Below are 230,686 nucleotides of genomic sequence, written 5' to 3'. Positions count from 1 at the left end.
AGCATCACCACGTCAGCCCCTTGCAGATCTTCAGGCGACGCGGCAAACCGAAGTGCCACATCCTTCTCAGCCGCCAACGCATTAAAGTCCGTGAAGTTGCTCATGCGGGGAAGCAGGACCACCGCCACATTGATGAGATTGGGGGTGAATTGAACAGACCGGGAACGAACGAGATCGAGACTATCCTCTTGATCTAATCGAAGATCGCGCAGATAGGGCACGACACCCAACACCGGCAGGCCTGTACGGGCCTCAAGCATACGGACGCCATCGTCAAACAGCCGACGATCGCCGCGGAACCTATTCACAATCACGCCGCATACGCGCGCACGTTCGTGAGGCGCTAATAATTCGAGTGTCCCGATGATCTGTGCAAATACTCCTCCACGATCGATATCCGCCACCAAGACGACCGCCGCATCGGCCAACTCGACCACAGGCCAGTTCACCATGTCTCGATCCCGAAGATTAATTTCCGCGGCGCTCCCTGCTCCTTCAACGACAATGCACTCATACTCGTCAGCCAGCCGCGCATAACAGTCGCGAACGATCGTGAAGAGGGTCTCTTTCCGCTCATAGTAGGCACGCGCATTCAACGCCTCGTAGACCTTGCCTCTCACCACAACCTGAGATCGGGAATCCGACTCGGGCTTGAGCAAAATCGGATTCATGTCCACGGTCGGCTCGATCCCACAGGCTTGAGCTTGCAGTGCCTGCGCACGCCCGATCTCTCCCCCATCGAGCGTGACGAACGAATTCAGCGCCATGTTCTGCGCCTTGAACGGCGCGACCCGCACGCCTCTTCGTGATAAGAGTCGGCAGATCCCTGCGACGATGAGGGTCTTGCCCACATCGGAGCCGGTACCAAGAATGGCAATGGCTTTTTTGCCTGGCACCCTCGAAGCCGTCATAGTTTTTCCCCCGGGCTGTGCGGGGAACGTCGGGCATGCCAACGTACATAGCGGGCCAGCCCTTCTGTGACCGCCGACCCAATCACTCGCCCGACGAGTTCCCCGAGCAGAGTGTGAGTCCCACTATATCGCTGACGAGAGCCATTCCCGCTTACCACCACGACCGCGTCTGTTCCCGTTCCCGTGGCCCCTGAGCGACCGGTCCAACTTTTCACATTCGCCTGCAACAGGGCGGCGGTCTTGGCTTCAGTGGCGACTTGTACCATCCCGACCATTGCGGAACCAGACAAACGAGCATTGGTCACAAGAATCAAGTTGATCGTCCCGGCTTGTGTCTGACTGTTCATCCGTCGTCCCAAGATCACCGGTTCTCCTGCTCGCACGGCATTCGACGTTCCTACCGTGACAAATCCTTCAACCCACATTTCATCATGGGACACCCGCACCGTGACCAAGTCCGCAAGCGAAACAGCCGTCATCAGACCGACGAATGGGTCGCGAATATCAAGCGAGAGGGCGAGCTGACTCAACGTTCTCGCAGGATCAGCACATCGCACATTCTTGTCACGATCACCCTTTACCATCGAATTGGCTGCGACTTGATGGTTCAAGATATACCTGGCTCGCGTGAGCCCACCGGCCTTGGGAGCAGAGGACAGAACGGTTCGCAGGCCCCCAAGATCGACGATAAGCGTCTTTCGGCTGACCCTAAAGGCGGTCTGCATCCCGCCTGAGTTCGATATCTTCATGGCTTGTGTTTCCCCACGCAATCGTCAAGGGCTGCCAGCAATCGCCGATTGTCCTTCTTAGTCTTAACCGCAACTCGGATCATCTGAGATGTGAGGCCTGGCATCGTCGAACAGTCTCGAACCAGAATCCTCTCAGCAGCCAACCGTGCCGTCACCTCAGCGGCACAGGTTGAGACGGGAAGTTTGATCAACACAAAATTCGCGGCAGACGGATAGCAACAGAGGCCGGATAGGTGACGAAGCCCGCGCATGAGCTGCGTCCGTTCGCTCTTCATAAATGTGCGGCTTCTTGTTGCATAGGCATGGTCGCGCAACACAGCACGGGAGACCTCTTGGGCCAGTGAATTAACCGACCAGGGAGGCTGACGGTCTTTCACCCGTTCCACGACTTTGCTCGCGCCAACCAGATAGCCGATGCGCAGCCCCGGCATGGCATAGAACTTCGTCAGACTGCGTAGCACCATCATGCGCGGATACTCGTGCAACATCGGCATGACAGACTGGGCCGGACAATAATCGATGAAGGCCTCATCCACGATCAGCCAACCCTGCTGCCGCTCGACGGTTTCGGCAAGCTCCCGCACAGCCAGCCGGTTGAGCACCTGACCGGTCGGATTATTGGGATTGCACAGGAAGACAGCGTCGAATCTGGACCGTTTACTAGAAAACAGCCGCAGCGTTTCGTTCAATGGAGGGGAAAATTGCTCTTCCGGTGCAGCGTGAACGTACCGGATCGAACTGCCTGCGTCCATCAGTGCATGCGCATATTCCTCGAACGTGGGACCCATCACAAGCGCAGACGTCATTCTAAGTGCTCGTGGCAGCAGATGGATCAATTCGGCTGAACCGTTGCCGACGAGAATCATGTCCGGATCGACCGCGCATTGTTGCGCCAGTTCTTGCGTGAGCTGCCAACAATCGGGATCCGGATAATGCACGATCTGCTTGAGCGCCGCGCGAATGGCGCGAAGTCCTGTGGCGGGAGGCCCCAACGGATTGATGCTGGCGCTGAAATCCAGAATGCGGCCAACAGAAATGTGTTGTTCTCGGGCGACCTTGTAAACATTCCCACCGTGAATGGGTTGCGTCATCCCTTCACCATGAATAGCGATCCGAGGCCCAATACCAGTCCAATAAGACTGGTCCAGAGCATGAGGGTCAACGCCCTGCCGATGTGAGCCTGCGTCAAAGGCTGAACCGGATCGCCGAGGCAAGGCCGTTCATGAGAAAGACCGTCATAGCGGTTGACACCGCCCAGTTGCACCCCGAGCGCCCCAGCCATTGCGGCTTCTGGCCGTCCACTGTTCGGGCTTGGATGCTGTCCTCCGTCACGCAATAAAATCCGCCAGGCACTCTGCATCACGGGCCATGATCGAGACAGGATTCCCGCAGACAACACCATCAAGAGTGCGGTGATACGAGCCGGAATAAAATTTGCGACGTCGTCCAATCGAGCCGATGCCCAGCCGAACCACCGGTATCGATCGTCCAAATGGCCGATCATCGAGTCCAAGGTATTGATCGCCTTATAGGCCAGCGCCAAGGGTGCGCCCCCGATAACCAGATAGAACAACGGCGCGACGATGCCGTCAGCCGTGCTTTCCGCAATCGTTTCCACCGTCGCACGAACGATATCAGATTCCGCCATCTCCTCCGTATCGCGGCCGACGATCTGAGCAACGGCCGATCGAGCCTCCGGTAAAGAACGGGATTGGAGTGCCATTTGTACGGAAAGGACATGGTCCATGAGATCGCGAGCCGCAAGCGTGGTCCAGGCCAAGAGGACGGTGACAACGCTACCCAACAGAAGATCGATCGCCTCGCCCAACCAAATAAGCAATGCTCCGGCTACATAAAATCCGGTTGGTAATGCAGCAGCCAGCAGAATACCTGCCATCCGTTGTTTGGAGGGAGAGAGGAGGAGTCGATGGACAAACCGGTCACACCCATTGACGATGATTCCCATCCATCGCACCGGGTGCGGAAACCAGCGAGGGTCTCCGACCGCCGCGTCGACGATGCAAGCCGCCGCCAATTCGCCTCCGGTCATCGGAAATACACCACGGGCACGATCACGAGAAAGAGAATCTCTGCCACTTCATTCGTGGCCCCGAGTAAGTCACCTGTCACGCCACCGAACATGCGATGGAACCAGGCCGTAGACAGGCGTACGAGCACCGTACCAATCAGGAGACAGCCCAAACCCACCCAGGGTCCCAGCAACATCGTCAAGACAATCCCTGCCGTGACGGTTGCAACGCACAGGTGTTGCCAGGACAGATATGTAAGGAACGGTTGGGCCAATCCCCCTTCCGACCGTGCAGAGGTCACGTGATATGCCCCCATGACCATGGCCCAGCGTCCGACCACCGGCATGCCAAGCAACAACGCGAGATGCTCGCTAGCCGGCATGGCATTGAGCCCGGCAAACCGCAGACCAAGTGCGAGAAATAATCCCGTGGCTCCGATTGCGCCGACCCGCCCATCCCGCATAATTGCCAATCGAAACTGAGCGGTCCGGCCACCCGCCAGACCGTCCACCATATCGGCCAGACCATCCTGGTGGAGCCCACGCGTGATTCCGATCAGGAGAAGCATCAGGACCACACTTGTGATTTGGATGGAGAAGACTTTCGAGAGGAACAGATCTGCCGTGACTAACAGCGCGCCAAGAAGTAGCCCCACAAAGGGATACCAACTCATGGAAGCAGCCAACTCCTCCGGCTTGGCATCGTGCGTCGAACGACTGAGCGGAACAGCCGTGAGGAACTGCCAGGCGAACAGAAATGTTCGCAGCACGGAGGTCATGCTTTGCGCTCCGACACACCCGCCTCGTCGAACGTAGCCATCTCCGTGAGAATCTTGATCGCCGCAAAGACCAGACTCATGCCGAGACAAGCACCCGTACCCTCTCCCAGACGAAGATCGAGATCGAGCAGCGGCTTCAAGCCAAGATGATCCAGGATTGCCTGATGACCTCGCTCGACCGACCGATGGGAGGCGATCAGATAGTCTTTACAATGTGGTTGCAGCCTCACGGCGATCAAGGCAGCAGCTCCTGCGATAAATCCGTCCAACACGACCGGAATACGAGCCGCCGCTGCACCGAGCATCAAACCGGCCAGCCCTGCGATTTCCAATCCGCCCACGTTCGCAAGGACCTTCATCGCATCCGTTGAGTCGAGCCGATGGAATGCGAGCGCCTGTTGAATCACGCTGATCTTGCGGGCATGACTGGCATCGTCAATCCCCGTTCCCCGTCCTGTCACCTCGGAAACCGGTCGGCCCGTCATCACGGCAGTAATCGCTGAACTCGCCGTCGTATTGCCGATTCCCATCTCGCCGGTGCCGATCAGACCGATGCCCTGCTGAACGGCCTCGGTGGCCAGTTCTATCCCAACTTGAATCGCTTGCTCAGCCTGCGCGGGACTCATCGCCGATTCCTTCATGAAGTTCTTTGTGCCGGGCATAACCTTCTTATGAATGAGTCCTGCCACCGCTTCAAAGTCGAAATCAACGCCGATATCCACCACCCGCACCTCAAGGCCGGCATGGCGCGCCAGCACATTCACGCCAGCGCCACCTCGCAAGAAATTCAAGACCATCTGAGGCGTCACCGCGGAGGGATAGGCACTTACGCCTTCAGCCGTGACTCCATGGTCGGCGGCAAAGGTAAACACCGCTCCGGCCGGGACCTTCGGCTTTAGCTCCCCGGTGATCATGACATAACGTGCAGCCAACTCTTCCAGTCGACCCAGGCTACCGATCGGCTTCGTTAATCGATCGAGGCGTGCCTGCGCCTGCGCGAACAGACGAGGATCGGTTGGCTGAATCCGGTCGATGGTTTCGCGGGATGACATCCTCGGTACTCCTCTTATTTCAATCGTAGCGGGAGGCCGCTGACCGTCAGATAGACTTCATCGGCTTCTGCCGCCACCTGCTGATTCACCTTCCCTGCCAGATCACGAAACGCCCTAACAGGTTTTGTCGCAGGCACCAGCCCAAGCCCCAATTCGTTGCTCACAATCACGACACGAGCCTTCGTGGTCCTAATCGCACGGAGCAGGTCTGCCGTGGCTTCAACAACGTCCATATCTCGCAGGCGTCGCCCCTTCAAGTTACTCAACCATAGGGTGAGGCAGTCAATCACAACGGTCTGATAGGTTTCACCTTTACCAAGAAACCACATCGCAATATCAGTAGGCACCTCGGCGGTCTCCCAATCGGGCGAGCGCGTGGCCTGGTGCCGCTCGATCCGGACTTCCATCTCCCGATCCAACGCCTGACCTGTCGCCACAAAGGCCCTCGGCCCGCTCTGGCCTGCCAGGTCGAGTGCGACTTGGCTCTTGCCGGATGCCGCACCACCCAACACAAGAATGAGCCGCGACTTCCTCCGTTGCTTTCCTGTCACCGATCACCCCTCACTCGTCACTTTCCTGTATCACGTTGCCAGAGAAACTCCGGCTCCCCCTGAGTCTTGGCCGCCCAACGCGCCAGCACAAACAAGGCATCGCTCAGCCGATTCACGAATTTGATATGCACCGCATCGACCGGCTCTTCCCGCACGAGATGCACACAGATCCGCTCCGCCCGGCGACACACCGTTCTCGCCTGATGCAAAAACCCCGACACCTTTCCCCCGCCTGGCAAAATGAATTCTTTGAGCGGAGCCAGATCTTTCTGGCAGCGATCGATCATTTTCTCCAGCCTCGTCACATCTTTCCCCGTCACCTGCGGCATGTTCTTGAACTCTTGCCCGGGGGCCGTCGCTAGAATCCCACCGAGGTCGAACAGTTTGTTCTGGATCCAGCGGAGATCCTCTTCGAGTTGCTCCGCCTGCTCATACATCCCCACCATCTCGGCATTCATCACCCGTACCACCCCGACCACTGCATTCAGCTCATCGAGAGTGCCATAGGCCTCAACCCGGAGACTGTCCTTCCAGACCTGCTGCCCGCCAGCCAACCTAGTTTTTCCCGCGTCTCCCGTTCTTGTGTACACCTTCGTGATGCGCATTGGCGTTGCTCCTGTCACTCTGTTGTGTGGCTCCCCACGATTCGTAGTGAATGAGTTGGTCGACGGGAATCCTGGCGCGCCACCCTGCCGACTCTAAATCAGGCTGCACCGCAAAGTCGTCGACATACCCCAGACACAGATAGGCCAACACCGTGACCGGTCGTGGAATACCGAGCACTCGTTTCAAGGCTCCATGGTCCAGGATGCTGACCCAGCCAACCCCGATGCCTTCTGCACGTGCGGCCAGCCAGAGGTTCTGGATGGCGCAACAGGTGCTATAGAGATCCGTATCGCGCACCGTCGAACGGCCCAGCACATTCGGGCCGCCCCGCTGACGGCTGCATGTGACACCGATATTGACCGGCGCTTCTTCAATGCCTTCCAGCTTGAGGCTTCGATAGAGCGCGGCTCGCTTCCCTCGATACTTCGTGGCAGCCTCGGCATTCGCCGTGCGAAACAAGTCTTTGACCAGGCCCTTAACGACAGGATCGCGGACCACCACAAAATCCCATGGCTGCATGAAGCCGACCGATCCGGCATGGTGCGCGGCCGTTAATACGCGCGTCAAGACCACGTCCGGTATCGGCGCCGGCAAGAAATCCCTGCGGACATCGCGTCGTTCGAAAATCGCCCGATACACCGCGTCCCGCTCCACGTCTGAAAATCGGCCATCACCCGACATCGCTCGTTGCACTCCTTTATGTCGCCCGCTCGGTGTGAGTCGTGGATTGAGGTCCCAACTCGCCGGCGGCGACTTTGCCCAAACAGACGGGGCAAAGACATTCTTTATACCGGGCGGCGATCCAATCCATCTGCTGCTGCGTAATCCCGAGGGTCCCGCACCAGCATTGATAGCCCCGGCACTCGAACGTATCGTGGCAATGTTCGCACGTCTTCGTCACCGGCCCTCTCAAAACTCCACCCCCGGCTGCGCCTTGATGCCTTTGCGAAAAGGATGTTTGATCTGCTTCATTTCAGTGACCAGATCCGCCTCCTCGATCAAGGCCTCTTTAGCCCCGCGACCGGTGATCACCACATGCTGCATGGGTGGACGGCCACGGAGAACCGGCAACACATCTTCGAGAGAAACATAGTCATGATGGAGTGCAATATTGAATTCGTCGAGGATGACCATCGCATAGGAGGGATCGTGCAAAAACTCGCAAACTTTACCCCAGGCTTCTTGGGCGAACTTCGTATCCCGTTCACGATCCTGGGTGTCCCAGGTATAACCTTCGCCCGTGCGAAGAAAGGTGACGCGCTCGCCAAAGGACTTCAGCACCCGCTCCTCTGCCGTGTCGATCGCACCCTTGATGAATTGCACCACGGCCACCTTCATGCCATGGCCGAGACATCGTAACGCCATACCCAGCGCTGCCGTGGTCTTTCCCTTACCAGCGCCTGTGTAGACAATCAGCAGGCCTCGCTCTTCTTGTGCCGCCTCAATACGCCGATCCACTGAGGCCTTGAGCCGTTCCATCTTCGCTTTGTGTTCGTCCTGCTCCGTCATCTCGCGCTTCCTCCATTCACCGACAATCGCGGAGAGGTCCGCCGCACCGACGACACCAGCGACTTCGCAATCTGCGGCTGGCTGGCAAAATGCAAATGCGTATAGAGCCCCACCACATTGTCGATAGCGAGTCCATCCTGCCCCTTCGATAGGCCTCCCGCATCCCGAAGCGCACAGGCATAATCCAATGTTCCGATCGGAACCAGCGAAGAATGATGAAACTCATGACCTCGTACGATCGCGCCAGACTTGCCGAGGATACAATCGCGCGACAGCTCCATTGTTCTGTACCCCATTGTAAGCCCCATCTGCCGCATCACAGCTTCTGCCGCAAACAGCCCGACCATCTCATGCGACGTGCCGGCGAAATCGCGGATGGCTTGCGTGAGATACATCATCCCCCCGCATTCCGCATAAATCGTCCCACCCCGCTCGGCAAACTGACGAATGGCCGTTCTCATCGAGATATTCCCAGCTAACCGTTCGCCATGCAGTTCCGGATAGCCCCCGCCAAGGTACAACATATCCACATCTGGCAGCACCTGATCGTTCATGGGTGAAAATCTCACTACCTCCGCCCCCTCGGCTTCAAGTAGCTCAAGATTATCCGGATAATAAAAACAAAAGGCCAGATCTTGAGCCACCCCGATTCGAATCGTGCGCCCATGGCTCCTCGCCACAGGCGGAAGAACTGCTGACGGCCATTCACCACAGGAACGGGCCAACGCCTCGATTCGATCCAGATCGATCGTTTCTTCCGCTGCGTTAGCCAGCCGACCGTAGAGTTCGCCTATCCCTTGCTCCATCGCCGTCACAAGCCCAAGATGACGATCGGAGATCGTCACTGCCGGATCCGGTCGTAGATACCCGACCGCGACCACATCGGTTTCTTGCTCCACCGCGTCCTTTAGCAGCTTGTAATGACCGTCGCTGCCGACTCGATTGAATAGAACCCCTGCTACCCGTAAAGCCGGATCGAACTTCGCATATCCGGACACCATCGCCGCAGCTGATCGGGCCATGGCACTTCCATCGATGACGAGAAGCACCGGCGCATCCAATTGTTTCGCCAGTTCAGCCGTACTGCCAATTTCGTTCACCGGCGAACTGCCGTCGAACAGGCCCATCATCCCTTCGATAATGGAGATATCCGCGGCAGAGGCAGCTTTCGAAAAAATGTCGCGATTGACAGCCTCCCCCAACATCCAGCCATCCAGATTCCGAGATGGCCGTCCAGTCGCTGCAGCATGATGGCCTGGATCGATAAAGTCCGGCCCGACTTTGAAGGGCTGAACCTGGCGGCCCCGAGCTTTCAGGGCCGCCAGGATTGCCAGGGTGACCGTCGTCTTGCCGACACCGCTGGAGGTGCCGGCAATGACCAATCGTGGACAGATCATACGATTCTGTTACTTCGCATCGTAATTCACTCTCAGCCCGACAAAGACCGATCGCACAGGAGTGCCGTAGAACTGAATCTCTTCATACTTCTCATTGAAGATATTGTCGGCGCGCACGTACGTCTGCACACGATTCGTCACGTTATAGGTCGCGGATAAATTCCACACATCGAACGCACGCATTTTCTGTTGATTATTGACATCGTTGAAGCGTGACCCCACATAGCGGCCTTCGAGGTTCACCCTGACCGGATCGATCGGCTGATAACTGATGATCATGCTCCATTGATCGACCGGCATCCGAGGCGCACGATTGCCCGGTTCCTGCACCAGATTCCTGGTCAGCGTATTGGTATATTGAGCCTGAACATCCAAGCTCTTGATCAAGGGCATATCCCTCACTACCGCATATTTGACACTCGCCTCCCATCCCTTCGTGCTCACCAACCCTATATTCTGCGCACAATAATTGGCGAAGCCGAACGAACTTCCGCAGGCATCTGCGCTCTGTTGAGCCACAATCATGTCACGATAACGGCTCCAGAAATATCCTCCGCTCAGGGTCAGTCGATTGTCGAGCAGGTACTGGTCCACCCCGATATCCATACTCTGACTTCGCTCAGGCTTCAGATCTAACTTTCCAAAGTCTGGAAAGTACAATTGATTGACGGTCGGTGCGCGAAACCCGGTTGCATAACTGCTCCGGATCTTAGTCCCGGTCTCTTGATGGAGGTAACCGGCGGTCGTCCGGTACGTGGTAGCGCCACCGAAAACGTTGTACTCGTCATATCTCACGCCTGCCGTCCCAAAGACTCGCTCCCAGAGATTCAGTTGAGCTTGAACAAATCCGGCATTGCTGGAAACGATCTTGGTTGGGATATCGAGATTGTTTGTCAGAAGGTCTCGATTTTGCCCTTGCTGCTCACGGAACTGATATCCGGCACTGAGGAGTAAGGGCTTGGCAATCTGGATATTGTGTTGCCACTCAATGCGATTTGACAACGTGTTGATCTGCGATCGGTAGAGAAATGGAGTAGAGACAACCCCGGTTTGCAGATTACGCTGGGTGGTTCCAGAAAAAGACTCAGAGTCCTCCGTTTGGCGAGACACCGTGAGGACTTGGTTCCACCAAGTCGTGATCGGCTGCGTATAGGCAGCGCTATACACAAACTGCTGGCTGTTGGTGAATGCTCCCAGCGTATCGAATCCAGGAGAAAAACCGTTGTCGATGTTCGCCCTGCCTTGCAAGAGACGAAAATTGAAGTCGAGCCGTCCCTCGTGAGGAAGGGCCACACCCAGGCGTGCTGAGGTTTGCCAGTTGTGAAATCCATCTCGCTCCGAAGCCCCACGGCGATAGTTGACCGCAGAAAACCCCGTATAGTCCCAACGTGAGATCGCCGCGCTATAGTCCACAATTCCTGTTTTGCCGGACACTTGTCCGCCTTCTCGGATGGACGAGAACGATCCGTACTCGAAGAACGCGTTGGCCGAGGGAGCGCCGGTGCCCCTCTTAGTGGTGATGTTAATCACGCCGCCCATCGCATCCGCGCCCCACAACATGCTTTGGGCGCCACGGAGAATTTCAATACGTTCGATGTTGTCGGTTGTGAGATTCGCGAAATCAAAACTTCCCGTCGTGGCACTGTTCATGATGGCGCCATCAATCAACACCAGCACCTGATCGGAGTTGCTGCCTCGGATGCGCACACTTGTGCTCGTACCGGGTCCGCCGGTCGAGAACACCGTGAGTCCCTGACTGAGACGGAGGGCTTCCGACACCATCTTGATCTGCCGACGCTTCAGGTCTTCCTCAGTAATGATCTCGACTGCGCTGGTCAGTTGAGTGACAGGGATAGGTGTTTTTGTCGCGCTGACCACGACTTCCCGCGTCTCAATGGTATCTACTTGATCGGCGGATGCCACTTCGATGTCCGGAGAGGCATGAACGGGAGGGCTCAGGGCCAACAGGGGCAGCAGACAGCACCACACACGACTCAAACGAAGAAACCACATCATAACGATCTCCCTTGTGCTCGAAGGGTTGAGTCGAATCAACTGCGGAATGGGTCTCCTGACTTGCGGATCGTCGTGTTTCTGCGCCTTCCCATCTCACTGTGATGAGTGATGTGTGAAGAGTGATCGGTTCGGAATAGGCATCCCTATTCCCACCCATTACTCTTCACTGATCACTGTTCACCGTCTCCAGACAGTGGCTCGATGCAGAATTACTCCCCGCTTACAGTGGCGGCACCGTGATGGATTTGCACCATCTTCCCCGTCACCCGCGTCGCTTCTCCAAAACGCCCTTTCCTCAATGAAAAATAAACCGCCCCCCCTGGTTACGCACAGCCGGGCCGGGGACAGGACCCTGGCTGTCTTCTACTGTAGAACCACATTCATCGGCATCGTCACACGTGGCCTGCCCGTTTGAGGATGGGCGTCGACGACCACATCACAGCCATAGACCATCCGCAGTACATCAGGTCGAATGGTCTCCTCCGGCGAGCCGATACGGCACAGCCCGCCGTCCTTGAGCATCAAGACCCGATCGCAATACTGACTCGCGACATTCAGATCGTGCGACACCAACACCACCGTCAACCGTCGCTCTGTCTTGAGCCTCGCGATCAGCGAACAAATCTCGATCTGGTGATTGATATCGAGAAACGCCGTCGGCTCGTCAAGAAGGAGGATCTTCGGTTCTTGCGCAAGCGCGCGCGCGATCATGACACGTTGCCGTTCTCCGCCGGATAAGTCCGAGACCAATCGATCGGCCAGCGAGAGCACGTCGGTGTCAACCATCGATTGGTGCGCACAGGCAAGATCGTTCGCGGTTTCATCTCCGATTCCCAGACTCCACCAGCGAGTCGTCCGATGGGGGAACCGTCCCATCAAGACGGTCTCGGCCACAGTAAACGGGAATACCTGTACATATTCCTGCGGCACGACCGCGACCACACGGGCGATATCGGTTTGGTTCCGTGTCCGCAGGGAGAGGCCGCCCAACCGTACATCGCCTTCGCCTGCCGGCAAGAGGCCGGACAACACTTTCAAGAGCGAGGTCTTCCCGGACCCGTTGGGGCCCACGATGCCCAAAATCTCGCCGGTATCGACGTGGAAGGAGAGATGATCGAGGGTCCACATTCTCCCTCGCCCTTCCGACGTGCGGTATTGAAACGACAGTCCAAGAACCTCGATGGCAGGACGCTCCTCAGATAACCTGGAATGTGTGACGTCAATCTGGCGGGTCGTCATCTCACAACATCCGATCTTTTCGCCAGAGGAGAAGATAGAGGAAGAAGGGACCACCGGCGAGCGCCGTCACAATGCCCACCGGTATTTCCGCGGGAGACATAATCGTCCGGGCGATCGTATCGGCCAGGGAGAGAAACATGCCTCCGACTAACGCCGACGCGGGCAGCAACAGCCGATGGTCCGACCCGATGAGTAGACGCACCGCATGAGGAACCACCATCCCGACGAACCCGATCATGCCGCTCACCGACACAATCGCACCGGTCAGGAGTGCCGTGAGCACAAAGAGCTGTTTCTTCACCCCCTCGGTCTCTACGCCCAGTGAGCGAGCTGTTTCTTCGCCCAACGTGAGCACGTTGAGCGACTGGGCCTTGTGCATGAGGACCCCAAGAACCACCACGACGTACATCAAAAAGACGCCCAATGCCGGATACCCTGGCGCGGTCAGCGATCCCATCAGCCACGCCATCAGTCCCGCTGAACGGTTCGGCTCCATAATTGAGGTGATGAACATGATGAAGGCCGTCAGAATGGCATTCAAAATTACACCAGCCAGCAACAGGCTATGAACCGGCAATCGGCCTTTTGACTGCGCCAGCCGATAGATCAGCACCAGTGCCAACAGGCCTCCGGCAAATCCAAAAAGCGGGAGTACCGGCAGCAGCATGAAGGTGGAACCGATGCCAAACAGAATCGCCACCGAAACACCCAAAGCGGATCCGCTCGACACACCCAACACATAGGGATCGGCTAACGGATTTCTCAGCAGGGCTTGAAGCGTGACACCGACCGCCGCCAAACTGGCTCCCACAAGAAAACCCATGAGCACTCGCGGAAAACGAATCTGCACCATAATGATCTCGGACGTGGCCAGACCTGGAGAACCGGCCTCATCACCACGCATCAGGCGCGCGATCGCCGTCGCGACCGTTCCCATGCCGACCGACGTGGCGCCGAATTGTAGACAGAGCAGCAAGACGGCCAGGCTCGCCAGCAGCAGTCCACCGATCACCACCACCCATCGCTGGACGGTCAGCACCGCGCCGGCCTGCGCCCATGATGCCACGCTATCTGCCATACGCTGTGCTCGTTATCGTTCGGTTCGACTGCCCGGCCTGTTGTCCGGGTGTAAAATTGCGGCGAGCGATTCAAGACCCTGGGCGATGCGCGGACCAGGCCGGTTGAGCCAATCGGCAGAAATCTGGTGCAGCCTGCTGCGCTTCACCGCCGTCATCGTCGTCCACTGACGCCAGGTCTGCTGCTCGCTCTCTGAGATGCCTTCCGCTTTGCCGACAGGAAACACCAACACTTCTGGATCCTCTTGGAGCACAGATTCCATACTGAGCCGCGGATACGGCGTGCCGCTCTTGGCCGCAACATTGACGCCTCCGGCCATTCCAATCAGCTGATCGATGAAACTACCAGGCCCGACGGTGATCAGCGGCTGGCTGTTCAACACATAGAGCATCCGCACTGGAGCCATTCCCTGAACGCGCTGCTGGATCGTAGCCACCTGATGCCGAAGCTGCATGGCCACGGTATCGGCCTTCGCCGAATGTCCGACGATCCGTCCGAGCGTCTGAATGTGAACGAAAATCCCCTCGACGTTCTTGTCTGCCAAGATAAATACTGGGATCTTCAGCTGCTCAAGCTTGACGATAATATCGGGTTTAAGAAAATCGTGAGGCGCCACTACCAGATCAGGCTGGAGCGCCACCAACGTTTCCAAGTTCGGATTGGAGTAGCCGACTTTAGGCTTTGTCAGAGCTTCGGGTGGGTAATCGCAAAAGTCTGTGACGCCGACGAGCTGTGCCCCTGCCTCCATGGCAAACAACATTTCCGTGATGCTGGGCGCCAGCGAGACGATTCGGGCGGGAGGTTTGGCAAAATACATGCGGCGACCCGCATCATCCACATAGGCGCGCGCCGAGACGTTCGCCATAAACGGCATGCCGGTGAGGATACCCTGCTGTCGACGTGCCATGTCCGACGTCCCATCATCTGCATTCGCAAAAGCGACCATCGCCAGGACGAGTATTCCCATACTCGTCAATAGCCCAGCCCGCCATCGACTATGCCGTACAGAGGTGCGCAAATAAAAAATCCTCAAGGCCTGACAGACCCTGAGGATTGCTCCCGCAACTCATCCTCGCCAATTCCCCAGCCCACGAGGGAACGTCGGTCAACTATCCTGGGAGGTCTTCTGGCTTATGGTTCATCCTACTCCCCGTACCTTCCCATCCGCCGAAGCGAACAGTGGCATTCACGGGTTTCGTCCCCATTTACAGCGGCGGGACCGCGAGGGACTTGCACCCTCTTCCCTGACCAGGAGTCACAATGTGGAGGGCACTCTAGGAGACAAGGAAGAAGGTTGTCAAGTTCATTAATGTCCGTTCGACAGGCCCCTCGTCATCGTCTGACCTCTCGCCAATCCGAAGTCTCTGACAAAGAGAGCAAAAGACCGGGCTTTCCCAGGCCATTTTCCGGCATAGCCCTTGCTCACCTCTGTCCTGCATGACCATCCCAAGTGACATCTCGGCTCCGGTTACTGACCGGCCCAACATACAGCTTCTACTTACGTATCTATGAAACACCTGATCATTGGCGCGCTCATCCTCTGGGCCTTCTTCCAGATTTCAGGCCTGATCTGGTCGTCAAAAGGGCAACCGCCCAGCCCCGCGTTCATTCGCCTCCTGGAACCGCCGCAACAGCGTCTCGTCGATCCCTATGAAAATGGTTATTTCTATTTGCTCGGTTTTGCCTCAGCTGCGACGCTCGACCCCGCCAAGACGGGGCATGACATATGGACTGAAAACAACGGCACTCCGTGCAGCAACGACTTCAACTACGACAAGCCTGGACGTGCGGAACTGCAGATTCAACTCCCTGTCGAGCAGATCCTTCCTGCCTGGAACGCCGAGAGCCCGATGAGTGAGTTCCGGAATATGCAGGCATGGTTCCACCAGATGACCGGTCGCGACCGGACCTTTCTGACACGATATGAGCGATGGCTCTCGATGCCGTTCGAAGACATGGGATTCGCGCGCTGCGGCACGCCTCGCTTTGCTGAAATGTTTCTCGCCCATCGCCTCTATATCGCCGATGGATTTTCCCGCCAGACAGTCCTGGGCATGCATCGGATGACGCAAGACCTTCGTATGTGGCGACATGTCCTTCGAGATGCCACCACCATCGCGACCAAAGTCATGGCGCAAATCGTCATCACCGACGATCTCCACCTGCTCTCGACCTTATTGTCGCAAGCAACCGTCGACAAAACCGTCCTGGCGATGACTCCCAACATCGCGCCCCCGCTGACGGCAACCGAATCGTCGCTCCGCTGGCCGCTACAACATCAATTTACACTTGGCGTCCAGGCCGATCGCACAGGCACATTCATCGCGAAACGGCCATCCGAATCTCTCCTGACACCCCAACAGTGGCTGGCAGGCGCAGCCCGTCTGCCCGAACAGGCCTTTGATCGAATCGCACATCCGCTGCGCCGTTCGTTGGTCGGCATCCCGTTACACACGCGAGAGACCTGGGAAATGTACGCGACCTACTACGATGCCATCATCCATGCGACAGAAGCCGGACAGACGACCTTACCCACATTCCGAGAGCTGTTCGGAACCACACGCCACGGCATGACGGAACGCCTCATCGACACCGCTCCATTCGAGCCTGACTGGGCCCCCTTCCACTATCAGCTGAAGGAGACCGATGCCAGGCTGAGGCTCGCCTCATTGCAGGTCGTCTTGCGGCGCCCAAGCGCACAAACTACCGTGCCGAATCGACTCGCGGAAGTCGGCTCGTCCTATTACGACCCATTTAGCGGATTACCAATGTTGTGGAGCCCGACGCAGCAGAAGATCTATAGCGTGGGTAAAGACCGGTTCGACGATGGTGGCGATACGAGTTTCGACGTCAGTGTTCCGGCTGTGGTCACCCTCGCACCTACAACCAAGGAATCGCACGCCGTTGTTCCCGCCAGAAAAACTAACCGCCGTTAGTCCGAAAGTGAATCTTGAGCACCAATATCGCCCCCGTCAGTATCAGCGTCACCGCATTGGTCAAAATAATCGGCCAGGACTGAAGCACCAGCCCATAGAGAAACCAGAGGCAGACACCTGCCGTAAAGATCGCCAACATCCCCAGCGAGACATCGCCGGCGGACTTTGAGGTCCAGGTCTTCTGCAGCTGGGGCCAGAAGGCGCAGGTCGTCAGCGTTCCTGCCGCAAAACCCAACAGATCGATTCCCGTCATCATGCCCTCTCCATTCGCAACCCAGACATTCCCGAAGCACCACCCATGTTCTCCTCCAACCTGCTTGTCAAGACCGATAGCCCTGTGGTACATTCGCCCGTTCGCAATATTGTCTTGATTCGACCAGATGAAGGAGTGTACCCGTGGCATTTACATGCGACCTCTGCGCCAAACGACGCCAATCCGGCAATAACATCAGTCACGCCAATAACAAGACCAAGCGGGTCTTCAAGCCCAATCTCCAGCCAGTCCGGGCCTTGATCGACGGTCAACCAAAGCGCCTTCGAGTCTGCACTCGCTGCCTTCGCAGCGGCAAAGTCATTAAAGCCGTATAGCTGGCCAGGTCGAAAACCGAGGTCCGACATTCAGGGTTTAAAGTTAAGAAAACCCAGAACGTCGGACCTCGAATCGCCATTCATCTGCCTGCCGCTCGTCTCGCTCATTGCACGGGTCCGCGGAGCTCCCCCTCCAGCCTCCTATGGGGCCGACCAGATCACGCGGCCGCTCTGATCGGACAGCTTCACGGCAAACTGATCGTCGGGCGACAGGGCCAACGTCCGATTCCCGTCACGGCTCATCAGCACCAAGCCGACCTCGCCGTTCTTATCAAGTCCCAATCCAGCTCGTGCCTTTCCAGTCTGATCCAGCAGGAGAAACTCTTCCGCATTGACCCCATTCGCCTTCTGCGCCTTCGCAGATATCGGCGCCATCCACCAACCGCTGACGGCGCCGCCGACCATGCTACCGACGAACGTCACGACGATTAACAATACAAATTGGCCTCGGCTCACAGTGCCTCCTCGTTGATATCGCACAGGGCTATCGCCCATGCTGCTGTCTGACTTCGATTTCCCGCAAAGACTGTGTGTACGGCGCGCACATTTCTTTCGCCTTAGGAGGCTCATCTTGATACTTGGCCAAACAGAGTCGATAGGCCTTCAGCAGCTCCGCTCGCTCATCCTGCAAATCCGCCGTCGATTTGAGCACCCGATATTCTTCATAGTAATGGCAGCCGGTGACGGTGAAGACACACCAGACCAGTAATCCAAGCATGACCGGCTGTTTCATCAGTCCACCTTTGTGTAGATACAACAAAGGACTTGGAAGCGCATGCCTCTCAAGTCCTCCATCTCTTCCGTAAGACGCGTCACGCCTCACGTTTCAGTATTTATGTTGGAGCGGGCGAGGGGATTTGAACCCCTGACAACTTGCTTGGGAAGCAAGGACTCTACCACTGAGCTACGCCCGCTCACTGCACCGAATCCTACCTGGGCCTCTAGGCCAAGTCAAGAAACTCCTTGTGTTACCCCTTCAATTCAACCAATGCAAACTTTCGACGACCAACCTTCAGTCGATATGTTTTCCCCGTCACGATCGACAAGACGGCATTCGCATCGCTCTGCTTCGCTTCATCGACCTCTAACCCGCCCTGGATGATCAGCCGCCTGGCTTCGCTTTTACTCGGAACCAACCCTGTCTTGGCGACCAGATCGACCAGGCCGATGGTCTGGCCCTCGCGCAAATCGTCCAGGGTCAGGGTCAAGCGCACGTCAGGCTCTGCGGGAAACTCTCGCTCTGAAAATTTCTGTTGAAAGGCCAACCTTGCTTGTTGGCCAGCCTCTGTTCCGTGATACCGGGCCACGATCATCGCTGCGAGTGCCTGCTTCGCCTCCATCGGATGCGCGGCCTTCACGCCGGCCAAGTCTTCCGTGGTGAGTAGCTCGTAGTACCGAAGCATCAATGCATCGCTGACAGACATGAGCTTGCCGAACATGTCGTTCGGTGCATCTTCCAACGCAATGTAGTTCCCCTGGCTCTTACTCATTTTCTTGATGCCGTCCGTGCCTTCGAGCAGCGGCATCGTGATGACCACTTGCGGTTCCTGCCCATAATCTCGCTGCAATTCTCGCCCCATCAGCAGATTGAATTTCTGATCGGTACCGCCCAACTCGATATCGGACTTGAGCGCCACGGAATCGTAGCCCTGCACGAGGGGATACATGAACTCATGGATACTGATCGGCTTCTGCTCGTGATAGCGCTTGTGAAAATCGTCCCGCTCCAGCATCCGCGCCACGCTGCTATGCGCACTCAGGTGGATCAACCCTTCCGCGGTCATCGTACCCATCCACCGGCTGTTAAATTCCACCAGCGTCTTGGCCGGGTCGAGAATCTTGAAGATCTGCCGCTCGTAGGTCTTCGCATTCTCCAAGACTTTCTCTTTCGACAACGCGACCCTTGTATCGGATTGGCCGGTCGGATCGCCGATCATCCCGGTGAAGTCGCCGATCAAGAAGATCACGTGATGCCCCAGCTCCTGAAAATGTTTGAGCTTGTGGATCAAGACCGTATGGCCCAAGTGCAGGTCCGGCGCGGTCGGATCGAAGCCGGCTTTCACACGGAGCGGACGGTTCTCTTTCAAGGAACGTGTCAGCTTCGATTCAAGTTCGGCCCGTTGAATGACCTCCACCACTCCGCGGAGGATCAGATCGAGTTGACGGGAGAGTTCACTCATGTCGCTTTCTTCCCTCTGTCCAGAGATGAGGCCTCGGGCGTCACCGTGACCAACGGACGAATCCGCTCAAACTTCTTTTTTCCAATTCCTTTGACGGCACGCAATTCGTCGAGCGAGTGAAAGGCTCCCACCGATTGCCGATGCGCCATGATCCGCTCAGCCAACTTGGGCCCGATCCCAGGTAACCCATCAAAATCCTGTTTCGTCGCACGGTTCAGATCGAGGAGTCCCTTTTGAGACCGTTTCGGCGCGGGAATCATGCCAGGAGGATCTGGGGTCAAGGTCGCAGGGGCTAGACTCACCGCAGCAACTGGCCCATGGTTGAGCGTATCGGCAGACGACGTCCCTTCGAACGATTTCGCGGCAAGATCATGGTCCCGATCGAATGAGGTCGGCAGGGTCCAGCCGATCCAGAACACGACGGCCATCGTCGCGGCGAACATCCCGAGCTTGATAAGAAAGGATTGCATCATGACGGCATCCGCTTTCGCGCCTGATGAATCGCCTTCCCTTCGACATCTTCAGCTGCTTCCATCAAGCCCTCGGATAACGTGGGATGGGCATGGATCATCTCGGCCATCTGCGTCACCGTCGCACCAACTTGCATCGCCAAGGCCGCTTCATGCACCAGGTCGGCGGCATGGGCCCCAAGGATATGCACGCCGAGAATCTTGCCGCTCGACGCCTCGACAATGAGCTTGAACAGGCCAGTCGTATCCCCTGTCGCTTGCGCCTTCCCCAACCCGGCGTAGCGAAATCGACCGATCTTCACCGCCTCGTCAGGATTCTGTCCAGCAGCCTGGGCTCGTTCGCGAGCCTGCTGCTCCGTGATACCTACGCGACCGATCTCCGGCAGGGTAAAAATTCCGGCAGGAATCACGTCATAGCGAACCGTTGTCTCATGCCCCATGATATTTTCGACTGCGACTTTCCCTTGAGCCGACGCGACGTGCGCCAACATCACTTTGCCGACCACGTCACCAATCGCATAGATCCCAGGCACCGTCGTTTCCATCCGGTCGTTCACGAGGATCTCTCCCCGCCGTCCCACCTGCACTCCGACCTGCTCCAGTCCAATGCCTTTGCTATTGAATCCTCGCCCCACTGATACCAACAACTTCTCCGCCACAACCTGCGAGCCGTCTTTCAAATGGGCGGTGACAGTCAACGGTGACCGTTCCAATTTCTCTACCGTGGTTCCGGTCTCGACCGTGACCCCGCGCTTCTTCAACTCTCGCTCCATCGTCGAGGAGATATCCTCATCTTCCAGAGATAAGACCCGTGGCATCAATTCCACGATCGTGACCGCAGTTCCAAGGCCGCTATAGAGTGCCGCAAACTCACAGCCTTCGACACCAGCCCCGACGATCAGCAAACTCGCAGGAATACACTCAAGATCCAGGAGATGTTGGCTCGTGAGCAACTGCTGTCCATCGATGGGGAACTGCGGCAGATTCGGCCAGGATGATCCGGTGGCAATCACAATCGCATCAGCCTGGATGTCCCGCGTCGCGCCATCGGCTGCAGTCACTGTAACTGTCTGCCCGTCGCGGATTGAACCGGTCCCCTGCACCTGCTCGATATTCCAGGCCTTGAAGAGGGTGGCAATGCCCTTCACGAGCGTCGCCACCACCTTATTCTTTCGGACGACCATCTTCGCAAGATCGTACGAGACCGGACCTTGAACGAGCAGGCCCATGTCTGCTGATTTTTTGACTTTGTCGCCGAGCTCGACGACCGAGAGGAGGGCCTTGCTGGGAATGCAGCCCCAATTCAAGCAGACGCCGCCGAGCGCGTGGGATTCGATGACCGTGACGCGGGCGCCCAGCTGGGCTGCGCGAATCGCCGCGACATACCCGCCAGGTCCGGCACCGATAATGACGATGTGCTTAGACATGAAAACGAATCAATGTTTTTGCGTAGAGAGAAAGGCCTCGTACTGGGCTGCCGTCATCAGTCCCTCAACTTCGCCCGCATTGGAGAGATCGATCACCACCATCCAACCCTTGCCATAGGGATCGGAGTTCACGGCTTCCGGGTGATCCTTCAAGTCGGCATTGATCTTGGCAATCGTGCCGCTCACAGGTATGTAGATCGTGGAAGTCGTCTTGGTCGATTCCACCTCGCCGATCTGCTGACCCGCCTTCACGACGGCGCCGACCTTCGGCATATCGATGAACACGATGTCGCCCAACGCATCCTGGGCAAAATGACTGATGCCGACCGTGGCCTGCGTGCCGCTCACGCGCACCCATTCATGTTCTTGGTGGTACCGGAGGTCTTTCGGAATCATGCGCGCTCCTTTAGCAGGATGTTGAAACAGCCCACCAGCGTCGTTCTCGGCCTTGCTGGTTGGCCTGTGTGAGCATCCTGAAGTTATTCTAGCCCCAACACCATCACGGAAGACTCGGCCGTTTCTCTCTATGAGCCGGGTTTTCCCGCAGCCTACTCAAACATGTCTCACGGAGGACTCGGGCAACGTGATCGCCCCTGGCCCTCCTGTCGCTTCATACCTTTGGCCGCGACCTATAGAATTTCGTCGCGGAATCGTAGTGGTCCTGCGCCTCTTTTGTCAAGGAATCGCCGGTCCATTCATCAGTAGCAGATGAGGTCCAGCCTGCCCAACGGTTGCCGCAATGGAGGCTTGCACCGCTGCGACCAACGAGGCCGGGTCCGAAGCACCCAGGGCCATACCCATCCAGAGTTGCCGTTCACCTCCAGACGTCAGCGCCAATCGTTGTCGCACCCGCTCCATCCCGGCCCCTGGCTCATTCGATCGCTCAGGCGAAACCGGCTCCGGCTGGACGATGATATCTAACCCTCGTTGCTTGGCCTCGAGCAGATCTTCTCCATAGTCCGTCAATGCCTCTGCCGGAGAGAACACCGCCTCCTCATGCACAGCCACCGCCGTCACAAACCCCGGTCTCGTCTGACGCAACTGCCTGGTCAGTTGCGCAAGAAACCCGAGATAGGTCCTCGTCTTCCACCCGGCCCAGCGCCAGGCGTCCGGCGAGACCGGTTGGTCACGGCTATCAAGAGAAGAGCCAACCATCCCTTCGAACATCCGTCGCGACATCGGGCTCCATTCTTCGGCGAACCCCCGGGCCCTCCTCGCCCCCACCACCAGCCCATCGATGTCGGTGCGCAACAAGTCCTGCGCCACGTCCCCGACGGCACGCTGATAATCGGGCTGGAGGATATCGACAGAACCGGCCTGCTGGCCCATGTCGTTGGTTATGACCGTACGCCACTCAGGACTCACCGCCATCCATCCAGGCTCATGGAGATCGAGCGACGCCAAGACCGCCATCCCCTTGGCATGGGCGATCGGCACGATCGTCTTGAACCGATCCGCGACAACCGGAGCCTTAGTCGTTTGACCAGATACCCCCATCAAACTTGCCACCCCTGCTTCGAGAATCAACGATGTCACACCGGCGTCGGCCAGCTGCGCAATCCAGAGCCCGGCATCGGGCGTCGTGAACCAGCCCAGGTCCGGCAACCAAAGCGCAACCTGCCGCCGTTCCAATAAAGAGGTCGAGCCGAAACTCCGGCGAAAGGTGTCGAGACGATTGAGCGCATGAAAGGCATAGGTGCCGGTGAGCGGAACAGATGGCGGCGCCGCCCCAACCACCGTGCGATAGACCGACAGCGCAGCCGGGAGATCCCCCCGCGCTTCATGGGAACGTGCGAGCCACCAGCGCGCTTCACTCAACCTGGGAGAGCTGGGATTGGAGTCGACGAATCGTTGGAAGCGCATAGCGGCCAGCGGATACCGCTCTTGCACATAGGCCCGATAGGCGGACTCAAGAAGCTTGGCCTGAGCGTCCAATGCCGGATCGGCACCGGACGCAACAGACGGCGATGAAGCGGGAAACTGGTGCGCCAGACCGGCGCACCCGGAAAGAACCATGAGCAGAACGCCCACAATCCATCTCACAACATCCGGCCAATGATGGACCGAAAATCGCACAACCATTTATTCCCAACAGGAGAACACTCCGACAGGAAGCTCAAAATGGCCGTCCAGCAAGGCTGCAGGCGAGCCGAAACCGGAGGCGTACCCTCAGGGGTACGTTGAGGATTTCGATGAGCCGAGAACGAAGCTGGCGGCCGTTTTCAGCTTCCTGCTAGCCGACAATGTCGGTTTGGGGGAAGAAATACGACACCTCAAACTTGGCGGTTTCCGGCGAATCGGATCCATGCACCGCATTGAATTCAATGTTCGCGCCATGCGCCTTGCGGATCGTGCCGGCCTCGGCCTTGGCTGGATCGGTCGCACCCATCAAGTCACGGTTCTTCTTGATCGCATTGTCACCTTGCAGGACCAGCACCACGACCGGGCCCGACGCCATGAACGTGCAGAGGCTGTCGAAAAACGGGCGGGCCTTATGCACGGCATAAAACCCCTCGGCAGTTGCTTTGGAAAACTGCATCATGCGGATAGCCACTGGCGTCAGACCGGCCTTTTCATAGCTGGCAACAATGTCGCCAATCGCATGCTTCTTGACCGCATCAGGCTTGATAATCGCTAATGTTCGTTCACTCATGGGATCTACGGTTCCTCCAGACAGTTAAAGGATAGATTGAACAGCACTCGCGCATTATAAGTGGCTGATAATGGGCTTGCAAGGGTCGGATAGGCGGTACGGCGCTCCGCATCGATCAGAGAGGGCAAGATCCTTTGACCCGCCCAGAGGAGCTTGCTATCATGACCAGGTCGCATGGCTTGAGCCAAGCAGCCAGAATCTGGAGGGTCATCAATGCGCTACGAACGAATCAGCATCGATCCGCATACCTGTAGCGGCAAGCCCTGTATCCGAGGGACTCGGATCATGGTCATGAACATCCTCGGGCTCATCGCCGCTGGCTATACACACGAACAGATTCTTCACACCTACCCGGAGCTGGCGCGCGAGGATATTGTAGCCGCTCTGGACTACGTCAGCCAGGTCATCGACGAAGACAAAGTGATTCCCCGTGCCTGAGGCCCTCATCATTCTGCTGGATCAAAACATCCCCCGCGCAATTGCCTACTGGCTTCGCGCTCGACGTGCACAGTGGACCATCTACCATACCTCAGACGTCGAACTCTCCGGACGCTCCGACGAGGACATATTCGCCTGGGCACAGCAGCGGCAGGCCATGATTCTGACATTCGATGAGGATTTCGCAGACCAACGGTCATTCCCAATTGGTTCCCACGCAGGCATCATCCGGTTACGGGTATGGCCGACGAGTATCGAAGAAACCCAACATGCGCTCGACCGCCTTCTCGAGACAGTTTCCGATACGGAGTTAGCACGGGCACTCGTCATCATCGATCGTGAAACGATTAGAATTCGGCGCGGCCAATAATCTCCGCCACCTGCCATTGAACCACTTCGCAACATCTGGCACCTGTTATCGTAGCTGTAAGTCTCCGTCTTGAACAGCAGATCTTTGCGCGTGCTCACCCGATTCATACTCGAATAGGTATAGACCGTCTGCTGACTCTTGGCATCGGTGACAGTCAAGAGATTATTGTTGGCATCGTAGGTAAAGGCGATACTCCTGTTGATAAGGTCGGTCAGTTGCGTAATACGATCCAAGGCGTCCGGCGTGTAGGGGGTCTTCTGCCCGAGCGGATTGGTGAGGTCCGCAATCACCCAGTTTGTAGGTGAATACGGTGCAATGAATTATTTTTGAAACTGTGGGGAACCCTCCGGCTCAATGAGAGCAATAACACTGCCGGAGTCAGCATCAACAAATACCATCGCGTTTGGATGGAAGGCCTTCTCGCCGGGCGCAAGGGTCAGCTTGTAGACAACGGCCCATACGCGCTATCCCTCAATCATTGATTCCATTTGCGCCAACCAAGGCCCAAAATCTGTATCCTCTAGGCCGAGTCGCCTCTCTCTTATAGAGCGCTCCTGCCACCAGGATTTGATGTCTTGCCACCTTTGGAGATCCTTTTCGACATAGAAGGTCCATCGGGATGGCGTGACGCCGTATTTGGCTATGGCCTTATGGGCAGACTCAATGGCGATCTGTTCTGAGATCTCGGCTATAGCACAAACCGGCGCCGCTAAGGCACACGAGAGAACTGCCACTGCCGTGGCCAACCAAGTCAACTTTGCCATGGTGCGCTCCTCCTAAAGTAGCCGCAGGCTTACCTGAAGCTGACAGGCATCTCTGTTTCAAGAGCAAAATCCCACCGTACTATCCCCTTGCATTCCGGTAGGAATAAATAGTTTCGTATCCCCTGATCTATATCGCTACGGTCTTTATCGAACCTTCCACTCGAACGATGCGAGTGGAACACGGACGTTGGTTTTCCTCTCGTACTATGTGGCGGAGTGGGAGGATTCACGTGCCCCAATGTACCAGGCACGTCAGAGTTCGGTGGTCCACTGGCGAACGTATACGAGTACGCTCCGTTGGGCATGACGTATATATACCCACCATGTTCTACATCGGTCCCAGACGTACATGCATAATCGAAGGCATCTTTCAAGGCGTCATTCTCACAATTGAATGGGGCACCTGGTCTAAGACCTGTAGAGTCAACCCGTCGTGTTGGGTTGTTTCGCACATATCCGTAAAGATTGAAGTCTCCTCCCGCAAACCCAATCGGGTCTTCGCTGATAAACCGCTGCAGCCTCGGATGATAGTACCGTGCCCGATAGTAGTCCAACCCCGTCTCATCATCTTCTCGTCCCGTGTATTTGTAGCTGCTCGTACTCGCGAGGCCGGTCTGGGTCGCATGGCCGAAGGGCTCATAGGTGTACTGGGTCTGCAAGCTTCCCGTGCTGTCTCCCAATGCAACGGTTGAGCCTAGGGCGTCGGGGAGAAGCGCTCGACTCCCAACCCCATCAGTTCGGACAAAAAACTCATCGATGCCGAGGCCGGTCAGCAGATTGGCCGTGACCGTCGCTCCCGCCTTTTCCTGTACCGGATTGAGCCCATCGTAGACAAAATTCGTCGTGACTCCCTGGATAGTTTTGCCGGTGCGTCGGCCGAAAGAATCGTAGGTAAAGGAGGCGGCGAAGCCGGTCGCTAAAATGCCAGTCAGTTTATTCCGGGCATTCCAGCTATAGGTCGCGGTGGTCAAGGGATCGACTACGCTCGTTAGGTCGCCATTGAAATCGTAGGAAAACGTGTGTCCTTAATCTCGCGATGGGCAACGCTAAAGGCGGTCGGCAGACATCCTTTGACGATAGCTGAACGTATCGCGGCCATGACGATCAAACAGAAAATCATTCAGTGTGGACTATCTCAGAGGGAACTACTGAAACTGTGCGGCGAGGTTGGCGGGCTTGAAGACGCCCCCTTCTATGATCATGCCGATAGTCAGCTCCGCCGAGATGATGTCGAAGGATGGCGGAACCAGAAATAGCAAGGGGATTGCCCTGGTCGTCAACGACTGGAGCAATCCCCTGTACTGCAATCTCAAGATATGCGCCCTATCGGGTGGCGCGACGCCTCGCCCGTTTCAACATGCTGAGTCCTGAGCGCTGAGCGGCAGCGATCACGAATCCTTGCACGGGCTTAGCACTGCGCATTCAGCATTCAGCGCTTTCAGAATGTCGCGCATGTGCGTGAAGGCTTTGGCGCGATGACTGATGGTGTTTTTTTGATCTGCGGAGATCTGTGCCAAGGTCTTCCCGAGTTCCGAGACGAAAAACACGGGATCGTATCCGAACCCTAACGCGCCACTGGCCTCTTCTGTGATCGTGCCGTCCAAGATGCCTTGTGCCACTTGTACTTCGCCAGATGGAAGGGCGAGGGCGGCAACGGTGAGAAAGCGGGCGGTTCGTCGTTCACGAGGCACGCCCGTCAATTCTCGCAGCAACTTCCGGCAATTGTCTTCGTAGGTGGCGTCTTCGCCGGCATACCGGGCGGCATAGACGCCGGGTCGCCCGCCGAGTGCGTCCACTTCGAGCCCCGTATCGTCGGCGACCGCCGGCAACCCTGTGAACTCGGCGATCGCACGCGCTTTCTTGATCGCATTGGCCTCACACGTGGTCCCGTCTTCGACCACGTCCGGTGCATCGGGAAACTCATCGAGGCTGCGTGTCGTGATACCCAGATCGCGCAAGAGGGCGACGAGTTCCATGACTTTATGCCGGTTGCGAGTGGCGAGCACCAATTCACGGATCATCGCCTCTACCCTATTCCAATTCCCCGATCAGATCCTTCTGTAGCGCGGTGAGGGTCTGAATCCCGCTCCATCCGACCGCCATGAACTCATCCATTTCAGACTTGGCAAAGGGGGTCCGTTCTGCAGTGCCTTGCACTTCGACATAGCGCCCCTGCCCCGTCATGACGACGTTCATATCGACATCGGCCATCGAATCTTCGGTATAGGCGAGATCGAGCAGGATTTCCCCGCCCACCTTCCCGACGCTGATCGCGGCCAGATAATCCGTCAATGGACGTTTCTTGATTAGCCCCTTCTTCTTGAGCGAGGAGAAGGCATCGGCTAACGCAATGAAGGCTCCTGTAATGGAGGCGGTTCTGGTCCCGCCGTCGGCTTGAATCACGTCGCAATCGAGCCAGATCGACCGCTCTCCCATCTGCCCCATATCGGTCACGGCTCGGAGGGCTCGCCCGACAAGACGTTGAATTTCTAACGTTCTACCGCTTTGTTTGCCTTTGACCGCTTCACGCGGAGATCGGTCGTGGGTCGAACGAGGGAGCATCGAATACTCTGCCGTCACCCATCCTTGCCCTTTCCCCTTCAGAAAGGGAGGCACCTTCTCTTCAATCGAAGCCGTACAAATGACTTTGGTATCGCCCATTTCAATTAACACCGATCCTTCGGCATGCTTAATGAAATTTCGCGTGACCTTTACCGGACGCAATTGATCTTTTCGCCGCCCATCGACACGTAATAATCCTGCTGCACTGCTCATTGGTGACTCCTGTTATGTGATGTGGCGCATTATAAGTGAAGGCCCGGCGAAATCGCAATGAAACCGGCCTGGCACCCCCACGCGACAACTGGAATCGAGAGGAACGACTGTATGCATTTGGTCATTCCTCTCGTCGATTTGTACAAAAATACACGGTGTGATCGGCGAAATCTGTACAGCTCTTTTCGCACACCAGCTGAGTACTCCATCCAAGCCGCGTATGCCATGCCCAGGCTCTCCGCTCAAATGCGGTCACAGCGCATCATTCCGCTCCTTCTCGGTCATAAAGATGCCATCCGTTGTCAGGGGCTGGCAGTGCGGGCTTTTCGCAATATGATGGCACAAAAGGTGCACATGCCGTTACTGTTCTCTAGAGCCTCCTGGACATCGAAAACGGTAACGACCATTCACTGGACCTAGGCAATCTTTTCCATCACCACACACACAACCAGACCGTACACATTATGACGCTACTTCTTGACCGACCAAGCCAGCAAACCCTTCTTGAACTTAAACGCATCCTGATCGTCGATGACGAAGAGCCCATTCGTCGGCTGTTGGGATATATGCTGCAGACACATGGCTACGAAACGGTGCTGGCGTCCGATGCGCGCGACGCACGTGCGAAAATGGAAGAACAACCTTTTGCCTTGCTGTTGTGCGATGTAAATATGCCCGGCGAGTCGGGCATGGATCTGGTCCGTAATATCCTGAGCCAGTATCCCTCGACCGCCGTCATCATGGTGACCGGCCTCGATAGCTCCGTGCTGGCAAATGCTGCGTTAGACATCGGCGCCTTCGGGTACATCGTCAAGCCGTTTGAGTCCAATGAAGTCTTGATCGATGTCGCAAATGCCCTCCGTCGCCGCCGCCTGGAGGTGGAAAACCGTCTTCAACGAGAGAACCTCGAAGACATCGTGCGAACCAGGACGATGGCGCTGCAGCAAGCGCTCGAATGGCTCGAACGCAGCGAAAAAGAATTGCGCCTCTCGCGAGAAGAAACGATTCAACGGCTGGCCATCGCCGCAGAATACCGGGACGGCGCCACGGCCCAGCATATTCATCGCATGAGCCACTATTGCGAATTGCTCGCCAGAAAATATGGGCTCTCAGCGGAACGCTGTGAGTTGATCCGCACCGCCAGTCCGATGCATGACATCGGAAAAATCGGAACGCCGGACCATGTGCTCCTGAAGCCTGGGAAGTTCACGCCGGAAGAGTTCGACGTCATCTCGCAACATGCAGAAATCGGCTATCGCATCCTCGACGGATCGGATGCGGAAATCCTCAAAGTGGCAGCCTTAATTGCCTGGACTCACCATGAACGCTGGGATGGGAATGGCTATCCACGAAAGCTCAAAGGCGAAGCGATTCCCATCGAAGGACGGATCGCGGCCATTGCCGATGCGTTCGATGCACTCACCACACAACGGGTCTACAAGCCAGCCTTCACCCTTGATCACGCCGTCGAACTCATGAGCAAACATCGCGGTGAACATTTCGACCCCGAACTGCTCGATATCTTCTTTGCCTCGATGGAAGACATCAAGCGCATTCACGACCGGTATGCCGACCCTGCATCGCCCGGAATCGTTCCCGAATCATAAGTATCCGTTTCCGTCATTTCGTTGACCGGCTTTCTACCCGCCGATATACTTCCCTCAGCTCGATCGGTACAGATACCCACGCTGATTTCCAGATCCTGTACCCCACCATCTCACGCCCGCGAAAGGTCAGCCGACCATGGCAAAGAAGACGATTTCTGCGCGCAAACAAGCCGCGACACGCAATTGGATTGCCTACCTCTGCGAAGCCTTGGTGACATCGGGCACGATGCCGACCTGGGAGGCAGCCACCTATCTAACCGAGAACCTGTTTGGAGAGAAACCCAATCCACGCCTCCTCAGTACGACAAACCCCTACGAAGTGACGTCGCAATTTCTTCAACGGCTCTACCATCCACTCGTGGAAGCCGCATCTCGCGATATCACGTTGCCTGATGGCGCCATGCTGCATGTGTTTACCGATATCAGCCTGACGGGAAAATCCGCGGTGCTCGTGGTCTACCTGCCTGGCAATACTCAGCCGCACAAACTGTTGATGTTGGATGCCGCGAAGGCCTGGGAATTGGTCTTTACTGATTCAGACGACGTGAATCGGTGGGCTGAGGAACGGTATCGGCAGGTGAGGACGGCGCTGACCGCTGCGATCGGCACACCGACGCAGGCAAAAGTCCTTGCCGCAGTGTCATAATAGACTGTTGAACCAGTCCACGAGCAATCTTCGCCTGAACTATCCACCAGTGGGTTCATAGTTCAGGTTCGGCCCCAACCATCGTTCGAGTGCTGAAAGCGGCATGCCCTTTCGCACCTGATAGTCGAGCACCTGATCCTTCCCAATCTTCCCCACCGCAAAATATCTGGCGTCTGGATGCGCAAAGTAGAATCCACTGACCGAGGCCGCCGGCCACATGGCGAAACTTTCCGTCAAGGTAATGCCTGTCTGCTGTTCTGCAGAGAGGAGGTCGAAGAGTAACCGCTTCTCTGTATGATCGGGACAGGCAGGATAGCCTGGTGCCGGTCGAATACCTCGATATTTCTCACGGATCAAATCCTCAGCCGACAACGTCTCTTCTGTGCCGTACCCCCACGCATCACGCGCCTGCTTATGGAGATATTCGGCAAAGGCTTCGGCGAGGCGATCGGCCAGAGCTTTGGCCATGATGGAATTATAGTCGTCGTGGTCTCGTTCGAACTCCTGACACAAGAGATCGACCCCGATTCCCGTCGTCACGGCAAAGCCTCCAACGTAATCCGCCCGGCCTGACTTTTTCGGCACGATAAAATCCGCCAGCGCGAAACTCGGTTGCCCCTGTGGCTTCTCCGACTGCTGACGCAGGGTATGAATGGTCGTCAAGACCGTCGTCCGCTGTTCATCGCGGTAGATCTCAATATCGTCTTCCACACTGTTGGCAGGGAAAAAGCCGTAGACCCCGTTGGCGGTGAAGAGCCGTTGCTCCACAATCTTCCGGAGCAAGGCTAACGCGTCGTCATGCAATTCTTTCGCCTTTGGCCCTACGACTGGATCGTCAAAAATAGACGGGTAACGTCCACGCAATTCCCACGTGTGAAAAAAAGGCGACCAATCGATGTAGGGAATGAGTTGATCCAACGGTTGCTGCGGCAAGGTCTTGATCCCCGTGAAGACCGGCTTTGGGATATCGACCTCGGCCCAATTGGATTCGAACCGATTGGCTCGCGCCTTGGCCAACGTCCAGAGGGTTTTCGCCCCCTTGTCGTGATGGATCTGACGGATCGAATCGTAATCTGCGCGAACCGTCTTGGCAAACTCGCCCCGCAATTCGGCATTGACCAGACTCCCGACGACACCCACTGCTCTGGAGGCATCCAGCACATGCACCACAGAATGGTGATAGCCAGGGGCTATCTTGACGGCCGTATGGGCCTTGCTCGTGGTCGCACCGCCGATCAGCAGCGGCAGATCAAAACCCTCGCGCTTTAACTCGCGGGCCACATGGGCCATTTCGTCGAGTGACGGGGTGATCAATCCACTCAACCCGATGATCGCAACCCCATGCTCGCGTGCGGCAGCTAGGATTTTCTCGCAGGGCACCATCACCCCAAGATCGATCACCTCGTAGTTATTACAGCCCAGGACTACTCCGACAATGTTCTTCCCGATGTCGTGCACGTCGCCCTTCACCGTGGCGAGTAAAATTTTTCCATTCGAACTTGAGGCTCCCGACTTGAGCTTCTCCTCCTCCATGAAGGGCATCAGGTAGGCCACGGCCTTTTTCATGACACGCGCGCTCTTGACCACTTGCGGCAAAAACATCTTGCCGGCCCCGAAGAGGTCCCCGACGATGTTCATTCCGGCCATCAGAGGTCCCTCGATCACATGCAGCGGCTTCGCATACTGCAGACGAGCCTCTTCGATATCCTGCTCGATATAGTCGGTCACACCTTTCACCAACGCATGGGAGAGTCGCTCCTCGACTGTGCCTGAACGCCACTCATCGTCTTTGACTGCCACCTTACCCAATTGTTTAACGGTCTCGGCAAAGGTCACCAACCGCTCCGTCGCATCCGGCCTACGGTTCAACAGCACGTCTTCCACCAGTTCCAACAAATCCTTGGGAATCTCCTCGTACACCGCCAACTGTCCGGCGTTCACGATCCCCATGTCCAGACCAGCCTTGATGGCGTGATAAAGGAATGCCGCATGCATTGCCTCGCGCACGCGATTGTTGCCGCGGAACGAGAAGGATATATTGCTGACGCCGCCGCTGACGTTCGCGAGCGGAAGATGTTGCTTGATCCAGCGCGTCGCTTCGAGGAAGTTCACCGCGTAATTGTTGTGCTCCTCGATACCGGTCGCCACCGTCAGGATATTCGGATCGAAGATGATGTCCTGGGCGGGAAATCCAATATGCTCCGTGAGGAGGCGATAGGCCCGCTCACAGACTTCGATCTTGCGCTCGTAGGTATCGGCCTGGCCACGCTCATCGAACGCCATGACCACCACTGCCGCCCCATAGCGATGGACCAACTTCGCCTGATGGAGAAACTTGGCTTCGCCTTCCTTGAGGCTGATGCTGTTGACGACCGGCTTACCCTGGATATTCTTCAGGCCCATCTCCAGAATGTCCCACTTCGAACTATCCACCATGATGGGAACGCGAGTGATATCCGGTTCCGAGGCGACCAACCGTAGAAATTTTTCCATGGCAGCCTGGGAATCGAGCATGCCTTCATCCATATTGATGTCGATAATCTGAGCGCCCCCCTCGACCTGTTGCCGCGCCACCGAGAGCGCCGCTTCATACTCGCCAGCCAGAATCAGTTTAGAAAAAGCCGGTGACCCCGTGACGTTGGTTCGTTCACCGATATTCACGAAGTTCGATTCAGGCCGCAGGGTGACCGCTTCCAACCCGCTGAGCCTGGTATAGGGCTCGACGGGCTGCGGGACGCGCGGAGGAATACCCCGGACGGCCTCGGCAATCATCTTGATGTGCCCCGGTGTCGTCCCACAACAGCCGCCCACGATATTCAGCCAGCCGGTCTGCGCCCATTCTTTCAATTGGGGCGCCAGACTGTCTGGCGTCTCAGGAAATCCCGTCGGCAGCAACGGATTCGGCAGTCCGGCATTCGGATGGCTGCTCACATAGATGGGGGCCAGGCCTGAGAGCTCCTCAATTAAGGGACGCATTTCCCTGGGCCCTAATGCGCAGTTGATGCCGACGCTGAGCAACGGCACATGAGAGATCGAATTCCAAAAGGCTTCAATGGTTTGGCCCGTGACCCCGCGGTTGCTGCCGGCTTGAATAAACGTCACCGACGCCATGATGGGAAGCTTCACATGGCGATCCTCAAAAAACGTATCGATGGCAAAGAACGCGGCTTTCGCATTGAGCGTATCGAAAATGGTTTCGACCAATAAAATGTCGACGCCGCCGTCCACTAAGCCGCGAACCTGCTCGTAGTACACCGTCACCAGTTCGTCGTAGGTCGTGCCGCGTGCCGCTGAATTATTGACATCGGTTGAAATCGACGAGGTTTTCGTCGTGGGACCGATGGCCCCGGCCACAAAGCAGGACCGACCAGGCGTCGACGCCATGACCTGTGCCGCCGCACGCCTCGCACATTCCCCTCCAGCCCGCGCAATCTCGTAGGCCAAGGACTCCATGCCGTAGTCGGCCAGAGAAATGGCTTGGGCATTGAACGTATTCGTTTCCACGATATCGGCGCCGGCCTCGAAGTACTGGCGATGAATCTCCTCGATGATGGCCGGCTGCGTGAGGTTCAGCAGATCGTTGTGTCCCTTTTGATCCTGCTTCCAGTCTTTGAATCGCTCGCCCCGAAACGCCGCCTCGTCCAGTTTCCGCTGTTGGATCATGGTCCCCATCGCCCCGTCGAGGACGAGAATACGTTGCTGCAGCAGGGCTTCTAACTTTGCACTCATATCACCTGTCTCCGTGATCGACTACGTCTCAATGACAAAAAAACAATCGCCATCATAACCGAGCGGTTCCGGCGCCAGCAAGCAATCCCGTTCATCGTGCCTTGACAGGACGGGAATCCGCCGATACCATGCCGTGACTAGCTGGAGAGACACTGTGCTCCTGCGTGATGCGTCCCATTCCATTCTCTCGTTTCTCGTCGCGCTGGCCTCGGTTACCGGCATCTGGCTCCACCCCTCCCTAGCCTTCGCGTCGCCCTATTTTGAGGATGGGTACCTCGGGCTGACACAAGCGGAACTCCATCAACAACTCGGTATGCCACAGGCGGTACGGGATCGAAAATCCGCGCTGCGTGTCTTCACCTATTACGACATCACCGATTGGGAGAAGTATTTTCGGAAGCTCGTTTCCCCGGAAAACGGCGAGGATGTCTACACCGTGACACGTGAGGGCATCGAGATCCGCTACTCGTTCAGTTTCACCTTCGATCCCAACGACGAAAGCGACAACCGAACCCTCTTCGTTCGGCTCGTCGATATCGAGTTTTCTCCGGCCGTTCCCCTCTCCAAGATCCCGGCACTGGTCCCGGAGTTTCACCCGTCTGAGACCCCCGCCGCTCCCTCATTCCGATCGAACATCTGGATCCTGCTATTCAAGGGCGCTTCGTCTCCACAGGCTCGATTTATTGTAAAAGAGGCCGCGAAGGATACACTCGAATGGAGCCTGGCCTATCAACTGTTTTCGTTACAAGGCCTGCCCGATCCCCTCACGTCCAAGTCACTCGTCGATCGAATGGAAATCGGCACGCAAAGTATCGACCTCGTGAAGCAACGCCAGCGGCATACGCATGAACCCATTCTGAATCCCTACTCGCGTGAATTCTCCCAACACCAACTGACCCCTCAGGTGCCCACCGTCAAAAAGATTCCTCTTCCCAAGTACGCGGATTAGCCACGACTGGGTGTCACGACTCCACGCGATGTTCAGGGAAAATTAGGGAAGACGCTGGAGACGGTCCTGCTGTTGCTCGTGGGCTTTTACCGCCTGACCTGTGAAGAGATCCAATGCGGAACCTTGGGACGTAAAGAGCAAGACAGGCACGGTCAAACCCAACAGGACCAAGCACCAGAGAGAGAGGAAGCGGATAGCTTGGCTTCGCGCAAACAGTCTGGCCAACAGACATACCACCCCAACGAGGCCACCGACGGTCAGCACGTGGGACTGATAGGGGGTCAATCCAGAAATACTTGGCGTGAATGTACCGAGTTGCGCACGAGCAACCTGTACCCAATCGAATACCGACTGCTGGAGCCGCACCGCTGTCGAATGATTGGTGGCGGCTTGGGGAGCATGTTCTGTCGCCTGAACCTTCGGACGATACCGTTCGGGAATGGTCTCGTAGTTGTCCGTCATGACTGCCGTGCCTCGTTCATCGATATAGGAATAGATGATCGTGGCAGACGCGAACTCCGGCAACAGGAAGCTACTAATCCAGAGGAGAAAGATGCCGACAATAATAACCGCACTGCCATTGAGCAGAAGTGAGCCTCGCTGACCACGAGGAATCGTGTCATGGCAGAATGGACGCATCTCCATCAGTATACCGATCTCGACCGATTACTCACATCTTATTGATTAAATTGACGCAAACAGTCCTGCTTCCTTGACTCTCTCCGATTCACATTGCTACCATGCTCACCATCATGGATCACACGACTGCCGCCACCCAAGAACCGATGAACGCCTCATCCCCCGATCTCACAGAACAGACACCCTTTATCCGCCGACGCCCCGTTCGACTCATGATTTATGCGGGGCTTGGAATCTTCATGTTTCTCATGGTGGTCTGGCCGCTCATCGCGCAACTCAAAGACCCTGATTTTCAAAAACATATCGCAGAACATCGCGTCATGGTCGGCATGTCCAAAGAACAGGTATTAGAGGCCTGGGGAGGCCCCCAAACGATCAACACCACCTTCACCAAAGAAGGCCTCCGCCGCGAAGAATGGATTTTTGAAGATTGGGAAAATGCCGCGACGGTGAAGCACCGCTATCTCTACATCGAAGAAGGCCGTCTCATCGGCGGATGGTTTCAAGGGTCCGGTGAACGCCTCCCCATTCAAACTCCGTCGAACCCCCATGCCCCCAGGCCCCAGCGCTAGTCCTCGATTACGCCTGTCCCGACACATCACGCACGTCCAGCCGCAACCGGCTCAACAGCACGTTCGCAGCAAGCCGATCGCGCTCGTCGATCATGACACGCGAGTTCAGAATGGGGAGTCCCGGATACAAGCTGCTGACATGTTCATTCTCAAGCAGATACGCGATACCGCTGCCCTCCAGCAAACTCGTGACCATCGCCAGCTCACCCATATTCTGCGGCTCAGCCAGACAGATCATCGGCATGGTACACCCTCGATGGTCACAGAATTGACGAGCGGATACCCGCTCGTCTCGTTGCTTTTTTCACGCATCCCTCTTACACTCAGCGGCTGCTAAGGGGTTTCGGTAATTTGCACGCGGCGTTCTTTGCCAGGGCCACCAGAAATGGTCAACACACGTTTCCATTCCCGGACCTGATACACGGCCCAGGCATGCGACTGGCCCTTAAAGTAGGCATCGGGGTCTTCCCCACTGGCGTTGAGAAAAATCGGCTCCGTGAAGCCCTCTTCCAACACATAGTCCAGGAGAGAGTCCGTCACAAAACCTGATCCTCGCAACGACACCTCTGCCAGCATGGTCAGAATGTCTTCTGGGTTTTGAACCGTCACACGATCCATTGATGTACCTCCGCGCCATCAAATTGTAACGAGCCGCTCAGCAGGAAGGCAACAGACATGACACGTCCCTTGACGAAAAGCCGATTCCGCGAAGAACTCTTGCGTCTGATGGACCGCAAACATCATTGGGCCTGGCCGGCATTCGCCGACGGCACAGTCACCGTCGAGCAGCTCAAACGCCACTTCCAACAGGAATATGGCGTCTATGTACGAGACTTTCCTGTCTTCCTGGCCCGCATTCACGGCCAGAATCCCCCGGCCACGGTCCGACGAATGCTCGCCGATAATATTTACGAAGAAGACACCGGTGGGCTCTCGCTGGGCAAATCACACCCGGAATTATTTCTGACCATGATGGCAGGCCTGGGACTTCCGGCTCGTGACTTCGAGACCGTGCGCCTCCTCCCGGCCAGTCGACGCTACCGCGCCTGGCTGGACACCGCCTCAAATAAGAAAGACTGGGTCGTCGGAGCTGCGGCACTGACGATCTTCGTCGAAGGCAGCGTGAAGGACCGCGCCGAAATTGCCGACCCTTCCAAACCCAAAACCGCCGAAGAAATCGAAGCGATCGTCCAGCGCCACCCGTTGGTGAAATACCACGGCCTCTCCCCCGATGCCATGGATCTGATTCGCGCGCACCAACTGGTCGAAGCCGGCCATCGCCACGATGCCTATGCCATGGTCGTGAACTACGCCACCACACGGACACAACAACAGGCCGTCTTGAGCTGTCTCAAGAAATGCCTCACCCTCTGGCAAGCCTATCGCGATGCGGTGGCCAAGGCCTGTGGACTAAAAAAGACCTAACTCGTGCGTTCGTTGATCTCTCTCGCATTCTTGTCTGTTGTCCTGACCATCAGCCATCCGCAATTGGCCACCAGCGCCCTTCTTTCCGACGACATGGCGCTGGTTCCTGCCGGAGAATTCCTCATGGGGAATCCGGCAGGCAGCGATGATCTTCCGGACGAACAACCACAGCGCCTTATCTCGACCACCTCATTCTGGATCGACCGCTACGAAGTGACGAACGATGCCTATGCGCGATTCGTCCAAACGACCGGACATCGTGCGCCGGCGAACGCTAATCCTGCCTCAAATTTATGGGAAAACAATCTACCCATCTCTGGCATCGGCACCCACCCCGTGGTGAATGTCAGTTGGGAGGATGCCGTCGCCTACTGCACGTGGATAGGCAAACGTCTGCCGACTGAAGCGGAATGGGAAAAGGCCGCGCGTGGCACCGATGGCCGTCGCTACCCCTGGGGAAATGAGTGGGATGTCAGAAAGGCCAACAGCGCCAGCTATTGGGCCGGTCGCACCATCGACTTTCAGAGCGGAGCGGACTGGGATGCCTTCTGGGTCCAAGGAGAGGGCGCGCAGATTTCAAAAGAAAAGGGCATCAAGGGTGAGGTGCTCACGATGCCGGTCGGCAGCTTTCCCGCAGGCGTCAGCCCGTACGGACTGTCTGACATGGCCGGCAACGTCGCGGAATGGATACAGGATTGGTATAACCCAAACTACTACAAAGACGCGCCCCTCTCAGATCCTCAAGGGCCGTCCCGTGGCGCAATCAAAGCAATGCGCGGTGGGTCCTGGTTGAAACCGGCGATCAGTCTACGCACGGGCGACCGCGACTGGGGCACGATGGACAGTCGTCCAAGCGGCACCGGCTTTCGCTGTACCAAGGATGCATTCTAGCCGGCTGCTAAAAAACCCGCCGGGCAGGAAGCGTTGAACGGTGAGCGATGAACGCTACGCATGGAAACGATTGTCGCTTCAACGTTCCGCACCTATCGTTCAGAGCTTGGAACCTCACTGGGCCAACAGATACTCAACTCGCTCAACCCGCACGACCGGCATGATGAGCCCCAGACCTTCTTCATCATGGGAAAAGTCGTAGATCAGCGACTCCTCGGGAATGAGTCGCCCAATCATCAGGATCTCAATCTCGATTTTTTGACCGGCCTCTACCTGTCGACGCAGGCGGTCGCGCTCACCCGCGCCGGGGATTGCCACGAGATTGCCTGGAAGGTCTTCGGCTTTGAATCGAACCATACCCCATCGAGTGGCAGTGAAGATCGGCCCCATCGCAATAGTGAACCCGCCAACTTCTGACTCAAACCGAGACAGCTCTCCTGCCCAGCGAAAGGCTACCGCCCAGTTCAGGGCCTCCTTCCCTGCCCGGTTCGCATCGCGCTCACGGTTCAATGCGAACAATCTCTCGTCATGCTCGGGATCGTGATGGCCATGACCGTAGACCATCGCCCAGTCTGGTGGGGCGCCATCCAGCGCATCAAGAAATTGTTCAATGGAGAGCGGATCGATCAGGAGATGGGACTCTGCTGGCAGAATGCGAGGAAGATCCTTCGGCGCAATCGTCAGGATGGCGTTCGTACCGAAGCCCTCTTCTGCCCGGCCCTCCTCGATCGGCCCCATGATCAGGAGAAAGACGGCGATGACCGACAACGCCCACATGGGATGATATCACTCCGTTGCTGCAGCGACGGCCTTCTCGAAACTCGCACAGAGGGCCGTGACCGCCTGCTGCTCACCCGTCAATACGCCATACTCGATCAAAACTGCCAAACGAGGCTGTGGGTCGATACGGCGCAAAGCCTGGCCGGTCAATCCGCCGGATTCAATTACTTTCTGATAGGTCCCCAGCCACGAACCAGTCACGGCTCGTAATCCGGCATCGGTCGGTTTCATCCGGCCCAACTTTACCTCTTCGAGCAATTTGGTGATCGGGTCGGACTGAGAGATCATGGCAATCGCGCGCTGAAGGTTCTGCTCGCCTGGTTCCATGATCAATTGGTGGAACAGGAACCGGGGCCACGCGGGTCACCGCAACTTCCGCAAGAACCGCCGCCGTTACCCGGCAACACCCAGCCATCCGTGCCTCCGACTCCGAACGAAGAAATTTGCTTCTCCAGCTTCGTCGTCTTGCACTTGGGACAGGCCGCAGGCGTGGAGCCATAGACCAAGAGCTCGAACCGATGATTGCATTCGCCGCAGACATATTCGAAGATAGGCATGAGTCATACTCCTTTATCTGAGGGGTATTATAAGATCGACCAGGCCAGTTCGCAATCAGTGAGGACTTGTATGTATCAAGAAGAAAAAACCTTCACTTTTCGATTCAGCCTGGAGGCCTCCTTTCCCGACGACTATGAGGGCGACGAGGAGGCTCATGCCTGGGTGCGGGAATGGGAAGCGCACATCAAGCCGGAGCTACTCAAAGTGCTCTTCGACTCGTTGCGCCAACAAAAGGCCTGGCAGCCTCACGTGCGCAATCGCGGGAAATCCCCGGCTGATGAGATAGAAATAGTCCTGTCGCGGGACTTTTCTAAACCCCAAGGATTCAGCCTGCCGTGACCATGCCCCCTCCTCTGGGCCTGTACCTCCACATCCCCTTCTGCCGCCAGCGTTGCGATTTCTGCTCGTTCTATCTGGAAATCCATCGCGAGGAACGGGCGGACGCCTTTGTCCGATCGCTCTTGCATGAGATTGGATTATCGGCACAACAACAGGTCGCTGTGGGGCGCCCAATCCAATCCGTCTATCTTGGGGGTGGCACACCGACGGTTCTGACCGTGGCTCAGCTCATCGCCATCCTCTCCGAGATTCGGAACCGGTTTAGCCTCACGTCAGACTGTGAAGTCACCGTGGAAGGCCACCCCTCGACAATCTCCGCGCAGGACCTTGTTCAACTACGTCTGGCCGGTGTGATTCGCCTGAGCTTCGGTGCAGAATCGATGGAGGATGGCGATCTCCTCAGAATCGGTCGGCCCGGCACTGTCAGTGAGACCGTCACAGCTATGGCGATGGCCAGATCCTCCGGCTTCACAAACATCAACCTTGACTTGATGTATGGGTTGCCTGGGCAAAGCCTGGTCAGTTGGAAGAAAACTCTGACCCATTGCCTTGCACTGCAGCCGACACACCTGTCTTGCTATGCACTCACCGTGGAACAGGAGACCAGGCTCGCATCAAATATTCGACTCGAACGGAGTCCCTCGCCTAATGAAGGCCTTCAAATTGAGATGGATGAGGCTGCACAGAGGATACTCTCGGACGCAGGCTATGAGCGATATGAAGTCTCGAACTATGCCAGGCCCGGACATGCCTGCCGCCATAATCTGCTCTATTGGACCAATGGGGAATATCTGGGATTCGGCCCCAGTGCCCAGTCCTATCTAGGCGGAACAAGATTCGGCAATGTCCCAAACCTCGATGCCTACAACCACTCGCTGACAAAAGATCTCCTCCCCATTGAAGAGCGCATCACCCTCTCCAAAGAAGAACAACTCCGCGACGCCGTGATTTTCGGATTACGACTGATCCAAGGAATTCCCTCTCACAACCTGTATCAACATGCTTTGAACTATGGACACAGCGCGCTCACGGCTCAATTGCTTGCGCAAGAATTGATCGAACAAGACGGTGAACGCAGCAAACTATCGGCGAAAGGCCTCCTACAGGCCGACACCATCGCCGAGAAGCTGTACTAGAAACAGACCGTTGAACAATCCTTCCAGCTTCGTTCTCGCATCGTTCAGACCCTCAACGTCCCCCTGAGGGCACGCCTCGGCCCTCCCCTCACTGCGTCCTTGCCGGACGGCCTTTTTGAACAGCCTGTGGGGAAACGCAACAGTTCAGTCTAGCGATCATTGACTTTTCTCCTTGGCTGGATGGACACTGGCCGTAGATCACGTCGGAGGTAACATGCCCGTTAATATGGATCCTGCCAAGAAGCGAAGACGACAGCCCTTACCGATAGAGGCGGTGACGCCGTCCTCAGATAAAGACAAGGCGCTACCGATAAAAGCCTCTCAATTCGGCGAGGAGACAGAAGAAGATCGAGTGAAAGATCTGGCGGATGCGGAGCTGAAAAATCTCTGGGAAGCCACAGAAGTCATCGACATGGACAAAGCCTGAGACGGATAACACGCGAGACTGGCGAGAGAAGCGAGACGTTCAGAATCAAGACATTGGCTCATGCCGCCAGACCGTCAGTGAGCACTCTCGTAGGATGCTCATAAAGGCCACAGCCTCGAAAGCATCCTGCTAGGCCGGCAGAAAGAAAAAGGCGATCGAAAGCATTACATAGACCCCGACCAACATCACCCCTTCCATCCAATTAGACTCTCCGTCCATCGCGACAAATCCGACGATGAGGACCGAGATGGTCACGGCAGCCACTTCGAAGGGTGTAAAAATCAGGTCCAACGGCGTCCCGAAGAAATAACTGGCAAACACAAGCAATGGCGCCACGAGCAAGGCGATCTGCAGGCTAGATCCCACCGCAATTCCGTATGCCAGATCCATCTTATTTTTGAGCGCCACGATCACCGCCGTAGAATGTTCAGCCGCATTACCCACAAGCGCGACAAGGATAACACCCACGAAGACTTGCGTGAGCCCGAGAGTGTGCGATGCAGGCTCCAGCGCCCCCACCAATATTTCACTCATGAGGGCCACGAAACAGGTCGCCACGGTGAGCACAGCAATCGATGCACCCTTGGTCCAAGGCTGCTCTCCAAGGTCCGATGTATCATGCGACTCTCCGGCAAAGAGATGGCGATGAGTCTTCAAGGAAAACAGGAGACTTGCGATATAAATAATGAACAACACGATGGATATTTCCAAGCTAAGCTCTCGCTCAATCGCCACGCCACGGTCGGCCGCGGTGTAGTGGAAGAGTGCAGGAATGATGAGCCCGACAGCGGCGAGAAGCAGAAGGCTGGCACCCGTTCCGGCAGCAGTTTGATTAAACTTCTGCCGCTCATACTTCATGCCACCGGCAAACATCGAGACGCCAAGAACGAGTAAGATGTTTCCCAGGATTGAGCCGGTCAGCGACGCTTTGACGACGTCATGAAGGCCCTCGCGGAGAGCCACCAGTGCGATAATCAATTCTGCTGCATTGCCCAGCGACGCATTGAGGAGCGCGCCGACTCCAGCACCGACATGGGCTGTTAAATGTTCAGTGGCTCGACCGAGCAAGCCGGCGAGTGGAATAATGGCCAGGCAGGCCGAGATGAACACCAGTAGCGGATCGGTTCGAAGCACCTCGAGTGCGATCGTCACCGGGACGAAGATGAGCAGATAATCAAGCCACGACGTGAAGAGATATTTCACACGCAAAAACTAACATGACTGTGAGACTTTGTCGATGAATCACCGGCAACCACCCCACGCGTTGTTCTACCCCTTCCACCTCTGCCATCCGGAGACCCTGACCAGGCTCCTGACTCGCTTTGCCACCGTTCACTTTCGCGACTTCATGGCGATGCAATTGACGCCCATGACTGGCGTCACGGCCTTTCAAGACCGAATGGGCATGAGCTTTCCGGATCTCATCGAATCGGGACGCCTCGTGCAAGGGTATGACGTGAGTGGACCACTTTCCTCACTAGTGGCAGAAGCTATCGACCGAGATCTCCGCGACCCCGTCTGGCGCGCACAATTTCACGCAGCCCTGTGCCGTGACCGCCGTCTTCAGCGTGGACTCTTCGAACCCTCCCATGCGGTTCGCATCGGCGAGAGCCTCGTGCCAGGCCCTGCCGCGCTCCTCCATCTCATGGACAATTCGTTCAAGGAGGAACCATTCGATCTCGCGCGGGTGAGGACACTCTCGAAGCGGAGCGCGACTCTTGAAGAGGGGTATTTTTTTGAATACGGGCTCGCCCTCGTCAAGACATCCGCCTCACTCACCTACACGCAAATGCTCGCCTTGGCACATCAACTCCAACCGGCCACAGATTCTCCCGCGCATTTCACACTCTATGCGCAATCCTGCGCCCGGGAGAATTGGGTGAGAACCAACCACCTGCTCACGCGTATCGGCTATTAACCGTAACCCTTCGTACAGACCTGCTCGTCAGCCGTAGGGTGTACTTGCACCAGCGCGCTCGTCCTCGAACGCGTCGCGACGACCCGCCTGAATAATCCAGGTTAAAAGTTGCTCCAAACTCTGCTAATATTCGTCCCCATGGCCGGCACAAAAACTCCCTTTGCACCTCCCGTCCCGATCGAAACTGCCAGTACCGTCACCGGGAGCGGACTCGATGCGCGAGTGATCGTGTTCAATTGCGAATGCCACACCTACGAGCAAGTAGTTGGGCTCTTCTGCCAATATATTCCAGGCATGACCAGCTCGAAAGCCTTCGAGCTGGCATGGAAAATCGATCATGACGGAGAAGCCATCGTGTTTGCCGGGGGGCTGACACAAGCGGAAGAGATCGCGGCAAAGTTGGCAGGCGGTGGACTACGAGTGGCTGTGCAATAATCGCCCGTCGGCTATTTCTTGCGTTTCGGCGATGCGGCTTTGACCGGTTGCGTCTTTACCTTTGGCTTTGACTTGACCTTCGAGATAGCAGGCTTCGCAGCAACTTTGGCCGGTGCAGCCTTTGCTGGAGCGGGCTTCGCAGGCGCAGTCTTCTTGCCATGGCTCCCGCCGCCACCCTTCACAGGCTTCCCTTCAGCAAGTTGAGCCTGAAGCTTATGCGTGGCAGAAGTTTTGTTCAGCTTCGTCACCATATCGCCGCTATGGATACGCACTTGATAGAGCTCTAACAGCTTGCCAATGGCCTTCTGATCGCCCTTCTTCGCGGCGTTCAGCAGTTTACGGCGATGGTTCATCTCTTCTTCTTCAGTATGGGAAGCAGCCCGTCGTTCCATGTCTATCCTTTCGTTCTACGTGGAGAGAGAGCCCCCGCGCGGCGCGAGTATACCCGAAATACTCAATTTCTTCTAGCGCCTAAGTGGGAACGCTGAGCGAGACTGGCGAGACCGGCCTATTTCTCTGGTTAGCCTGGTTCAACTCAATAAACTCGAGCAATCAGTTGCCTCTCACGCCTGCGAGCGCTTGTGGCAGCTTTCGCCCCAAGCGTATACTGCAGGCTACATCTGGCAGGATGCTCAATATGGCCGTCACCAAGGCCGACGCCTCGAACGCATCCTGCCTATTCGACCCAACAAGGAGATCTCCCCATGGAACAACAGAAGCCAAAACAAGAAGAAACCCCGGTCGCCGACGATCCAAAGGCTCGTGAAATGCTTCGGCAAGCCTTCGAGAAGACCGCGCGCTGGCCCAAGGACTTCACGGGATTTACCGCTGATTTGACCGTCAATGTGAACGGAAAAGAGACCAAGGGACCGGTCATGGTCAAGGGCCCGCGTGAAGTTTCGGTCCAACTGGGAGACCCCGAGGTACAGAAGTGGGCACAGGAGCAGCTCGGCTCGATCGCCGTGCACCGTGGCCCGAGAAGCTTCGAAGAGTCGGACGGCAAATACTCCTTAACGATGGAAGAAGATGGGCATCCCTTCGGCACGAAGCTGAACATTCACGGCTCGAACTCCTTCTATCGTCTCAAAGACAATCGCATCACCCAGATCAATCGCAAGATGGCGCACCCAGGTATGACGCCGTTCGCCTTCACGATCAATGTCGAAGAAAGCTCCCTCACTCAGGATCAGAAGAACCTCACGACGAAGTACTGCGTCTACTACTACTCCCCGACCGACGGAAAGCTGAACAACGTCGAAAGTTTCACCGATAGCTATGTGCGTGTCGGATCATCGGATCTGCCGGCCACCCGCCGCATCATTACCTATGAAAACGGGGCGGTCGTCGTAAAGAACCTCACGTTCACGAATCATAAACTGGTTTAACAAAAGAACGGCAATAGCCCGTGCAATGATCGCGTGGCCCGCAGGATGGTCAAACAGTCCGTCCAGCGAGGCCGCAGGCGAGTCGAAACCGGAGGCATACCCTCAGGGGTACGTTGAGGATTTCGACGAACTGAGAACGAAGCCTGCGGGCTTTTTCAACATCCTGCTATGGATCTAAGAACGGCATTCCCCCGCAGCATGCGATTCACGCTGGAAGGCTATGTCCATCTGGCGCGCATGATCGATAAGTGCCGTGCCGTATTGGCCGGCACCGAAGGCGAATATATTTATCCCTGCCCGATGGACGATCGGCTGATGGAATTCGCCGGCATCACAGCCGATCAGTTCACCGCAGCCGTCACAGCCAATCCCACTGATGACGCAGTAGCCCAGTGGTTCAGGAAAATTGCGAAACCACACAACGCCTCTGAGCTCAAGCTCTGGAACGGCTTAATGCTGACCCGCGGACCGAGCAGCCCCGAGAAACAACAGTACTTCAACCAGCTCAGAGACGCCGTCGATCCTTCCCGCACCGACCTCACCGCCTGGTCCGATCTCCAAGACTTAGAAGAAGGCCGCACCGTTCCGCGAAGGCCATAGCGCTTATTCACACCTCGGGAGTACAATAGCTTTCGATTGCGCCAAGAGCGTTGATGCAGAGCTTCAGAGCATTGGAACAATGATGCAGCCCTCCCCGACAATCGTACATCTCATCAAGTGGCCGCTTCTCACGGTAGCACTCTCGCTAGCGGCCTGTGGGAGCATCAGTCCTGGAGTAACCTACCTGGCGACAAATGGGACAGGCGAGAAACTTCGAACCAAAACGACCGTTGGGACAACAGCCCCCGACGGCTGCCCCACAACCACTGTCTCGGTTCCGACTAGCCCCAATGGACTCACCGTGTCCTATCGCGAACCCTCCACCAATGCGGTCGGCACTCTGCTGACAAACCTCTTGCTGACGTCTGTCTATATCAGCTCACCTCACAGCCAGACCCAGGTCATTCGTATCTGGACGAACGACCCACGAGGGGGAGGAACCGTCACCATTCGAAATATCATTCCAGCTGCGCCTCAAGTCAGTATCTGCGTGACCTCCACGAACATTGCCGGACACGAATCGGCCCCTGTGTCTCAACCCCAGCCAAAATAGAGTCACGTCACACGAAATCCTCAACACCCCGTTGAAGATTAGACTCGCAATCTGAGCTTTGCCCCATTCGCAGTCTGAATAGATCACTCCCGGAAAACACTTCATCCAGACCATCGCGTTGCCCATGTAAGTCCCTTCAGCCACAGTCGCATACCCGCACCAGCAACCTTAAATCCCCGTAATGGCGACAGTGCTACCCCTGCCGACCGTATCAACGGAGAAGAAGGGGAATGAACCTTTAGAAATGATGCCGGTCGTCCGATAAGAGAAGGACGAGCGACAGCCTTGCGCTGCCCGATGCGTCTATTCAGATGACTCGGCAGGTGGCGCACAGACAAATACATCTCAGGAATTCACATACGATGAAACGAGTGGTCATTGAAGAACTCTTGCCGGATATGATCCTGGTCAAACCCGTGACCAATGCCAACGGACTGCCCATCGTGGCAGTCGGAACCAGACTCGATGCGTCCATGATCGAGCGGCTCCAACGGATGGGAACGACCTCGGTCTATGTGGAGGGCGATGCAGGGGGAGCCGGCGGAAAAACGCTGACGGAGCTGGAGGCTGAACTCGATCATCGGTTCCGGCATGTCACGAAAGATCCTGTCCAGCAGCTCATCCTCAACAGTCTCCGGACACATTTACATGCCACGCGTAGCACCACGCCAGTGACAGAGGGGCCTGCGACAGTATGACCACATTCAATCCGACAGACCTGCGCAACCGGATCGAAAAACTCGGAGACCTGCCGACGCTCCCCCATGTCGTACAGCGGCTTGCCGCCATGATCGGCAGCCCGACGGTGTCGACCGAGGAGATCGGCTCGATCATCGAAAAAGATCAAGTCCTCGCGGCCAAAGTCCTGCGGCTTGCCAATTCACCGTTTTATGGATTCCCCTCCCGCATCAGTTCGGTGGCCCATGCGGTCATCGTCCTGGGATTCAACGTCGTGAAGGGACTCACCCTCTGCGCCTCGGCGCTCAATATCATGAAAGACGCCGGCATGGATCAGTTGTGGCGTCATTCCCTGGGTGTGGCCATCACGGCCAACCTCCTGGCAGCCAGACTGGAGATCAAAAACCCCGAAGAACTGTTTGTCGCAGGCCTGCTACACGACATCGGAAAAGTCGTCCTCTACGTCAAATGGGCCGATGTCGGAGACCAGATCAAAAAGGCCTACAAAGCAGGAGGCGACCGCTCACTCTTCGACGTGGAGAAGGAACTCACGGGCCTCTCACATGCAGAGATCGGCGGCTACCTGGCCAATGCCTGGCATCTACCGGTCACGCTCCGCGAGCCGATCCTCTACCACCATGCGCCGACGCTCGCCAAGGAAGCCACGGTGCAAACGGCCATCGTCCATATAGCCGATATCCTGGTCAAAGGCCTGGCTTGCGGCAACCCGGGGGATGACCTCATCCCGCCGCTCTCGAAAGCAGCCTGGGACATAGTCGGCCTCGACGAACAGACGTTGGCGGACTATATCGCCAAGGCCTCGAGCGAATTTGCCACCATCGACGATTATCTATGAACCCATCCCTACCAGGACGGCGCATTCTCCTCCTGCACAATGAACTTGCCCCTATCGTCACCTTAACCTCGGCCTTGGAGAAAGCCGGCTTCCAAGTCGTGGAAGGAAACCTCCCGGACCTCGCGCTGCACGAACTCGTGCACGATCCTCCCTGTCTCATCCTGGCGACAGAAGGAGCCGGGGGCCATTCGGCGGAAACACTCACGCGAAACCTCAAGCACGATGCCTTCCTCGGGCGACTGCCGTTGATCCTCTTCGTCCGGGACAGCCGACTCAACGATATCGACTGGGGTGAATTGGGAGTCGACGATTTCATCACCATCCCCTATCGCCCTGAAGACGTGGTGCACCGTGTGCGCCTCTGCCTGAGCCGCCTGACCCGTTCGCTCGATGCCAACCCCCTCACCCGGCTTTCAGGCAATACCACCATCCTGTTCGAAACCACCGCCAGAATTCAGAGCGGTCAACCCTTCGCCTTGGCCTACGTCGATATCGACAATTTCAAATCCTTCAACGACCGCTACGGCTATGGCCGTGGAGACGAAGTCCTCATCGTCGCCTGCCGCATCCTCTCGACGGTGGTGGGAGAACTCGCCGGCGCAGAAGGATTTGTCGGACATGTCGGGGGAGACGACTTTGTGTTCATGAGCCGGCCAGACCGCATCGACGCCATCTGCCAAACCGTCATCAAACGCTTCGATCTGGTGATCCCTGATTTCTACGACCGTGACGATCGCCTCAAGGGCTATATCGATTCCATCGATCGGCGAGGCAACAAAGAGCAATTTCCGATGATGAGTCTCTCGATCGCCGTCGTGACCAACGAACGCTGTCCCATTACACATCCCGGAGATGTGAGTAAGATCGCTTCCGAACTGAAGAAGCGCGCCAAGGCGCTGAAGGGCAGCGTCTACGTCAAAGACCAGCGCGGCCTGGCCAGCGATGCTGCCACTGCAAGCCCACAGCCGGCCGAGCAGAACGATTCATCTGTGCACGAGTAACGGAAATACTGATGATGAGAAATGTCGGGGTCATATCACTCAGTAGACTGAGTAAGCCCACCGACAGCAGGAGAAGCAATCGATCACTCCTGAACCACACGCATCAACCTGTCAGTCTGTAAGACTGAAAAGAGGGCCGAACCGTCCCACGACGGGGGCCGGTCGTTGCGACCGGCCCCCAATATCTGCGGCACCCTAGAACGCACTCAGGTCAGGGATTCGTGAGCTAGTTCAGCGGCGGAACCACGCCGGCAAATGTGAGCAAGTCTGTGATGTGAAACTCTCCCGGTGTGGCGGATGGCAACACCGGCTTCCAATCCCGCTCCGTCGCCAGGTAGGAGGTGCGATCGGCTTTGAGCAGCCCCACGAAGACCTCTCCGACAATCTGTCCCCCGACCGGTCCGAGACGAAGCCCACCTTCCATGACTTCCGCCTCCTTCAAAATGTAGTACCAGAGCGGCGTGCTTCGGTCCATGCCAAATGGCTGCACGTCCGCGAGCTGTGCCGGGGACAGAGCCGGCACACCCAAGACCCTCGCAATCGCCTGGCCCGAGGGGATACCGAAATTGACGTGCCGCATCAGATTACGGGAGGCCAGCGATTGCACCCCGTCTGACGGCAGGCCAGGCGCGGGCCCACGGGAGCCAGGCAACTGCATGAGGACCGTGGACAGCTTGGTATCGATCTTCTTGTTCGGCCTGAAGTTTCCATCACCGAAGTTGAAGAAGGTCTGCCAATCGACAAATCGGCGTGGAGCCCGTTTTCCGCCTCGAAGGTCATTGGGGTCAAGCTCGTTCGGGTCGATGGAATCGTCGAAGATGAACGCAAAAAATGGCGCGCCGCTGTCCGAACCGAAGTTCAGGCGATAACTCGGTCGCACCTGCGAATGGCCGAATCGATAGGCGGCAACAGCAAACTCGATGGGGATCATGATATCTCGGCGTGTATTCCGAAAGCGCTGAGATGAGACCGTGTCATCCACGTTATAGAAACGCGGGCCCTTCCGGAGAATATCTGTCACACGTTCCTGCCCAATGGTCACTGGCAGAAACTCGTTCAACACAATCCATTGATAGTGCCACCGGACGAGGCGCTGCGCCATGTCAAAGATACGTTCGGGCGAGGCCCCGGCAAGGGCTGGCTTGGCGCGCAGGTGGTCGACCACCGCGTTATGAAACCGCAGCATCGCCAGATGAAACTGGCTGAGGATCACGTGTTCATCGTTCCGGCTGTCGCCGATAATGGCATTATTATTGGCATCGCGCGGCAGGTCATAACGCACGGCCCCCTTACGGGAGACCGCCTCCGACCCAGGGATAACCTCCACGCGAAACTTGATATCAACGGAACGTTGATCGTACAGCTGGGGCGAATCCTTCGGCCCGTCCCCATAGAGGCTGTCGAGATCGAACGCCGCCGTGCGGAAGTTCGTCGTCCGCCGCGGATCGGTTGGTTGCAGCAACGGAGACTTCAAATCCAACGTGATATCGTGATCGAGGAATTGCCCGATGAAAGTCATGCCGGCCGTCATGTTGGGATTATCCGGATTGTTGGGACTGAACACCGCGGGATTCAAGATCGACTGGATCGGGTCCGTCAGAAGATCCGATGGGTCCAGCAACCCGCCCTTTGCCCCCAGCTGCTTCGCCCGCTCGCGCATCTCATCGGATGCAGGAGCGAAGGCCGGCAATCCGGAGAACATTCGCACATAGACATCGTCCGGCCTCGATAATTTTACAGGAGCCGTCACATGGACATTGTTCCCCCCATCTCCACGGACATCCCTCCGCTCATCACCTGAAACCGCAACCCCTGGAACGGCAAACAACGCCGAACAGGAGATCATCCCCAAAGCACCCATCGAAATGAGTGCGCGTGTCCTTCGTGACATCAGACCCTCCATGTAGTCCCTCTACCCCCCACTCAACCGCAGCGGCAATCTCAGAGAGCAGGACGGTTTAGGATTCAAATAGTTGTTCTCGCTATTATTGAGCAACAGATGAGCAACTGGCATGCCGCGTAGGCTCTTGCGAAGGCAAAACTACCGCTCGTTGTTTTTCATAGACCTACGTAATCCAACCCCTTCATGTCAGTCAAGGGACTAATCCAGGACATGAATGACTGTAGGCAGAGAACTGCAGGAGAAAAACGAGGCATCCATCGATATAACTAGGCTGCACACAAACACCAAGTGCAACATGTTTGGGCGAGTGGTTTCACGTTCCAAGTGCAACGGGTGAATGATGGCGCAGCAGCGCGGGCACTCCGCGCATCCGTTCCGGTTATTCTGGCCAGGATGACCAGGCAGGTGGTCCGCTCTGCCAGGGTGCCGACGAGCCAAGCCATTACGGGCCACCTTGATCAGGTCGCCTTCCCAGTGGTCGGGTACGGTACGAGTGGCCGCGGGCCAGCCCCAGACTAAAGGTTTCTCGTTCTTTCGGCACTCTGGTATCTAGAGGATCTCGCTCGCGTGGCAACAACGCAGCCCATCCGGGCGTGTCATGTTGCACGTGGAGTTAGAACTCAAGGTGCGAGGAGGCGCCCTGCTAGAAGCGAGAGAACCTTGTCCGGCGCTTCCGCAAGTCTGAGTCGCTCTTCCGGCTAATGGGTGAATAGGAGAGGGTGGGAGTTGGGACAGTTTCCAGGCTGACGCCGAGCAAGAGTCGGCCGAGGATGACCGTCGTCGCGATGAAGCCACTGCTATTGACCCAACTGCTCAAGGACTGTGCGTCGAGCAAGACACTGGTCAAATTGAGCAGCCAGACACCGACTCCAATGGCCAGGAGATACGACAGCTTCGTCGTGTCAGCGACCCTGAGGGCGATCGCCACACCAACCGCCCCTGTGAGCAGCGCGAGCAGAGGGAAACCAATGTGATCGGTCTGGGGCGTGATCCCGTTGAAGGCAAACACCAGCCCCGCCACAAAGGTGGTGCCATACACAATGGCGACTCCTCGGAGAATCGTTCGCCATGCCATGGGTTGGTTCCTGTCGGCCATAGGGCACAGGATACGAGCATGGCAGAACGAACCGCTATCCTACGAAATGGGGGGGGGATGGGATGGAGGCTGATGATCTTCTGTGCTCGCGGAACGCGCACGATAAGAATGTGCTCGTTCGACGCGCGCAGTGAAAGATCAATCAACCCCCATCCCTTGTGGAAGTACAAGCACGCAAGGAGTGATGGGGGGAAAGACGTAGGTTCAGATCGGACCTCTATCGACTAGTGCGCCGCGGTCACTTCAAACGCTTTGGCGACGAGTGTCTTCTCTTTCATCCGTTTCACCAACCCGGCATAGGTGAGGTCGCGGATAATGCTGGTGAACTGCGCATGGTAATTTCCAACAATGCTCGCCCCATCGATGACCACATCGTAGACGAGCCAATTGCCGAACCGGTTCGCCAACCGGAAATCGAGGAGCGTATCCATCTTGTGTCCCGCCAACCGCGTCTTCACTTCGGCGAACTGCTCCTCGCGCTGTTCGGACAGATAGACCACCTGCTCGCCCGCATACGAATCGATCCTGCCGGCAAACGTGTCTCGGAGCAGTTGCACGAAGAGATCGACGAATTCACGCCGTTCATTATCCGTCAAGTCTGTCCAGGGTACCCCCAGCGCTCGTTTCGCCATGTCTTCATAACTCACACGATCCCGCACCACCTGCTCGATCATGTGACGTCGTTCCAAGGAGCGGCTTGGCTGTTTCACCTCCGCATTATCGAGGATACGAACCACTTCAGCGATCGTGCTCTTCACCGATTCCGTCGGGGTCAGCTCAGCAGCCAACGCACCAGTGCAGGGCAGCGTCAGGAGCGCCACTATCCCGGTGATCGCCGCCCACCCTAAGCCCTTGCTCGATTCGACACTGCGAGAACCCTGACTGACGGCTGTGTCTAATATCTGTTCCATGTGATGCCCTCCTCAATCCTGTCGGCATGTACCAGTCTCTGCCCAGTGACATACAGCAAGACCTATGCTGGACAGCTACACCGAGAAGTCTCCCTGGTCAGAATGGGAAAAGACCAACAAAGCCATGCACATAGAGCTAGCCGAGAGGAGCACCTTACTAAAGACAGGTACTGGGGGCTATTGGGCACTGTGGCAGAAGGCGCACAAACGAACCTTGCTGTCGCCCAAACGCTTCAGTGTCTGGAGGAAATAGAGAGCTGGTTTCCATGGTTTCTCCGTTTGGCCAGGCCAGCAGATCTCGCGTCAATGGAACTAGGCCCACAGATCGTGAAAGACGTAATGAACGGTTTACGGTCACACATTGTGACCTCAAAGCTGGCCTAAGAAGAAACGCTATCGCCTGCTCCACACCAGCCTCTTGCCTGCGAACTGACTCTCCTCCCCTACAGGTTCCTACATACAGACCTCGCGCTGGGACGAGTCAGACCACTGATGTTGTTGAAGATTTTTCGAATCGGCTGAAGGCACGACTGTTGCTCATTCAGTCCGTATTACATATCCGATATCCGTCACAAGCCGTCATTCGAAATCATCAAGGAGCATCACCATGTGGGACACCAAGAAACCGAAGAATAAGCAGAGCGATGCCGAGAATTTTACCGTCCTGGGCAAAGACGTCACGTTCAAAGGCATTGTCTATTTTGAAGGCACCGTCCAACTCGACGGATGCGTGGAAGGCGAGATTCACACCACGGGAGTGCTCGTCGTCGGCGAACATGCGGAGATCCGGGGGACCGTCTCGGTCGGCACGTTACTCAGCAGCGGGAAGATTCAAGGCACCGTGGCCGCGGTCGACAAAGTCCAACTTCTCAAGACCGCCGTGCAGATCGGCGACGTCCATACCCCGGCCTTCTCAATCGAAGACGGAGCCTATTTCAAAGGCTTCGCAGACATGGGCCACAGCCCTAAGGCCGAAGAATCCTCCCAGCACAGCAACGGGATACCCAGCCAGGCCATCCGGCACAACAACGCAGGCCTCCGCCTTGCGGAACGGGAATCGGACTACAAGCAGCTCGCGCACAACGTTGAGACAGACGAACTCGTTCACTGATCCATCGTTCCCTACCCACAGCAGCGCCCCTACGACGTCCCGTTTCTCGTGAAGCCTGTCTCGTGAGCGACGAACTACGGGATGGAGGCTGATGATCTTCTGTGCTCGCGTCACGAGCACGGCAGGTTTCTCTGGTTCAACAACCAAACAAACGAGATCAACCATAACAACCAGACCCACGAAACAGGCTAGATAAATCCGCCATCATCCCTGGGAGATGGCAAGTACGCTCGAACCACCAGATTGATCAGTTGGCGTCGTTCCACGAAGCGGTTCTACTGCTTCACCTCCGCATTGTCAGTGTAGGCTGACTCCCCTCTTCTACATATTCCTACATACCGGCATCACGGGGTGGAGAGCCAGGTGACTGATGTTGCTCAACGTTTACTGAATCATCGAGAGGCACAGTTGTTGCTTTCTCACCTGTTATAGCAATCAGTATTTCGCTATGAGTGGCATGGGCATTGCGATATTTTCGTGCTCGTTGCGCATGGATTTCGCTGATGTGACCCCTGTTATTTATAGTTTTCATGAAGGGATGGCACATGAGGAAATGGTCGTATCAAGTCGTTGCCATATTCAGTGCGGGTTTATGGGCCCTCGGGTCGATGTCCGTGGCGCAAGCTGCAGATGCCGCGGCACAGGCTGCGGATACGGTGATCGTCAGATGGAACGATGTGACGCTGCAGGCAATTCGCGATACGCATCCGGGACCGCCGATCGTGGCGCGGATGCTCGCCGTGACACACACCTGTATCTATGACGCTTGGGCTCCCTACGACGCCCTGGCTGTTGGCACGCAACTCGGAAAGACACTTCGCCAGCCGGTTGCAGAACGTACCGAAGCCAACAAGAAAAAAGCGGTGAGCTTTGCTGCCTATCGGGCCCTCGTCGATCTGTTCCCAACCGAGCAGGCCAAATTCGACCTCGTGATGGCGGAGATGGGGTTCGATCCGACTGACCGATCGACAGATACACACACGGCTTCGGGGGTTGGAAATGTAGCCTGCCAAGCGGTGTTGGCCTTCCGTCATCATGATGGGTCCAACCAATTGGGCGATCTGGCGCCGGGCCCCTATGCCGATTACACGGGATATGTGCCTGTGAACGATCCTGATCACATCAACGATCCCAATCGATGGCAGCCATTGCGAATCAGCAATGGGCAGGGAGGATTTGTGACGCAAAAGTTCATTGCGCCACATTGGGGGAAGGTCGTGCCGTTCGCGCTGCGATCGGCAGATCAGTTCTCTCCCAAAGACCCCAATTTCTACCCCCAAGAGTCGGCGCAATACCTCAAGCAGGCCAAACAGGTACTCGCCTACAGCGCGAACTTGACGGACCGTGAGAAGGTCATTGCCGAATATTGGGCGGACGGACCTAGCTCAGAACTGCCTCCTGGCCATTGGGCATTGTGTGCGCAGTTTGTGTCCCGTCGCGATCACCACACCTTGGATCAGGATGTGAAGATGTTCTTCGCCATGACAAACGCCGTCCTCGATGCGAGTGTGTCGTCGTGGCATGCGAAGCGGGTGTTTGACTATGTCAGGCCGGTATCGGCGATTCATTTCCTTTTTGCCGGACAACAAGTAAAGGCCTGGGCGGGGCCTGGGTTGGGTACGCGCCTGATTGACGGTGCGGCATGGCAGCCCTATCAAGCAACGACTTTCGTCACTCCTCCGTTTGCGGAGTACGTGTCCGGCCACAGTATCTTTAGCACCTCAGCGGCTCGTGTGTTGAAGGGGTTCACTGGCAGCGATCATTTTGGTTTCTCAGTGACGATCCCTGCAGGGTCGTCTCGCGTTGAGCCAGGGTTGGTGCCGGCGAATGACATCACGCTGTCGTGGAAAAAGTTCAGTGATGCGGCAAATGAAGCAGGAATTTCACGCCGCTTCGGGGGCATCCACTTTATTGATGGCGACCTTCAAGCTCGAAAGATGGGCAGGAAGATCGGCCGTCAGGCCTTGCGGAAAGCCACCGCGTACTTTAACGGGACGATAGGAACGCCGTTCGATGAGAGCGGCCGATCTAACAAGGAAGATGAGGCTGAGGATCAGGTAGAGGACAAGTAGTTAGCACGTCATCGTGTGAACCGTCGGGAGAGGGGGCCTGGGCAATCCGGCCCCCTCTCTTTATATCGGCAGCCTATACCCCGCCTTCAAATCTTCAGACCACCATGCGGGGACAGATCTTATCATCCAACTTTTCGCGGCGCGGCACTGAGATCTGGTTCCCCTGGTCTCTCTGATTCATCTCAGCTCTCTGCTCCATCAAATCGGCGAACAAGAACAGGCAAGACAGACAGAGCGAAACAAAGGGGCCGCCCATTTCGCACTATTCTTTGCGCTCTTCGGGGCTCTGAACTACAGTCGTCTCATGCGACTGCAATCTTCAACCGCATCGAGCGGAACAGCCCTCACCTGCCCCAAGTGCCGGTTCGAACAGGAAGAGAGCCTGGAATGTTTACGTTGTGGAGTCGTCTTCTCCAAGATCAAACCATCGGCCCCGGTCGCCGGGGAGCGACCATTTTCCGGCACTGAGGCCACAACCCACCCTTCAACTCTTGGATTGCTGTCTCGTGTCTTCCGCATACTCCCTTGGATCTCACTCACATTCTCAGTCGGCATCCTGCTGCTCATTCTCCGCCAGACACCGCCGCTCCAGATCCACACCGATCCCCAGGCGGCCGAACGCGTGGCAGAAAAGATGGCCCAGCTACAAATGGCCCTGAAGACAAACCAGCCTCACTCGTTCACCTTGAACGAAGCAGAATTGAATCAGTGGATGCGAGACAATCTCGCCATCGCCTCGACCCATCAAGCACAAGAAGCCGGCATCCCGGTGCCAACAGGGCGCGAACCGGACATCCAAGAAGTGCAATCGGCATTGAAAGATGTCCGGATGAACCTCATGGGCAATCAACTCCGGGCCTATGCCCTCTTTGTCATCTATGGAAAAGAGATCTCCCTGCAACTCGATGGCACCCTCACCACCGAAGGGGGCTACATCAGACTCCAACCGACTTCCGGGAAACTTGGCTCATTACCCATTCCATCCACCACCCTCGACAGCGTCGTCCATCAACTGTTCGACTCGCCCTTAAACCGAGACAAATTCCAGCTTCCACCTCAGATTGAATCCGTCCGGGTCGAAAACAACAGCCTCATCATCTCCACACGCTAGCCTGCACGATTCAGAGCGATCGGTCGGAAACCGCCGTGTGCACGTTCCTCGTGAAAGACACCTCGCATCCAGGGGTTCGTCTGTTTGGTCTATCTGGTTTCACTAGTTCATCTGATTGAATGTTAGTCCTATCAACCAAACAAACGAGATCAACCAGAAAAACCAAACCAACGAAATAGACCAGATAGACCAGCTACCGAGGGAAACGTAGAATGTCTCTGTTTCTTCGTTATGCCGATAGTAGAAAAGCCCGGCATGCAGTGGCGTCGCAAGAGGTGGTCAGGAAAGACCGCCGATACTCATTGGCCCGTACGTTTTCCGAGGACCAGGGCTCCCAGAATATGCGAGTATTTGACTGGTCCGCGAGATTCACAACAAGGAGCTTGGCTTGAATAGAACGACGATCATTACCGCGTGCATCATTCTGATGTCTCTCCTCGGAGCCCAGAACGTATCCCTTACGGGTGCGAAGGGCGGCTCATGGATCGGCCCTATGCTCTTCGGCGCAACGGAGAGCAGCGCGCAGAGCAGCGATGGCGATGCGCCTGCGACCGAACCCCGTACCACCAGCGGAGGACCAGGCTCCGGCGGGATTCTGCTGATGCTCCTGTTCCTGGGGGCCGCAGTCGTGTTGTACTATCTCAAAATCCAACGACCCTCCCTCCCGGATTTTTCCGGGGTCACTGGCCGCGACCCCTCCGTCGACAAGATCTCGACAAGGCGATCCGTCACCAAGAGACAGACCGTACCGATTGAGAGCATCACCTCCGCCGACAAGGCCGCCTTCCAACAACTCCTCACCGACGTGCAACGGGCCTGGAGCAAACAGGACATGGACGAGCTGCGGCAGTTCGTCACGCCGGAGATGCTGAATTACTTCAGCGCCGCCCTGGCAGACAATACCAGCCAGGACATCCAGAACCATGTGGAGGATGTGGTCCTCCTCCGTGCCGAAATCCTGGAAGCCTGGACCGAGCAGGGCACGCCATACGTCACGGCGGGACTGCGCTGGAGTGCCCGTGACTACAACCTCTCCCTGACGAAGCAACGGGGAGAACCGGGCTATGTCGTCGAGGGCAGCAAAGAGAAACCCACCGAATCAGGCGAAGCCTGGACCTTCACGCAATCCTCTGATGGAAAGTGGCTCCTCTCGGCAATCCAGCAGTAACAGAGGAAGGGATGAAGCCTGAAGATCTCCTGTGCTCGCGGAACGCGTGGGAGGAGAAGGGTAGCATGGCCGTCCTCCTGCTCGCGGTACGCGCACAATCAGAATGTGCTCGTCCGATGCGCGAGTCGAAGGCAACCTTGGCCGCACCCCTAAATAATATGTGGCGGGGGAAAAAGAAGACTGGCCTGGCAATTCCCTATGCTCGCTCAACGCGCGGTCGCGGACTCCCCTCGTTGGACGCGCGCACGACTGAATAGGCCATGCTGATATTTCAATAATAAATTAGGACCTTTGCCTTACACGATACGCTATTCCTGTCAAAACTACGTCAGTTTCAGAACAGCATTATTGATTAGGTCAATAACGTATTCCTCGGCAGTGTGAGGGGCTATGGCAATACTTGACGGATGGGCGGCAGTGTTACGCTTTGCAAGTTTTTCTTTCAGCACTACGTTTAGGTCACTGCTAATCAGGTTTGCCGAACGGGCTACCTGAAGCACCTCACTTTCTTTCAACTCACCGAAATCATCCTTGGCCGCAACGGCTCCTATGCGTGCCTTCGGAAATGACTTCGGCAACTGTAGATTAAAAGCGTCAATACGGCGCGCTTCACTAAAAATATGGTTACACAGATGGTCAAAAGCCAAGTTCCAAGCCATGACTATAGTTGCTCGATAGGCCTTGCAACGGAAACAAAGAATCGTCTCTTCAAGGAAAATGCGCTCAGCAAGATCAGGAATTTTAGATGGCAAATCAAGCAATAACCTATCTACCTGAGTTGTTGCCGGACGGCTCCCGTATTTCTTCTCCAATTCATCTCGCAAACGTTTTTCCAAGGCATAGCCTTGGCCGTCACGCAAAACCTCTCTAGGCCTTCGGGCAAACATCTTGTCAATGTATGAATTAACATTGCTAGGCTGTTCTAACGAGAGACTATCATAGCAAGCGCGAATATCAGTCGGGCTGAAACGGTCTTTCTCTTCCTTAGAATGAATAAACCAAGCGAAGAATCTTATCTTGTCAGCGTGACTCCAATCAGGAAAGCCATCTATTCCATTTAGCAAGTCTTCTAGCGTCACTTCGCTATCGATTTCCCCATCTTCTCAACTTGATTCTCCCCGAGATGGTTGATTGTAAAAGCACCCTTTCCTGAAGAACCAACCCATCCATACTGCTTTGATTTCATATTTCGAAAGGGCTGTCCTGCGTCAGCAGGCACCTGCCATCCCATATGCCTATACCCTGTATAGGCATGATCCATTGTGACACTCTCGATACTTCTGTACTTCTTAAACCAATACATTATTGCCAGATATCTCTTATTCTCTCCTTCAGGATTTTTCTCTTCAATAAATTCCTTAAGAGGCATTGGGGCTTTGGACAGATCAACCTCTACCGGCTGCGGCGTCCGTCGGTAACGAACTCCATTCTGTTTCTTTACTCCGGATAAACTAGTGCGTTCAATAACACCATCATCTAAAACATCAGCTTGTTGATCTTCTTCTGCCGTAACTGCCACATTTTGGTTGGGGGAGGACAATTGAACTGTGGTGGCGGGAACTCTTTGCTGAGGGGCAAGTGCCCGTGCTAAAGTTCCTGCTATTGCACGGATGTTTTCTTGGAGTGTGGCATTGTCAGACTCAGTTTCGAAGTGGATCACGGTCATTCTTACTTTGCCCTTATCTTCCTTACCCATAACCAGACCTCTTGGTTAATGTTTAGCCGAATCTTACGATCACACAATATATAGTGGCTCGACTCGCACGTCAATACACTCTGTAGTGCTCCTGACTCTTGATGACTTCCGTTTCATGGTACAACCCATTATTTTTTTAAATAAACAACGGTCAGCCTCCCGGATCAGGGCTACTCATAGCACGGTGACTGGCATATATAACCAACCTACTTTTGGATTCATAGGCGCAGCACACGAATCCCTTGCCCATTTCTCTAGGTCAATGCCGAAATCACTAATGGCAAGCCATCGTTAAGTACAGCAAAATCTTGAGGTGCACTTATCTGGCACGGTGCACTTCAAGAGAATATATGCGGAAATAAAATGAACAAGCTCCTTGTGATTATTGACGAAACTGGAGGTAGCCGTCCAACAGAGAAAGGCGGAGTGGGTTTTGGTGTCGGAGCGATTCTCTTACCTGAGGGAAAGCTGGGCTTGCTGGCGACCGCTGCTAAGGAGATAGGCTCTGTCGTCGGCAAAGCTGATTTCAAGTACAGGAATGTTCAGGAAAATCGAGAAGCAAGAACTCTATTCATAAAGTCCCTCTGCACAAACGAAGTCCAATGTTATGGATTCTTTTCATCTGAAACAGGAGTCGCTCAGGAAATTATGCGAACGACCGAGGCGGGAAAGCATTACACCACCCCAACAAGCGAGAAAAATACCGCATCCACCGAAGTCTTAATGGAACAGTTCCTAGGGTACGCCATCTTACCTATTGCTCGGCACGCGCAAGTTAATAATTACACCGCCGCACTATTTTGGGACCGAAGAAATGACCTGTCCTTTATTGAAAAGATATGCAGAAAACATATTGATATGTACAAAGAGTACGCTACTTTTGCAGGCGTAGACAAATCCATCTACTTTGGAGGGCAGGCAACACACCCACTATCCTCTATCGCAAGACTAGCTGGAGTATTGGCTGGGGACATTAAACAATACTTTACCATCCACGGCCAAAGCATTTGGAGAAGCCTCGACCAGGATGGATTGAAAGGCACTCGCGATCCTCATCTACTTAGAGATCCAATAGCTATTCCGTTTCGACGTGTTGCCACCATCAATGGATCACTTTCTAATGACGACCCCTACAAGCCGTCTACGAATAGCACCATGCTGCAAGGCTACTACGACTGTTTCCTCCGTCACGACGAGACAGGCTGTAGGCTTATTTCTTTCTGTGATCCCATGGGTCACATGGGGGTACTTGAAATAGAGCATGATCACCTTTGGCACATCACGCAACTCGCAGACTGAACACACAGAGCCAGAAAATGGGTCGGGAGTATTTTCTCGGGGGAATATCCATCGCTCCTATATCAACCATCTCACCTGAAGGCAGGTTAGATGGCCTCCCACTGCGCGTGCCCTCTCAATCTTCTACTGTATTTTCAAGGGTAGCCTGGTCGATCCTCGATTGCTCGCGTCCAACGAGGACCTCCTCACTTTCACCACATCTTTTTTAGGGGAGTGGCCAAGGTTGCCCTCGACTGCGCGCATCGGACAAGCACAGTTTTATCGTGCGCGTTCTGCGAGTAAAGAGCGCACCTGGCCGCTTCCCTCTCATCCGTCTGAGGGCGCGCGTTGCGCGAGCAAAGAAGATCATCAGCCTCCATCCCTTCCTAAATTTCTTGCCATCAGCTATCGTCCATCGGCCATTCGCTCTCAACACCGGCATAGACCAAACCTTCCTGCATCAGTACAATCTCCCGACCGTTTGTTCCGGCATCACTCAAAGGACTCACCCCATGGCAGAACCGCTCAAGAATCATTTCGGCGCCAATATTCCCCGCACCATTGCCGAGATGATCGTCGTGGTCTATCCCGCCTTTCCCAAGGCTCAGTTTCTTCGTACCGCTCTAAAGAGTTATGACTCGCTGGAGCTCATGCCCCGCGGGCGGCACATCGCACGGGCGTTGCGCCAACATCTTCCGGATGACTACGAAGAGGCCATCGAAATCCTCCTGGCCTCGCTCGGTCCCGACGTCCCGAAGCAAACAGGCAACGGAGGGATGGCCCCCTTCTTCTATATGCCGCACACCATGTTCGTACAGGAATATGGGCTCGACCATTTCGAACCCTCGATGCGGGCGCAGTATGAATTGACGCAGCGCTTTACCGCCGAGTTCAGCATCCGCCCCTTTCTGGAGCGTCATCGAGAGGCCACGTTGGCGCGACTGACCCAATGGGCGACCGATCCCAGTCCCGACGTGCGCCGACTGGTCTCGGAAGGGACGAGGCCGCGGTTGCCCTGGGCCCCGCGCTTGCGAGAGTTTCAGGCAGACCCGCAACCGGTGCTGGCCCTGCTCGACTTGCTGAAAGACGACCCGGACCTCTATGTGCGCCGATCGGTGGCGAATAATCTGAACGACATCGGGAAGGACCATCCGGCCTTGCTCGCAGAGACCGCCAAGAAGTGGATGCGGAACGCGACGGAGGAGCGGCGCTGGTTGATCCGCCATGCCTTACGCTCTGCCGTGAAGCGGGGTGAGCCAGGTGCGTTGCACGTGTTGGGTGCCGGACATGAAGCGAACGTGGTCCTGCGACAGAACTCCATCACGCCAAGCCTGGTGCGAGTGGGCCAGTCGGTGACTGTGGCAGTCGAACTCAAAAACGCCCAATCGACACCACAGCGAGTGATGGTCGATTTCAGAATTCATTTCGTGAAAGCCAACGGCTCAACGACACCGAAAGTGTTCAAGCTCAAGCTGGTCGAACTTGCCCCGCGCGCGAGCCTCTCACTCAAGAAGACTGTGTCCCTCAAGCCCATGACCACCCGCACACATTATCCGGGACAGCACCGGGTGGACCTCCTGCTCAACGGCCGCGCCACACCCCTCGGCACGTTCGAACTGCTCGCGCGGTGATCGGTCCCTGCGTCGTGCAGAGAAGGGTCTGGTCTGTCTGGTTCATCTGGTCTATCTGGTTTGTCTCGTCGGTGAACAAGAAAGACAAGACAGACCTCGCACCAGATAGACCGCCTCTCTACGCCCTATGCTCTTGCCTCTGTCGCTGCCATACTGATCTCCCTCGTCTGTTCGTTCGGAGTAGAATTCTGATGCAGAAAATCCCCTCACGCTGGAGACCTCGATGATCGTGACTCAGGAGATGAATAGCCGGAATCTGCGGCAGGCGCTCATCGTCGCCGGCCTGGTCGCCTGGGCTGCGGGCCTGGTGGTCTGGCTTGCCCCCCTGCTCTGGTTCCTGCTGGCACTGATTCCGTTCAGTTACTGGTGGGTGCGGCGGCGCTATCTCCGGCGGGTGACCGTGATGCAGCAACCCTTTCCTGACGAGTGGGAACAGATTCTCCGCACGCATGTCGTCTTCTTCGTGGCGTTGAACGATGCGAAGAAGACGCGATTCCGGCACCTGGTGCAGATTTTTCTCGACGAGATCCTGATTACGGGTATTCGCACGGAGGTGGATGAGACGACTCGGGTGCTGGTGGCGGCCAGTGCGGCGATTCCGATCTTCGGCTTCCACGACTGGGAATACCATCGACTGCGTGAGGTGCTGATCTACCCGGATGCCTTCGACGACGCCTACCAGAGCCATGGGGGGCCCGATGAGCACATTCTCGGGATGGTCGGGCTGCACCATTTAAGCGGGGTGATGATTCTCTCCAAACCGGCACTCCTGGCAGGATTCGCCAATCAGGATGACGCGAAAAATGTTGGAGTACACGAGTTTGCACATCTAGTCGAGCGAGGGGCGAACGAGTATGGGCTCCCGCCTGAGGTGCCCTGGATGGTGGTCCGGCAATGGGTGCGCTACGTGGCCCGGGAACTGGATCGTCCTTCGAAGCATCACGACCACGTCAGCGACTATGCCTATACCAACGAACACGAATACTTCGCCGTCCTGGCCGAGTATTTCTTCACCTCGCCGGAGCTGTTGAAACGCCGGGATCCCGCCCTGTATGCCATGCTGCGCGGTATGTTTCACCAGGACACGAGTACGCTGCTTTCGTTGGTGCCCCGGCGTCGTCAGGGAGTCCGCCGCAACGCGCCCTGCCCCTGCGGCAGCGGCAAAAAATACAAACATTGCTGCCGCGCAGGACAGGCGAAGCGCAGCTAGCTGGCGCATCTGATCTATCCCGTCTATCTGGTTAGTTTGGTTGGGGGGACTGAATATTCATCCCGAAAAACCAGACAGACCAGCCCATCCGCGTTGCGCGAGCAGGAGGACGGCCAGTCGACCCTTCTCCTCTTGCGGCTTCTTCGTCTGAGGTGACTCGATGTAGGCTCTGCCTTTAACCGTTGGGCCAAGCCACGGCAACAAGCTGTAGTAACGGAGTCGTTTGGGTGGCAACTGCAATAGACAGATAGCCCGCTGAGGACAGGAGGCCGAACGTCGAACCCTGCGCTATAGTTACAAGGTACCTGGAGAACCAGATCATGGAACTGAAGAGTCATGTCGCCGCCAAGATCCCGAGCCTCATGGTGAGCCTCTCATCAATCTGCGCCATATTTCTGGCACAACACTACTTTGAAGGACTGGAGCAACGCACGGACTTCGCCGTGGACCAAGTCAACGTGACTCGATTCGATACTGAGCACCAACAGCGCTATCGTTATTTCCGGGATCACCAGGTCGTTACGGAGAAGGCGTTCCACCAAGTGCTGACCGAATGGGAGCGAGAGCAACTCAGCCAACCACCTTTACATGAATCTCTTCAAACCGCCCATTACAAACATCGCGTGCCAAGGCTCTAACACCTCGCCTGACAACATCCCATGGCTCTGCACCGATCACGCATGGAATCAACGTTCGTCAGGTTGCCGAGTTCTAAGGGGATTCTATGCGGTTTGCAACAGTTTCATCTGATCGATGCGAACAGGATATGCTGTTATCAATGTTCCCACCCAGCTAGCTCGTTACCCCTCTCCCCTTTAATCGGGAAGCGTGATCACGAGCGAGACGGCTGGTGTGGTCTCCCACTGCGCATGTCCACTGACGGTGACGTGAGACGTGCAAGACTGGCGGGTCGAGCGAGACGCAGGGATGGTCTATCGCGTCTCTCTGGTTTGTTTGCTTGGGAGGACTGCACATTCATCCAGAAGAACTAGACAGACCAGAAAATCCAGCCAACCAGACAGACAAGCCTTGCGCGAGCACAGAAGATCATCAGCCTTTGATCGACGCGAGAACGCCGCTGACGGACTTCTTCAGGATCCTGTTAGATCCCCCACTTGATGATGCTCACCACGTTAGAGAAATCGTCAGACCAGGTCCCGACAGACGGGACCCTGTCCACTGGCGACCACCGGGGGTCCGTCGCGAGCGGCCCTAGCGCCTCAACTTCCCTCGCCATCACGACCAGATCGGCTCCGGACTTGAAGGGTACCCCGTTCGCGAAATCGAATTGCTTCAGCGCCACAAGCCCGAGCGCTTCCGCAAGATTGCCCAACACCGGCTCAAGAGCCAGGTACCGGTTCGAGATGTGCGTGACCAGGAGTCCACCAGGAGCCAGCTTTCGCAGATACATCTCCATGGCTTCGCGGGTGAGGAGATGAACCGGAATCGCATCGGAGGTAAAGGCGTCCATGATGATCATGTCATAGCCGGCATCCGGCGCGTCCTCCATCTTCAGCCGCGCGTCGCCGACCACCACGCGCAGGGCCACCCCTCGTGCCGTCGCATCGTCGTAATAGGTAAAGAGCTGGGGGTCTTGCGCGATCGTCACGACCGCGGGATCGATCTCGTAATAGGTTAAGGATTGTCCCTGCTCGCAGTAATTCGCCAAGGCCGCGATACCCAACCCTGTCACGGCGATATTCTTCTTGGCCTTCGACCCGCTGAAGGCCGCAAACACCTGCCCATAGGGACCGGTCGGATGAAAATAGCTTACGGACTCACGCCGGAACTCCGGTTCGACACGCTGGATTCCATGATTGGTCGTGCCATGCACCAACTGGCGCGTGTTGTTCTCCTTTGTATATTCGACCTTTAAGACACCGAAGAACGTGCGAGTTTGATACAGCACCGGGGCCCCGAACCAGGCGCTGACCGTATTCGCCATCACCAGGACCGCTGCGAGACTGAGCCCCAGGCGAACGGGCCTTCCTACCGCGGCATAGCAAAGCAAGAATGGCAGGCCTGTGCAGACCATCACCAACAGGAATGCCGGGTCCTTCAACGGGCGAATGAACCACATAAAGAGGCCGGTCACGAGCGCCACACCCAGCACCCAGGCCCAATCTCCCGCCTGTCCTTTCCCGACAGACCAACGGTACGGAGACCATCGGGCAGTCCAGAGCGGATCCTTCTCCAGTAAGGACGGCAGGATGAAACAGGCGAGCACCATGACGATCTCGTACTCATAAATGTCCGTGAAGACCACCGGGGCGATCAGCGCATTGAAGAGGCCGCCGAGCGCGCCACCGACAGACATGAGGAGATAAAACAACGTGAGCCGGTCCGTCGGCGGCCTGGTTCTCGCCAGCTCGCCATGACAGACCATGGCCACCACTCCCAATCCCGCGAGAGGAAGGAAGAGTTTCATCCAATAGGACAAGGCTGGTGCGTTGGGCATCATGTCAAAGGCCATGAGTAGCAGGACCAACGGGAGGACAAGCACCATGGCCCGGTGATTGGCCGCCGGCCATTTGGCAAACACAATGATGAAACTCAGCAGATAGAGCGAGAGTGGAACGACCCACAGCAACGGGATCGCCGCGACGTTGAGGGTGATATGGGTGGTCGCGCCGAGAAGCATGCTGGAAGGAATAAAGGCCAGCAGGACCCATCGCACGAGCAGGCCCGTCGATACAGGGGAGAGCGGAGCTATGGCCTGCTGGCCCATATCGGCCGCCGCCTCCGTTCCCCGGCTCTTGTGTGTAGATCTCACGAACCATGCGCAGACGAGGATGAGCAGAACCAGTGCGCCGTATCCGAAGCTCCAGAGCAGCGTCTGCGTCAGTTGATCGGCGCCTCTCAGAGGGAGCCACGGCTCGATCACAAATGGATAGCTGAGCAGTCCCAGCATACTGCCGGCATTACTCGCGGCATAGAGAAAGTACGGGTCCTTCGCTGACCGATGATCCGTCCAGGAAAACCATTTCTGCAGCAGGGGCGCCGTGGTGGACAGCACAAAAAACGGCAGACCAATGGCGACCGTCAGGAGCAGGAGCACCCAGAACACAGGATTCGTCTCATCCGGAGGAGTCCAGCCGGCAGGCAGGCCGATCGGCAACAGCAGCAACGGCAGGGCCAGCAAGGCAAGATGAATGACGAGCTGGCGTCGAGGGTCCACACGCGAGCTCAGGAGATGGACGTAACCATACCCGGCCAACAGGGTCGCCTGATAGAACAACATGCAGGTGTTCCACACAGCCGGGGTGCCCCCCAACATCGGGAGGATCATCTTCGCCATCATCGGCTGCACTAAGAACAGCAAGAAGGCGCTCAGAAAAACCGTCACCGACCACACGATTGCCATGTCATCTCCGTTTGATAATCAGAATAGCCGATCCGAATGAGGAACAATCAGGCAGCCTATTTCCAGTAGGTGCACGAGCGCTGGCAGGTCTCTATCCCGAACGCAGAAACACAAATCCGATTACTCGCGTCGAACGAGCACATTCCTATCGTGCGCGTTCCGCGAGCAGGAGGACGACCAGGCCGTGCTACCATCGTTACCGCCACCCGTCGCTTCCCGTCCCCCCTCCAAATCCCCCGAAGTTCCCCCCGAATCCCCCCTGCCCCGTCCCCCAATACTCGCCTTTCTGAATCCGACGATAGGGATGCCGGAGGTCCGGTCGGCTGATCCACCAGAAGAAAGAGATGGCTCCGATGCTGGTGAAGAGGGTGATCCAGAAACCGACACCTTTGAAATGGGTCTTCGAGAGCGTCCCGACCCTGATTTCCTGCGCCGGCGCGGCGAGCGAGACCACGGTGCGATAGAGCCCTTCGCCGAACTGGCCCCGGTCGATGAACGGCTGCAGATGCTCATGTCCGACTTGATTCATCACCGTGGGGGTAATCACCGGCAACATCTGCCGGCCCAGCGTGATCGCGACTTGTCGGTCCTCCACCGATACCAGCACCATGACGCCATGCTCTTGTTGCGCGGACCCAATGCCCCACTTGGCATAGATCGCCGTCGCATATTCATTGACCGTCCCGAAGGGTTTGATGTTCGGGACCGTCACCACGACCATTTCCACGCCGGTCTTCCGCTCCAGATCCTGACAGACAGACCGGATACGTTCTTTCCATTCCGCATTGACCACCTGTCCATGGTCGCTCACATAACCTCGCGGCTCCGGCAATTGGATCTTGGGCCGATCGTAGGGCACCGCCTGAGCGATCCCCGCAACGAGGACGAGACAACAGACCATTGCGATGTTGAGGATCTTCGTCATCGTGGCCCCGGCTGCGGCAGTTGTTCAACCGCACGCGTGAGTTGCGTCATGGTCTGCAAATACCGGTCGAACAGGCGAGGCACTTCGCTCGGGCCGGGAGAAATCTGCCCGCGCTTGAGCAGCAGCGCATCGAGCAGTCCCTGCAGGTCCAGCGTCAATTGCTCGGCCACGTCGTTGATCACGGCCTCAGATCGGGAGAGCGCCGGCCGCCCGAGGAGCCGCAGTACTCCGCGCAGCAAGGGCACTGTCGCCGTAATCGAGAGCGGCAGCAAAATCGTGGTGGCATCGTCGGTCCCGCCCCCTTCGACATAGCGTTGGCGCAGCCGGAACAGATTGCTCGTCATGCCCTGGACGACGGCCTCTCGCAGCCGGTCGCTCTTCACATGAAAACCGATGAAGGGATCGCGCCCGCCCAATACGCGATGGTGCTCCTGGATTTCCAAAAATTCGAGCGGGAAGACCGCGGCCGACAGATGCAGCTCCTCTTCCGTGAGAAAGAGGGGAACCACGATCTGTTCCTTGCTCCATTGACGGTGCACGGCGCTGTACTTTCTGAGGACGGCGCTGTCGTACGACGACACGAGGAGCAGGATATTGAGATTGGAGCGTCCCGGAAGGAACTCACCTCTCACGGCGCTGCCGTAGAGCAACATGCCTTCCAACTGCTCCCCGAAGACACCCTTGACCTCGTTCACATAGGTCTGCAGCTTCTGCTGTGTTTCGTTCGACAGGCCTTCGATTACACGTTCAGTCATGCCCTATTCCTCATGAAGACTTCGGATGTGGAGCCGTTTCATTCGCGCGAAAATCCGGGAGAAACCCCGCAGCGATCACGCGGTCGATCAGGTCGAAGGGCGCGGTCGCTCGCAACCCCGCCGTGGTCGAGAGGACCTGATACCGCAGCCGTGCATTCCGATCCAAGGTCTGAAAGACGCGATCGCGCAGGAAAGCCACGACCGGATTGCCCGTATTCCAATAGAACACTTGTTGATCGGCCAACTGCTGCAACATCGTCACATGCGGCCGTCTAACTCGTTCAAACTCTTTCAGCCGGTCGGCCGAATAATCCTTATCAGCTAAACAGCCCGGCAAGAGATCGGACAGCGCCATTGCATCGACCATCGCCTGCATACGCCCCTGCGAGGCATGGGGATTCATGGCATGGGCGGCATCACCGATCAACAGGGCGCCATCCGCCACCCAGGTCGGCGTCCGCACCCGCCCGGTCGGCATATAGGCGGTCTGGTTCCAATCGCGTAAACCACGGAACAGCCCGGAGAACTGTGGCGCGATCTGACTCCAGGCCTGCTGCAGCGCGGGAATACCCCGCTGCTTCACGGCCTCTATCGAGCCGCTCGGGATCATGTAGAACAGATAGACTTTATTTCCCGTCGCAGGAAACAAACCCAAAATGGTCTTGTGCCCGACATAGTAAAACGATTCGGAGATGGGCTCCTCCGATTCGAGAATCGCAATCAGATAGCCATCGGGATAGCGATGCAGATCGACGGGAATCTGCAGAGCCTCGCGCACTTTCGAAAAGGCCCCGTCGGCGCCGACGACAATCTTAGCGCGGACCGTGCTCGTCCCTTCCGGTCCTTGCGTGGTCAATCCCACCACCTTGTTTCCCTCGCGCAACAGTCCGGCGAAAGAGGTCCCATAACGAAGAATCGCGCTCTGCTGCTGCTGCACCGCTGCGACGATGGCATGGTGGGCCACATTCGGCAAGGTCACGATGGCGCGATTGTACGGTTCTGGCAGGTCATTGTAGTCGATGCTACAGAGGCGCTTGCCTCCGGCCCGGCAGAAATGAAAGTGTCGCACGGATCTGGTCGCATCGGTCGGCAACGATTGCAAGACGCCCAGGCGATCGAGCACATGCTGTCCGTTCGGTTGGAGAATTTCTCCCCGCAATCCCTGGGGTGGACCGGCAGCCTGATCCAGCACGACCGTGCTGATCCCCTGCTTCGCCAGCGCCAACGCGAGGACGGCTCCACCGCCCCCGGCTCCTACCACCGCCACATCAGCCTGCTCAATCATATCTACCATCGTCTCAGTGTGCGTCCCAGGCCCGGTACCTCGCGTGATCGTTCCACATCGCCAGGAATTTCTCCCTGGCTTTTACGGAGATCGCGTGATCGGTGATGATGTCGAGCCGCTCATCGTTATACCGGTTGCCGCTGGTCGTATGGTTCATCGAACCGGAGGCGTTCGCCTCATCGTCAATCACGGCCTGCTTCAGATGCATCAACCCGTCATGTTCGTTGACCAGAATAGGAATGCCGGCCAGATGCAAGGTATGCAGCGCCGCGCGCTGCTTGACGTCCTCGGTGCGCTGCCGGTCGGTGATCAATCGCACATCGACGCCCCGCTTCTTGGCCGCGATCATCGCCTCCACCGCGCGAGGGGTGGTTAACCCATAGACCGCCACGTAGAGATAACGTTTAGCCTGTCCGTAGAGCGCCGCCAGGCGATCGAGTGGCGCATCTTCCGGTGCATAGTAGACCTCCACCGTGGCCGCCCAGCCGGTCCCACGCGGAACCGTGAGCAGCAGGGCGACGAGAGCGAGCGACCGGATGATGGAGTGGGCAAGGACTGCGCTCATAGATGGCACATGGCAGATCCGGTGAATTATTCGAGCTCGAACAACATTTTGAAATGTTCGTCCGTGGCCTCCCAGGCCTCGGGCGCCGTGGTGGCGAGCCATTGTTGCAGAAACTGCTTTTGGCCCGGCGTGAGCAACTGTTTGATCTGGTGTGTGCGGCCTTGGAGAGGCTGGAGAAATCCGACCCGCTTCTGAAAATCCAACGTGGCCGTGCGAACATACATGTTCGTAAAGATCGTTGGTTTCTCGTCTTCCCCTTCGCCTTGAATCCATACGGATAAAAACTTCTCTAACTGGAGTCCGGCGCTATCCATGGCGGGGTCGGTATCGTGAAACAGCTCGTTTTCGGATTCTTTGAGCGGAATGGCCTCAGCGGACCTGAACATGAAATTGCGTTTCCACATGCAATCACGCCTCCAAAAGATGGCATAGTGGCGGCGGATCACGAACAAAGTCAAGCCACGAACCGGCCCATTTCGTTGCCTTGACAACGGCAAAGTCCGTTTGATAACGTGTTGGAATTGTTTAATCTCTGGGCCATATTAGGAGTCTTCATGCAGGTCAAAATCAATGGCAAGCCAGAAGAGATTTCAGGAGGAACGGTCCTCGATCTTCTCCAGGCCAAAAAAATCGAACCGCAAATGGTTGCAGTCGAAGTCAACGACACCGTGCTAGACCGGAATCTTCTCGCCACCACCAGCCTGAACGAGGGCGACCGGGTCGAGTTCTTATTCTATATGGGAGGTGGCCGGTGACGATGCCTCTGTACAAGGATATTACCGAACTCATCGGGCGGACTCCCCTTGTCCGTCTGAACCGGCTTTCGCCGACCGGCGGAGCGACGATCTACGGAAAGGTCGAGTTCTTTAATCCTGGCGGAAGCATCAAGGACCGGATCTGTCTCAACATGATCAACGAGGCAGAACGCCTGGGTCATTTAAAGCCGGGCGGCACGATTGTCGAGCCCACGAGTGGGAACACCGGAATCGGGCTGGCATTGGTCGCCGCGGTCCGTGGCTATAAGCTGATTCTCGTCATGCCGGAGAGCATGAGCATGGAGCGGGCCAGTCTCTTGTCCTCCTACGGCGCACAGCTCGTCTTGACGCCGGCCTGGGAAGGGATGAAGGGCTCGATCCGCGAGGCGGAGAGCATCATCGCGCAAAATCCGTCGTACTATATGCCGGATCAGTTTTCCAATCCGGCAAATCCGGCGATGCATAAGAAGACCACTGCGATCGAGATTCTGGATGCGCTCGACGGAAAGATCGATGCCTTCGTCGCGGCGGTTGGCACTGGCGGCACGATTACCGGATGCGGCGAATTGTTCAAGGAACGGAATCGCGACGTGAAAGTGATCGCCGTGGAACCGGCCGGCTCGCCGGTCTTGTCCGGCGGAGAACCGGGGCCGCATAAGATTCAGGGTATCGGCGCAGGGTTCGTCCCGAAAGTATTGAACCGGGCCATCATCGATCGGGTGATGACCGTGACCGACGACGAAGCCTATCAAACGGCCAAGCAGCTATCGAAGAAGGAAGGTCTCCTGGTCGGTATCTCCGCGGGAGCCAATGTGTTCGCTGCACAGAAAATCGCACAGGAACTGGGACCGGGCAAGAACGTGGTCACGATCCTCTGCGATACGGGCGAGCGGTATATCAGCATCGAAAAGTATTTCAACATTTGAGAGCCCTTTCATGAACTAAGCGAGGAGGGATGCTCAAAATGGCCGTCCAGCAAGGCCGCAGGCGAGAAGAAACCGGAGACGTACCCTCAGGGGCACGTTGAGGATTTCTTCGAACCGAGAACGAAGTTGGAGGCCTTTTTCAGCATCCCGGCAAACATGGAATTTACTGAAGATCAAATATCACGCTACAGCCGGCATATTCTTTTACCGGAAGTCGGTGGCAAGGGGCAGAAGAAGATCGCCAAGTCCAAGATTCTCCTGGTCGGCGCGGGAGGGCTTGGGTCGCCTGCTGCCCTCTATTTGGCCGCGGCCGGAGTCGGCACGATCGGGCTCATCGATAGCGACGTGGTGGATCTGACCAACCTGCAACGTCAGATTCTCCATCACACGTCGGATGTGGGTCGCCCCAAAGTGCTCTCGGGCAAAGAGAAGATCCAGGGATTGAACCCGGACGTCCAGGTCTCGATGTACGAAGAGCGGCTCACCGCGGGAAATGCGTTGAAGATCATCAACGAGTACGATGTCGTGATCGACGGGGTCGACAACTTTACCGCCAAGTTTCTGATCAACGACGCCTGCTTCTTTGCCGAAAAACCGTTGATCCATGGCGGCATCCTCCGCTTCGATGGTCGGGTGACGACCATTGTACCGAAGCAGTCAGCCTGTTATCGTTGCGTGTTCAAGACGCCGCCGCCGGTCGGGCTGGTCGCCTCCTGCCAGGAAGCGGGCGTGATCGGCGTATTAGCCGGCATCATCGGCACGATCCAGGCGACGGAAGCGTTGAAACTGGTCTTAGGCATCGGGCAGCCGTTGACGAACCGATTCCTGGACTTCGATGCACGCAAGACCCAGTTCCGAGAGATTAAGATCAAGCGAAATCCCGATTGCGCGCTCTGTGGTGCGCACCCGACGATTACCGAATTGTTCGACGACGGCGATCCTTTTGCAGGCTGTGCCGTCCGGCCGTAACCATTGACGCAGCGAGGTGGAGTCACCATGACCAAAATGAAAGCGCTAGTCTGCCGCGAGTGCGGAAAAGAATATCCGACCAAAGCGATCCACGTCTGCGAGATGTGCTTCGGTCCCCTCGAAGTGAAGTACAACTACGAGGAGATCAAGAAGAACATTTCCCGCAAGAAGATCCAGGACGGACCGCAGAGTATCTGGCGTTACGCCGATTTGCTGCCGGTGGAAGGGCCCACCTTCCTCGGCCCGCATGCCGGGATGACCCCGCTGGTGCGCGCCAAGAACCTGGGCGCCTACCTCGGATTGGACGAGCTCTATATTAAGAACGATACGGTGAATCACCCGACGCTCTCGTTCAAAGATCGCGTGGTGGCCGTGGCCATCACCAGAGCCCGCGAACTGGGATTTGAAACTATCGCCTGTGCCTCGACCGGCAACCTGGCGAACTCCGTCGCCGCCCATGCGGCTGCCGCCGGCATGCGCGCCTACGTGTTCATCCCGGCCGATTTGGAAGCCGCGAAAGTCCTTGGTAATTTGATTTATAAACCGAACGTGGTCGAAGTCGAAGGTAATTACGACGACGTCAATCGGCTCTGCAGCGAAATTGCCGGCGAATATGCCTGGGCCTTTGTAAATATCAACGTGCGCCCCTACTATGCAGAAGGCTCGAAGACCCTCGCCTATGAAACCGTGGAACAACTCGGCTGGCGCACGCCGGACCAAGTGGTCATCCCGATGGCCTCAGGCTCGCTCCTGACCAAGATCTGGAAGGGCCTCCATGAAATGAAAACCTTGGGGCTCGTCGACGACGTGCGCACCAGAATCAACGGCGCGCAAGCCGAAGGCTGTTCCCCTATTTCGACGGCGTTCAAGGCCGGACGGGATTTCTTCAAACCGGTGAAACCGAAGACCATCGCCAAGTCCCTGGCTATCGGCAACCCCGCCGACGGGTACTACGCGCTCAAGGCGACGGCCGAGAGCAAGGGCTCCATGGACATGGTGTCGGACGACGAAGTAGTGGAAGGGATTAAACTGCTGGCGCAGACGGAAGGCATCTTCGCAGAAACGGCCGGCGGCGTGACGATCGGTGTGCTCCAGAAGCTGGTGAAACAAGGCACGATCAAGAAGGGCGACGTGACAGTCGCCTATATCACCGGCAACGGCTTGAAGACCCAGGAGGCGGTGATCGATGCGGTCGGCAAGCCTCACCGCATTCAGCCGAGTCTCGCGAGCTTCGAGAAAACCTTTAAGATGGGAAAGAACGGTGGTGGTGACGCATGATTAAAGTTCGCATTCCAACTCCGCTCCGCCCCCTCACGAAGGGACAAGGCGAGGTCGAGGCACAGGCCACGAGTATCACGGAGATGATTGACACCTTGAATACCGCACATCCAGGGATCAAGGATCGTCTCTGCGACGACACGGGTGAACTTCGCCGTTTCGTGAACATTTACGTCAACGAGGAAGACATCCGATTCCTCAAGGGCAAAGAGACCTCGCTCAAAGATGGCGACGAAGTCTCGATTGTGCCCGCCATTGCGGGAGGCTCATCATGCCAAGCATGAAAGTGCATGTACGGTTTCCGGAAGATAAAATCAAAGAGCCCGTCATCTATCAGATCGGCCACGAGTTCAAGGTCGTCACCAACGTTCGACGAGCGGACGTCCGTGAAACCACCGGCTGGATGGATCTCGAGCTGACCGGAGAGAACGCAGAAATCGAACGGGCGATCGCAGGCCTTCGCAAGAAGGGCGTCATCGTCGACCCGATCGAATTGGATGTCGTGGAGGGGTAAGAGGCCCGAGGCAATAGGCTATCTCACACCTCTCGCCACAAGCCTTTTATTTTACGCCGGACACACGTTATGGAACTCACAGAACAACAGATTCAGCGATACAGCCGTCAAATTATTCTCAGCGAAGTCGGCGGCAAGGGCCAGATGAAGTTGAGCAAGGCGAAGGTCTTGCTCATCGGCGCCGGCGGACTCGGTTCGCCTGCAGGACTCTATCTTGCTGCCGCCGGTATCGGCACCATCGGTCTGGTCGATGGTGATGTCGTTGATCTCTCGAATTTGCAGCGGCAAATCATGCATTCCACTGCGACGGTTGGCATGCCGAAAGTGGAGTCTGGCCGTAAGACCCTGTCGGCGATCAACCCTGAAATCACGATTAAGACCTATCACCAGAACGTCGACAGCGACAATATTCTGGCGCTGGTGTCCGAGTATGACATCGTGCTGGACGGATCCGATAACTTTTCGACCAGATTTCTCGTGAACGACGCCTGCTTCTTTGCCAAGAAGACGCTGATCTCCGCCAGCATGTTTCGGTTCGAAGGCCAGCTGACGACGATCAAGCCCCATGCCGGCTACCCCTGCTATCGCTGTCTCTATCCGGAGCCACCGCCGGCTGGATTGGTCCCAAACTGCCAAGAGGCCGGTGTCTTGGGAGTCCTCGCCGGGACGATGGGTATTCTTCAAGCATCGGAAGCGATCAAAGAGATTCTTGGCATCGGGGAAACCATGGCCGATCGCCTCATGATCTACGATGCCCTCGAAATGAAGTTCAGGAAGGTCCGCCGCCCCAAGGACCCGGCCTGCCCGCTCTGCGGCGAGAATCCGAAGATCAAAGATCTGAGCATGGACTACGTCGTCAGCTGCACCATATAAATATCGTGGCTGATCTCGTCATTCCTCAAACAATCCTCGACGACATGGTAGCCCATGCCAGGGAACTCGATCCCTACGAATGTTGTGGTCTGCTGGCAGGAACCAACGGCGCCGTTACCCATATCTATCGGATCAAAAATATTGTGGCGAGCGAGGGAGCTGAAAAACTGTCTTCCTTCGACCCGGCAAAGGCGGCACATCTGGAACGACTCTCACCGGCCGAACGAGCCGAAATTGCCTTCGTGATGGATATGCAGGATTTTTCCACGGCAAAGAAGGATATCCGAAACAAAGGGCTCGACCTACAAGTGGTCTACCACTCTCACCCTCACGACCCAGCGCGCCCCTCCATCACCGACATCAAGATTGCCACCGACTACGAAGAAATCTGGCCGAAGATCAATCTGCCAATCCCCGCCTATCTGATTCTCTCCCTCATGGAGAAGTCGAAGCCAGATATACGCGGGTACTGGATCAAGGGCGGGACCGTCTCAACGGCGCACATCACGACCGCTTCCTAACTCTACTAGCCTATCTGGATAAAACAGACCAACAGCACCGTACAGGCCCAAAGAATTTCCAGTTTGTATCCCATCTGCTCCAATGCGATAATGCGCTTCTCATTATCCTCATACGAAGGAGTGCTCGTCATGCCCCATCTGCGTACGACTCTTCTCTCCGGATTGTTCAGTCTCGTCCTCCTCAGTCTCAGCGCGACTCCTGGCTTTGCCGAGGACAAGAGTTTCTATAGCCCCATCATCAATGTCAACTTTGAAGAACACAAGATTTTGATCTCCACACTCGGGGCCGTCTTCTGGATCGATGTTCCCGATGCCGCCAAGCCACACCTCGATAAACTGCCGATCTCGGGTCTCGCAGATTTCATGCTGGACATGAGAGGGAATGGGCAACCACCCCTGCTGAAGACGTGGAAAATAAAATCTGGAGAATCGAGCTGCAAGTACTTCGATGGAACGACCTGTAAGTAGTTTCTTTATGCGTACCGTATCGTTCGTCTATCGCAATAAGCCGCGATGCTGCGCAAGAAACCAGGGGTGATCTAATGCGATCACTCTGAGCTACTTCAGAAAATCTCGAGCTGGCACTTTCAAGCATTTACAATCTCCCCGTGTATTTCCCCTCCACTCCTTCAGCCAAGCACTCTTATGAATTTCCTCAAGCGATTTGTTCTGAAACCACAGGAAGAGGCTTGTGGGTCAAATAATATGTCAATTACTGGTCATCGTCGCCGAGCCGAGGACTTGGAGCTGTGCATCGTCTGACGTCGCCGTCGTAATCGTGAACAACATTTTCCTTGCCGCGTTTGGGAGAGACCACTCGTACGAAACGGTATGCGTCGGGCCATTGGCCGGAGTGTGGGCACGCTCGTCTCTCACGAGCCGTGAAACCATCGGAGCGGGCGAATGACCGACTAACGCCACAAATAACCGCTCAGCTTTCGAGGCATCGGCTCTCCGCGCATATACGGCACAAATATTCTTGTTGCTGGGAAGAGCAAGGACGAAGGTTCCAGTGTTATCAGCAATCGGCCAGGCATCACCCTGATTTCCCGCCAAGAAGTGCATCGATTGCTCCGGAGTGAGTTTTGGCATGTCTCTCAACTTCCCCCGAAGACTATCCAGGTTCGTGATGTGCTGTAGACAGAGCGACGCGTAGATCTTTGCGAACGCGTCAGCCGGATCTTCAGCATCACCAGCGAAGGAGGCATTGAATGCCACAAGGACCATGACCAGAGACAGGATAAACGTACGCATTGGTGCTCCTGATGAAGTCTCACTATTGAGTATGCGGACCTGCAGCATAGGCTTGGATACACTGACAATTGCGGCACGCTCGGCCTATTCTCAGGCGAACCACCATCTCCGTCAATGCTACCCAGGTACCACCGTCACAACATGATTCCGTTTTTGCTATCGGAAGACCGGCTCGAAATCACAAGGCATTACGACGTCATCAGTCTCCAGCCAGTAGGTGACTAGCGCTATGAGGATATTCAAAACTCCCATTCAGCAAGGACGCAGCCGATGGAAGCACCGAGGCGTAGCCTCGCGGCTACGTTGAGGATAAATGCGAGGCGAGAATGAAGCGGGCGTGATGTTTCAACAGCCTCATTCGGAGCTGCCGAGCATATCGTCGATCAATGGCCGGTTAATATCGGTACAGCCCATACAAATCGTATCGAACAGCGCCTCGTGGTCGGCAATAAAATTCCTGGCGTCTGGTAACTTCTCTTCCGTGACCTGGTCGTAGCACGTCTCGCAGAGCATCATCAGCCCGCGAGAGACGGATACGGTTTTTCGTCCTGCGCTTCCAGCCATGCTGTTCTACACCGACCCTTTCTGCCTCGCGAGCCAAAAGTCTTCGGCTTCGAGATCGATTTCGCACACCGGACATTCGTACACGGATTCACCGGCCGGCAATTGAATTTCCGTCTTAATAATTTGTCCACGGCAGACATGATAGAAACGCCCGCGCGCATCTTCGTCATCCAGAGGATCGCTTTCGTAAATCAGCACCATCGGTCAATTCTCCCTCAAGTAAGGCTCAGTATACTGGTGGACACAATCCATCCGCAACGGCCTGGCAGGATGCTCAAAAAGCACGCCAGCAAGGCCGCAGCCGATGAACGCACCGGAGGCGTAGCCTCTGGGCTACGTTGAGGATGCGTTCGAGGGGAGAACGAAGCAGGAGGGCTTTTTCAGCATCCTACCCTAGACCTGGAACTGGGCGTCATAGAGCCGCGTATACACGCCTCCCCGCCCGATCAACGTCTCATGTGTGCCATCTTCGACGACGCGACCGTGATCGACAACAATGATCCTGTCCACTCCGTGAATCGTAGAGAGGCGGTGGGCGATGATGATCGTCGTCCGCCCCTTCGTGAGATCGTCCAGCGCCTCGCGAATCTTAACCTCGGTCTCCGTATCGATGTTGGAGGTCGCCTCATCGAACATGACGATCGGGGGGTCCTTGAGGATCACACGGGCGATCGACACACGTTGTCGCTGCCCAACTGACAGCTTGACGCCTCGCTCTCCGATCCAGGTATCGTAGCCTTCAGGAAGCGCCATGATAAAGTCATGGGCGCGAGCGACTTTCGCCGCCGCCTCAACCTCTTCCTGCCTTGCCGAAAGATCTCCATACAGTATGTTCTCTCTCACGGTACCGTTGAACAGGAACGGCTCTTGCTGAACTAGCCCGATCTGACTGCGAAGAAACGCGAGGGGCAGATCGCGGATATCGTACCCATCGATGGTGATGGCACCCTCTGTCACATCGTAAAACCGCATCAAGAGTTTGAGCGTCGTGCTCTTGCCCGCGCCGCTCGGACCGACCAGCGCCACCCGCTCTCCCGCACGGACGGATACGGTCACGTCATGCAAAATCGGCGAATCGGGTCGGTAATGAAACCCAACGCGATCAAAGGCGACATCCCCTCGGACACGAGGGACCGGGATTTGCGCATCTGGCCGATCCCGGACATCCGGCACGAGGTCGAGGACTTCGAATACCCGTTCGCTCGCCGCCAGAGCATGTTGCAGCATATGGTTCACCGAGTGGATCTGATTGATGGGCACATAGAAGAGCGCCAGATAGGAGGTGAACATCACCAGCTCGCCCACGGACAGCCGATGCTCTAGAACCTCTGCTGTGCCGAACCAGAGCACCAGCGCCCCGCCAAGACTCCCGATCAGCATCATGCCCGGGGAGTAGAAGGACCAGAGATACATGGCCTTTAATGTATCTTGCCGACAGCGATCGCTCTTCCGATTGAATCGCTCCTGCTCGTACGGCTGACGATTGAACCCCATCGTCTCCCGGATACCGGCCAACACGTCCTGCAGGAGGGCGTTTAATTCGGCGGCTCCCTTTCGAATGACGCGATAATGCCCATGGACACGTTTGGTAAACAGGGCCGCACCCACGATCAAGAGAGGAATCGGCACAAGCGCCAACAAGGCCAGCTTCCAGTTGAGCATGAACAGCACGATCATGATCCCGATCAGCGTCAGCCCTGCCGTAATGATCTCTTCGAGACCGTCGACGAAGATACGCTGCATATGCTCGGTATCGTTCAAGACCCGTGACATGATCTCGCCCGTCGGACGATTTTCGTAGAAGCTGATCGAGAGTCGTTGCAGGGCGGAAAACACCTGGACGTGCAGGTCATGAACGACTTGCTGCTCCAGTCCGTTATTCATCCTGATGCGCATCGACCCGCAGAAATTCCTGAACACATACGCGGCGCAGAGCGCGAGAAACACCCATCCCAGCAGCTGGACTTTACCAGCCTGAATCACGTCGTCGATGATCACTTTTATGAGCCACGGCGGTACCAGCTCGAAGGCGGTGGCTAACCCGGCAAACACAAAGGTGCCGACCACCATGGCACGATGTGGACTGAGGTACTGGAGCACACGAAGGAGGGTTTTCACAGGGAGGGTCTATTCACGGCTAGTTAAATGACCGGGGTCGAATCTTTCTGCCAATAACGACTGAACTCGTCGAGTTGCGTGAGCGTCGACATATCGGTCATCCGGTCTACGAACAGTTTGCCGATCAGATGATCCATCTCGTGCTGGATACAGACCGCATAGAGACCGGTCGCTTCGATATCGATAGATTTGCCGTCACGATCCAGCGCCTGCACTCGCACCACAGCCGGGCGCGTCACCTTCCCGCGCAAACCGTCGACACTCAGACAGCCTTCCCAATTTTCCTCCTGCTGAGGGCCGTAGAACACGATCTTGGGATTGATGAGCACGGTATTGGGAAAACTGTCCTCCCCGTCACCCTCACAACCCAGCACCACCAGTTGGATCGAGCGAGATACTTGGGGCGAGGCCAACCCGATGCCAGGCTCATCCAACATGGTTTCAAACAAATCGTCGATGAAACGCTGCAGCTCTTTCGTGCGAATATCGCGAGGGTCGACCTTCGCCGCGATCTGACGGAGGATAGGATTACCGAGCTTTGCAATCGGAAGAATAGCCATGGAACGAACCTATCATCCTTCTAGCACGTCATGAGAGGAGCGCACGGTCTTCGAAAATATAACACAGGGTTTTTCAGCCCCGCAAGGCAGGGCATGCGAGACAGGCGCGTGGCGCCTGTCTCGCCTTTCTCGCGATTCGCTTGCTACGGTCGATTACGCCCCGACCTCTTCGGGTCCGGCATTTCGAACGTATCTTTTTGCCCGTTCCACCATTCCAACCACTCGACTGTCCATTCTTGACGATCTTGCTTGGACGATATCTCCCAATCGTGAAATTCGCTTTCATGCCTGGTCAAAATCCAGAGCGACTGCACCGCCGAAAGGGCCACGAAACGTTCCTCATCGCCGATCATCCCGATGAGAATAGGGACGACGGCTTTCTCCCTGACATAGCGGGACTCAAAGGCGGCGACCTTCCGGATCGACGAATTCTGATCCTTCGCCATCACCTCGATTGCCTCCACGGCCTTCGCCGCGTCCAATCGCACCGCCACCCGCAGCGCATGTTCACGTACCCGCGGGATCTCATTCGGCTCCTTGGCAGCTGCAACGAGGGCTGGAACCGCCGAGACCGCCTTCAACATCGAAATTGTTTCAATCACATTGTACCGAATCCGCGGGCCCGGCATGGTCAAGCCCTTCACCAGGACCGGCACGGCAGGCTCGCCGAGGTGCACGAATTCTCCCATCGCCCAAAACTCTTGCTTCCCCTCAAGCAATGGCAGCAGCGCTTCCGCCCGCTGCACTTCTTCAGGCGTCAAGGGTTTCGTATTCTGTGGAACGGACTCAGCCAGAACGTCCTGCCCCTTTGGAGGCGCCTCGTAAGGGATCTGCACTCGAATGATGGCCCATCCTGTTCCTACAGGGTCAGCCCACAAGGTCTGGGGCGCTCCCAGTAACACCGCCAACACAAAGACTCCCCAGGAATACAGATGTCGTTTCTGCACAATCATCCCCTTTCTTTCTCTTCATCACTACGCTCATCCCGCCGATGAACAATTTCGTAGAGCACCGGCAAGACCACCAGAATCAGCACGGCGGCTGTCAGCATGCCGCCGACCACGACTCGTGCAAGCGGTTTCTGCGCCTGCGACCCAATACCGGTTGCCAGCGCGGCCGGCAGCAAACCAATCGCGGCACCCAACGTGGCCATGAGAATCGGTCGCATCTGCACGTCGGCCCCCTTTCGAACAGCCTCCCGAAGGGTCAACCCCGTGCGCCGGAAATCTTCGATCCGTGATATCAACAAAACCCCGCCGAGGATGGCCACCCCGAGCGTCGAAATGACGCCGACCGCGGCAGAGATACTAAAATTCGTATGGGTGGCGACGAGGGACAGTACTCCACCAATCAAAGCAAACGGAACCGTGCTCAAGACCAGGAGCGCATTCTTGACCGAGTCGAACGTGGTGTACAACAGAAATAAAATGATCACCAAACTAATCGGCACCACCATCGCCAATCGCTTCTGTTCATCTTTCAGCTGATCGTATTGACCCGCCCATTCCATCCGATACCGCTCGGGCAGCGTCACCTCTTTAGCCAAAAGGGCTTGCGCCTCCTCCACGGTACTCTGAAGGTCGCGATCACGGACACTGAACTTGATCGGAATATATCGCTCATTATTTTCGCGATAGATAATGAAGGCCCCGGTCTGCGTCGTAATGGATGCCACTTGCTTCAAGGGAACGCGGGCCCCATTCGGCGTACTGACGAGGATATTCCCGATTGCAGCGACATCCTGTCGAAATTCCGGAAGAAAGCGAACCACGAGATCGAATAGGCGCTCTCCTTCATAGACCTGCGTGACCGCCTGCCCCCCGACCGCGGCCTGGACCACGGCGTTGACATCCGACACTTGCAGTCCATACCGCGCGCTTGCCTCACGATCGACCTGAATCAACAGATTCGGTTGTCCCACGAGACGGAAAATTCCCAGGTCTTTGACGCCCCGGACCTTTTGCATCACATGCTCGATCTCGGTGGCCTTGGCCTCCATCGTCTTCAGATCGTTCCCGAAGAGTTTGATGGAGTTCTCTCCCTTGACCCCCGACATCGCCTCTTCCACATTGTCCTGAATCACCTGCGAAAAATTGAAGATGACGCCGGGAATATCTTTCAGCCTCCCCTCGATCTCTTCGATCAGCCCATCTTTGCTCAGGCCGGGGCGCCATTCTTTTTCAGGCTTCAGGTTGGCTAAAAACTCCGCGTTGAAAAAACTCGTGGGATCGGTGCCGTCGTCGGGACGGCCCAACTGCGACACGATGGTCGTGACCTCGGGCGACTCCCGGAACAGGAGGCGAATCTCGCTCGTCAGCTTGGCGGCCTGATCGAAAGAAATATCCACGGGCATCGTGGCACGCACCCAGAGATTCCCCTCTTCCAGCGCCGGCATGAACTCCCCTCCAATGGACTTTAAGGCCACAAAGGTGATGGCGAGAAGTCCCACGCAGGCTCCGACGACCACCGCCCGATGGTCTAACGCAAACCCCAAAATGCCGTTATAGACGCGACGGATTCCCCGGACGATCGCCGTATCCTCCTCGCTGATCGTGCCCTTCAGCAGGAAGGAACAGAGTACGGGAGCCAACGTAAAGGCCATCAAGAGCGCGCCCACCAAAGCGAACCCATAGGTGATCGACATCGGTGCAAAGATCTTCCCCGGCACACCCGTCATCGTAAAGAGCGGAATAAACGCCACCACGATAATCGCCGTAGAGGAGAAGATCGGCTGTCCAACCTGTCGCGCAGCCCTCACGATCTGCTGGTGGACAGTCAACCCTTGGATCTTCCCGTGCGCGAGATGGAAAAAGATGCTCTCCACCATAATCAGCGTGGCATCCACGATAATGCCGAAATCGATGGACCCGAGCGAGATCAAATTCGCCGACTGCCCAATGGACACCATCATGCCAAAGGTAAACAACAAGGAGAGTGGAATAGTTAATGCCACAATCAAGGCCGCGCGCAAATGTCCCAGGAACACGAACAGGATGATAAAGACCAAGACCATGCCGCTGATGAGAATGTCCGTAACCGTCTCCACCGTCGTATGGATCAGGGCCGTACGATCATAGAAGGTTTTAACCTTGACGTTGGCCGGCAGCTTCCACGTATTCAGATCCTCAACTTTTTCTCGCACCTTCTCCAGGACATTGAGCGCCTTATACCCACGTTGGAGCAGCACAACGCCTTCAACCACGTCGTCTCGATCGTCGATACCGACCTTCCCCAATCGAACTTGTGAACCGACCGCGACCGTTCCGAGTGTCTTGACGAAAATCGGTGTCCCATCTTTTTCGGCCACCATGACGTTTTCAATATCCGCGAGTCCGTTAATAAGACCCAATCCTCGGATATTGTAGTTCTGCGCGCCGATCGTCAGATAGTTCCCGCCGACATTGGCATTACTATTGGTCAAGGCCGACATGACCTGAGAGAGGCTGACGCCATAGCTGATCAACCGTCCAGGATCGATATCGACGTGGTATTCCTTGGTCGTTCCCCCGAACGCAGTCACGTCGATGACGCCGGGAATCCGCCGGAACTCCCGACGAACCTGCCAGTCCTGAATCGTTTTCAAGTCGGTGAGTGTGGTCTCACCGGTCCCTGTGAGTTCGTACCGGTAGATTTCGGCAATCGCCCACCAGGGAGAGAGCGACGGCGCCGCGCCGGGAGGCAATTGCACTGAACCCAGCCTGTTCAAGACTTCCTGACGGTCGTGAAATATTTCCGTATCGAAATCGAAATAGATCTTAATGTCGCTCAAGCCAAAGATCGAGAGGGAACGAATGTCCGTGAGGCCGGGCATACCGTTGAGGGCAACTTCAATAGGAATCGAAATTTGGCGTTCGATCTCTTCGGCCGACCACCCGGGATACTGCGTGATCAGCTCGACCATCGGGGGCGAGGGATCCGGATAGGCGACGATATCGAGGATGTGAAAGGCGTAGAGTCCGCCGAAGAAGAGGAGAAAACCCAGCACGCAAACCATGACGCGCTGGACCAGAGAGAGTTCAACAATTCTGGCTATCATGAGGTTCGATTAGATTCCAATTCGAAGGAGGAGAACGGACTCGTGAGGGCTACCCTTTGACTTCCTGCCCCTTGATCAACACGGCGCCTTTAATCACGATGCGCTGGCCCGATGTCAGACCTTCCAAAACCCGCACATGATCCGGTGAAATCGTGTTCACTTTGACTTCACGCTTGGCATACTGGTCGGGACCTTCGAGCACGTACACAAACTGTTTTCCGTCCACTTCCAATACCGCTTCGCGTGGAATCGTCAACAGCGGCGAGGACTCTCCGACCTGGATATGGAGGCGTGCAAACATTTCCGGCTTCAACCGATGGTCCTTATTATTGACCCAGGCGCGGAGCTTAATGGTCCTCGACGTCGTATCGACCACGTCGCCGATGCTGGCTACGGTCGCGGGAAAACTCACGTCAGGGTACGCTTCCACGCTCACCGTCGCAAACTGCCCTTCTTTGACCAGAGCCAGATCCCGTTCATACACATCTGCCACCACCTGCAGCATATCGAGATCCGCTACCGTGAACACGACCTGGCTGGAATCTCCCCCGATCGACTGTCCGGGCGTGACGTTCCGCTCCACGACAATCCCGGTCAAAGGACTCTTCATATCGAATCGGGACGTAATTTTCTGCCGGTCGAGCGGTTTTTCCAATTCCTGGGCAGGAACACGCAGCGATAACAACCGCTCTTTGGCGCGCCGGAATTCAGCGCGCGCCTTGGTCAGCTCATTCTCCGCCTGCTTGAGGTCCTTTAACGGCAAAGCTTTATTCTCATACAGGTCCTTGGCCAAATCACGGGCACGGGTCGCATATTGAAGATCGGAGTCTTCCTTCACGTATTCCGAATAGGCCTGAGCAATTTCCTGGCTGTCTAATACCAGCAACACACTACCCGCCTGCACCCGCTCGCCCAAGTGCGCCCGCACTTCGAGGACGCGCCCTTGGATTGGAGAGGAAATTCTTGAATAATGATCTTCTCCATAAGCGATCTTCCCGGACAAGGTCAAGGCATGAGCCCCCGACCCGACTTCAACGAGAGCCGTTTCTACCCGCGGCTGCACCCCCTGGACTGAACCGGATTTCTGAGGAAGAGGACTTGCGGCGGAGGACGCTGCCGGTGGCTCGCCTCGCCCACAGGCAACAAGGAACAGACAGGTGACGGCGGCAACCGATCGTACTGACAGAAACCGACGAGATGCCTTCATATGCGCAACCATAACCTCAGCTGTCACCAGGGTTCTCACGAGATGATCTCCTGACCCACGGCGCTTTCTAATTGGAACAGCTGGTGCTGATAATTAAACAGCGCCTCGATATAGTTCTGCTGAATAGTCCGTGATGTACGAGCGGCGTCGAGCAAATCGAGAATGGTCGCCCCACCCCGTTCATAGGCCCGCTCAACGATCGTAAAGGTCGAGCGGGCATCCTCCAACACTCCACCGACATAGGCTTCGACCAACCGCCGGCTCTGCAACAGGTTGCGATAGGCGACTTCCACTTCATTCTCGACTAGATTGACCGTCTTATTCAAGTCAGCCTCAGCGGATTGGACCGCGACCTCTGCCTGTCGAATCCCGCCTTGGTTCCGGTTGAATAGCGGTAAGGGGATGCCCACGTTGAGTGCCGCTTGGCCTGGGTTATCAGGGCCCTGGCTTCCCTGAACTGCGTATCCGGCTCCAACCGTCACGTCGGGCACCCGGTAGGCCTTCGCCAGCTTGAGATCGGATTCCCGCTGGGAAAACGTATAGCGTTTGGCGCGAATGTCAGGACGCACATCCAAGGCAGCCACTCGTAATCTCTCGATATCGGGATCGATCCGGCGGAAATCCAGCTCTGTGGTCAATTCCACCATTGTCTTGGGAGAGACCCGCAGCAACTGACGAAGATCACCTCTCGCCGACTCTGCCTCCTGCAACGATTGAATGACCTGCGATTGAAAGTCCACCATCTGCAAGCGAATCCGAATGAGATCGACTTCTGCGATGTACCCTTTTTTGAAACGGATCGTGTTGATGTCGAGGATTCGTGAAAAGCGGTCGCGGTTCTCTTCAGCCAACACCAGCCGACGTTGCGCCAACTGAATCCGATAGTAGGTGTCCTTCACCGTAAACCCGAGTTGCCGCACGGCATCTTCAAAGGCGGCCTCTGCCGATTGGGTGCCGAACCCCGCGCTTTCGATTCGATAGCCCCGTTTACCCGCCAGCTCAAACAACTGCTGTGCCTGGAAACCCAACGAGCTGCTGTTTGAGATCGTTCGACCCTGCGTGAAAGAACCGAGCGACCCAACAGTCAGAACGGGATTCGGGAACAACCGCGCAGTCACTTCTTGCCCTTTGGTATACTCGATCCCGTACTTGGCGATGAGCACATCGAGGTTTTGACTGACGAACACGCCCAGCGCATCGTTCACGCTGAGGCGAAGCACTTTCGCTGCCACAGGCATCTGTTCAGGCATCGAAGACGGCGAGACCGCATCGGCATGAGAGGTGGACATACCCAGAACGCTGATCATTGAGAGGGAGCAGATAAGCGTAAATCGTCGATCCAACAACACAGACAGACTCCTATATTTCTGCAACCAGTGCACACTTCGCTTTAACAGAAGTGTGATTATACAGAGTACCTGGGCCAAAGCAAAGAACCTCTTGATAAATAAGCACTTATTGTCCCTTATCGATCACCCTATGCATTGGCGGGAAAAGGCCATCCCACTAATGCATCTTGAGTTCGGTCCAGGCCCGATCGTACATTCGCAGCGCCGCGCCGACGTCGGTCATCCATTCCAGGCGAGGGAGCAGGTCGAGGGGTGGATAGATGGCGGGGTTATCCAAAATACGTGAGGGTACAAAGGGCCTGGCTGCTTTATTGGCAGAAGCAAACAGCAGACGCTCTGTTGTGCGCGCCGAGACTTGTGGCTCCAAGAGGTAATTAATAAACTGCGTCGCCAGCTTTTTCCTGGGTGAGGACTTCAGCACGACCAGACAGTCCGCCCAGAGAGTCGCACCTTCTTTCGGCACGACATAACGAATCGACGGCCGATCCAGCATCGCCCGGGCAACCGGCCCTCCCCACCCATGCGCCAGCACCACATCGCCCGACGCTAAGAGTTGGTCGTAATGCTCGCTGGCATAGGCTTTCACCAATGGTTTCTGCACCAACAATCGCGCTTTTGCCGCCTCAATCAACGCCGGATCCTTCGTATTCATAGAGGTCCCTATCAACCGGAGGACCGCCCCAAACACTTCCCGCTGATCGTTCAACATGCTGATCTTTCCACTATAGCGGACATCCCACAGCACCGCCCAACTGTCCGGTGGCGGCGAGACGACGGCTGAGTCATACCCGATCCCGACCGTACCCCAGAGATAGGGAATGGCGAACCGTTGCGTCGGATCGAACGGAAGGTGCTGAAGATGGTCTTCTAACGTGGCGGCGTTCGGCAACATCGTGGAGTCGAGTTCGGCAACGAGCCCCTGCTGAATCATGATCGCCGCCATGAAGTCCGACGGCACCGTCACATCGTAGCCTGTCGCGCCGCCCTGAAGCTTGGCTAACAGTTCTTCGTTGCTGCTGAAGGTATCCACCACGACATGCACGCCATGGCGCCGTTCAAACTCAGCCAACAACTCGGGCCCGACGTAATCGGACCAGGTGAAATAGTGGAGCGTCTTCTGCCCTGCATCCCCGGAGGTTCGTTGACAGGCCAGGGTCCCCCAGAGCAGGAGGATCAGCAGGCTGAGGGAAAACCGCATCCCGTTGCTACGCATACATGCCCTATCGTCGTTGTAAGAGAAGGGACAACCCGATCAACCCCATGGACACAATGACGAACAATGCCGACAGGGCGTTGATCTCGGGTGACATGCCTGATTTGATCATCGAATACACTTTCAGCGGCAAGGTCGTCGCCCCGGGACCGGCGGTAAAATAGGTGACGATGAAGTCGTCGAGCGAAATGGTAAAGGCCATGAGCCCTGCCCCTAAAATGGCAGGCCTGAGTAGCGGAATCGTCACATGACGCAACGTATCCCAATAGGAGGCCCCGAGATCCGCTGCGGCTTCCAACAGCCGTGGATCTAATTTTTTGAGACGGGCTCGCACGATGATCATCACGACGGGCACATTAAACAGCGCATGGCCAATCATCACCGTCATCAGACTGAGGGGAATCTGTAGCAGGACGAAGAACAATAACAGCGAGACCCCCATCATAATTTCCGGAATCACCAGCGGCAGCAGCAGCGCCTGTTCAATCTGCTGCTGCCGTCGCCCGGGCAGACCATCCAACCCCACCGCGAGCCCGACACCCAAGATCAGTGCAAGCACCGTCGACACCGCCGCCACCCACAGGCTGTTCGCCGTGGCATCGAGCAGCGCGTGATCCACCCACAACGCGCGATACCATTGCCACGTCCATCCTTGCCAGCTCGCAGACAGTCGCGACGCGTTGAACGAAAACAGGATCAACACGGCGATGGGTCCATACAGGAAGAACAGATTGGCCAGACTCACGCGCCACAACCAGCCCCCAGCCTGTCTCATGACGCATCCTCCTGCCGGGATCCTGGTGTTGCGGTGCGAAGCGACCAGCTCATCATACCCATCACGAACAACATCAACAGCGAAGAGATGGCCGCGCCCAGCGGCCAATCGCGCGCGACCAAAAACTCATGTTGGATGAGATTCCCGACCATCATGCTCCTGGCTCCCCCGAGGAGATCCGGCGTGAGAAAGGCTCCCAGCGAAGGAATAAACACGAGGAGACAACCGGCCATGATCCCTGGCCTGGCAAGCGGCACAATAATTCGCCAGACCATCGCCCATCGCGTGGCGTACAAATCCCAGGCCGCCTCGACCAGCGTTCGGTCCACCCGCTCGAGCGCGACATACAGCGGCAGCACCATAAAGGGGAGATAGCCGTAGACCAGTCCGATCACCACGGCAGTATTGGAATAGAGCAGCTCGATCGGAGTCGCAATCACCCCCAACTTCAGCAGCAGCGTATTCAGGAGACCTTCAGTGCGGAGGATAAACATCCAGGCATAGGTACGAACGAGAAAGTTCGTCCAGAAGGGAATCATGACCAGCAGCAACAAGACCCCCTGCCGTCTCGGCGCCGCCCTCGCGATATAGTAGGCCAAGGGGAAGCCCATGATCAGGCAGAGCAAGGTCGTCACGGCGGCCAAAAGGATCGATTGGCCAAGAATGCGAGCGTACAAAGGATGGAGAAGATCCAGATAGTTCGTCAGGCTGAACGACCAGACAATCCCTCCATAGATTCCCCGTTCGGCAAAACTGATCACCAGGACCAGACCGAGCGGCACCACAAACAACAGACCCATCCAGAGCAGACCTGGTCCGAGCAGCCACCAGGCCGCCAGAGGTCCGGAAGACTCTGCCCGTCCGTCAGGAGGAGAGCTGTTCATTCGCTCAACACCACGGCATCGGAAATCTGCCAACGCACGTGCAGGGTATCGCCCGGCACATGCCCGCTTCGACCGGACTCATCGTTCGGCACCCGCACGTTCCAGACGGCATGCTCGCCCAGCCGCACCAGATAACGTCGATCGCTCCCGCTATAGAGCACCTTGTCGACTGAGGCGGCTAGACTCTGTTCACCGCTCAGCCCCTGCGCGGCGGTCGACAGGCGAAGCCGCTCTGGCCGTATCAGCAACGTGACAGGGCTTCCCACCTGGATAGCCGGATGTATAGGCAGGACAATTTGAATCTCTCCAACGCATTCCGGAGATTGCACGATCGCTCGCTCCCCGTCGATGCGTCGAACGATTCCACGCAGTTCATTCGAGACCCCGATAAACCTGGCCACAAATGCCGAACGTGGCGACTCATACAGATCTTGCGGGCTCCCGACCTGCAGGACCCGCCCCTGATGCATGACCGCCACATGGTCCGACATGGTCAGGGCTTCTTCCTGATGATGGGTGACACACACGAAGGTGCAGGCCGCTCGTGCTTGAATGGATTTCAATTCAACCTGCATCTCTTGTCGGAGCTGTTGGTCCAACGCTGAGAGCGGCTCATCGAGTAACAGGACAGATGGCCGATTCACTAACGCACGGGCCAATGCGACGCGTTGTTGCTCCCCACCCGATAGCTGAGATGGCAGGCGCTCCTCTTTCGATGAAAGCTTCACCATATCCAAGGCGAGACGTACGCGGGACGTAATCTCAGCGCGTGGAACGCCCTGCATCGTGGGGCCGAAGGCCACATTTTCAGCCACCGTCATATGGGGAAAGAGTGCATAGGATTGAAAGACGAGATTCACAGGACGGCGGTTCGGTGGCACCGCCTCCATCGAGCGGCCATCAATGCAAATGGTCCCCTCATCCGGCGTTTCAAATCCTGCGATCATCCGCAACAGGGACGTCTTCCCTGCTCCACTGGGTCCGAGGAGCGAAAAGAATTCCCCTCGCTGCACGGTCAACGACACATGGTCGACCGCAAGCGTCGCACCATGCCGCTTCACCAAAGACGTGATGTCGATACTCGCTGATTGGTCAACCATGCTGATCCATGTGGACATCACCGGCATAAGGGCGAAGCAGCAAGAACGAGGCGGGCAGGGTCTGTTCGCAATGCTGAGAGGAAGGACCCACGAGGAGGAATCGACGGCACAGGATCACCGGCTTAGGAGTCGAGTCATCCTTTGGAACTCGAATCACGGAGATGTTTCCGAACCCGGACTTGCTCATGGTGCTTACGCAACAACTGTCGCCGAATGACTTCGCGATCTTCTGCCACGATGCGCACCAACCGATCGACATCCTCCGCATGCTCACGGACTAATTCCGACAACTTCGCCATTTGGTTTTCAAGATGTTCGAGCCGCGACAACGCATCTTTGCTGCGATCCACGACCGGCTTCTGAACCGACTTCTGCACCGACTTCAGAATCGGTTTCTGTCTCACCAGCGACGTGACCAATACATCCCGCTTCATACGCACTCCTTTGATCGACGAATCACACATCTGCCTAGGCTGTCTCGCGTAGTATCGTCTCAGATCCTCTCGATGTCAACGAGTCTGCTTTCTTTCTATTTCCTCTGCGTCCTGCTACAATTCGCCGCAATGCAGAACATTTTCACCATGGTGCTGGCGGGAGGAAAGGGCGAACGGCTTCAGCCTCTCACCGAACATCGCGCCAAGCCGGCGGTGCCCTTTGGTGGAAAGTATCGCATCATCGATTTCACGCTCAGCAACTGTCTCAATTCCGGACTGCGCAAAGTCGCCGTCCTCATCCAGTACAAGTCCCACTCGCTCGATCGTCACATCCGCACGGGCTGGAACATCTTGAATGCCGAACTCGGCGAATACATCGCCTCGATTCCACCCCAGCAACGGATCAGCGAAGAATGGTATCAAGGCACGGCCGACGCGGTGCACCAAAACCTGTTCCTCCTCGACAACGAACAACCGGACTATGTCCTGATCCTGGCCGGCGACCACATCTACAAAATGGACTATATGGAGATGTTCCATTGGCTCCTCGCCAAAGGCGCCGATGCCGTGGTCGGGGCCATCGATATCCCGATTGAAGAGGCCCATCGCTTCGGGGTGATCGGCGTGGACGAAGACTTCCGGATTACGGACTTCATCGAGAAACCGGCGCATGCGCCGTCGATCCCCAACGATCCAACCAAGGCCTTTGGCTCGATGGGCATCTACCTGTTTCGCACCAAGGTCCTCCGTGAGTACTTGATTGCCGACGCGCAAGAGGGCGGCAGTCACGACTTCGGGAAAAATATTATTCCGCGTATGATTCGCGATCGCCGTGTCTATGCCTACAACTTTGTCGACGCGAACAACAAAGACGTGAAGTATTGGCGCGACATCGGCACCCTGGACGCCTACTGGGAAGCGAACCTGGACCTCGTCTCGGTGGATCCCCAGTTTAATCTCTACGACCAGCAGTGGCCGATTCGCACCTATCAAGGACAATATCCACCTGCCAAATTCGTCTTCGCGCAAGACTATCAAGGCGGCAGAATGGGCGTGGCGTTGGATTCCATCGTCTGCGGCGGCTGCATCGTCTCGGGTGGCCGGGTGCAAAACTCGGTGCTCTCACCAAACGTCCGCGTGCTGGACCATGCCGACGTGCGTGAATCGATCGTCATGGAAAACGTCGTCATCGGCGAACAGAGCCGGATCAAACGGGCCATCATCGATAAGGATGTCGTCATCCCGCCCAATACGGAAATCGGGTACGACCGGGCGGCCGATGCACAGCGATTTACCGTCACCGAATCCGGCCTCGTCGTGATTTCAAAGGGAATGAAACTGCATGCCTCCCTCGATTCATCCAGTTGACCTGATCCTAGCCCTTCGCGAGAAGCACTTGACCCCTGCCATTGTCTTCCTGACGTCGCGCCGAGCGTGCGATGAAGCGATGCAGGCCTTCGACCATAGCCACATTTTTCTTCCGGCGCCTCGTCAAGATGCCATCGCCGCCGTGCTGGACAAGGTGATCGCCCAATATCCCAGCATCGCCGAACATCCGCTCATTCCGACCGTCACACGCATCGGCGTGGCCGCGCACCATGCCGGCCATCTCCCCTCCTGGAAAATTGCGGTCGAGGAACTGATGCGCCATGGCTGTCTCGACGCCGTCTTCGCCACGACCACCTTGGCCGCCGGCGTTGATTTTCCCGCGCGCACCGTCATCATCACACAGTCCAGCATTCGCAAGTCGCGCGACTTCATGGACTTGACGATCGGCGAAGTGCAGCAGATTGCCGGCCGCGCAGGCCGCCGCGGAAAAGATCTCGTGGGCTTCGCCATCGTGACGCCGTCGCCCTACATCGACCTCAACGTGCTGACCAAGGGCTTTACCGGCCATCCGGAAGCGATCAATAGCCAGTTCCTCATCAGCTATCCGATGGTCCTCAATCTGTTGAAGGCGCATCCCCTGGATCAGATTCAATCGATTCTCGCCAAAAGTTTCGCGCAATTTCAGCTCAACCAACGCGCCGAAGTCTTGGAACGAAAACTGGATGACCTGCGCGATCAGATGGAGCCCTTCGGGCCACGCGTCTGCACCGACTGGATCACCGAATGGCAGACCTTCGACCAGGTCCGGCGCCAGAAATCGCACCGGGCTCCCGTCAGAAGGCACGAGCCAGCGGAAGTGGCCGCACGCTTTCACTTTCTCACCCCGGGTCGCGTGGTGGGGTTCGGACGGAGCCGCGGCGTCGTCCTGCGGCAATACCGCAGCAAGGGACAAAAGAGCCCGATGGTCACAGCCCTGCGTCAGGGCGGAGGCATTACCGAATCTCCCTCCTCCACCGTCACCGAAATCTCCGACCGTATCCTCGACTGCGTGGATGCGCCGGTTTATCCCTGGTGCACGCCGGAGAGTGTAGAAGACTTACTCCGGCAACTGGACGAGTTACCGACCAGGCTGCCGGAGCTTCCCATCTTGATTCCAAAAGACGATGAACCGATTCCGGACGCGATCGTACAAACCCTGGGCGACTTTGCCTGCCCGACCTGTCCGTCGCGCGCCGCCTGTCAGAGCGACTATCCCCTTGCCTCCAAACTCCGGCAGGAACAACAGCGCCATATCAAATCGATTCAGGCCCTCCGCACCAGTCTCTGGCATCGCTTCCAGGAGAAGATCGACGTCCTGCAACAGTTCGGGTACCTCTCGCCGACGTCCCGTCTCACCGATGACGGCGAATGGGCCAGACTTATCCGCATCGACCATTCGCTGCTCATCACCGAATTGCTCCGGGCCGATGCCTTCAATGGAGCCGATCCCGCCATGCTGGCCGCCGTCATGTCGAGCATCGCTCATGACGACGATCGCCCCGGCGCCTTTCCTCGCGTCAGTTCAGGATTGGGTTCCTTGCTCGGACAGGTGCGAAAGCTGGCGGTGTCGCTCGCGCCGCATGAAGATCCCCCGCTCCTTCGGGCCGACATTGCCGCGGTGACGGAGCGGTGGATCGGCGATCCCTCGCTCACCTGGATCGGTCTCTGTAAGAGCACCACGATGGCTGAAGGGGATATCTATCGTCTCTTAGCGCGAACGTTGGAGTTTCTCTCGCAACTGCGCACGCTCAAAGGCACTCACCCAGGGTTGGCAGACAGCGCCTCACGAGCGATCGCTGCCCTCCGCCGAGGTGTACTGGAAGAATTACCGTGACGAAAGGGGTATGGGGGCATAGGGGTAAAGGGACACAGGCGGCTTTCTTGCTACCCCAGTACCCCTTCACCCCTTACGACCCCTTCAAACCATGACTACTGAAGAGCTCGAACAACTTCTGGCGCAACAACCGATCGCCCTGCTGCATCGACTTGCGCGCGGGCGAGTGCAACGGCATTTCCGCGCAGGCAAACGTCGCTTGATCGAAGTGTTACTGCGCCACTCTGCTGAGAATCGACCAGGATTCGAGTCCGACCTCCAAACCTTGATCGGTGAGCGAGAGGCCCGTCCGGCTCCAGCCCCACCCCAAGCCCCGGCCGCGCGAAAGCCGAAACCCGCAGCGCAGCCGCGCCGCTCCGGGCATAGACCGGTTGAACCGGAGTCCCAGGAACCGGGCATTACGCTCTCAAGTTGGTTGGAGGGACTGGGAGTGCCGCCGCCGCAAACCTTTGTCCCCGATGCCTGGCAAGAAGACGCCATCGCCAAACTGCGAGAAGGCGACGTCGTCGTGAGCGTCCCGACAGGAAGCGGAAAGACCTACGTCGCGGTCGAAGCGGCCCGACGGGCCATCGCGGAGAATCGGACCGTCATCTATACCTCGCCTCTCAAGGCCCTCTCCAATACCAAGTACACGGAATTTTCAAAAATATTCGGTGCAGACCAGGTCGGCATCCTGACCGGCGATCGGCGAGACAATGGGCAAGCGCCCCTGTTGATTATGACGACGGAGATCTTGCGGAATCTGCTCTACGACGCGGGAGGCGGTGAGATCGATGTGCGGCTCGATACGTTAGGTCTCGTGATTTTGGACGAGTCTCAATATATTGCAGATCCCGAGCGGGGCGTCGTCTGGGAAGAAACGATCATTTTCTGCCCGAGCCAAGCCAAACTGCTCTTGCTCTCTGCGTCGATCGGCAACCCACACGACATTGCCGACTGGCTCACCACGATCAGACCGACTCCCTGCCATCTGATCCGTCACAGCACGCGAACCGTCCCTCTTCGCGCCGGCTACTTGCACCCGAACGGAAAGCTTGCACCGCTCTTCCGCACCGTGGGCATCCCCCACGGTCATCCAGGCCATCTGCACCCGGAAGCCAAGAGGCTCTTTGAGCAGTACGAAGACGAAACCCTGCCGTCAGGGCGCCGCCGCTAGTCGAGTTACGACATTCCTAGAATGTAATATTGAGTCCGGCTGTCAGCCCATGCCGGATAGATTCGAACTGGGTCAAGGGATATTCTGAAGCACCACTCACCCCATGGAACGTCACGTTCCCATCAAGCGTCCTGTTCCACCACACGCGATACCCGATGTTCAGTCCCACGTTCTTGGTAAACATAAACTTGGCGCCCACATCGGCATCCGCTCCAATGCCGAAGCCCAGCATCGAGATGCTCGGGTTTTGCTGAAGTGCACCGACACCAGAAGTTCTCAGGTGATGAATGTCCTTGTTCTCAACGATGCTCACCGGAATAAAGGCAGCAGTTCCCACCAGGCTTAACCGCCGCGTCAACCGATATTCTGTTGAGGCACCTAGCCGGATCGAGTGCCAATTTGTCGTATTGGTAATCACCGTCTGTCCTTGATTACTACTCGTGCCGGCTGCAGCGCAGGTCAAGCCGGGGATCGCACTCGGATTACACACCACCTGTCCAATTCCAACTGCCTGATACTCCGTATGCCAATACTGGTATCCTCCGAATAAGTCCAGATAGCCTCGATGGTTGGCGAATTCTTTTACCCGGCCACCCAGATCGGCGTTGATGTAATACATGTTGTTGCCGGAAATGTTGCTGGTGGTTTTCGAAAATAGCCGTTGCCCTGATCCATAGTCATCGTCCGTCAGCCGGCCACCACCAATGTCCGCAATTCCCACGTTCAGCCGCCCGAATACCCGTGGGGAAAACCAGAGCTTTCCTGTCAGATCGATCACATAGGTACCGACATCTTTGTAGGTCAACTTGGACGTTGGATTCCCCAAACCCGCGACCGAAGAGGCATTGTGAGCCCATGTGGTCTTGCCGACACCCATAAACCAGGTCCCGGCACTCAGCTCGACCTTGGGACGAGATTCCTGAACGAGCTCTTCCCCTGCGCCAACCGAGACCGTTGCGATCGACATCGCTCCGCACAGCACAGCAGCGCAAACCATTTTCCATCCTGCACTCATCGCCTTGCGCCTCCCCGTTGAATCACCACCGTATCCACACAGCGCTGCACCGTATCCGGCATGACCCGTTCGCAAGCAGCCCGGATCTCATCTTCCGCGAATTGCCGCTGAAGATGTATGGCCCACCAGACCAACCACGATCCCAGGAGCACGGCAAACACTGTACCGATCGTCCATTGGATCACGAGCTGAATCCCACCAGAGCAGCCCCTCGGCGTATCCGGCACTTGAATCCCATGTTGCGTACATTGCTGGTCCGACATCGCGTACAGCTTCCCTAGTGAGTTTCGCAGGCCACAGTCCGACGTCATCCTACCTGAGAGAGGAAAATCTGAACATCGTTTTTTCTTTCTTGGCCGACGGGTGCACGGATCCTGACGCATACGGCACGCCTACAACGATATGCAACGAACAACATCGCGAGACAGACTGCTCTCCCCACAGTCGATGAATTGAAGGTGGCACAGTACGATCTCTACATAATATTTCAGGCAACCGTTTCCAGACGCCTCACCCTAAGTCACTAGAAACAGGACTTGTCCTGGTCTTATGCCTCTCTCTTTCTGCAGTGGCACAGCGATTGCTGAACCAACATGTCAAGAAGACTGAACAACCCGGCAGGATGACCCACGTCACCCCGCTCGCGCATTAACACAATACGACGGACGGCACAGCATGTAACACTATAAGACGATGCTCTCTCTCGCGCTCTGGATGCCCATCGCTGCGGTAAGTCTTCTCGATCCATCTGCGCTCTTCGCCTTCTCCTATGCACCCAGTACCCTCACCTTTACGGCGACATCCGGTGGGCCCACCCCACCGGCTCAATCCGTAAGGTTTTCAAAGAGGACGCTCGTGGCCAGGCATTGGACAGTGACGGAAACCTCGCCCTGGCTCGCAGTCTCCCCGGCATCGGGAACCATCTCAAGGGAGCAAGATACGATAACCATGCAAGTGAACCAGCTTGGCCTCTCGGCCGGCACCTACACCAGCACCGTTCAGATCGCCATCGCAGACCGCTATGGCCGCTTCGAGACTGAGTCCGTTACCGTGAGCTTTATCGTCTCCGGCGGCGGGACAACGGCAAGTCCCAGCATCCTTCTGAATCCGGCAAGCCTCAGTTTTTCAGGCACAGCGGGAGGAGCGAATCCCCTGGCAAGAACCATGAACCTGCTCAACCCTACCGGTGGAACGCTCACGTGGAGCATGACGGAATCTGCCGCCTGGTTGGCGCTCAATACCTCGGCTGGCACGACCACCACGGAAACCGATCAGGTAAGTGCGAGTGTGAACATTCAAGGACTAACGGCAGGCACGTACAGCACCGTCATCGCGGTCACCGCTTCAGGGGCCACCAATTCTCCCCAACAGATCCCTGTCTCCCTCACCCTCAGCCAGCCGACCTCGACGACAGGATCCGTTGGTCTCAGCTGGACCGCAAACACAGAACCAGATCTAGCCGGATATAAGGTCTACATCGGGACACAATCACAACTGTACAACCCTCCCATCACACTAGGGTCTGTAGCCGCCTACAATGCCTCAAATCTCACCGTTGGCAGGACGTACTATTTCTGCGTCAGTGCATTCGACAATGTAGGCAATGAAAGCGCCTGCTCCACCGAAGTGAGCAAGCCCCTACTCTAAAGTTTCTACGATCCCTTGACCCGCCAGGCCAGACACCTGTATAACCCCTGTCTGCAGCGTAATCCGACCGCCCTTCATTCTCCGCATGGCTCGATAGAGCGTAACGCGTGGGGCCCGGTGAAACTGTGCTTCTCGTACGCGCCCGTAGCTCAATGGATAGAGCATCTGACTACGGATCAGAAGGCTACAGGTTCAAGTCCTGTCGGGCGCACCACATTACATCTCTTCCCTGCTCTCTCTTCTGACGACAGCAACCAGAGAATCATGCCGTGCTGGAAACGCTTCATAATTCGTGGAGCGTGAGACCTTGCATGACCACACCTGCTCCGAGCATCATGATCACGCCTACAGGGCAGCCCGAAAGCCGGTAGAGACACCAAAACACCCCCGCGATCGGGAGTCAGGCTCTGTCAGTGGATGGCAGGAACTGGAAGGATCAGCGAAGCGGCAAAGTCTGCTCTCGCCATGACTATTGGCCCTCAGTCGTCAGATCTGGACCGACCCAACACATCACCCTTCCACGAGAATCGTCACCGAGGTCGCAGCCCAATCTGCCGCTGGTGCAGTTGGCATGACCGGTTCGCTTGAGGGCAACGGCGGCGTCAGCGCAACAGGATCTGCCGGCGCTGGCATCACCGCTGAGGGGGGCTCAGACTGATCAGCGATTGCAGTGCCTGGCACATGCGAGGACGGATCGTACACGGTCACAATCCCCCTCGTGGCGATCTTGGCCAGATCCTGACGGATGCTGCCGATGCCGGCAGCCACCCCTCGGGTCTTCACCGCTCCGCTTGTGTGACTTGCGGTATTCTGAAGCGTCTGCACTCGCTGGCGAAGCATCTGGGCAGTCTGGATATCTGTACTGGTGAAGACGCGAATGGTATCCGTGCCTTTCGGCGGGGTGTAGTCCCAGTAAAAGCCAGCACGATTACCGGGCTTGAGCGAGTCAGGAATCAGGACAGCCTCACCGGCGCGGACAAACCCGTCCGTGACAAAACTGGGCTGCTGATAATTATTGGGAAACAGAAGATTGACACCGCCTTCTGAGTCGACATCCACAATCGTCACGTATGAATCGGCACTCACGCTGACTTCCAATTGCAAACTGTTCTTCTCTGACCGCGTCTCTTTCGACCGTCGAATGCGGTACTGAGCCGGCTTCGTATTCCCCGCCACGACTGCGATGCCACGGGTACCGACTGCTGGCTTGTGCGCGGCGGCATTCACGACCCGAACGTTCATTTTCAATTGAGTGGAGGGATTATCCAGCGACAGCAATTCCGATGCATTCGCTGAGCGAGAGACCACCAGGGCCAGACCGGCTCCCCATTGATCGTCGAGCGTCGAAAATGACGCCACCACCTCCAGGCCGTCAGCTGCAAGGAGGCGCAAGTCGCTTCCCTTGGTATCGACCAGGAATCGAGCCGTCTTCTCCTGCCCCACTAGTTCAACCTCGGCGATGTTCCTCTTGAGGATGTCCTCGATATGTGTGCGGCGCTCGTGAGGAACATCGACAATCCGGATGGGAACTTTTTCTCCACTTGCGGCAGGCAGCAGCGCCACCGCTCGAGCACCCTTTGGAATCGCACTCTCAGCTTTCTGCAGCTTGGCGAGCGAATCCTTTCCGGATGTCTGTGTCACCGTCGCGACAGCGAGCGCTCTCCCCGGTAGAAAATTGACTTCCCCCGGCGGATATAACGTCCACATTGATCCTGGCCCGGCACCGAGTAGCACCCCGCTGATGAGTGTCACCTGCCCGCCGACGCCTGGCTGCACCTCCAGCCAGGGTAATCGAGAAGCCTGACTCTGCGAGGCAACGCCCGTTCCTCCACTCGTCGCACCGAACAGGGTTTTCTCCAGAAGATCCGGCGGTGCTTCCAATTGCGGTTCCGGCATGGACGAGCGGCCGAAATGTGTCTGAATGCGTTTCAGTTCCCGTTCGACTCCTCCGAAAATATCGCGGGGCGTCGCCCCTGCTCCTGCCGTACTCAGGCTCCGTGCCAAGGCAAATGTGAAAAAGCCATGATAGCGGCCATCAACCGGTCCATCGAGCGCTTCCTGATTGGACGCAGCGCCGCTCATGACCACATACCGGGACGTGACGACCGGGATCACCGCTCGCGTTTTGACGGATGCCTGATCGGCCTTCCGATAGATATCGACCCGGTGATCTTGAGGAATCGATCTGGTACGGATATCCAGTGAGCGGGTCGCCGTACCGGAGTGGCACGAGTCCAAGACAATGAAAGCGTTCTTGGCGCGCAATCTGGCAAACACAGCATCCAACTCATCATCCGTGATATCCCGCACATCTCCCGAACGACCATCTTGCGGGACAAGGGTCTCGTCGAGGCCATCCTCTTCATCGCCGTTCAAATCCTCCACCTGCGACCCATGGCCAGAAAAATGGAAATACACGGTATCCTGTGGCCCCGTCTCCTTCACCAACTGTTCCAATGCGGCCAGAATACCGGCACGCGTCGCGGCGTCATCCTTGAGGATGCTGATATTTCTCTCCGGAAATCCCCAACGCGTCAGCAGAATCTGCCGCATGGTCTCAATATCGTTGATCGAGCCTTGGAGCTTGGGTACGGCTTGATATTTATTGATGCCGACCAGCAGCGCGCGTTTCACACCGGAACCACTGTCTGTCGCTGCGGATTGTGCCAATGCCCCGCTGTCTCCAATGGCACCCAGGGTCGTGCACAGAATGACCGCACTCAGTTGCGGCCAGAATGAGATTCTCATCAACATCGCCTTTCGTCTACGGGGTCTCGGGAAACGAGGCACCCTGCACGTCTCATCTATACGTCAGTCGCAGGCCGGCTTCTTCAGGTTCACGGTGTCATCGGCTCAACCGTACGAATACTCTCAGGCTGGCTACGCAGAGCCTCAACCTTCTTCTGTGCGGCAGCCTGGTCCCCGGCTGGAACCTCCATGATATAGGCGCCATCTAAAGCCGGCCCATCCACGATTCTTCCATGCACTCCTTGAACGAGCATACGAATCTGTCGCGCAGATGCCGTCTCCTGGAATACCACACGCAGCTTGACCGTTGGCGCGCCAAGCCCCCTGGTCGTCACCTGATCAGACAGAGTCGGCAGGGTCAGACTCCACAGAAGCAATCCCAGTTGAGCCACGAGCAACGTGACCGCAAGCGCGGGCGCCCATCGAGGAATAAAAAGAGAGCGGAACCAAGCATCCAGCCCGTCCAGCCATGCTGAACCGGTCATAGGCTTGGCGCCCTTCTCGGAGGTCTCTCGTTGGATTTGTGCGCGTACTGTTCGCTGAGTCCTGATCGACGGTTCGGACTGCGCCGCATAGACTTCATGCAACTGCACATTCAGCTGAGCCAATTCCTCCAGTTCCGCACGACAGGAGGCACAGGACGAAAGGTGCTGGTCAACGTGACGGCGTTCCTCCTCCTGGAGAGTGCCGTTCAGATACCAGGGTAAGAGGGCTCCCTCAGCATGGATGGGATGATCCTGTGTCTCTGGTTCTACCATTTAGACTCGCTGATCCTCGGCAAGTTGCTGAAGATGATGTTTGAGACGCTGCTTGGCATAATACACACGGGTTTTCACCGTATTAGTCGGGATCGACAGGAGATCCGCAATCTCTTCATACGGCAGCTCTTCGTAAAACACGAGACGAAGCACCTCCTGATGCTCCCGCGAGAGTGTCTGCAAGGCCAGCTGCGTTAACGAGGTCACTTGCTTCCGATTGACCGACTCTGCGGGACTGTCTTGGGCATTCGGCAATTCGAGCGCCTCATCCAACGCCACATCATGATAATGGCGCCCGGCGCGCCGGAGCGCATCCAAGGCCTTGTGCCGCGCAATCCCGAAGATCCAGGTCGACACACGCGAAGAACGGGAAAAGCTTCCGGCACCGCGCCATACTGCCATCATGGCATCCACCACCACTTCTTCTGCCAGCGTGGGGTCGTAGACCAGGGTACAGACATATTGATAGACGCGTTTCTCGTAGAGTTGATAGAGGCGTTCAAATGCTGCGGCATCACGGCCGGCCACTGCGGCCAGAAGATCAGGGTCTGAGACATCGTGCCAGTGAGTCGCGTCCATCGCGCCATTCGTTCAATGTGGAGACAGGAGCAGGACCGAATTGCGCCATTGCTCTAACACATTTGCCCCGGCCCCTCAATAGCAGGGGGTTTGATTGACCCTCCTTCGAGGCCAGTCTACAATGCCGTGAACCTTCCGACGACTCGACTCGACCTACGGGACAAGAGCACGGAGATCACCGATGATGCGATATACAATGATGAGGCCGTACAGAGTCTATCAACAGGGAGTCGGCATGGCCCTCGCGGGCACCCTGCTCCTCAGCTCCTGTGCAGCCGCGCCGTTCCTGGTTCCAATAGCTTTTGAGTTTGCCAAGAATCTCTTCCAAACCGGCCTGTCCAATTACGGATCCAAGCATCGCGACAACCTCAGCAACCTCGTGAATCGCATGGCCAGTCCCTATATGCAGGGCCTTCCGGCAGGGCCTGGCATGCAGAGTCAACTGGGGCCTCAAGGCCAACCGGGATTTCAAGGTCAGCCTGGGTTTCCCGGGCAACCAGCGCCTCAAGGACAGCCGGGCATGCCCCAACTACAATATCCCGGGCCACAAACCTACCCTGGGCAAGCCGGCGCCTATGATCCGAATAATCCCTATGGAGCCGGAGCCCAGAACCCCGGCGCTATGACCTATCCAGGAGGAGCACAGGCCAATCCCTATGGAGCAGCCTCCGGCTATGGCGGACAACCGGGCATGCCCCAACAGCAATATCCCGGGCAGCAGACGTACCCTGGACAAGCCGGCGCCTACGACCCAAACAATCCCTATGGAGCAGGGGCGCAGAATCCATACGGACAGCCTGCCTCTCCTTATGGAACAGCATCGCCATACGGGCAACCTCCAAACCCTGCTGCTACTCAAAATCCCTACGGGTCGCAGAATCCCTATGGCAACAGTGGGTATCAAACTCAGCCGGGCCAACAGAACCCCTATGGTTCGACCAATCAACCGTACGGAACGCCGAACCCCTATGGCACACAAAATCCGTATGGAAACACTGGAATGCCTGCTCAGCCTGGTCAGGCCAATCCCTATGGAGGGGCGGCGTCTCTTCCACAGGCAGGTTACGATCCAAACAATCCCTATGGGGCTGGCGCAGCCACGCAACCAGGCTACGGCCAAGCGCAGCCTGGATATGGCCAGTCTCAGCCAGGATACGGACAGGCACAATCCGGGTACGGACAAGCGCAGCCAGGATATGGCACTCCATCACCGTACGGAGCCCCACCACAACAACAGCAAGCATATGGCGGATATGGCGCAGCCGCGCAACCTCAGCCGTACGGGGGACAACCCAACGGAGGGGCTGGGATCTATCCTCGTGGAGTACCTGCTGAACCAGTGGCCATCGATGTGGCGCTGATTCGTCAGAAACAAACCGCTAAAGGCAAAGAAGTGGTCTTAATGAACGATGGCGACGTACTCACCGACGGTGGGGGGGAAAAAGACGCCGGAGATAAGTTCAAGCTGGTGGTACGCACAAGCTGCGACTGTTATGTGTACATCGTCTCAATCGATGGATCAGCATGGGCGGAACCGGTCTTCCCCACCAAATCGGGCACGACGGCAAATCCGGTGAAAAAGGATCAAGAAGTGGCGTTTCCAGAAGGGCCCTACTGGTTCAGCCTCGATCAGGTAAAGGGAATTGAAACATTTTATGTCGTCGCCTCGGCGAATCGACGAACAGACCTTGAAGAGAGCATGGCGAAGATGGCGGCTGAACCACGTCCCACGAGCACCATCGTGGCGAAGGTCGAAGAACCGCCAGTCATTCCACGAGGGGTCGGCGCGACGAAAACTCGTGGGATCGTCACCGTGAAAGACGAAACCGGCACCACCACACAAGTGACCCCGCTCTCGTATATGGCCGGTCAGCCAGGGCAAGATGTGACCGTCACCCGCTGGTTTAAACACGAATAAGTGAGAGAGGGATATTCCTATGTACATCTCCCGTAGATTGATCGGGATCACGGCGGGACTGGTCTTCTCGAGCTCGGTCGCGATGGCTCAAGTATTTCCCCCTCGCCCGCCGCAACCGGTTCCTGCGCCTTTCCCTACACCGGCTCAACCACCGGCACAGATGCCCGGACAGCCAGCCATGCCACAGCAATCCAACGGACCGCCTGGGTCCATCACGAAGGTCATTCCCTTTACGGTGATTCTTGGAGACCCGACAAAGTCGTTTATCCAGCTGGGCAATATGCGAAGCCCGTTAGATACGAACTTTTCCCTGGGCCGTGGCCTCTCAGGGCGCATTGCGCTGGAAAAATACACACACGAAGCCGGGAACGGACAAAAGTCCTACATCCATGTCACCGGGGCATCGAACCCTCCCATTGTGACAACGGAAGGCGTGGAGCTCCGACTCCAATTCGTCATTCCGGTGATCCAGTTCAAGACATACTACAAAGACTATACGGGTGAGGGGGACAGCGCGCTCAGCGATCTCGTGGCGGAGAAGGTGCTCATCGATGTCTTCCTGACGCCGACCATCGATCAGCGATCATTACCGACCTACCACTCTCTTCGCATAGCCGTGACAGGGGCCGTAAAAGAAGCGGAGAAATGCACACATTTCTTCGACGTCATTTTTCCGGTCAATATTTGCAAAGCCACGGTCGACTACTTCAAACAGATTCAGCCTTCGCTGGAAAACGGCATGCGGGAGTTGCTGCTCCAACCTCAAACCCGCATGCAGTTTGAACAACAGGTCTTTCAGCTCGTGCGCGCCGATCTGTTAGCCAAGGCCGGCATCAACCCCATGAGCCCGGCCCGGATCGAGATCCTGTATTCCGAATTTCAAGGAACGGATTTTGTGGTGACGTACCTGCCGCGGCCGTAGCGGATAGGAGTGAGCACGAAGGCCAATAGCGATGGGGAGCACAACACGAGCATGCGGAGCGCGATGAAACGGCAGCGATGGGCCATCGGTATCTGCGTATGGAGCCTGGCATTCGGAATGCCTATTGCGGCATGGGCAGAGAGTCCCCCGGTGCTGATTGAGCTCTCGCAGCCAGTGCATTTCCTCGATGCCCAAGGACAGGATCTCGTTGTAGATTCCGGAACCTACCGCGTGGAAGCCCATGAAACGTGGCTCACCTTGATACCGACAGATGGCAAGTCGGCACTCCAACTTACCTCAACAGCCAGAACACACGAGGAAGCGCTTGCCATGCCGGCAGCCTTGTCGATTGTGCTGGGTCCAGACGAGCAGCATATCGTGTGGCTGATGCCGGGTGGCACCACCTTGGATGCACAGGGATCGCCCAGCGGCATTCACAGCCGGGGGCCTGCGCTCGTTTCGGCTGTAGCGCTAAAGAAGTATGCCTACGCGACGTCAGCCTCTGCGACATTCGCCCCGACGAAACCCTGCACGGTGTCAGCGAGACCGGACAATATCGTGGCGTCTCAGCCGGTCTCGTCCACCCATTTCATCACGATTTCTCCCCTGACATTGGCGAGCAGCCTGCTGTTCGAGAATATGAGAAAAAACACGGGAGCGCCGATTACCCCGATCGCGGTCGACGAGCAGAGTAATATCCTTGGCACCATCCTCACCGTGACGGCGCCGTCAGGCACCTATGCCACGAGATTGGCTGCGCCGGTTCAATTGCCGGATGGAGCCGTCATCCGTGAGCTGTCGGTGATCGTGTATGACGCGCTTGACGAGGATGTGCAAGTCGGACTTCTGGCCCACAGACTCAGCCTGGGTACGACAAACATGGGGATGCTCCCCCCTGGAGACTCGTTGATCGATGTGTCGCTCAAGAGCGATTGCGCATCATCAATACGAAGCATCCTCATGACTGTCGGCACGCTCGCGATCCCCGTGGTCAATCGTGATCGTGGATACTTGATCTACGTTTTCATGACAGCCAAGCCAACCCCAGGCCATAAAATCAGCCCGATCCGGATCGGATATACCCTGCAGTAGTTTCGCCGCAGCCAGGCGCAATCCCCCCATTCACATATCCCGAACCTAGAAACTCATGGTGGCCACTTCTCCGTTGGCTACCCAGCCCGGCAGTTTCGAGAGGACAGGCAGATGCCTGCATGCCTGACCTGTACGAAAACATGACCATTCACGGTCACCAAAATAAAGGGGCCCGCAGCAGGACTCCTGCCGCGGGCCCAACACAATTCGACCGAATGACCTACTGGGTCAAGTAGAACTGTTGGTGCCAGATCGTCGATTGTTTGCCGTTGTATTTTCCGAGCAAGAACACCGTCGGTCGATTGGGGGAAGCGGCATTGAAATAGTCCGCGCGGAATGTCATGCAGCTACTGTTAGGAGCCGGACCGGCCGGATCACCGATACGAAACTGGATGCGTGAATCCGTATGCTCGAGCACCTGAACAACCAAGTTGCATTGGCCAATCGTGGGAGCGGATCCGCCTGCAATCTGTAGCGACGGATCCATCAAACCCGGCACATAGAGTTCGTAGGTGAGGCCTGCGACACCTGAAGGGCGAAGGTGCAAGCCGTTGATGGTGTGGGTGACACGCAATGCGAGCGGGAAATTCGGCAAAGACGCCAGCACTGGCCCCGGCACAACTGTGACGGGAGTCGGCCCGCAGCCTGTGACGCCATTCTTCGTGCCGCAGAGCTCGCCGCCGAATACAGTAGGAGGCGGCACCACGCCTACCTTCGTTTCATCGGAAGACAGCAGGCTCAGTTGCGGAACGGGAATTGTGCCGATGCGATACTGCCCCAGCAAGTTGCTGCCCTCCACGACAAACATCCGACCCACCCCGTATCCAGGATACACGGTGTTATTCGGCAGAATAGTCGGTTGCATGAAAAATGGCTCGCCGAGGCCAAATTGGGTATTGGGGTGCATGCCAACTTTTGCGATCTTCGGTCCACCCAAGCGCCAGATTACGGGATTTGGGGCAAACACGTCTCGACTGTTGATGGGGTTCGTTTCCGAGTGGAAGCTTAGGGGACCGGTCACGGGATTCGACGGTGCTGGATCTGGAACGATATCGGTATAGGCGGCTTTCCCGTCCGGAGTGGCAGCTTTGAAGATCTCTTTATACAGATTCGTTCCGACCACGAATGTCAGCCGATCGCCGGAAGGCGATGCGATCGGGTTGAGGAGGTCGAAGTAGTGATAGGTCTGATATTGTCCGTTGGGTGTTCCAATTAAGGCCAGCGTTCTCGTCTCATACTGGGGAACCCCACCACCACCCGCGTTGGTCCTCACTGACTCGCTTAAACGCAGATGCGAAACGCTCACTCCACAAATGGTGACCAGATCGCCCTGGCTGAATGTTTCCGGCACGACGCGTGTGATTTTGGAAGCCGGGTCAAAGACTTCGTAGTTCGTTTCGATCGTGCGCAGCGTCCCGCCCTGCTGATAGACCACCAAAGGGGCATTGAAGGCACGAAGAGACGTCGGAATCGTAAATCGTACTTCCGAGCCAGACTTTGTGGTGGGGAGGAGTCGCGTCGATCCAATGATGGCGACCAACCCGGCCGGATCGAAGTTGCGCCCCTGAAGAATCAACTCGCCTCCAGCACGGGATTTTTGCTTTGGCTGCCAATTGACGACATCGGGAATGGGGCCTTGGCCTGGAGTGATCTGAGGAAGATTGCTTGGGGTTGGCGCCGGCGCAGGAAGCGAAGGAATGGCCCCGGCACAGGGGTCAAAAGGGGGCTTCACGAACAACGTGAGTCGAGCTGGGCTCAGCACCTGCACCGATTGCTGTAACGCCATGCGAGAGATCATGGGTGACGATGCGGCGCGGGACTGGACTCCACTGAGCGAACCAGACGCATCCAGGGCCTCTCCGCTCGGTAACAACAGCGCAATGTGGCGAGTGTCATCCCCTTCCGGAGCGACCAGCGCTACGGGACCGCGCAGCTTGAAGTCGTGGGTCGTCTGGCCGGTTTTGACCGTGGCCATGCCGGTGGTATCTACGGCCTTCAGCGTAAGTCCACCCGGAGCAGCACGTTCCACATGATAGCTGCCCGCCTCCACAACCAGATCGGCCCCTTCGAGGGTCTGAAAGTGCACGGCTTGCGGAAGAGTGACGATGGTCGCATCGTCGGCCTGACTGGCATCCTGCTGCGGCGTCGCACAACCGGCCACACACAGTAGCATCACACAAGCGAATCCCCTTCCCACGTATCTCATACCTGCCTCCTCATCGTTGAACATACCCAGTCGCTCGCGGCCATGATCGGCCACCTGCGCAGTCAGTCGTCCCATTGTTTCCAGAGGTTCAAAGCCGTGCGAGTGTAGGTCACCACCTGGAGCCTGTCAATCCACGAGGGGAACCATGAACCTTCCCGGGATACGCTGCGACTCAGTCCCAGCAGCTATTTACAGAAAAGCCCTCATGCTATACTGCGCGCCTGTTGCCGGACTACTGCTTATAGTCGACCACACGAGGCAGTCGATTTGACTCAAAAACAACACCTACAACAACATTGGGCGATCGTGGCGAGGGCCCTGAAGCGGCATGCCGTGAGCGGGTGCCTGGCGATCTTCTGGCTGTCGATGGCGGCCGTGAATCCATCGGTTCTGGCTGAACAGCCGCAGCGCAGTGTGACGATCGTCCCGGCAACAGCCGGCAGCGTACCGATCGTGGGCGACTATTGGGCACTGGTCATTGGGATCGACCAATACAAGCATGCCCCCAAGTTGGAAAGCGCTGTGCGAGACGCCAAAGGGATACGGGACGTATTGGTTGCGCGGTATGGATTCCAAAAAGAGCATATTGTCGAACTATACGACGCGCACGCGACCGGGCCAAAGATTCAGAATGCGTTGTATCGCCTGGGCCGCGACGTCGGTAAGGACGACAGCGTCCTGATCTACTATGCGGGTCATGGCCAATACGAAGAAGATGGCAAACTTGGCTGGTGGGTGCCAGTCGAAGGCGAGCCAAAGGAGCCGGGAACCTTCATCACAAATGCGTCTATTCGGGACTACATCAACGGGATGAAGGCTCGGCATGTGTACTTAGTGGCGGATTCCTGCTTCAGCGGCACATTGTTTGGGACGAGGGCGTTGCCGCCGATCAACGATCAGTGGTACGCGCGGCTCTATCAGAAACCGTCACGCTGGGGCCTCACGTCCGGCGGAAAAGAGCCGGTGGCGGATCAAGGTAAAAACGGCCACAGTGTGTTCGCCTACCATTTCATTTCACTCCTGCAAGACAACACCGATCCCTATTTGGTGCCGAGCCAGATTCACACAAAGCTGGCTCCCCTGGTGGCCAACAACTCGGAGCAGACGCCGCAGAGTGAGCCGATCAGGGGCACCGGGGATGAAGGCGGGCAGTTTGTCTTTCGTTTAGCCTCCGCCACTGTTAGCCCGCTGCCTTCTTCTGCGAATCGCAGCAGCTCGTCCGACGAGATCGCGCGAATGAGGGCTGAACTGGAGGTGCTCAAAGGACAGGTACACAAACCGGCGGAATCTTCAAAACCGACCGAACTGGCAAAAGCGCCCGCGTACGATGCCCTGCCAAAGAAGCCCAGGATGATGGTCGTTGTGGCCGAACGCCATGTGGGAGCCGCCCCAACCGCTTCGTCCGGAGAAGCAGAGATCATACGGCTGCTCCTCCAGAAAGGTTTCACGGTCGTGGAGCAGGCGCAGATGCGGAAAATCCGTGAAGGAGAACAGTTGAAGCAGGTGCTGGACGGTGACATCACGGTCGCCCAGTCGCTCGCGCGGCAACATGGCGCCGAGGTGCTCATCCTCGGCGAGGCGTTCAGCGAAAGCGCATTGCAGGGGGTCATGATGGGGGGCATGGTGTCCGTGCGAGGCCGGCTGCAAGCCAAAGCGATCAGGGCGGACACCGGAGAAATTCTTACTGCGGAAGAAGCGGTTGCGCCCGCTCTCGACGTGTCCGAGCAGGTCGCGGGCAAGAAGGCCATTTCAAAAGCGGTCATACAGTGGATGGATAAGGCACTGCCGATGATTCTGGAGCAATGGACGAAATAGCTGGCAGCAGGAACAACGCCCAGTGACCGTCTCAGGACTCGCGCGGTGTTTCTAAATGCTGTCTGGGGACTCACGCCAGATCATTTGACATCGGCAAGACCCCTAGATAGCATCGGCGCGTTTTGCGGCATGTGCCATCCGGGTTTCACAGGAGAAGATCATCATGCAATCCGTCCGGCTTCGAAGTCTGTTGTGTCTCGGCCTGCTTGGTGTCATCAGCCTCTCCGGCTGCAGTAACCTCTCGGTAGCCGTCGGACCAAAAACCACCCAGGCGGACCTGCGAAAAATCAAGAAGGTGGCGATCCAGTTGGATGCCGGCGGTTTCGCTGGCATGCCAAATTTTGGTGGATTCAGAATGATGGGCGGAGGCGGAGCCGGCAGCACGGATGCCTTCAGCGACCACTTTGCCGTCGAGTTATTAAAGCTAGGCATCGATGTGGTTGAGCGCACTCAGCTGGACAAGGTGATGAAGGAGCAGGCGCTGAATCTTGGCGGAGTCACGGAAGCCGAGAAAACCATCGCCGCCGGGAAAATTCTCGCCGTGGATGCGTTGATTACCGGCACGGTCGGCATGGGGCAGACCTACTCGACGGGATATGTGATGGGCATCGGAGCCGGCATGCATGAGGTAGTGGGCAATGCCAGCATTCGGATGATCGACGTCGAGAAAGGGAATTGGCTGCTCGTCATTACCATGTCGGACGGCAAGGACTCCGTCCTGGATACAGCCAAATCATTTGCCAAGGCGTTGAAGCAGAAGATTGAAGGCTCGTAAGGTATGGCCCCACTTCATCACGCGATACATCAGCAGAGTGACGGCTCATGTCGTTCGATGACGAACGTGCGGCATGCAGGTTCGCGTTCACACGGTGCACCCGGTGAGGAACCCTGTCTCGCGGGATAAGCAGGGCAACAACCGCACTGTAGTTCAAGGCCAACCGACACCGAGGCCCTTTCGATGACATTCTTTTCACATCGATCATTTCTCCATCAACATGCACAGTTCGAATTCGCGCATTCTCGAGACGTCGAGACACACAAGAATCAAACGATCACGGTCAACGATTTGCAACGCTCTGTGATCCATCACGTCCTGAAACTGACCGAAGGTGGACCGAACCAGACCGTTCGCCGGGAAAATCTGGGGTACGCCGTAGCAGTATATTGATCGAACATACGCCCAACACTTTGAACCTTTTCCGGAACTGGTCGACCTACGAATAGTTGGAGGATTGTTATGAATATCTGCACATGGCAATGGATGGTACGAATGGCCCTCTTATGGATCCTCGCCTGGCCCGGTGTGGGCTGGGCTGTGGAAGAGGGATCGCCACAAGACGCAGCGCCGGCTGAGGAGGTCGGCTCCCGGGCTACGCCGATGCTACGACCGGGCCTACAAAATCCGCAGATTTTTCTTGTTCCCAAGCAGCTTGGTACCGCGCTTGTGCCACAGGCTCTGCCATCGTGCGTCAAATCTGTCTTTACCGCGGCGGTCGTTCCCTCCCCGGTTCCGTCAACGCATTATTATACGATTATGCCCTCATCCATACGTGTCAGCGATGCCATTCGGCGCACGGCAGACACGCTGGCGCAATTCACATTGGATGCCACCACCTATGCCATGACACCAAGGCCTGGAGCGTCTCTGAACAGACCCCAGTTCCCTGAAAACGTTGAACTGAATGCTCCGGTTCTCCAAGTCTTCGCACAGGAATCTGCGAACCCTCCCCTCTCTCAACTCATCGGAGAGACGCAGCTGCATCTACCGCATGGCGCGATCATCAGAGAAATCAGCATTGGTGTTCATGACAGGAGCGGCAAGCAGAACCTCCTTGCCGAGTTTCAGGGTTCTATCGGAAACGGCCAGGGATTCATTGACATTGCGCTTGAGAGCGACTGCCTTGCGTTGGGCACGTACGGCAAGATGGGGATGAACAATCTCGCGATCCCGGTTGATGCGAGACAGGGGCGTTTTCTCAGGCTCACATTGGTTCCAGCAAAAGCACCGGTTCCCTCTCCTCAAAGCCCCAGCGTGATGGTAGATCTCATAACCATCGGGTACACCATGCCCTAAAAGGAGCACGTAGAACAATTGCAACACGTTCACCTTCACATCAAGGAGACTCTTATGACTCTTCAATCGCGACCTCTTTCGATCATTGGCGCGGGGAGCCTACTCGTCGCGCTGCTCGCCTGGTCCCATCCCGTCACATTCGCAGCGGAGACCGATTCGCGCATGCCGTCCGGCGAAACCGGTGACATCGGGAGCCGTGGAATGCCGCAGTTGCAGCGGCCGATGCTCCCTGGCAATCCTGGACAATCTGGCACGCCTGGCCAGCCGAATGCGCAATTACCAACGTATCCGCAGAAGTTTGATGTGAAGGGTCCGGAAGTCGACTCGTTCGGCTTTGCAGTCACACAGCCAGGGCCAGTGGTCGTCGAGGTCCAAAGCCAGGGCGCACCTGTGAGCGTGACGTTGCAGGGCCCGGCTCCGCAACCGATCAGTCAACAGGGTGCCGGACCATTGCGTCTGACGTACACCGTCACCCCGCAGGATATCCAGAAGAGCCTGCTCTGGAGGCTCCAGATCAGACTCGTCCAACCGACGCCGCCGCAGCAAGGTGGTCTAGCCAATGGCATGGTCAACATCCAGTATCCGCCGGTGAATCAGGCTGCCGTGGAACAGGCCATCCAATCGAGAACAAAGCAACGGAAAGAACCGACCGAGCAAGAACAGCAGCAGGCGGTGGCACAAACCGGCGCCAAGATGGAGGCAGCCTTCCAACAGCACAAGGCGCAGTTCGACCGCCAGCAGATGGATCGGCGTGCGTCGATGATGTCACAGATCCAACCTCAATTCGATCAGCTGCAGGGCCGCATGGGTGGGCAGGTCCGCTCGCGCAGCATTGAAGGCGTCGAGGGAACGCCTGCGGAGCCCGTCTTGTCGACGGAAGGCGAAATCGGCACGCGCGCGCTGCAGCTGCAGATGCCACAGAAGATGCTGAAAGTCTCCCCCCTGTTACCCCCCGTGGCGTCGAATCCGGTCATCGCGTCAGTGAATGTGACGCAAGGGCAGCCCGGCGATCCGGTCATGATCAACGGGAGCGGATTTGGCACAGGCGGCGAGGTCCATTTCATCATTGCACCTGGAATGGATCTGGTGGCGCCGGCCGCGGCGATCTGGAGCGACGGTCAGATCTTTACGTCTGTGCCGGACGCATCCGGTGTGCTCGCGTTCAATGGGACAGTCTACGTCAAGTCGGCTGCCAGTAGCGTCAACAGTAACATCGTCCCCTTCCGCTTCAATCCTGCGATGGAACTCCGGCAGATCAAACGCATGACGGAATCGCAACTCCAACAGTTCAACGGTGTGAACGTATTCAATTGGCAAGGATCATTCGTCCGTCGTTCGCACCAATTCATGTTCTGGGGTCCGAAGGGGAACGACCACATCTTTATGAATGCCCGGCTGAAGAATGGCTGGGTTGTGAGCCAAACGCCTCTGGTCTATCTGTCATTTCCTGCGTTTACGGATGGCGGTGTCTATCTGGTCGAAAGCCATGTCGGCACCGATCGGCCACATATGAATGTGGGGTTCTGGGTGGATGATTGGTTCTCCAATATGTTTACGGGAGGAAGTTCTCCAACTCTTGATTACGCGATCTCTATGCTCATTCAAGGGCCTAAGGGCGTAGCCGACGGCTTGGTGGTGCCGTAGGACGTTAGAGAAGCAAGAGGACAGCTACAGAAGGAGTCATTCATGACCTGTCACATTCGAGCTATATCGTTCCTCGGGAGCGCAGGCCTAGTCTTCGCGCTCTTGGCCAGTCAAACGCCGGACACCTTCGCAGCGGAGGCAGACCGGGCCATGCCGTCCGGCGATACCGGCGCCTATCAATCACTCCCACCTGACAAGAAGCGATCGCTCGGCCAGGGAATGGCGACCGACGACGCAGGCGAGGTCGGGAGCCGTGGGATGCCGCAGTTCCAACGGCCCACGCAACTGGGGGCACCAGCCCAGCCGGGGACACCGGACCGGTCCACGACGCAATCCCCGACGTGGCCGCAGAAGTTCGACGTGCAGGGACCGGAGGCCGACTCGTTCGGCTTTGCCGTGACGCAACCCGGGCCTGTCGTCGTGGAGGTGCAGAGCCAGGGCGCACCGGTGATCGTGACGCTACAGGGACCAGCCCCGCAACCGATCAGCCAGCAGGGAGCAGGCCAGGTACTGCTCACCTATACCGTGACCGCGCAAGATGTGCAGACCGGTGTGCTCTGGAATGTGCAGATACGCCTGGCCCAGCCGACGGCTCCGCAACAGGGTGGTCGTGCGGGTGGCATAGTGACCGTGCAGCACCCGCCGGTGAATCAAGCAGTCGTTCAGCAGGCCGTTCAAGCCATGACGGCACAGCAGAAGCACCCCACCCAACAGGATCAGCAACAAGCCGCCGCGCAAGCGGAAGCGCAGATGGAGCGAGCGTTTCAACAGCGAAAGTCCAAGTTCGATCGGCAGCTGATGGATCGGCGAACCGCACTCCACGCGCAGATCCAGCCACAACTCGATCAGTTGCGGAGCCGGATGAGTGGGCAGATCCGGCCCAGAGGGATCGAGGAGACGGAAGGAAGTTCAGGAATACCTGGAGTGTCCGCTGAAGGAGAAATCGGCACACGCGCATTGCGTGGAGATCAGATGATCGGCATCATGAAACAGCCATTGGATACCACGACAGGGCAAAAACTCGGAGCGATTGTCCCACCGTCGACGGCCTCTTCTGCGCAGCCCATTCAAGGCGTGGGCTCGACATCTGGCCCCCAATCGGTCATGCCGAACCCCGTAATCGCCTCACTCAGCGTGACGCAAGGCCAGCCTGGCGATCCGCTTCTCATCAATGGGAGTGGGTTTGGTACGGGAGGCGAGGTGCACTTCGTCATCGGTCCTGGAAAAGATCTCGTCGCCCCGGCCGGAGTGATCTGGAACGATACTCAAATCTTTACAACGGTGCCGGAGGCAACCGGCGTGCTTGGGTTCAACGGCACGGTCTACCTCAAGAGGACCACCGGCAACGTCAACAGCAACCTGGTGCCGTTTCGATTCAATCCAACATTGGAGATTCGTGAGATCAGAGCCACGATGGACCGGGTGCTGAAGTGGCCGGTCGACGAGGCCTCTCCCGCAAATAAGATTAAACGCGCCAGTGCCAACTTCATCGCTGGATTCAAGGACAATGACGTGTTCTTTGGCAATACGCGGCTGAAGAACGGCTGGGTCTCAGACGAAGCATTTGTGTACTGCGAGTATCAGCTTTATGGGTTCAACTTCTGCACAGGTGGAGCCTATGTCTGGGAAATCAAAAAAGGCACCGATTGGCCTTACCTCAATGTGCGATGGTGGATGAATCCCGCACCCTTCGCTAACTATTCGCACGTCTATTACACTTTCGCAGTCCGCATCGTGGGTCCCAAGGGAGTCGCGGACGGCGTGGTGGTGCCGTAGGACGACGGACGAGTTTCAGACAATCCGCTGAAGGAGCCATTCATGACCCATGACAGACCGCGTATGTCCTTCCTCGGGAGTGCAGGCCTGCTCCTCGCGCTCTTGGCCAGTCAAACGCCGGGCACCTTCGCCGCGGGGGCCGATTCGAGTATTCCATCCGGCCAATCTGAGGCGATCCAAGCGGTCAGGCCACAGGTTCGTTCCTTGGCCACCGATAACGAAGGCGAGGCAGAAAGCCGTGCCGTACCAGGGATGCGGACGCCTCTTCAGAGTCTCCCGCTTCAGCCGCTGGCACAAGCGAGGCCGGCACCAAGTCTGCCACAAACGTGGGATGCCTTGTGGGATATCACCTGGCAACGGGCGGCGTTCTACTATCGTATCCAGGCGGCACCGACCACGTTGCAAGATCCGACCTGCCAGGGCAACCTGGGTCTCGAGGTTCTAGTCAAGAATACGATTCAAGCGGTGGCGCTCACGAAATATGGAGATGCAGCACGCTTCCTCAGTCAGTTCCAGGACCGTTCGCAATGTTTGACTCGTGAAGGGGCTCGGGGGGTTGAATTCGCCCTGGCCATGTATGTCCATCGGGCGGTGACGCTGTTGCCGGCGCCCCAGGCGCAGATCGCGGTACAGGGTGTCTTGAACCTGGGGATGCAGAGCTTTGACCAGTTGCAATACACCGGACAAAGCTGGTGGCTGCCGATGGTCAACATCGACCACCAAAAAATCCAGTCGTTGATGGCGACCTACCCGCGTCGAGATCTGGGCTTGTGGCTGTATGACTTCGAACGCGGAATGATGGTTCAGAGCGGCTTCCAGGACGGGATGGATCGCCTGCTCTGGTCCATGCAGCGACTCGACAACTATGGCCGTGGCGCCTGCAATCTGCTCAATATGTCGGCCACAGGGTTCGTCTGCCCTGATCCGGGGACGCCGGGTGGCGGCGGGAGCAGCAAGGGTGGCGCCGGCATGATGACGCCGCCAGGAGGTATCCCGACGAGCGGCGTATCCTGCGTCCTCGATAGTGTGAAGTCCTCCGGTATCCGCGGACAGTTCGCCTGCATGTCCAAAGCCATTGCGGGAATGACGGTCGATCCGCGCACGGCACCGGGAGACCTGGCCAAGCAAGCCTCGCAGCAGCCTGGCATTCGAGACAAGTTCTGCGCGTTGAGCGCAGAGGGTGATACCACTACGACCCCGACCACAGAGACGACAACGAAGGAACCAGGCGCGTGGGACAAGATCAAGGATGCGGCAGGGAAAGTGAAAGATGTCGTGGTCAGCGTGGTGGTCGCCGTGTTCGATAAGACGCCCCCGGTGGTCGATACTCTGGCACAAGGCGCCAGTCCGGAAGGTGCCGATGCCGCGAGAGGCACCCTGCAGATTCTGCAGGAGAGAAGCGCACAAGGAAACCTTGCCGACACCGGAGACGTCGAGGCCTATTACAAAGCACGCGAAGGCCGCGTGACGACAGATCCCCAGGCCAATAAACGTACGATAAATGATGACGGCACGGCGGGCGGGTGCGGTGCCGGCTCCAACGCGGCAGCCCGCGCGAAATCGCTGTACCAATGCACCATGGGATCGGATATGAACCCCCGACAGCCGGGTGCCGGAATGGGCGGCGTTCGGAATCCTGGAAGCCCCTCCCCCACGCCGAATCCGACGATCGCGCTCATCGATCCCTCTCAAGCGACCGGGCCGATCCCCGGCGCCATGTCCTGCATGATGCAGGCCGGCGACCTCGCGCGTAACAGCGCCGTGGACCAGAAATGCGCTGCCATGCGTTGCATGCAGGGGGAGGTATGCCCCTGCAATCGCACCACCGGGATCGGCGGCGGCCAACCGATGGAACTCAGAACGCAACCGAAGGCCGGTCCCGACTGTATGGATGGCCCCTGCACCACATTACCAGGGACTTCAGGCGGAGTGATCACCGGACCCAAGACCGGCGGAGGCACAGGCCCATTGCCAGCCGTCAAAGGACCGACGCCTCCGCCTTCTCCTGGTGGTGGGCCGTCGACGGGACCGAGGCCGATACGCTAGCTGGAATTGACAAGAGAAGGAAAAGCTTACGACATACGTATCCATTCACATGTGCCCAAACAAGGAGGTCGATGATGAAAATGATAAAGATAGCCAGACTTGCACTCGCAGGATTCATGCTCGTGCTATTGGCGACGAGCGTTGCGCAGGCCGCACCTGAATTCTATGTGTCGATCACCGGAGCCTCACAAGGCCCGTTCAACGGGGAGGTCCTTCGGAAGGGATTCGAAGGCAAGATCGCCGGAATCGCATTTGACTATTCTGTGGTGAGTCCACGTGATGCCGCAAGCGGTCAGGCGACTGGCAAGCGTGTCCACAAACCGATCAGGGTTAAAAAGGCATGGGGAGCCTCCTCGACGCAACTATTCAGCGCCTTGACGAAGAATGAGATGTTAACGACAGTGGTAATCGACTTCTTCTCAGTCGACCCAAACGGCGTGATGACACTTGACCATACAATCAAACTGACGAACGCCTTCGTGGCATCAATTTCACATAACTCTGAATCGCAGGGAACAGCCATCGCGTCACTTCCGACAGAGACGGTAGAGTTTGTCTTTCAACAAATTGAACTGCTGAATCACAGGACGAAGACTGCGGCGATGGATAGCATGCTGGTACCGTAGCGATTGTGCCATTGGCGAGATGGTGGAGCGACTGGAACCGTCCTGCCCGCCATGCTCACGGCTGAGAACGAGGAGCCGATGCGAGATCTTCCAATCGTCCGGTCACAGGAGGCGCGCTATACACGCGATAGCGCGTTCTCCTATGGCTGTCACGCCTGCAACCACTGCTGCCATGACAAAATCATCCACCTCAATCCCTATGAGGTGACGCGGTTGGCTCACAATAGAGGCATCGGGACATCGGAGTTTCTCTCGCAATATACGGACTCCGCCGGCACCGCCTTGAAACGGGTTGAAGACGGCGCCTGCGTATTTCTGACAGAGGACGGATGCGGCGTCCATGCGGATCGTCCCTTGGTCTGTCGAATCTATCCGTTAGGCAGACACGTCACGACCCAGGGCGACGAATGGTTCGCTGAATTGGCACCGCACCCACACACCGAGGGCAGGTATGGAATAGCAGGCACGGTGGAAGAATACCTCCAGGCCCAAGGCGCCCAACCCTATATCGACGCGGTAGACCGCTATTTAGATCTCCTCGGAAAAATGGCCGCTGTCCTCAGACGGGGCCTCAAGCACAATACCGACGTGCGAACGAAGGTCGAGCAGGCCGTCGACCGCCTCATGACAGACCATCAGGCTCCGATGCCAGTGTGGCTGGACGTGGATGCGGTCACGACACGATATTGCGCAGAGCAGCATCTCGCCGTACCAACCGATCCTTCCATAAAGATGGATGTCCACATGCGTGCGATTGAAGCATGGATAGAAGCAGTTCATTCCCAACCAAGGAGGACCCCATGACCGAGCAGAACAGAACAGAGAACAAAACCGGCAATATCTCTTACGTGGCTGAAACAGCCCAAGCCATCACCCTCGCGGCAACTGTCGCCATGCTGGGATTGTCGCTGGGAGTCGACGTTCCGCAACTCTTGGCGGCATCCCCAGGTGAAATGGCCCCGTCCAATCAATTCAAGATCGACGGCACACAAATGAAAGAAAAAGCCGTTCAACATAAGCTCGACTCAATTCAACAAAAAGACAATGCGATCCAGGAGAAACTCAATGCGGTACAGGAAAAGCATCGGGCCAATCCCGGCATGAGGCCGGCCACTCCCATACGATAAATGCTGAATCGCGCGACGGGTACTTCAGAGGTGCTCGTCGCGCACCCCAGGCAGCAGAGATCGATCCACAATTACCTCAGGAGGATCTCATGCGGGATGGTCGCTGCCTTCTAGTCCTGCTCATCGGATTCTGCGCGGTCCTGCCTGGTGGCAGTCACGCGGCAGGCAACCCTGCTCTGGATACCCTTGCACAGGGAACGGTAGTTCAATTTACAGGGAAGGAGGCGTTGTCGGAGCCATTCATGTTTGAACTCACGGTCGCGGCCCCTGACAAAGCGCTCAATTTTTCGCTGGTGGTCGGTCAACCGCTCACGATAGCAGTGCTTCCCGGGCGGACCGTCAACGGCATGATCGAACGCATCGAACAGCTGGAGGCCCCCGGTGTCCAAGGGCTATATCGGGTTCGGCTGGTTCCCAGTCTGAATCGCCTGAAGTATCGCAGTACGAGCCGAACGTTCTACGGAATGATGGCGACAGACATCGTCAAAACACTGCTTACTGAAGCCGGCGTGACGAACGTGGAATCTCGCGTGAGCAACACAGCCACTGCCCGTGAGCTGACCGTGCAATATCAAGAGAGCGATTTCGCATTCATCTCCCGACTACTCGAAGACACCGGCATTCACTACCACTTCGAGCCTTCTCCCAACGGTGACAAGGTGGTCTTCAGCGATGGCAATGCAGGCTTCCCCTTCTTGCCGTCCGGCAAACTGCTGTTTTCCACGAATTCCACTCCAGCCGTGTCTTCATTCAGCCGTGGCCAGTCACTCCATAGCGGGCACATACAAGCCGGCGACTACAACTGGAAAACCCCGACCACCGACCTGACTGCCGGAGCCCAGGCACCGATCTTCGGTGATCTGACGGAACGGATCTTTCCTGCCGGTGTCGAAAGCAAGGCCGATACCCAGGCGCAAGCCACTATCCGATTGGCCGCCAGGATCGCCGATGCGCAACAATGCCAGGGAGAGTCGACCTACCCGCAACTACAGGCCGGGCAACGAATGTTCTTGGCAGGACACCCCCGCGCTGACTTCAACCAGGAATATGTGATTACGGCGGTGGAACATCAGCGAACGGCCAAAGACTATCGCAATGTCTTTCGCTGTTTGCCCGTGCAGATCGTGTTTCGTCCCCTCCCCGTCACATCGAAGCCCATCGTCAGCGGAGTGGTGTCCGGCATTGTGGTCGGCCTCCCTGGTGAAACCAAACATGTCGACCAGTTTGGACGAGTCAGGATTCGATTCCCATGGAGAAGCCCATCGCATTCCACGCAGACCGATCCGGGAGACAGCGGATTCGTGAGAGTCGCGCAAATTGCAACGGGAGTCGGAAGCACAGCCATGTGGTTGCCGGATGTCGGGGATGAAGTTGCGATTGCATTTGAGCACGGTGATCCTAGCCGCCCTGTGATCATCGGTAGTCTTTATAATGGGAAAGACATGCCGCCCGTCGCCCTTCCCGCCAACAAGCATCTCTCGATCCTGCGGGCGCAATCGTCGACTGGACAAATGTCTGAGATGGTCTTCGATGTGACGGCCGGGAACGAACGGCTCGTCCTGCAGTCTGGCGCTCAAGCGCTGACCCTCGGCACGAGCGGCATCACAATGGCAGGGTCTTCGGTGACCTTGTCGTCCGGTACGTCGTTTCAGTTGCAGGCAGGCGCAGACCTGGTTCAACAAGTCGGCCGGAACTTGGTACTGGAATCCGGCAAGGACATGTTACTCAAATCCGGGCAGAACTTTGCACTCACCAGCCAACGGAACGCACAATTTACAATCGGAGACGATGCGGTCATCGTTGCAGGAAAATCCCTAGTCACCCAGTCCGGCACCCTATTCAGATTCGTCGCAGCACAGACGGGAACGATACAGGTGGGAGATGGCCTACTGGCGATCCAACGTACCGGAGATATAAATATCCAGGGAAAAGACATTGCCGTAACCAGCAGCGGGAATCTCACATTGAAATCCAGCAAGGGCCTGACGTTGAATGGTTCGAAGATTAGCCAGAACTAGGCGCGGCTTTCTAAGGCCTGCCAATCGGAAGGGAAACGGTTTCTCGGAACCGTTTCCCTTCATTCGCATGATCACAGAATCGTTACATTCATCGTTTCGCAATACATATCGACTTGCACCTGTCCAAGCCTTTCAGCGCCAGCATTGATCGGTTCCGGCGCATAGCGAACGATGCCCAGACCACCGAGTTGGACCGAGGCCAGGACTACTTTCAAGGTCGGGTCAAGCCATTCCAGCAGGCCGGCGAGTTCGCCGCTTGGCTTACCTTTCACGACTGTATCATCGAACCAGCTATAGAATGGGCCAGCATCGGCCTCCGGCAGCGTGAGGCGAACGATTGAACAATCGAGCACGCCGGGAGCCGATTGCTTGAGCCGGTCTTGCCCGACTGCGCTGCCTGCAACAGGACGTTTCGCGACAATCGACTCGACCTTACCAATGCGCGCACAGGCCTTCTCAAGCCCCTGCACGTTGAAACGGAAATTACTGGCAAGCACTGCCTTCGATTTAGTTCCTGTCCCGGACAATTTCTTTCCTGTGCTCCCGGTCAAGCGCGTCGTCTGCGGGGTAATTCGAAGCGTGAGGAACTCGGGATTCCTGGCTGCAGGGTCAGCAACAGGCAACGTGACTTCCGTCAAAACGGCGTTGAAAAATTCAAGCCGTTTCATCTCGGTGAAGTTGAAGTCCATATACTGGATCGCCCCGTTCTTAGGCGTTTGAGCTTTCCCAAGTGTCTCGGCGATCCAATTGTTCAAGGGCTTGGCGTCGCCGTTAAACGGTACCTGAATGATAATGTCTTCGAACTTGACCGATCCCGGCCGCTTTCGCTGAATCCCATCCGGGCCCACGGCCTCCACCAGAACATCGGCAAAGGCATTCCCGCCCTCGACGGCTTGTACGAATCCAGCCGACGCGCCATCCAACTCCAGCGCGAGATTCACTGCTGAGCCAGCACGTGCGACCGCTGCCTCTGCCGTGCCCCCCCAGCTTCCGATGAATTTCGGAAGCCCCAGCAGCATGGCTCCTCCTGTAGCGAGTCCGACGGTGCGAAAAAGATCACGCCGAGAGGGGGTTGGAACGATACGATCAGAGAGCGACTTGTCCGAGGCCATAATGAAGACTCCTTTCAATACATGAAAAAATGGTGGCACTACTTGTACGCTCCACTCCAATAGTCGTTTTGTCAGACACCAAGGTTCATCTCACTCGAGATCTCTATTGCTGAACCAATGCTCACGAATCGACCGGGGTCGGTCTTAGTTCCCCAGGATCGTCGGACTACCGGTCATACTAGGCCGTTACCCACGGCGCTGCCAATGGTGGCCAACGGTTTCGTGCCGCCGTTGAGCGTGATAAACGGGCCTTTCAAATCGAGCGGGCCTGTTCCGTGACCTCCTCCGCGGCAGACGCCAGGATGGATGCTGTGAGTGCGTCCAGCAAGCCCACAACCACGATCGACCCTCTCATGATGTCCTCACTTTACTGATACCGGACGCGTTATTTTAAATTCTGAACGATTGAATTCGCATGGTCATTGAACGCTTTCATCATGTTTGAGATCATCTGTTCCATCTTGCTTTTTTTATCCATGAGTTGTTGCAACTCCAGGGTCGACTGCTGGTTCAGTTCGTTCATGCCATCCCGCTTGCTCGCCAGGTGCGCGCGCTCAATGTCTATGCGGGATTTCACTTGTGCCTCGGCCCCCATCTTTACCTGTTGAATGGCGCCTGGTACATCGACCGGCTGCTTGGCTTGCACTCGGCGAGTCACATATGCTTTCCAGGCGTCGAGGATCACATTCGCCGGTGTGTTGTCCGCAAGCATGGTGCTAATTGCTGCCAGCTCCGGCGCAAGCGCGGGCCCGCCGACATTCGGGTAGGGAATCGGAATGGGCACAGGCGCAGAGAGTGTCATGGTTGTTCCCACGGATGACTGTGTGGGCGATGACGAATTTAGAACTGTATTGAACGTAGCTTCAACAGTATGAGGCCGATCCATTCTCAATGTGCAGGGCCCCATCCCCAGGCAGTCGCCGCCCCAGCCGACAAATCTGGAACCAGGCGCGGGGATGGCCGCAAGGACGACCGGAGTTCCTTGCGGATAGGTTGCCGAGCAGGCGGGAGGGCAGGCTTTGGCTGGCGGAACAGCCACCGTGCCTCGTCCTTCTCCGGCCATGCGAACGAAAAGAGGCTGCATGGCCGGAGGTGGTGGCGCAGGAATCATGACACGCGGGAGGTTCAGCCCGCGAGATTCGATTCCGTCTACCGTCTCTGCCCATCCGGAATCGCTCGCGCCAGTGAAGAAGAGCAGGGCCGTTGCCAAGATGAGTACATTGCGTCCTGTTGTAGTCATCGCACGCTCCATTAGAATAATTGAAGGATCAATCTACAGCATCACCTTCATGGTTTCACAATACCTATCGATCTGAACCATGCCTATCCCCTTCTTTCCTTGGGATCTGAAGCCAACGGTTCCGACACTTTAAATCCGTGAATGATCTTCTCTGGTGACTGATCGGTGTATTTCCAAGGAATAGTTCTCTGTCAGAACGCCTTATTCTGCCGGATGTTATCCCGGATGTAGCGGTACCGTGCATCCGTAGTCTTCATTCCGCCGCCACAAGGGCCGCCGTTGGGGACACACCTATTCGAGGGCATGAACCAATGTGCGACGATGCTGGCCTGCTGCTCGATGTTGTACTGTCCCCAGGCTTTTCCGGCGGTATAGACATAGGCGCCGGAGACATCGCCTCCGTTGTTGATGGCGCTCAACGTCTGATGCACCGCCGAATTCATGGTAATCGGGACAAGGTGTTGTGCTTGCCAGACGTGGGTCAGTTCGTGGATCAAGAGGCGCCTGCGGTCGTCGTCCACAGCGAGATTAGGAAAGTTGCCGCCGACATTCAGCAAGTACAGAGGTGGGCTATTGGTGGTCCATGGTTTGGCGCCGAGACCGAGCGTGTCCGTTACCCTCACTATGCTGTAGTTGAGGGTATTCTGAAACACGATTTTCGCCAGGGCGATTTCATCCGGAAGGAGAGTGCGTATTTTGGCCAGGCCCCGGGATTCGACAGCCTGATCGTCTGGCAGGGAAGGGACGGACTCGGCTGGAGTGGACGATTGTAACGCGCCCTCGGGATTGGGGTCGTTCGCTAGTGCGGCCGATGTCATAGCGAACACGAATCCGATGAAGAAGCCTGTTAACCATGTGCGCATCGCGCTCTCCTTTAAGTAAAGATGATGGTCTTATCGAGAACGTGGAACCTCACGCTTGATCACTTCGCTACGTTCATTCCTGAACCGGCCTGGCGCTCAGGTCCTCAAGACCACCGCGCGCACGGTCAAAACTAGGCCGTTACTCATGGCACTGCAGACCTGTCCGACATCCGTTATGCGAAGAATGGCTCAACCTTCTCGCAATACATCTCCACCTGAACATAGCGCGGGTTCGTGGGCAGTCTGGTGACGCTCAAAATACCAAGATGTTGCAGTTGCATCGAGAACAACGTCGTGCTCGGGTTGGTCGGAAGAAACCAGCGGAGTTCTCCGGTCCGTTCCAGGTCGTTGCCGTTCTGTCCCTTCAACACAAATTCTGCGTGCCAGGCATAGAACAGGGCCGCCTTGGATTCCGGAAGCTGGAGACGAACGGTGGACAGCGCTCGAGGCAAGGTCCCTTGATATCCCCGCCCCTTCACGGCCGGTATCAGCGAAGAGACAAGCTCGAGAGATTCCACCCGAACGACGTCAGAAACGGGAGAACCGATGGCCTGAATGCTCATGCTGAATAGGCCCTTGACGGGAGCATTCGTCATGGATACTTGGGTGATCGGCTGATTTGGATTGCCCGCCGCATCGCGCTGGGTCTGCTGAACCGCCAGCGTGATGCGGAAGGGTGCCGGTTGATAGCCGAGCTCCTGATCGGCCTCCGGGAACTTGATTTCACGGACAAGCGCATTCGTGAATGACATTTCACCTACCAGAGTCGAACCGAGGGAGCGGTCACGAAAGTACAGGCTCCCGTTCACCGGCGGAGCGGTTCCTTTCATGCTGTCGACCAGCCAGGCGTTCATGGCCGCTCCGGGAACCGGAAGGTAATACAAGATGATGTCCTGATACTGGTAGGAGGAAAGGCTCTTGGGAAGACTGCCGTCCGGCAGAATCGCACCGGCACTGAACTGCGCAACCGGCTCGCCTCCCTGCACCCCGAATACTTCCACATACGGCCCACTCCCCAGTCGAAGGCCGTAGATCAAGGGAGATTGAAACAACAAGTCCTGCGGTGGCCCGCCAAGTGGCGATGCCGGTTGTGGGAGGATGGCAGGGACCGTGAGTTCTTTGATGGCCACCGCGGCGAGTGCCGAAGACGACCATTGCGTCAGCAACCAGGGAAGACTGGCCGCTGCGATTCCCAACGAACGAGCCTGCCTCAAGACGTCACGTCGAGAGAGTTGCGTCTTGGGCGATGACGGCAGTCGGATTGAGTCATGCATGTTCATCCCCTCACGTGAACCGCCGAAGAGAGCCGGCGCCGGCGCAACTGATACGTCGGCTGAGGTGAGCCCCGATTAAGATGGGATCCCTCAGCCGCCCCACGTATCCTTCGTCTCGCTTCTTTGACCTGCCTGCTTCCGTCGAAAGCCGGTCATCTGCCGTTGTTACGGTCTCTTGGCCACGGCCCAGACGGTATCCCATCCGATCGCGTTGTGGTTGTACTTCACCCAGGCGTTCCCGTTCTCTCCCCACCCGGTTCCCCATGAGTTCCGTACACGCCAGGCGCCCTTCGCATCGTCCCATCCGACGATCACGATTGCATGGTTGACGCCGGGAATCGGTCCGTAGCTGGAATTGGGCTTTTGCTGAAACACCCCGCCCGTATAGTCCAGGAAGAGATTCGTGGCTTCGATGGAGGTGGCCACCGGGCCATACAGACATAAGGCGGTCTTGATCTGTTGCACGTTAGCGATGCCGATGGCGACCCATCCCCAGGTCGTGACCTTGTACCGGTATGCGGGATTCGAACAGGTGCCTCGGTCCTTGGCCTGATAAGCCGGATACACGCTTTCCCGAGCCACTCCGTCAAATTGCATGTGGAGCATCGTGTCTTCCACAAAAAATCCGTTGCAGCCATCGATCAATCCGTTGGCCAACCCTCCCGCACAATCGATCAGCTCCTGCTCGGAGATATTTGCCACCCCCCCATATCGAATCCGCTTGCTGCTCTCCACGATCGAGGCTCCAGCGAACGACCAACAACTGCCGCATTGCTTCTGGTCTCTGATCGGCGAGAGCGCCTGTCCGTTCCCCTGTTGATACACGAAGGAGGATCTGGATGCACAGGGGGCAGCCACCGCACGCGAGCCGACCTCCCCATCCACCGAAGGGGCTGTTTGGCTTTCTTCACCGGGAATTCCCCGCGGCCTGATTTGAAGCTGAGGATTGATTTGCAGCGGCGGCGACATGGGCTGCAGCTGTCGTTGCAACATGATCTGTTCGACGGAGGGAATATTCTCAGCCTGCAACACTCGCAACGCCTCTTCATTTTGGCGCTGCATGCTTTGGAGTGTTCTGGTTTTGACGTCCGGCGCCATACGGATCGGGGGCAACGGCCGGTCCGTCGCCGAGGTCACACCGATGGAGAACGGGAGATTGTTTTGCTGAATGAATTGGCGCTGCTGCAGGAGCCTGGCCTTGATATTCGGGGGAGCAATCGCTTCCCGGCCGCCAAAGGCCTCGCTCGGTGATTCCGTGTCCGTATCGTCCGCCAGGTCAACCGAACGATCCGCGCCGAACGATGGTATGGCGCACAACGAAAATGCGATGCCGAACGCTAAGGCGCAAGTACGTATGACAGGTAGCTGAGTCATCGGAGCACTCCTTTCTCTGTGCAGGTGAGTACGTAATAGAGAATTGTCTCGCCATCATGTTCTCAACCGTGATGCGCATGAAGATAACCTTGAGGAATGTCCCCATTCCTCAGCGCGAGATCCTGAGAATGTGTCGTCGGCCTTCAGACAAAGGTTCACAAAGTCCGTCGGGTTGTTGATTGCGCCGATGTGGCTTAGCATTAGTTCCCGAGGACTGACTGGCTACCGGTAGCAACATGTCCGATTGGTTGTCCTGGAACCTGCACCTGACTTCCCACGGTTGCAAGGGGTTTGGTGCCGCCGTTGAGTTTGATTAACGCGCCTTTGAGGTCCAATGTACCGCCCGCCTCAACCGATGCGGTCGATCCTGCTCTGATGCGAGTACCGGCCGCGCTTTTCATGTCGATCGAATTGCCTGCCTCGACCGCGATCCCCTTGCTGGAGCGAATGGTGGTGCCGTCGATGCTCAACAAGGACAACGTCGGGGCCTGCAGCGTCGCGCCGGTCGGGGTGACGATCAACACCGATTGCAATGCAGCCACCTGCGCGATCAATGTCTGCACCTGTTGTTGAAGGAATGCCACATGTTGTTCGAGAGAAGCTGTTCCTGCACCGACGCCAGTGAATGAGCCGGCAACACCGGCCATCGCGCCAGCACCTATAACAGACGTACCCATCGAATTCTGTGTTGCTGGTCCTTGAAAAGCAGCAACGGCCCCCTTCGACTGAATGACGCCGGCGATGATACCTAGCAGCATTTGGTTTGTCGCCGCATGAGTTGCCTGCTGCGCTTTGGCACGTGCCTCCTCCATGCCACGACTGATGGCCTCGGATTCATTGGCGAGCTTATTGGCCTGCTCCTCTAATTGGAGTTGTGTTTCGGCTCTTGCAAGGGCACGTGTAGAACGGGCTTCGGTGCCGATCATACGAGCGAGTGCGGCGAGTTGTGGAAATCTAGTCGTCACGATCTCCGACGGATTGATTCCCGGCTGGTTCAGCGCGGCCTGGGCGGCGCGCACATCTGACTCCAGTTGTCCAAGGTGTTGAACAAGACTGTTCACGATCATGGGAAGCGGGATGACCGGCTGAATCGTTCCAGGCAATGCTGGTACCGCCCGCTCAGTCACGCCTTCTTCGGCAAGTGCCACGCTGACACAAAGGGCCAGAACTGGAAGTATCGCCGTCATCGAGGCTCGCGAGTATGAGGTCTTCATGTCACGCTCCGATCTTGAGAATGATAGATGTCTCGCTGTGATACATCACTTTGGTGATGTATGAAATTTCTGGCAGTATCTGTTGCTGTGCGACGGTGTGCAAATCCGTGTTGCGTGGTGATCTTTCTGAGCCAACCCATAGAATGGAAAATGACAAGAATATGAAGACCGATAGGGCGCGCACAAGACCTCCCAGGAATTCAGCCTATTGAGACACTTACTGTATTTGCCGCTGTGGTTCCCTCGATGATGTGGCCCGCCGATGGGTAAGCTTAGAGTTGAAGTCCTCCGTCACCTTTACGGGGGTAACGTCTCACTCTGACTGGGCGGAGTGTAAATTTCGCCTCTAGGCTTGTCAACGTAGGGCATCTCTATCCTCATGTGGGCCTTAAAATGCCGCCATGACCCGCCGCTCCTCTTCTGCATCGCTCACCCGACAGAGATAGCCATTCGCCACCACATGCAAGCCGTTGTGCAGGGAGATGAGCCGAAAAGAGTCGTCCGGACGTCTCGCATGCTTATCGAAATAGTTAATTTGCATCGATCCCCTCGCCTGTACGGAGAAATAGTTACAGACTTGGCATCCGGCGGCGTGATACCGCTGAAAGGAGAATGAGCCAAGTTGTCTGACCTGTACGTCGAAGCGAGTGATGGATTGGTTCGATGCGATTGGACGAGAGTTTTCTGGTCGGATGCTTACGACACACGGAGCGTATTCAGGCTTATCCCCTGCCTGCCCCTGAAGGCCCTGCAGCACCACTCCCTCAACGGGCGTCGCTTCAGTTTCCAAATATCGTCGGGCTGCCGGTAACGATTTGCCCGATCGGCTGCCCAGGGACTTGTACCGCACTCCCCACGGTTACGAGCGCCTTTGTCCCTCCATTCATCGAAATCATCGACCCTTTCAGAACGAGGGGGGCCGACGCCTGCACCACAGTTCCCGCCCCGCTTCGGAGTGCGAGATTAGATGCGGTTTGGACTGAAGTATTCCGACCAACTGTGGCGGACAGATCTGCCCCGGCCCTCACGTCCACATTCGAGCCCGCAATCAGCCCAAGGTTATTTTGAGCCTGAATGTTTACCGCTCCTCCGGTAATGATCACCGTTGGCCCCTGCAACGTCACGCCCGTGGGCGTCACCTGCACGGCAGCCTGCAGTGCAGCAAGTTGGGCCTGCAGCGTTCTGACCTGCTGCTGGAGAAGGCCCACTTGCTGCTCGATAGAAGCCTGCGCCCCTGCAGCCCCAGCTGCACCACCACCCCCGAAGCCTCCGCCGGCGTTTGCTGCGGCCCCTCCTCCTATCGCTGCTCCTTGTCCTGCCCCGGCTCCGCCCCCGGCTGCTCCACCAGCCGAAGCCCCGCCAACGGCACCCGCTATCCCGGCTACTCCTCCCGCTGCCCCTCCCTGGGCCGCCCCTCCGGCTATCACTCCCCCGACCGCAGTGCTCCCGCCACTGGCAGTACCTGTGAGAGGGGGAACAGGTTGCATCTGAGGGAATATCGGCACCGCGCGATCGGTGACTTCATCCGCCGCCCATACTGAATGGCAGTGAAGTGTGAACAGGACAGCCAGCGTCAACAGCAATGCTCTCATGGGTAGACTCCTCTCTCTTCCCGTTGCATCCATACTGCTTCCCCTGACTGACGCATAATCCATGAATCAGGGTCGTTGAGCATTGTGACCATGGCCATGCTCCGCGACGGTTGCAGGAACCCTTTCTCTTCTGTTCCTGGTACTACCGCGGCATCACCTTAGGCGTGAACCCTCCTGGAAGCGTCAGGCCTGGAGCAGGCACGAGCTGCCCTGGTGGAGGAGCCATGGGCAACGGCGGTGGTGGTGGCTGCGTGCTGACGATCCCACCTTGGGCCAATGTAAGACGCTCACAGTACATCTCGACTTTCACGCGCCGGATCGCGTCTCCGCCTACCATCTGCTTGTCAGGGGTGAAACCGAATATGCCTAAATTGCTGAAGTTCACGGTGAGCAGGACCTCTTTGAGATCGGGTGCCAACAGCTCCAGAACGCCCGGCCGTTCGCGATCCTGACCGTTGTTGCCTTTGACCACAAAATCCTCGAACCACGCATAGAACGGACCGGCCTGAGATTCAGACAGGAACAGGACAAGGTTGGGGAATTCCATCTTGGCCGGTTCCTTTTGGTAGTCACGTGTCGCCCCCACCTGATCCTGTACGATGATTTGCTTGAACACCAGCGCCTCGATCTTGCTGGCAGATTTACAGGCATCCTCAAGGCCTTGAATTCGGAGCCTGAAATTATTCTGGATCCAGGGTTTTTGCTGCTTTGACGCGACTGCACCAACCACATTCCCACCCTTGCCGGCCAACGGCATGGTGAATTCCGGGGCGAACTTGACCGTCAGGAGACCCGCATCCTTTGAAGCCGCATCGCAGGCAGGAAGGCCAATCTCCGTGATCAAAGCATGGTTGAATTGCAATCGGCTCCGCTCCACGCGATTGAAGTCTGCGGTAATGATGGCACCATTTTTTCTGACATGAGACCCGTTCAGTTCGGCAGCGATCCAGTCAAAGAGCGGTTTAGGCATCACCGGATCACATTGGATGACGATGTCTTGATACTTGATCGATGCAAGATGCTTTAACGGAAAGGGCGATGTACTACCTATCGGCGTCGTCACGACTTCGCCTTTCGCGAAACCTCCATCGGCCGACTTCAGAAAATCGACGAACTGGCCATCGAGTTCCAGCGCAACATTTCCAGAGGAATATGCCCGTGCATCGACCACCGCCTGCGCCATAGTGCGGAAGCCGGGTATGCTCAAGAGGGCCATCCCGCCAGCCAGCAATCCAGCCTGGGTGAGAAAATCTCGCCGTGATGGTGCTGAATGGAGCCTGGATTCTGCCTCGGCATCATTCTGTTTCTTGTTCATGGCATGACTCCTTGAACGAGGTGAATAACACTTGTTAGCTACGTTCCAGTGCCCGTGCAACCTCACGTCTCAAGGTTGCTTGCCTCTTTGTCGCACTGCCGGCATGGGAGGTTCAACCGTCTTCCGCGGAAGTGTAAAAGCCGACTCTCGGCTTGTCAACGCAGCGAATCATCATGCTCTTGTGGCTTCTGGAATGTAGCCATCACCCGCCGCCCTTCTTCTGCATCGGCCACTCGACAGAGATATCCATTGGCCACCACATGCCAGCCGCTGTGCAGGCGCATGAGACGGAACGAGTCCACTGGTCGAATCGCATGCTTGTCGAAATAGAGTATCTGCATCAATCGTCTCGCGCATGAAGGGGAAAGAGTCATAGTCTCAAACTCCGACGGCTTGGTGCCCCGGATACTGCAATTGAGACCAGCTGTCTTACCGGTACGTCGAAGCGAGTAGCGGATTAGTTCACGCGGATTGAACGAGATGTTCTCGATCAGAAAAAGTAGCGGACTCGTTGACTGGCGGTGCGGACACACGAGTCAGCATACTCGCCTGCCAGACCAGGGAGAAAAACACAAATTCAAGTGATTAATGGCCGCCTTTTTTTTCTGCCTTCCGGATAGGCTTCTCCTTCTGCGCGAGGGCCTTCTCGACCAACTCAAGCAATGCGGGTGTCGGGTCCCATCCGCGTGGCCGAATCTCGCTGTACGAACCAACGGCGTCCAACCCTTGCCCCTGGGGAAGGAGAAGTACGACATGGTGGCTATCCTCCTTCGCGAGAATGGACAAGGCGACAGGCTCGGCAACCGTATCCGGATGGTGCATCACGAGCGCCTCGATCAGGAAAGCGCCTCCTCCATCGGGAGCCAGTTGCATCGTTGTCGCGCCGGTGGCGCTCACCGTATAGGCTCCGACCGGAATAACCACTGGTCCACCCTCTGGGCTCATGAAATGCACGGGGCGGTCCAACTGAATCACCGATAGCGTACGATCTGCCGGGGTCGAAGCCGGTGCCGTCACCGCGCTCGTAGCCGGTTCGGACTCAGGGGGTACTGTCTGTTCACCGTATGCAGCCTGGCCAACCGGCGTGAACAGGAGCAGCGCCACGATGACTCCCCCTCGCTTCCAATTTGAGCCGATCCATTCACTTCTCATCGCATCCTCCATCCGTAGACCCAACCTGCACCAGAGATCGCATGCCAGCCAAGCCATGCGAGAAATTTCAAGACTATTCTCACCAGGTAAGTCGACATTGGTTAAAAAAAGTTCGAAACAACTTCGGGCGAAATAGTAGACCTCGAGATGAGCGAAAGCAACGGCGACAGAGCTCGCGGCAGCAACGTGCGATCCAACAAGTTTTCTATCTATCCATGAGGGAGGTTTTCGATTGAGAGTCGACTCAACATCTTAGATCACCCCCCGAGTTCCTGTAGCAGGAGGTGTTTGGTCTGTACGGTGCATGTGTCTGTTTTCCCTGGAAGAGGCGGAATTGAGTACGCGGATGACGCAGTTTGCAAAAGGCCTGTTCGTGCTGGTCTTGGTCACAAGATGTCCGGCGCCGTTGTTTGGAATCATGGATCACAAGATTGAGACGGGCACTGAAGCCCCGGTGACGAGTGAGCAGATCAAGACTCGTTATGGTTGCCTATCGCTTCAAAGGGGGAAATTGTTCACGTTTGCCGTGGAGAGCGATCGAGTCTTCCCAACTCTCGCTATCGGTAATCTATAGCGCCTTTGGCACGAAGATAAAATCGCCCAGGCTCTCATGGCCGGCCATGTGAATGGGGTCGTAGGTGGGGACCTGCTCGGCGTTGAGTTTCTGTGAGGTACTGACGACTCTGGTGCGGACGGCCCAGAAGAGGCGTTCGGCTTCCAGGACGGTGGCATTCTCTTCCAGCACACCAAGGAAAGCATCGGCAAAGACTGAGTGGCCGCTGCCACCGGCATCGAGCACCGGCTTCACGCCGCCGGAGGTCATGGCGGTGCGCACGCGCTTTTGCGCGAGGGTTTTCAAGAGACCGAACCGTTCGTCGTCGGTCAAACCCGGCTTCAACTGGGCCAGTGAGCTCCGCGTCAACTTGCCGCCAAAGCAGGAATCCGCCACTACCATCACATGTTTCGCAGAGATGAGTTGCAGCATATCGGTCACGCCCGGTAACAGGATCCACTCGGAGTTGTCGTTGATCTCCGCATCCACTGGAATCCAATAGCCGCGGTCGATCCCCTGCTCCAAATGGCCGTGCCCGGCGTAGTAAATGAGCAGATTGTCTTTCTCCGTGAGAACCTTCCGATATTGATTGAGCGCTTTCATGATCTGTCCGCGACTCGCATCCTTCAGCAGCGTGACCTGAAAGCCATATTGCTCCTTGAGAACTTTTGCAATGGCGGTGGCATCCGAGATGGCGTTCATCAATTGAGGCCAATGTTTATAATGGTCGTTGCCGATCACGAGCGCATGATACCGTCCGAACCCTGACGTGTCCTGCTTTGTGGCCCGGGCGCTGACCACCATCGTGCCCCGCCCCTTCAAGAAGAACTTCAACGCCGCGCGTTTGTTCTGCATGTCCACGGCGAGAATCTGGACCGCTAGTTCGTCGGCTCCTGACCGAAGGACCGGGAGGGTGGCGGTAAACACGCCGTCGTCGTTGACCTTCATGCTCTCCCCGTTCACCGTGATCGTCCGGAGTCCGGCCGGAGCTAACACGCGACCTGTGACGGATCTGCGAGTGCCAGTGCTGACGGGAATGGCCAATTCGTCCTTGGTCACCTGGACGCCGCGGGTCTTGGCGAGCGGTGGATCGATGATTTCCAGCGAGGGACCATCGAAGCCGATATCGTTGATGGACGAGGCTTGAAGCTCCTTGGCCTGTTTCTCTGCGTCGGCTTCAAGCGAGGCAATTTTCTGCTGGAGTTGCGCGACCCCACTATTCCGATCCTCGATCTCTTTCTTCGCCCGGCCCATTTCTTCCTGGAGCTTCTTGACTGTCGTTTCATAGGTGGCCACGGCTGCGGACTGATCGGGCTTCGTGCGAAGTTGTTCCAACTGTGCCTGCGCAGCCTGGTAACGCTGGTCGGCGTCCTGACTCTTACGCCGTTCGTCGGCTGCCAGCCGTTGGCGTTCCAGGAGCTGGCCCTCCAGCCGTTTAAACTCCTGGTTCGCGGCGGCAACCTGCGCGCGCAGCGTCTGCGCCTCGCTGTCACGGCGGGCGACGGTTTGCTCAAGAACCTGAATGCGATCGGCATTTCTTTCGAGGCCGTTGATGCGAGCCTGCAACTGGACAATCTCCGCATTCCGGTTGGTCAGCTGGTTCTTTTCAAGCGTGATCTCTGCCTGAAGTTTTTGAATCTGCAGTCCGAGGGCAGCGGTCTGCTGAGTCTTGTCCGGTTGCGCACGGAGGAGAGCGAGGTCGGCCTGCAATGTCTGATACCGCTGCTCATTTTGAGTGAGCGTTGTCCGCTCTTGCTGCATCTGGCTGGTGCGTTCCTTCACCGTGGTCTGCAGGGCGGCGACCTCTTTCTGCACGTCACGCAGCTCGCCACTCAATTTCTTAATTTCTTGATCCTTCCCCGCAAGTGCCTGCTCGAGTTCACGAGTGCGTTTCGTGGCCTGTGCAGTGGGCGCTTGTTTGTGGACGAGCAGGGCCAAGGCCCCGTCGTTGAGGCCGGAGGCTTTCGCAAACCATGTGAAGGCTTGCGCCGGATCTTTCTGCACTCCAAGCCCCTGTTCATAGAGGCGACCGAGACCGATGGCGGCGCGCTTGTCGTTCTGCTCGGCAGCTTTGCGGTACCACTCGGCCGCCTGTTGATAATCCGGAGCTGTGCCTTGGCCTTTTTCGTATATCGTCGCGGTGTAATATTGGGCGTCAGCCAATCCCTTCTGAGCTTCGCTGAGCCATACTTTAAGGGCGGATTGATAATCGGCGCGATCGACTGCCACATATTCGCCGCCACGAATGACACAATCCTCCTTGGTCGTCCGGGCTGGCCGACGTTCCGTCACATAGGTCGTTCTCGTACCGAGCTGTCGAATCTGTCCTGGCAGAAGACAATCAACCACCTCATAGGCGTCCGGACTCCCCGGTCCATTCACCGCTCCGGTCACAGCAGATACCGAATCAACAGGGGGCGGATCCGAGGCGCAAGCCGACAGCACGACCATAAGAAGAATCGCCACCGATAGGAAGGAGATGGGTATTCCCTTAAACATGGTGCTCATCTCGTAGGATCGCCCCAGAAGCTTCGTTAGTGGTTCGTCGTGGAGTTGTGCGGAAATGTTCATTGAAGAAGCAAGTTCCTTAACCAAAAACAAGGACATCCCATTGCAGGCGGCTGACAGTGTACCTATAATGGGCCGCCGCGCCAAGGGGTCTTCAGGGGAAAGACTGTCTGGCCAATACCTGAACTACGTCAGCATAGCAAGCGACTTAACGAACACATTAGGCAGATGGGTTGATGGAGCAGGACCGATGAGGACTGATCTAGTACCAACGCAAGGAGGAATGAGCATGGTGAGATGGATCGAGCGAGTACTACTTGTGCTGGTAGCTATTGTCCTCATGCAAAGCCCTGCGTATGCGCAAACACTGAATCAACAGAACCGAGGCCTGCTGGCAGGGAATTGCGCAGGACTTTCTGGAGGAGGCCCCTATGGAGCGAACCTCAATGCGATCTGTACGGCCGGCGGGGTGGCCCAGGGAGCTGGCGGCGGTGGAGCTGCCTCTGTCCAGGCCTCAGCAGCATCAATCTTGAACCGTTCAATTTTGCAGCGCCTGGACGAGACCAGGGATGAGGATCAGTCTTCCGGACAGAAGCATGCGTCCGCGATGGTGGCGAACCCTTTCGGAGCGCTTATGCCCGGTCTGCTTGGGGGCATGGGGATGACCTCTCCTTCACAACCGATGGGGGGCCAGTCCGGTGGAATGTTCGGCATGAGCAGCGAACGGTGGAAGGGATTGGGCCTGTTTGCCTCAGGCCTCGTTGAGTCGCTCAGCCGCAACGATGGGAACTTTCAGGAAGGATACCGGTCGTCCATCTTGGGATTTACTGTGGGCGGTGATTATCGTTTCTCCAGGCAGTTTACTGCCGGGGTCGCGTATTCATACTCGAACACGACCGGGGATTTTCGGCAGGGCGGAAACTTCAGCACGAACGGTTCCGACTGGACATTTTTCGGCCAATACCTCCCGACCGATCGCACCTTCGTCCAGGTGACCGGAGGATATGGGCGCAACAGCTACTTGGTCGATCGCCGGAACAGTTTGACCCTGTCTAATATCGCCGTGGCAGGCTTTTCATCCAGCAATTCGAATAGTGATGTCTTCAGGATGGGCATGGTCACCGGATATGACCATCCGATCGGAATGTTCACTGTCGGGCCTCGCCTAGGTATCAACTACAGTCACACGCATATTCACAATTTTGAAGAACGTGGTTCAACCGGGCTTGAACTCAAATACGACGATCAATATGTGAACTCACTCCAGAGTGTGGTCGGTATGCAAGGCCAGGCTGCAATCAGCACAGGGATGGGCGTGCTGGTGCCGCAGGTCAATGCTGATTTCATCCATGAATTCGCAAATTCCCAACGCTTCCTGAATGTGCAGTATGTTGAAGACCTCAGTCCTACTCCCACCAAGTTTCGCTTTCAGAACGATGTTCCTGTCAGAAACTATTTCAATGTCGGGACCGGGCTTATGATGGTCTTGCCCAATGGCTGGCAACCGTTCGTGAATTTTCGCGCCATGGTCGGGAACAACCAGTTCAACAACTACGCTGGTATGTTTGGGTTACGAGTGGAGATGTAGAACTATGACAACCGTTTTGTGCTGACGCTCAAGGTCGCTCCCCTGCCGCGACTCGGACGTGACCGCCTGCCAGACTGTCACGCCCTGCGTTCGCCCATCGAGTATGGCCCCTCCTCGGATGAGCACAGCTGACTCTCACTTCAAGGAGCGAATCCGTGACGCCAGTGCCACCCACCTCATTCCGTCATATCTTCCCCCGAACATTCTTCCATGCTGATTTGAACTTACCGAGGTCTCGTCACGACTACCCTGCTAGAACCCAGCCATTAATATCTATGGCGCCTGAGAATACGGCTAATCTGTCCATACCATGGTCTGCTCTGCCCCATGGATGGTCATTGAGCCAGCCGCAGCGAAGGGAGAGGAGTTCATGACAGCAGCCCGGAATGATCACATCAGACCTGCGATTCTCTCGACGCATGGCCCTGTACCGTTTCCATGGGCACAGCACTGCACGACTGGATGCACGGCATCGCGACTGGTCATTATTCTCTCCCTCGGATTATCCGCTTGCTCGATGCACGAAGCCCCGCACCCTACCCTTAACGCCGATCGCTCGCAGACCACGATTCAACTCGACAAGACCGTACATTTCTCTGCTCCGGACGGTGCGCCAGTCCTCGCGACCCCGAATGAATATCTGGTTGAGCGGACGGCGGACGAGCAACTGCGGCTTATGCCGGACAAGGGGGGAGCGCCGCTGATTGTCACCGCAGACAGAGGCACCCATGACCTCGAAGTATCCGCGCCGTTTCCCCTGGTCCTTGCCATGAACGACGATGCGCGCAACGTGGTGCTGCTCATGCCAGATGGGACAGCGCTGGATGCAAGCGGTTCGCTGAGCGGGATGCAGACGCGAGACATCGTTCGACCGCGCCGCCACTATCAATTGGCCTACCACGTGAATCCGGTCACCGGGCAGGTTCAGTTCGGCGACGGCGCGACTGGCCTGCGGCCTCCGGCAGCCTCGGCAAGCCTGTCTCCGAACTATCGTGCCGGAGCCGGATCATCAGGAAATCCCGGCGTCTCACCGCCAGGCGATAGTGAAACCTCGATGATTCAACTCCAGTCGATCCTGTCCCAACGCCAGGTTGCGCTCGCCATTACCACTGCGATCACGGCCGCGCAGTCGGAGCATTTCCGCCTGGAGTATGACACCAACCGCCCTGGTGGAGACTATGCGCAGCGGACTGAAATCAGTCCTGCGTCCTGTCGCGCCGTATGCGCAGGCGATGGAAGCTGTCAGGCCTTCACCTTTGTGAAACCACCTCCTGGAGTGACACACGGGCAATGTTACCTCAAGCGAACCGTACCGGCTCCCGTCGGCGACCGCTGCTGCATCTCCGCTAAACAAAAGAATGCACAGCAAGAGCTAATCGGGAATATCGGACGATAGGGTGACTACGGCTGACGAACCGCGCGACAATGAGGAAGCCGGCCTCAGCCGGCAGAGAACCGCGAAGCTGTTTTGAAGAAAGAATATCCTATGCACAAACGTATGCTCATCGGTGTGATCGGCATCCTGGCTTTCCTGCTTCCTTCGATGAGATCGGCCGGAGAGCCTTTCCTCCCTCCAATCGTCGAAGTACCAGGCATGCTCCATTTCACCGCAGCGGACGGTACCGATGTGACAGTCCCTCCCGGCACGTATCACCTGACCGCATCCGGCACATCGCTCCTGCAACTCACTCCCCCTGAAACTGGGCCATCGCTCCTGATTCAGGCATCGCCCACGACTCATGATGAAACGATCGTGTCACCCACTGCACTGGTCGTGGTGATACATGAGGACGAGCAGCATCTCCTCTTGTTGCTACCGGATCACACCGCCCTCGACGCCAGGGGAAGTCACAGCGGCGTTCGGTCACGTGCAGGCGATTTCTCGGCCCTGGCCCTCAGCCCGAGGCAAATCAACCGTGCAATCACGCTGCAGCCCCTCGGAGCGAACGGGCCGAGTGCGCCGATCCCGATCAGTCCGTCGCAGGGAGCGATCTTCACCAACCCTACACTGCGTATCCAATGGCAAATGGGGCCTGGCTCACCAGACCCCACACGTTATGAAATATGCGTGAGCGAAGCCACTCAACCATGCCCTGGCCCCACCGCCGTGCTATTCAAGTCTGTGGGTGCCCCCTTGCGCGAACCCCTGCTCCAACCGCAACTGGGACTCGGCTCACAGCCTGGCGCGCCCGGCTTTCAGCCGCCACCGGGAGCGCCAGGTCCCGCTCCGTTTTTTCACACCGTCACGCTGCCCTATCAATTTCAGGGCAAACGGCTCCGATGGTCCGTGACGACATGCGTGCCCTATAGCGTACCGGGCACGGTCAGCCGGCTTGCGCAAAATGAAACCTGTGTGGCCTCCGAGCCACGAGCTCTCACCTGGATGCTCCCTGCCCCCACGCTCACGCTTCCCCTGGACAATACGGCCCTCGCAACGACAGACAGACAGAGGCTCCTCGCCCAGCCTTCATTCGCTTGGAACTACGCCAGTCCGCAGGGAGTCGATTACTTCCTGGTCTGCATTTTCAAGCCGGGAATGCCCTGCCCCACCCAACCGGGCGTCCAACCCTTCACCCTCGTCGCCCAGGTGCAGGGCCCAGGCCCATTCACCCTCCTCCAGGATTTGACTCCCTTCTTAGGACAACCGCTACATTGGACAGTGGCTGCCTGCAACGCAACCCTGGGCTGCACGTATCAGCCCCAATACTGGCGTATTCACATTCCCGTCACGGACGGCTCATTTGAGGCCCTCTATCAAATAACGCAACAACCCAAATGCCTCAATTGCCATCAGTTCCATCGAGAAAACGACACCTATCTCCGCCACATCCAGTTGGGCCGTTTCACCCGCGCGCAAGTCCCAGCCTCATCGATGCCAAACGGTGCTGCTATCTGCAGCACCTGTCATACTGCGGCAACTGGTTTTGTGAACAATTGGATCGCACCAAATTCCCGCAAAAGCTTTGAGCGGTCGCTTCAGGACGTCTGCAGCACCATCGTATCGAGTTTTAATGTCGGCTTATCCACCACAACCGAGGAGCATCTGCTCAAAGACCCCATTATCATGTGGGCAGCCGACAGGATCCCGGGCCTCGGCCAGAGTCGATGGAGAGAATTGGCTCAACGCTGGATGGATGGGTACAACTGGAGGGGCGGCTACAAAACGAGAAGCAGGAGCAGCGATTGCTCCGCCGATCGGGGAACGTTCACACCAAGGAAATGATGGGAAGTGACTGTGCCACCATACGATATCTGTTGACCACGATCCTGCTCGGTGTGCTCGTGAGTCTACCCTTCGCCGCGATGGCTGCAGAGGGTGGAACGGAGACGCTCCTGACCACAGTTCGACTCGACCGCCCCCTGCATTTTGCGACACCGTCCGGAGATCCCCTCCTTCTCACTCCCGGTGATTATGTCGTTGAAGTCCTGGGCACGCAAGGTCTCCAGTTGAGGAGAAAGGATCAACCACCCCTCGTGATCTCTGCCACAGCCGACAGACATGAGGAAGAATTGGAAAGCCCCTTTGCCCTGGCTGTGGCCGATGAATCGGCACCGACGCTGACGCATCTGCTCCTGCTGCTGCCGGACGGTCGCACCTTTCAATCGACCGGGAGTGACGACGGGGTCATGCCGCGGATGATCCCCACCCACATCGTGGTCGCGGTACTCAAATCCTTTGCAACTGGTTCACCGGTGAAACAGTCGCTCCAGATAGAGAGCAAGAGCAGTCGGTTCGGCACAACATATCGAACTTCCACGCTCTTCGCCGGGATGTGCGCGCTCCTCTGCCAGCGCGATGAAGACTGTCGCGCGTTTACCTGGAAACGCAACCTGGCAAAACCGGTGCAGGGAATCTGTCACTTGATGCAGGATGCCCCGCCTAAGCAGGAGGACGACTGCTGCCTGTCCGGTGTGAAACCGTCCGTCGCGGCAAAGTAACCGTTCACGCCCAATCCATCCGGCCAGCCTGTAGGGCTCGGAGAGACAACGCCCTCCTCAGCATGAGCGCCATTGCGGCCGACGAGCCTGGCGCCCGATCTACTTACAGTTCCGGGGACTCCTTTGCCATACACCCTCCCCTATTTCCGGTTACTCGCACACATCACTGGCAATTTCCTACCGGACTTCGAACGAGATCTCTTTGGTCGAGGTCTTGCCCTGCGCATCCGACAACGAGATGCGGATTCGATAGGTCCCCGTCGGGACCTTGGCATCCTTCAAGGCGATTCCCTCGAGATTGACATAGGGCTTGAGGCGATCAGTCAAATCGATCGAAATGAACTTGAGGAGCGTAACCTTTAAACTCGTCAAGTCGATCGTCACGGTTTTGGACAGGAACCGAATAAGAAATTCGGCGGCACCGGAAGTGACCGATCCGTCTTCCGGCTTCACAATATCGATCACGGGTCCGGCATCGCTCAGTCCGCGAGACCGGATTCCATCATCCGGAGCAGGGGCCAGCGCGGCTTCGCCAGGACTAATCAACCAATTCGCTTCCATCGACCCGGCAAACGCCGTCCCGCACATCAGGACACCGATCACCAGCCCAATGGGTATAGTCAGCCAACGGTCTTTCCCTGTCTGCATCACGTGACATCTCCTTTTTTTTCAGATAAGAATATTCAAGACCAATCAACATGCCCCACTCATACGCGTTTCATCTTCATAAACCACCTTCTTGATGAGACCGCGTAGGTAGTGCTGGCCCAAGGTGAATCAGATCGATGAACTACAGCGTGACCTCTTCACCTATGTCAAAACAGTTCCGCTTCATGGTGCCATGATCCCGACTGAACTGCGGACAGACTTTGGATAATCGGGAGCATGCGGCTGAGTCCTTTCGGCTAACCTCTCAATACGTTTTCCGCTTCCATTCCCGATATCTCCCCCCTTACGATACTGCCTTCACAGTGAGGAGCTTTCTCATATGTCAGGTGTATCACAGGACCAACTCGAACAACTCGTTCAGGGTCAGCATTGGGATCCCCTCGCGATTCTTGGCCCCCACCCGATCGTCCAGGGGAATTCCCAGACTGTTGTAGTTCGCTGCTTCCTGCCAGAGGCCATCGATGTTGCCCTGCTTCTCGACGGGCAAGATCGGCAGCCCATTCCGATGACGCGCGCCCATGAAGCCGGTCTGTTTGAAGCGATCGTTCCTGGACCGCTCGGGCCGGTCCCTTATCGTCTTCGCATCACTGGCCATGCGGGCCAGGTCTCGGAGCGGCATGATCCCTATGCCTTTCCTCCCCTTCTCAGCGACTTTGAGCTGCATCTCTTTGCCGAGGGCACCTTCTTCAAAGCCTACGAGACAATGGGCGCCCATCTCAGGACCGTGCAGGGGATCGTGGGAGTTCATTTTGTCGTCTGGGCACCGAATGCCCTACGAGTCAGTATCGTAGGCGACTTTAACCAATGGGATGGCCGACGCCACCCCATGACAAATCGCGGAGCCACCGGCCTCTGGGAACTCTTCATTCCCAACCTCGCTGACGGCACACTCTATAAATATGAAATCCGTTCTCGCCATCATGCCGCCCCACTCCTAAAAGCCGATCCTTATGCGGTGGCATCGGAGCTGCGCCCCAAGACCGCGTCGATTGTCCACGCGCGCGCTCCCTACCGCTGGAAAGACCAGTCCTGGATGGCGACTCGGGCACAGCAAGGCCCACTCGCCATGCCCCTCTCAATTTACGAGGCCCATCTCGGATCCTGGATGCGTATCCCTGAGGAAGGGAATCGCTGGCTCACGTATTCAGAGCTTGCAGAGAAGCTGATCCCTTACGTGAAGAATATGGGATATACCCACGTCGAGCTGCTCCCAATCACCGAGCATCCCTTCGACGGATCCTGGGGCTATCAGTCCACCGGTTACTTCGCCGCAACCAGCCGGCACGGGTGTCCCGAAGACTTCATGGCCTTCGTTGACAGGGCGCATCAGGCCGGAATCGGTGTACTCATGGACTGGACTCCCGCGCATTTCCCAGACGATCCGCATGGGCTGTCCCAATTTGACGGCACACACCTCTACGACCATGCCGACCCGAGACTCGGCTACCATCCTGACTGGCATAGCCGCATCTTCAATTACGATCGCGTTGAGGTCCGGAACTTCCTGATGAACAGCGCCCTCTTTTGGCTGGATCGCTACCACATCGATGGTCTGCGCGTGGATGCCGTCGCTTCGATGCTCTATCTCGATTACGGGCGAAAAGAAGGAGAATGGATTCCCAATCAGTTCGGCGGGCACGAAAACCTCGGTGCCGTCACGTTACTCAAAGACTTGAATGTCCTGGTCCACCGTGACTTCCCCGGCGCCATCACCATCGCCGAAGAGTCCACGTCCTGGCCCGGAGTCTCACGCCCAACCTATACCGGAGGACTCGGCTTCACGTTTAAGTGGAACATGGGCTGGATGCACGACATGCTGGAATATTTCAGCCGCGATGCCGTCCACCGCCCCTCCCACCAGAATCAGCTGACGTTTGGTCTGCTCTACGCCTTCAATGAAAACTTTGTCCTGGTGCTCTCGCACGATGAAGTCGTGCATGGAAAACGAGCGCTGCTCGACAAGATGCCCGGGGACGAGTGGCAACGCTTTGCCAACCTCCGCGCGCTCTACAGCTTCATGTACGGGCATCCCGGCAAAAAAATGCTGTTTATGGGTGGGGAGTTCGGACAGTGGCGTGAGTGGAACCATGATACCAGCCTGGCATGGCATCTCTGCGCGCTGGATCGCCATGTGGGGATCCAGCGGTTCGTGCGGGATCTTAACTGGCTCTACCGCCAGGAACCGGCGCTGCACGAACTCGACCATGACTGGACCGGCTTCCAATGGGTCGACTTTCGCGATGCAGACCATTCCGTCATCGCCTTCCTGAGAAAAGCCAAGGACCAGGACAACCAGATATTGTGTGTCTGTAACTTCACCCCGGTTCCCCGCTACAACTATCGAATCGGCGTACCTCGCGAAGGCTACTACCGTGAGCTACTAAACAGCGATGCCTCGGCCTACGGCGGGAGCAACCTGGGCAATGCAGGAGGACTCCAGACACAGGCCCTCCCCTCTCATGGTCTACCCCATTCACTCGCAGTGACCTTACCGCCCTTATCGGCATTGTTTCTCAAGCGAGCCTGATCGAGCAGCGCGCTGGGAAAACCCTCCAACGCAAAAACCATGAAACGTTTCTCGGGAAACGCATCAGGCTTCCGGAATACGAGCTGATGGCTGAATGCTGACGGCTGACAACATGAGTTGCGAGAGACGGTCGCCTTACGAGCGACGAACAAAGAGGACTACCAGGTGCGGAACGGCCCGCAATCGAGATGGATGAAGTGCTTACGCGGATAGTACCCGACCCCACCGTACTGAAGCTTCATCGCAGCATGCCGCAGCTCACGAGGAGTGACGCCAGGAATATAGAAATCGAGCGCCTGCCCTTCCATATGTAAGCTGTGCCGAGCCACTCTCCGGCTCCGTTTCACGAGCTGTGCATTGAACTCGGGTGACCGATAGCCGGAAATGACGTGGATCTCCCCGGCGCCATCGACCGACTTCTGCACGAGATTCACATGTTCCAGCATCCGCACGTCGATGGCAGCCACTTCTCCCGTGTGATGGCAGCGAAGAATATGGTTCACCTCATCCAACGCCGTCAGATCATAGTTCCCCGCCTCGTCTCGGTAACGGACTCGCAGCCGTTCGTCGGTGTGCACGTTGAAGAACGTCAACTCCCCATCGGGGAGTTCGTCCGCACGTGCGACCGAGGGACACAACAGCCTGCTGCCGAGTAACAAAAGCCCGACAACGGACGTTTTCAAGAGAGACCGACGAGTCCAGGACCAGGGATCTTGATGTAGCAAAGAGGGGCTCCAGGAGAAAATGCACTGCAAGTTGCAGAACAACTCTTTCGCTTGTATCAAACACAGGCGAGTCCGTCAACCATTTCCTCTACTGGCCCATGTGCGTGGCATCAATGAGAACTGCCACGTACAGCAATATTCGTACTATCAGCCCTATCCTATCGCCGTGAACGCATGATGTCGGGAATTGTGAATTGATCGTTCTACCCTAAACTTTCAGCGGTCGGACTCTGGTATGATCGAGCATACTAGGACCATTGATCATGGCACAACATACGCGGCCTGCTTCATCTTGTCGTGATACGTCCCCTGTAGGAATGGCGTTGCTCACCTCTGGGCTTCTACTCTTCGGCAATGCCGACGCGGCCCTCGCCGGTCGCATCCTCATCGCAGGGTATGGCGCTGAATTATCTGTCGTACAAGCTCTGGCAAAAGCCTATGAGCGGCTACATCCAGGCACGGCGATCGACCTCGAATGGGAGAGCACCGTGCGGGCCGCTCATCTGGTGAAAACCGGAGAAGCACAGATCGCCGTCACCGACCAACCAGATCCTGCACTCAAATCCACGCAGATTGCATGGGATGGCATCGCGGTCATTGTCAATTTCTCAAACCCTGTCAAATCCCTGTCCAGCGCCCAAGTCAGAAGGTTATTCTCTGCACAGATCATCAGCTGGTCTGAGTTGGATGGCGCCGCAACCAACATAGAAGTGATTCCTCGCACAGCAGCAAACAATCTCACGATCGGCTTCAAGGATTCATTGGGCCTCACGGAGCGGATGGTGGCAGCGGCGGCCCCGGTTCGTTCTGATCAGAATCTATTGAGTCTGGTATCCGGACGTGACGCCACGATCAGCTATATTTCCCTAGCCACAGCGTTGAAAGCGCAAGAGGATGGCATTTCGATTCAGATCCTCACGATCGATCAGGTCGATCCAGGAGACGCCACCGTAAAAAATGGGCGATACCGTCTGCGGCGACCGGTCCTCATGCTCACCGGAACACAACCGGACCCACTCACCGAATCATTCCTCGCCTTCGTCCGGTCGGTCAACGGGCAAGAGTTGCTCCGTAGCATGTTCGTTCCCCTTGAACCATCAGATCCCACGACTATTCCTTCAACGGTGCAACAACTCGACCGATCCTCACCGAGATCGTGATAGCCGCGGCTCCCCATCAACTTCTCCCTGGACAGGAGAACCCAACATAGGTAAGATCCAAAACATTACGGATACCTCTGACGCTATGCCTACAATTCTTGTTATCGACGACGAAGAATCGATCCGAAGCCTTCTGAAGGAAGTCCTTCAGAGAGCCAACCACCGTGTGCTCGAAGCCCGCGATGGTCGTGAGGGATTGACGCTCTACCAGCAGAACAAAGTGGATCTGGTCCTCATGGACATTCTGATGCCCGGAACCGACGGCCTGGAAACCACCTTACAGCTCACACGAGAATATCTCGACGCGAAAGTCATCGCCATGACCGGAGCCCAGGGGGATAAAAACTTCCTCGATGTGGCCAAGCTATTTGGAGCCAGGCGCGTCTTCGAAAAGCCTTTCGACCTCGATAAACTCATGCAAGCTATCGACGAAGAACTCGCCAAGTAGCCAGACGTATCACTCCCATCCTACCGGGTCGTAGCCACGCTCATTTAGACAACGCTGAACGAACTGTTTATAGGCATTGCTCGGGGGAGAGCGCCGAAAAAGGCCACGGAGAAATCCTCCGGTTGCACCGGCGGCAGCCCCCACCATCGCACCACGGCCAGGATGGCCAACGACCGCTCCGCCGACCGCTCCACTCGCCGACCCAATCGCTCCACCAGTGGTCGTACTGCCGGCAACCTGTCCACTCTTGCTGCTGCTAGCGGTTGCGCCTGCGTCTTGGGCCATCTCCCGGCACTCGTCGATGTCTCGATCAGCCACATCCGCGCCGACTTCCTTCAAATGTGCATTGGGATAGAGAATCGGTTTGGGAGCTGCACAGCCCAAGACGAGAAACAGGATGATCAGAAAACTCCATGATCGAGCCATCACGACCTCCACATGTCACCAGCAACGCGATTGGACGAGCCGCGTTGACTTATCGGCCCCCACTGAGCTCCTTCCTGACTAAGGAACGCATCATCACTGGATCGTTGTAGGCCACTTCACTCAAGGCATCCATAATATGGAGCCCTTTCGTCGCGACGAACTCCTTGGCCTTGGCATAGTTCTTTACCGTAAATCGCGCCACCGCCGGCTGACCATTCACAATCTGACAAGCCAGGATCTCGCCGTTCACTTCCAGCGTGCCCCCCTGCTCGACCAGGGTCTTCGCCTGCGCCGGCGTGATGCCATGGAGTTGCGCAAACTCCTCTAACCCACCTGTTTCAACTAATCGTCCATCCGGCATGATGCAAAGCCGTTTAAAATGCGGAGACCAATCCTTGCGGAAGTCGATAAACTTGATGTCGCCACCTTTCGCCACCGCACGATCCAGCGTTCGATAATCGAGTCCAAGATTCTTCTGTTCAAGCTTCGTTTTCAATTCATCCGGCAAGGTGCGAGTGAACACCTCGAATGCGGCGGCAGGAAGAACCAGCGATCGTGCGCGGGCCAATTGCTCCGCCTCGGCAAACTGCATCAGATCCAGCACGAAGGTCTGCTTGGGCACAACACCGGTCTGGTCGATGACACAGGCAAACAGTCCTCGTGTCAGGACCCCCCCGATCTGCGGATAGACATAGACCCCGCCCTCGGTCAGCAAGGTGGTCATCGTCTCCAGCGGAACCTCATAACTTTCCGACAAAACCTTCGCATGACCTGGAAGGTCTTCCTGATGCGTCATGGCGCAGGCGGTCACATTCCCCGGTGCGTCGAACTCAGAATAGTCCTCAATGACGTTATAGAGAACGGTGGGCTTTGGCTTGTCCGATTTTTTCTTAATTTTAAACATGATAGAGACAGCTCCAAGTGGCTAATATACAATCAATATTACGAATCTATCGTTTCAGGTGATGATAGGGTGGCAACGTCATCAATCGTCCATCCTCAACCGGTCCGCCCATTGTAAAATGATACAACGATTGAAACGAGCGCCCCTTCATCCCGACGATCTCATGGACCGGGTCATCAAAGAAGCAGCCGATCCCTGTTCCTCGCACCCCTGCTGCCTCAGCTTCAAGATACAACACTTGCCCCACCAAGCCCGCCTCCCAGAATAAGCGTGGATACCACCAAGCCCCACCCTCCCGCAAGCGACCTTCAAACTCAGCAATCATCCCCAGCGAAAAGGCGCTGTCTCCTGCAATCTCTTGATGACAACTCACTTGCACTGCCGCCTTCTTCGCATCGCCCTCCAGCAGCCAATAGAGCGGCAACGTTTCAGGACATCCGGGGACCGGATTCCAGACCAACTCCTCGTTCATCGACTGCTGGAGCAGCGGCCCCATGCTCCGATCACGGACCAGGAGATAGAGCCCCGGAATCAATCCATCCACGCGATGCACAAACAACAAGAGATGAATCGCAGGCTTCCACGGCAAGACATCCCACGGCATCGGCCTGTCCAGCTGTGGCAACTCTGCCGCAGGCATGAGGCGACTCAATATCCGAAAGAATGTGCCGGATGTAATGGATGTCTTCCCGTCGAAGGAAACAGCGCTCCGCCTTTGCCGAATAAGCTGGCCAGCAGTGGGACCAACGTCGACCGCCTCTCGCGAAGCCTCGTTCGTAAACCACCGTCGCGGCGCAGCCTTCTGTTGTTCCGCGCTCGACTTCCAGGACGCCTCGGCCACTTCGTCGATAATCTCCCAATGTACTCCATGCTCGCCGCTTAATTTGTTCGCCTTGCCATGCCAGATCCCGCTCACAAGAGCCGTTACCGTCGCTGTATCGACCTGTACGGGGATCTCGCAATCTTGCCCCTTCGCCGCAGGCCAGAGTAGACAGAGACAGTCCGGATGCTCCCGTTCCGTCTGAGCAAAATCCTCTATTCGATCGGTACCTAATAGTGCCGCAACAGTATCTTGCGATACACCATCCAGCAGCACCATATTCCAGCCGAGCGTGGCAGCCGCAATCCGTGCGGTACCGATCGCATGCCCCACATCGTGATTACAGTAGCGAAAGGCCCGCTCACCGTACTTCCAGGCTTCACGCCAATGAATCGAGGTGAGTCCGACCAGAAACGACTGTTGTGGAAAGGGGGCGAGGAGTCGGGCAATACCCTCCGCATCGAACGCCGCCCGTAGCTCAATTCCATGCTCCTTGGGCGCATAGTGATAGAGGCCGGCCTTCAGGTCTACGCCGTCCATCTGCGGCAACAGGAGATAACCCTCCGTTGGATGGAGATTCCCCGACGAGGGATTATTGCGCAACGCCCACTGCATATCTCCGGCTTTTTTCCAGGCAGATAAGCCGAGAGAATATTCCAAAAACCGTGAGAGTGCGGTCAACGTGACCGGCTTGGCAGCCACTCCTTCTCGCTTATAAATCGCATCGTAGGATGGAGACAGCGGCTCTTCCTCGGGCGTCAACAATGGAAGGGACCTTAGCTCGGCCCCATCAAATCGCCGAAAGGGATCGGGCTGGTTCGCCCAGTCCAGATGCCCGAGCGAACGGGCATACCGGTTGAAATGATGCTTGGTCTGAACGTGGTAACGAATCACGCGATCGATGGGATCGGTCGGCGCAGTCTCGACTGGTTCACGGTACAGGGGAATTTCTGTGGCCATCGCAATGGGTTATAGTCTACAGAGCGGGGAGAAGGAAAGTAAACGCGACGAGATCGGACAGGACCGATGAGCGCTAAACAGGCACCGGCAACATGACTCTCATCATGAAACGCAAGGATGGATATGGTACTGAGGCGGGCGCTACGACCGCGCGGGCGCGACAGCCGATTCGGCTGTCTGGGAATGGCCTGCCGCTTTGCACCAGCGAGGCAGTTGCTCTGCCAGACCGCAGGCAGTCAGGTACTCACGATCAATGGGAGTGGGGATACCGCTCGTCGTCGCAGGATCGCTCGTCTCCTCCAACGCGTTGGCCACATGGACAGCCGCCAAGAGACTAAATCCATCTTGAAAGCGTTCCCCCGGATGATGATGATACGCCACGGCTTCCACGATGGCATCACTCACCCCCCAAAGCCCCAGCAAATAGGCCCCTACATCTTCATGCGACGCCTTGAACACCGCCCGTTCGGCGTCGCAGACCGACAGACGGTCGTGACGCAAATTCGCCAGCACTTCGCTGTACTGCTCAGGAAAATTCGTACTGAGAATCAAGAGACCGATGTCATGGAGCAATCCGGCCATGAAGGCCCCCTCCACACCGAGCGAGCCGATATCCTGACTCTTCGCAATATCCCGCGCAGTCGTACCGGTAATGAGGCCATGTTTCCACATGGTCTCCAGCGGAATTGGTGCCCGTTTACTGCCTTCAAACTGTGCAAATACTTGTACGGAGAGCACCAGCGCCTTCACCGAGTCGATTCCCAGAAGGGCTATCGCATGGGCCGGACTGGAGATCGTACGTCGAAGCCCGAAAAAAGAAGAATTCACGACTTGAAGCAATTTAGACACCATGGCCATGTCTTGGGAGATAATGCGAGTGGCCACGTCGGCCGAGGCGGTGGAAGAACCCATCGCAGCCACCAGCTCCTGATACAGATGCGGAAGACTCGGCAAGGTACGGATCCCGGCAATCAACGTGCGCAGGGATTCATTCGTCAGGCGAGCCCCCAGCGCACCGCCCCGTGCAATGGTTGACGTCAACACCTCCGCCGTAAATGGCATCGGAATGAACTGGTGTGCGACTTCCAACGCCGACACGATCGTGGCACGGTGGGCACAGCTTGAAGATGCAATGCGAATGACATGAGGAGCTCGAATTTTCACTTCCGCCAATAGTTGAAGCCCTCCCATTCCCGTGAGGTGGACATCCGAAAGGATCACGTCAACCGGCGACTGCGCAACAATCGCCAAAGCCTCTTCTTCCTTCGCGACAAACTCCATTTCCCACTCGTTCGACGATGGGGAGAGCAAGGACTGTAGCGACGCGAGCGCTTCTGATTCCGCCATCACGAATACAACCCGCTTTTTCATAGAACCTCATGATTTGACGAACCGTGCAGACCCCGTCGTTTTCTCTGTCGGAACAACCGGCAGCTGACTTGAGAGACCGGCAGGCCCCGACGAACTGACGAATGACCCGCTGTTGACAATCTGCCTCATTGACCTCCTTTTCTCTCCACGCGTATGCTGCAGTCAGCATCACCAAAGAGGGACCCATGCAACACGACCCAGCTCTCGCCGCTCAACTCTCGTTCAGTCGCGCAGAAACCAACCAGGAACTCGGTGCCGACTGGGACGATGCCGCCGAGGCCGAAGCCATTTTCTCCTCGAATGCCGGTTCCACAGCCCGAGCGGCCTACGAGCAGCTGCTTACACTCGCGGCTCGTTACCCGAAAGCCTACTCCTTCCAGGCCTTCTGTATCTTCATCACCTGGCAGCAGGTGACGGAGGAGACCATCGCGCATCATTTCCAGACCGGCCTCCGGCTCTGCGAAACCTTTCTCGCCTCTCCTGACGGAAAACATCCAGACGACTTCGAGCAGATCACCGAACTCTATGGGTCATTTCGCGATGGGTTAGGACTCGATGAAGAGGATGAGATTCAAGTCGAGTTCAGAAAAGATACGCCGAAGGGGGGAGACTAGCGGACGCGTATCCCATGAAACGTCGTTCGTGAAGCAATTCCGGAATCTGTCGGCCTGTTAATCTGTTGAGTGTCCGACCCATCATCAGATCGTCTACGGTCTTCCCCTTCACGCTTCACGAAACAATGGCTGAGAACGACAAACATCGGGCACGCATTTTTCTCCACCGCGGCCAACTCACGCAGGCCAAAGCTGCATATGAGCAGGCCATTGCAGATGATCGCCTGGCCAATGACCTCCGCGCCCTCTCCGATTCACTCGGCAATCTAGGCAACGTCTGCGCGCAATCGGGCGACCTGGATCAGGCAGAATCCTGTTACCGGGAAGTGCTCACCATTCAGCGCACAGAACGGAACCAGCATGCCATCGCCCACACCTTGGTCAATCTCGGCAATCTTCACATCGGCGCCGACCATCCAGAGAAAGCCCGCCCCTACTACCTTGAAGCCTTGGATCTGCTGCGTGACCTCAAAGACGACCGCGCACTCGGCATTCTCTACAATAACTTGGCACTACAGGAAGCTCGTGAGCAGCAATGGGAGCAGGCTGTCGCATCGTTCAAACAGGCCCTCGACTGCCATCGGATTGTCGGAAACGAAGAAGGGCTGGCGGTGACCTATAGTCAACTGGGCAAGTGTTTTCTGGATCAGGGCGACCTGACCCATGCCGAACGATGCCTGAACAATGCCTCGGAACATTACATCAAGCTCGGCAATGAGCCGGCCGAAGCCGCCGTACTTCGGCTCCTTGCTACCCTATACGGCACTCGTCGGGATCTAATATCTGCGAGGCGCTGCCTTGAGCGAGTCGTCTCTCTCGACCAACGATACGGCTTGCCTGAACTTTCCACCGACTCGGCCCATCTCTCCACGCTCAAACTATCCAGCTAGCCCCTTCTCCCTGTACCACTCGTTCTGAATCGTTTTTACCCGCTGTCCAGTACTTCCTCAATATGCGCGAGATCGAATACGACGCCTTTCTGGACAGAATCTAGTCCTCTGCTATCTTTGAGGAGTCGCCGCTGTTGCTTCAAGCTTTACCCTGAAATGGCCGACAGGACATTAGATGTGGAGTCGCATGCCATTTCTTACTCGGGTTCTCACGACATTCGTTCTTGGCGCGGTCATGACCGCGCCCGGCGCCTACGCCGCAGAGGGCTCACCCGCGATCACCGTCGGGACGCAGGAGGTCGGACTCACCGCCGGCTACATGCTTCCCCATCGACTGACCGCAGACCACACAACCAAGCAAAAGGGGCCTGCCTTCATGCCCTCTTGGATGATGACCCTCACGGACCCCGTCGGTGACGGATGGTACCGGGGCCAGGTGTCGATCGGGGCGGAAGTCGTCTACATCCAGTTTAATGAACCGGTACTCACACATGGCATCGGATTTACGCCCAAGATCAAATACTCCTTTGTCGCTCTCGATCAAGTCCGTCCCTATGTCGAATTTGCCGGCGGCCCCTTCTGGACCGATCTTGGAGGGAAGATCCCCGAAGAGTCCTCACGATTCAACTTCGTGCTGACGGCGGGATTCGGCCTGTCCTGGTTCATCACGCCGCAGACATCGCTCAACGTCGGCTACCGCTTTCATCACATCTCGAACGCCGGCACGCGCTATCCAAACTTGGGATTGAACGCGAGCCTCCCGTTCGGTGGGTTCTCATTCTATTTTTAAGGAGAGAGTCACCATGAGGCAGCACCTATTCCGCTGGACGCTCGTAGGGGTGATGGGAATCGCCAGCACGACCATCGGCTGTAGCAGATGGATCGACGTCATGCCTTCCTCGACGCTGCAGGAAGAATCCGTCACCCGTTCCATCTCCAACGACGAGCGCGTGCCGCTCGTGATGGATGGGATCCGGATGATGCAGAACGGTGCTCCTCAAAATCCTTCGGCCGAGATCGAACGCCGCATCATGAACACGGTACAGGAAACCCGTCTCTTTTCGACGCTGCTTCCACTTGGAGAGAATGTGGCCTCGCTCGGCAAGAAAGCGGTGACCGCCCGGATCACGTTCGATGAAACCGTCGAACCCCATTCCGGAGCAGCGGCCTGGAAGGGGTTTGTCATTGGCGCCTCTATGTTCCTGCTCTCCCCCGTCATCGAACTGCACTACGACTATGCCGCAACAGCCACACTGGAACTCGAACGGTGGGATGGACAGGTGAAACGCTACGAGGCACAGTCGTCCGGCAGGGCTCACTACAATCTGTTCGGCGCCTCGCCGATTATGATCAGCGAACTGAAGGGAGAAGTCGCTGAAGCCTGCCTGACCGAACTGATGGATCAACTCGTTCGCGATACCCCCTTCTACATGGCCAGCAGCAGCCCCCTCCCGGACTCCCCCATTCTCACTGTGACCGTGAAGTCACGGAAACCGCTCCGTTCCGCCTCATCGCGTTCTGCTGTTCCCGTCTCAACCACACCAACCCCATAAAGAGGATCTGTCTCCTCCCTCAACTCCGCTCAGGCCGACCAGCTCCACGCACCCACATCTCTCACGCCAGGTGAGCGAGCCTGAAGACGCTGATCAGGCCGATACCAGACAGACCACTGCCTGCCAACAACGAAGCCTCCCTCAAGGTCAAAATCGTCGCCTTCTTCCTGCCGGCGTCTACTCGTAGTACGGAAATGGAATCACTGCGATCAGCGAATGGGCATTGTGTACCCCTGCAGCTCAGGGGATGGTCCGGGCGGCCACTCTTGGCCACCCAGACAGACTGACAATGCCTCGGCTTATCGTGAGGCATTGTTGATATTGGGGTTGTAGCTAGCAGTACGCATCAGTCTGATGGCGATGGAGATGGCGATTTCTCAACTGATGGCATCATTCAGGAAGGAAATGATCATGTCCATACGCAGGAAAAGCGATCCTGGGTCAGGCCGCATGAACGAGGACCTCGCCCTTACGCTTAGGACGCAGGCGCCGATTGCCCTGGTCCCTTTTTCTCCTCACAGGATTTCTTCACCGCCCCAAAGAAATCGTTATAGAACTGTGGGCTCCGAACGGTATCCCGCTCAACAACCACGGTCGTATACTCCGTCCCGGTCGGGAAGACGGGAATAATCCAGAGGAGATGCCACCAGGTATACGATTTCTTATGGAGTTCGGTGGTCTGGTTCGCTGCAACCATGACGCGGGTCAGCTGATCGCTGGAAGGAAGTAACGTGACGGTCGCGGAGACCGTATGGGACAGGTCCTTATCCTCCTTCGATCGCATCTCACGATTCGCCAGGATAATATGACTTTTCGCGTCAGCCTGCTGAATCAGAAATCCTTGCTGCGAAAGAATCTCAAGAACAGCGCCCCAGGCCATATCTATCGGAGCAGAAATCGACTCCGAATTGCCTTTGACTTGCTGACTCGCTGAAAACGCCCCCTCATAATGCGCTGGCTCTGAACTACAGCCCACCAGCAGCAGAACAACAACAAGAACAGCCCAGCGGGCCCCATCTTTCAGACAGAACACGTACTTCTGCTTGGCTGCATCGTTCATCAATTCCTCCTCTCAAGTAAAGGTTAGCCCCAAATTTCAAGGTCTCATGATCTGTTGCGTCCCGCGACGCGTTGCCTATCTCAGGTCTGGATCCATCACACAATAGAGAGCTCGGTTGTCAATTCCCTGCCCAAGACCTCATCAGCACCAAGGGGATGCCTCTTATCAGGCCCGCCAGGTCATTGAGACCTGGCGGGCTTCATGTCCAGTTCACCAGACCGATCCCCTCACTTAGTTTCCTCCGACCTCCTCCCACTCGGCCGGCAAGCCAGGCGTGATGATCTTCGTCAAGGAAGTAAACGTCGCATCGACAAAGAAGGGCTGCGTCGTATTAGGATTGGCCAAGAAACGCGAGAACCCCAACAATGCCACGCTGTCCAACTCCTGGACGTACGGCGGGCTTTGTAAGAGATTCGTCGGATCGGACACCGTTCCGATTGTCACCCGCGTGCCGGTGGGTGAGGTCACCACCTGACCCAGTGGAAATGAACTAGCGCAATTCGTGGTGTTAAGGTTCGAGGTACAAGCCAGCCCTGCGGGATTGGAACTGACCGTGCCAGTTCCGGCGTTTAATCCTGATGCCAGAGTCACGGTCAGCGCAGCCGGTGGAGTTGTTCCGCTATCCCCTCCGCTGCTGCATGCTGTCAGCAGCAGCGCCGCACCGAACATGAGCACGGTGTTCATCTTCCATGACGCCATCGTACACACCACTTTAAGTGTGACACCCTCTGCGCATAACGAGCCTACCAACACCTAAGCAATCGGCAGGCCAGATTGTCCTGGAAATATTTTCAACTACGCTCGATTCACAAACCCCTCTCAGCTTCTCGTCCTGCCATCCTCGAGTAAGAATCTCCCCCCCGACCCAGACTTCATCCTCACTGGCCCATGAATCGAATCTGATTCTTAGTGAATCGAATCTGATTCGCAGTGAATTAGAAAGAATTCTGAAAGCGATTGTCTCAACGCTGCATGTACAACAGAGCTTCTAAAGATATTGACTCTGAGCCACTGGGTGATGATCGCCGGATTTCCTCCTACAATCTCAGAGTCAGCGAGCCACTTCATTTGAAACGTCGCCTGGTCCAATCACATTCATGTTGTCCCTCTGAGTCATAATTCATAAATACCAAGGGGCGAGTGACGGAGTAGTGCACTGTCATCCTCACAAAATGTCTCGCAGCCATGTGTTGCCTGAAAATGTGACAATTGAAGAATTGTCGATGGGCGCGAAGGAGATCGCGATGTGACGCCTCACCCATGACCGTGATTTACAAGATATTCCGCAGGCATCAGAGGTCTGGCTCTCTTCCAGGGCGCGGTGGTAACATGCGCCCTATACTCACGAGGAGGCACCTGTGGATCTTGAAGCATTTCGGCAAATGGTCGCCAAAAATCCGAAAGGATTTCTCGGTCGTTATGGGCTGGGGAACAAGATCCTCCAGGAACGAGGCAATCTTGAGGAAGCGGTCGAACATCTGACCGTCGCGACGCAACTCGATCCCACCCACGTCGCATCGCATCTCGGCCTCGGACGCGCCCTCGTCTCCTTGGGCCGTAAGGACGACGCCAAACCGGTCCTACGGGCCGGCATCGACGCGGCTCGCTCAGGCCGATCCAACGGAGGCGTGGACTTGGTCCCTGAGATGGAAGCATTGCTGAGGACATTGGGATAACATCGTGATCGAGCGAGGAGGGCTCTATGAAGATTGAAGATGCCAGACAGCGGATCGAGTCGGCCATGACACAGTATGGGATGCAGGCCGGGATGGCGATCGACCTGGTGATCAACGAAGTCCGTTCCGATCTCGGGGCAGACACGGCCAACGAATTGATCGACGAATTCGACCTCGAGCTGCAATACAACATCGCACCGATCGAGTCGGATTATTCCAACAGCTAAGCCTAGGGCCTAGGGCTTCACGCATCGTAGTCAGGGTGCTCAAAAAGCTTCTTTAACTAGGCCGGAGGCGAGTCGAAACCGGAGGCGTACCCTCTGGATTTCGATGAGCCGAAAACGACGTTGAGGAGCTTTTTCAGCACCCTACTATGCCACTACTCTGGTGTGCGATCTCGGGACATGGCTACGGTCACGCGGCGCAAGTCGTACCGGTCCTCAACGCACTGGGCGCCCTCGTACCGGATCTGACCGTCGTGCTCCGCACCACAGTCCCCGCCTCGTTTTTTCGCGACCGTCTGACCGTCCCCTGGGAGCTGCAATCGGTGCAGCAAGATGTCGGCTGTATCCAGGATGGCCCCCTCACGATCGACACCGAGAAAACCTGGGCGGCACACGAGCGCTTCCATGCAACTTGGGAGACACGCCTGTCCGATGAAGTCGCTGCGATGCAGATGGCATCACCGGCACTGATCATCGCGGACACACCCTACCTGGCCATCGAGGCTGGCTTTCGCGCGCAGATCCCGACCGTCGCCTTGGCCAACTTTACCTGGGACCTCGTGCTAAAAGACTACTGCCAGGCGTCTGACCAGTCACATCAGCCATTGATTCAAAGCATTCGCGACTCCTATGCAAAAGCCGACAGGGCCCTTCGTATTACCCCTGCGCCAGACATCAATGCCTTCTCGCAGCTGAGAGATATTGACCCCATCGCCAGCCCCTCCTCTCCAGAACGGAGCCGACTAGCCTCAGCACTCGATCTAAAGCCCAACGAACGAACCGTCTTAGTAGGGTTCGGAGGTATTCCTCTCAAATCTCTTCCTCTTGAACAGATGGAACAGCTGCACCCCTATCGCTTTCTCTTCGATGGTCCAGTCCCTCATGGGTATTCACGCATTCATTCCACCACGACGCTTCCGCTTACCTTTAAGTCCCTGCTGGCCTCTGTCGATGTCATCATGACCAAACCAGGCTACGGCACCATCGTTGAGGCGGTCGCCCTTCAACAGCCAGTCGTCTATGTCCGCCGACATAACTTTGCCGACGAGCCGCCGCTGGTCGACTACCTCCATCGCCATGGACGAGGTATCGAACTCTGCCTCGACGACTTCACCCTGGGCCGTTGGAAACAGGCCCTACAGCAGGCCCTGATCGCGCCATTCCCCGCATTGCCTCCACCGGCTCCAACCGGAGCAGCTGAGGCCGCGAACTTCATCGCGCAACAACTCAACAACGATGTGTCGCATGACATCACCCGTACTGGCCCTCTTCGCACATAAGGAATTCAGACCCTGCGCCTCATTGCTCGCATCTTCAGCATGCTCATCCTTCTCTGCGAACAGCTCGCGGGGATCCTGTTTCGGATTCAACAACTCCTCACCGGAATCCTCCCGGCATTGCTGTCTCCAAAGGAAATGATCGAACTCATCCGCGCCCACTACAATCGCAGCTACCACGACGCCGCAGCTCGTGCACCCGAGAGCTGGTACAAATGGACGTTGGAGAGCTGGGAAGCAGCGGTACTCGCAGACCACCGGATAAAGACGGGAACCATCCTGGTGCTGGGAGCCGGTGGGGGGCGCGAGTCCTTCGCGCTGGCACAACGAGGCTTTTCCGTCGTGGGCCTGGATATCAACCGGGAAAGCTTGCACGTCGCCGCTCGGCATGCCAAGGCCAACCACCTCCGCCCCCTCTTCGCACAGGCGGACTTTCTGGCTCTCCCCATTAGCCCAGGTCGCCTGGACTATGTCTTCATGTCCGGGATCATGTACAGCTCTATCCCCGGTCGGCCACATCGGCAGGCTTGGCTCCGAGGCCTCCGTCCATGCTTAAAGGACCAGGGTCTGCTGGTGCTCAACTTTCTCATCGCCCGAGAAATTGAAACAAAAACGCACCGGCTCATTCACCGACTCAACCGTTGGCTCACAACCTTGCCGGGCACTAATCAGTCGTACCAATTGGGCGACACCTGTTCCCAGCACCACTTCCTCCATGCCTTCATCGATAAAGAAGAGATCAGATCAGAACTTCTGGAGGCAGGAGCCACGGTCCACCAATTACACTGGCATGAGGGATATGCCGTGCTCTCATGGCCCGCAAATGGCCTCACCCCTCCACGTGCGACGGGAGCCTGATCGGCCCCCAAAATAGCCCTAGAAGGCCTGCGCAGGATTTGCTATCCTTCCGCTACCGATGACACCCACTGCGATCTACAGTAAAAATCCAGACTATGTGCAGCGCGATGTCGCAGGGGAATGCCTTCTGGTCCCTATTCGACGGACCTTGACCGAAGCCAATAGCATCTATGTCTTGAACGAAACTGGATCGGCACTCTGGCATCGAATCGACGGACAACGGACGGCGCAGGACATCGTGTCAGACTTCTGCCACGAGTATGAGGTGGCGGCAGACCAGCTGGCGCAGGATTTCACGTCATTACTCGACGACCTCCTCTCCATCCAGGCAGTCGAGGAGGTGGCCAGATGACTCATGATTGCGCAGGATAAACTCACCCACCTTCCCGAGCGTTTCCCCTACTCCTGCCAATGGGAGATCACCTGTCGTTGTAATCTGCATTGTGTGATGTGTTACACCGATTGCTTCAATCGTCCCGAAGCCATCCGTCAGGAACTCAGCACCCCCGACATCCTTCGCATTATGGATGAGCTGGCCGAGGCCGGCACCTTGGAGCTCTGTCTCACCGGAGGCGAACCGCTCGCTCGTCCCGACTTTTTCCAACTGTATGAACATGCCATCCGTTGTGGATTCCTGGTGACGGTCTTTTCGAACGGAACCCTGATCACAGAGGCGCATGCAGATCGTTTTGCCGCGCTGCGGCCCCATCGCATTGAAATCAGCCTGCACGGACGTACCCGCGAAACCTTCGAACAGATTACGCTCGGGCAGGGCTCCTACGACCGCTGCGTCCAGGCCATCACGCTCCTCCTCGATCGCCAGATTCCCCTGGTGTTGAAGAGCACCGCGATGACCCTGAATCGACAGGAGATCCTCGACATCAAACGATACGTCGAATCGCTGAAAACGGTATCCTATAAGCTCGGCGAGGAAATGAGACCGTCACTCGACGGCGGTGCTGGCCCATTCCACTATGCCCTGTCAGCACAAAGTCTTGCCGAGCTGAATCGGCAAGACTCCGATCTCGAACAAGAGGCAGGTCGGCAGGATTCAGCAGACCAGCCGCCTTGCCGAAGCGGCATGCATTCCTTCCATATCGATGCCTATGGCCGCCTGCAGCTCTGCTCCGGCAATCGCCGGCAGAGTTATGATTTACGAACCGGCCCGTTCGCTGCAGGGTTTTTCGAAGCCCTGCCGACCTTTGCCTGCGACTGGAAAGTCCCCAGTACACCGGCCCTCCTCCAACCGGGGATGCACCACCATGCCTAACGAGAGAGCCATCCCAACGATTCAATATGGTGCATTCAGCCAACGCGTCCACGAGCAGGCCGCTGCCACCGGATCCGTGATCAAGGCGCAACTGGAACTGACCTATCGCTGCAATCTCCATTGCCGCCATTGCTACACCGATCCCTACAACCACAAGGACTTCTTCCCACGCGAACTGACGCTCGAAGAAATCCATCGCCTGCTCGACGACATGCAGCAGCTGGGCGTCGTGTGGCTCAATCTCACCGGTGGCGATATCTTCATGCACCCTCATTTCTTTGAGATCTATGAAGCCGCCGTTCACAAAGGTTTCCTGCTCCAGCTCTACACCAACGGCACCCTCTTCACGAAGGCCACCATTGAGCGGCTGCAGCAGATGCCGCCGTTCACCATCGATATCTCCTGCCACTCGGTGACAGAAGCCCCGTTCGACTGGTTCACCCAGGTCCCGGGATCCTTCCGTTCCTTCTTCCGCGGCATGGAGATGTTGAGAGACAGCGGCCTGCCATTCACGTTGAAAACGAAAGCCATGAACTGGAACAGAGACGAAATACCGGCCATCAAGCAATTCGTGGAATCGTTCGGGCAGGAGTTCGGACTCACGACCTCTCTCTCTCCACGTCTGAACGGCGATCTGTCGTCGCTCGCCTATCGAATCGCTCCCGAAGACATCGTGACACTGCAAGGAGATCAGCCGGCAACTGAGGTGGAGGAGGAACGCTGCAACAGCGCTAGCCACTTGCTCACGCCAGACACCGACCGGCTCTACCGCTGTGGTTGTGGCACCGATACCATCCACATCAATGCCTGGGGCGAACTCGGCACCTGTACACTGCAATATGAGCGGCGGGTGTCGCTGCGAACTCACCCGCTTGCTGACGCCATCGAGATGCTGTTCCGGGAGATCCGAAGCATGCGATACCAAGGCGAGTCGCCTTGCCGCACCTGCGAGATCCATACATTTTGCGACAAGAAGCCTTCCGATGCGCGTTGGGAATCTGGCTCAGCCGAAGCCCCCATTCCCTATGATTGCGACGTCGCGCATGTTCGTGCACAATCGACCCTGCGCCACACATTGCTGCATCCTTTGCATCGGCCGCACAAGGAAGTGGAGACCCATCATGACTGAGAAAAAACCGTATAGTGCTCCGCAGCTCTTCCGGGTCGAGCTGAACCAGGAGCAGGCCATCCTTTCCGCCTGCAGCCTGACGACCATGAGCGCACTTGCGAATTCACTCCTGAATGGTTGTCGCGCCAATGGACAATGCCAACCACCAGGCTCGCCAGGAGGCTGTAAAAAATCGAACGTCACCGGTGGCGCCTGCCGCGATAGCGGTCCACGTCTTTCGTAGCGAGAAGGAAGAGCACGATGCGGATTGACCTTCAGATTGGCGGTTACCGGATCAGCCTGAATGAACCGGATAGCCATCCTCAACTCGCCTGGCCGCTGCGCCCCTTCGATTCTTTCCTCGCTCAACCAGGCTCACAACCGGATCTAGACGTGACGGTCACGGTGGCTCCACATCTTCCCCCATTGGCTAAAGGCCCCATCAAGTTCGACGCCGCGCATGGCCTCTGGACAATCTTCGAGTCCGACGCAGGACTCGTCATCGAAAGTGTGAGCCCTCACACGCATCAGCCACGGGCCTCTGCACTGGTCTCTGCAGACTACCGGACCGTATCGGCCTGGGTGTTGCCTGAGCTACAGATGGGCCAAGTCGGGTGGTGTCCGATGCATCTCTTCAATCCCCTCATTGAAGTCTGCCTCCTATCTCGCATGGCCCGGGAAGGCACCATCCTCCTCCATGCCGCGGGCCTTTCCAGTCACGAACAGGGTTATCTCTTCACCGGTGCCTCGGGAGCCGGCAAATCGACGATTGCAGACTTCTTCGCGGAACGGGGCGCGCGCGTCCTCAGCGACGAACGGATCATCATCCGCAAGATCGAGGGCCGCTTCATCATCCACGGCACGCCCTGGGTCGGTTCCGGCAACTATGCCGCCAATGATTGGAGCCCTCTCACCCACCTCTACTGCATCAGCCATGGAACCGGCGCACATACCTCGGCCTCGATGTCTCCACGCGCCGTCACACAAGAACTCCTACGCCAGAGCTTCCTGCCGCTCTGGGATCGCGAGGGCCTGGATCGAACCATGGGGCTGATGGCGGATCTTACCGAGCAAGTGGACTGCCGGGCGCTCGCCCCGCTGAAATCTCCCGACATCGTGGATTACATCCTGGCGGAAGGGCAGGCCCATCCGCTTGTATCCTTATGAAGACGATCGCGTCGGAAAATTTCCTCGAAGCCATCTCCCGCAAGGCGGCGAAGATCCGCACACCGGAGGGCGTCACCTTTGAACTGACCTACGGCTGCAACCTGCGCTGTGTCCATTGCTATAACCCCACGCATCGTGCGCTCCCTCACGAACTGACGACCGATGAAATCTGCGCGCTCCTGAAACAAATCGCCGATCTCGGCGTACTCACCGTAACCTTCACCGGGGGCGAACCGAGCGTGCGGCCCGACATCGGGGAGATCCTTCGCGCGGCGCGGCGGCAGGGGCTGATGATCCACCTCATGACCAACGCCACCCGTATCACCGCCGCCTTCACCGACCTCCTCCAAGAAGTCGGCGTCAGCCAAATCAATGTCTCCATCTACGGTGCGACCGAAGCGGTCTATGAAGGAATGACGGCAGTTCCTGGATCCTATCGGCAATTCCGGCAGGGCTTGCTCAATCTCGCCGCGGCTTCAGTACCAGTCCTTGTCCGCATGCCCGTCACGACCATCAATCGCGATGAAATCCAGGCCTGCCGGCAACTGGTGGAATCGCTGCAGATGCGATTCCAATATTGTCTAGAAATCATGACCGGCATCACCGGCGATCGAACGCCACTGCACTATCGCCTCGCCCCTGAAGAGAAAGTCAGGATCGATCAAGAGATGCGTCCTCACCGGTCAACGACCCCACCCGAGGAAATCTGTGCACCCAACCAGGCCTTCATCGAATGTGCATGCGGTCAGAGCCGATTTGCCATTACGCCCTATGGCGAGATGAATCTGTGCACGGGATTCCCTCTCCCTCGTTATGATCTCCGCGCCGGCACCGTGAAAGAAGGCTGGGAGCTTCTCAAGCAGACGGTCGACCAGGCGCAACCGAGTCATCGATACGAATGTCCCACCTGCGAGGTGCGGACCCACTGCCGCCAAGGCCGGAGCGATGCCTGGCTCGAAACCGGGGACTTGAGTTCCTGCCTCCCGCATTTCAAAGAATGGGCACAACTGGAGCATCGCACCTATGCCCTCCTCGACCCTCGCCGACCTCGCTGACGCCTATAGCCAGGTCAGCCTGATCAACAAACGTCTACTCGATGAATGTGAGATCGTCGGCCAGACATTTCACCGGAATGGTATTGAGTGCCTCCTTCTGAAAGGGGCCGATCTGCTCTCACGCCTCTATGGAATACGCGGGACGAGGCCCCTCTCGGACGTAGACCTCTTAGTCCATGCGCAAGACCTGCCCGCTATTCATCGCCTGCTGATGGGGAACGGATTCTCTCAACAGCTCGACGGCAACCCCGCCTATCTCTCGTCCCAATCGACCCTCACGCTGGATCTCATCTCCGAACTCTGGTATCTCGATGAACAAGGACTTGCGGGACTGTGGGCACGGGCTCGAAGCAGGCCGCTCGGGCAGATCATGGTCAAGCAACTGGCGTCTAACGACCTCTTGCTCTATTTGGTCGCCTACACCGTCGTGCACCGGGGACATTTCACGCCATCATTCCTCACCGATCTCAGATTGCTGATCGAGAAGGAGGCCCTCCATTGGCCGACCATTGTCGAAGAGGCGGCCAGGCATCATCTGAAAATCCCTCTCTACCACGGTCTACGGCAGCTCACATTGGGAGATGCACGAACAGGAATTCCCTCAGCCGTACTACAACAACTCGCCCCATCGACCCTGTCTCAACGGGTCCTGAACGTCCTCTTCCGACGATTGGTGACAACCCAGCCCCTCCCAGAACTCGGACATTTTTTATTGTGGGTCACACAAGCACCGGGGCACAGAATTGCTTGGCTCCGGCGTACCCTCTTCCCCTCCTCGCGCTTCCTGGCCTATCGGTATGGGAATGAGAGTGCAACACGACCCTGGCACACCAGAATCACTCGCTGGTGGCAACTGGTCAATGCTGGAGGGCTCTTGATCTCCCGCATGCTGATCCGGCTCGTGATCGGAAGAGAAACGCCCGGGAAGGTATCATGATCCACCTCCTGCCCACGCACACCGTCGATGGCCGTTTCTCCTTGCAGGACGTGCCGGATGCACTGCATTGGCCTCTCCTGAATAGCCTGGTTGTGCCTCGCATCATGTCATCGAGCATGACTCCGACCATTCAAGCGGACGACAGGCTTGAACTCAGCCCTCCGTCCCCCCTCACCGTCGGCGCGATCGTCGTCTTTCGGACTGAGAACATGTTTATCTGCCATCGCATCGCCGCCATGGACGCGCAGGGGATCCTGACCACAAAAGGCGATGCGGCTAATGGCCCGGGCGAAGCCGTTCCGTCAGCGTCGGTGATCGGAGTCGTCAGGGGCGTGATGCGGAAGGGTCGATACATCGCCGTGGGTGAATGCCCGGACAAGTCCTTCACTTCAACCGAATCGCCCAGCTCCAGAAATCGCGTTCGAGCAGCGGTCGTCCGGTCAGCGATCCGGATTACTTGTATCGGTGCAACATACCCACTCATTCAGAATATGTTGCTTCGTCTCCTCAGGAAAACAGCCATGGTGGATGCGTTCGCTCCTGCACCACTCCGCTCCCTCCCCTCCCATGTCAGGATCGGCTCGTTCAGACTCCAAGCGTTCCCAGATTTCAATGCCTCGAGGAAGGAACCACAACCGACTCATTACGTTTTACGCCTAGGGCCCTGGCGATTGGCGCAATATGAGCCGGCTACGGAATCGCTGCTGCTCCGACAATCGCTCCAAGACGCCGGTCTAGAGCCTTTCGTTCGTCGATGCATCAGCCCCCTACAAATAGACCGAGAATACGGCACTAACCCCCTATAGCGCTGTTCAGCCTCCGCAATGTCTCGCCATTCCAAAGAAGCCGATAGCCCTGTTTTTCCCAAACCTAGCAGGCTGCAGGGAAACCATGTTGGAACGAGAGAGCTTCGATGGCCGCTCGCCTTGCTCAAATACAAAACGTCTCCGCAGGATGCTGAAACAGACCATCCAGCAAGGCCGTAGCGAACTATCCTTTTAAGGGGTGGCTGGGATGATCCCAACTGCGCGCGTCCAACGAGGGCCTTCTGAGGCCGCGCGTTGCGCGAGCAGTTGGGATCGTCCCAGCCACCCCGCCTCTTTTCAGCATCCTGCGAGAATACACATCCTTTTGCCCGTTCCCACCGTAGAATGGTATAGTCGAGGCGGACATGAGGGGGTCCGGATTTCCCTCCAATCACGCGTTCGTTTTATGGATACACCCTCTCGACAGGCCACCTCGACAATCGATCCAAGTCTAATGGCCCGCGTGGTTAAAGGCGATCAGCAGGCCTTCAGCCAGCTCTATGACCATTCGAGCGCGCTCTTGTTCACGTTGGCGGTCAGGATCCTGGGCAATCACGAGGAGGCGGCGGAGCTCTTGCAGGATGTCTATTTGGAAGTCTGGCGAAAAGTCTCCCGCTATGATGTCGGGCGCGGAACTCCGGTGGCATGGCTGGTCACCCTCACCAGAAGTCGGGCCATCGACCGGCTACGGGCCAGGGCAACAAGGGGCTATCGAGCCACTCAGTCGCTGGAAACCGGAGCCGCCGATCAGGTGGCCGATCTGGGCCTTAATCCCTTTGATACACAGGCCGATCAAGAACTCCGTCTCAGCATCGGTACGGCGGTGGCGGGCTTGCCCCAAGCGCAGCGACAAGCGATCGAACTCGCCTATTACGAAGGACTCTCCCACGCCGAGATCGCCGCGCGGCTCAACCAGCCGCTCGGGACCGTCAAGACTAGGATTAAACTTGGCATGTCCAAACTCCGTGATGGGCTGCAACAGTGGTGGAACCATGGTGAGCTCCAATGACGCATGAAGAACTTGAAGAATCGGTTCCGTTGTACGCAGCAGGGGCGTTGGACCGAACCGAACGACAGGCGCTGGAAGCCCATCTCCTCTCCGGTTGCGCCTCGTGCCACGCTGGGCTCAAAGACTATCAATCCGTTGCTGCGCTTCTTCCACTCGGGCTCAGTCAGACCAGTCCTCCACGAGCCCTCAAAGCCATCATCATGGCCGGACGAAATCCTGCCCCGATACCAGAAGTAGCAGCCCAGCAAGAGCCGGCCAGACCGAGTCTGGAGCCTGGCGAATGGATGAATCACCTCTTTCCGCCCATCGCCCCTGCCCGCTCATGGTCGCTTCCCTGGGCGGTTGGATTGGCCACGTTCGTCATCGTAGCGGTCGTCGGTTCTCTCTCCTGGAACGTGGTCACCAAACGTTCCGAGGATACCTCGAACATTCAACAGCTCGAATCCTCGCTCCAGGACAAATCGACGACGCTTACCAAACTGCAGCGTGAGATCGGCGAACAGGCGAACATCCTCGCCGAATTACGCAACCAAATACAGCAACGAACGAACGAAGCCACAGAAGCGAAGGAACAACTGGCCAAACGCGAGGCTGACCTTGAAGAGACTCGCGTGCAACTCAGCCAGCGAAGCGGCGTGCGCGCCGGCGGGACTCCGCAAGACGAATTAGCCACACTCCTGCGAATCCCCAACATCAAAGCCGTCTCTCTTGCCGGATCGGACGTGGCGAAACAGGCTGCGGGATTCCTCCTCTACGACGCGCGAACCCAAAAGGTCTGGCTCTATTCCGTGAACCTTCCGGAATGTCCCACCGGCACAACCTATCAACTCTGGGCCATTCAGGCCAAACCCGTGAGCCTCGGGACCTTTCATATGGATCGCGGAGATACCACCAACCTCTTGGTGAAAAAGGTGTCGAACTTCACCGATGCGAAAACATTTGCTCTGAGCCTCGAACCGTCAGGCGGCCGCCCCCAACCGACCGGCCCCATCTACCTCTTAAGCCGATCCTAACGGACTCGACACTCAACGCTTGACCTCTCTCTGCTGGCCCGCTACAACCTCCGTATCAACCACGTCTCGAGTGCCCATCTCACTCGACGTACGCATCAAGCCGGCAGAGAGGAATCATGCGAGCCCTACATGCTCTGACCATCGCAGCCCTGTTCTGGGGATTCTGCCTGATGTCCCCGCCTGAACTCTGGGCGCTGGAAAAATATGGACGTCCTCTGCCGGAAATGGAAGGGGCCCATGACAACAGCGAAGAGCATTGGGTTCGAGGCTACCTCCTCTCCGGCGCCTTCATGAGCAACCCCAGCTTTGCCGCGAGACCGGACAACAGCGGCTTGGTCGGTCTTCGCCATATGATCCATTTGGAAACGGATCTCTATAAAGAATATCTCCAGTTCTACACCGACCAGAACTTCTTTTCAGACCGGCAAGCCGGCTGGGTGAGTCTCTCGGAATGGGACTCCGTCTATGCCTTCACCGGCACCGTCCAGAACTGGGGATGGCGCCTGCAATATGAACGAGATGCTCCCTTGGATCGAAGCGGCATCATACAGGCCTATGCCGATACACTCGTCACCTATCGGCCGGCCGATGCCCGCAGCCTCAGCTGGTGGCGCTCGGCGTTTCCCGAGCAGAATCTGACAGTCTATGCCGGCGGCGGATGGTTCTTTCACAACCAATCCTACTTTGCCAGACCAGACAACAGCGGACGCGCGTTGTTCCGATATGTGGCACATGCCGACCTCGACCTCTATCGCAATCGTGTCGTCCTCTTCGTCGACGGCAACCTCTTTACGGACCGGAGCGCGTCCAATGTCATGCGGCCCAGTGAATTCGACTTGGTCATGGGGCTTGCCGTCCGTTACCACGAGATGGAGATTGCCCTGATCCATGAGCGAGACCTGCCTTTGGATCGAGGAGGGCTCGTGCAACGGTACGTCGCCTTGCAGTTGCGGTACGAGTTCGAATGGACCAAATCGTCAAGTCCTGCGGGCAAACAACTCTCGCTCCACCGCTAGGCCCCTTTCTGCCCTGTCTCCTGCTGCAGGGACCATGCTACGATATCGGCCTGAACAAGGTCCTACAGCGCAGTTATCCGGGAGAACAGCCACTGTGCCGACAGATGAACTGAATGAAAGCTTCATGCGAGTCGCACTGGAGGAAGCCGCCCGCGCGCCGGCGATCGGCGAGGTGCCGATTGCCGCAGTGGTAGTGCGTGAGGGGAAAATCCTGTCCCAGGCTCACAATTACCGCGAGCTCTGGCAAGACCCCACGGCCCATGCGGAAGTCATTGCCATCCGCGCCGCAGCGACGGCCCTCGGCACATGGCGATTAACCGAGACCACGCTCTACGTGACCGTCGAGCCCTGTACCATGTGTCTCGGTGCGATTATCCTGGCGAGAATTCCGCGAGTCGTCTTTGGAGCAACAGATCCGAAAGCCGGCGCCTGCGGATCGGTATTCGACCTGTCGTCTGAGCCGAAGCTAAATCACCGGGTCACCGTCACCGGCGGGGTCCTCGAACAGGAGTGTCAGGCCCTCATTCAGAAGTTTTTCAAGGAACTCCGAGAGGCATCATCGGCCACAAAGCCGCATTCCACTCAATAGCAGCGGGACGGCTTTTATCCCACGAACCCGCTCTGCACGACCCAATCCTTTCCCTGCGCGGCCACCGCGGCTTCCCATCCCTCTCCGCAAGAAAGGAGCCGGACCCTCCAGTTCGCTTGGAGCGGAGAATCGACCGGGACCCGAATCTCTGCGCCGACTCCGTCCGCTCCCAAAAGGACCTCACATTGGCTCAAGGCCTGGAGCCCGACACCTTGTGCCTTGACCACCGCTTCTTTTGAAACCCAGTAGCGGAAGAATCTCGCGGCACGTTGCTCCTGAATCGCCTGCATAATCGTGGCATGTTCGGAAGGAGCAAAGTAACGCTCGGACAGTTTCACGACATCTACGTCAGCGCGTACTCGTTCGAGATCCACTCCGACCTCTTGTCCCTTTGAAACCGCAATCAGCGCACGGCCATGCGCATGGGACATATTGAATGTGATCGCATGTCGACCTCCTACGGCTCCGACCAAGGAGGGCTTACCTGCCTCACGACGATACATCGCGACCACATCGGGGCCAATCCCAAGATACCGGCTGAGCACGGCTCTAAGACCTCCGTGCGCAAATACGTAACTCCGCCGGTCCTCTTCTCGAATCAAGCGCGCGGCTCGTTGCTGTTCCTCTTCGTCCAACCACTGCGCGCATCGCTCCAGACAGCGTGGCGACCCGTCGAGCTCAATCCCCCAGACATGCACGGCATTCGGCGCCAGGCCACTGTGGTCTGGCCACTCAGGACCCGTAAGATATTCAATCGACTGAAAGGCAATCACCACATCGCCATCCTGGATACAGACCTTCACCATCATAGAGCCATCGGCAGGGTCAACGGCCGACTGCCCCGGACTTCAAACATTCCACTACCTTGCCGTCTTCTAATTTAATGACCTGATTGCCGAGATGAAAGTACCGGTCATCGTGCGTGATGACGACCACCAGTTTCCCCCGCGCACGCAGGTCCGGAAGCAACGTCTTGTAAAATATCTCCTTATACTGCGGATCTTGATCCGCCGCCCATTCATCGAACACATAAATCGGGCGATCCTCCAAATAGGCCGTGACAAGGGCCAATCGTTTTCGCTCCCCCTGTGAGAGATCGAGAGTCGAGAACGTGCGTTCACGCACCGTCACTTTCTGATCCATGTGCAGCAACCGTAAGTATTCCGGCACCAACCTCTCGGTCTGAGAATCCGACAAACCCAAGAGCTTAGCGAAAACGTGAAAGTCTGAAAATACAACCGAGAAATGTTCACGGTACCATTCTCGATTGGCATCGATGATCGCCGTACCTGCCAACGTCACCTGTCCTTGTTGTGGCTGATACAACCCCGAAAGCACCTTCACGAAAGTAGACTTCCCGCTTCCATTCCCTCCGACAAGGAACACCAGTTCGCCAGGGTGCAGGTCTAGACTGATGGGACCCAGCGTGAAGGGCGCTTCCTGCCCATTCACCTCACCGTACGAAAACACGACATCCTTCCACCGCACAATGGGCAGGATCTCCATTTCACGGTCTGTCGATTCTACCGTCAGGGCATCATCCTCATCCTTCACGTCCAGGGTTATGCCTAATCGCTCGATATTCTCTAATGCCACCTGACCTCGCTCGATAGTCGGGATCGCGCCGATAATGCCCCAGATGGGACCCATCATATAGAGGACGGCCACCACGTACCCGGTCAAGGCTTCGGGGGACACCGTGACCATAGAGGGAAACAGAAAAACGATGACACCGATGAGGGAGTAAAACGAGACTTGCATCCAGGCTCCTGCCAGATCTTGCCTCCGCGTGGCTTCCAAGTTCGTCTGCCGGTGCCATTCAGCAGCTCTTCGCAATTCCTCATTCACAAACTCCATTCGGCGTGCCCGATGCATCAACAACTCTTTCAGTCCATCCGTGAGAGAACGAAAGTGCCGAAACAACTCAACCCTGGCCGCACGAGCTGCAGAGACGACGCTGAACGTGCTGCTGTATAGCCATTGATACCCCAAGGCGCCAAGCAGGGTGGCTCCAACCACTCCCAGAAACATACCCCACGATAGCCACGCGAGGTAGAGCCCGCAGCCCAGCACCACGGCCATATTCATGATCAACTGGGGAAAACTTTGAATCGCCCACGTGACACAACTGACGTCATCTGTCAGGGCGACGAGAATATTGGCGGCGCCTCGCTGCTCGGAACGACGCAACGAAGCCCGGACGATCTTCGCACAGAGCGATAAGGAGAGATCTAAAACCGTGTCTTGTGAGAATCGGACGAGCAGACGCTGAGACCACAGGCTTGACAGGAGCTTTCCGGCGACGAGGACGATAAACCCCAGCATCACGATGCGGGAAGGATCTGAGGGATGATGGAGCACATGATTAATGAGAGCCAACACCCCGGCGCTCAAAAGACCGGACAGGACGCCGACACTGACCATGAGCCAGGCCATGGCTCTCGAACGCTGCACAATAAATCTGAGAAATCGTTTAAGTGGCATCGTCGACCAGCCTCATGCTCGCAACAACAACAGCAGGAAATAGAAATTACGCCATCACATCGCGAGTGCGGCGGTCGCACGCCATCGTATCCTGAGCATCAACGGCAAGGAAGGCCTGAACATGAGCGGACAATTCTTCGACATGTGGCGAAGCGAGGAGGAACCCTGCGTGAGCGGCGGCGACATGCACAGTCTGGCACCCTCCACCGGCAAGCTGGTCCCAGACATACCTGGTATCTTGTACCGTCTCGGCCACGTGATGGGTTGAAGCCACAATATTGAGAATACGCCCGGGATAGTTACGCAATACATAACGGGCCACCGCGTGAAATGTCGATTGCTTCATTCGTTCGACCTGAAACTCAATAAACAGTTTATCCTCCGTGGATCTTCTTGCTACAAATGAGAAGAGCGTCTCATATTTGCGCCGTACGAACGGCCTCCAGTCTTTCATCGGCATGCGGAGGAGCACGTCGAAATTCCGCAGGGTCCTCCAGAGAATAAAGAGCGGCAACCACATTCGCATCGGCCACTTATGACGATGAGGGCGATACGAAGAAGGGTGCCAGGTATCCATCACGACCAAGGTGACGGATTCCCCCTGCGCGAGTAATTGCTGCGCCATCTCATAGGCGATCAACCCACCGGTACAAGAACCAAGAATGACGTAGGGCCCTTGCGGGCGACAGGTGCGGATCTCAGCGATGTAATGGCATGCCATGTCCGGCACCGAGGTAAACGGAATCGCATTCCCATCCAACCCTCTCGTCTGGAGCCCATAGACCGGCTGGTCAGCACCCAACAGCCTTGCCAATTGCGCAAATACCAACACGTTGCCGCCCACCCCCGGCACCATGAACATCGGGATGGCCGACCCGCTCGGCTGGATCGCAACCAAAGATTGCCACGGCGGCACCCACTGTTCGTGTGAAAGAACCGACGCGAGAGCGGCAATGGTCGGCGCTTGAAACAGCGTGGCGAGCGGAAGGTGCCTTCCATACACCTGTTCGAGAAGGAAAAAGAGCTGAGCCGCTTTGAGCGAATGACCACCGAGATCGAAAAAGTTGTCATGGATCCCGATCTTTGACAGTCCCAGTACCTGCTGCCATAGAGCGGCCAGCTGCACTTCCATCCCATTACGTGGACCGACATAGATCTTCTCACTTGACGCGGCTTCTACGGCAGGAGGTGGCAACGCATTCACGTTGACTTTATTATTCGCTGTCAGAGGCAACGCCTCTAAAAAGACAAAAAATGACGGCATCATATAATCGGGAAGCGTCCTATGCACAAATGCGCGAAGGTCTGTCGAGCTGGGTGCTTGCCCTTCGTGAGAGACCAGATAGGCCACCAGTTGCTTGAGACCTTGTTGGTCGTCCCGCGCAGTCACCACGACCTGACGGACGGCGGGATGGCGGCTCAGCACTGCCTCGATCTCACCCAACTCTATTCTGAATCCACGGATCTTCACCTGATGATCCAGCCGACCGAGATGCAGGATACGCCCATCTGAGCGATACCGCGCGAGGTCTCCCGTACGATAGAGCCTCGCGTGAGGATCCGAAGAGAACGGGTGGGCAATAAACCGTTCAGCGGTTAAATCTGGACGACGATGATATCCTCTGGCCAGACCATGCCCACCAATATATAGCTCCCCCGGCACGCCGACGGGAACCGGTCGCATATGACGATCCAAGATATAGATTTCCGTATTGGCAATCGGGCGCCCGATGGTGATGTCCCGTTTCTCTCGCGCGATGTTCGAGATCGTAGACCAAATGGTCGTTTCCGTAGGCCCATACATATTCCACACGGCTTTCGAGCGCTCGCGTAGTTTCTCCGCAAGATCAGCCGACAGGGCTTCTCCCCCACAGAGCGCGGTCAACGATTGGCTACCGGTCCAGCCGGCATCCAGCAGCAGATGCCACGTCGCCGGCGTGGCTTGCATGATCGTCGGCTGAACTGCCTCAAATAGTTCACGTAATTGATGCCCCTCCATCGCGACAGCCCGACGTACAAGCTCGACTCGCGCGCCGGTCAGCAACGGCAGATACAACTCCAATGCCGCAATGTCGAACGACAATGTCGTCACCGACATGAAGATATCCTGCGCCGAACAGCCAGGCTCATCCTTCATAGACCACAAAAAATTCACCAGGGAACGGTGTGTAATCTCAACGCCTTTGGGTTGTCCGGTCGACCCGGAGGTATACAGAATGTAGGCAAGATCGGAAACGCCGGCGATCGGCGGCATATTGTGGTCCGCCTCCTGCGTGAAAGAGTCCCTCATCCGATCAAGGCACAGCACTCGGGACGCTTGAAATCCGAATCGATCGGACAGAGCAGTCGTCGTCACCACCAGAGTGGCCCTCGCATCGTCGAGCATGAAGCGAACCCGATCTCGCGGGTAGTCCGGGTCGAGCGGGAGATAACAACCTCCGGCTTTCCAGACGGCCAAGAGTGTGACGAGCTTCTCGATCGATCGGTCGAGACAAATCCCGACGGTCACGTCCCGCGTGACGCCCAGAGCGGAGAGCGCACGAGCCATTTGATTTGCCTGCGCATTCAATACTCGATAGCTTAAGGCCCGACCTTCCATAGACACGGCAATGGCATCTGGTCCCCGCTCGACTTGCGCCTCGAAGAGATCCGGGAAACATTGGCTATGCGGGTAGTCTGACGTGGTTCTATTCCATTCAATGAGCAGCCGCTGTTCTTCTACAGAACTCAGCATGGATAACTCGGACACGCGAAGCCCTGGATGCGCGAGTGCCTGCTGAAGCAGCGCACCAAAATGGTCGAGCATTCGTTCAGCCGTCTGACGGGTAAAGAGATCTGTACTGTATGACAGGTACACTTTTTTCGCGATTTCCGTTTCGACCGTGAGACTCATGTCGAACTGTGCAGAGCCGGCATCGACGTGCAGCGGAACCCACGACAGCCCGTGAAGGTCCACCTCACCGATCGGGGCATTGGCGACGTTGAACAGTACCTGAATCAGTGGCGAGTGGCTCGAATCGCGATTCACGTGGAGCACGTCGACCAGTTTTTCGAAGGGAAAGTCTTGATTCTCATAGGCCCCCAGGGCCGTGTCACGAACCCGCCTCAGGAGCTCATCAAACGTCGGATCCTCCGACAGATCCGCCCTCAGCACCAAGGTATTCACGAACGTCCCGACCAACGACTCCGTCATGACCTGGGTGCGGTTTGCGATCGGAGCGCCCACGGCAAAATCCGTCTGACCCGACCAACGACTTAACAAAACCTGGAAACAGGCCAGGAGGGTCATGAACGATGAGACGCGGCGATGCGCGCTGAACATTTTCAGCCGCTCAATGAGGGAACTCGGCAGATCCCACGCACAATAGGATCCCGTATACGTGTTCATGGGAGGTCGCGGAAGGTCGGTCGGCAGCGATAAGACCGGGAGATTCGCCAGTGTATCGCGCCAATACTCCAATTGAGGGCGAAGGGTATCATCGGTAAGGCACCGCCGCTGCCACATCGCGAAGTCAACGTATTGGATCGGGAACGAAACATCCGGAACTGAATGGCCTTGACTGAGCGCGTTATAGTACGCGGCAAATTCCTGACCGATCACTCCGAACGACCACTGATCCCCAATAATGTGATGCATGCTCAATACAAGAATATGGTCTTCCGTATCGAGCGTAATCAAAAAGAACCGGGCAACAGGTCCCCGTTCAAGATCAAACGGCGTGCGAGCCTCTTCTTCGACAAGCCGAATAGCCTCTGCCAGTCGTTCATGGCGCGGCAGATTTTGCAGATCAATTTCAACCCAATGCGGAGGCTGCCAATCCGCGACAACCTGAACCGGCCCGCTTTCGGTCATCCGAAACGTCGTACGAAACGAGTCATGCCGACGTGTGACGGCCTGAATCGTCTGACGCAACCATCGTTTATTCAATGGGCCGGTCTGCCGCGAGGCAAACGGCATGTTATACGCAGTCCCCTTGGGGGCAAGTTGGTACATGACCCACATACGTTGTTGAGAATACGACAGTGGGAGCGGCTCGGTGCGGGACACGGCAACGATGGGAGGCAGCGCGGCACGTCCACCCCCCCGTCGCTGTTCGGCTCGGATATGTTCGGCCAGCTGCGCAATGGTCGGCGTATCAAAAATGGTCCTGAGTGGGAGGTTGAGCGAAAAAAGTTCCTGGATTCGCGAGAGGACCTGTGTGGCAAGCAGCGAATGTCCGCTCACATCGAAGAAGCTGTCATGGACGCTGGAAACGGGCACACCGAGCACATCCACCCACATGTCCATGAGGCTCTGCTCAATGTGATCTCGCGGAGCCACACGGGCAACCGCCTGATCGATCGAGCCCAGAGCCGGCATAGGCAACGCCCGCCGATCGACTTTCCCACTTGGTCCATAGGGCAATGATTCAAGCAGGACACAGGCGGCCGGCACCATGTAATGCGGCAAAACCCGTCTCAGTCCGCTCAAGATTTCTCGGCCAGACAAACCTGCATGCGCATCGGTGGTCACGTAGGCCGCGATCAACGGGCCGCGGGGAGGAATCTCGCGCAGTACCACCGTCGCCTCTCGAACACCGGGAACAGCCATGAGCGCCGCCTCGATCTCGCCTGGTTCGATCCGGAAGCCTCTCAGCTTGATCTGCTGATCGACTCGTCCGAGACAGAGGAGCTGCCCGTCTCGGCGGAACCTCCCAAGATCGCCGGTCTTGTACATTCGATCTCCCGGAACAAAGGGATCGGCCATGAACGAGTCTGCTGTCAGGCCAGGATCGTGGAGATACCCCAGCCCGACTCCAAGACCGGCAATATAGAGTTCGCCGACTGCTCCGACGGGAACGGGATTCCGATGACGATCCAACACATAGACCCGCATGTTTCGCAGAGGACGGCCGATCGGAACCTCCGAACCAAGCGAATGGTCTTCCCAGAGGGCGGAAAGATTCACCATCGTCGCCGCAACCGTCGCTTCCGTCGGTCCGTAGGCATTCAGTAACTGCACACGCATTCCTGCTAGCGCAAACCAACGCACGCAGACAGGCTCTGACGCCTTCTCGCCCCCGATGATGATCCTCCTGAGCGAGGCCGGAATGCTCACACGATCGCCAGCCCACTCCTGCACAAGATGATGCCAGTACGCGGTAGGTAGGAATGCCATTGTGACGGAGCCCTGCGCGCAACTCTGCATGAATTCGGCAGGAGTTCCGGGGGGCAAGTTCTCACGAAGCACCAACGTGGAGCCCGTTACCAAGCACGGAAAAATCTCGAGGACAGCTGCGTCAAAACTGATCGTGGCCATGTGCAACACACAATCGTGTGAGGACATCCGGCACTCAACCGCAAAGGCGAGGGCGAAGTTTACCAACGAGCGGTGGGAAATCATGGCACCCTTCGGACGGCCTGTGGACCCCGAGGTATAGATCACATAGGCCAGCGCATCTGCCGCAACCTGAACTGGCGCACCGTCCTCTGCACTCAACTCGACCATCGACTGATCGGCATCCAGACAGACCATCGTCGGCTGCTCGGCTCGTAACCGACTGCGTAGCCGGCTATTGGTTACCACCACCGTGAGTTGGCTGTCGCGCACCATGAACGCCAGACGCTCCTCCGTATAGTCTGGATCGAGGGGCACATAGGCTGCGCCGGCCTTGAGAATTCCGAGCATGCCCACCACCATTTCGAGCGACCGCTCAAGGAGCAACCCGACAAGGCTTCCAGGCTGAACCCCCTGCCGCCGAAGGTCCTGCGCGACATGATTCGATCGCTCCGAAAGCTGCCGATACGTGAGCGTACCGCTCTCCGAGACCACAGCCAATGCATCAGGCGCATGGGCCGCCTGTGCATCGATGAGGGCATGGATGCTAGAACCGCTCGGATCGTCCGCACGAGTGCGATTCCACTCCACAAGGACTTTCTGCCGTTCCCGATCCGTGAGCAGGGGGAGCTCGGACAACGGCAGATCGAGAGATGCGGCCATCTCGGCGAGCAATGACCGCAAGTGGTCCAGCATCTGCGTGATGGTCGCCTCTTCGAACAGAAAGGTGTTGTACTCGATCGCCAACTGAATATGGTCCTGCTGCCGACGAGAGAATACCGTCGCATCAAAAGGAGTGGCGAGCCGTTCGATCTGAACTCGCTCAGCGCTCACACCGGCTAAGCGAAGTGCTGCCACCGCATCTTCTTCCCAAGCCACCATCAGCCGGAAGAGCGGAGCGCGTGCTTCATCGTAGCCTGGAGAGACCGCCCGAACGACTTCATCGAAGGGAAGATCCTGATGATTAGTCGCATCGACCACCACTCGTCTGACCTGCGCGAGCAGCGCACGGGCCGTCGGATTCTTGGAGCAGTCGACTCGAAGCGCAACCGTATTCACCATGCAGCCGAGAACCTGTTCGAATTGTGTTGCCACTCGATTGCTCACCGGCGCTCCAACGACAAGATCCGTCTGACCCGTATATCGATAGAGCAATGTCGCCAATCCAGCCACGGTGGCCATGAAGGGCGTCATCCCCGTCTGCAGGCAGAAGCGGTCGAACGCATCGGATTCGGCGGTCGAGAACGCGAGTGTCACGGTCCGACTGCCTTGCCGTACCTCTCCCGACCGAGGGAAATCCCTGGGCAATTCACACGGCGCCGGGAGATTCTTCAGCTGCTTCTGCCAATAGCGCCGTTGCCTGTCATGTCGTCCCCGGTCGAGACTTGTCTGCTCCCACGCGACATAGTCGCGGTACGACACCGCGGGGTTCGTCCATACAACCGGCTCTCCGGAGCAGGCTGCCTCATAGACGACGCTCAGCTCCTGACACAACAATCTGATGGACCATCCGTCCATAATTAAATGATGAAACGTGGCAATCAACACATGCTCGTGCTCGTCCACACGCAGTAACGAAGTCCTCATCAGCGGACCATGACGAAGATCGAAACGACTGGCTGCCTCTTGTTTGAGCAGGCGCTGCAGATCTGCCCCACGTCTCTCTGCACCCGTCCCTCGATAATCGTAGATCCTGAATGCGATAGCCTGGTCGCCAGACAGCCTGTGAAACGGCACCCCTGACTGCTCTTCGATGGTTACCCGTAACAGGTCGTGACGATGAACCATCGCGTGAACACTCGCTTCCAACGCCGGAACATTGAGCGGGCCACGCAACCGGACAGCTACCGGGATATTATTGAGCGGCGAATCAGGACTCAGTCGTTCAGCAAACCACATGCGCCGCTGTGACGAAGACAACGGAAATGTGGGAGACGTAACTGTCACAGGAAGAAGGGCCGGCATATCGACAGCCCTCGCCCCCGCGCTCGGTAAGACCTGGTGTTGATGGGTGAGGAGATGCTCTGCCAGATCGCGAATACTCCAGTCGATCAGTAAATGCTGAAATGACAGCTCGGTTCCGAACTCTTCCTCCAGGCGGTTTTTCATAATCCCTGCCTTGAGCGAGTCGATGCCGACCGTTCCAATCGGCTGCGTGAGCGTAATACAACTCGGGTCGACAGAGAGGTGCCCGGCGACCATCAGCTGTAGGTACACCTCTAGCGACGTCAGGTCCGCGCCCGACGCGCCCCCCTTGTCGACGATCAGGTCGCCCTCTGCTGCCAGAGTGTCGCTGACCTGGATCCCGTAGCGACTGATCCCCACGATCGGCAAGGTACCGGTTATGAATGCCTCCTTGGAGGCCCCCCGCTGAATCTTGCCACTGGAGGTCTTGGGCAACCCGCCGCTGCGGACCAAGACCACGGAAGAAACCGGCACTTCATGTTCATCCATCACCGCCTGGCGAATGGCCATGGCAATCGCGTCCACGTCAACCGACTGTGCCCGTTCGACTTCCTGCAGGACCACCACCGACTCCTCACGATTTTCCTGGATAGAAAAGGCAGCTCCTCCATGAAGCCGTAATCCTGAATGGCTCCGCTCAACCGTCCGTTCAATGTCACCGGGATAGAGATTCCGTCCATGGACAATGATTAAATCTTTGAGGCGTCCGGTAACAAACAGTTGCCCGTCATGCAGAAATCCCAGGTCGCCGGTCCGCATGAATGCCCGCTGCCTATCCCCTTCGAGCGACGCTCGAAAGGTCACATCCTCAGCTGTTTCACGATTCCAATAACCCTGCGCGACACTGGGACTGGCAACCCACACTTCCCCGATGCGGTCGGCTTCACAGCCTGCGAGGGTGACAGGATCCACGATGCGAACAGTGGTGCCGGAGAGCGGTGGCCCGCACCCGACCAACGTCCGTGCTCCCAGGGCATCAGGCGAAACTCGAGTCACTTGGTGCGCAGCAAGGGCCTCACCAGCCACATGCAGGAGGAGCGGCTCCTCAGCCCGTCGTTTTGAGGTCACCACCAACGTGGATTCCGCTAACCCATAGGCCGGCGTGAAGGCCTGGCGTGTAAAGCCATGGGCATGGAACGCCTCTGCAAACTCCTCGATCGTCTCCACATGAATCGGCTCTGCACCACAACTCGCCACAACCCAATGCTGAAGATGGCCTATCCAGCCCTTCTGTTGCCGGAGCGCCTTGGTACAGGATTCATAGGCGAAGTTCGGGGCTCCACTGTGCGTAATGCTCCAGCGATCCATCGCCTCCAGCCACCGGAGAGGTCTTCTCAGGAACGTCACGGGGGACATGAGATATGCCGGAATACCTGCATAAAACGGTGCGATGATGCCATGCACAAGCCCGTAATCGTGAAAGTATGGCAGCCAGCAGAGGGACCGGCTGTTGAGATCGACCCCTGCAACCAGATGAAGGGCCTCGCACTGCGCCAAAACATTCTGGTGGCTGATCATCACGCCACGAGGAGTGGCGGTCGACCCGGACGTATATTGCAAGTAGGCAAGGGAGGGTTCACCTAGAACCGGCAGATCAATCTCATGAGTTTGATCGTACAATTGATCCGTCGCCACCCATTCGACCTGACTCCCGTCTTTGACGATCGAAAGTTCCGAGGAGAAAGGCGCAATAGCAGAAGTGGTCAGGACCAAAGATACCTGAGCATCCTCGACGATGGCGCGGAGCCTCGGCACACTATGCTTCCGCCTCACGGGATCCAGCGCGGGGGCAGGAACTGGCACGAGTCCGGCACAGATACAGGCCCAGAACGCAGAGACGACATCGAGCCCCGGTGGGAAGAGGAGCAGGACTCTCGCTCCCGGTCGAACTCTACGTGCAAGATGGCCGGTCAGTGAGCGCACCCTGCGGTCGAGTTCTCCGTAGGTCAGCTGACTCTCAATGTCGAGGCTGTCGCGAACAAAGGCGTAGGCGAGTTCCTGACTCTTTCCCTGGCAACGAAATGTGAAGAGGTCAGAAAGGTAGCGTAGAGTTGGAGGGACAGGCGTTGGCATCACCAATTAAACCCCTACCGCAGGAAAAAGGCCAGCACCCAAAGTATTAACGACGTGCTGTGCAGAGTACCCCCTAGCAAACATCATCGGAACTCAGAAGAAGAGATTTCAGATTCTATCCGTAGACAGGATAGTACTTCCGGTGGAAACTCGAAAGAATGTTTTGCTTTTATCCGGCAACAATTTTCTCGTAAATAATCTGAAATTTCATGGACACAGGGTTACAACCGAGACAACTGAATACCTATACTGCGAGCCAATTTACGCCTGCAACATCGCTCACGGCTGGTCAATATTGAACAGTTTTAAAAGATTCAGATTGCTGAAAGTAGCGGAGTCGTGACCGCAACTACCATAGACGGAATTGAGTGGCATGGTCTTGTCGGCCATCCATTGGAATCCAAGGTGACCTATTCTGGATTGTAAACCCAAGCCTCCCCTTGGATAGAGAGAACACGATAAAAATCAAGAAAACCGATTGAAATATCACCCTCCCCAGAGTAAGCTTCCCCCAGCCCATCGCAACGACGATACATACGCCAAACCCTACCCCGACATCAGGCGAGTTTTACGAAGCGGAGAGGTGCGAGAGTGGCCGAATCGGGCAGTCTCGAAAACTGCTGTCCTGGCAACGGGACCGTGGGTTCGATCCCCACCCTCTCCGCCAAAACACACGGGTGCAGACCGCCGGCCTTATCGTCTAAGGCCGGCGGATCAGGACCTCAATCAGCTTTTCCCTGTGCCTTTTCCTGCAACGCTCGTCTCAGTTCGACCATCGCCAAGGTATCTCGCTCGCAATACCGCAGCAGACTTTCCTCAATCGTCGCCCGCTCGATCCAATCGGTTTCGACAAAGACCATGCGGTAGTACTGACTGGCGGCATGCCCTCCCTCTTTGATCGCCAAATCGTCATAGGCAAGTGCAGGTACCATCGCCGGCAGCACCGACTTGATGGAGTACGACCCGCCGAACGATGGATGGTAGTAATGATCTCGTATGATCGGGAAGAGGTCCCAGAGCCTGGCAATGATGCGAGACAAGGCAGGTTTGAGAGACGGAATAGCCACAGAGAGTTGTTCCAGGATGGACCGTTCGTAGGGTGAATACACGCAGATACTTCCCTTCTCCCCCAGAGACTCCAGCAAGGATTCGACCAGTACCTTCCGAGGATCGCTGACATCCTTGTGGAGAAACTCCTCGTGGCGTAACTCACCGGTTTTCTGTTCAATGTGATTCGACCACTGAACCGGAAGAGCTTGATAGGGTCTCGTTTCAGTAAACCGGGGCACCGCCATCATGACCGTCTCGAAATCGAGGTGATGCACGGGATACTTCACCGCCTGTAGCATGGTGCCGAGTTTCGCAGATACCCACTCGACATTCTCTTTCACGCGGCGCTGAACCGGCGACAATTTCGTACCGGCAGGAATCTCATCGATCGTCGTCACGCCCTGTTGCGTCAACTGACCGACCACCTGCTTCGATCCCGGCAAGTAATGAATCCACCGATCCGGCTTGTCTTTGGTGCAATGGTCCCAGAAGGGGCAATCGTAGGGTGTATGACAATGCCGATCCGGCTCAATCGCAGGGGCGTGAGGCTGGAGCAACATACGAGTCATTTCAGCCAACCGACCCGGCACCTCAGCCCTGCGTTGCGCGACCGCCTCGGATAGATCCTCAATCGCAAACAGCGCTGTCAGATCGATAGCCCCCTCACGATAGAGATAACCTGTATTGATATGCATGAGACCGACAGAGGCGAGCATCAGCCCTGCACCGACGATTACTTCGCTTTGCACCGCGAGATCTTCGAGATGGATATCTTTGACCCTGGTGGAAGACTTGACCTCGATCAGACGCCAACCACAGGGCTGTCCCTCTTCGGCTGGAATACGCTCCAGCACATCTGCACGAATTAAGACCCCGGCATGCAAAAATGCCGCTTCGAAAATGGCCGGCACCGCGGGATCCTGAATCAGGGCCGCCGTCTGCGCCAGCGCAGCCTCGCTCTGGCGATAGCCAGCTGTGACCAACACACCGCCTGGGAAGCGGCTCCTGGCCAACTCTCCGACTTCTGTGCCCATCTCAAACATCGCCTGAGTCGCCGCATCCGGCTTCGTCGCCAGATAAGGCTGGTGAATTTCGAGATACAGCCGCTTATGACATTGAAGGCCGGACAGAAATTTCGACTTCGACAGGCGCGGAGCCTTCGAAGAAGAAGCTGGTACGGGATCGTTCAGTTCATTCATCGTATGTGACCCTAATCGGACGGGCACGCATTTGTCCAGCAGGCAGAATATTCAACCAGCATCAGTCGCAGGCTGTTCAGAACGGCCGAGCAGCAAGGCCGCAGTCGGTGAATGCACCGGAGGTCTACCCTCGGGGTACGTTGAGGATGCGTTCGAGGCGAGAACGAAGCTGGCGGCCTTTCTCAACAGCCTGCTAGGATGGCCACACATGGCATCCCGCATCGCACAAATCAGAAAGTCCGTCCTGACCCTTGCATTACCGGTCACGGTCAGCAGCCTGCTCCAACGGACCGAGGGCATCGCCGCCGTCTTCCTCGTAGGCGGACTCGGTGCCACATCCATTGCCGCAGTTGGGCTTGGCCAACTACTGGCCTTCATGTCCACCACGCTCGTCTCAGGACTATCGGTAGGCGCCAACGTCCTTATCGCGCAACTATCGGGGGCTCGCCGCACCAAAGACGTCGGGGAAGCTGCCACCCACCTCCTCGGACTGGCCGCCATCGTCTCTTGCGCCCTCGTGGTACTCGGATTGTCCTTGAATCGTCTCACCATGGAACTCTTGGGCGCAGAGCACCATGTAATCGCATTGGCCCTTCCCTACTCGAATCTGATCTTCCTGGTCATTCCCTGTACGATCTTCCTGCAAGTCCTCTCCTCGATCATGCAAGGTACCGGGAATACCAAGACTCCGATGTATGCTTTGATCGCCGTGAATCTTCTCTATTTGTCGATTGCCTATCCGCTGATCTATGGACTCTGGGGCTTCCCTGCCTGGGGCCTCACCGGAGCAGCCCTGGCCACCGGTCTTGCAGAAGGAACCGGCGTGCTCTATCTCCTTTGGGCCAATCGAACAGTCTTCAGGAAGTCGCTCAAGCCACGATATGATCTCCTGCGCTCCACCTGGCAGATCGGCGCACCGGTTTCCGGCGAACGGATGTTTCAACAGGCAGGGATTATCCTCTATACCAAGATCGTGCTGCTCTACGGAACCGTAACCTACGCAGCCCATCAAGTGGGCCTGTCGATCGAGTCCCTCTCGTTCCTGCCTGGATACGGTTTCGCGATCGCCGCGGCCACGATGGTGGGACAGAGTATCGGCGCAGGAAAATATGTCCGGGCCAAACTTGAAAACTGGGAGGCGAACCGGTTAGCCACCATCGCGATGGCTTCGATGGGCGTCTTATTCTTCTTCTTTCCCTACGTGCTACTCCGCGCATTTACGAATGACGAAGCGGTGGTCGAACTCGGAACTGTTTTCCTCCGCATCGTCGCCATCCTCCAAGTGCCGCTCGCCCTCACCATGGTCCTGGCAGGGTCGCTACGTGGAGCGGGCGATACCAGGTTCATCATGTGGGCAACCACGATCGGCATGTGGGGAATCCGCGTACCACTGGCAGTCATCGCAGGCCCCTGGCTCGCGCTGGATGTACTCTATGTCTGGAGCGCGATGATTGCAGATTGGACGGTCAGAATGGGGCTACTACTCTGGCGCTACAGATCGGAACGATGGAAGGCGATTCGGGTCTTTCGATGAAAATATCATCAGCAATTCGTCCGGACTGATGGCCGCGTATCTGTGCCGGTTCCGATCGTGACTTCGATCCGCGCGACCCCCTTCACATTGGCACACAGATCTCCCAGCCCGGGAGTCACCAAGCGATAGGGCCCGCCTTTCGATTCCGACAGTGCCTCTCCATCTACTTCGTACAGCAGAATCCCCCATTCCAAGGCTTGCGCGAGCGTGAGACAGGCTGAATATTTTCCGTCTGCCGAATACACCGTGACGTGATCGGCCTTGATCGCCAAGGCCGGCACATCCAGCAAGGCTTTCAGGCGAATCCCCTTGCCTTTCATGTTGGGCATCACCGTCGAAATATCGAGCTGCTGTTCCGCCGGCAAGGCCGCGATCGCCGCACGATCCAGCGAGACAGGCTGCACCACCGCCCCGTCGATCCGCACGATACCTGGACCGGTCTTTTCCTTTTCCGTAATCGTCTTGATCATCGCCGTCAGCGCTTCATTGACCGGTGTCGGGATGCCGAACTCACGTCCCTTTTGCACAATGTACCCGTTCAAGTAATCGATTTCGGTCGGACGTCCGGCCTTCCAATCGTCATACATGGAGGTATGGATGTCGCGAATCTCCTGCGTCCAACGCACGACTTTCTCGGCCATATCCGGCGACAGCGGCACCTTGACCGAGGCGGCAACGGCTGAGACTTCCTCGACAATCTGATGAATGACGCGAAGCATCTCCGGATGCTCCAGGGTCTTCGCCACTTTATCATCGACAATGACCGTGAGCGGATTGAAGACACAGTTCCAGCACATCTTCTCCCACTTGCTCTTCCGCACGTCCTCTGTGAGTTGACAGGGAATCCCCGCCTGCTTAAACAAATCCGCGATAGCCAACAGACGAGGACTCTGATGTCCCATCATCTCGCCGATGGCCACAGCCCCCTTCTTATAATGATCGATGACGCCGGGTGACGCGATCTTGGAATAGATGAAGGCCACGCCACCAATGACGCAATCCCGTTGAAGGCGCGCCACGATGCGATCTTCCGTGTCGACTCCGTTCTGGAGGGTCAGGATGACGGTCTGATTGGTCAGGACCGGTTCGATTTGTGTCAGCACCTCGTCCAGATCGTAGGATTTGACGGAGAGGATGATCAGGTCTGGCTTCGGCAGCTCTCGCAGATCTGAAGCGGCTGGAGGATGCACGGTAAAGGTGCCCTTGGCACTCCGGATCGTGAGGCCATTCTGCTTCACGGCTGCGAGCGTCTTGGGCCGCAGCAGGAAGGACACATTAGGATTATTTTTCGCCAGATGCGCCCCGAAAAACCCGCCCACCGACCCGGCACCGACCATCAGGATATTTTTCATAACAATACTCCTCCAACAAGTCGCCTACTATAGCAGGGCACCAAACTAGGGTAACATAGTCCACCATGAGCCTTGTAGAAGCACGTTCACGCATTGCCTCCGCGCGAGCCATCACGATCCTGACCGGCGCGGGTATTTCAGCCGACAGCGGCGTGCCGACGTTTCGCGGGGCCGACGGCCTATGGCACAACTTTCGCGCAGAAGACCTGGCGACGCCCGAGGCCTTTGAGCGAGATTCGCGACTGGTCTGGGAATGGTACAACTGGCGGCGGGAGATCCTCGCCACGAAGCGACCGAATGAGGCGCACCATGCCCTGGTGCGTCTGGAAGAACGTGCAAATAATTTCCACCTCATTACGCAAAACGTCGACGGGCTCCATCGGCTGGCAGGCTCACGAAATTTATCAGAACTACACGGCGACATCTGGAAGGTCCGCTGCACCTCCTGCCGAGTAGTCACCGACAATCGAGAGGTCCCCCTCGCGCTCCTTCCCCACTGCCACACCTGTGGCGGGTTGCTCCGGCCACACATCGTCTGGTTCGGAGAAGCACTCGATGAGCAGGTCCTGGCCAATAGTTTCCAGACCGTGGAATCCTGCGACGTGATGATCATTGTAGGAACATCAGGACTCGTCTACCCGGCTGCCATGCTGACGCCGGCAGCCAAGGCCAATCATGCGTTCGTGATCGAGATCAACCTTGACCCCACTCCCCATTCATCTGTTGTGAGCCTCTCACTCCAAGGAAGGGCGAAAGATATCGTTCCCTTACTCCTGTAGCAGGGAGTTCAGAACCTGCGCGCCCCTTGTGCGCCGGCAGCCCCCCCTGCTATAGGTGAGGAAACTTTCACCTTCGCGGCACACCCAATATGGAACGTCTTCGCATCGCATCGCTCCAATACTTCATCAGACCCGTCCAAACCTTCGATCAATTTCGCGACCAGGTGCAGGCCCTCGTGGAAACGGCGGCCGATTATAAAGCCCAGCTCCTGGTCTTTCCCGAGTACTTCACCGTCCAACTCCTCACGTTAGGCAATGTGAAGCGCCCCATTCGTGAGCAGGTCAGAGATCTGGCCCATCAAGCCGACCGCTTCAGCACACTCATGGCAGAGCTGGCCAAACAGCATGGCTTATACATCGTGGCCGGCACGATTCCCGTAATGGAAGAGGATTCAGACCTGGTGTACAACGAAAGCTTCTTCTTTTCTCCCACCGGCGCGCGCGGGGTCCAGGGGAAACTCCACATGACCCGTTTCGAGAAAGACGAATGGAAGGTGTCGCCCCGCTCGAAGTTTCGCATTTTTGAAACCGACTTCGGACGGGTCGCGATCACTATCTGCTACGACGTCGAGTTTCCTGAAATTGCCAGAGCAGCGGGACGGGAAGGAGCCCATATTCTCGTCGTTCCCAGTTGCACCGACGACCGCCAAGGGTTTCTCCGAGTGCGCTATTGCGCACAAGCCAGAGCCATCGAAAACCAGATGTACGTGGTGCAGTCCTCAACCGTCGGATCGCTCCCCATGGTGCCGGCCGTGAGCCTCAATTATGGCCAAGCATCAATTTTGACTCCGAGCGACTTCGCCTTCTCGCGGGACGGCATCCTGGCAGAAGGGATTCCCAACCAGGAAAGTATGGTGATTGGCGATATCAATCTGACCACCATTCTCCAAGCTCGGTCTCACGGCACCGTCCTGCCCTTACTCGACAGCCATCAAACCAGTGAGATCGTCCGGCAGACCGAAGTCGTTCCCCTCGTATGACTATGACGCCCCCCAGATCCAACATTCTCGTCCGCAATACGCAGCCTGAAGATTTCCCGGCGATTATCGAGCTCTCGAAGGCCGTGTACTCCTTCCCTCCCCACTGGAACGAAACCCTCCTGGCTTCCCACCTTGAGGTCTTCCCTGAAGGCCAGTTTGTCGCGATCGATTCGTCCTCGAAAAAACTTGTAGGGATGGCGGCCAGCTTGATCATCCGATGGGATGACTATAATTTTTGCGGATCATGGAAGGATTTCACAGCCAGAGGCATGCTCACCAACCATGACCCAGGGCGGGGACGAACACTCTACGGAGCAGAGGTCATGGTCTCGCCTGACGTTCAGCGGGGAGGAATCGGCTCTGCTCTCTACGCCGCCAGACGCCGCCTCATCGAAGACCTGAAGCTGCCACGCATTCGCGCTGGCGCTCGGTTACGAGGCTATTACCGCTATGCCGACCGGATGAGCGCTGAAGACTATGCGGTCAAGGTCATCCGAGGGGAACTGGAAGGCATGACGTTGGCCTTTCAACTGAAGCAGGGATTTCGTGTCTTAGCCGTAGTCGCGGACTATCTTCCAGGCGATCCGGAAAGCCTCGGGTATGGCGCGGTCATCGAATGGATCAACAAACAGATTGCGACCCCGTTAGATTATGGAGATCGCGATCCGAAATTCGACCCGCTCATGCCTCTCTAGCTTTCCGCCCCTACGAAAACCGACTGATCGATACCGTACAGTCTCGAATCGATTATTCTGCCGACGCACCCCCTTGCAGCAGAAGGGGCAACTCCGACAACGTAGCAATACGTAACGCACCGGCAGGCAGCACATTCGACGCCCGCGACTCGCGATCGAGGAGGATCCCCGTCAACCCCGCTTTGATGGCCCCCTCCACATCATCCCTCACACTATCTCCTATATGAATCGCTTCATCTGGATCAGCGGCATGTTTGTCCAAGGCAAGCTCAAAGATCTTTGACGCCGGCTTCGCAGCCCGCGCTAGGCTAGATATCGTCACGGTGTCGAAGAGACGGTCGATGCCGAGCCCCCGTATTACGGGAAAGAGGCGAGAGTCGAAATTGGATATGATCCCCAGCTCAAACCCCTCTTCACGCAGTTTGGTCAGTACCGCATGCGTTTCAGGAAACAAGATCCAAGACCGAGGATCCTCAAACGCCTGAAAGACCTGCTCGAAAAATTCATCGAATCGCTCGAACATCCCCACGCGATAAAACACGTTGTGGACGATGTCGAACCACCAGAGCCGCTCGCATTGTTTTAACTTGAGGGGGTCCGTGACCGCAAAAATAGGCGGTGCTGCATCATGGAAGGCGCGCTGAAAGGCCTGTCCGATCGATATCAGGGAGTCGGGTTTCTGTCGAAACCCATACTGAAGCGCATGCTGCAAGTAAATGTCCGCCACCGAGCCGTTAATATGAAAGAGTGTCTCGGCTGCATCAAAAAAAATGACGTGGATGGGGGTCTTCATGGGGGATACCGGTCCTCTTCGTATCGAATTAAAATTAGTCCAAGCCTTCGAAGTCGCAACAGGTACCGATCATGCGATTTCTTGACAAAGAATACCCTCACTGCTAGCTTCGAGATAGTTCAATAACATTGGAGGGTTAGGTGGCTTCTACCATCTTTATCGTCGACAGTAGCCCCGCTGTCCGTCGGTTGGTCGAGCAGATTTCCACGCCGGAAGGCTGTGATGTCGTGGGATTCCAGGATGCCCCCACCGCCTTAGAAGCGGCACGCCGAATGAGCCCCCACCTCATCATTGCCGACTATCATTTAGAGAACATGACATTTTCTGGGTTCTGCAAGGAAATCTACAAGCTGGATAACTTGGCAGAAACCTCTATTGTCTCCCTGATCAGCCAATCAGACCGCATCGATGAAACCCACTTACGTTCATTGGGTGTGAAGCTGTTCCTCAAGAAACCCTTTCAGTCAGAAGACCTCATCGAGGTGATCAAAGATCTGGAAACACAACAGGCATCCAGGACGAATGGAACAAAGAAGAAATCGCGTTCCTGGCCGCCGGTTTCAAGCGCGACAGACTCGGATGATGAGGACGAATTCAACGATGACAGCGCAACCGAAGAAGAAGAACAGGTGATCGCACCCCACCCTCAACCGAAAGAACCCCCTGTGACCACAACCACTGCCGCGCAGGCTTCGATACCCGAACCTGAAGAGGCGATGAAGGGCCTCTTCGGTCAACTTCTTCAGTCTATGTCAGAACGCACGGAAAAAAACATTGCCGACCTGCTTCCCCAGATGGTGGGAAAAGATCTGGCCACTCTCGTGGCCAAGGCCGTGGAGACAGAGGTACAACGCAACATAGGTGCGGCGCTCACGGAAGAGCGGTTGACAGAAGTGCTTGAGCCGATGCTCGTCACGGCACTCCCGAAGATCCTCTCACGGGAAATGGCCCTGCTCGAACCTACCATTCGACAAAGCATTTTCGATATCGCGAGCCCCCTGATCAAGGACCGCATCGATCAACTCGTCCTGGAACAAACCAACACCGTGCGTACCCTCTTGCCCGATATGGTTCGAGAACAAATCGGGTCGATCGAGGAACTCCTGAAGAAGGAAATCCAACAGGCTGCCGCCAAGCAGACTGCCGGAATGGTCGAAGCACTTGTTCTGACAACGGCTCACGAACAGGTGGAAGAGGCTGTTCAGCGTCTGGTCCCCGGCCTGGCTGAAGTGCAGATCAAAACAGAGATCGAACGCCTCACACAAGCCGCATAGGCCCTTCGCCCCCGGTCCGACTTATCCCTTCTTGACCTTCTTGCCTCGTTTGGCTGTCGCCAGAGCCTTCACACGCGCCATGCTCTTCAGATGTTTTTTTCTGGTCTTGCGGTCTTTTTCACGGCCTGTGGCCATAGTCTCTCCAAATCGTCAAAAGTGGAAGCGGAACGAATCCTTCGCCCTCGCCTTGTGCGAGTCTGTATAACATACGGCTCGGCACCCCTCAAGCTATCAGTGCACCCATCATTCCTTGAGAGGGCACCGTTCGCATGTTAAGATGCGCCTCATTTTACGAAAAATGCTGAAAAGTCCGCCAGTCCCGCCCCTCTCGTGCGGCGATTGTGCCAATTGAGTTCATCCACAGCCTAGTAGGACATCGTGACTGAATGAGCACCCCCCAACTCGACAAAATTTATGATCCCAAGGCGGTCGAAGCGCGCTGGTATGAGGTCTGGACCAAACAAGGCTATTTCCACGCCTCGCCGACCCATCCAGGACAGCCGTACTCCATCGTCATTCCACCACCCAATGTCACCGGCTCACTCCACGTCGGCCATGCCCTGAATCACTCCATCCAAGACATCCTGGTACGCTGGCGACGGATGCAGGGCCGTAATGTGCTCTGGCTACCCGGCACCGACCATGCCGGCATTGCCACGCAAAACGTCGTGGAAAAGCAACTCATGACCGAAGGCGCTTCGCGGGAATCTCTGGGACGGGAACGTTTCATCGAGCGCGTCTGGCAATGGAAAGCCACCTCCGGAGATACCATTATCCGTCAACAAAAACGGCTGGGTGAGTCCTGCGACTGGGAGCGCCTTCGTTTTACGATGGACGAAGGACTCTCGAAGGCCGTGCTCGAAGTATTCGTCCGGTTGCATCAGGAGGGACTGATCTATCGGGGAGAACGGCTGATCAACTGGTGCCCTCGCTGCCTGACCGCCCTCTCCGACATCGAAGTCGAGCACGAAGATATCAAAGGCAAACTGTACTCGATTGAATACCAACTGGACCAGGATCCGACGATTCGTCTCACCGTCGCCACGACCAGACCTGAAACCCTGTTTGGCGACACTGCCGTGGCCGTGCATCCTGAAGATCCCCGGTACAATCGCCTGATCGGGCAACGAGTCAGGCTCCCCCTCACCAATCGCACGATTCCCATCGTCGGCGATGCGATCCTCGTCGACCGCGAGTTCGGCACCGGGGCAGTAAAGATTACGCCGGCACACGACTTCAACGACTTTGAAGCGGGCGAACGGCATGCATTGCCGAGACTTCCCATCTTCGACTATCAGGCCTTGCTCGATCGACAAGGGCTGATCGCTGCCGGAGTCGAACCGAGCGTCATCGACGCCATCGCAACTCTTCCCGCCATTAAAGCCCGGGCCAAGACTGAGCAACTGCTGAAAGACCGTGAACTTCTCACGAAAGTCGACGACCACAAGATGGCCATTGGAAAATGTTACCGCTGCAAGACGGTGGTCGAGCCGTACCTGTCGCCGCAATGGTTCGTAAAGGTCAAACCGCTCGCCGAGCCGGCCATCCAGGCCGTGGTGGACGGCCGCATTCGCCTCCTCCCGGAAGGCTGGACGAACAACTACCTCGGCTGGATGAGGGAGATCAAAGACTGGTGCATCTCTCGCCAGATCTGGTGGGGACACCAGATCCCCGCCTGGTATTGTCGGGCATGCAACAAGGACTTAATCGTTGAAGGAGCTGCTGCGACAACTTCAGCCACGCTTGCCCCACGACTGACGATCCTTCAAGGCGCCACACCGATTGTCGGAAAATCTGCTCCCTCGGCCTGCCCGACATGTGGAGGCCTTGAGTTCATCCGCGACCCCGACGTCCTCGACACCTGGTTCTCATCGGCCCTCTGGCCCTTCTCGACCCTGGGATGGCCCGAACAAACGGTGGAGCTCAAAACCTACTACCCGACCTCAACGCTCGTAACCGGACTCGACATACTCTTCTTCTGGGTCGCCCGCATGATCATGATGGGTCTGAAATTCATGGGCGATGTGCCCTTCCGGGATGTCTATATCCATGCGCTCGTGCGAGATGCCGAAGGGCAGAAGATGAGCAAGTCGAAAGGCAATGTGATCGATCCACTCCATGTGATGGAGCAATTCGGCACCGACGCGCTCCGCTTCACTCTGGCCGCAATGGCCTCGCCTGGTCGCGACATCAAGCTGGCAGAAGAACGCATTGAAGGCTATCGCAACTTTGCCAACAAGATCTGGAATGCCGCTCGTTTCAGCCTCATGAATCTGGATGGACCACGAACGGCTAACTCACCGACAGAACGTACCTTCCCCGACCGCTGGATTTTGAGTCGCCTCAATCAGACGATCCAGCTTGTGACATCAGAGTTAGAAGCCTATCGGTTCGATCGCGCGGCCAATGCGCTGTACCAATTCATCTGGCACGAGTACTGCGACTGGTACCTCGAACTGATCAAACCGACATTGCAAAACCCGGCGAGCCCAGACGCCCCAGGGACCAGACAAACACTCGTCGACACGCTCGAAACCACGATGAGGCTCCTGCACCCGTTCATGCCCTTTCTGACGGAAGAGATTTGGCAGACGCTTCCACACCAGGGTGAGAGCATCGTCGTTCAGCAGTACCCCACCTCGGAAGCGACCTGGATTGCGCCGGAAATGGATCGCCGGTTTACGTTGCTCGAACAGACCATCGGTCTGGTCCGCTCGTCCCGCATGCTCTTGAACTATCCACCGGGACAACAGATTACGTTCTATGTCGCGCACGACGAACCGACGCGTCAGGGACAGCTGGATCAACTCCGGAGCTACCTCGCCCATCTCGGCCGCGGCACGGTCGATCTGACACCGACCACGACCTGGCCGACCGACAATCTGCTCCGGCTCATCACCGAGGGCTTATCCGTCGGCATCGTGGTGGCAGGCGACGTGGATCTCAACAAAGCGCTGGACCGTCTGCTCAAGCAACAATCAGAGCAGACGAAGGAGATGGATCGCCTGGAAGGAAAACTGCGCAATCAGGAATTTACCGCCAAGGCTCCACCGGACGTGATTACCGATCACCAGGATCGCCTGGCAAGCCTGCGCCGGGATCAAACCATGCTCGCCAACAGCGAGCAGCAGTTGCGTGCCATGCTGGGAACCTAAACGATGATCAAGGCTCCAGTTGCCGACATCCACCGCGCCGTCAGGCTGGCGCTCCAGGAAGACCTCCCGCAGGGCGACGTCACAACTGCCGTCCTCTTTCCTTCTCCGGTCCCGGCGCGCGCACGCATCGTCGCGCAGCAATCACTGGTGGTTGCAGGCCTCGCCGCAGCCATTCATGTTTTTCGCTCCATCGACCCGACACTCATCCTCTCCATCCATCGCCAGGATGGGGAACGGGCAGAGGATGGAGACTGTCTCCTCCAGATCGAAGGCGATGGACGATCCATCCTCACGGCGGAACGAGTCGCCTTAAACTTTCTCCAACACCTCTCAGGCATCGCCACCCTGACAAGCCAATTTTGCGATGCCGTTCGCGGATACCCCGTCACCATTTTAGACACGAGAAAGACCACCCCTGGGTTACGTGTGCTTCAGAAATGGGCAGTCCTCCTCGGCGGAGGCACGAATCACCGCCCGTCCCTGAGCGACGGCATCCTCATCAAGGACAATCATCTGGCGCTTCTAAGCCGCACGACCATGCCCATCAAAACTGCCTGCCGCAAGGCCAACGCCAAAGCCCCCAGCGGCATGACCGTTATTGTGGAAGTTGAATCCTTGGCGGAGGTGAAACAGGCCCTCGCAGAGCAAGTCGATATCATCCTGCTGGATAACATGACCCCGGCCATGGTGCGTCGCGCCGTCAATCTGATCAAAGGCCATGCACTCGTGGAAGTATCAGGCGGAATCACGTTGAGCAATGTGCGGGCGATGGCGGAATCCGGCCCGGATCGCATCTCCATCGGCGCCCTCACCCATTCGGCTCCCGCCGCAACGCTCAGCCTGGAACTCGAACCATCTCGCCTGCTCCGCAAATCTACCAGGTCAGAAAAAACCCATGTTGCCTCACGAAGGCGCTGAGGGGCCGCACATGCACAGCAACAAGAATCAGCATCCTGCCAGGTAACCAGTGCAACCTTCGCCGCCCCTCACTCGCAATACAATCTACAGTACCCTGTCGACCACCTGGCTGGGGCGTCGCATCGAACTGTTCGACTCCATCGCTTCAACAAATCGAGAAGCGATTCGCCTCGCACAGGCAAACGTGGAGCATGGTACGGTCGTCGTCGCCGATAGCCAGTCCGCTGGCCGCGGGAGGCTCGCCAGAACCTGGTTTTCTCCGCCCGGCTCTAATCTCTATTGCTCCGCCATCCTCAAAGCCACACGCCCACCGGAGCGCCTCACGGAATGGCTCTCCTGGCTCCCGCTCATCTCTGCTCTGGCCGCCGCCGAAGCGATTGAAGCCGTCTCGTCCCTCCACGTCTCTGTGAAATGGCCCAACGATCTCCTCATCTCGGAGAGGAAAGTCGGCGGAATTCTCTGTGAGAGCGGCGCCGGGACAGGATCAACGCCATTCCAGGTGATCGGGATCGGGCTCAACGTCAATGTCGAACAACAGGATTGGCCGGAAGAACTTCGCGAAACCGCCACGTCGATCTGGCGCGAGCAACAACGAGTCGTTGACCGCAATCGGCTCCTCGCCCAACTTCTCCTCGAACTCGAACATTGTATTGAAGAGTTGGCTCTCCACGGAGCCAGTCGGCTTTCATTGGCCTATCACCAGCGCTGCTCGACCATCGGACAGCGAGTCAAGGCCATCTTGGCCAACGGAGACCTCTGCGTGGGAGTCGCCGAAGGAATCGGCCAGGACGGAGCCTTGATGTTACGACCGGACGAGACCAGACCAGGACCAAAGAAACCGGCAATCCTACATCTGCGCGTGGCTGACATTATTCACGTGAGGACCTAACAGGCTACTGAAAGTCGTGTCTCCATATCCATTCATTCATACAATTTATTGAATTTCAGGAAAACCGGCATTGTTTTTTCGCAACCTGCTAGCCAAATCCATTGCCCCAACCGTACAATAGGCCCATGCTTCTTGTCGTCGATATCGGCAACACCAATATTGTCTGGGGGGTCTATGAAGACCGCGCCCTGGCAGCGCATTGGCGAATCGCCACGGACGTCAAAAAAACGTCCGACGAATACGGCATTCTCTTTGCCAATCTCCTCGCGGCAGCAGGAATTCCTACGCAACGTCTTACCGGCGCCATCGTCTCCAGCGTCGTCCCGGCGTTGACCGAGACTGTCGAGCAGATGCTGGAACAATACTTTTATCAACGCGCCTTGGTGGTCTCCTCGAATACGGACACGGGCCTCACCCTCCGTTACGATAATCCAAAAGAAATCGGCAGCGACCGGCTGGTCAACGCCGCCGCCGCCTATCATAAATATCGCCGCGACCTCATCATCGTCGACTTTGGAACCGCCACCACCTTTTGCGTCATCACTGCAGAAGGCCACTATCTCGGAGGCGTCATCGCCCCCGGCCTTGGCATCTCGGCGGAAGCGCTCTTCACACGCGCCGCCAAACTGGCTAAAGTGGAATTGATCAGGCCCAAGACCGTGATCGGCACCGACACCGCCAGCAGCATTCAATCCGGGCTCTTATTCGGCTATGCCGGATTGGTCGATACCGTCGTCCATCGGATGGAGCAGGAACTTGGGCGTTCGACATACGTCATCGGCACCGGAGGACTCAGTTCCATCCTGGCATCCGAAACTACGACGATTCAAAGAATCGAACCCCTCCTGACATTAGAAGGGCTTGAGCTCCTCTACCGACGAGCCCAGGGTGCTTCCTTGCCTTCTCTGCAGGTCTAACCGCATCCCAACCACAAGTAATTAATTTTTCTGGGCCCCGTTGACTTTATGAGGCCTGTGGCTATCTCCAGACGGACAGAGGAGTCTTTCATGGCTGAAGAACAGCAGAACACGAATACAATCGACGACTTCGATCCTTTCTCGGAGGGCACCGCCTCCACCGCGGAGAAACCCATCTCAGTCGCAGAGCTCCAGCAGGCGCTCACGGCGAAGACGGAAGAAGCGAAGGGATTGAATGACAAGTATCTTCGGCTCGCAGCCGAGTTCGACAACTATAAGCGGTTGACCCAGCGGGACCAGCGGGACCAGATCCGATTCGGCCATGAGTCCTTGCTCAAGGAACTCTTACCGGTTGTCGATAATCTGGAACGGGCCATCAAGGCCTCACGAGAGGGGGGCAGTAGTGATGTCCTCATCCAAGGCGTGGAGCTCACGCTCAAGCAGCTAACGGGGGCCTTGACGAGATTTCATGTCTCGCCCATTGAGACGATCGGCAAGCCGTTCGATCCCGCCACGCATCAGTCCGTGACCTCCGTCGCGTCCGAGAAAGTTCCGGAGCACCATGTGGTGGACGAGTTTCAGCGGGGCTACCTCCTGCATGACCGTATTTTACGAGCGGCCATGGTGAGTATCTCAACGGGACGAACCGACAGCTAAGCAGAAACAGACGAGACCATTAGTTCATCGTAACCACATCATCACAGACAGACTTAGTTAGGGAGGAGTAGGCACATGGGCAAAGTGATCGGCATCGACCTTGGAACCACAAACTCCTGCGTTTCTATCATGAGCGGTGGCGAACCGATTGTGATCGCCAACGCAGAAGGCGCCCGCACGACACCGTCCGTCGTCGCCATCACCGAGAAGGGCGAACGTCTCGTCGGACAAATCGCGAAGCGCCAGGCTATTACCAATCCGGAGAACACGATTTTCTCTGTGAAACGTCTGATGGGCCGCAAGTTCAGCAGCAAGCAAGTGGCGGACGCCGCCAAACGCTTGCCCTATAAAGTGATCGAGGGTGACAACGGCGATGCCTACGTCGAATTGCGGGGCAAGCGCTACAGCCCGCCGGAAGTCTCCGCCATGATTTTGCAAAAGATGCGGCAGACCGCAGAAGACTATCTCGGTGAAAAGGTCACCGAAGCGGTCATCACCGTCCCGGCTTATTTCGACGACAGCCAACGCCAGGCCACCAAAGATGCAGGCCAGGTCGCGGGCTTGACCGTCCTCCGCATCATTAACGAACCGACCGCCGCAGCCCTGGCCTACGGTCTGGACAAGAAGAAAGACGAGCGGGTTGCCGTCTACGATTTGGGCGGCGGGACCTTCGACGTCTCCATCCTTGAGATCGGCGACGGTGTCTTCGAAGTCAAGTCCACCAACGGCGACACCTACCTCGGCGGCGACGATTTCGATCAGCGCGTCATGGACTGGTTGGTCGATGAGTTCAAAAAGGATCAAGGCATCGATCTCCGGAAGGATCGGATGGCCCTTCAACGGCTGAAAGAGGCCGCGGAACGCGCCAAGATCGAATTGTCCTCGTCGCAGGACACCGAGATCAACCTCCCGTTCATCACGGCCGACGCGACCGGCCCCAAGCACCTGGTCATGAAGCTGACCCGTGCAAAGCTTGAGCAATTGGTCGACGACCTGATTAAACGGTCCATCGAGCCTTGTAAAAAGGCGCTCTCCGACGCCGGTGTTTCGGCACGCGACATCAACGAAGTCGTCCTCGTCGGCGGCATGACCCGCATGCCCAAGGTCATTCAGGCCGTCAAAGAATTCTTCGGAAAAGAACCACACCGGGGTGTGAACCCTGACGAAGTGGTCGCCATCGGCGCCGGCATTCAAGGCGGCGTGCTCAAAGGCGAAGTGAAGGACGTGCTGCTCCTCGACGTGACGCCGCTCTCGCTGGGCATCGAAACCCTCGGCGGGGTCTTCACGAAGTTAATCGAGCGGAACACGACTGTTCCGACGAAAAAGAGCCAGGTCTTCTCGACGGCGGCCGACAATCAAACGGCGGTGACCATTCGAGTCTTCCAAGGCGAACGCGAGATGGCGAACGACAACAAACTCCTGGGCCAATTCGACTTGGTCGGCCTGCCTCCTGCGCCCCGCGGGATGCCGCAAGTTGAAGTGACCTTCGACATCGATGCGAACGGCATCGTCCATGTCTCGGCCAAAGATTTGGCGACACAGAAGGAACAGTCCATCAAGATTACGGCGTCCAGCGGCTTGAGCAAGGAAGAAGTCGAAAAACTGGTGAAGGATGCCCAGGCCCATACGGATGAGGATAAGAAGCGGCGGAAGACCGCGGAGGCCAAAAACCAGGCCGACACGCTGATCTACCAGACGGAAAAAAACCTGAGCGAACATGGCGACAAAATCGCCGCTGAGGACAAGACCAAAGTCGAGGAAGCCGTGGCCGCGCTGAAGAAAGCGATGGAAGGCACGGATCCCGAGGCGATCGAGTCAGCCACCCAGGCCTTGACGACCGCATCCCACAAGTTGGCTGAGGAAATGTACAAAGCAGCCTCGGCATCAGCGGCAGCCGGAAACGGCGCCAGCGCCGAAGGCGGCGCAGGAGCCGGCGAGACCAAGACGGATGAAAAAGTCGTCGACGCAGAATTTGAAGAAGTAGACAAAGAAAAGAAGTAACTTAGACTATCGTTGGTAAGACCGAGCTTCGTCGAACACGAGGCTCGGTCTTGCTGTACGTTCACCCAGAGAGACCTCGACCGTGTCCAAGCGTGACTACTACGAAACCTTAGGCGTCGAACGAACCGCTTCCGAAGACGAACTCAAGAAGGCCTACCGCAAGATGGCCCGTCAGCATCACCCCGATCTCCAGACGGGTGACGCGCAGAAGAAAACCTCAGAAGAGAAGTTCAAAGAAGTCAACGAGGCCTACGAGACGCTGAGCGACCAAGAAAAACGCAAACGTTATGACATGTTCGGCCATGCCGGGGCACAACAGGGCGGCGGTCCTGAAGGATTTGGCGGAAGCGGATTCGGCGACGCCTTCAACGATATCTTCGAAGATTTCTTCGGCGGCCAGCGAGGCGGCAATCGAGCGGAGCGCGGGAATGACCTCCAGTACAATCTGGAGCTGACCTTCGAAGAAGCCGTCTACGGGAAAGAGGCTAAACTTAAAATCCCCCGTTGGGAAGTCTGCTCAGACTGTAAGGGAAGCGGGGCCAAAAGTGCCGCCTCGGTCAAGACCTGCCCGAGCTGTAAAGGGGCCGGCCAGATGCGGTTCCAGCAAGGCTTCTTCAGCATCAGCCGTCCCTGCGGTCAATGCGAGGGAGCCGGGCGGATCATCACAGAGCCCTGTCCAGCCTGCCAAGGCCGTCAACGCACCTATCGAGAACGCACCATCGCCGTCCATATCCCGGCCGGCATCGAGTCTGGCATGCGCCTACGTCTCTCGAACGAAGGCGAACATGGAGTCAACGCAGGGCCTCCCGGCGACCTCTATGTGGCCATCACCGTCAAGCCACACCCGGTCTTTCAACGCCAAGGGCACGACATCCTCTGCGACGTCCATATCCATGTCGTCACCGCTATGCTCGGAGGAAAGATCGAAGTCCCCACGCTCAAAGGCAATACCATCATCAAGATTCCAGCCGGCACACAGCAGGATAAAATTCTGCGCCTCAAGGGCCTGGGCATTCCCAGCCTCAAGAGCCAAAATACCGGCGACCAGCTTTTTGTCATCAAGATCCAAATCCCCACCAAGCTGACCGCTCGTCAGAAAGAATTACTCACGGAATTTGCCAAAGAGAGCGGCATGACGATGGAAGAAGACGGCGACGGCTTCTTCGACAAGATGAAAACCTTCTTCGAATAGCGCTGGCGGCTTTCGCCACGGCACCTGCACTATGTCCACGTTCTTCGTCGCCCCTGATGCCGTCACTCCCCCCACGATCCGCATGACCGGTGATCTCCTCCATCATCTACGCGATAGTCTCCGTTTACACCCGGGCACCATGCTCACCCTAAACGACGGATGCGGAACCCGCTATCGCGTAGAAGTGACTCAGGTCTCCTCGCAGGCCATCGACAGCCGCATCATCGACCAACAAACCGAATCGGGTCGCAAAACCTCGCCGATCGTGCTCGGACAAGCCTTGATCAAAGGCGACAAGATGGACTGGGTCATTCAGAAGGCGACCGAGCTCGGAGTCGATACGATCGTACCCATCAAAAGCGCACACAGTGTCATCAAGCTCAACCCGGAGCGATTTGAGCATCAACGTTCCAGATGGGAACGCATTGCGCGTGACGCGGCACAACAGTCGGAACGGTGGACGATTCCTACCGTCGCAGACCCTCTCGACCTCACACAGATCTGCCGCCACTACGCCTCAGCATCTGTGAAAGGCCTACTCGCGGAACGTTCCAGCGGCCCTTCGCTCGCCACCATCCCGTTGCCACAGGACCATCTGCGCCCAATTGTGTTGTTGATTGGACCGGAGGGAGGATGGGCGCCAGAGGAGCAACGTCTTGCACAAGAGCAGGGCTTCATCCCGCTCACCCTTGGGCCACGAATCTTGCGGGCCGAGACCGCAGCAATTGCCGCGCTCAGCATTCTCCAATCACGACTCGATGAGCTGGGATAAAAACGGCTGTCAGCGGCCAAGGCGCAGATGAACGATCGTACCTTTTTCTCCACCGGCCCAGCCCTGCGTGCCATCTGAGAACGAGAGGCCGAACAGCGAGGCCTTGGTAATCGCACCCTGCTCGATCCAGGTAAAGCCGCTATCGGTGGTTCGGTAGACCATGCCTCGCTCGCCCACAATCCATCCGGTCTGCGGGTCGGTGAAGCGTACTCGCAAGAGGTCGGTCAGCTTCGTACAGGTGCGGGTGCAGGGTAACGTGCGATCGATCCATTGATTGCCGCCATTAGTCGTTTGGAAGATGGCGCCGGCGTTCCCGACGACCCAGCCGGTCGAAGCATCAGAAAAATACACATCGAATAGAGTGACAGCCCCCTGCATGTCTTGTGCAGTCCAGGTGACTCCCCCATCATCCGTCATCAACACAGTCCCCACCGCTCCGACTGCTGTTCCGTGACGTGATGAGAGAAATTGAACCGCGTACAGGGCAGCGTTCGTCTTGCTCGGTTGATCGATCCAATGGGCTCCGCCGTCCTTCGTATGGAGAATGGTGCCGTTGCCACCAACCACCCACCCTTCGTTGGGCGACACGAACGAGAGAGCGTAGAACGATACTTGTGTGTCCACGAATTGCGCATGCCAAGTATGGCCCCCGTCTTGTGTCTGGCGAATCGTTCCATTGGCACCGACGACCCATCCCAGCTTCTCATTTTGAAAGAAAACACCCGAAAGGGTCGACCTGGTGCCGCTGACGATCTTCTTCCATGTCTTCCCGCCATCGACCGTCTTCAGAATCGTTCCGCCGGCCCCCACCGCCCAGCCAAGCTGAACCGTATGAAAATGAAGCCCCATCAGGGTGACTTCGGTGTGACTCACTTGAGGGGTGATTGTCAGAGGAGGGTCAGTGGCCCATGAGAGGGACGCGCACAGCAATATTCCCACCGCCATGACAACCGCGAGGTAGCCCACACGGGAGGGAAAAAACAGCAGCCATGATCTGGGCAATTTGTATCTCACTGGTTGGTGTTGGCGTCGGGGCGGTTGTTGTTGAAGTAGCCCTGATCCGGCAATCCTTTGGCTTCAATGGTAAAGGAGCCCGCTTCCAACGTCAGCCACTTCTTCCTGGTACAGCAGACTCCGTCCGGCTGCACATCCCAGGATCCGCGCCGCACGATCAGCGGACCGGTCGCCAGTTCATTGAAAAACTCGTTGCGCTTCCCCAGACCGTACAAGTTCCGGTGGGGGACCCGCACAACGATCTCCGTATCTGTCCAGGACATAATCTGTGCCGCGATGCTGCTAAATAACACTTCCGTCCGTGAGACATTGTCACCCAGATCAATATCTTCTTTCCGCTTGTAGGCCCCCTGGTTGAGGCCTAAATACGCATGCTCAGCTGTTTTCAAAAAGGTACCGAACCCCGACCCCTTAATGGTGATCAGTTCATCGAGACCTCCTGATTTCGGACTGTATGAGTCGATCTTCGGCGTCACGAGGGTAAAGACTCCCGCCTCAGTCTTGAGGACTTCCTTGGTGGCACAACAGGAGCCGTCGGCATTGGGCTTCGTCGCCCCTCGATGAATCACAACCGGTCCGCTCTTCGCACTGAAGGGCACCCACACATCGATACGATCGTCTTGCCAGCGATAGATGACGGCGCGAACTCCCCCGATATCGACTCGATTCTCCCCGGTATTGAAATCGGTAAAGGCATAGGGGGTTGCTCCACTCTCCGAATAGAATCCGAAATGTTCGCCGTTGATTCTGAGCAGCGTACCGATCGGAGCAGCCGGAGGAACCAACGTCGTCACCTTCGGCACGTGAACCGTAAAGGTCCCAACCGTTCGATCACGCCCTTGCATCGTCAAGACTACCGGCCCTGTCTCGGCATCCATCGGAAGATGCACGACGATGGCGCTATCGGACCATTGGGCAATGGTGGCCAGGTGCCCACCGAACGTAACCTTATCACCGGCGACCTTGGCTGCACCGAAACCTTGCCCGAAGAAGACAACCTTCGTCCCGACCGGCCCGCTCAGAGGATCGACACGAATACTCGGAATCAGTTTCAGCGGAACCGCATTACTCACTTTATATTGGACCGGAGCGCAACAAGACCCGTCAGGCAAAGGATCGGATGACGCCAATCGAACCACAACATCGCCCGACGCCGCATTCGTGGGAACCTCGACTTCGATGAGCTTGTCTTTCCAACGGCGCGGCCTGACGATGACACCCCCGATCATCACATCATTGACTCCGAACATGGTATTGGGATCGCGGGGACCGGCCGTGGTACCGAAGTGCGCGCCGGTGATCTGCACGGTATGGCCTGGTTCGATCTCTGCCGGCGTCACTGCGGAAATCGTCGGCTGCATCACGGTCAAGGTTCCAGCAGCCAATTTCTTCTTCCCAGTCATGACTTCAACGGGACCGGATTGCGCCTGAAAGGGCACTTTGACTTCGATCAGATCGGATTCCCATCGCTGAATCAACGCAGAGACCCCTCCAACAGTTACGCGATTCACTTGTACCGATCGAAATGCACCGAATCCCGTCCCGCCGATCGACAGAGTGGCGCCAGGAACCGCCGTTGATGGATGGAGTTCGATCGCAGCAGGAGCCGCCGCAAACACCGCAACGCTGAGACTCGCCCATACGGTTATCGTACTCACGCCCGTCACGAACGCATTCATGGATAGACTCCTGTCAGGCAAGTAAAAGGTACGGTCATCCTGCATGTGGCACGAGAACCCCTTGCGCCACGCTCAGAAGAGGTACACCGTGGTGATCACAAAAAACGAAGAACTGGTCGAACTATAGCAAGCGGTTTTTTGGAGAGTCAAGCCGACAAACCCACACCTGTTGGGGATTCTTGACTCATGCTGATGCGCCATCAGGAGACGGATAAAATCACTTCGATTTCGACGGAAGCCCCGCGAGGCAACTCAGCCGCCCCCACCGCTACGCGCGCATGACGACCAGCCTCTCCAAAGATGGCGACCGCTAGGTCCGATGCCCCGTTGAGGACTTGAGGTTGCTGGACGAATCCATCCGCCGACGCCACATGCCCGACGACCTTCACCACTCGCGTAATTCGATCCAACGTCCCGAGTTCCTGCTTGGCAATCGCCAGCGCATTCAGGAGCGCGAGCCTGGCAGCCTCCATCCCCTGTTCAACCGTCAGATCGCGACCGAGCTTACCGGAGAACGCCAACTGCCCGTCTCGCATGGGAAGGACGCCGGATAAGAACAACAGATCACCGGCCCGGACCGCCGGGACATAGGTTGCCAACGGTTGCGGTGGGAGCGGCAACTCCAGATGCAATTCTTTCAGTTTATGTTCATATGACATCGTCTGTACCCAGCTTGCGTTCTGTTACTTATGACGACTCACGCACTACCCAGCACGGAGCGCATCGAGAAAACTCTCACCCACAGGAAGTTGATCCCCTTGCAAGGCCTCCAGAATCGTATGTCCTAAATCGGCAGCAGACGATCTGATCCCAAGATTGACACCCTGTGCCAACTTCGGCCCAGTCGCTAACAGAGGAACATATTCCCGCGTCGGGATCTGATCCGCTCTTGTGATATCCCGCCCATGATCGCCCGTCAACACGAGCAGATCGCCTGGACGAAGTTGCTCCAATAACTCAGAAAGCCGTCGATCAAAGTCATGGAGAGCCGAGGCCGACCGTGCCGCATCCGATTCCAGCACATCAAGCCCGGCGACAATCAATCCACGGGGAACGGTTTTCAACATCCCTGTCACATCGTCAAGCAATGCCGTCCAATGCCCAACGGGAACAGAACGAGTCAGCCCCCGGCCACTAAACAGATCGCCGACGTTGCCGACCCCAACCAGGATCTGGCTCGCACGGTTGAGCACATCGAACATGGTCGTCCCTGGTGGCTCAATCACGAACTCACGGGGTTGAGGGCTGAACTGTACCGCACCGGCATCGCCCACGAGGGGATGGGCTGATATACGCCACACGCCCCAGGGATCCTTGAGCACTTTCCTCGCATCCCGGCAGCGCTGAAAAAAATCATCCCGCCGCATCGCATTCTCATGCGCCGCCACATGGCAGGTCCTTCGTCCATCTGTCCAGACGATCAATGCGCCGGACGACAGATGTTCGGCCTCACATTCGCGCAGCATGGCTGCGCCAGACGAGCGGCGATTGCCGATGCTCTTACGGCCAAAGGCCTGTTCGATCACCGACACCATGTCAGGGGGAAACCCGTCGGGATAGAGCGGCCCGGCATCATCTGTCACATGGCCGGCCATTTCCCAATAGCCAACCATGGAATCCACGCCCTTGGAAAGAAACCCGAGACGACCGAACGATCCCTCAGGCTGCCCCATCACCCGCACACCTTTGATCTCCGTGATGTGGCCAAGCCCGAGCGCTTCGAGCGCGGGGATATTCAGTCCCCCCACGGCATCGGCCAGGTGAGCCAACGTATTGGACCCGGCATCGCCATACTCCGCCGCATCGGGCAACGCCCCGACGCCCAATCCATCAATCACCAATACAATGACGCGATTAATCATGGGCGCACTATAGCAGATGAGCAGGAGAGCGAACAGGCTGTTGTGGATTCATGCAGCCTGGGAAGGCATCGGGTTCGTTGGAGCAGACTTCGCGATAACCGTCTTGAGAAAGCCATCCAGCTTTTCACGTTCAGGTTCAAGTACGATCAAAAACTCCACACCAAACTCTTGGGTTGTCGCCCATCGAACACGACCCATTTCAATACTGATGGTAATGCTGCCTTCGGAGGGGGCGAGACGAAGTGTCACCAGCATATTATCGGACACAGGAGTATCGCTTTGGACAGCGCAGCCCCCGAGGGACAAATTAAAAAGAACCCCGGATCCTGTCACGCCGTCTTCGTGGGTAAACTCCACCGGACAACGGAAGGGAATTCTGGGTGGTCGAGGAACTGCCATAGCAGTACTCTATCGGAAGCCCTAGACCCGGGCTTGAGTACAAACCGGATCCTCTACTCGCGCCGCATCTCCGCAGACACCTTCCACTCCTCAAGAATCTTGAGACTTGCACTGGTCCCGATCCGATCTGCGCCGGCCTCCAGCATCGCCAACGTGGTCTTCCAATCTCGAATTCCGCCGGAAGCTTTGACCTTGGCGCGGCCAGCCACCGTGTCTTTCATCAGCCTGACATCTTCCACGGTCGCGCCGGCAGAGGCGAACCCCGTCGAGGTCTTCACATAGTCCATCCCCGCTTCAACAGCCAAACGGCAGGCTGTGATTTTTTCTTCTCGCGTCAGGCAGCAGGTTTCTAGAATGACTTTATGCTCAACACCCTTGGTCGCTTGCACTACCTCAGCCATGTCTCCCCTGACTAGATCGTAGTCACCGGACTTGAGCCGGCTGACGTTGATGACCATATCCAATACCGTGGCTCCCCGTGCGACCCCTTCAAGGGCTTCTGCAACCTTCGTCGCCGTCGTGTGGCCACCCAGCGGAAACCCGACAGGAATACCGACGCGAATCATCGTGCCGGCCACTGCCTCGACCGCCTCATCGATATAACAGGGCGGCACAAAGATCACGATGAAGCCGAACGCCTTCGCCTCCTGACAGAGCCGCAGCACGTCTGCCTTCGTCGCGTCCGGACGCAATACGGTATGGTCGATCAACGCCGACAGGTTCCAATTCTGTGTTGTCATCATGCCATTCTTATAACAAGTCTTCAGTCGGAGATGAAGAGGGAAAGACTGGGGAAAACAGGACGAGTGGTTACATGTGCGGGAGAGACCGTCTAAACGGCCGCTTTTGATACTTCTCCACGGCCTGATTGTGCTCGATGAGCGTCGCAGAAAACTGGTGGGTTCCATCGTTTCGCGACACAAAATACAAGGAATGTGAATCGGACGGATAGAGTGTCGCGCGAATCGCCTGAATGCCTGGGTTGGCGATCGGCCCAGGCGGCAGCCCTTGGACCCGATAGGTATTGTAGGGACTGGGATACGACAAGTCTTTCTTGTGCAAGTTTCCGTCGAATGCCGGCAACCCATAAATGACGGTCGGATCGCTCTGTAACGGGATATGCTTCTTCAGACGGTTGTGAAACACCGCCGAGATCTCGGGTCGCTCGCCGCCAGACCCGGTCTCCTTTTCAATGACGGACGCAAGCGTCAACACTTCATGCATCGTCATCTTGAGTTCCTGCATTCGCGCAAGAAGGTCCGGTCCAACCACCTGCCGTAGCTGCCCAACCATCGCCACTAAGACCTCGCGCGCCTTCACGGTGCGAGGAAACTTATAGGTATTGGGGTAGAGATACCCTTCCAAGGTTTCGGCCTGAATGCCCAGCGATGCCATGAATGACCGATCTTTTGCAAGCCGGATAAACTCTGCGCGATCCGTCACGCCCTGCTGTGAGAGCAGGTCAGCGATTTGGGTGAGGGTCAGCCCTTCGGGAATCGTAAACGGGTGCAGCACCACCTGACCGCTGAGTAGTTTCGCAAGGATCTCGGCCGGCGTCATGGCCGGGCTCAACTCGTACTCGCCCGCATGGATTTTCCGGTCGACAGCTTGAGATTTCCCAAGGAGCACAAAGGCGGAACGGCTCTTGATCAATCGTTCACGCTCGAGTAGCGACGCCACAAATTGGAACGTCGAGCCATCCGGAATGACGATGATTTTCGTAGAAGGGCGCTCCTGCTCAGGAACGACCGGGCCTTCAGCCCAACGAATCGTCTGATAGGCCGCGACGCCAAGTCCGACCATTGCGACCAGCAGAAATGCGACCACGATCCGTAGATTCATGAGGTGGTTCTACCGTTTCTTGTTCCGACGACCCCTCCGCCCATGCTTCCGGCTCCCTCGTCGGTTCCGGCTCAAGACTCGCCAGGTAACTTTGGAGCAGGATCGATGCGGCGATGCGATCCACCACACCCTTCCGCTTCTTTCGGCTGACATCGGCCGCGATCAAGAGGTCTTCGGCCGACTTCGTCGTCAAGCGTTCGTCCCACAAAATAACGGGAACGGATACGCCCGCTTCTAACCGAGCCTGAAATTCACGCATCGCTTGGATCGCCGGACCTTCACGGCCATCCAACTGAAGGGGAAAACCCAACAACACGTGCCTGACCTCATACATCCCTACGAGGGCGGCGATATGCGCAATGTCCCGATCCAACGTGCGCCGCGTAAGCGTCTCCAGCGGTTGAGCGGTCCAGCCCATCTCATCACTGAGGGCCACGCCGATCCGCACCGTCCCGTAATCGAGTGCGAGCACCCGTTTACCATCTTCCATCAGTCTACCGCTCCAACATCCGTTCGACCAGCCCAAAGACATTTTCCAACGCCGCATCCAGCTTGGCCGGATCTTTCCCGCCGGCCTGCGCCATCTCAGGCCTGCCGCCGCCGGTCCCGCCGACTTCCGCCGCCATCGCCTTGATGAGGTCGCCCGCTTTCAATCGCGCGATCAAATCCTTCGTGACCACGACCAGTAACGACACCTTGCCATCGTTCGCGGCCCCGAGCGCCACGACACCGCTCTTCAACTTGTCTCGCAACTGATCGGCCAACGCCCGCATCCCGTTCACGTCCAGGCCGTCCGTTCGCTGCACGTGCACCTGGACACCAGCGATCGTTTTCGCCGCAGACTCGACGGCTGAACCACTAGCCATTTTCAATTTCAGCTCTTCCAGTTCGCGCTCTTTATCTTTCAACTGCGTGATGACCTTACGAGTTTTGGCCACCAACTCGGACTGGCCAACCTTGAGTAAGTCCGCGAGTTCCCGAATATCCGTTTCCAGTCGCTTCATGTGCGCGAGCGCCCCGCTCCCGGTCTGGGCTTCGATACGGCGCACACCGGCCGCGACGCCGGTCTCCGATTCAATTCTGAACAGACCGATATCACCCGTCTGCCGACAATGGGTGCCGCCGCAGAGCTCTTTGCTGAACGACTCAACCGTCACCACCCTTACTTGTTCCCCATATTTATCGCCAAAGAAAGCCAACGCGCCCTTGGCCACTGCGTCCTGAATACTCATCACCTCGGTTGCGACTCGTTCGTTCTTTCGCACCTCGCGATTCACGACCATTTCGATCTCATCGATGTCGCGAGAGGTCAGCGGCCTGAAATGGGCAAAGTCGAATCGTAAGCGATTTGGTCCAACGAGCGACCCATACTGTTTCACGTGAGGACCGAGCATGTCGCGCAACGCGGCATGGAGCAAATGGGTGGCCGTATGATTTCGCTGAGCGGCCTGCCGCGTCGTCGCATCAACGGTCGTGTGAAGCGCCTCGCCCTCGCGAATCCGCCCTTTCATGACGGTCCCCTTGTGCAGGATCACGGTCGGTACTGGCCTCGTCGTTTCCTGAATCTCTACCTGGCCATCAGGGCCCTTCAGCAGGCCACGGTCACCGACCTGTCCACCACCCTCCGCATAGAACGGGGTCACATCCAGGACCAATTCAACCTCATCCCCTTCTGCCGCTTCCTTGACCAACCGGTCGCCCTTCAAAATCGCAAGGACGACGCTGTCGCTCTCCAGCCGGTCATAGCCGATAAACTTCGTGGCCCCCAGACGACCAGCCAGCTCCGCAACTGCGGGACGGGTGGTTTCCTGTTCAAAGCCCCCTGTTTTGCGCGCGCGAGTCCTCTGCTCCTCAATGGCCCGATCGAACCCCGCCTCATCGAGCGTCATCTCCTGCTCGCGGCAGGCCTCCCCCATCAAGTCCATCGGAAACCCATAGGTATCGTAGAGCTTGAATACGTCGGAGCCCGTGAGAATCTTGCTCCCGGCCGAACGCGCTTTCGCAATCAACTCATTCAGAATCGGCAAGCCTTGATCGAGCGTCGCGATGAACCGCTCCTCTTCGCCTCTGGTCGCCTCAGCAATCGTCGCGGCCGCACCACGGATTTCTGAATAGACCGGGCCCATCTGGGTCACGACCGCCGCCGTCAACTCGTGGAGAAAGGGCTCGACGATGCCCAGCAACCGCCCATGGCGCGCAGCCCGGCGGAGTATCCGGCGCAACACATAGCCGCGTCCTTCATTCGAGGGCAAGACACCATCCGCCATCAAGAACGTGATCGCGCGAAGATGATCCGCCACCACACGCATCGACCGATCGGTTGTCTCCTGCCCCCCGTACTGAACCCCGGCTCTGGCGGCCACGGCGTCGAGCAAGGGCGTAAACACATCGCTGTCATAGTTGCTGTACTTACCCTGAGCGACAGCCGCCAGCCGTTCGAGCCCCATCCCGGTATCGATGCTCGGTTTGGGAAGCGGATGGAGCGTGCCCGCCGCATCCCGGTTGTACTGCATGAAGACGAGATTCCAAATCTCGATGACGCGATCGCCTTCCCCATTCGGCCGATCGTCGCCCGGCACCGACGGCCCCTGGTCAAAATGGAGTTCCGAGCAGGGTCCACAGGGGCCTGTATCCCCCATCTGCCAGAAGTTATCCTTCTCTCCGCACCGCACGATGCGGGAAGGCGACACGCCGATCTTCTTCCAGAGCAGATCGGCTTCGTCGTCGTCGCGAAAAACGGTGACCCACATCCGGTCCTTCTCGAGACCGACCGTCTTGGTCAGAAACTCCCATCCGAACAGGATGGCCTCTTCCTTGAAGTAATCGCCGAAAGAAAAGTTCCCCAACATTTCAAAGAACGTATGGTGGCGGCGCGTGTAGCCGACATTTTCCAGATCGTTGTGCTTGCCTCCGGCACGGAGACACTTCTGGACGGTGACCGCCCGCTTATAGGCGCGCGTTTCCTCGCCGAGAAAGACCCCTTTAAACTGGTTCATCCCGGCATTGGTAAAGAGCAAGGTGGGGTCAGCCTGAGGAATCAAGGCAGAACTCGGCACGGCCTGATGGCCATGCTGTTCGAAATATCGGATGAAGGCCTGTCGCAATTCGTGAGTGCTGTTCTTCATGTTCCCTTAACGTTCCTCTCGCATCAGAGGCCCCATCACCGTCTCAATCGTTTCTTCGTCAAAGCCACGCTGGCTCAACAGTCTCGCGAGACGACCCGGCGTCTGACCCGATGTCGCCCGCGCTGCCTTTTCAATCACTTGTTGCGCGAAATCCAGCTCACTCACCTTGCGGTAGGTAACCCGTAGCCTCGCCTGGACGATATGTTCGGGACAACCGGTAGCGAGCAGCTCTTCTTGCAGGCGAGCGCGCCCCATCGGCATACGGGCGAGTCGTCGGTCCACCCACCGCTCTGCGAAGACCACATCGTCGAGATATCTCAACGAGATCAGCCGTAGAACCGTGGCGCGAACCTGCGAGGGAGATGCCCCCTTCGCCGCGAGCAGTCGTTCGATCTGGGCCGTCGTCCGATCGCTACGGGCCAATGCTCGCACCGCAAGTTCTAACCACTGATCGGGAGACGATGCTGCCGTGCTGATGCCTTGCCGTCTCACCACCATCCGATTGGCAGCCTGTTAGGCGCCAACCTTGTGCGGTCGCCGCTCCTCACGTTTCTCCTCGGTCTTTTTCTCGTCCTTGACGGGCACGACCGGCTTCTCAGACGTGCGTCCTGGCAGACCGGCGATGTCACGCAACTTCCCTTCAATTTCACGCGCCAACGGCTGATTGCTCAAAAGAAAATCCCGGACCGCATCGCGTCCCTGCCCGAGCCGCTCGCCCTGATAGGAATACCAGGCCCCGGACTTCTCCACGACTTTCTTGTCGACTCCGAGATCGACCAACTCGCCGGTTTTCGAAATGCCCTGCGCAAACATGATGTCGAATTCCGCCTGTTTGAACGGAGGCGCCATCTTGTTCTTCACCACCTTCACACGTACGCGGCTGCCGGTGACTTCCTGCCCGTCCTTAATCGACTCGATGCGCCGGATATCCAGACGCACGGACGAGTAGAACTTGAGCGCGTTGCCGCCCGTCGTCGTCTCCGGGTTACCGAACATCACGCCGATCTTCATCCTGATCTGATTGATAAAGACCAAGGTCGTCTGCGACTTGGAAATGGCCGCCGTCAACTTACGCAGCGCCTGCGACATGAGCCTCGCTTGCAGCCCCATATGCGCATCGCCCATTTCGCCTTCGATTTCGGCTCTCGGCACGAGGGCCGCAACAGAGTCCACCACAATGACATCGATCGCGCCGCTCCGGACGAGCGTCTCGGCAATTTCCAACGCTTGTTCGCCGGTATCGGGCTGCGACACCAAGAGATCGTCCACCTGCACACCCAGCTTCTTGGCATAACCCAAATCCAGCGCATGCTCCGCATCGATAAAGGCCGCTGTCCCGCCTGCCTTCTGCGCTTCCGCAATCACATGCAGCGTAAGCGTCGTTTTGCCCGAGGACTCGGGACCAAAAATCTCGATCACCCGGCCGCGAGGGACCCCTCCGACGCCCAGGGCAATATCGAGTCCGAGGGAACCGGTCGAAATTGCGGGGATATCCACCGGCGCATCCGCGCCCCCCAGCTTCATGATCGCCCCCTTCCCATATTGCTTCTCAATTTGGGACAGGGCGAGATCCAGCGCACGCTTCTTGTCGTCTTTTTCTGCCATGGGTACTCCTCTGGTAATAGAGAGATCGGGGGCATTATACCCAAGTTGAGAGACGGAAACCTAGCAGAGAAACTCCGGACAATAGGCCGTACAGACAGGGAGCCGACACCTAATTTGTGCGATTTCATTGACGGACGATGGAGATGGCGCTACAAGATACCCTATGCCTTCGACTCTCGTTCCCGATACCACTGATCAGAAACCGACGGTCTTGATCGTCGACGATGAGGCCGCACCCCGCGCAGCCCTCACACAGATACTCAAACAAGACTTCCACATTCTCACCGCCGACAATGCGCGGACAGCCCTGGCCGTGTTAAACGATCACGGCGTCGACCTCGTCACGCTGGACTTGAAATTGCCCGATCGTTCAGGGTCGGACCTCTTGACAGACATCAAACGCGAGCATGCCGAGATCGAAGTCATCATGGTGACGGCCTACGGCAGTCTGCAGTCGGCCATGGACTGCATCCGCCATGGCGCGGCAGGCTTCCTCCTGAAACCGTTCAATGCCTCTGAGTTATTGGCGATTTCCTTACAGACCGCCCAGAAGAAACAACGGTTGGATCAATTGCGCCCGGCGCTCACCAACTCGACCACTCTCTGGGGCCCGGAACCAGCCTGCACCAAAGCCTGGCAGGCCCTCGTCGATGACTACACCGCCATGAACCGCACAGGGTCGCTGTCCTCGTCGCATAGCGATGAGACCTCGCCCTTGGTCCCCCTGATCTCCGACCTTTTAGAAGCTAAGGACCGCCACCTGCTGAACCATGGAAGCCGCGTGAGTTTTTACTCGACGCTGGTGGCCAACCGTCTCAGCCTTCCCATTGCTGAACAGCAGTCCCTCGCACTCGGCGCACTCGTGCATGATCTCGACTTGATCAGCGCCCCTGGCAGTCACGTACTGAGCATCGAATCCGACCCGCAAATCCATCGACCAGACCTGGGCGCCAGGATGGGCCGCGCGATGGGGCTGTCACCGGATGCCGTCCAGATTATCGCCCTACATCACGAACGATGGGACGGAACGGGATACCCGTTCGGCCTGCGCGAAGAAGGCACGCCCCTGCTCGCTCGCATTGTCGGCATCGCCCAGGCCTTCGACGATCTCACCGCCGAAAAGACAGGACAAACCTCGCTCCCTATCCATGACGCCCTAGAACAGATCGAACAGCAAGCCGGCACCGCCTTCGATCCTGCGCTCACCGAACTCTTCTGCCGGACGATGCGTGAACAGCCCCCCCAACATTGAACGAGACTCCCTCAGCGAGATACGCGCCTCACATCCTGACGCCCTCCCAGTACTAGCGAGTACCTCCAAGTTATTAACGAATGCCGCCTGGATTCATCTATGCTGGATGACTTACTGCTATGCTGTCCCCCACACCACACGTATCAACCCTGGCCAACTCCTTATGACGTTGAATGGACGATGAAGGTCTACGAACACAGCGACCCGGACTCCCTGAGCCCTCGGGCACACCCTTGGGTCGATAGTGAATCCAATCCGGCACATCGGTATTATAATTTTAGAAGCAGTCCGGAACTTATCCGGTCATCGATTGAGGATATGCAGGAATGGAGCAGGTACCCAGCGATCGAGACCTTCTATCTACTCCTTGAATGGCTCAATGGCCCCGAGTCGGTCTTTGAGTCCAACGACTGTGCTTTTAGCGGCCCGACTGCCACGACCCAGTCCTCCAAACGCCTGCAATGTTCCGGTCGCCTGATGATCCTCTACCGAGACCTGGCATTGAATACATCGCCGGGGCAGATACATTGGCTGACCAACGCCGCTGCACATGCCTTGAATCACACCGATCCCGCCTTCGAAGAAGGCGCCATCGGCGCCACAATCATGTCGGTTGGATTTACGACCCTGCCAGGGCCACCGGAGCGGCAGCGAGGTCAGCAACTGATGTTATCGTTCTGGGCTTGGGGAGAAGAGGAAACTGAGGTGATGGCGAACCTTGATCGCACCTTTCGCAATGTGACCCTGGCCCTTCGAGGTCTATCCGATGAAATCCGCTCATCCCCAGGCACCGCAGCGAAGGATTAACCTCGCAACTGCACGTCCCACAGCTTCGTATAGACCGCACCGGTCGGCTTCAATTCACTCTGCATCAGCACAACCGACTCTATCGCCAGGGAGCCCAATGAACGCGGGCGATCCAGCGCGCCGCTTTTAGCAAGCGCAACTCCGATGTGCCGTTCCCCCATCTTGATTCGTGCCAAGGTCAGGTGAGGGCGGAACGGTCTCGGCTCGCGAAGAAACCCGAAGCCTTCACAGGACTGTTCAATTGCGCCACGAATCTCAACAACTCGCTTCGCCTCCTCGCCCCTCTCCCAATGCTCCGACGGTCCGACCCACAACAACCGCGGACTCTGCGGATTAGGAAACATACCGATTCGTTCAATCGGGACAGTCACGGCCGCCTGCCGCTCGATCGATGTTTCAATCGCGCCGCGCAAAGGATCAATGACCTGCTCATCCATGTCGCCAAGAAACTTGAGCGTGAGATGGATCGAGGCAGGCAATGACCAGGAGATACGCGTACCACGCTTGCTCTCCGGTTCAATGCTACGCTTTAATTCCTGCTGGATGGTGGCAAGCTCGGCACGCAGCTCTTGAGATAGTTCGACGGCAAGGAAGGCCCGGATCACTTCGCCCCTTGATCGAGCAACCAGCGGCGAAGGAGATTCAATGCGGCTTGCGAGGATCGCTGCTTGATGACCGTCCGATCACCGTGGAATCGACATTCTTGTGTGATCGGCTGGCCGTCTCCACCATCCAATCCAATAAAGACGAGCCCAACCGGCTTCGTCTCGGTCCCGCCGCCAGGCCCGGCGATACCAGTCACGCTCAGTCCCACCGACACATTAGCACGCTCGCGAATGCCCTTCGCCATGGAGGCGGCGACTTCCTGACTGACCGCGCCATGTTTCGCGATCAGCTCCGCCGGCACGCCCAACATCTCCGTCTTTGCCCGATTGCTGTAACAGACCGCTCCACGATCCAGATAGGCAGATGAACCGGCGACTTGTGTCAGGCGATGGCCGATTAATCCACCGGTGCAAGACTCCGCAATCGCTACCATGAGCCCCTGTCTGGCGAGTTCCCGCCCGACGACCTCTTCCATCGTGTCGCGTCCTTCGGCGAAGAGCCAGTTGCTGAGTCGTACCCGGACATCGTTCGCCAACTGCTGGAGCAGATCATGCTGTTTCTTCGGGACAGATTGGGTCCCTTTCGTCGTCAGGGAAACCAACACTCCCATCGGCGATGCCAGCATCCCCAGGTCGACAGGCGCCCCTTTCGGAATTAGCCCTTTGAGAGCAACATCGACGTCAGCTTCTGCCAGGCCGACCGTATGAAATACCTGACGAACAATCGGCAGACGTGGAGGCTGGCCCGATGATGCCGTTGCTGCGCGGAGCAACGGCACTACTTCCTGCCGCATCATCTCTTCCATCTCCCGCGGCACGCCAGGCAAAGAAATGATCGATGCCTTCTTCCAGATCAGAGAAAATCCCGGCGCAGAGCCAAGTGGATTCTTCAGCACGGTCGCACCGGATGGGATGAGAGCCTGGCGCAACTGGCCGCTGTTCGGGACACGACCCCATTGTGCGAGTCGAGCCGTCAGACCTTCCAACGCCTCCTTGCGACGACCGAGCCGATGTCCGGTCGCCTGGGCCACCGCCTCTCTCGTACAATCATCCACGGTGGGGCCGATCCCACCCGTCATAATGATGACCTGCGCTCGCTTCACAGCTGTCTGAATGGCCGACACAATATCCTGCCGTTCATCGCCGACGACCGATTTGAAGCGAACGGCAATACCCAGACGTCCAAGCTCATCGGCAAGGAATAGAGAATTGGAGTCGGATCGGCCCCCGATCAACAGCTCGGTGCCGATGGCGATGGTTTCTGCATCTAATACTGGGAGGGTGCGGGCCTTAGGCATAGGACTCAATGGGAACGTGACCAACCGGATGAACTACGGGAAGAGTGAAAAGTCGACGGTGAAGCTCGTCTCGCCGCCGTTCGCCGGAAAGACCGTGATAGTCGTCTTGGCGTTCGGGTCGAAATCCGCATAGTTAAATGACGCGATGACTTTGGCTTTGAATCGCGGGCTCTCCGGCCAGGCAGCACTGCGGTTGGCAAACCCATCGAAGCGGATGGTCAGAGGCTTGATGGTTTTTCCGCCCTGATCGAACACCATATAACTGTCCACCGCAAAGCTGGGGACGTTGCCGAAGATGACGGTACTGACCAGCATGGTCTGGCCCTCCAGCACCTGCGTCACATCGGTCTCGCTCGGCAGAATCCCCCGTAGAGCCATATGTGTCGCCATGACCGACAGACCACCGAGCTTCGTGATCAAAAACCCGCTTGGATGGAGCTCATCGGTGGCGCCGAACCGAACATAAAACGTATCCGGAGGACTCTGCTTCTGCGCCGCCTCTTTTCCCTGTTCAAGTGCGGTCTGAATCTGCGCCGCGGTGGGATGCACGTCGATGGCATGGGCCGTCACAGGCAAGACACAACTCACTGCGGCAAGGCCCCCGCACAGCAACAGACGCTTCATCTCATGGAGCGATACAACCCGCATGGACATGCCAGTACCAGATCACTTTTCTCCTGTCAACGAACAGCCCGCGCGCGCGCCTGCCGGTTGACAACTGCAAAGATGAAGTGATAAACAACCAGATCGCTACTTAGTGTGCCTTTTCAAGAAGTTATACGGAGGAGTTTCAATGTCGACCCCTGAACAAACCCCGGCGCCCACCGCGCCCCCAGCACCAAAGCGTCAATATGTAAACTTTGCCTTTTATAAAATCGATCCAGCCTGGCGACGCCTTCCCGCGAGTGAACGGACGAAAGGGAAAGAAGAATTCCAGCGCGCAGTCGAAGAATACGCCGGCAGAGTCCTCGTAGTGGCCTACTCCTCGATCGGCATCAGGGGCGATTGCGACATCATGTTGTGGCGGATCAGCTATGAACTGGAACTCTTCCAGGAAATGACCACGAAAATCCTGGCCTCGGGCTTGGGACAGTACCTCACCACTCCCTATTCCTATCTCGCGATCACCAAACGTTCGGTCTACGTGGATCACCATACCCACGAGAACCAAGAGAGCAAGCGCCTCACTGTCGTGCCAGGTAAAGCCAAGTACATTTTCGTCTACCCGTTCCTCAAGACACGCGAATGGTTCCTGCTGACGAAGGCCGCGCGGCAGGGCATGATGGACGAGCACATCGAAGTCGGCCATCGCTTCCCCTCCGTGAAGCTGAACACGACCTACTCGTTCGGATTGGACGACCAGGAATGGGTGGTGGCGTTTGAAAGCGATAAGCCCGAAGACTTCCTGGACCTCGTGATGGCACTTCGCGAAACCGAAGGCTCACGCTACACGTTGCGCGATACGCCGATCTTCACCTGCATTCGCAAGACCCTCAAGGAAACGCTCGACACACTCGGCGGCTAACGCCACGCCGAAAGAGAATATCGGACAGGGCCTTCGGTCTCACGATCGAAGGCCTTGTTTATTGAGAGAGCTTCCCCGCTCTTAGACAAGAGGGGGGCCCATCCCGACAGAATGCTCAAGCAGTTCTTCCAGCAAGGCCGCATCCGACGAACGCACCGGAGGCGTGCCCTCAGGGGTACGTTGAGGATGCGTTCGAGGCGAGAACGAAGCTGGCGGGCTGTTTCAGCATTCTGCTGCGGATTCACCGCTTTGACAGCAGAATCCCCCATATGATACCTGTATCGAATGAGAGGCGGACATTAGAGGAATCGCGCCTCGACAAGAACCATGGCTGACAATAACGCACTGTACGCAATCCGCTTTCCCGACGGATCGTTGAGCTTGTACATCGACGAAGACTACGCGATTGAGCGCGGGGTAGACCCGGCTACCCTCACGCGCGTGGAAATCCCACGAGACATGTTCGTCAGCGGGACCATTCAAGAGATTCGCGAGTACGTCGCCCTCTATCTGGAATCGCGCCATTCCGGAACCGCATAGGGGCTCCTAATGACCACCACCGCTTCACCAGCTTCTCTTCTGACCGTTGACATCATTCGATCCGTCATCGATGCCATGCCGATGCAAGGCCGGATCATGCTCCGCCTGATCATGCTCCAGTACTTCGACGTGACGGACGAAGAAATCCTCTACATGGTGGCAGACCAACCGGATCCCCGCAACGTCTCCGGCACCAAGCGCATGAACGGCATGACGAAAGAAGCCATTAAGGCTGTGACGGATCGACGAGACCAATACCGCCGACAGATACGACTCAAGCGAGAACGGACCTGGCTGCAATGCGAATCTCTCGGGAGACTTGCGCGACTCCGTGAGGACCTCGCCGCGCGCGCCCGCGTCATCCTGACCGAGCAATTCGCCGTCTCCGCCGACACGCTCGACGCCTTACAGGCCTCCGCTAGAACCGTGCTACCCAGACCGGCAATCCGCCAGCTTGAACAACGGTGGGACGCCGATGAGATCACGGCTGAAGAGTATCAGCGGCAACGGCTGAGTATCGAATACCAAACCCAACTCCGCATGGCCGAGAAATATCACAAGCGGCTCAACCTGGCGGAACGCGAGCGGCAGACCGCCATCTATGCGCCGCTGCAGGACCACGAAATCGGCCACGTGTGGGGCATCCCGGCTGGCAGTCTTGCCGCCCGCAAAGTGAAGTACCTCACGCAATATCTGCAGGCAATCCAGCTGGCGTTACGGGCCAGTGCGCCTGATGCGGCCGCAACGACATCGCCTTTGGATTTGTGGAAAGAAACCTTCACCGTGCTGGCCGAGCAGCCCATTGAACGTTCGCTCTCGACTTACGACGGATTGGAAAAAACAGAATCTGCGCTCATCGACAAACTGACCTTGATGGTCTGGGGCAGCCTGGCCGAGGAAAGTGAAGTAAAATTCTGGACCTCGCTCGTCTTCGGAGCCAGCTCCAACGCCATGCATTCTGAAATCACCAGGAACCTGTTCGGACTGCAGCGGCTCACCGCTATCCTCAACGATATGGACACCTCGCGTGAAGCAGTAGACGAAGAATTACTCAAACGGACCGCGCCAAGACAGAAGCTTGAAGCAGGCGCACTGGAAGATTCTTCCGAACCTGCCGTGAAGGAATTGAGCGAAATGCAGGCTCAAATCCTCAGTAGCATGAGAGGGGAAGACGCGAGCGGCAAAGCCTCCGATAAGTGGTAACGATTGCGCTTTGTCCCCGGTGAGGTATAATACAATCACATCATGGTCACACTGACGAGTCTTCAGCCACCCTGTCAACGCCGTAGCGCCTCATGCGCTCTGGTTCTGCGAGCCATTGCATTCTCTCTCATCCTCATCGCGCTTCCGTTGATGGCCCAAGCCTCCAGTCTTCTGGAAATCGCTGAGCTCCTCACCCATCCCGAACAGTACGACCGCCAGGAAGTCGTAGTTACCGGCCAGGTCACCAACGTCCAGCTCGCGACGAATCGCCAAGGCCAACCGGCCTATGGGTTTCTGTTAAAAGATCAAGCTGGCACGCTGAAAGTCATCAGCCTCGGACAGATCGAAGTACGGGAAGGCGACCAAGTGATTGTTGAAGGAGTCTTCTCTCGCCTTCGCCAAGCAGGCCGCACGATCATCTACAACGAAATCAAAGCGCTCTCGATCAAGTCCATGAATCGGCTCAACCCCGATCTGGTCGGCTAGCAACAGCTCCCCGTTCTCTTTTCGCCTCACCTCACCTTTTCTCCTACCCTCTTCGGGCTGAACCTTTACGCGGATAATGTAGTGCCATGGTTAGCAGGGTATCTTGCATGCGATCGGGCAACCACTTCACCATCCAGGCCCGTAGCTTGGCATCGCTCCCCACGAGGTAACGGGTTTTCGGGCGAGCGGCCGTCAACGCATGATGCACCGCTCGAACCACAGCATCCGGTGAGATCGCCCGCTCAGCAGACTGGGCAACCGCCTCACGAACTCGACTCACCGCGTCACCATACAGGGCCTTTGCCTCATCGCCCGCCAAGGCCTCGAGCTCCTCTGCTGCCTTGCCTGATTTCTCCCATATGGGTGTGGCAATGGCCCCCGGTTCGATAATCGACACCTGGATCCCCCAGGGTTGCAACTCCATGCGTAACGCGTCCGTCAGCGCCTCGAGCGCATACTTCGAGGCCGAATATGGCCCCAACAATGGAATGGTGCCGCGACCGGCAATCGACCCCATGTTCACGATTCGACCGTGGCCCAGTCGGAGCAACGGGAGGAACGCCTGTGTCACGGCGATCTGTCCGATCACGTTGACCTCAAGTTGCGTCCGGAGTTGCGAGAGGGGAATCACTTCGAGCGGACTCCCGACAACGATCCCGGCATTATTGACGAGTCCACCGAGGCCAGCCTCCCCGACGACTCGCTGCACCACGTCGACAGATTGCGCAATCAATGATTCATCGGTGACATCGAGCAGGATCGGAATGAGAGACGGGCCGGCCTTCGCACTCAACGCCTCCCCTGCCCGAGGATCGCGCACCCCGGCAAATACCGTCATTCCACGACTGGCACAATCGAGGGCACAAGCCGCACCAATACCGGTCGAAGCACCGGTCACCACCACCGTCATGGGCGACGAACGATCAGACATAGTACGCTCCGGACAAACTCTATGGGCACGTGAGAACTTTGACTCTCGACACATCTGGCACAATAAGGAATGCGCTCAAGCAGGTTGCTCAAAAAGTCTGTCCGGCAAGGCCGCAGGCAAATCGAAACCGGGGGCGTACCCTTGTGGTACGTTGAGGATTTCGATGAACCGAGAACGAAGCTGGCAGACTTTTTCAGCAACCAGCCAGGCGAGAGTATCATGACGGCCCGCGAGAGAGCAGCGCACCAGAAAGTAATCAAGAATTAAACCGCACAACCTTGACAGGCCACAGCCATTTCATTATGGTTTATGACGCCATTGCAGACCCTACCCCGCTCATTTCATTGGCGAAGAGATAGCCGTCTAGCCGTGTAATGAATACAGGTACATGTGCGGAGGAATACCAGGGGATAGATCTCGTGAATACGTTCATATTAACTATATAGATACTTGTTTAATATACATTATATATAATGGCTAAGATTGCCGTCATCGACATCGGAACGAACTCCATTCATATGGTACTGGCAGAGATCCAGCCGGACGCAAGCTACAAGATCCTCGATCGCTTCAAAGACATGACGAGACTCGGCGATGGCGCCTTCTCGACCCATCGCCTGTCCGATGTGGCCGTCACCCGCGGACTCGACGTCATTCGCCATCTCGTCACCCTGGCTAAAAATAAGGGCTACGATCGCATGATTGCCGTGGCCACCAGCGCCGTGCGTGAGGCCAAAAACGGGGGAGACTTTATCGATCTCGTCGCCGAGCAAACGGGTCTGACCGTTCGCGTCATCAGCGGCACCGAAGAGGCCAGGCTGATCTTCCTGGGCGTTAAAAATAACGTCCCCATGACCGAGCAGCCCACGCTGTCGGTGGATATCGGGGGAGGATCGGTCGAGCTCATGGTCGGCAATAGGGACCAGCTTCTCCATGCCAAAAGCCTTAAACTTGGTGCCATTCGACTGGCGGATGAATTCCTCAAACGCACGCCACCCCCAGAGGGGATGCTCCGCTCTCTCGAAGACCGCGTGACGACGCAGTTACAGGCCGCACTCGATTCGTTCAAGACGAAGCGATTCGACTCGTTGATCGCCACCTCCGGCATGGCAGGCAACCTGGCGGAAGTCATTCATCTACGCCGAACGAATCGCCCGCTTCTCCAAATCAACCTCGCCACGGTTTCACTCAAAGACATCAAAGAAGTCGAGCAGGTACTCCGTCAATCGACCATCAAAGCCAGACTGGCAATCTCCGGGCTCGACCCCAAACGCGTCGACACCCTCCTGCCTGCCACGATCGTCCTGCGCCGGCTCATGGAGCTCTCAGGGCGAGATGAACTCATCCTCTGCGACAAGGCGATCCGTGAAGGTATCATTTACGACTTCATCCATCGCCACCGTGAGCGACTCAAAGCCGAAGCCGAAATCCCAGACTTGCGGCGGCGCAACGTCATCGCCTTGGCTCGTCGCTGCCAGGCTCCGGAAACCCATAGCCTGCACGTCGCCAGCTTGGTCCTCCGCCTCTTCGATCAGACCATCCGCCTCCATCGCCTGGGACCCACTGAGCGAAACTGGCTGGAATATGCCGCCATCCTGCACGACGTCGGCTACCTCATCAACGAACGCCAACACCATAAACATGCCTACTACCTGATCACGAATAGCGACCTCGGCGGATTGTCCGGCGAGGAGATTCAGGTGGTGGCAAATGTGGCACGCTACCACCGGCGAGCCATCCCGCTTTTGAAACACGAGGGCTTCAGCAACCTCTCTCCCAAACACAAACGCATCGTGCAAATTTTGTCCGCGCTGCTTCGAATCGCCGATGGCCTAGACCGAACGCATTTTTCGGTCGTCCGCACCCTGGATGTCAAATACACCACCGCCACCCTGACGATTCACCTCCATGTCACGGGCGATGCCGAGCTAGAAACCTGGGCGGCAGCAGGGCGGGCGGATCTATTTGAACGGGTGTTCCGCCGACGCCTGAAGTTTTCCGTCATGGCACAGGACGATGCCGAATGAGCGACCAACCCCCTCCACTGATGACGCCCCATCCCTACCCAGGCAAACTCATCATCGTCGAGGGCATCGACGGATCCGGCAAGAGCACGCAACTCCTCCTACTGCATAAGTGGCTGGAGTCGAAAGGTCACAAAGTCTTCTTCACGGAATGGAACTCCTCGGAACTCGTCAAGGACACGACCAAACGGGGCAAAAAGAACAAGAGCCTGACGCCGACCACCTTCAGCTTGCTGCACGCAACCGACTTTGCCAGCCGTCTGTACCACGACATCTTGCCCCCGCTCAAAGCCGGCATGATCGTCCTGGCCGACCGCTATATGTACACCGCCTTTGCGCGAGACGTGGTCCGTGGCGTATCGCCAGAATGGGTCCGCAAGCTCTACAGCTTCGCGATCACCCCGGACATGGCCTTCTATTTCAAGGTGCCGATCGAGGTGGCCATCTCGCGGCTCCTCGGAGGCACACGCGGACAATTCAAGTACTACGAAGCCGGGATGGACATGAACTTGAGCCAGGACGTCACCGAAAGCTTCCGCCTCTTCCAATCGAACATCCTGTCGCAGTACGAGAAGATCGTCGACGAGTATCAGCTCATCACGTTGGATGCGACGAAAGACATTGAGGCCCAGCAAAACGACATGCGCCGGCTCGTCGGAGAGGCGCTCACAGACTACAAACCAAGACGGGGCACCCATGGTCGACGCACAGTATTTTGGCGACGGTTTGACGTACCTAAATCCGAGTGACCTCAAGGGGAAACTCATCGCCATCGAAGGCACCGACGGCGTCGGTCGCTCCACGCACATCGAGATGCTGCAGGAATGGCTGGAGGTGCAGGGCTATGGCGTGATCACGACCGGCTGGACCCGTTCCAATCTCATGTCCAAAACGATCGAAATGGCCAAAGAGGGCAACATTCTCGACCGCTGGTCGTTCAGTCTCCTCTACGCCACCGACTTCGCAGACCGCTTAGAACACGAAATCATTCCCGCGCTTCGCTCAGGCTTCATCGTCCTGGCCGACCGGTATATCTACACCGCCCTCGCGCGAGACTTTGTCCGCAGCGGGAACCGCCAATGGGCCAGAGACGTCTTCGGCTTTGCCTTAGTGCCCGACCTCGTCTGTTATATGCGGATCGACGTCGAAACACTCGTGCTGCGCGTCATCGAAACCAAAGGCATGAACTTCTGGGAGTCGGGAATGGACCTCAGGCTGGGCAATGATCTCTACGATAGCTTCAAGAAGTATCAATCGCTCCTGATCGAGGAGTTCGACAAGATGGCGGAAGAGTTCCACTTTGAAGTCATCGATGCCAGAAAATCGCCCGATGAAATTCAAGACGAACTGCGCAGCAAGATTCAGCCGCTGCTCGCCACCAACATGCGAAGCCCTGCCTTGCCGTCCGACCGCCTGATCCATCCGGCATAAGCAGGCGAGTCTCTCTGGTTCGTCTGGATCGTCTGGTCTCTCTGGTACAGCCGAATACACAAAACAGACGAGAGGGCCAGACAGACCATGCCCCATCAGGCTTTGGTCTTCAGCCTTCCCATCGCCCGCAATTGACCAGGCGTCAACCACCAACGGAGCAGGCCCTGTCCTGGCTTCACCGGAATCGACAGCTCGATCAGACAGGCCCCGGCCTTCTTCAGGGGAAACGAGTCGGAGGCTCGCCCGGACAGCAGGACACTCGCTGCCATGCCCAGCTGCGGTTCATGCCCCACGCAGATGACGCAAGATTCCGATGAACATTTTTTGAGCAGGCGGAGCAGGTCTTCCGGGGTTGCCTCAGGCAAGAGTTCCTCGCGGAGTTCCATGCGAGAGGACTTCGCTAAGAGATCACGCAGCAACTGCGCCGTGTCGAGCGCACGTCTCGCAGCACTCGCATAGATCACCGTCGGACGTACCGCCAGTCGGCGCAACCCAGCAGCGACTTGACGAACTCGTCGCACGCCCTCCTCCGTCAGGGGGCGATCGACATCCTGCCCGTCCCATTCCTCTCGCTCAACCGCGATCCCATGCCGAACGAGTAGACAATCCATCGTGACTCCATTCCTACGTCAATAATCAATCACACGCTGCCCGAAGAGTAACTGAACAACACTAGCCGGACAAGCGAGACCGGAAAAATCATAGCTTGCTCGTCGCACCCGTCACGCAAGTCCTGCCCCTCCCGCTAGCTGCTGCACCCAATCCGATTCCATCGCAATCAAAATGGATTCAATCCTTCACCAACCCTCTCATCGACAGAGCGCTTCCTTCATCACCCACACATTCACTTCACACAAAAAAAACAGCTGGTTAGCACGAACAGTTTCAACGCTCCCATGCATCAGCAAACTGGCACACCCCTTGCTCATTAGGATCGATATTAACGGAGCACTCAGAGGGCATCCGAACAAGGAGGGAATCGAGATGGACTTTGCCGCAACATTAATCGTCTCCAACACCCTCATGGCTGCCGTCATCTATTTGGTTGTGACCTGGATCTGGGAGGATTAGGAGGATGCTGAACAGGATGCAGACAATAGTCTCTCAAGAATCTACCTGGTTCCAGTCACAGGAAACATGAAGTAAGACGTAATCTCTCGAAACACTGAACATAGAGATGAAACAGGAACGTCCTAGCAGCCATGACACAACCAAAAACAATGGCGAGATCTGAATCCGGCCTACCCTTCATCTGGCTGCCAACCGACAACAGCCCGATGACCCCTCAGGTGTTGAGGCCTCTCACCCCGAGTACAACGGCCGCCTACAGGTCTCCCCAGCGGGCCGCGTGTTCACCAACCATGAAGACGCGGCCCTTCTTTGATTCTGTGTGATTCACCTGGTTTCACTGGTGTAGTCGATTAGTCCCATTAAACCAAAACACGAGATAAACCAGATGGACCAGAACCCCAGTGAACCGCTGATCGAACAGGGAGGCGGAGAGATGCAGGAAGTAATTTTGGTGGTCGATGACAATGAAGACCTTCGAGAAACCATGCTCATCACGTTGAGCCGACAGGGCTATGAAGTGTGGCTCGCCCCGGACGGCAACAACGCGAAGAAGCTGTTAGATCAGCCGGAACTGGCAAGCGCCGTGTGCACCGTGATCTGCGACCTGGCCATGGCAAACGGAAGTGGAATGGACCTCATCAATTATCTCCGGAAAGATCATCCGGCGATCCCCATCATCGTCTACAGCGGGACCGACGACACCGTCTTTCTCCAGGGGATTCTTCAAGACGGTGTCTGCGACTGGATGCGCAAGCCCGTGTCACGCGACATCATGCTGCAAAAAGTCCGAACCTCCGTCCATCTCTTCACCATCAGGAAGCAGCAGGACTCGGGCAAGGAGCCTCCACCGATGCCATCCACAACACCAAGAACGGTCTCCGCCTCCGATATCGAGACGCTACAGGAATATCACGACAGGAATACCGGACGGTAAAACCTGGCTTCCGGCCTGGTTCCCAACAGCCGTAGCTCCCTAGGCCTGAAAATGCTCCGGACACCTGCGAGCAATACACAAGCCTCCGCCAATCCTCGATCATCCAAGCCGCGCCCTCCTCACCCGCAACAACGCCACCTGAATCGGAATAGATCCATTACTAATCAAAATAGATTCAGCAGTGGCTGCGACTGAGGGGCTTCATCCCTCCACGCTCCCGCTCAACATCGTGAAAACCTACTAAATATGAAAGTATTCTCGAAATGTTCCTCGAATCCGCCTACAGAATCCACTGGCACATCCATTGCGATACACCTCGTCAGGAGCAGGTCGGGCGACAACCAGAGCGTGAGTGACGGCTTCCGCAATACCTGAGTCTTCGCCTCCTCCTACTCCCAGGTCCTGATTGAGAAAAGGATAGGTCAAGCAATGAACGAGCATAGGACCCAGAGAAGGATCCGGCCACAGAGCCACGGTCGATTTTTCTCCCTCACGCCGAGATTGTTGCAATGCGCGGTACCGGACCAGGCAATTGCACTCCGCCACAGAGGGTCCACTCGATCAGAAAAGAGGGAGAAGGCGCTCGACCTGGGAAGCACATGCACCCACGTCATGAGAGGTCCTGTGTCAGGAAGGAACCAGGGACATTAGCGCGAACGCGGCGGGACGGGAACGTCGCAGGAAGGAAACAGAAACGGGAGCAAGGCTGGATCCACCAGAGCTGGGTCGAGTCCATGCAGCAGGGACACAGGGCTACCATCTGAATGGAGAGAGATAGACCCATCACTGTTCCGGGAGAACCGAACCGGAGAAGGTACAAAATCTCTCCCCGATGGGAACATGGAGAGACCGACAACACTTTCAGTCGCTGGAAGTCGGGAAGAGGTAAGGGTCTCTACATCATGAGCGAACGGAATTACATAAGGATCGGAAGAGAGAGCGGGAGATCCGAGAGGCAGCGATACCCCCTGGGACAGGTCGCGTACCCCGACGTTCAGACAGCCTGTGAAGGTGAGGGACACAAACAGGATGAGCGCGCACAGAATACGAAAATCAATCGCCACCGGCTCCCTCCTATCAAAACCTCTACCTGTCTATCGGAAGGGTGCCGGGTTGGCTTAACCAGGAAGAAATGTCCTACTGACGGAATGAGTGTTACAGCGGGCGGTAGAGCGAAAACTTCAACCCACAGCATCTACGTGTATGCAACTAACGAGGTATTGAGAAAATATCATTGGAAGCCTAGCTAGAGGGCATCAATTGGAAGATTGAGCGCACGCTCACGGCTGTAGATGAGATGAAGAGTGACGGGGAAATGCCTAGCATGGTGGATCAGACTCCCATGAAATCCAGCTGCAACCATTCGACTCAGAGACCTATCACTCTACGCGAGAGCGTCGGTGGTAAGCGAGGACTCGTCCAGAACCGCACTTTCATGCCCTGGCCTGTCCTACTAATTCTGTGCGTCAGTTTAACGACCTATGTACTCGAGAATCGCGTCTACAGTGGGGACTTTGCGGTCTCAACATTCTCGCCATGGCCTGGCTATGAAGCCGATGGTCGCTGGCTCCCCGGAGATTTTAACCAGGATGGCAAGACCGACCTGGTACATGCCGTGCAAGACACCGACTACGTCCACGTCTGGACCGCCAAAGGCGACGGCACCTTTGACGTAGCCACCTTCCGTCCTTGGGAGGGCTACGGTATGAATCGCGGCACCTGGCTCACCGGCGATTTCAATCAGGATGGTAAGACCGACCTGGTGCATGCCGTGCAAGACA

Annotated in this window: 218 protein-coding genes, 3 tRNA genes, 1 pseudogene and 2 riboswitches (1 of these 224 cut by a window edge); of the genes and pseudogenes, 109 read left to right on the top strand and 113 right to left on the bottom strand. The window is 57.0% G+C overall.

The annotated features are described in order from the left end of the window. From Q8N00_17965 to Q8N00_17890, 16 genes are all read right to left on the bottom strand, one after another. Positions 1-911 carry the 5' portion of a cobyric acid synthase gene (locus Q8N00_17965; protein MDP2384672.1) on the bottom strand. Its footprint begins 628 nt before the window's first position, so the window shows 911 of its 1,539 coding nt (coding positions 1-911); its start codon is at positions 909-911; the stop codon falls past the left edge of the window. Then, the gene (locus Q8N00_17960) at positions 908-1,660 is read right to left on the bottom strand and encodes an adenosylcobinamide amidohydrolase (protein ID MDP2384671.1); all 753 of its coding nucleotides are present in this window, start codon (positions 1,658-1,660) and stop codon (positions 908-910) included. The genes Q8N00_17965 and Q8N00_17960 overlap by 4 nt, the downstream gene beginning before the upstream one ends. Further along, entirely contained in the window at positions 1,657-2,751 is a 1,095-nt protein-coding gene (gene cobD / locus Q8N00_17955; GenBank protein ID MDP2384670.1) for a threonine-phosphate decarboxylase CobD, read from the bottom strand. The genes Q8N00_17960 and cobD overlap by 4 nt, the downstream gene beginning before the upstream one ends. Beyond that, on the bottom strand, positions 2,748-3,710 hold the full coding sequence (gene cbiB / locus Q8N00_17950; GenBank protein MDP2384669.1) for an adenosylcobinamide-phosphate synthase CbiB: 963 nt from the start codon (positions 3,708-3,710) through the stop codon (positions 2,748-2,750). Before cbiB ends, cobD begins: the two co-directional genes overlap by 4 nt. Continuing rightward, positions 3,707-4,468: an adenosylcobinamide-GDP ribazoletransferase gene (gene cobS / locus Q8N00_17945; protein MDP2384668.1), complete on the bottom strand. Its 762-nt coding sequence runs from the start codon at positions 4,466-4,468 to the stop codon at positions 3,707-3,709. Before cobS ends, cbiB begins: the two co-directional genes overlap by 4 nt. Further along, on the bottom strand, positions 4,465-5,520 hold the full coding sequence (cobT, locus tag Q8N00_17940) for a nicotinate-nucleotide--dimethylbenzimidazole phosphoribosyltransferase (GenBank protein MDP2384667.1): 1,056 nt from the start codon (positions 5,518-5,520) through the stop codon (positions 4,465-4,467). The genes cobS and cobT overlap by 4 nt, the downstream gene beginning before the upstream one ends. Before the next feature lie 14 nt (positions 5,521-5,534). Then, entirely contained in the window at positions 5,535-6,071 is a 537-nt protein-coding gene (cobU, locus tag Q8N00_17935; GenBank protein ID MDP2384666.1) for a bifunctional adenosylcobinamide kinase/adenosylcobinamide-phosphate guanylyltransferase, read from the bottom strand. Between the two features lie 17 nt (positions 6,072-6,088). Continuing rightward, a complete protein-coding gene (locus Q8N00_17930; GenBank protein ID MDP2384665.1) occupies positions 6,089-6,676 on the bottom strand; it encodes a cob(I)yrinic acid a,c-diamide adenosyltransferase in 588 nt (195 codons plus the stop codon). Continuing rightward, the gene (gene bluB / locus Q8N00_17925; GenBank protein ID MDP2384664.1) at positions 6,627-7,358 is read right to left on the bottom strand and encodes a 5,6-dimethylbenzimidazole synthase; all 732 of its coding nucleotides are present in this window, start codon (positions 7,356-7,358) and stop codon (positions 6,627-6,629) included. The genes Q8N00_17930 and bluB overlap by 50 nt, the downstream gene beginning before the upstream one ends. 16 nt (positions 7,359-7,374) lie before the next feature. Beyond that, positions 7,375-7,578, bottom strand: coding sequence for a cysteine-rich CWC family protein (locus Q8N00_17920; protein MDP2384663.1), 204 nt, complete (start codon positions 7,576-7,578; stop codon positions 7,375-7,377). An 8-nt stretch (positions 7,579-7,586) separates the two neighbouring features. Further along, positions 7,587-8,186 carry a cob(I)yrinic acid a,c-diamide adenosyltransferase gene (gene cobO / locus Q8N00_17915; GenBank protein ID MDP2384662.1) on the bottom strand — a complete coding sequence of 200 codons (600 nt, stop codon included), beginning with the start codon at positions 8,184-8,186 and terminating at the stop codon, positions 7,587-7,589. After that, positions 8,183-9,583 (bottom strand): cobyrinate a,c-diamide synthase, encoded by a 1,401-nt coding sequence (locus Q8N00_17910; protein MDP2384661.1) that lies wholly within the window; start codon positions 9,581-9,583, stop codon positions 8,183-8,185. The genes cobO and Q8N00_17910 overlap by 4 nt, the downstream gene beginning before the upstream one ends. Before the next feature lie 9 nt (positions 9,584-9,592). Next, on the bottom strand, positions 9,593-11,599 hold the full coding sequence (locus tag Q8N00_17905) for a TonB-dependent receptor (protein MDP2384660.1): 2,007 nt from the start codon (positions 11,597-11,599) through the stop codon (positions 9,593-9,595). A gap of 28 nt (positions 11,600-11,627) precedes the next feature. Next, positions 11,628-11,909, bottom strand: a riboswitch (cobalamin riboswitch). Between the two features lie 53 nt (positions 11,910-11,962). Continuing rightward, on the bottom strand, positions 11,963-12,838 hold the full coding sequence (locus Q8N00_17900) for an ABC transporter ATP-binding protein (protein MDP2384659.1): 876 nt from the start codon (positions 12,836-12,838) through the stop codon (positions 11,963-11,965). A 1-nt stretch (position 12,839) separates the two neighbouring features. After that, positions 12,840-13,916 (bottom strand): iron ABC transporter permease, encoded by a 1,077-nt coding sequence (locus Q8N00_17895; protein ID MDP2384658.1) that lies wholly within the window; start codon positions 13,914-13,916, stop codon positions 12,840-12,842. Positions 13,917-13,928: 12 nt separating this feature from the next. Then, the gene (locus Q8N00_17890) at positions 13,929-14,822 is read right to left on the bottom strand and encodes a cobalamin-binding protein (protein ID MDP2384657.1); all 894 of its coding nucleotides are present in this window, start codon (positions 14,820-14,822) and stop codon (positions 13,929-13,931) included. A 191-nt stretch (positions 14,823-15,013) separates the two neighbouring features. Beyond that, positions 15,014-15,209, bottom strand: a riboswitch (cobalamin riboswitch). 214 nt (positions 15,210-15,423) lie between these two features. Here Q8N00_17890 and Q8N00_17885 point away from each other — a divergent pair. Continuing rightward, complete coding sequence (locus Q8N00_17885; protein MDP2384656.1) at positions 15,424-16,851, top strand: hypothetical protein; 1,428 nt, start codon at positions 15,424-15,426, stop codon at positions 16,849-16,851. Here Q8N00_17885 and Q8N00_17880 read toward each other — a convergent pair. Next, on the bottom strand, positions 16,838-17,104 hold the full coding sequence (locus Q8N00_17880; protein ID MDP2384655.1) for a SemiSWEET transporter: 267 nt from the start codon (positions 17,102-17,104) through the stop codon (positions 16,838-16,840). The two genes, Q8N00_17885 and Q8N00_17880, sit on opposite strands and share 14 nt — an antisense overlap. Before the next feature lie 143 nt (positions 17,105-17,247). Here Q8N00_17880 and rpmB point away from each other — a divergent pair, with 143 nt between their 5' ends. Further along, on the top strand, positions 17,248-17,439 hold the full coding sequence (rpmB, locus tag Q8N00_17875; protein ID MDP2384654.1) for a 50S ribosomal protein L28: 192 nt from the start codon (positions 17,248-17,250) through the stop codon (positions 17,437-17,439). Positions 17,440-17,580: 141 nt separating this feature from the next. Here the strand turns inward: rpmB and Q8N00_17870 are convergent, their stop codons facing one another. The 9 genes from Q8N00_17870 to ndk all read right to left on the bottom strand — a co-directional run bounded on the left by Q8N00_17870 (position 17,581) and on the right by ndk (position 24,169). Beyond that, positions 17,581-17,895, bottom strand: coding sequence for a hypothetical protein (locus tag Q8N00_17870; GenBank protein MDP2384653.1), 315 nt, complete (start codon positions 17,893-17,895; stop codon positions 17,581-17,583). 28 nt (positions 17,896-17,923) lie between these two features. Next, entirely contained in the window at positions 17,924-18,172 is a 249-nt protein-coding gene (locus Q8N00_17865; protein ID MDP2384652.1) for a hypothetical protein, read from the bottom strand. Between the two features lie 106 nt (positions 18,173-18,278). Continuing rightward, positions 18,279-18,353: transfer RNA gene (locus Q8N00_17860), tRNA-Gly, on the bottom strand. Positions 18,354-18,407: 54 nt separating this feature from the next. Next, positions 18,408-19,619 carry a tyrosine--tRNA ligase gene (gene tyrS / locus Q8N00_17855; protein ID MDP2384651.1) on the bottom strand — a complete coding sequence of 404 codons (1,212 nt, stop codon included), beginning with the start codon at positions 19,617-19,619 and terminating at the stop codon, positions 18,408-18,410. Further along, positions 19,616-20,092 (bottom strand): helix-hairpin-helix domain-containing protein, encoded by a 477-nt coding sequence (locus tag Q8N00_17850; protein MDP2384650.1) that lies wholly within the window; start codon positions 20,090-20,092, stop codon positions 19,616-19,618. The genes tyrS and Q8N00_17850 overlap by 4 nt, the downstream gene beginning before the upstream one ends. Continuing rightward, complete coding sequence (gene lpdA / locus Q8N00_17845) at positions 20,089-21,516, bottom strand: dihydrolipoyl dehydrogenase (GenBank protein MDP2384649.1); 1,428 nt, start codon at positions 21,514-21,516, stop codon at positions 20,089-20,091. The genes Q8N00_17850 and lpdA overlap by 4 nt, the downstream gene beginning before the upstream one ends. A gap of 9 nt (positions 21,517-21,525) precedes the next feature. Continuing rightward, positions 21,526-21,912 carry a glycine cleavage system protein GcvH gene (gene gcvH, locus Q8N00_17840; GenBank protein ID MDP2384648.1) on the bottom strand — a complete coding sequence of 129 codons (387 nt, stop codon included), beginning with the start codon at positions 21,910-21,912 and terminating at the stop codon, positions 21,526-21,528. Positions 21,913-22,191: 279 nt separating this feature from the next. After that, complete coding sequence (locus Q8N00_17835) at positions 22,192-23,598, bottom strand: tetratricopeptide repeat protein (protein MDP2384647.1); 1,407 nt, start codon at positions 23,596-23,598, stop codon at positions 22,192-22,194. Between the two features lie 151 nt (positions 23,599-23,749). Next, entirely contained in the window at positions 23,750-24,169 is a 420-nt protein-coding gene (gene ndk / locus Q8N00_17830) for a nucleoside-diphosphate kinase (protein MDP2384646.1), read from the bottom strand. 213 nt (positions 24,170-24,382) lie between these two features. On the opposite strand from ndk, the gene Q8N00_17825 reads away from it, so the two are divergent. Together Q8N00_17825 and Q8N00_17820 are read left to right on the top strand one after the other, a co-directional pair. Beyond that, complete coding sequence (locus Q8N00_17825; protein ID MDP2384645.1) at positions 24,383-24,607, top strand: DUF433 domain-containing protein; 225 nt, start codon at positions 24,383-24,385, stop codon at positions 24,605-24,607. After that, complete coding sequence (locus Q8N00_17820; GenBank protein MDP2384644.1) at positions 24,600-24,977, top strand: DUF5615 family PIN-like protein; 378 nt, start codon at positions 24,600-24,602, stop codon at positions 24,975-24,977. Before Q8N00_17825 ends, Q8N00_17820 begins: the two co-directional genes overlap by 8 nt. A 793-nt stretch (positions 24,978-25,770) precedes the next feature. Here the strand turns inward: Q8N00_17820 and Q8N00_17815 are convergent. The 4 genes from Q8N00_17815 to rph all read right to left on the bottom strand — a co-directional run bounded on the left by Q8N00_17815 (position 25,771) and on the right by rph (position 28,516). After that, positions 25,771-26,712 (bottom strand): RHS repeat-associated core domain-containing protein, encoded by a 942-nt coding sequence (locus Q8N00_17815; GenBank protein MDP2384643.1) that lies wholly within the window; start codon positions 26,710-26,712, stop codon positions 25,771-25,773. A gap of 174 nt (positions 26,713-26,886) precedes the next feature. Continuing rightward, positions 26,887-27,054 carry a hypothetical protein gene (locus Q8N00_17810; GenBank protein MDP2384642.1) on the bottom strand — a complete coding sequence of 56 codons (168 nt, stop codon included), beginning with the start codon at positions 27,052-27,054 and terminating at the stop codon, positions 26,887-26,889. 75 nt (positions 27,055-27,129) lie between these two features. After that, a complete protein-coding gene (locus tag Q8N00_17805) occupies positions 27,130-27,762 on the bottom strand; it encodes an XTP/dITP diphosphatase (protein MDP2384641.1) in 633 nt (210 codons plus the stop codon). Between the two features lie 10 nt (positions 27,763-27,772). Further along, positions 27,773-28,516 (bottom strand): ribonuclease PH, encoded by a 744-nt coding sequence (gene rph, locus Q8N00_17800; protein ID MDP2384640.1) that lies wholly within the window; start codon positions 28,514-28,516, stop codon positions 27,773-27,775. 464 nt (positions 28,517-28,980) lie between these two features. Between rph and Q8N00_17795 the strand changes: the two genes are divergently transcribed. Together Q8N00_17795 and Q8N00_17790 are read left to right on the top strand one after the other, a co-directional pair. Further along, positions 28,981-30,123 (top strand): response regulator, encoded by a 1,143-nt coding sequence (locus tag Q8N00_17795; protein MDP2384639.1) that lies wholly within the window; start codon positions 28,981-28,983, stop codon positions 30,121-30,123. Positions 30,124-30,259: 136 nt separating this feature from the next. Next, positions 30,260-30,769: a hypothetical protein gene (locus Q8N00_17790; protein MDP2384638.1), complete on the top strand. Its 510-nt coding sequence runs from the start codon at positions 30,260-30,262 to the stop codon at positions 30,767-30,769. Between the two features lie 39 nt (positions 30,770-30,808). On the opposite strand, the gene metH is transcribed toward Q8N00_17790, so the two are convergent. Continuing rightward, positions 30,809-34,498, bottom strand: coding sequence for a methionine synthase (gene metH, locus Q8N00_17785; protein ID MDP2384637.1), 3,690 nt, complete (start codon positions 34,496-34,498; stop codon positions 30,809-30,811). Positions 34,499-34,652: 154 nt separating this feature from the next. Between metH and Q8N00_17780 the strand changes: the two genes are divergently transcribed. After that, the gene (locus tag Q8N00_17780; protein MDP2384636.1) at positions 34,653-35,447 is read left to right on the top strand and encodes a hypothetical protein; all 795 of its coding nucleotides are present in this window, start codon (positions 34,653-34,655) and stop codon (positions 35,445-35,447) included. A gap of 42 nt (positions 35,448-35,489) precedes the next feature. Here the strand turns inward: Q8N00_17780 and Q8N00_17775 are convergent, their stop codons facing one another. Continuing rightward, positions 35,490-36,092 carry a hypothetical protein gene (locus Q8N00_17775; protein ID MDP2384635.1) on the bottom strand — a complete coding sequence of 201 codons (603 nt, stop codon included), beginning with the start codon at positions 36,090-36,092 and terminating at the stop codon, positions 35,490-35,492. A 107-nt stretch (positions 36,093-36,199) separates the two neighbouring features. Between Q8N00_17775 and Q8N00_17770 the strand changes: the two genes are divergently transcribed. After that, positions 36,200-36,658 carry a hypothetical protein gene (locus Q8N00_17770; GenBank protein ID MDP2384634.1) on the top strand — a complete coding sequence of 153 codons (459 nt, stop codon included), beginning with the start codon at positions 36,200-36,202 and terminating at the stop codon, positions 36,656-36,658. Between the two features lie 7 nt (positions 36,659-36,665). On the opposite strand, the gene Q8N00_17765 is transcribed toward Q8N00_17770, so the two are convergent. Together Q8N00_17765 and Q8N00_17760 are read right to left on the bottom strand one after the other, a co-directional pair. Next, a complete protein-coding gene (locus Q8N00_17765; protein MDP2384633.1) occupies positions 36,666-36,902 on the bottom strand; it encodes a DUF2007 domain-containing protein in 237 nt (78 codons plus the stop codon). A gap of 89 nt (positions 36,903-36,991) precedes the next feature. After that, positions 36,992-37,276 (bottom strand): hypothetical protein, encoded by a 285-nt coding sequence (locus tag Q8N00_17760; GenBank protein ID MDP2384632.1) that lies wholly within the window; start codon positions 37,274-37,276, stop codon positions 36,992-36,994. Positions 37,277-37,333: 57 nt separating this feature from the next. On the opposite strand from Q8N00_17760, the gene Q8N00_17755 reads away from it, so the two are divergent. Next, complete coding sequence (locus Q8N00_17755; GenBank protein MDP2384631.1) at positions 37,334-38,083, top strand: iron-containing redox enzyme family protein; 750 nt, start codon at positions 37,334-37,336, stop codon at positions 38,081-38,083. Between the two features lie 3 nt (positions 38,084-38,086). Next, on the top strand, positions 38,087-38,974 hold the full coding sequence (locus Q8N00_17750) for an SUMF1/EgtB/PvdO family nonheme iron enzyme (protein ID MDP2384630.1): 888 nt from the start codon (positions 38,087-38,089) through the stop codon (positions 38,972-38,974). Positions 38,975-39,088: 114 nt separating this feature from the next. Here the strand turns inward: Q8N00_17750 and Q8N00_17745 are convergent, their stop codons facing one another. The 3 genes from Q8N00_17745 to Q8N00_17735 are packed head-to-tail and all read right to left on the bottom strand — an operon-like array spanning position 39,089 to position 40,311. Then, on the bottom strand, positions 39,089-39,751 hold the full coding sequence (locus tag Q8N00_17745) for a hypothetical protein (GenBank protein MDP2384629.1): 663 nt from the start codon (positions 39,749-39,751) through the stop codon (positions 39,089-39,091). Positions 39,752-39,760: 9 nt separating this feature from the next. Then, positions 39,761-40,081 (bottom strand): hypothetical protein, encoded by a 321-nt coding sequence (locus Q8N00_17740; GenBank protein MDP2384628.1) that lies wholly within the window; start codon positions 40,079-40,081, stop codon positions 39,761-39,763. Positions 40,082-40,083: 2 nt separating this feature from the next. Next, complete coding sequence (locus Q8N00_17735) at positions 40,084-40,311, bottom strand: zinc ribbon domain-containing protein (GenBank protein ID MDP2384627.1); 228 nt, start codon at positions 40,309-40,311, stop codon at positions 40,084-40,086. Positions 40,312-40,381: 70 nt separating this feature from the next. Here Q8N00_17735 and Q8N00_17730 point away from each other — a divergent pair, with 70 nt between their 5' ends. The 3 genes from Q8N00_17730 (at position 40,382) to Q8N00_17720 (ending at position 42,214) form a co-directional block, all read left to right on the top strand. Then, positions 40,382-40,651 (top strand): hypothetical protein, encoded by a 270-nt coding sequence (locus Q8N00_17730; GenBank protein MDP2384626.1) that lies wholly within the window; start codon positions 40,382-40,384, stop codon positions 40,649-40,651. Positions 40,652-40,653: 2 nt separating this feature from the next. Further along, the gene (gene hemW / locus Q8N00_17725) at positions 40,654-41,787 is read left to right on the top strand and encodes a radical SAM family heme chaperone HemW (protein MDP2384625.1); all 1,134 of its coding nucleotides are present in this window, start codon (positions 40,654-40,656) and stop codon (positions 41,785-41,787) included. Between the two features lie 214 nt (positions 41,788-42,001). Then, positions 42,002-42,214 carry a hypothetical protein gene (locus Q8N00_17720; protein ID MDP2384624.1) on the top strand — a complete coding sequence of 71 codons (213 nt, stop codon included), beginning with the start codon at positions 42,002-42,004 and terminating at the stop codon, positions 42,212-42,214. Positions 42,215-42,343: 129 nt separating this feature from the next. Here the strand turns inward: Q8N00_17720 and cax are convergent, their stop codons facing one another. Continuing rightward, positions 42,344-43,417: a calcium/proton exchanger gene (gene cax, locus Q8N00_17715; GenBank protein MDP2384623.1), complete on the bottom strand. Its 1,074-nt coding sequence runs from the start codon at positions 43,415-43,417 to the stop codon at positions 42,344-42,346. A gap of 34 nt (positions 43,418-43,451) precedes the next feature. On the opposite strand from cax, the gene Q8N00_17710 reads away from it, so the two are divergent. Together Q8N00_17710 and Q8N00_17705 are read left to right on the top strand one after the other, a co-directional pair. Continuing rightward, positions 43,452-44,132: a hypothetical protein gene (locus Q8N00_17710; protein ID MDP2384622.1), complete on the top strand. Its 681-nt coding sequence runs from the start codon at positions 43,452-43,454 to the stop codon at positions 44,130-44,132. A gap of 138 nt (positions 44,133-44,270) precedes the next feature. Next, positions 44,271-44,567, top strand: a complete 297-nt coding sequence (locus Q8N00_17705; GenBank protein ID MDP2384621.1) for an ATP-dependent Clp protease adaptor ClpS — start codon at positions 44,271-44,273, stop codon at positions 44,565-44,567. An 11-nt stretch (positions 44,568-44,578) separates the two neighbouring features. Here Q8N00_17705 and Q8N00_17700 read toward each other — a convergent pair whose 3' ends face one another. After that, on the bottom strand, positions 44,579-44,959 hold the full coding sequence (locus Q8N00_17700; protein MDP2384620.1) for a hypothetical protein: 381 nt from the start codon (positions 44,957-44,959) through the stop codon (positions 44,579-44,581). A 312-nt stretch (positions 44,960-45,271) separates the two neighbouring features. On the opposite strand from Q8N00_17700, the gene Q8N00_17695 reads away from it, so the two are divergent. The 6 genes from Q8N00_17695 to Q8N00_17670 all read left to right on the top strand — a co-directional run bounded on the left by Q8N00_17695 (position 45,272) and on the right by Q8N00_17670 (position 49,640). Further along, positions 45,272-45,952 carry a DUF3386 family protein gene (locus Q8N00_17695; protein MDP2384619.1) on the top strand — a complete coding sequence of 227 codons (681 nt, stop codon included), beginning with the start codon at positions 45,272-45,274 and terminating at the stop codon, positions 45,950-45,952. A gap of 168 nt (positions 45,953-46,120) precedes the next feature. Beyond that, entirely contained in the window at positions 46,121-46,552 is a 432-nt protein-coding gene (locus tag Q8N00_17690) for a DUF5069 domain-containing protein (protein ID MDP2384618.1), read from the top strand. Between the two features lie 79 nt (positions 46,553-46,631). After that, a complete protein-coding gene (locus tag Q8N00_17685) occupies positions 46,632-47,105 on the top strand; it encodes a hypothetical protein (GenBank protein MDP2384617.1) in 474 nt (157 codons plus the stop codon). A 362-nt stretch (positions 47,106-47,467) separates the two neighbouring features. Continuing rightward, entirely contained in the window at positions 47,468-47,803 is a 336-nt protein-coding gene (locus Q8N00_17680) for a hypothetical protein (protein MDP2384616.1), read from the top strand. Continuing rightward, on the top strand, positions 47,800-48,639 hold the full coding sequence (locus Q8N00_17675; protein ID MDP2384615.1) for an HDOD domain-containing protein: 840 nt from the start codon (positions 47,800-47,802) through the stop codon (positions 48,637-48,639). Before Q8N00_17680 ends, Q8N00_17675 begins: the two co-directional genes overlap by 4 nt. Next, positions 48,636-49,640, top strand: coding sequence for a diguanylate cyclase (locus Q8N00_17670; protein MDP2384614.1), 1,005 nt, complete (start codon positions 48,636-48,638; stop codon positions 49,638-49,640). The genes Q8N00_17675 and Q8N00_17670 overlap by 4 nt, the downstream gene beginning before the upstream one ends. Positions 49,641-49,866: 226 nt before the next feature. On the opposite strand, the gene Q8N00_17665 is transcribed toward Q8N00_17670, so the two are convergent. The 3 genes from Q8N00_17665 to Q8N00_17655 form a co-directional block, all read right to left on the bottom strand. Continuing rightward, complete coding sequence (locus tag Q8N00_17665) at positions 49,867-51,531, bottom strand: heme peroxidase family protein (GenBank protein ID MDP2384613.1); 1,665 nt, start codon at positions 51,529-51,531, stop codon at positions 49,867-49,869. A 655-nt stretch (positions 51,532-52,186) separates the two neighbouring features. Beyond that, positions 52,187-52,618: a hypothetical protein gene (locus tag Q8N00_17660; GenBank protein MDP2384612.1), complete on the bottom strand. Its 432-nt coding sequence runs from the start codon at positions 52,616-52,618 to the stop codon at positions 52,187-52,189. Between the two features lie 245 nt (positions 52,619-52,863). Beyond that, positions 52,864-53,550, bottom strand: a complete 687-nt coding sequence (locus tag Q8N00_17655) for an ABC transporter substrate-binding protein (protein ID MDP2384611.1) — start codon at positions 53,548-53,550, stop codon at positions 52,864-52,866. A 607-nt stretch (positions 53,551-54,157) separates the two neighbouring features. Between Q8N00_17655 and Q8N00_17650 the strand changes: the two genes are divergently transcribed. The 4 genes from Q8N00_17650 (at position 54,158) to Q8N00_17635 (ending at position 59,012) form a co-directional block, all read left to right on the top strand. After that, entirely contained in the window at positions 54,158-54,661 is a 504-nt protein-coding gene (locus Q8N00_17650) for a polymer-forming cytoskeletal protein (protein ID MDP2384610.1), read from the top strand. A 545-nt stretch (positions 54,662-55,206) separates the two neighbouring features. Next, a complete protein-coding gene (locus Q8N00_17645) occupies positions 55,207-56,733 on the top strand; it encodes a vanadium-dependent haloperoxidase (protein MDP2384609.1) in 1,527 nt (508 codons plus the stop codon). Positions 56,734-57,037: 304 nt separating this feature from the next. Further along, the gene (locus Q8N00_17640) at positions 57,038-57,844 is read left to right on the top strand and encodes a hypothetical protein (protein ID MDP2384608.1); all 807 of its coding nucleotides are present in this window, start codon (positions 57,038-57,040) and stop codon (positions 57,842-57,844) included. Between the two features lie 388 nt (positions 57,845-58,232). After that, on the top strand, positions 58,233-59,012 hold the full coding sequence (locus Q8N00_17635) for a TIM44-like domain-containing protein (protein MDP2384607.1): 780 nt from the start codon (positions 58,233-58,235) through the stop codon (positions 59,010-59,012). Positions 59,013-59,335: 323 nt separating this feature from the next. Here the strand turns inward: Q8N00_17635 and Q8N00_17630 are convergent, their stop codons facing one another. Further along, positions 59,336-60,091: a hypothetical protein gene (locus Q8N00_17630; protein ID MDP2384606.1), complete on the bottom strand. Its 756-nt coding sequence runs from the start codon at positions 60,089-60,091 to the stop codon at positions 59,336-59,338. Beyond that, positions 60,088-60,708 (bottom strand): hypothetical protein, encoded by a 621-nt coding sequence (locus Q8N00_17625; protein MDP2384605.1) that lies wholly within the window; start codon positions 60,706-60,708, stop codon positions 60,088-60,090. The genes Q8N00_17630 and Q8N00_17625 overlap by 4 nt, the downstream gene beginning before the upstream one ends. 363 nt (positions 60,709-61,071) lie before the next feature. Here Q8N00_17625 and Q8N00_17620 point away from each other — a divergent pair, with 363 nt between their 5' ends. From Q8N00_17620 to Q8N00_17605, 4 genes are all read left to right on the top strand, one after another. Then, positions 61,072-62,007: a hypothetical protein gene (locus Q8N00_17620; protein ID MDP2384604.1), complete on the top strand. Its 936-nt coding sequence runs from the start codon at positions 61,072-61,074 to the stop codon at positions 62,005-62,007. Between the two features lie 491 nt (positions 62,008-62,498). Next, complete coding sequence (locus Q8N00_17615; protein MDP2384603.1) at positions 62,499-63,617, top strand: DNA alkylation repair protein; 1,119 nt, start codon at positions 62,499-62,501, stop codon at positions 63,615-63,617. Between the two features lie 223 nt (positions 63,618-63,840). Continuing rightward, positions 63,841-64,827 carry a zinc-dependent peptidase gene (locus tag Q8N00_17610; protein ID MDP2384602.1) on the top strand — a complete coding sequence of 329 codons (987 nt, stop codon included), beginning with the start codon at positions 63,841-63,843 and terminating at the stop codon, positions 64,825-64,827. A gap of 320 nt (positions 64,828-65,147) precedes the next feature. Then, a complete protein-coding gene (locus tag Q8N00_17605) occupies positions 65,148-65,465 on the top strand; it encodes a hypothetical protein (protein ID MDP2384601.1) in 318 nt (105 codons plus the stop codon). Positions 65,466-65,929: 464 nt separating this feature from the next. Here Q8N00_17605 and Q8N00_17600 read toward each other — a convergent pair whose 3' ends face one another. The 6 genes from Q8N00_17600 to Q8N00_17575 form a co-directional block, all read right to left on the bottom strand. Next, a complete protein-coding gene (locus Q8N00_17600; GenBank protein MDP2384600.1) occupies positions 65,930-68,191 on the bottom strand; it encodes a fused MFS/spermidine synthase in 2,262 nt (753 codons plus the stop codon). Positions 68,192-68,387: 196 nt separating this feature from the next. Further along, the gene (locus tag Q8N00_17595; GenBank protein MDP2384599.1) at positions 68,388-69,116 is read right to left on the bottom strand and encodes a TPM domain-containing protein; all 729 of its coding nucleotides are present in this window, start codon (positions 69,114-69,116) and stop codon (positions 68,388-68,390) included. Further along, positions 69,113-69,871, bottom strand: coding sequence for a hypothetical protein (locus tag Q8N00_17590; GenBank protein ID MDP2384598.1), 759 nt, complete (start codon positions 69,869-69,871; stop codon positions 69,113-69,115). The genes Q8N00_17595 and Q8N00_17590 overlap by 4 nt, the downstream gene beginning before the upstream one ends. A gap of 10 nt (positions 69,872-69,881) precedes the next feature. Further along, positions 69,882-71,165 (bottom strand): FAD-dependent monooxygenase, encoded by a 1,284-nt coding sequence (locus tag Q8N00_17585; GenBank protein MDP2384597.1) that lies wholly within the window; start codon positions 71,163-71,165, stop codon positions 69,882-69,884. 4 nt (positions 71,166-71,169) lie between these two features. Then, a complete protein-coding gene (locus Q8N00_17580; protein MDP2384596.1) occupies positions 71,170-71,721 on the bottom strand; it encodes a phospholipase D-like domain-containing protein in 552 nt (183 codons plus the stop codon). 26 nt (positions 71,722-71,747) lie between these two features. Then, a complete protein-coding gene (locus tag Q8N00_17575) occupies positions 71,748-72,125 on the bottom strand; it encodes a hypothetical protein (protein ID MDP2384595.1) in 378 nt (125 codons plus the stop codon). A gap of 150 nt (positions 72,126-72,275) precedes the next feature. Here Q8N00_17575 and thiS point away from each other — a divergent pair, with 150 nt between their 5' ends. From thiS to Q8N00_17535, 8 genes are all read left to right on the top strand, one after another. Beyond that, positions 72,276-72,476, top strand: coding sequence for a sulfur carrier protein ThiS (gene thiS, locus Q8N00_17570; protein ID MDP2384594.1), 201 nt, complete (start codon positions 72,276-72,278; stop codon positions 72,474-72,476). A 2-nt stretch (positions 72,477-72,478) separates the two neighbouring features. Continuing rightward, a complete protein-coding gene (gene cysK, locus Q8N00_17565; GenBank protein ID MDP2384593.1) occupies positions 72,479-73,402 on the top strand; it encodes a cysteine synthase A in 924 nt (307 codons plus the stop codon). 156 nt (positions 73,403-73,558) lie between these two features. Then, complete coding sequence (gene moeB, locus Q8N00_17560) at positions 73,559-74,371, top strand: molybdopterin-synthase adenylyltransferase MoeB (protein ID MDP2384592.1); 813 nt, start codon at positions 73,559-73,561, stop codon at positions 74,369-74,371. A gap of 27 nt (positions 74,372-74,398) precedes the next feature. Beyond that, positions 74,399-75,649 (top strand): threonine synthase, encoded by a 1,251-nt coding sequence (gene thrC / locus Q8N00_17555; GenBank protein MDP2384591.1) that lies wholly within the window; start codon positions 74,399-74,401, stop codon positions 75,647-75,649. After that, positions 75,646-75,933, top strand: a complete 288-nt coding sequence (locus Q8N00_17550; GenBank protein ID MDP2384590.1) for a MoaD/ThiS family protein — start codon at positions 75,646-75,648, stop codon at positions 75,931-75,933. Before thrC ends, Q8N00_17550 begins: the two co-directional genes overlap by 4 nt. Next, positions 75,921-76,163: an NIL domain-containing protein gene (locus Q8N00_17545; GenBank protein ID MDP2384589.1), complete on the top strand. Its 243-nt coding sequence runs from the start codon at positions 75,921-75,923 to the stop codon at positions 76,161-76,163. The genes Q8N00_17550 and Q8N00_17545 overlap by 13 nt, the downstream gene beginning before the upstream one ends. Positions 76,164-76,232: 69 nt before the next feature. Further along, on the top strand, positions 76,233-77,036 hold the full coding sequence (moeB, locus tag Q8N00_17540) for a molybdopterin-synthase adenylyltransferase MoeB (GenBank protein MDP2384588.1): 804 nt from the start codon (positions 76,233-76,235) through the stop codon (positions 77,034-77,036). Between the two features lie 5 nt (positions 77,037-77,041). Then, positions 77,042-77,557, top strand: coding sequence for a M67 family metallopeptidase (locus Q8N00_17535; protein MDP2384587.1), 516 nt, complete (start codon positions 77,042-77,044; stop codon positions 77,555-77,557). Between the two features lie 5 nt (positions 77,558-77,562). On the opposite strand, the gene Q8N00_17530 is transcribed toward Q8N00_17535, so the two are convergent. Further along, on the bottom strand, positions 77,563-77,688 hold the full coding sequence (locus Q8N00_17530) for a hypothetical protein (protein MDP2384586.1): 126 nt from the start codon (positions 77,686-77,688) through the stop codon (positions 77,563-77,565). On the opposite strand from Q8N00_17530, the gene Q8N00_17525 reads away from it, so the two are divergent. Beyond that, the gene (locus Q8N00_17525; protein ID MDP2384585.1) at positions 77,687-78,025 is read left to right on the top strand and encodes a hypothetical protein; all 339 of its coding nucleotides are present in this window, start codon (positions 77,687-77,689) and stop codon (positions 78,023-78,025) included. The two genes, Q8N00_17530 and Q8N00_17525, sit on opposite strands and share 2 nt — an antisense overlap. A 240-nt stretch (positions 78,026-78,265) precedes the next feature. Here the strand turns inward: Q8N00_17525 and Q8N00_17520 are convergent, their stop codons facing one another. The 14 genes from Q8N00_17520 to Q8N00_17455 all read right to left on the bottom strand — a co-directional run bounded on the left by Q8N00_17520 (position 78,266) and on the right by Q8N00_17455 (position 93,051). After that, positions 78,266-78,811 (bottom strand): hypothetical protein, encoded by a 546-nt coding sequence (locus Q8N00_17520; GenBank protein ID MDP2384584.1) that lies wholly within the window; start codon positions 78,809-78,811, stop codon positions 78,266-78,268. A 354-nt stretch (positions 78,812-79,165) separates the two neighbouring features. After that, positions 79,166-79,375, bottom strand: coding sequence for a hypothetical protein (locus tag Q8N00_17515; GenBank protein ID MDP2384583.1), 210 nt, complete (start codon positions 79,373-79,375; stop codon positions 79,166-79,168). 6 nt (positions 79,376-79,381) lie between these two features. Next, positions 79,382-79,576 (bottom strand): hypothetical protein, encoded by a 195-nt coding sequence (locus Q8N00_17510; protein MDP2384582.1) that lies wholly within the window; start codon positions 79,574-79,576, stop codon positions 79,382-79,384. Between the two features lie 192 nt (positions 79,577-79,768). Next, entirely contained in the window at positions 79,769-81,493 is a 1,725-nt protein-coding gene (locus Q8N00_17505) for an ABC transporter ATP-binding protein (protein MDP2384581.1), read from the bottom strand. Between the two features lie 23 nt (positions 81,494-81,516). Beyond that, on the bottom strand, positions 81,517-82,053 hold the full coding sequence (gene def / locus Q8N00_17500; GenBank protein MDP2384580.1) for a peptide deformylase: 537 nt from the start codon (positions 82,051-82,053) through the stop codon (positions 81,517-81,519). Positions 82,054-82,196: 143 nt separating this feature from the next. Then, positions 82,197-83,000, bottom strand: a complete 804-nt coding sequence (locus Q8N00_17495) for a HEAT repeat domain-containing protein (protein ID MDP2384579.1) — start codon at positions 82,998-83,000, stop codon at positions 82,197-82,199. A gap of 2 nt (positions 83,001-83,002) precedes the next feature. Further along, positions 83,003-86,089: a CusA/CzcA family heavy metal efflux RND transporter gene (locus Q8N00_17490; protein MDP2384578.1), complete on the bottom strand. Its 3,087-nt coding sequence runs from the start codon at positions 86,087-86,089 to the stop codon at positions 83,003-83,005. A 49-nt stretch (positions 86,090-86,138) separates the two neighbouring features. Continuing rightward, positions 86,139-87,296: an efflux RND transporter periplasmic adaptor subunit gene (locus Q8N00_17485; protein ID MDP2384577.1), complete on the bottom strand. Its 1,158-nt coding sequence runs from the start codon at positions 87,294-87,296 to the stop codon at positions 86,139-86,141. Positions 87,297-87,331: 35 nt separating this feature from the next. Then, a complete protein-coding gene (locus Q8N00_17480) occupies positions 87,332-88,585 on the bottom strand; it encodes a TolC family protein (GenBank protein MDP2384576.1) in 1,254 nt (417 codons plus the stop codon). Between the two features lie 217 nt (positions 88,586-88,802). Continuing rightward, positions 88,803-89,858, bottom strand: coding sequence for a spermidine/putrescine ABC transporter substrate-binding protein (locus Q8N00_17475; protein ID MDP2384575.1), 1,056 nt, complete (start codon positions 89,856-89,858; stop codon positions 88,803-88,805). A gap of 7 nt (positions 89,859-89,865) precedes the next feature. Then, the gene (locus Q8N00_17470; protein ID MDP2384574.1) at positions 89,866-90,633 is read right to left on the bottom strand and encodes an ABC transporter permease; all 768 of its coding nucleotides are present in this window, start codon (positions 90,631-90,633) and stop codon (positions 89,866-89,868) included. After that, a complete protein-coding gene (locus Q8N00_17465) occupies positions 90,630-91,517 on the bottom strand; it encodes an ABC transporter permease (protein ID MDP2384573.1) in 888 nt (295 codons plus the stop codon). The genes Q8N00_17470 and Q8N00_17465 overlap by 4 nt, the downstream gene beginning before the upstream one ends. Further along, on the bottom strand, positions 91,514-92,617 hold the full coding sequence (locus tag Q8N00_17460) for an ABC transporter ATP-binding protein (GenBank protein ID MDP2384572.1): 1,104 nt from the start codon (positions 92,615-92,617) through the stop codon (positions 91,514-91,516). Before Q8N00_17460 ends, Q8N00_17465 begins: the two co-directional genes overlap by 4 nt. A 134-nt stretch (positions 92,618-92,751) precedes the next feature. Then, positions 92,752-93,051, bottom strand: a complete 300-nt coding sequence (locus Q8N00_17455) for a hypothetical protein (protein MDP2384571.1) — start codon at positions 93,049-93,051, stop codon at positions 92,752-92,754. A gap of 129 nt (positions 93,052-93,180) precedes the next feature. On the opposite strand from Q8N00_17455, the gene glgC reads away from it, so the two are divergent. The 3 genes from glgC (at position 93,181) to Q8N00_17440 (ending at position 97,409) form a co-directional block, all read left to right on the top strand. Continuing rightward, positions 93,181-94,419: a glucose-1-phosphate adenylyltransferase gene (gene glgC / locus Q8N00_17450; GenBank protein ID MDP2384570.1), complete on the top strand. Its 1,239-nt coding sequence runs from the start codon at positions 93,181-93,183 to the stop codon at positions 94,417-94,419. Further along, the gene (locus tag Q8N00_17445; protein MDP2384569.1) at positions 94,394-96,253 is read left to right on the top strand and encodes a hypothetical protein; all 1,860 of its coding nucleotides are present in this window, start codon (positions 94,394-94,396) and stop codon (positions 96,251-96,253) included. The genes glgC and Q8N00_17445 overlap by 26 nt, the downstream gene beginning before the upstream one ends. A 91-nt stretch (positions 96,254-96,344) precedes the next feature. Next, on the top strand, positions 96,345-97,409 hold the full coding sequence (locus Q8N00_17440; GenBank protein ID MDP2384568.1) for a DEAD/DEAH box helicase: 1,065 nt from the start codon (positions 96,345-96,347) through the stop codon (positions 97,407-97,409). Between the two features lie 16 nt (positions 97,410-97,425). On the opposite strand, the gene Q8N00_17435 is transcribed toward Q8N00_17440, so the two are convergent. Further along, entirely contained in the window at positions 97,426-98,424 is a 999-nt protein-coding gene (locus tag Q8N00_17435; protein MDP2384567.1) for a hypothetical protein, read from the bottom strand. Then, positions 98,421-98,687: a hypothetical protein gene (locus tag Q8N00_17430; GenBank protein MDP2384566.1), complete on the bottom strand. Its 267-nt coding sequence runs from the start codon at positions 98,685-98,687 to the stop codon at positions 98,421-98,423. The genes Q8N00_17435 and Q8N00_17430 overlap by 4 nt, the downstream gene beginning before the upstream one ends. 430 nt (positions 98,688-99,117) lie before the next feature. On the opposite strand from Q8N00_17430, the gene Q8N00_17425 reads away from it, so the two are divergent. Next, positions 99,118-100,071 carry a fibronectin type III domain-containing protein gene (locus Q8N00_17425; GenBank protein MDP2384565.1) on the top strand — a complete coding sequence of 318 codons (954 nt, stop codon included), beginning with the start codon at positions 99,118-99,120 and terminating at the stop codon, positions 100,069-100,071. 138 nt (positions 100,072-100,209) lie between these two features. Next, positions 100,210-100,285: transfer RNA gene (locus tag Q8N00_17420), tRNA-Arg, on the top strand. Positions 100,286-100,581: 296 nt separating this feature from the next. Here the strand turns inward: Q8N00_17420 and Q8N00_17415 are convergent. The 3 genes from Q8N00_17415 to Q8N00_17405 all read right to left on the bottom strand — a co-directional run bounded on the left by Q8N00_17415 (position 100,582) and on the right by Q8N00_17405 (position 104,156). After that, a complete protein-coding gene (locus Q8N00_17415) occupies positions 100,582-102,819 on the bottom strand; it encodes a caspase family protein (protein ID MDP2384564.1) in 2,238 nt (745 codons plus the stop codon). An 89-nt stretch (positions 102,820-102,908) separates the two neighbouring features. Then, complete coding sequence (locus tag Q8N00_17410; protein ID MDP2384563.1) at positions 102,909-103,577, bottom strand: zf-HC2 domain-containing protein; 669 nt, start codon at positions 103,575-103,577, stop codon at positions 102,909-102,911. Continuing rightward, positions 103,578-104,156 carry a sigma-70 family RNA polymerase sigma factor gene (locus Q8N00_17405; GenBank protein ID MDP2384562.1) on the bottom strand — a complete coding sequence of 193 codons (579 nt, stop codon included), beginning with the start codon at positions 104,154-104,156 and terminating at the stop codon, positions 103,578-103,580. A gap of 181 nt (positions 104,157-104,337) precedes the next feature. Between Q8N00_17405 and Q8N00_17400 the strand changes: the two genes are divergently transcribed. The 3 genes from Q8N00_17400 to Q8N00_17390 all read left to right on the top strand — a co-directional run bounded on the left by Q8N00_17400 (position 104,338) and on the right by Q8N00_17390 (position 108,088). Beyond that, positions 104,338-106,074, top strand: a complete 1,737-nt coding sequence (locus Q8N00_17400; protein ID MDP2384561.1) for a DUF4384 domain-containing protein — start codon at positions 104,338-104,340, stop codon at positions 106,072-106,074. A gap of 19 nt (positions 106,075-106,093) precedes the next feature. Then, positions 106,094-106,996 carry a hypothetical protein gene (locus tag Q8N00_17395; GenBank protein MDP2384560.1) on the top strand — a complete coding sequence of 301 codons (903 nt, stop codon included), beginning with the start codon at positions 106,094-106,096 and terminating at the stop codon, positions 106,994-106,996. A 63-nt stretch (positions 106,997-107,059) separates the two neighbouring features. Then, positions 107,060-108,088, top strand: coding sequence for a hypothetical protein (locus tag Q8N00_17390; protein MDP2384559.1), 1,029 nt, complete (start codon positions 107,060-107,062; stop codon positions 108,086-108,088). 220 nt (positions 108,089-108,308) lie between these two features. Here Q8N00_17390 and Q8N00_17385 read toward each other — a convergent pair whose 3' ends face one another. After that, positions 108,309-110,264 (bottom strand): hypothetical protein, encoded by a 1,956-nt coding sequence (locus Q8N00_17385; GenBank protein MDP2384558.1) that lies wholly within the window; start codon positions 110,262-110,264, stop codon positions 108,309-108,311. Positions 110,265-110,561: 297 nt separating this feature from the next. On the opposite strand from Q8N00_17385, the gene Q8N00_17380 reads away from it, so the two are divergent. The 10 genes from Q8N00_17380 (at position 110,562) to tssI (ending at position 123,420) form a co-directional block, all read left to right on the top strand. Next, positions 110,562-112,109: a caspase family protein gene (locus Q8N00_17380; GenBank protein MDP2384557.1), complete on the top strand. Its 1,548-nt coding sequence runs from the start codon at positions 110,562-110,564 to the stop codon at positions 112,107-112,109. Positions 112,110-112,272: 163 nt separating this feature from the next. Continuing rightward, positions 112,273-112,884 carry a CsgG/HfaB family protein gene (locus Q8N00_17375; GenBank protein MDP2384556.1) on the top strand — a complete coding sequence of 204 codons (612 nt, stop codon included), beginning with the start codon at positions 112,273-112,275 and terminating at the stop codon, positions 112,882-112,884. A 462-nt stretch (positions 112,885-113,346) separates the two neighbouring features. Next, the gene (locus tag Q8N00_17370; GenBank protein MDP2384555.1) at positions 113,347-114,183 is read left to right on the top strand and encodes a hypothetical protein; all 837 of its coding nucleotides are present in this window, start codon (positions 113,347-113,349) and stop codon (positions 114,181-114,183) included. A gap of 54 nt (positions 114,184-114,237) precedes the next feature. Continuing rightward, on the top strand, positions 114,238-115,827 hold the full coding sequence (locus tag Q8N00_17365; GenBank protein ID MDP2384554.1) for a hypothetical protein: 1,590 nt from the start codon (positions 114,238-114,240) through the stop codon (positions 115,825-115,827). A gap of 42 nt (positions 115,828-115,869) precedes the next feature. Next, positions 115,870-117,603 carry a hypothetical protein gene (locus Q8N00_17360; protein ID MDP2384553.1) on the top strand — a complete coding sequence of 578 codons (1,734 nt, stop codon included), beginning with the start codon at positions 115,870-115,872 and terminating at the stop codon, positions 117,601-117,603. Positions 117,604-117,645: 42 nt separating this feature from the next. After that, complete coding sequence (locus Q8N00_17355) at positions 117,646-119,649, top strand: hypothetical protein (GenBank protein MDP2384552.1); 2,004 nt, start codon at positions 117,646-117,648, stop codon at positions 119,647-119,649. Between the two features lie 71 nt (positions 119,650-119,720). Beyond that, positions 119,721-120,275: a type VI secretion system tube protein Hcp gene (locus Q8N00_17350; GenBank protein ID MDP2384551.1), complete on the top strand. Its 555-nt coding sequence runs from the start codon at positions 119,721-119,723 to the stop codon at positions 120,273-120,275. Between the two features lie 78 nt (positions 120,276-120,353). Continuing rightward, positions 120,354-121,079 carry a YkgJ family cysteine cluster protein gene (locus Q8N00_17345; protein MDP2384550.1) on the top strand — a complete coding sequence of 242 codons (726 nt, stop codon included), beginning with the start codon at positions 120,354-120,356 and terminating at the stop codon, positions 121,077-121,079. Then, entirely contained in the window at positions 121,076-121,402 is a 327-nt protein-coding gene (locus Q8N00_17340; GenBank protein MDP2384549.1) for a hypothetical protein, read from the top strand. The genes Q8N00_17345 and Q8N00_17340 overlap by 4 nt, the downstream gene beginning before the upstream one ends. Before the next feature lie 89 nt (positions 121,403-121,491). Beyond that, entirely contained in the window at positions 121,492-123,420 is a 1,929-nt protein-coding gene (gene tssI, locus Q8N00_17335; protein ID MDP2384548.1) for a type VI secretion system tip protein TssI/VgrG, read from the top strand. 71 nt (positions 123,421-123,491) lie between these two features. Here the strand turns inward: tssI and Q8N00_17330 are convergent, their stop codons facing one another. From Q8N00_17330 to Q8N00_17280, 11 genes are all read right to left on the bottom strand, one after another. Next, positions 123,492-124,532 (bottom strand): hypothetical protein, encoded by a 1,041-nt coding sequence (locus Q8N00_17330; GenBank protein MDP2384547.1) that lies wholly within the window; start codon positions 124,530-124,532, stop codon positions 123,492-123,494. A 385-nt stretch (positions 124,533-124,917) separates the two neighbouring features. Then, the gene (locus Q8N00_17325) at positions 124,918-125,772 is read right to left on the bottom strand and encodes a hypothetical protein (protein MDP2384546.1); all 855 of its coding nucleotides are present in this window, start codon (positions 125,770-125,772) and stop codon (positions 124,918-124,920) included. A gap of 191 nt (positions 125,773-125,963) precedes the next feature. Then, entirely contained in the window at positions 125,964-126,635 is a 672-nt protein-coding gene (locus Q8N00_17320) for a hypothetical protein (GenBank protein ID MDP2384545.1), read from the bottom strand. Positions 126,636-126,808: 173 nt separating this feature from the next. After that, positions 126,809-127,909: a hypothetical protein gene (locus Q8N00_17315; protein ID MDP2384544.1), complete on the bottom strand. Its 1,101-nt coding sequence runs from the start codon at positions 127,907-127,909 to the stop codon at positions 126,809-126,811. Positions 127,910-128,074: 165 nt separating this feature from the next. Beyond that, positions 128,075-129,283 (bottom strand): C1 family peptidase, encoded by a 1,209-nt coding sequence (locus tag Q8N00_17310; GenBank protein MDP2384543.1) that lies wholly within the window; start codon positions 129,281-129,283, stop codon positions 128,075-128,077. Positions 129,284-129,483: 200 nt separating this feature from the next. Beyond that, a complete protein-coding gene (locus tag Q8N00_17305) occupies positions 129,484-130,497 on the bottom strand; it encodes a hypothetical protein (protein MDP2384542.1) in 1,014 nt (337 codons plus the stop codon). Positions 130,498-130,885: 388 nt separating this feature from the next. After that, a complete protein-coding gene (locus tag Q8N00_17300; GenBank protein ID MDP2384541.1) occupies positions 130,886-131,038 on the bottom strand; it encodes a hypothetical protein in 153 nt (50 codons plus the stop codon). A gap of 238 nt (positions 131,039-131,276) precedes the next feature. Beyond that, positions 131,277-132,089: a hypothetical protein gene (locus Q8N00_17295; GenBank protein ID MDP2384540.1), complete on the bottom strand. Its 813-nt coding sequence runs from the start codon at positions 132,087-132,089 to the stop codon at positions 131,277-131,279. Between the two features lie 142 nt (positions 132,090-132,231). Next, the gene (locus Q8N00_17290; GenBank protein ID MDP2384539.1) at positions 132,232-133,404 is read right to left on the bottom strand and encodes a twin-arginine translocation signal domain-containing protein; all 1,173 of its coding nucleotides are present in this window, start codon (positions 133,402-133,404) and stop codon (positions 132,232-132,234) included. Positions 133,405-133,559: 155 nt separating this feature from the next. Then, positions 133,560-133,745 carry a hypothetical protein gene (locus tag Q8N00_17285; protein ID MDP2384538.1) on the bottom strand — a complete coding sequence of 62 codons (186 nt, stop codon included), beginning with the start codon at positions 133,743-133,745 and terminating at the stop codon, positions 133,560-133,562. Positions 133,746-133,989: 244 nt separating this feature from the next. After that, complete coding sequence (locus Q8N00_17280) at positions 133,990-134,556, bottom strand: hypothetical protein (GenBank protein MDP2384537.1); 567 nt, start codon at positions 134,554-134,556, stop codon at positions 133,990-133,992. A 346-nt stretch (positions 134,557-134,902) separates the two neighbouring features. Here Q8N00_17280 and Q8N00_17275 point away from each other — a divergent pair, with 346 nt between their 5' ends. Continuing rightward, the gene (locus tag Q8N00_17275; GenBank protein ID MDP2384536.1) at positions 134,903-135,130 is read left to right on the top strand and encodes a hypothetical protein; all 228 of its coding nucleotides are present in this window, start codon (positions 134,903-134,905) and stop codon (positions 135,128-135,130) included. On the opposite strand, the gene Q8N00_17270 is transcribed toward Q8N00_17275, so the two are convergent. Further along, positions 135,125-137,608, bottom strand: coding sequence for a caspase family protein (locus tag Q8N00_17270; protein ID MDP2384535.1), 2,484 nt, complete (start codon positions 137,606-137,608; stop codon positions 135,125-135,127). The two genes, Q8N00_17275 and Q8N00_17270, sit on opposite strands and share 6 nt — an antisense overlap. A 298-nt stretch (positions 137,609-137,906) precedes the next feature. Here Q8N00_17270 and Q8N00_17265 point away from each other — a divergent pair, with 298 nt between their 5' ends. From Q8N00_17265 to Q8N00_17250, 4 genes are all read left to right on the top strand, one after another. After that, on the top strand, positions 137,907-139,205 hold the full coding sequence (locus tag Q8N00_17265) for an autotransporter outer membrane beta-barrel domain-containing protein (GenBank protein ID MDP2384534.1): 1,299 nt from the start codon (positions 137,907-137,909) through the stop codon (positions 139,203-139,205). Between the two features lie 370 nt (positions 139,206-139,575). Then, positions 139,576-140,601 carry a PAN domain-containing protein gene (locus tag Q8N00_17260; GenBank protein MDP2384533.1) on the top strand — a complete coding sequence of 342 codons (1,026 nt, stop codon included), beginning with the start codon at positions 139,576-139,578 and terminating at the stop codon, positions 140,599-140,601. A gap of 90 nt (positions 140,602-140,691) precedes the next feature. Further along, complete coding sequence (locus Q8N00_17255) at positions 140,692-142,428, top strand: hypothetical protein (protein ID MDP2384532.1); 1,737 nt, start codon at positions 140,692-140,694, stop codon at positions 142,426-142,428. Next, positions 142,425-143,144, top strand: a complete 720-nt coding sequence (locus Q8N00_17250) for a PAN domain-containing protein (GenBank protein ID MDP2384531.1) — start codon at positions 142,425-142,427, stop codon at positions 143,142-143,144. The genes Q8N00_17255 and Q8N00_17250 overlap by 4 nt, the downstream gene beginning before the upstream one ends. 177 nt (positions 143,145-143,321) lie before the next feature. Here the strand turns inward: Q8N00_17250 and Q8N00_17245 are convergent, their stop codons facing one another. Then, entirely contained in the window at positions 143,322-143,795 is a 474-nt protein-coding gene (locus Q8N00_17245; GenBank protein MDP2384530.1) for a hypothetical protein, read from the bottom strand. Between the two features lie 337 nt (positions 143,796-144,132). Between Q8N00_17245 and glgB the strand changes: the two genes are divergently transcribed. Then, a complete protein-coding gene (gene glgB, locus Q8N00_17240) occupies positions 144,133-146,340 on the top strand; it encodes a 1,4-alpha-glucan branching protein GlgB (protein ID MDP2384529.1) in 2,208 nt (735 codons plus the stop codon). Between the two features lie 158 nt (positions 146,341-146,498). Here the strand turns inward: glgB and Q8N00_17235 are convergent, their stop codons facing one another. Continuing rightward, positions 146,499-147,023: a DUF882 domain-containing protein gene (locus tag Q8N00_17235; GenBank protein ID MDP2384528.1), complete on the bottom strand. Its 525-nt coding sequence runs from the start codon at positions 147,021-147,023 to the stop codon at positions 146,499-146,501. Positions 147,024-147,328: 305 nt separating this feature from the next. On the opposite strand from Q8N00_17235, the gene Q8N00_17230 reads away from it, so the two are divergent. Together Q8N00_17230 and Q8N00_17225 are read left to right on the top strand one after the other, a co-directional pair. Beyond that, positions 147,329-148,225, top strand: coding sequence for a substrate-binding domain-containing protein (locus tag Q8N00_17230; protein MDP2384527.1), 897 nt, complete (start codon positions 147,329-147,331; stop codon positions 148,223-148,225). Between the two features lie 85 nt (positions 148,226-148,310). Further along, on the top strand, positions 148,311-148,673 hold the full coding sequence (locus tag Q8N00_17225; GenBank protein ID MDP2384526.1) for a response regulator: 363 nt from the start codon (positions 148,311-148,313) through the stop codon (positions 148,671-148,673). Between the two features lie 9 nt (positions 148,674-148,682). Here Q8N00_17225 and Q8N00_17220 read toward each other — a convergent pair whose 3' ends face one another. From Q8N00_17220 to Q8N00_17205, 4 genes are all read right to left on the bottom strand, one after another. After that, positions 148,683-149,099, bottom strand: coding sequence for a glycine zipper family protein (locus tag Q8N00_17220; protein MDP2384525.1), 417 nt, complete (start codon positions 149,097-149,099; stop codon positions 148,683-148,685). 49 nt (positions 149,100-149,148) lie between these two features. Further along, entirely contained in the window at positions 149,149-150,003 is an 855-nt protein-coding gene (locus Q8N00_17215) for a hypothetical protein (protein ID MDP2384524.1), read from the bottom strand. Between the two features lie 46 nt (positions 150,004-150,049). Then, positions 150,050-151,783, bottom strand: coding sequence for a SagB/ThcOx family dehydrogenase (locus Q8N00_17210; GenBank protein MDP2384523.1), 1,734 nt, complete (start codon positions 151,781-151,783; stop codon positions 150,050-150,052). A gap of 141 nt (positions 151,784-151,924) precedes the next feature. After that, complete coding sequence (locus Q8N00_17205; protein ID MDP2384522.1) at positions 151,925-153,154, bottom strand: response regulator; 1,230 nt, start codon at positions 153,152-153,154, stop codon at positions 151,925-151,927. 185 nt (positions 153,155-153,339) lie between these two features. On the opposite strand from Q8N00_17205, the gene Q8N00_17200 reads away from it, so the two are divergent. The 4 genes from Q8N00_17200 (at position 153,340) to Q8N00_17185 (ending at position 156,211) form a co-directional block, all read left to right on the top strand. Beyond that, positions 153,340-153,768: a hypothetical protein gene (locus tag Q8N00_17200; GenBank protein ID MDP2384521.1), complete on the top strand. Its 429-nt coding sequence runs from the start codon at positions 153,340-153,342 to the stop codon at positions 153,766-153,768. A 125-nt stretch (positions 153,769-153,893) separates the two neighbouring features. Further along, positions 153,894-154,658 (top strand): tetratricopeptide repeat protein, encoded by a 765-nt coding sequence (locus Q8N00_17195; protein ID MDP2384520.1) that lies wholly within the window; start codon positions 153,894-153,896, stop codon positions 154,656-154,658. A 187-nt stretch (positions 154,659-154,845) separates the two neighbouring features. Beyond that, positions 154,846-155,448 (top strand): acyloxyacyl hydrolase, encoded by a 603-nt coding sequence (locus Q8N00_17190; GenBank protein ID MDP2384519.1) that lies wholly within the window; start codon positions 154,846-154,848, stop codon positions 155,446-155,448. A gap of 13 nt (positions 155,449-155,461) precedes the next feature. Continuing rightward, positions 155,462-156,211, top strand: a complete 750-nt coding sequence (locus Q8N00_17185; protein MDP2384518.1) for a hypothetical protein — start codon at positions 155,462-155,464, stop codon at positions 156,209-156,211. A 475-nt stretch (positions 156,212-156,686) separates the two neighbouring features. On the opposite strand, the gene Q8N00_17180 is transcribed toward Q8N00_17185, so the two are convergent. Beyond that, positions 156,687-157,271: a hypothetical protein gene (locus Q8N00_17180; protein MDP2384517.1), complete on the bottom strand. Its 585-nt coding sequence runs from the start codon at positions 157,269-157,271 to the stop codon at positions 156,687-156,689. A gap of 231 nt (positions 157,272-157,502) precedes the next feature. After that, positions 157,503-157,970 carry a hypothetical protein gene (locus tag Q8N00_17175; protein ID MDP2384516.1) on the bottom strand — a complete coding sequence of 156 codons (468 nt, stop codon included), beginning with the start codon at positions 157,968-157,970 and terminating at the stop codon, positions 157,503-157,505. A 659-nt stretch (positions 157,971-158,629) separates the two neighbouring features. Here Q8N00_17175 and Q8N00_17170 point away from each other — a divergent pair. From Q8N00_17170 to tadA, 16 genes are all read left to right on the top strand, one after another. Further along, positions 158,630-158,947, top strand: a complete 318-nt coding sequence (locus Q8N00_17170; GenBank protein MDP2384515.1) for a tetratricopeptide repeat protein — start codon at positions 158,630-158,632, stop codon at positions 158,945-158,947. A gap of 26 nt (positions 158,948-158,973) precedes the next feature. Beyond that, the gene (locus Q8N00_17165; GenBank protein ID MDP2384514.1) at positions 158,974-159,174 is read left to right on the top strand and encodes a hypothetical protein; all 201 of its coding nucleotides are present in this window, start codon (positions 158,974-158,976) and stop codon (positions 159,172-159,174) included. A gap of 146 nt (positions 159,175-159,320) precedes the next feature. Continuing rightward, on the top strand, positions 159,321-160,451 hold the full coding sequence (locus tag Q8N00_17160) for a hypothetical protein (protein ID MDP2384513.1): 1,131 nt from the start codon (positions 159,321-159,323) through the stop codon (positions 160,449-160,451). A gap of 39 nt (positions 160,452-160,490) precedes the next feature. After that, complete coding sequence (locus Q8N00_17155; GenBank protein MDP2384512.1) at positions 160,491-161,306, top strand: class I SAM-dependent methyltransferase; 816 nt, start codon at positions 160,491-160,493, stop codon at positions 161,304-161,306. A gap of 58 nt (positions 161,307-161,364) precedes the next feature. After that, positions 161,365-161,658: a PqqD family protein gene (locus Q8N00_17150; protein ID MDP2384511.1), complete on the top strand. Its 294-nt coding sequence runs from the start codon at positions 161,365-161,367 to the stop codon at positions 161,656-161,658. 3 nt (positions 161,659-161,661) lie between these two features. Further along, the gene (locus tag Q8N00_17145; protein ID MDP2384510.1) at positions 161,662-162,576 is read left to right on the top strand and encodes a radical SAM protein; all 915 of its coding nucleotides are present in this window, start codon (positions 161,662-161,664) and stop codon (positions 162,574-162,576) included. Continuing rightward, complete coding sequence (locus Q8N00_17140) at positions 162,569-163,705, top strand: radical SAM protein (protein ID MDP2384509.1); 1,137 nt, start codon at positions 162,569-162,571, stop codon at positions 163,703-163,705. The genes Q8N00_17145 and Q8N00_17140 overlap by 8 nt, the downstream gene beginning before the upstream one ends. Next, positions 163,698-163,928: a hypothetical protein gene (locus Q8N00_17135; GenBank protein MDP2384508.1), complete on the top strand. Its 231-nt coding sequence runs from the start codon at positions 163,698-163,700 to the stop codon at positions 163,926-163,928. Before Q8N00_17140 ends, Q8N00_17135 begins: the two co-directional genes overlap by 8 nt. Positions 163,929-163,945: 17 nt before the next feature. Continuing rightward, positions 163,946-164,851 carry a hypothetical protein gene (locus Q8N00_17130; protein MDP2384507.1) on the top strand — a complete coding sequence of 302 codons (906 nt, stop codon included), beginning with the start codon at positions 163,946-163,948 and terminating at the stop codon, positions 164,849-164,851. Beyond that, positions 164,848-165,906, top strand: a complete 1,059-nt coding sequence (locus Q8N00_17125; GenBank protein MDP2384506.1) for a radical SAM protein — start codon at positions 164,848-164,850, stop codon at positions 165,904-165,906. Before Q8N00_17130 ends, Q8N00_17125 begins: the two co-directional genes overlap by 4 nt. Then, positions 165,875-166,843, top strand: a complete 969-nt coding sequence (locus Q8N00_17120; GenBank protein ID MDP2384505.1) for a nucleotidyltransferase family protein — start codon at positions 165,875-165,877, stop codon at positions 166,841-166,843. Before Q8N00_17125 ends, Q8N00_17120 begins: the two co-directional genes overlap by 32 nt. Next, on the top strand, positions 166,840-167,649 hold the full coding sequence (locus Q8N00_17115) for a S24/S26 family peptidase (GenBank protein ID MDP2384504.1): 810 nt from the start codon (positions 166,840-166,842) through the stop codon (positions 167,647-167,649). Before Q8N00_17120 ends, Q8N00_17115 begins: the two co-directional genes overlap by 4 nt. 454 nt (positions 167,650-168,103) lie before the next feature. After that, positions 168,104-168,658 (top strand): sigma-70 family RNA polymerase sigma factor, encoded by a 555-nt coding sequence (locus Q8N00_17110; GenBank protein ID MDP2384503.1) that lies wholly within the window; start codon positions 168,104-168,106, stop codon positions 168,656-168,658. After that, positions 168,655-169,671 carry an anti-sigma factor gene (locus Q8N00_17105; GenBank protein MDP2384502.1) on the top strand — a complete coding sequence of 339 codons (1,017 nt, stop codon included), beginning with the start codon at positions 168,655-168,657 and terminating at the stop codon, positions 169,669-169,671. The genes Q8N00_17110 and Q8N00_17105 overlap by 4 nt, the downstream gene beginning before the upstream one ends. 116 nt (positions 169,672-169,787) lie before the next feature. Beyond that, positions 169,788-170,687, top strand: a complete 900-nt coding sequence (locus tag Q8N00_17100) for a hypothetical protein (protein ID MDP2384501.1) — start codon at positions 169,788-169,790, stop codon at positions 170,685-170,687. 94 nt (positions 170,688-170,781) lie between these two features. Next, positions 170,782-171,276 carry a tRNA adenosine(34) deaminase TadA gene (gene tadA / locus Q8N00_17095; GenBank protein MDP2384500.1) on the top strand — a complete coding sequence of 165 codons (495 nt, stop codon included), beginning with the start codon at positions 170,782-170,784 and terminating at the stop codon, positions 171,274-171,276. 14 nt (positions 171,277-171,290) lie between these two features. On the opposite strand, the gene Q8N00_17090 is transcribed toward tadA, so the two are convergent. Genes Q8N00_17090 through Q8N00_17080 form a run of 3 tightly spaced genes read right to left on the bottom strand, consistent with a single transcriptional unit; the run spans position 171,291 to position 183,115 of the window. After that, positions 171,291-172,085, bottom strand: coding sequence for a 4'-phosphopantetheinyl transferase superfamily protein (locus Q8N00_17090; GenBank protein ID MDP2384499.1), 795 nt, complete (start codon positions 172,083-172,085; stop codon positions 171,291-171,293). 16 nt (positions 172,086-172,101) lie between these two features. Then, positions 172,102-173,760 carry a cyclic peptide export ABC transporter gene (locus Q8N00_17085; GenBank protein ID MDP2384498.1) on the bottom strand — a complete coding sequence of 553 codons (1,659 nt, stop codon included), beginning with the start codon at positions 173,758-173,760 and terminating at the stop codon, positions 172,102-172,104. A 46-nt stretch (positions 173,761-173,806) separates the two neighbouring features. After that, positions 173,807-183,115 carry an amino acid adenylation domain-containing protein gene (locus Q8N00_17080; GenBank protein ID MDP2384497.1) on the bottom strand — a complete coding sequence of 3,103 codons (9,309 nt, stop codon included), beginning with the start codon at positions 183,113-183,115 and terminating at the stop codon, positions 173,807-173,809. Positions 183,116-183,692: 577 nt separating this feature from the next. Between Q8N00_17080 and Q8N00_17075 the strand changes: the two genes are divergently transcribed. Next, a tRNA-Ser gene (locus Q8N00_17075) sits at positions 183,693-183,782 on the top strand. Positions 183,783-183,837: 55 nt separating this feature from the next. Here Q8N00_17075 and Q8N00_17070 read toward each other — a convergent pair. Further along, the gene (locus Q8N00_17070) at positions 183,838-185,364 is read right to left on the bottom strand and encodes a DUF2779 domain-containing protein (protein ID MDP2384496.1); all 1,527 of its coding nucleotides are present in this window, start codon (positions 185,362-185,364) and stop codon (positions 183,838-183,840) included. A gap of 208 nt (positions 185,365-185,572) precedes the next feature. Here Q8N00_17070 and Q8N00_17065 point away from each other — a divergent pair, with 208 nt between their 5' ends. Further along, a complete protein-coding gene (locus Q8N00_17065; GenBank protein ID MDP2384495.1) occupies positions 185,573-186,898 on the top strand; it encodes an MATE family efflux transporter in 1,326 nt (441 codons plus the stop codon). A gap of 8 nt (positions 186,899-186,906) precedes the next feature. On the opposite strand, the gene Q8N00_17060 is transcribed toward Q8N00_17065, so the two are convergent. Further along, on the bottom strand, positions 186,907-188,250 hold the full coding sequence (locus Q8N00_17060) for a 2-dehydropantoate 2-reductase (GenBank protein MDP2384494.1): 1,344 nt from the start codon (positions 188,248-188,250) through the stop codon (positions 186,907-186,909). A 65-nt stretch (positions 188,251-188,315) separates the two neighbouring features. Between Q8N00_17060 and Q8N00_17055 the strand changes: the two genes are divergently transcribed. The 3 genes from Q8N00_17055 to Q8N00_17045 all read left to right on the top strand — a co-directional run bounded on the left by Q8N00_17055 (position 188,316) and on the right by Q8N00_17045 (position 190,704). Continuing rightward, the gene (locus Q8N00_17055; protein MDP2384493.1) at positions 188,316-189,029 is read left to right on the top strand and encodes an NAD-dependent deacylase; all 714 of its coding nucleotides are present in this window, start codon (positions 188,316-188,318) and stop codon (positions 189,027-189,029) included. Positions 189,030-189,118: 89 nt separating this feature from the next. Further along, on the top strand, positions 189,119-190,009 hold the full coding sequence (locus Q8N00_17050) for a carbon-nitrogen hydrolase family protein (GenBank protein MDP2384492.1): 891 nt from the start codon (positions 189,119-189,121) through the stop codon (positions 190,007-190,009). After that, a complete protein-coding gene (locus Q8N00_17045; protein MDP2384491.1) occupies positions 190,006-190,704 on the top strand; it encodes a GNAT family N-acetyltransferase in 699 nt (232 codons plus the stop codon). Before Q8N00_17050 ends, Q8N00_17045 begins: the two co-directional genes overlap by 4 nt. Before the next feature lie 52 nt (positions 190,705-190,756). On the opposite strand, the gene Q8N00_17040 is transcribed toward Q8N00_17045, so the two are convergent. Further along, complete coding sequence (locus Q8N00_17040; protein MDP2384490.1) at positions 190,757-191,497, bottom strand: HAD-IA family hydrolase; 741 nt, start codon at positions 191,495-191,497, stop codon at positions 190,757-190,759. A gap of 140 nt (positions 191,498-191,637) precedes the next feature. Here Q8N00_17040 and Q8N00_17035 point away from each other — a divergent pair, with 140 nt between their 5' ends. From Q8N00_17035 to Q8N00_16995, 9 genes are all read left to right on the top strand, one after another. Next, on the top strand, positions 191,638-192,771 hold the full coding sequence (locus tag Q8N00_17035) for a response regulator (GenBank protein ID MDP2384489.1): 1,134 nt from the start codon (positions 191,638-191,640) through the stop codon (positions 192,769-192,771). Between the two features lie 386 nt (positions 192,772-193,157). After that, positions 193,158-195,926 carry a valine--tRNA ligase gene (locus Q8N00_17030; GenBank protein ID MDP2384488.1) on the top strand — a complete coding sequence of 923 codons (2,769 nt, stop codon included), beginning with the start codon at positions 193,158-193,160 and terminating at the stop codon, positions 195,924-195,926. 3 nt (positions 195,927-195,929) lie between these two features. Beyond that, complete coding sequence (gene nadC / locus Q8N00_17025) at positions 195,930-196,844, top strand: carboxylating nicotinate-nucleotide diphosphorylase (GenBank protein MDP2384487.1); 915 nt, start codon at positions 195,930-195,932, stop codon at positions 196,842-196,844. 49 nt (positions 196,845-196,893) lie between these two features. Then, positions 196,894-197,733, top strand: coding sequence for a biotin--[acetyl-CoA-carboxylase] ligase (locus tag Q8N00_17020; protein MDP2384486.1), 840 nt, complete (start codon positions 196,894-196,896; stop codon positions 197,731-197,733). A gap of 125 nt (positions 197,734-197,858) precedes the next feature. After that, positions 197,859-198,650 carry a type III pantothenate kinase gene (locus tag Q8N00_17015; GenBank protein ID MDP2384485.1) on the top strand — a complete coding sequence of 264 codons (792 nt, stop codon included), beginning with the start codon at positions 197,859-197,861 and terminating at the stop codon, positions 198,648-198,650. 90 nt (positions 198,651-198,740) lie between these two features. Next, positions 198,741-199,307 carry a nucleotide exchange factor GrpE gene (gene grpE / locus Q8N00_17010; protein ID MDP2384484.1) on the top strand — a complete coding sequence of 189 codons (567 nt, stop codon included), beginning with the start codon at positions 198,741-198,743 and terminating at the stop codon, positions 199,305-199,307. 75 nt (positions 199,308-199,382) lie between these two features. After that, a complete protein-coding gene (gene dnaK / locus Q8N00_17005) occupies positions 199,383-201,308 on the top strand; it encodes a molecular chaperone DnaK (GenBank protein MDP2384483.1) in 1,926 nt (641 codons plus the stop codon). Positions 201,309-201,390: 82 nt separating this feature from the next. After that, positions 201,391-202,500 (top strand): molecular chaperone DnaJ, encoded by a 1,110-nt coding sequence (gene dnaJ / locus Q8N00_17000; GenBank protein ID MDP2384482.1) that lies wholly within the window; start codon positions 201,391-201,393, stop codon positions 202,498-202,500. A 31-nt stretch (positions 202,501-202,531) separates the two neighbouring features. Beyond that, the gene (locus Q8N00_16995) at positions 202,532-203,272 is read left to right on the top strand and encodes a 16S rRNA (uracil(1498)-N(3))-methyltransferase (GenBank protein MDP2384481.1); all 741 of its coding nucleotides are present in this window, start codon (positions 202,532-202,534) and stop codon (positions 203,270-203,272) included. A gap of 9 nt (positions 203,273-203,281) precedes the next feature. Here Q8N00_16995 and Q8N00_16990 read toward each other — a convergent pair whose 3' ends face one another. The 11 genes and pseudogenes from Q8N00_16990 to recA form a co-directional block, all read right to left on the bottom strand. Beyond that, positions 203,282-204,274, bottom strand: a complete 993-nt coding sequence (locus Q8N00_16990) for a YCF48-related protein (protein MDP2384480.1) — start codon at positions 204,272-204,274, stop codon at positions 203,282-203,284. An 8-nt stretch (positions 204,275-204,282) separates the two neighbouring features. Beyond that, on the bottom strand, positions 204,283-205,965 hold the full coding sequence (locus Q8N00_16985) for an IPT/TIG domain-containing protein (protein MDP2384479.1): 1,683 nt from the start codon (positions 205,963-205,965) through the stop codon (positions 204,283-204,285). A gap of 200 nt (positions 205,966-206,165) precedes the next feature. Beyond that, positions 206,166-206,624: a RidA family protein gene (locus tag Q8N00_16980; protein ID MDP2384478.1), complete on the bottom strand. Its 459-nt coding sequence runs from the start codon at positions 206,622-206,624 to the stop codon at positions 206,166-206,168. A gap of 45 nt (positions 206,625-206,669) precedes the next feature. Then, on the bottom strand, positions 206,670-207,827 hold the full coding sequence (locus tag Q8N00_16975) for a phosphopentomutase (GenBank protein ID MDP2384477.1): 1,158 nt from the start codon (positions 207,825-207,827) through the stop codon (positions 206,670-206,672). Positions 207,828-207,875: 48 nt separating this feature from the next. Next, the gene (locus tag Q8N00_16970) at positions 207,876-208,226 is read right to left on the bottom strand and encodes a PilZ domain-containing protein (GenBank protein MDP2384476.1); all 351 of its coding nucleotides are present in this window, start codon (positions 208,224-208,226) and stop codon (positions 207,876-207,878) included. Between the two features lie 53 nt (positions 208,227-208,279). Continuing rightward, a complete protein-coding gene (gene deoC / locus Q8N00_16965) occupies positions 208,280-208,966 on the bottom strand; it encodes a deoxyribose-phosphate aldolase (protein MDP2384475.1) in 687 nt (228 codons plus the stop codon). Positions 208,967-209,036: 70 nt separating this feature from the next. After that, on the bottom strand, positions 209,037-210,068 hold the full coding sequence (mltG, locus tag Q8N00_16960) for an endolytic transglycosylase MltG (protein MDP2384474.1): 1,032 nt from the start codon (positions 210,066-210,068) through the stop codon (positions 209,037-209,039). A gap of 85 nt (positions 210,069-210,153) precedes the next feature. Then, a pseudogene (gene ruvX / locus Q8N00_16955) lies at positions 210,154-210,558 on the bottom strand (Holliday junction resolvase RuvX). A gap of 4 nt (positions 210,559-210,562) precedes the next feature. Beyond that, the gene (gene alaS, locus Q8N00_16950) at positions 210,563-213,193 is read right to left on the bottom strand and encodes an alanine--tRNA ligase (GenBank protein MDP2384473.1); all 2,631 of its coding nucleotides are present in this window, start codon (positions 213,191-213,193) and stop codon (positions 210,563-210,565) included. A gap of 6 nt (positions 213,194-213,199) precedes the next feature. Then, positions 213,200-213,691 carry a regulatory protein RecX gene (locus Q8N00_16945; GenBank protein MDP2384472.1) on the bottom strand — a complete coding sequence of 164 codons (492 nt, stop codon included), beginning with the start codon at positions 213,689-213,691 and terminating at the stop codon, positions 213,200-213,202. Between the two features lie 15 nt (positions 213,692-213,706). Continuing rightward, on the bottom strand, positions 213,707-214,798 hold the full coding sequence (gene recA / locus Q8N00_16940) for a recombinase RecA (GenBank protein MDP2384471.1): 1,092 nt from the start codon (positions 214,796-214,798) through the stop codon (positions 213,707-213,709). A gap of 163 nt (positions 214,799-214,961) precedes the next feature. On the opposite strand from recA, the gene Q8N00_16935 reads away from it, so the two are divergent. After that, complete coding sequence (locus tag Q8N00_16935) at positions 214,962-216,050, top strand: response regulator (GenBank protein MDP2384470.1); 1,089 nt, start codon at positions 214,962-214,964, stop codon at positions 216,048-216,050. Between the two features lie 180 nt (positions 216,051-216,230). Next, positions 216,231-216,857, top strand: a complete 627-nt coding sequence (locus Q8N00_16930) for a hypothetical protein (GenBank protein MDP2384469.1) — start codon at positions 216,231-216,233, stop codon at positions 216,855-216,857. On the opposite strand, the gene thpR is transcribed toward Q8N00_16930, so the two are convergent. From thpR to Q8N00_16915, 3 genes are read right to left on the bottom strand one after another with little or no spacing between them, the layout of a single operon-like run. Then, the gene (thpR, locus tag Q8N00_16925; protein ID MDP2384468.1) at positions 216,854-217,462 is read right to left on the bottom strand and encodes an RNA 2',3'-cyclic phosphodiesterase; all 609 of its coding nucleotides are present in this window, start codon (positions 217,460-217,462) and stop codon (positions 216,854-216,856) included. The two genes, Q8N00_16930 and thpR, sit on opposite strands and share 4 nt — an antisense overlap. Next, positions 217,459-218,760: a competence/damage-inducible protein A gene (locus tag Q8N00_16920; GenBank protein MDP2384467.1), complete on the bottom strand. Its 1,302-nt coding sequence runs from the start codon at positions 218,758-218,760 to the stop codon at positions 217,459-217,461. Before Q8N00_16920 ends, thpR begins: the two co-directional genes overlap by 4 nt. A 33-nt stretch (positions 218,761-218,793) precedes the next feature. Further along, a complete protein-coding gene (locus Q8N00_16915) occupies positions 218,794-219,414 on the bottom strand; it encodes a hypothetical protein (protein MDP2384466.1) in 621 nt (206 codons plus the stop codon). Between the two features lie 139 nt (positions 219,415-219,553). Here Q8N00_16915 and Q8N00_16910 point away from each other — a divergent pair, with 139 nt between their 5' ends. The 4 genes from Q8N00_16910 (at position 219,554) to Q8N00_16895 (ending at position 222,514) form a co-directional block, all read left to right on the top strand. Beyond that, entirely contained in the window at positions 219,554-220,285 is a 732-nt protein-coding gene (locus tag Q8N00_16910) for a chlorite dismutase family protein (protein ID MDP2384465.1), read from the top strand. A gap of 327 nt (positions 220,286-220,612) precedes the next feature. Beyond that, the gene (locus Q8N00_16905; protein MDP2384464.1) at positions 220,613-220,825 is read left to right on the top strand and encodes a hypothetical protein; all 213 of its coding nucleotides are present in this window, start codon (positions 220,613-220,615) and stop codon (positions 220,823-220,825) included. A gap of 9 nt (positions 220,826-220,834) precedes the next feature. After that, complete coding sequence (locus Q8N00_16900; GenBank protein MDP2384463.1) at positions 220,835-222,028, top strand: hypothetical protein; 1,194 nt, start codon at positions 220,835-220,837, stop codon at positions 222,026-222,028. A 42-nt stretch (positions 222,029-222,070) separates the two neighbouring features. Continuing rightward, a complete protein-coding gene (locus Q8N00_16895; GenBank protein MDP2384462.1) occupies positions 222,071-222,514 on the top strand; it encodes a cytochrome c maturation protein CcmE in 444 nt (147 codons plus the stop codon). Positions 222,515-222,557: 43 nt separating this feature from the next. Here the strand turns inward: Q8N00_16895 and Q8N00_16890 are convergent, their stop codons facing one another. After that, a complete protein-coding gene (locus Q8N00_16890) occupies positions 222,558-223,445 on the bottom strand; it encodes an SDR family oxidoreductase (GenBank protein ID MDP2384461.1) in 888 nt (295 codons plus the stop codon). A gap of 473 nt (positions 223,446-223,918) precedes the next feature. Here Q8N00_16890 and Q8N00_16885 point away from each other — a divergent pair, with 473 nt between their 5' ends. The 3 genes from Q8N00_16885 to Q8N00_16875 are packed head-to-tail and all read left to right on the top strand — an operon-like array spanning position 223,919 to position 226,900. Next, positions 223,919-225,472 (top strand): Ppx/GppA phosphatase family protein, encoded by a 1,554-nt coding sequence (locus tag Q8N00_16885; GenBank protein ID MDP2384460.1) that lies wholly within the window; start codon positions 223,919-223,921, stop codon positions 225,470-225,472. Then, positions 225,469-226,218, top strand: a complete 750-nt coding sequence (gene tmk, locus Q8N00_16880) for a dTMP kinase (protein MDP2384459.1) — start codon at positions 225,469-225,471, stop codon at positions 226,216-226,218. The genes Q8N00_16885 and tmk overlap by 4 nt, the downstream gene beginning before the upstream one ends. Continuing rightward, positions 226,166-226,900 carry a thymidylate kinase gene (locus Q8N00_16875; GenBank protein ID MDP2384458.1) on the top strand — a complete coding sequence of 245 codons (735 nt, stop codon included), beginning with the start codon at positions 226,166-226,168 and terminating at the stop codon, positions 226,898-226,900. Before tmk ends, Q8N00_16875 begins: the two co-directional genes overlap by 53 nt. Before the next feature lie 95 nt (positions 226,901-226,995). Here Q8N00_16875 and Q8N00_16870 read toward each other — a convergent pair whose 3' ends face one another. Continuing rightward, the gene (locus Q8N00_16870) at positions 226,996-227,511 is read right to left on the bottom strand and encodes a histidine phosphatase family protein (protein ID MDP2384457.1); all 516 of its coding nucleotides are present in this window, start codon (positions 227,509-227,511) and stop codon (positions 226,996-226,998) included. A gap of 845 nt (positions 227,512-228,356) precedes the next feature. On the opposite strand from Q8N00_16870, the gene Q8N00_16865 reads away from it, so the two are divergent. Both Q8N00_16865 and Q8N00_16860 read left to right on the top strand, forming a co-directional pair. Next, positions 228,357-228,905, top strand: coding sequence for a response regulator (locus tag Q8N00_16865; GenBank protein ID MDP2384456.1), 549 nt, complete (start codon positions 228,357-228,359; stop codon positions 228,903-228,905). A gap of 1,435 nt (positions 228,906-230,340) precedes the next feature. Continuing rightward, positions 230,341-230,686, top strand: a 346-nt coding sequence (locus Q8N00_16860; GenBank protein MDP2384455.1) for a VCBS repeat-containing protein, incomplete at its 3' end; no start/stop codon positions are given.

It is taken from the genome of Nitrospirota bacterium (genome assembly GCA_030684575.1).
In the GTDB taxonomy this organism is placed as follows: Bacteria; Nitrospirota; Nitrospiria; order Nitrospirales; family Nitrospiraceae; genus Palsa-1315.
This window is presented reverse-complemented; position numbering and strand designations above follow the sequence as displayed.

What these genes read in the sequence shown, in the direction of transcription:
- Q8N00_17395 (MDP2384560.1), top strand. Translation starts at nt 106,094, where the DNA reads ATGTACATCTCCCGTAGATTGATCGGGATCACGGCGGGACTGGTCTTC.
- Q8N00_17100 (MDP2384501.1), top strand. Translation starts at nt 169,788, where the DNA reads ATGCGAGCCCTACATGCTCTGACCATCGCAGCCCTGTTCTGGGGATTC.
- moeB (MDP2384588.1), top strand. Translation starts at nt 76,233, where the DNA reads ATGGAACTCACAGAACAACAGATTCAGCGATACAGCCGTCAAATTATT.
- cysK (MDP2384593.1), top strand. Translation starts at nt 72,479, where the DNA reads ATGCCTCTGTACAAGGATATTACCGAACTCATCGGGCGGACTCCCCTT.
- Q8N00_17700 (MDP2384620.1), bottom strand. Translation starts at nt 44,959, where the DNA reads ATGGAACGACGGGCTGCTTCCCATACTGAAGAAGAAGAGATGAACCAT.
- Q8N00_17145 (MDP2384510.1), top strand. Translation starts at nt 161,662, where the DNA reads ATGATTGCGCAGGATAAACTCACCCACCTTCCCGAGCGTTTCCCCTAC.
- def (MDP2384580.1), bottom strand. Translation starts at nt 82,053, where the DNA reads ATGGCTATTCTTCCGATTGCAAAGCTCGGTAATCCTATCCTCCGTCAG.
- Q8N00_17770 (MDP2384634.1), top strand. Translation starts at nt 36,200, where the DNA reads ATGGATCACACGACTGCCGCCACCCAAGAACCGATGAACGCCTCATCC.
- Q8N00_17485 (MDP2384577.1), bottom strand. Translation starts at nt 87,296, where the DNA reads ATGAAGGCATCTCGTCGGTTTCTGTCAGTACGATCGGTTGCCGCCGTC.
- Q8N00_17050 (MDP2384492.1), top strand. Translation starts at nt 189,119, where the DNA reads ATGGAACGTCTTCGCATCGCATCGCTCCAATACTTCATCAGACCCGTC.
- Q8N00_16865 (MDP2384456.1), top strand. Translation starts at nt 228,357, where the DNA reads ATGGACCAGAACCCCAGTGAACCGCTGATCGAACAGGGAGGCGGAGAG.
- Q8N00_17405 (MDP2384562.1), bottom strand. Translation starts at nt 104,156, where the DNA reads ATGGACGCGACTCACTGGCACGATGTCTCAGACCCTGATCTTCTGGCC.
- Q8N00_17690 (MDP2384618.1), top strand. Translation starts at nt 46,121, where the DNA reads ATGGATCTAAGAACGGCATTCCCCCGCAGCATGCGATTCACGCTGGAA.
- Q8N00_17200 (MDP2384521.1), top strand. Translation starts at nt 153,340, where the DNA reads ATGCAACACGACCCAGCTCTCGCCGCTCAACTCTCGTTCAGTCGCGCA.
- moeB (MDP2384592.1), top strand. Translation starts at nt 73,559, where the DNA reads ATGGAATTTACTGAAGATCAAATATCACGCTACAGCCGGCATATTCTT.
- Q8N00_16895 (MDP2384462.1), top strand. Translation starts at nt 222,071, where the DNA reads ATGGTCACACTGACGAGTCTTCAGCCACCCTGTCAACGCCGTAGCGCC.
- Q8N00_17885 (MDP2384656.1), top strand. Translation starts at nt 15,424, where the DNA reads ATGAAACACCTGATCATTGGCGCGCTCATCCTCTGGGCCTTCTTCCAG.
- Q8N00_17930 (MDP2384665.1), bottom strand. Translation starts at nt 6,676, where the DNA reads ATGCGCATCACGAAGGTGTACACAAGAACGGGAGACGCGGGAAAAACT.
- Q8N00_17760 (MDP2384632.1), bottom strand. Translation starts at nt 37,276, where the DNA reads ATGGATCGTGTGACGGTTCAAAACCCAGAAGACATTCTGACCATGCTG.
- Q8N00_17315 (MDP2384544.1), bottom strand. Translation starts at nt 127,909, where the DNA reads ATGCATGACTCAATCCGACTGCCGTCATCGCCCAAGACGCAACTCTCT.
- Q8N00_17185 (MDP2384518.1), top strand. Translation starts at nt 155,462, where the DNA reads ATGAGGCAGCACCTATTCCGCTGGACGCTCGTAGGGGTGATGGGAATC.
- Q8N00_16945 (MDP2384472.1), bottom strand. Translation starts at nt 213,691, where the DNA reads ATGGTGGTGAGACGGCAAGGCATCAGCACGGCAGCATCGTCTCCCGAT.
- thrC (MDP2384591.1), top strand. Translation starts at nt 74,399, where the DNA reads ATGACCAAAATGAAAGCGCTAGTCTGCCGCGAGTGCGGAAAAGAATAT.
- Q8N00_17790 (MDP2384638.1), top strand. Translation starts at nt 30,260, where the DNA reads ATGGCAAAGAAGACGATTTCTGCGCGCAAACAAGCCGCGACACGCAAT.
- Q8N00_17670 (MDP2384614.1), top strand. Translation starts at nt 48,636, where the DNA reads ATGAACCCATCCCTACCAGGACGGCGCATTCTCCTCCTGCACAATGAA.
- Q8N00_17400 (MDP2384561.1), top strand. Translation starts at nt 104,338, where the DNA reads ATGATGCGATATACAATGATGAGGCCGTACAGAGTCTATCAACAGGGA.
- Q8N00_17115 (MDP2384504.1), top strand. Translation starts at nt 166,840, where the DNA reads ATGATCCACCTCCTGCCCACGCACACCGTCGATGGCCGTTTCTCCTTG.
- rph (MDP2384640.1), bottom strand. Translation starts at nt 28,516, where the DNA reads ATGAGCAGTGCAGCAGGATTATTACGTGTCGATGGGCGGCGAAAAGAT.
- Q8N00_17900 (MDP2384659.1), bottom strand. Translation starts at nt 12,838, where the DNA reads ATGACGACCCGCCAGATTGACGTCACACATTCCAGGTTATCTGAGGAG.
- Q8N00_17545 (MDP2384589.1), top strand. Translation starts at nt 75,921, where the DNA reads ATGCCAAGCATGAAAGTGCATGTACGGTTTCCGGAAGATAAAATCAAA.
- Q8N00_17475 (MDP2384575.1), bottom strand. Translation starts at nt 89,858, where the DNA reads ATGCGTAGCAACGGGATGCGGTTTTCCCTCAGCCTGCTGATCCTCCTG.
- Q8N00_17865 (MDP2384652.1), bottom strand. Translation starts at nt 18,172, where the DNA reads ATGAAACAGCCGGTCATGCTTGGATTACTGGTCTGGTGTGTCTTCACC.
- Q8N00_17685 (MDP2384617.1), top strand. Translation starts at nt 46,632, where the DNA reads ATGATGCAGCCCTCCCCGACAATCGTACATCTCATCAAGTGGCCGCTT.
- Q8N00_16910 (MDP2384465.1), top strand. Translation starts at nt 219,554, where the DNA reads ATGTCGACCCCTGAACAAACCCCGGCGCCCACCGCGCCCCCAGCACCA.
- Q8N00_17890 (MDP2384657.1), bottom strand. Translation starts at nt 14,822, where the DNA reads ATGGCACGTCGACAGCAGGGTATCCTCACCGGCATGCCGTTTATGGCG.
- Q8N00_17430 (MDP2384566.1), bottom strand. Translation starts at nt 98,687, where the DNA reads ATGTCGGACCAGCAATGTACGCAACATGGGATTCAAGTGCCGGATACG.
- Q8N00_17105 (MDP2384502.1), top strand. Translation starts at nt 168,655, where the DNA reads ATGACGCATGAAGAACTTGAAGAATCGGTTCCGTTGTACGCAGCAGGG.
- hemW (MDP2384625.1), top strand. Translation starts at nt 40,654, where the DNA reads ATGCCCCCTCCTCTGGGCCTGTACCTCCACATCCCCTTCTGCCGCCAG.
- lpdA (MDP2384649.1), bottom strand. Translation starts at nt 21,516, where the DNA reads ATGTCTAAGCACATCGTCATTATCGGTGCCGGACCTGGCGGGTATGTC.
- Q8N00_17650 (MDP2384610.1), top strand. Translation starts at nt 54,158, where the DNA reads ATGTGGGACACCAAGAAACCGAAGAATAAGCAGAGCGATGCCGAGAAT.
- Q8N00_17580 (MDP2384596.1), bottom strand. Translation starts at nt 71,721, where the DNA reads ATGAGCGCAGTCCTTGCCCACTCCATCATCCGGTCGCTCGCTCTCGTC.
- Q8N00_17360 (MDP2384553.1), top strand. Translation starts at nt 115,870, where the DNA reads ATGACCTGTCACATTCGAGCTATATCGTTCCTCGGGAGCGCAGGCCTA.
- Q8N00_17375 (MDP2384556.1), top strand. Translation starts at nt 112,273, where the DNA reads ATGCAATCCGTCCGGCTTCGAAGTCTGTTGTGTCTCGGCCTGCTTGGT.
- Q8N00_17465 (MDP2384573.1), bottom strand. Translation starts at nt 91,517, where the DNA reads ATGAACAGCTCTCCTCCTGACGGACGGGCAGAGTCTTCCGGACCTCTG.
- Q8N00_17730 (MDP2384626.1), top strand. Translation starts at nt 40,382, where the DNA reads ATGTATCAAGAAGAAAAAACCTTCACTTTTCGATTCAGCCTGGAGGCC.
- Q8N00_17490 (MDP2384578.1), bottom strand. Translation starts at nt 86,089, where the DNA reads ATGATAGCCAGAATTGTTGAACTCTCTCTGGTCCAGCGCGTCATGGTT.
- thiS (MDP2384594.1), top strand. Translation starts at nt 72,276, where the DNA reads ATGCAGGTCAAAATCAATGGCAAGCCAGAAGAGATTTCAGGAGGAACG.
- Q8N00_17895 (MDP2384658.1), bottom strand. Translation starts at nt 13,916, where the DNA reads ATGGCAGATAGCGTGGCATCATGGGCGCAGGCCGGCGCGGTGCTGACC.
- Q8N00_17590 (MDP2384598.1), bottom strand. Translation starts at nt 69,871, where the DNA reads ATGACTGAACGTGTAATCGAAGGCCTGTCGAACGAAACACAGCAGAAG.
- Q8N00_17825 (MDP2384645.1), top strand. Translation starts at nt 24,383, where the DNA reads ATGCGCTACGAACGAATCAGCATCGATCCGCATACCTGTAGCGGCAAG.
- Q8N00_17425 (MDP2384565.1), top strand. Translation starts at nt 99,118, where the DNA reads ATGCTCTCTCTCGCGCTCTGGATGCCCATCGCTGCGGTAAGTCTTCTC.
- Q8N00_17270 (MDP2384535.1), bottom strand. Translation starts at nt 137,608, where the DNA reads ATGTTTAAGGGAATACCCATCTCCTTCCTATCGGTGGCGATTCTTCTT.
- Q8N00_17605 (MDP2384601.1), top strand. Translation starts at nt 65,148, where the DNA reads ATGGAACTGAAGAGTCATGTCGCCGCCAAGATCCCGAGCCTCATGGTG.
- Q8N00_17795 (MDP2384639.1), top strand. Translation starts at nt 28,981, where the DNA reads ATGACGCTACTTCTTGACCGACCAAGCCAGCAAACCCTTCTTGAACTT.
- tssI (MDP2384548.1), top strand. Translation starts at nt 121,492, where the DNA reads ATGCGGGATGGTCGCTGCCTTCTAGTCCTGCTCATCGGATTCTGCGCG.
- Q8N00_17350 (MDP2384551.1), top strand. Translation starts at nt 119,721, where the DNA reads ATGATGAAAATGATAAAGATAGCCAGACTTGCACTCGCAGGATTCATG.
- Q8N00_17355 (MDP2384552.1), top strand. Translation starts at nt 117,646, where the DNA reads ATGACCCATGACAGACCGCGTATGTCCTTCCTCGGGAGTGCAGGCCTG.
- Q8N00_17735 (MDP2384627.1), bottom strand. Translation starts at nt 40,311, where the DNA reads ATGCCTATCTTCGAATATGTCTGCGGCGAATGCAATCATCGGTTCGAG.
- Q8N00_17640 (MDP2384608.1), top strand. Translation starts at nt 57,038, where the DNA reads ATGCGACTGCAATCTTCAACCGCATCGAGCGGAACAGCCCTCACCTGC.
- Q8N00_17550 (MDP2384590.1), top strand. Translation starts at nt 75,646, where the DNA reads ATGATTAAAGTTCGCATTCCAACTCCGCTCCGCCCCCTCACGAAGGGA.
- Q8N00_17110 (MDP2384503.1), top strand. Translation starts at nt 168,104, where the DNA reads ATGGCCCGCGTGGTTAAAGGCGATCAGCAGGCCTTCAGCCAGCTCTAT.
- Q8N00_17295 (MDP2384540.1), bottom strand. Translation starts at nt 132,089, where the DNA reads ATGAGAGCATTGCTGTTGACGCTGGCTGTCCTGTTCACACTTCACTGC.
- Q8N00_17520 (MDP2384584.1), bottom strand. Translation starts at nt 78,811, where the DNA reads ATGCGTACGTTTATCCTGTCTCTGGTCATGGTCCTTGTGGCATTCAAT.
- Q8N00_17320 (MDP2384545.1), bottom strand. Translation starts at nt 126,635, where the DNA reads ATGCGCACATGGTTAACAGGCTTCTTCATCGGATTCGTGTTCGCTATG.
- Q8N00_17305 (MDP2384542.1), bottom strand. Translation starts at nt 130,497, where the DNA reads ATGAAGACCTCATACTCGCGAGCCTCGATGACGGCGATACTTCCAGTT.
- Q8N00_16995 (MDP2384481.1), top strand. Translation starts at nt 202,532, where the DNA reads ATGTCCACGTTCTTCGTCGCCCCTGATGCCGTCACTCCCCCCACGATC.
- cobS (MDP2384668.1), bottom strand. Translation starts at nt 4,468, where the DNA reads ATGACCTCCGTGCTGCGAACATTTCTGTTCGCCTGGCAGTTCCTCACG.
- bluB (MDP2384664.1), bottom strand. Translation starts at nt 7,358, where the DNA reads ATGTCGGGTGATGGCCGATTTTCAGACGTGGAGCGGGACGCGGTGTAT.
- metH (MDP2384637.1), bottom strand. Translation starts at nt 34,498, where the DNA reads ATGAGTGCAAAGTTAGAAGCCCTGCTGCAGCAACGTATTCTCGTCCTC.
- Q8N00_17080 (MDP2384497.1), bottom strand. Translation starts at nt 183,115, where the DNA reads ATGCCAACGCCTGTCCCTCCAACTCTACGCTACCTTTCTGACCTCTTC.
- Q8N00_17260 (MDP2384533.1), top strand. Translation starts at nt 139,576, where the DNA reads ATGACAGCAGCCCGGAATGATCACATCAGACCTGCGATTCTCTCGACG.
- alaS (MDP2384473.1), bottom strand. Translation starts at nt 213,193, where the DNA reads ATGAAGAACAGCACTCACGAATTGCGACAGGCCTTCATCCGATATTTC.
- Q8N00_17610 (MDP2384602.1), top strand. Translation starts at nt 63,841, where the DNA reads ATGATCGTGACTCAGGAGATGAATAGCCGGAATCTGCGGCAGGCGCTC.
- dnaK (MDP2384483.1), top strand. Translation starts at nt 199,383, where the DNA reads ATGGGCAAAGTGATCGGCATCGACCTTGGAACCACAAACTCCTGCGTT.
- Q8N00_16970 (MDP2384476.1), bottom strand. Translation starts at nt 208,226, where the DNA reads ATGGCAGTTCCTCGACCACCCAGAATTCCCTTCCGTTGTCCGGTGGAG.
- tyrS (MDP2384651.1), bottom strand. Translation starts at nt 19,619, where the DNA reads ATGAGTGAACTCTCCCGTCAACTCGATCTGATCCTCCGCGGAGTGGTG.
- Q8N00_17440 (MDP2384568.1), top strand. Translation starts at nt 96,345, where the DNA reads ATGACTACTGAAGAGCTCGAACAACTTCTGGCGCAACAACCGATCGCC.
- Q8N00_17665 (MDP2384613.1), bottom strand. Translation starts at nt 51,531, where the DNA reads ATGTCACGAAGGACACGCGCACTCATTTCGATGGGTGCTTTGGGGATG.
- Q8N00_17480 (MDP2384576.1), bottom strand. Translation starts at nt 88,585, where the DNA reads ATGTCCACCTCTCATGCCGATGCGGTCTCGCCGTCTTCGATGCCTGAA.
- Q8N00_17015 (MDP2384485.1), top strand. Translation starts at nt 197,859, where the DNA reads ATGCTTCTTGTCGTCGATATCGGCAACACCAATATTGTCTGGGGGGTC.
- Q8N00_16915 (MDP2384466.1), bottom strand. Translation starts at nt 219,414, where the DNA reads ATGTCCATGCGGGTTGTATCGCTCCATGAGATGAAGCGTCTGTTGCTG.
- Q8N00_17175 (MDP2384516.1), bottom strand. Translation starts at nt 157,970, where the DNA reads ATGGCGTCATGGAAGATGAACACCGTGCTCATGTTCGGTGCGGCGCTG.
- Q8N00_17435 (MDP2384567.1), bottom strand. Translation starts at nt 98,424, where the DNA reads ATGAGTGCAGGATGGAAAATGGTTTGCGCTGCTGTGCTGTGCGGAGCG.
- Q8N00_17310 (MDP2384543.1), bottom strand. Translation starts at nt 129,283, where the DNA reads ATGACTCAGCTACCTGTCATACGTACTTGCGCCTTAGCGTTCGGCATC.
- Q8N00_17765 (MDP2384633.1), bottom strand. Translation starts at nt 36,902, where the DNA reads ATGCCGATGATCTGTCTGGCTGAGCCGCAGAATATGGGTGAGCTGGCG.
- ndk (MDP2384646.1), bottom strand. Translation starts at nt 24,169, where the DNA reads ATGAGTGAACGAACATTAGCGATTATCAAGCCTGATGCGGTCAAGAAG.
- Q8N00_17415 (MDP2384564.1), bottom strand. Translation starts at nt 102,819, where the DNA reads ATGAGAATCTCATTCTGGCCGCAACTGAGTGCGGTCATTCTGTGCACG.
- gcvH (MDP2384648.1), bottom strand. Translation starts at nt 21,912, where the DNA reads ATGATTCCGAAAGACCTCCGGTACCACCAAGAACATGAATGGGTGCGC.
- Q8N00_16905 (MDP2384464.1), top strand. Translation starts at nt 220,613, where the DNA reads ATGGCTGACAATAACGCACTGTACGCAATCCGCTTTCCCGACGGATCG.
- Q8N00_16885 (MDP2384460.1), top strand. Translation starts at nt 223,919, where the DNA reads ATGGCTAAGATTGCCGTCATCGACATCGGAACGAACTCCATTCATATG.
- Q8N00_17070 (MDP2384496.1), bottom strand. Translation starts at nt 185,364, where the DNA reads ATGAATGAACTGAACGATCCCGTACCAGCTTCTTCTTCGAAGGCTCCG.
- Q8N00_17740 (MDP2384628.1), bottom strand. Translation starts at nt 40,081, where the DNA reads ATGGAACCAGGCGAGCAGAACCTTCAGCGCGCGATTGCCATGATCTCT.
- Q8N00_17460 (MDP2384572.1), bottom strand. Translation starts at nt 92,617, where the DNA reads ATGGTTGACCAATCAGCGAGTATCGACATCACGTCTTTGGTGAAGCGG.
- Q8N00_17410 (MDP2384563.1), bottom strand. Translation starts at nt 103,577, where the DNA reads ATGGTAGAACCAGAGACACAGGATCATCCCATCCATGCTGAGGGAGCC.
- Q8N00_16975 (MDP2384477.1), bottom strand. Translation starts at nt 207,827, where the DNA reads ATGATTAATCGCGTCATTGTATTGGTGATTGATGGATTGGGCGTCGGG.
- Q8N00_17510 (MDP2384582.1), bottom strand. Translation starts at nt 79,576, where the DNA reads ATGGTGCTGATTTACGAAAGCGATCCTCTGGATGACGAAGATGCGCGC.
- Q8N00_16900 (MDP2384463.1), top strand. Translation starts at nt 220,835, where the DNA reads ATGACCACCACCGCTTCACCAGCTTCTCTTCTGACCGTTGACATCATT.
- Q8N00_17755 (MDP2384631.1), top strand. Translation starts at nt 37,334, where the DNA reads ATGACACGTCCCTTGACGAAAAGCCGATTCCGCGAAGAACTCTTGCGT.
- Q8N00_17530 (MDP2384586.1), bottom strand. Translation starts at nt 77,688, where the DNA reads ATGACGAGCACTCCTTCGTATGAGGATAATGAGAAGCGCATTATCGCA.
- Q8N00_17330 (MDP2384547.1), bottom strand. Translation starts at nt 124,532, where the DNA reads ATGGCCTCGGACAAGTCGCTCTCTGATCGTATCGTTCCAACCCCCTCT.
- Q8N00_17190 (MDP2384519.1), top strand. Translation starts at nt 154,846, where the DNA reads ATGCCATTTCTTACTCGGGTTCTCACGACATTCGTTCTTGGCGCGGTC.
- nadC (MDP2384487.1), top strand. Translation starts at nt 195,930, where the DNA reads ATGATCAAGGCTCCAGTTGCCGACATCCACCGCGCCGTCAGGCTGGCG.
- Q8N00_17125 (MDP2384506.1), top strand. Translation starts at nt 164,848, where the DNA reads ATGAAGACGATCGCGTCGGAAAATTTCCTCGAAGCCATCTCCCGCAAG.
- cobD (MDP2384670.1), bottom strand. Translation starts at nt 2,751, where the DNA reads ATGACGCAACCCATTCACGGTGGGAATGTTTACAAGGTCGCCCGAGAA.
- Q8N00_17850 (MDP2384650.1), bottom strand. Translation starts at nt 20,092, where the DNA reads ATGATGCAATCCTTTCTTATCAAGCTCGGGATGTTCGCCGCGACGATG.
- cbiB (MDP2384669.1), bottom strand. Translation starts at nt 3,710, where the DNA reads ATGACCGGAGGCGAATTGGCGGCGGCTTGCATCGTCGACGCGGCGGTC.
- Q8N00_17165 (MDP2384514.1), top strand. Translation starts at nt 158,974, where the DNA reads ATGAAGATTGAAGATGCCAGACAGCGGATCGAGTCGGCCATGACACAG.
- Q8N00_17195 (MDP2384520.1), top strand. Translation starts at nt 153,894, where the DNA reads ATGGCTGAGAACGACAAACATCGGGCACGCATTTTTCTCCACCGCGGC.
- Q8N00_17220 (MDP2384525.1), bottom strand. Translation starts at nt 149,099, where the DNA reads ATGGCTCGATCATGGAGTTTTCTGATCATCCTGTTTCTCGTCTTGGGC.
- Q8N00_17225 (MDP2384526.1), top strand. Translation starts at nt 148,311, where the DNA reads ATGCCTACAATTCTTGTTATCGACGACGAAGAATCGATCCGAAGCCTT.
- Q8N00_17620 (MDP2384604.1), top strand. Translation starts at nt 61,072, where the DNA reads ATGAACAAGCTCCTTGTGATTATTGACGAAACTGGAGGTAGCCGTCCA.
- Q8N00_17910 (MDP2384661.1), bottom strand. Translation starts at nt 9,583, where the DNA reads ATGATCTGTCCACGATTGGTCATTGCCGGCACCTCCAGCGGTGTCGGC.
- Q8N00_17680 (MDP2384616.1), top strand. Translation starts at nt 47,468, where the DNA reads ATGAAACGAGTGGTCATTGAAGAACTCTTGCCGGATATGATCCTGGTC.
- Q8N00_17325 (MDP2384546.1), bottom strand. Translation starts at nt 125,772, where the DNA reads ATGACTACAACAGGACGCAATGTACTCATCTTGGCAACGGCCCTGCTC.
- Q8N00_17300 (MDP2384541.1), bottom strand. Translation starts at nt 131,038, where the DNA reads ATGCAAATTAACTATTTCGATAAGCATGCGAGACGTCCGGACGACTCT.
- Q8N00_17055 (MDP2384493.1), top strand. Translation starts at nt 188,316, where the DNA reads ATGAGCCTTGTAGAAGCACGTTCACGCATTGCCTCCGCGCGAGCCATC.
- Q8N00_17205 (MDP2384522.1), bottom strand. Translation starts at nt 153,154, where the DNA reads ATGAAAAAGCGGGTTGTATTCGTGATGGCGGAATCAGAAGCGCTCGCG.
- Q8N00_17045 (MDP2384491.1), top strand. Translation starts at nt 190,006, where the DNA reads ATGACTATGACGCCCCCCAGATCCAACATTCTCGTCCGCAATACGCAG.
- Q8N00_17230 (MDP2384527.1), top strand. Translation starts at nt 147,329, where the DNA reads ATGGCACAACATACGCGGCCTGCTTCATCTTGTCGTGATACGTCCCCT.
- Q8N00_16890 (MDP2384461.1), bottom strand. Translation starts at nt 223,445, where the DNA reads ATGTCTGATCGTTCGTCGCCCATGACGGTGGTGGTGACCGGTGCTTCG.
- Q8N00_17515 (MDP2384583.1), bottom strand. Translation starts at nt 79,375, where the DNA reads ATGGCTGGAAGCGCAGGACGAAAAACCGTATCCGTCTCTCGCGGGCTG.
- Q8N00_17265 (MDP2384534.1), top strand. Translation starts at nt 137,907, where the DNA reads ATGGTGAGATGGATCGAGCGAGTACTACTTGTGCTGGTAGCTATTGTC.
- Q8N00_17130 (MDP2384507.1), top strand. Translation starts at nt 163,946, where the DNA reads ATGCGGATTGACCTTCAGATTGGCGGTTACCGGATCAGCCTGAATGAA.
- Q8N00_17210 (MDP2384523.1), bottom strand. Translation starts at nt 151,783, where the DNA reads ATGGCCACAGAAATTCCCCTGTACCGTGAACCAGTCGAGACTGCGCCG.
- Q8N00_17180 (MDP2384517.1), bottom strand. Translation starts at nt 157,271, where the DNA reads ATGAACGATGCAGCCAAGCAGAAGTACGTGTTCTGTCTGAAAGATGGG.
- Q8N00_17390 (MDP2384559.1), top strand. Translation starts at nt 107,060, where the DNA reads ATGAAACGGCAGCGATGGGCCATCGGTATCTGCGTATGGAGCCTGGCA.
- Q8N00_17905 (MDP2384660.1), bottom strand. Translation starts at nt 11,599, where the DNA reads ATGATGTGGTTTCTTCGTTTGAGTCGTGTGTGGTGCTGTCTGCTGCCC.
- Q8N00_16980 (MDP2384478.1), bottom strand. Translation starts at nt 206,624, where the DNA reads ATGTCATATGAACATAAACTGAAAGAATTGCATCTGGAGTTGCCGCTC.
- Q8N00_17285 (MDP2384538.1), bottom strand. Translation starts at nt 133,745, where the DNA reads ATGCAGATACTCTATTTCGACAAGCATGCGATTCGACCAGTGGACTCG.
- Q8N00_17805 (MDP2384641.1), bottom strand. Translation starts at nt 27,762, where the DNA reads ATGATCCGTGAATTGGTGCTCGCCACTCGCAACCGGCATAAAGTCATG.
- recA (MDP2384471.1), bottom strand. Translation starts at nt 214,798, where the DNA reads ATGGCAGAAAAAGACGACAAGAAGCGTGCGCTGGATCTCGCCCTGTCC.
- Q8N00_17655 (MDP2384611.1), bottom strand. Translation starts at nt 53,550, where the DNA reads ATGGAACAGATATTAGACACAGCCGTCAGTCAGGGTTCTCGCAGTGTC.
- Q8N00_17960 (MDP2384671.1), bottom strand. Translation starts at nt 1,660, where the DNA reads ATGAAGATATCGAACTCAGGCGGGATGCAGACCGCCTTTAGGGTCAGC.
- Q8N00_17720 (MDP2384624.1), top strand. Translation starts at nt 42,002, where the DNA reads ATGCCCGTTAATATGGATCCTGCCAAGAAGCGAAGACGACAGCCCTTA.
- Q8N00_17085 (MDP2384498.1), bottom strand. Translation starts at nt 173,760, where the DNA reads ATGCCACTTAAACGATTTCTCAGATTTATTGTGCAGCGTTCGAGAGCC.
- Q8N00_16870 (MDP2384457.1), bottom strand. Translation starts at nt 227,511, where the DNA reads ATGGATTGTCTACTCGTTCGGCATGGGATCGCGGTTGAGCGAGAGGAA.
- grpE (MDP2384484.1), top strand. Translation starts at nt 198,741, where the DNA reads ATGGCTGAAGAACAGCAGAACACGAATACAATCGACGACTTCGATCCT.
- Q8N00_17250 (MDP2384531.1), top strand. Translation starts at nt 142,425, where the DNA reads ATGATGGGAAGTGACTGTGCCACCATACGATATCTGTTGACCACGATC.
- Q8N00_17255 (MDP2384532.1), top strand. Translation starts at nt 140,692, where the DNA reads ATGCACAAACGTATGCTCATCGGTGTGATCGGCATCCTGGCTTTCCTG.
- Q8N00_17060 (MDP2384494.1), bottom strand. Translation starts at nt 188,250, where the DNA reads ATGAAAAATATCCTGATGGTCGGTGCCGGGTCGGTGGGCGGGTTTTTC.
- Q8N00_17150 (MDP2384511.1), top strand. Translation starts at nt 161,365, where the DNA reads ATGACACCCACTGCGATCTACAGTAAAAATCCAGACTATGTGCAGCGC.
- Q8N00_17660 (MDP2384612.1), bottom strand. Translation starts at nt 52,618, where the DNA reads ATGGCATGGCGAACGATTCTCCGAGGAGTCGCCATTGTGTATGGCACC.
- Q8N00_17575 (MDP2384595.1), bottom strand. Translation starts at nt 72,125, where the DNA reads ATGTGGAAACGCAATTTCATGTTCAGGTCCGCTGAGGCCATTCCGCTC.
- Q8N00_17290 (MDP2384539.1), bottom strand. Translation starts at nt 133,404, where the DNA reads ATGAACAAGAAACAGAATGATGCCGAGGCAGAATCCAGGCTCCATTCA.
- Q8N00_16875 (MDP2384458.1), top strand. Translation starts at nt 226,166, where the DNA reads ATGGTCGACGCACAGTATTTTGGCGACGGTTTGACGTACCTAAATCCG.
- Q8N00_17030 (MDP2384488.1), top strand. Translation starts at nt 193,158, where the DNA reads ATGAGCACCCCCCAACTCGACAAAATTTATGATCCCAAGGCGGTCGAA.
- Q8N00_16920 (MDP2384467.1), bottom strand. Translation starts at nt 218,760, where the DNA reads ATGCCTAAGGCCCGCACCCTCCCAGTATTAGATGCAGAAACCATCGCC.
- Q8N00_17140 (MDP2384509.1), top strand. Translation starts at nt 162,569, where the DNA reads ATGCCTAACGAGAGAGCCATCCCAACGATTCAATATGGTGCATTCAGC.
- Q8N00_17625 (MDP2384605.1), bottom strand. Translation starts at nt 60,708, where the DNA reads ATGGGTAAGGAAGATAAGGGCAAAGTAAGAATGACCGTGATCCACTTC.
- cobT (MDP2384667.1), bottom strand. Translation starts at nt 5,520, where the DNA reads ATGTCATCCCGCGAAACCATCGACCGGATTCAGCCAACCGATCCTCGT.
- Q8N00_17120 (MDP2384505.1), top strand. Translation starts at nt 165,875, where the DNA reads ATGCCCTCCTCGACCCTCGCCGACCTCGCTGACGCCTATAGCCAGGTC.
- Q8N00_17525 (MDP2384585.1), top strand. Translation starts at nt 77,687, where the DNA reads ATGCCCCATCTGCGTACGACTCTTCTCTCCGGATTGTTCAGTCTCGTC.
- Q8N00_17775 (MDP2384635.1), bottom strand. Translation starts at nt 36,092, where the DNA reads ATGGAGATGCGTCCATTCTGCCATGACACGATTCCTCGTGGTCAGCGA.
- Q8N00_17370 (MDP2384555.1), top strand. Translation starts at nt 113,347, where the DNA reads ATGAATATCTGCACATGGCAATGGATGGTACGAATGGCCCTCTTATGG.
- Q8N00_17160 (MDP2384513.1), top strand. Translation starts at nt 159,321, where the DNA reads ATGCCACTACTCTGGTGTGCGATCTCGGGACATGGCTACGGTCACGCG.
- Q8N00_17745 (MDP2384629.1), bottom strand. Translation starts at nt 39,751, where the DNA reads ATGTGGGCGTTGTCGGTCATCGCCGTCTTTCTCCTGATCATGGGGCCG.
- Q8N00_17135 (MDP2384508.1), top strand. Translation starts at nt 163,698, where the DNA reads ATGACTGAGAAAAAACCGTATAGTGCTCCGCAGCTCTTCCGGGTCGAG.
- glgB (MDP2384529.1), top strand. Translation starts at nt 144,133, where the DNA reads ATGTCAGGTGTATCACAGGACCAACTCGAACAACTCGTTCAGGGTCAG.
- Q8N00_17155 (MDP2384512.1), top strand. Translation starts at nt 160,491, where the DNA reads ATGCTCATCCTTCTCTGCGAACAGCTCGCGGGGATCCTGTTTCGGATT.
- Q8N00_17645 (MDP2384609.1), top strand. Translation starts at nt 55,207, where the DNA reads ATGAGGAAATGGTCGTATCAAGTCGTTGCCATATTCAGTGCGGGTTTA.
- deoC (MDP2384475.1), bottom strand. Translation starts at nt 208,966, where the DNA reads ATGACAACACAGAATTGGAACCTGTCGGCGTTGATCGACCATACCGTA.
- Q8N00_17275 (MDP2384536.1), top strand. Translation starts at nt 134,903, where the DNA reads ATGACGCAGTTTGCAAAAGGCCTGTTCGTGCTGGTCTTGGTCACAAGA.
- Q8N00_17455 (MDP2384571.1), bottom strand. Translation starts at nt 93,051, where the DNA reads ATGAAGCGGGATGTATTGGTCACGTCGCTGGTGAGACAGAAACCGATT.
- Q8N00_17710 (MDP2384622.1), top strand. Translation starts at nt 43,452, where the DNA reads ATGAATCACCGGCAACCACCCCACGCGTTGTTCTACCCCTTCCACCTC.
- Q8N00_17835 (MDP2384647.1), bottom strand. Translation starts at nt 23,598, where the DNA reads ATGGTTGTGCGATTTTCGGTCCATCATTGGCCGGATGTTGTGAGATGG.
- Q8N00_17445 (MDP2384569.1), top strand. Translation starts at nt 94,394, where the DNA reads ATGCCTCCCTCGATTCATCCAGTTGACCTGATCCTAGCCCTTCGCGAG.
- Q8N00_16985 (MDP2384479.1), bottom strand. Translation starts at nt 205,965, where the DNA reads ATGAATGCGTTCGTGACGGGCGTGAGTACGATAACCGTATGGGCGAGT.
- Q8N00_17345 (MDP2384550.1), top strand. Translation starts at nt 120,354, where the DNA reads ATGCGAGATCTTCCAATCGTCCGGTCACAGGAGGCGCGCTATACACGC.
- Q8N00_17675 (MDP2384615.1), top strand. Translation starts at nt 47,800, where the DNA reads ATGACCACATTCAATCCGACAGACCTGCGCAACCGGATCGAAAAACTC.
- Q8N00_17215 (MDP2384524.1), bottom strand. Translation starts at nt 150,003, where the DNA reads ATGTTTAAAATTAAGAAAAAATCGGACAAGCCAAAGCCCACCGTTCTC.
- glgC (MDP2384570.1), top strand. Translation starts at nt 93,181, where the DNA reads ATGCAGAACATTTTCACCATGGTGCTGGCGGGAGGAAAGGGCGAACGG.
- Q8N00_17595 (MDP2384599.1), bottom strand. Translation starts at nt 69,116, where the DNA reads ATGACGAAGATCCTCAACATCGCAATGGTCTGTTGTCTCGTCCTCGTT.
- Q8N00_17340 (MDP2384549.1), top strand. Translation starts at nt 121,076, where the DNA reads ATGACCGAGCAGAACAGAACAGAGAACAAAACCGGCAATATCTCTTAC.
- Q8N00_17880 (MDP2384655.1), bottom strand. Translation starts at nt 17,104, where the DNA reads ATGACGGGAATCGATCTGTTGGGTTTTGCGGCAGGAACGCTGACGACC.
- Q8N00_17695 (MDP2384619.1), top strand. Translation starts at nt 45,272, where the DNA reads ATGGAACAACAGAAGCCAAAACAAGAAGAAACCCCGGTCGCCGACGAT.
- Q8N00_17705 (MDP2384621.1), top strand. Translation starts at nt 44,271, where the DNA reads ATGGCCGGCACAAAAACTCCCTTTGCACCTCCCGTCCCGATCGAAACT.
- Q8N00_17365 (MDP2384554.1), top strand. Translation starts at nt 114,238, where the DNA reads ATGACTCTTCAATCGCGACCTCTTTCGATCATTGGCGCGGGGAGCCTA.
- Q8N00_17280 (MDP2384537.1), bottom strand. Translation starts at nt 134,556, where the DNA reads ATGAGAAGTGAATGGATCGGCTCAAATTGGAAGCGAGGGGGAGTCATC.
- Q8N00_17585 (MDP2384597.1), bottom strand. Translation starts at nt 71,165, where the DNA reads ATGGTAGATATGATTGAGCAGGCTGATGTGGCGGTGGTAGGAGCCGGG.
- Q8N00_17090 (MDP2384499.1), bottom strand. Translation starts at nt 172,085, where the DNA reads ATGATGGTGAAGGTCTGTATCCAGGATGGCGATGTGGTGATTGCCTTT.
- Q8N00_17470 (MDP2384574.1), bottom strand. Translation starts at nt 90,633, where the DNA reads ATGAGACAGGCTGGGGGCTGGTTGTGGCGCGTGAGTCTGGCCAATCTG.
- Q8N00_17065 (MDP2384495.1), top strand. Translation starts at nt 185,573, where the DNA reads ATGGCATCCCGCATCGCACAAATCAGAAAGTCCGTCCTGACCCTTGCA.
- tmk (MDP2384459.1), top strand. Translation starts at nt 225,469, where the DNA reads ATGAGCGACCAACCCCCTCCACTGATGACGCCCCATCCCTACCCAGGC.
- cobO (MDP2384662.1), bottom strand. Translation starts at nt 8,186, where the DNA reads ATGACGGAGCAGGACGAACACAAAGCGAAGATGGAACGGCTCAAGGCC.
- Q8N00_17615 (MDP2384603.1), top strand. Translation starts at nt 62,499, where the DNA reads ATGGCAGAACCGCTCAAGAATCATTTCGGCGCCAATATTCCCCGCACC.
- Q8N00_16930 (MDP2384469.1), top strand. Translation starts at nt 216,231, where the DNA reads ATGAAGGTCTACGAACACAGCGACCCGGACTCCCTGAGCCCTCGGGCA.
- mltG (MDP2384474.1), bottom strand. Translation starts at nt 210,068, where the DNA reads ATGAATCTACGGATCGTGGTCGCATTTCTGCTGGTCGCAATGGTCGGA.
- Q8N00_17600 (MDP2384600.1), bottom strand. Translation starts at nt 68,191, where the DNA reads ATGGCAATCGTGTGGTCGGTGACGGTTTTTCTGAGCGCCTTCTTGCTG.
- Q8N00_16935 (MDP2384470.1), top strand. Translation starts at nt 214,962, where the DNA reads ATGCCTTCGACTCTCGTTCCCGATACCACTGATCAGAAACCGACGGTC.
- Q8N00_17040 (MDP2384490.1), bottom strand. Translation starts at nt 191,497, where the DNA reads ATGAAGACCCCCATCCACGTCATTTTTTTTGATGCAGCCGAGACACTC.